Genomic DNA, 227173 nt, shown 5'->3' with positions numbered 1-227173 from the left:
CGCCGATGGCAGTAGCTTGAACGCGCAGCTGGCGCGTGAGCGCAATGAGTTTGTTAAAAACCTGCACCACCCCAACGCGGGTATAGGCATAGGGGCGTTTTTGAATAAGCAAAAACCCGAGTACGAATAAAGCGACTGGTCCCCCAGGCGACAAAAAACCGATCATCAGTCACTCAAAGGACAGAGCATGGACGAACCGATTCTGACAATGGAGGAACGAGAGGCGATCAACAGTGGTCGCTGGTTCTCAAGCCTTTCACCCTCACTTCGACACGACATACTTCGATGCGCTTACGTCAAACGTCACAAGGACGGCGATATGCTCGCTGCACGGGGCGATCCGCCCGAGCAGTGGATCGCCTGTGCCAAGGGCGCGGTGCGTGTGAGCTCGACCTCAGTGTCGGGCAAACAGATCACCTTGACCTATGTGGAGCCAGGCATCTGGTTCGGCGACGTGTCGATCTTCGACGGAGACCGTCGCACGCACGACTGCTACGCACACGGCGACACGACCACGCTGAACGTGGCCAAGGCCGACTTCAAGAAAATCCTGTCGCAACACGTCGAGTTCTACGACGCCATGCTGCGCCTGCATGCACGGCGCATTCGCCAGCTCTACGGTTTGGTGGAAGACCTCAACACCCTGCCCTTGCGCGCGCGCTTGGCCAAGCAACTCAACCACTTGCTGCGCAGCTACGGCGTGCCCAGTTTGTCGGACGCCAAGGCGATTCGCATCAGCTTGCAACTGGCCCAGGAAGAACTGGCCCAGCTGCTGGGTGCGTCTCGCCAGCGGGTCAATCAGGAACTCAAGCAGATGGAGCGCGAGCAAATCATCCGCATCGAGCCCGGTGGCTTGGTGGTGCTGGACCGCGACGCGCTGCTGCTGATCGTGAACGCGGACCACTGACACACCACGGCTCCCCCTCTCGTCACCAACTGCGGCGAAAAACAATTTCAGACGGGTCCACCCATGAGTGCTTTTGATCATTTTGTGGGGACCCGGCCTGTCACCGGCACCCACGCCTTCGACATCCCTGCCCTGGAGGCCTGGCTCAGCGCCCGGTTGCCCGGATTTATGGGCCCCTTGAGCGTGGAAATGTTCAAGGGCGGGCAATCCAACCCCACCTACAAACTCATCACGCCCTCGCGCCAATACGTGATGCGGGCCAAGCCCGGACCGGTCGCCAAACTGCTGCCCTCGGCGCATGCCATCGAGCGCGAATTTGCCGTGATGCAAGGCCTGCACGGCACCAATGTACCTGTGGCACAAATGCATGTGCTGTGCGACGACGAATCGGTGATTGGCCGCGCGTTTTACGTCATGGAATTCGTGCAAGGTCGCGTGCTCTGGGACCAGTCCCTGCCGGGCATGACGCCTGCCGAGCGCGGCGCGATTTACGACGAAATGAACCGCGTGTTGGCCGCTTTGCATAAAGTCGATGTAGCCAAGCAAGGCCTGTCCAGCTACGGCAAACCCGGCAACTACATCGAGCGCCAAATTGGCCGCTGGAGCAAACAGTACGCCGCCTCCATCACCCAGCCCATCCCCGAGATGGACCAACTGATCGAATGGCTGCCCCAAAACATCCCCGCCAGCGCCAAAGACGAGACGCTGGTCGGCATCGTGCATGGCGACTACCGCCTGGACAACCTGATGTTCCACCCCACCGAAGCCCGCGTGCTGGCGGTCTTGGACTGGGAGCTGTCGACCCTGGGCCACCCGCTGGCCGACTTCAGCTACCACTGCATGGCCTGGCACATCACGCCAGGCACCTTCCGTGGCATCGGTGGGCTCGACCTGGCCAGCTTGGGCATCCCATCAGAAGCCGAATACATCCGCCGCTATTGCGAGCGCACCGGCTTCACCACGCCCGAGGCTCTGGCCCAGGATTGGAATTTTTACCTCGCCTACAACATGTTCCGCATCGCGGCCATCTTGCAAGGCATTGCCAAGCGCGTCGAAGACGGCACCGCGTCCAGCGAACAAGCCAAGACCTCCGGCGCAGGCGCTCGCCCCATGGCTGAGCTGGCATGGCGTTTTGCCCGACAAGCCTGATCGTTTTACCCCCCGAACCACAACCCCAGGAGAGAGACCATGGATTTTGAATACACCCCCAAGGTCAAGGACATGCAGGCCCGTTTGTTGGCTTTCATGGACGAGCACATTTACCCCAACGAGGCGAGGTTCTTTGAAGAAATCGCCGAAAACCGCGCCAAAGGCAACGCCTGGGTGCCCACCAAAATCGTCGAAGAACTCAAGCCCAAGGCGCTGGCGGCTGGTTTGTGGAACCTGTTTTTGCCCAAGTCCACCCGCGCACCCCAAGGCCTGTCCAACCTGGAATACGCGCCACTGTGCGAGATCATGGGCCGCGTGCCATTTGCTGCGGAAGTCTTCAACTGCTCGGCCCCCGACACCGGCAACATGGAAACGCTGGAGCGTTACGCCAGCGAAAGCCTCAAAGACGAATGGCTGGAGCCCCTGCTGCGCGGTGAAATCCGCTCGGCCTTTTTGATGACCGAGCCGGATGTGGCCTCTTCAGACGCCACCAACATCGAATGCGAGATCCGCCGTGACGGCAACGAATACGTCATCAACGGTCGCAAATGGTGGTCGTCCGGCGCGGGTGACCCACGCTGCGCGGTTTACATCGTCATGGGCAAAACCAATCCCGATGCCGGCCGCCATGAGCAGCAGTCCATGATTCTGGTGCCAGCCAACACACCCGGCATCACCGTGGTGCGTGCCCTGTCGGTGTTTGGCTACGACGACGCGCCACACGGCCACATGGAAGTGTTGCTCAAAGACGTGCGCGTACCGGCTGAGAACATCTTGCTGGGCGAAGGCCGTGGCTTTGAAATCGCCCAAGGCCGCTTGGGCCCCGGCCGCATCCACCACTGCATGCGCACCATCGGCATTGCCGAACGCGCCCTGGAGTTGATGTGCAAGCGCTTGAACGAGCGCGTGGCCTTTGGCCGCGAAGTGGCCCGCCAGACCGTGTGGCAAGAGCGCATCGCCGAGTCGCGTTGCATGATCGAGCAAGCACGCTTGCTCACCCTCAAAGCCGCCTACATGATGGACACCGTGGGCAACAAGGTGGCGAAGGCCGAAATTGCGATGATCAAGATCGTGGCCCCCAACATGGCCTGCCAGATCATCGACTGGGCCATCCAGGCCCATGGCGGCGGCGGTGTGTCGCAAGACTTCCCGCTGGCCTATGCCTACGCCCACCAGCGCACCCTGCGCCTGGCCGACGGCCCAGACGAGGTGCACCGCAACTCGCTGGCCAAGCTGGAGTTGGCCAAACAACTGGCTTTGCCTGGCGATTTGGGCATGCCCATCACACGCGGCAGCTGATTGCCATCAAGGCGCCACCCGGCAGCGCCTTATTGGCAGCTGCTGGGCGGGCCACTCACTTGGACTGGGCCGGGCTTTTGCTCAGTGCACCGAGCCAGCAGGCAAGTCGGGTGGCAAGCCCGTGAACAGCCCTGCTGCATCCACCGGGTCAAAGCGGTATTGCGCCCCGCAAAAGTCGCAGCCCACTTCCACCTGCCCCTGCTCGGCGATGATGCCTTCCACCTCCTCGGTGCCCAGGCTGCGGATCATGTTGCCCACGCGCTCGCGGTTGCAGCGGCAAGCAAAGCGGGGGCCCGTCTCGCCGATGAAAGGCTCAAACCGGGCCAAGGGCTCTTCCCAATACAGGCGGTGCAAGATGGTTTCGGCATCCAAGCCCAGCAGCTCTTCGCGCTTGAGGCTCTTGGTCAAAATTGAGATGCGGCTGAAGTCTTCGCTTTGGCCGAGCACCGACTCGCGCAAGAGCGAATCGGTTTTACCGGCCAGATTGCCCTCGCCTTCGATGGGCAAGCGTTGAATCAACAAACCTGCCGCCACCTTGTCATCGGCCGCCAACACCAGCACGGTGTCCAACTGCTCAGACTGCAGCATGTAGTGCTCCAGCACCTCGCTGATGTTTTCCAGCTTTTCACCCCGATCGCCAAACAAAGGCACCACACCCTGGTAGGGCTGCTGCCCTGGCAAGCGGTCCTGCGGGTCCAGCGTGATGGCGCAGCGCCCTTCGTTGTTCACGTTCACCATCTGACTCAGGCTCGCGTCCTCAGCCACCTCACCCACCTGGGTGCAAGTGGCGCGCAGGCTCAAATCGGGCTGCACCTCGACCACGCCGAGCTTGACCGGGCCGTCACCAAAAATCTGCAGCACCAAAGCACCGTTGAACTTGATGTTGCCCTGCATCAGCACACCAGCGGCGGCCATCTCACCGAGCAACTGGCGCACCGGCGCGGGGTATGCGCCGGTTTCGGAGTTGGCGGCACGCCGCGCCAGGATGTCTTGCCAAGCATCGGTCAGGCGCACGAGCATGCCGCGCACCGGCAGACCTTCGAAAATGAATTTATGGAGTTCGGACAAAGTGCAATCAACAGCCCCATGGGGCCGATCCTCAAAAGTTAAAAAGCGTTGGCTACCACCGACAAATCAGCTGATTTTTTTCAGACCTGCCTTGAAACGGCGGGCGTTCTCGACGTAATGTTTGGCGCTTTGGCGCAGGCCTTCGATCTGCTCGGGGCTGAGTTCACGCACCACCTTGGCAGGCGTGCCCATGATCATCGAGCCATCGGGAAATTCCTTGCCCTCGGTCACCAAGGAGCCGGCGCCCACCAAGCAATTTTTGCCAATTTTGGCGCCGTTGAGCACCACCGCGCCAATGCCGATCAGCGACTCGTCGCCAATCGTGCAGCCATGCAGCATGACCATGTGGCCCACCGTGACGTGCTTGCCCACCTTGATCGGTTTGCCGTGGTCGGCGTGCATCACACTGCCGTCCTGAATGTTGCTGCCCTCGCCAATTTCAATGGTCTCGGTGTCACCCCGCACCGTCACGCCAAACCAAACACTGGCGTCGGCCGCGATCTTGACGGCGCCCATGACCTGCGCGTTGTCGGCCACCCAGGCTGTCTCGGCGAGTTCGGGGGTTTGATCATCCAATTGGTAAATGGCCACGGCAGTCTCCTGAAGGTCGGGTTTTCTTGAAAACCTACAATTGTAGGGATGCCCACACCCTTGCGTGGGCGCTGCCAGCGATCACCATGCACACCCTGCGCTCCGCCGCCCTGCTCCCTTGGGCTCAAACCGATCCGAACCTGAAGGCCCAAGCCACTTTGGCGCTGGACCTGAGCCTGCCCGTAGGTGCGCTCGACAGTCTCAGCCCCCCCGCTGCTGGCCCCGGCCGCGCTGCCCGCCCGGTGCTGGTGCCGCACACCCAGCTCAAAGCCAAATCCATGGCCACACCCGAGGGCCGTGCCATGCTGGTGCACTCGATCGCGCACATCGAGCTCAACGCCATCGACCTGGCGCTCGACGTGGTCTGGCGCTTTGCGGGCATGCCCGAGGCTTTTTACACCGACTGGGTGCGCATTGCCCAAGAAGAGGCCAAGCACTTCCGCTTGCTGCGCCAGCATTTGCTGGACATGGGGTTTGACTACGGCGATTTTCCCGCCCACAACACCCTGTGGGACATGGCCGAGCGCACCAAGGACGACATTCTGGCCCGCATCGGCATCGTGCCGCGCACCATGGAAGCGCGTGGCCTGGACGCCTCCCCGGGCGTGAAAAACAAACTCGTCAGTGTGGGCGACCACCGGGCAGGCGAGATCCTGGACATCATTTTGGATGAAGAAATCGGCCATGTGGCTGCAGGCAACCGCTGGTACCGCTACCTGTGTGCCCAACGTGGCTTGGACCCGGTGAGCACCTATGCCGAACTGATCGCGCAATACGACGCCCCCAAACTGCGCCCGCCCTTCAACATGGCTGCGCGGCGGCTGGCGGGTTTTGAAGAGGCTGAATTGGCCGCCTTGAGCTGAGCCTCAACCCCTGGGGTGATGCTGCGCATGCAAGGTCTTGAGCCGATCTCGTGCCACATGGGTGTAAATGGTCGTGGTCGAGATGTCGGCGTGGCCCAGCAGCATCTGCACCGCCCGCAAATCGGCCCCATGGTTGAGCAAGTGCGTGGCAAAGGCGTGCCGCAAGGTGTGCGGTGACAAAGGCGCGGTGATGCCCGCGGCGATGGCGTAGCGCTTGACCAGGCTCCAAAACATGATGCGTGTCATGCCCGTGCCCGGCTTGGGGCCGCTGGTGGTGACAAACAGGTCTTCGGTCTGGCGCTGACCCAGCATGGCCGCTCGGGCTTGGCCCATGTAGCGCTGCAACCATTCACGCGCTTCTTCGCCAAAAGGCACCAAGCGCTCTTTGCTGCCCTTGCCCATGATGCGCAGCACACCCTCGTTGAGCGAAACATGCAAGGTTTTGAGGCTCACCAACTCGCTCACCCGCAACCCGCTGGCGTACATCAGCTCCAGCATGGCGCGGTCGCGCAGACCCAGATGGGTCGCCACATCCGGTGCAGACAGCAGCGCATCCACTTGCGCTTCACCCAAAGTCTTGGGCACACGCAGCGCCTGTTTGGCCGCAAGCATGCGCAGCGTCGGGTCGGCTTGCACCAAGCGCTCACGCAGCGCCCATCGGAAAAACCGCTTGAACACGGTGAGCCTGCGGTTGGCTGACGTGGCCTTGGTCTGGCCATGTCGCTCGGAGAAATACGCCTGCAGGTGGTGTTCTTCGGTCGCCTCCAGCGCCAGCCTGTGGGTTAAAAACAGCCAGGTGGCGTAGAGCGACAAATCCAGACGGTAGGCCGCCAAGGTGTTGGCGGCCAGTCCGTCCTCCAACCAGAGGGCCTCGGCAAATCTGTCGATGGCGCTCTGGCTGGCCTCGTGCATGGACTGAAATCAGTCCAGCTTGAGTTTTTGCTGGTCCACGACTTTCTTGTAGACCTCGAACTCGGCCTTCATCTGGGCCGCGAACTCCTGGGGTGAATTACCCACCACCAAAGAGCCTGTGTCGTTGATGCGCTTGCTCACAGCCGGATCTTGCAGCACTTTGCGAACACCCTCGCTGATTTTGTCGACCACCTCTTTAGGCAGGTTCTTCGGGCCCAAGATGCCGTAGTAAGCCATGCGGTTGACCGGCTCCAAACCCACATCCTTGAAGGTGGGCACATTGGGCAGTTGCGCCAAGCGCTGGGGAGCGGCCACCACGATGGGCACCAAACGGCCCGACTGGATGAAGGGCAGCGCCGAAGGCAGGTTGTCAAAAATGATCGGGACCTGGCCAGCAACGGTGTCGTTCAGGGCAGGACCCGCACCGCGGTAAGGGATGTGGGCGATGAACACACCTGTGAGGCTCTTCCACAACTCGGTTTGCAGGTGGCCAATGCCGCCCGTGCCCGACGAGGCGTAGGAGTATTTACCAGGGTTTTTCTTCAACTCGGCCACAAAACCAGCGTAATCCTTGGCTGGGAAACTGGGGTGCACCGCGATCACGTTGGGCGTGGCGGCAATGTTGATGATGGGCGTGAAGTCGGTCAGGACGTTGTACGGAATCTTGGGGTTGATGGCTGGGTTGGCGGCCGTGGTGGATACGGTGGCCATGCCCAGGCTGTAGCCATCGGGCGCAGCGCGCATGGTTTCACTCGCGCCCACCACACCGCCGCCACCGGCCTTGTTCTCAACGATCACGCTTTGGCCCAGGGCTTTGCCCAGCGGCTCGGCAATGATACGGGCCACGATGTCGGTGGTACCACCGGGTGCAAAAGGCACCTGCAGCTTGATGGTTTTGTTGGGATAGGCCTGTGCCCACACCGAACCACTGGCCAACACGGTGACAGCCAAACCGGCTGCAGAAACCAAACTACGACGTTTCATTGATAAAACTCCTTAAAAGATCGAACATGATAGGCAAAAAATGGGGGCTGGCGTGAGGGGGAAAACCCACAAAACCCGAACTTTGCAGCCACGGACACCGCAAGTGACAGCCAAGCCACAAGCACATGGGTGCACTGGGTTATCCTAGCCCAGTGAATTTCGCCCAACTCCTTTTCCCTGATTTTTCCCTGATCCTGTGCGGCTATCTGATCTGCCGCTACACCGCCCTGAACCGCCCCGTCTGGCAGCAGGTGGAGAGTCTGGTGTATTTTTTCCTGTTCCCGGTGCTGCTGTTTCACTCGATTGTGAAAAGTCCGCTGGACCTGACGGCTGCCTCCAGCCTGATCGGGGCGGGCCTGAGCTTGGCTTTTGGGGCCATTGCCCTGTCTTACAGCCTGCCGCACTGGCCCATTTGGGGCCGATTCCTGGACCGGCGCGACCACGCAGCGGCAGCGCAGGTGGGTTTTCGCTTCAATTCCTTCATTGGTTTGGCACTGACCGAACGCTTGGCAGGCCCCGAAGGGCTGCTCATGATCGCGGTGCTGATTGGCTTTTGCGTGCCACTGTTCAACATCGGCGCGGTCTGGCCCATGGCCCGGCAATCCCAAACCGGCTTTTTGCGCGAATTGGTGCGCAACCCCCTGATCATCGCCACCGCTTCGGGCCTGACGGCCAACTTGCTGGGCTTTCGGATGCCCGACTTGCTGGAACCCAGCGTCAGCCGCATTGGTGCAGCCTCTTTGGCGCTGGGTTTGATGTCGGCCGGCGCAGGCATGCAACTGGGCAGCTTGCGCCAGGGCAAGCTGCTGAGTGCCAGCGTGCTGCTGATCAAACACCTGATGATGCCCCTGATGGCGCTGGGCTTGTCGCTGCTGTTTGGTCTGAACCCCACCCAAACCACCGTTTTGCTGGCGTTTTCGGCCCTGCCCACCGCGTCCACCTGCTATGTGCTGGCAGCCCGCATGGGCTACAACGGGCCTTATGTGGCGGGCCTGGTCACGCTGTCCACCCTCTCGGGCATGCTCAGTTTGCCGTTTGCGCTGGGTGTGCTGCGGGGCTGATGGCCTCACGCAGACTTCACCCAACTGGCGCATACCAAGGCACCCCTCGGGTCAGGCCTTCGCCAAAGACCACGCCACCTGCTCTCGCACCACGGGGTCGATGTGCGCGGCATGCGCCTGCAGGGCCTTTACAAGCGCAGTTTGCGCTTCGGAGCCAAGCCCCTTGGAAGCCAGTGCATTGCCCGCAGCCAGTGCCAGATTGCGCAACCAGCGGGCGTGTCCGATGCGGCGGATGGCGCTGCCTTCGGTGCGTCGCAAAAACTCGGGTTCGCTCCAGCCCATCAGCGCCACGATGCCGGACGCGCCCAGGCCCTCGCGGGCCTGCCAGTCGGGCAAAGCACTGACCTGCGCAAATTTGTTCCAAGGGCAGGCCAGTTGGCAGTCGTCGCAGCCGTAAATGCGGTTGCCGATCAGCGGGCGCAGCGCCTCGTCGATGGGCCCAGCGTGCTCAATCGTCAAATAAGAAATGCAGCGCCGTGCATCCAACTGGTAGGGCCCGACGATGGCCTGCGTGGGACACAGGTCCATGCAGGCGGTGCACTGGCCGCAATGCGCCGAAGTGGCGGTTGTCTCGGGCAGGGCGAAGTCCACAAACAACTCGCCCAAAAAAAACATCGACCCGGCCTCACGTGAGAGGACCAGCGTGTGTTTGCCGCGCCAGCCCAAGCCGCTGCGGGTGGCGAGTTCGGCCTCTAGGACCGGGGCCGAGTCGGTGAACACGCGGTGGCCAAAGGGGCCAATCACCTCGGCGATGCGGTCCTGCAGTTTTTGCAGGCGACTGCGCAAGACCTTGTGGTAATCGCGCCCCCGGGCATAGAGCGAGACCACCGCTTCGCCCGGTTGCAAGCTGCGGGCGGTTTCGCGCGCCAGCCAGTCGGGCGGCGTGTCCGCAGGCAGGTAATCCATGCGGGCGGTGATCACGCTGACTGTGCCTGGCACCAGATCGGCCGGACGGGCGCGCTTCATGCCGTGGCTTTGCATGTAAGCCATGCTGCCGTGAAAGCCCGCGTCCAACCAAGCCTGTAATCCGGGCTCTGCCGAGGACAAATCGATACCCGCCACGCCAATTTGGGACAATCCCAACTCACGCGCCCAGATCTGGATCTGGGGCCACAGTTCAAGAAGGTCGATTTGAGTACGTTCAGCAGTCACCCACCGATTGTAGAAAGCCCCGCCACCCCAGCGCATTGGGAGAGCTTGTGGCCAGATGAGGCCGCCACGCAAGCCTTTGCCACGCAACTGGCGCAAGGCCTGGGCCTATGGCCCGGTGGGCGGGACGCGCGCATCGAGCTGCGCGGCAACCTGGGCGCGGGCAAAACCACCTTGGTGCGCCACCTGCTGCGTGCAGCCGGGGTGACGGGCCGCATCAAAAGCCCCACTTACGCCGTGGTGGAGCCCCATCAGGCGGGCGCGGGAGACAGCGCCTGGCCGATCTGGCATTTTGACTTTTACCGATTCAACGACCCACAGGAATGGGAAGACGCGGGCTTTCGCGACATCTTTGCCGGTCCAGGCCTCAAACTCATGGAGTGGCCCGACAAAGTGGCCGGGCAACTGCCCCCGCCCGATTGGGTGATTGCGCTGGAGGCCATCGACGAAGACCAGCGCCAGGTGCGCATCAGTGCGGGCACCGCTTCAGGTCAGCAATGGCTGCAGGCGTGGACACTTGCAGGAGCGGGTGACCATGCGCTCTGACCGCCGCCGCCTGCTCAAAGCGGGCTTTCTGGCGCTGAGCTTGGGCGCAGCACAGCTTGCGCGTGGGGCCAACATGCTGGCCGTGCGGGTTTGGCCCGCACCCGACTACAGCCGCGTCACGCTCGAATCGGACGCGCCCATTCAGAGCACACAGACCTTTATCGCCTCGCCGCCGCGCCTGGCGGTGGACATCGAAGGCATGCAGTTGAACGCCGCTTTGCGCGAGCTGGTGGGCAAGGTTCAGGCATCGGACCCCAACATCGCCGGCATCCGCGTGGGGCAGTACAGCGCCAACGTGGTGCGTCTGGTCATCGACCTCAAACACCCCATTGCGCCGCAGGTCTTCAGCCTGCAACCCGTGGCCCCTTATGCGCACCGCTTGGTGTTCGACCTCTACCCCAGCCAGGCCATTGATCCGCTGGAGCAATTGATCCAGGAGCGCATGGCGGCACAAACCCCGTCTGCCGCAAGTCAGCTGCCCGGCGCCTCGGCCACAGTCAACGACCCCTTGGGCGACCTGATCGCCCGGCAAACCCAGCCTGGTGCAGCGGCTGTACCCCTGCCCGCGCCGACGACCCGCCGCCCCGACATGGGCGCCAGCGACGGCCCCTTCATGGACAACCCGACTCGCCCAGGCAAGACACCCGCCCTGCCCCGCACCGACCGGCTGATCGTGGTGGCACTCGATCCGGGCCACGGCGGCGAGGACCCCGGGGCCATTGGCCCCGGCGGTACACGCGAAAAAGACGTGGTCCTCAAAATTGCCCAAATGCTGCGCGATCGTATCAACACCAGCAGCGTGGGCGGCAACCCGATGCGTGCTTTTTTGACACGCGATGCCGATTTCTTTGTGCCCCTGCATGTGCGCGTACAAAAAGCCCGGCGCGTCCAAGCCGACCTGCTGGTCAGCATCCACGCCGATGCCTTCTACACCCCCAGGCCGCAAGGTGCCAGTGTGTTCGCGCTCAGCCAAGGCGGCGCCACCAGCGCCGCCGCCCGCTGGATGGCGCAAAAGGAAAACAAGGCCGATGTGATCGGCGGGGTGAATTTGGGCGGTCAAGACAGGCAAGTCCAACGCGCTTTGCTCGACATGAGCACCGCCGCGCAAATCAAGGACAGCCTGACCCTGGGCAACAGCTTGTTGCGCGAGATTGGCAGCGTGGGCAGGTTGCACAAACCCCGCGTCGAGCAAGCCGGTTTTGCTGTGCTCAAAGCCCCCGACATCCCCAGTGTGCTGGTCGAAACCGCCTTCATCAGCAACCCGGAAGAGGAAGAAAAACTGCGCAGCGAGGCGTACCAAAAGCAACTCACCGATGCCCTGCTGCGCGGCATCTTGCAGTACTTCTCACGCAATCCACCGCTGGCGCGCAACCGTGGCCTGTGACACGGGCCAGCAGCGCTCAAACAGCGCCAGTTTGGCTCGTCAACACGTCCTGATCAAACTGCGCCATGGCCGCAAGGGTCAGCGGGTCAGTGGCCAGCGCGGCTGCGAACTCTGGGCGCACGGTCACGGCGTGGGCGCCGCAAGCGATCAGGCGCGACAACACGTCGGCTGACTTGATGCTGGCAGCCAGCAGCTGCAGGCCATCGGCCTGCACCGCCACACAAGCCTCGAGCAGTGACCAGACATCGCGGCCATCGGCTTGCAAGCGGCCCACATAGGGCGCGACATAACTGGCCCCTTGCGCCCGCGCCCACAGCAACTGAACCGGGTTGGACAAACCCGTGAGCAAGGTGGGCACGCCCCAGGCCTGCACCTCGCGCAGCACCGTCTGCCAATCGGGGTGGCAAGGCAGCTTGATGGTCAAGCGCACCCGGGCCTGCACCGCAGCGGGCAACAGCACTTCAAGCCATTGCGCGGCCTCGCCCACATCGGCGCGGGGCAATTGCAGCATCAACTCGGGGATGCGGGCCTCACCGGCCTGCGCCACCAGTTGCAGATAACCGGTCAAGCTGACCGGCAAACCGGCTTGCATGACCAAGGTGGGATTGGTGGTCACGCCCTGAACCGGCGGACAACCGGCAGGCAGTGTCCATTGGCGTGCGTCAGCGCAGTCCAGGTAAAACTTCATGCGGCATCCTGCTTCAAAAAGATGTCTTTGTCTGGGAAAAACTGGCTGTGCAGCGGCAGCAAAGCCCCCCCCAGCGCACGGGCATGAGCGCCCACTTGACCCGCCAGCAATTGCGGCTGGTGCATGCCGTCAAAACGGTAGCCATGGAGCGCTTCTTGCGTGGCACTCACCAAGGTGCTCATCAGTGGCGCGCCAAGAGAGCCGTCCATCACCACCGCATCCAGATCCAGCAAGGCCGCCGAACTGGCCACTGTCATGGCCAGGGCTTGACTGGCTTGCGCGATCCATGGCGCGGTGAACTGGGCATAGGCCGGCTCCATGATGGCCGCTTCGTGCTTGAGCAAAGGGTTGTGCCCGGCCGCCAGCAAGGCTTGCTCCAGCTGCCAGCCTGAGGCTTTTTGCAGCAGTTGGGGCGGCATGCCCATCTCTTTGTTCGCGCTCGACGCCAAGCCCACGGGCAAAGAGCCAATCGCCCCGGCGTTGCCGCGATCGCCGTTCATGATGTGGCCAGACAGCACCAAACCTCCGCCAATGAAGGTGCCGACAAACACGTACAAAAAACTGCGCACATGGCGGCCATGACCTTGCAACAACTCGGCCACGCAAGCGGCGGTCGTGTCCTTGGCAAACACCACGGGCAAATCGGTCAAGCCTTGCACTTGCGCCGTCAGGTCGATGTGTTCCCAGCGGGCCAGCGCTTGTGCAGCTTGGCCGCCCATCAGGTCGGCCCATTTGTGCAGCGACAGCGGGGCCGTCAAGCCCACGCCCACAGTGCGCAGCCACAAATCACCCATGCGCTCTTGCAGGGTATTTAGACCCTCGGCCATGGACAAGAACAACCGATCCGGATCAGGATAGTCGTAATGCACTTCCAAGCGCTCCACCGGTTGGCCGCAAAAGTCGGCCACCAGCAGCTCCAAATTGCGCCGCCCCACCTGAATGCCCACGCTGAATGCGCCTTGCGGGTTGAGTGACAGCGGCACCGAAGGCTGGCCGATCTTGCCGCGCACCCGGTCTTGCTTGACCAGCAGCCCATCGTCAAGCAAACGCCCCACGATGATCGCCACCGTTTGGGTGGACAACTGGGTCAAGCGGGCCAGATCGGCCTTGGGGATGGCGCCGTGGTGCCGAATGGCCTGCAGGACAATGCGCTCGTTGAACTGGCGCATCCCAACGTGGTTGGAGCCGCGCATGGCTGAGCTGGAGGTGGCGCTGTTCATGAAAGCAGGTTATTCGGTGATCAAACGAGAATCACGCCTTTGCAAAACAAGGCGTTGCCGTAAGCTGAGCCCTCACCGCTTTGCACGATCAGGCTGGCCCCTTTGATTTTCTCGTAAAAGGCGTAGCGCTCCACCGGCTCGACCTGCAAAGCCTCAAAGCCCTCGGCCACCACCAGATCGACCACCGCTTGCTGGGCTGCCGTGCGGTGACCCTCGGGGCTTTGGCACACGCGCATGAAAGCTGCAGGCTGCGCCACATCCACCGCCAGAGGAAACACCGACAACACGGCACGGCTCACGCGCTCCAGGCTGTGCCCCGGAATGCGAACCACAGGTTTGCCCTGGCTCAAAAAATCGGCCGTGAAATTGGCGTCCACCACCGCCACCCACTCGCCATGACCCATGGCGCACAGGTGCATCAGCAGCTCGGGCGTGAGCAGCGGATCTATTCCCTTCAGCATGTGACCGCCTCTTCCGTACGCAGGCTGGCCGGATCAATGGCGCCCGTGATCAGACCCACAATTTCTTCGGGGCTGGTCTCGCGGGTCAGGCGGCTGCAGATGATGCGCCCCTGACGGAACACCCAGATGCGGTCGACCAGGTCAAACACCTGTCGCAGGTTGTGGCTGATGATGATCAGCGGGATACCCTGTTGTTTGAGGCCCTTGATGATTTCCTCCACCCGAGCGGTCTCTTGCACACCCAGTGCAGCGGTGGGTTCATCCAAGATGATGAGTTTTTTGGCAAAACCTGCCGCGCGGGCAATCGCCACGCATTGGCGCTGGCCACCCGACATGCCGCGCAGGCTTTCGGACATGTCCTGAATTTTCACGCCCGTGGTGGACAGCATGCTGGCCGATTTTTCGCGCATGGCCTTGTGGTTGAGGATGGACAGGGGCCCCAGATTCAGGCGCGTGATTTCGCGGCCCAAAAAAATGTTGGCAGGGACATCCAGGTCCTCGGCCAGCGCCAGTGTTTGGTAAACGGTTTCGATGCCCTTCTCGCGGGCATCCAGAGGCGATTCAAAATGGACTTTGTCTCCATCCAACAGGATATCGCCCGTGTTGGGCTGCTCGGCCCCGGTGATCAGTCGCACAAAAGTGCTTTTGCCCGCGCCGTTGTCGCCCACGATGGCGGCATGTTCGCCCGGCAGCAGGCGAAATTGCGCATCGGTCAGGGCCTTGACACCACCGTAGTGCTTGGTCAGATGTTGAATTTCGAGAACAGGTTTGGATGTGGACATGGCTGCAACTTTCACAAGGAATGCTGCGAGCTTCGCTGATTTCGAATTTTCCCGAATTAGTAAAACTACTAGGTTTACTTAGTCCGTTTTTTCGTTTCCAATCCGCCGGCGGTTCGCAAAATCACTTCTGCGACCGAACAAACCATCAACACCGGAGATAGACCCATGATCAGTAAACGCACACTCGGCCGCATGGCCCTGGCCGCCACAGTCGCCGCCACCTTGATCGCCTGTGGCAAAAAAGAAGAAGCCAAGCCGGCAGCCGCAGCCCCTACCGCCAGCGAGCTGACGATTGCCTACATCACCAACGGCAACACCAACGAAGGCTGGACCCTGATCAACGGTGGGGCAAAAAAAGCGGGCTCCGTGCCCGGCGTCAAATTCATTGAGCTGGCCGCAGAAAAAGGCGAGCTGTCCAAGCAGCTGGCGATCGTCGAAGACATGATCACCCGCAAGGTCAACGCCATTGCCATCGCCCCTGTGGACTCCGCAGGCATTGCGCCGGCCGTGACCAAAGCCCTGGCTGCAGGCATTCCCGTGATCGCCGTGGATACCGGCATCACCGGTTCCAACATCACCTCGTATGTGGCCACCGACAACATCAAAGCGGCCAACGTGCAGGGTAAGTGGGCGGCCGAACAAATCCAGGACGGCGACACCGTGATTTATGTCACCGGTGATCTGGGCCAGTCCACCGGACAAGAGCGCAAAAAAGGCTTTGTGGACGCGCTCAACGAAGTGCGCAAGAACGTGAGAATCGTGGAAGTGCCCACCACTTGGGACCAGACCATGGCCCAAAACGGTGTCGAATCGGCCCTGCGCGCCAACCCCAAAGCCAAGGTGATTGCCTGCGCATGGGACGGCGGGGCCTTGGGTGCCAAAGCCGCTTTGATGGCCGCAGGCAAAAAGCCTGGCGCCGTCAAGATCGCGGGCTTTGACGGTTCGCCCGGTGGCCTGGACATGATGAAAGATGGCTGGCAACAAGCCAACGCCGCGCAGATGCTAGCCAAGATCGGTGAAGTGGGCGTGCAAACCGCAATTGCCGCAGCCAAGGGCGAAAAAGTCGAAGCGCGCATCGACACCGGCTCCTTCCTGGTGTTGCCTTCCAACGTGGACAAGTTCGCTGCCGACTCCGGCGTGGGCCAGTTCATGAAGGTCAAAGCCAAATAAGTCAAGGCCAAAAAATGGCAGGCCCGGACCTGAGGGTACGGGTCTGCGTTTGGATGTAGGAGCCCACCCCTGTGGGCAAATGGGCGTTTTTTCCACGCATGCATTCGCCCACAGGGGTGGGCTCCTACTGAAATCCCGAATTGAATACTGAGAAATTTATGAAATCCATCACCCGACAAGAATGGTACGGCGCTTTTGTAGCGGTCATCGTGCTGGGCGTGCTGCTCTCCTTGGCCTCGCCTTACTTCCTGACCACCGGCAATCTGTCCAACATCTTGGTTCAGGCATCGGTGATCGCCTTGCTCGCGGGTGGACAAACCTTTGTCATCTTGACAGGCGGTGTGGATTTGGCGGTTGGCGCCATGACGGCATTGGCAGGCGCAGTAGCAGGCTACATGATGGTCAAGCTGGGCGTAGACCCGTACTTGGCCATGCTGGTGGCCTTGGCCATCGGTGCTGCAGTGGGCTTGTTCAACGGCTATTTGGTGGCTTTTGTGGGCATTCCCGCCTTCATTGTCACCCTCGGCGGCTTGACCCTGTGGCGTGGTCTGGCCTTCGACCTGACAGGCGGTTTTGACAACGCAGGCTTGCCCGACCCCTTCCCTTTTATTGGCTATGGCGATGTGTTTGGCATCCCCATGCCCACGTTGATCACCGGCATCTTTTTTGTGGTGATGGCATTCATTTTGTCGAGCACCAAAATTGGCCGTTACGTTTATGCCATGGGCTCCAACGAGATGGGAGCCCGTCAAGTGGGCATCAACATCCGCTGGTACAAACTGGGCGTGTACGTCATCTCAGGTCTGGCCTGCGCCATGGCTGCAATTGTGCTCATGGCCCGCATGGACTCGTCCAGCGGAAAAATGGCGCAAATGTTCGAGCTGGACGCGATTGCTGCCGTCATTTTGGGTGGCACCTCGCTGTTTGGCGGGCGCGGCAGCATCTGGGGCAGTTTGCTGGGTGCGGTGCTCATCACCATGATCCGCAATGGCATGAACCTGCTGGAAGTCTCACAGTTCAAGCAAATGATGGCCATCGGCGCGGTGGTGATCATCGCGGTGTGGATCGACGTGATCCGGCGCAAGCACCTGCTGAAAAAATAAGCCCTTGCTTGTGATCGGCGCCCTCTTCATTCCAAAGGCCTGACACAAGCAAGCCACACCCTAACCACCTTGATTGACATGCCTACACCGATTTTTGTCCTGGGCGAAGCCCTGATGGACTGCATTGCCCAACCCGACGGTCAACTGCGCCCCCTCATGGGCGGCAGCCCCTTCAACCTGGCCCGCGCCGCTGCGCTGCGCGGTGCTTCGGCGGCCTACCTCAACCCCTTGTCGAGCGACTTGTTTGGCCAGGGCATGGCCGGGCAGCTGCAAAAAGACGGTGTGCAATTGAGCGGCGGCAGCACGGTTTTGCCCACCTCGCTGGCCGTGGTGCAGGTGTCCAACGGACAACCGAGCTACGGCTTCTACCGCGAAGGCATCGCCGACCGAGACTACACGGTGGACGGCATCGTGGCCTTGTTGCGTGCGCAAAAAACGCCGGGTATTATGCACACCGGCTCCTTGCTGCTGATCCCGCCGGAGCACCACAAAGTGCTGGCCATCTTGCAAACCGCACGCGCCATGGGTTGGACCATCAGCGTGGACATCAACCTGCGCCCCCAGGTGGCGGGCGAGTTGGCGCCTTACGTGGCTGCCCTGAAAGACGTGATCGCCCTGACCGACTGGCTCAAAGCCAGCGATGAGGACCTGCAAACGATGGGTTTTGCCGATGTGCGCCTGGCCGAATCTGCACGCTTGGTGGAAACCCTGCGTTCGGGCGTACCCCAGGCCGCGCTCAGCCGCGTGGCCCTGACCTTTGGCGGTGATGGTGCGCACTTGGACATCGCAGGCCACGGCTGCAGTTTGCCTGTGCCCCCCACCCAAGTGGTCGACACCGTGGGTGCGGGCGACACCTTCTGGGGCAACGCCCTGGCAGACTGGGCCCTACAGCCCGATGGCGCAGCCGATCGCGTGGCCACCACCTTGGCCCAGGCCATGAAAGCCGCGGCGCTGAACTGCGCCCGCCAAGGCTGCCAGCCTCCGCGCTGGGATGAAGTGCAAGCGGCTTGAGCCGAATCGAGGCACAGGGCTGAGCGGGCATTGCCCTTGAGCAAAGCCGCCTAGACGCCCTCAGGCGGCTGCCGACGGGTTTTGGGCCAGCCAAGTTTTGAGCCGGTCCACGCCTTGCGCCAAGCGCGCCAGATCCTTGGAGGCAAAACACCAACGCAGCCAACCCGCCGCCTCGGGCGCAAAGGCCTCGCCGGGGGCCAAACCCAACCCGGCTTCGGCCACCAAGCGCTTGGCAGTCTGCACCGCATCAGGGTGACCGTCGAGCCTGAAAAACGCGTACATGCCGCCCCGTGCTGGCGCCAGTTGCACCCCAGGCACAGCCTGAAGCAGGGGCACCAGCGTGTCCCGGCAGGCTTGGAGGTGGGCCACCACGCGGGGCGTGATGTCGGCGGTGTTTTGCAGGGCCACCACACCCGCCTTTTGGGTGAACACCGAGGCGCACGAGGTGTTGAACTCGATCAGCTTGCCCATGTGCGGCGTCATGGCTTGAGGCATAACCAGCCAGCCCAGTCGCCAGCCTGTCATCAAAAAGCTCTTGGAAAAACTGTGCACCACGACCAGTCGGTCATCGGGCTCGGCCACGTCCAGAAAAGACGGCGCGCAGCCGTTGGGTGTGTCGGTTTCGTAATACAGGCGCTCGTACACCTCGTCGGCCAGCACCCAGGTGCCGGTGCTGCGGCAGTGCGCCAGGATCTCGGCCTGCTCGGCGCGGCTGAGTGTCCAGCCCGTGGGGTTGTTGGGCGAGTTGACGATGAGCACTCGGGTGGCGGGCGTGATGGCGGCTTTGAGCGCGGCCATGTCGAGTTGCCACTGCCCACCCACCGGGAGTAGCGACACGCATTTCAAATGGGCCCCCATGACGAGCGCCTGCGCCGTGAGGTTCGGCCACACGGGCGTGACGGCGACCACTTCGTCGCCCGCGTCGATCAGCGCCTGCGCGGCCAACATCAAGGCGTTCACGCCGCCCGAGGTGATGGCAAAACGCTCAACCCCAATCGGGCCGTGCAGGGCCGACATGTAATCCGAGACCGCTTGGCGCAGTTCAGGCAGGCCCAGGTTGTGCGAATAAAAGGTCTCGCCTTTTTGCATGGAATCGATGGCCGCCTGGCGCACGATGTCGGGCGTGACTTCGTCGGATTCGCCAAACCAGAAGGCCAGCACATCGGGGCGACCCATGCCCGCGTTGGCGACTTCGCGGATCCGGGACTCTTCCAGGTCCATGACGGCCTGGCGCATGAAAGGGGGTGTTGAAATGTTCATCCAAGCATCCTAACGGCTGGCCTGCCACGGCCTTGTCGCGCTTTGCACAGCCGCGTGATTTGCCTATGATGACCGGCACAAAAATCATCAGGGAGACACGCATGAAGCCCCCCAATTGGACCCGTGCTTGGGCCCGCCCATGGTCGCCAACGCTGACCAGCACCGCCCTGGCCTTGGCGCTGGCAGGCCTGGTCCCCAGCAGCGCGGCGGTGGAGACCTTCACCGCCACCTCGGGCGCAGACAAGCCCGTCAAAGGCCAAAAGCCCAAAGCCGCCAAAGCGCCCCAACCGGCCAGCGACAAAGGCTCGGCCGAGGGCCGGGCCGAACGCGACAAGCGCTTGCTGCGCGAGTGCCGGGGCCGCCCCAATGCGGGCGCGTGCGAGGGCTACGCCAGCTAAGCCCACCCCAGGCGCAGACCGCTCACGCGCACGCTGGGTCGGGCCATGGCGGCGTCCAGCAAACCGGGCTGGCCTTCGATCAGGGTGAACTGCTCGCGGGCGCGGGTGATACCGGTGTAGACCAGCTCGCGCGAGAGCACATCGGCCGCGCCTGGCGGCAAGACCAAAGCCGTGTGGGCAAACTCCGAGCCTTGGCTTTTGTGGACCGTCATGACAAAGGCGGTGTCAGCATGCGCCAGGCGCAAGACGCTGACGGAGCGCAGCTGCTCGCCATCCGCAAACCAGACCTTGAGCATGCCTTGTGGGTTGGGCAAGACCACGCCCACGTCGCCATTGAACACGCCCAATTGGGCGTCGTTGCGCGTGACCATGACCGGGCGACCGGCAAACCACTCGCCTTGCGGCTGCAACCAACCGGCATCGGCCAGCGCTTTTTGCACCGCCGCATTGAGCGCGGTGGTGCCCCAATCGCCCTGGTGCACGGCGCACAAAATGCGAAAACGCTCGAACGCCTGGAGCACACTGCTGACCCAACTGGCATGCTCTTGCGCACCTTGCCCAGCTGGGCCTGATTGCAAAAGACCCAGGTAATCGACGTAGGACGGCTTGCCCTGTGCCCCCAACGCCAGATCGCAAACGGCCTGCGGGCCGCTCGGCTGGAGGGCCAGCAGGGCAGAAAGTTGCGCTGTGGGAGCGGTCTCAGACCGCGACAAATCGCCAGCAAGGCCTTCGCGGCCAGAGGCCGCGCCTACAGAGTCCGCGTTGTTGGGGCCATCCAAGCAGGCGTGAGCCGCTGCCGCGTCGCCCAGGTTGACGGCCAAAGCCAACTGGCCTATCGCACCCTTGAAGCGGCGGCTTTCGCGCAGCATCACGGTCTGTTGGGCCAGCGCTGGCGCGGCATGGGCCAGGTATTGGCCCGGCAAGGCCTGCCCCGTCACAGCCTGCACAAACTGCGCGGTGCTCGCGCTGTAAAGGCCCTGTGCGGCGTCTTGGCACAAATCGCCCAACACCGCCCCGGCCTCCACCGAGGCCAGCTGGTCCTTGTCGCCCAGCAACACCAGCCGCGACGTGGCTGGCAGCGCCTGCAACAAGGCGTCCATCATCTCCAGGTGCACCATCGAGGCTTCGTCCACGATCAGCACGTCCACATCGAGCGGGTTGGCCGCGTGGTGCCTGAACTGGCGCGTGTCGGGCCGCGCGCCCAGCAGCGAATGCAGGGTGCGGGCCGGACCCATGCGGGCGATCAGCGTATTCAGATCCAGACCACTGCCCTCAGGCACTTGCTCTTGCAACGTGGTCAACGCGTTGTCGATGGATTGCTTGAGCCGCGCCGCCGCTTTGCCCGTGGGCGCGGCCAGCGCCACGCGCAGGGGGCTGTCGCCCTCATGCAGCGCCAGCAGCAAAGCCAGCAGGCGTGCCGCGGTGTAGGTCTTGCCCGTGCCCGGGCCGCCGGTGATGACCGACAAACGTGCACGCAGGGCCACGGCGCAGGCCGTTTTTTGCCAGTCGATGTCGGCGGGCGCATCGGCTTTTGGCGCTTCGGCATTTGGCTCAAAGAAACGGTCCAGCCAGCGGCGTGCCGCCACCTCGTGCACAGGCAAGGGCTCTGTGGCCCGCTGCAGCAGGCCTTGGCCCACACGTTTTTCATAGCCCGCATAACGGCGCAGGTACAAAAGCGGCACCTCGGCCGTGCCGCCCAGCACCAGCGGCTGGCCCTGGTCGGGCGCGTCGCTGTGGCGCACGCAGGCCTTGGCGGATGTCGCCCCTTGCAAGGCTGTTTGCCAGTCGCGCAGCGTGCCAGGCAGGTGCGCCCACAGTGCACGCAGGCCTTGCGGCCCGTCCACCGCCGCAGCGGGCCAGCCCAGCAGCGCCACAGGCGCTGCGCACAGATCGGCCACGGGCAAACAGGTGTGGCCACGCCCTTCCATCTGCGCGAGCAATGCCGCTGCCGCCAGCAGCGCGGGGCTGGCTTGGCCATCGAGCCGCAGCAGTTGGGCCGCCAGGGCACTGTCGATGTGGCGCAGCAGGCCTTGCTCGGTCCACAGCTGCAGCCATTGCAGCGTTTGCGCGGCGCTCAGGTCTTGGGCTGGCAAGTCGTTGAGCCAATCCATTTGCGTGGTGGGGACAGACATCGTGCGCGGGGGCTTTTTGAAACTCATGCTTTCACCTCGGCATTGAGCATGGCGTCCAAACCGTCGAGCAATTCAAGGTTCGCAGGCAAGGTGCAGCAGCCGCCCGCAGGCCCGTCGATACCACGCAAGAACAGGTACACCGCGCCACCCAGTTGCTGGGTCGGGTTGTAGGCCTCGCCCAGCCGGGCACGCAGCAGACGGTGCAGCGCCAGCATGTAAAGCGCAGCCTGCACCTCGTAGCGGTGGTGGGCCATGGCGGCATCGAGCGCCTGCGCTGAGTAGGCCGCGTCATCGGCACCCAGGTGATTGGATTTGTAGTCGATCACCCAATAACGGCCTTCGTGCTCGAACACCAAGTCGGCAAAGCCCATCAGCATGCCGTGCAGCTGCGCATCGGGCAGTTGTGGGCGGCTCACGCCGGGCAGCAGGTGCTGCTGACACAGGGCATCCACCTCGCGGGCGTGCAGCCGCTGGGCAGGCAGCCAAAACTCCATCTCGGGCAGCAAGGAGCCCAGCGCGTTCAGGGGTGCGCCGAGGCCGCGCAGGGGTTGCGCGAGCACTCGGGTGAGCCACTGCACCACGTCGTCGGCCTGGGTGGTGTAGCCCGCGTTCTCGCAGCGCTTTTTCAGGCGCTCGGCCTTGGGCGCATCGAGCACAAAACCATCGGCCGCCAGCCACTCAAGTTGGTCGTGCAAAAAGTTGCCTGCGCTCGGCCCTTTGGCAAAACCGTGCCAGGGGGCCAAGCTGGCCGTGGGCGCTGCGGGTGTGGGCAGCGCTTGGGTGTCTTCGGGGGGTTCGTCGTCGGCCGGGCGTGGCGTGGCCATGTGCAACACCGTTTGTGAAGACAGGTCACGCGTCAAGCGCGAAAAGCTCGCAATCGTCCAAGACTTGTCGATGCGAGCGGTGCAAACCAGCGCGTCGCGCAGCTCGGTGGTGCGGACGGGCCGCCGCCACGCCGTGAGCGGCAGCTTCTCTTTTGCGGGCACCAGCTGCACCGACAAAGCTTGGACCGGCTCTGGGGTCTGCAGTGCTTGCAGCTTGGGCAACCAATCGGCCGCCTCCAATGGCGCACCGCCGCTCAACAAATGGCCGGCTGCGCTGTGGTGGTTCACGCAGCTTTTGCCCAAGCCCCGCGTGACCAGACTCCAGCCCACCCACAACGCATGCCGCGCACGCGTGAGCGCCACATACCAAAGACGCAGGTCTTCGCGCAGGCGGTCTTTGTCGGCCAGTTGGGTGTCGTCCTTGTCAAAGTCCAGCGTCCAGTGGCGCTCACCCTGGCCACCACCCTGCCCCCCACTGCTTTCGAGCTGCAGCACCGGGGTTTTGTGCGCTTGCATCACGCGGTGGCTGTGCGCAAAAGGCAGACACACCACCGGGTACTCCAGGCCTTTGCTGGCGTGGATGGTGATGACTTTGACCAGGTCCTCATCGCTCTCCAGCCGCACGGTTTGCTCTTCGCTGTCGCCAGCGCCACCGGACTTGACCTCTTCGATTTGCTGGTCCAACCAACGGATCAGGGCCTGCTCGCCGTCGAGCTGGCTGCTGGCCGTTTGCAGCAGCTCGGCCAAGTGCAGCACATTGGTCAGACGGCGCTCGCCGTCGCTCTGGCCGCGCCAGCGCTCGGCCAGGTGCAGCACATGCAGCGACTGGCGCAGCATGGCCAACACGCCCTGCCCTTGCCAGACCCCGCGCAAGTCGCGCATTTGCTCGGCGCGCTGGTCCAGCAAGTCGTCTTGCGTGGCCAAGTCGTGCAGTTCGGCCAGCGACAGCCCCACCGTGCGAGAGCCCAAGGCGGCGCGCACGCGGCGCATGTCCTGCGGCTCGGCCACACCCCGCAGCCACAGGCACAGGTCGCCTGCTTCATCGCTGGCAAACACCGAGTCGCGGTCAGACAGGTAGACCGAGGCCACGCCGCGCACACGCAAAGCGTCGCGCACGGCAGCGGCCTCTTTGCCTGTGCGCACCAACACGGCGATGTCTTGGGGTCGCAGCGGCTTGTCGCCCTTGTTTGGGTCCACAAACCGGGCCTGTGGATCACCGAGCCAAGCCACGATCTGCTCGGCACACAAGGCCGACAAATGCGCCAATGCATCGCGTGCGCTGCGCAGCAGGGCGTCGTGCACCACCGTCATGGCCTTCACATCGCCATCTCGGGTGGTGAACACTTCAGGACGGCCCTTGGCTTTGACAGGCTGGAATGGCAGCGGGTTTTCGTCGCCACGCTGGTAGCCAAAGGCGTCTTGGGGGATTTCAAACCAGCGGTTGACCACATCGACCACTGCCTGGGTTGATCGGAAATTGGTGCCCAACACATGGTGCCGACCTGTGGTGGCCAAACGAGCGGCCAAATAGCTGTGGATGTCGGCCCCCCGAAAACCGTAGATCGATTGCTTGGGGTCCCCGATCAGCAGCAGCGCGGCGTCTTGCCGGTTCTCGGCCGTGCGGTAGATGCGGTCAAAGATGCGGAACTGCAGCGGCGAGGTGTCCTGGAACTCGTCGATCATCGCCACCGGGAACTGCTCGCGCAGGCGCTGCGCCAGGCTCTCGCCCGATTCAGGGTCGGCCAGGGCCACATCGAGGCGCTGGAGCATGTCGGCAAAACCGAACAAGCCGCTGCGCCGCTTGAGCTCGGCCATGCGCTGCAGCACATGGGTGCGGGCGTGCAAGCGGGCGGCATGCGAGGGGTCGGGCAAGGCCAACAAAGCCGCTTGCAGATCGGCGTAGGCCTCAGATTCGGGCGGCAAGTCCACGGGTGCTTCGCCGGCTTTGCGGCAGGCCAGCAAACCCTCGGGCGTGAAGCGGGACCAACCTGCCTTCATCTCTTTTTGCAGCACCTCGGGCTCGTCTGCGCTTTGCGACCAAGCTTTGAGCACACCCAGCCAGGCTTCGCAATTTTTGTAGCTCAACTTGCGGCCATCCCAGCTCGCCTTGTGGTGCGCCATTTGCCCCTCGATCCAGCCCAGCAAGTTGTCGGCTTTTTCAACCCAGCCCTGCTTGAGCGCGGCCAGTTGCGCATCGCGCGTGCCCTGCACTGCAACGAACACCTGCGCCAGCGCGCCGGGGGCGGGGTCAGCCAGCGGCACCGCCATCAGGGCGCGCATGTCCTGGTCGAGTGCGCTCACATCGCGCCAAACACGCTGCACCTGCGCCACCAGCGGTGTGGCCATGGGGTACAACTGCTGGCGCCAATAGTCCTGCACGGCTTCGAGGCGCAGCGCAGCTTCGTCGCCCACCAGGTTTTCTTCAAACAAGCTGCCGCTGTCAAAAGCGTGCTCGCGCAGCATGCGCTGGCACCAGGCGTCGATGGTGTAAACGGCCGCATCGTCCATGGCCTGCGCCGCCAGCGCGAGCCGATGCGCCGCCAGTTCGCGGAGCTCGCCTTCGGGGTATTCGCTTTGGAGTTGATTCAGGAAGTCGTCGTCGGTTTCGGCCATGCCTCGAAACACCTGCGCCGCCTCGGTCAGGCGGGCGCGGATGCGGTCCGACAACTCGCGTGTGGCGGCGCGGGTGAAGGTCATCACCAACACGTCTTGCGGCAGCATAGGGCGCACGGGGGCGCTGCCCCCATCGCCATGCCCCAGCACCAGGCGCACATACAGCGCGGCAATCGTCCAGGTCTTGCCCGTGCCAGCGCTCGCCTCGATCAGGTGGCTGCCGCGCAGGGGAAAGCTGTGGGCGTTCAGTGCGTGTGCGCGGCTCATGCCTCATCCCCTTCATCGTCTGCAGCCGCGCCAGGCAGGGCCTCGACTTGCGCCTGGGCTGCCCAGGCCTTGAGCGGCGCATACACCGCCTGCGCCAACCGGTCCAGAGCCCCCGTGGCCAGCAGGTCATCCACCTGGGGGTAGGTGCGGGCCAGGGCTGGGTCTTTGTCTTTTTCTGCGCTTTTGAAGTCGCCGCCCTCGTAGGCGTCGGCCAGCGCGTTGTGGTTGTCCGGGTCCTTGAGCCACTGCAAGGCCACGCCCGGCGGCAAAGGCAGCGGCCAGCGCATGCCCTCGGCCCAAGTGGCCAGCAGCAACTGCATCTGGGCACGGGCGGCCTCAGGGTCTTGCAGGGGCACACGCACCACGGCATTGCGGCCCACCACCACGCACTGGCAGGACTGGCCCATAGCGGCAGCGGCCAGCGACTGCAGCCAGCTGTCGATGAGTTTGTCGGGTCTGGCCTGCGGCGCTTTGGTTTGGAGGTCCGCCACGTCGTTGGCGCGCAAGCTCAAAAGGAGTTGCCCACCCTCACCCGCCAGCACGCCGCCCAAAGTGTCCCGCAAAACGACCTGCGGGTGCACCTGGTCCAGCAAGATGCGCTCGGCCGCTTGCGGGTAGGCTGCGCGCTCGCGCAGCGCAGCCGCCAGTTGGGTCTGCAAAATATGGCTGAGTTTTTGCGCTTCGAGTGTGCCCACGCCCGCCAGCGGCAAGGCCCCGGCCAGGCGCAGCTGCTGCACCACACGCGCCGCGTGCGCTGGCAATTGTTCTGCACGCAACTGGGCAGGCACATGCTGCAATTCGTGGTCCAGCAGCTGGTACAAGTCCAGCCCGCCCAAACCAAACAGCTCTTCGCCCAGCAGTTCGCTGCGCTCGGTCTGCAGGTGCACCTGCAAGCGCTCACTGAAGAACGCGCCCACAGGTTTGCGCAAAAAACGAGCCAGTTGGGTGAGCGTGATGACGGGCACACCGTTGGCAGATTCCAGTGGGGGGAGCAAAACGAACGAGGACCCCGTAGGGGCGGTCTGCGACCGCGATGATGTTTCAGGTGACCCATCGCGGTCAGAGACCGCTCCTACAGGCTGAGGTTCGCGGTCGGAGACCGCTCCTGGGGAGGGGGCGCTCTGCGCAGCACGCCACTCCTTGGCATAGGTCTGCAGCCCACTGCCCACCTCAAAGTAAGCGCGGCTAAACGGTTGCAGCGGATGCACCGTGGTCAGGCCTTGGGCCGTGTCTTTGCCCCAGAGCAGATCGATCTCGTCACGCAGCTGCGACACCAGCACCGAGGGCGGTTGCTCGCTGTTGTTGCGCACGCTGCGGCCGCTCCAGCTCACGTACAAGAGCTGCCGCGCTGACAGGAGTGCTTCGAGCATGAGCTGGCGGTCGTCGTCGCGACGCGAGCGGTCGCCTGGGCGCGTCATGCCCGGCAGGCCCATCAGGTCAAAGTCGGCACGCGGGCTGCGGCGCGGGTAGTCGCCATCGTTCATGCCCAGCAGGCACACCGCCTTGAACGGGATCGCCCGCATCGGCATCAGCGTGCAAAAAGTCACGCCGCCAGCGCGAAAGCGCTGCTCCAGCCGGGGTGCCTTCAAGGCTTCAAGCCAGGCCGAACGGGCCACGGCCAAAGGCACAGCCTCGGCAAAGCCCGCTTCGCCGCAAGCGCGCACCCAGTCGTTGAGCGCCTGGTCGAGCGCTGCCAGGGCATTGCGGTCGTGGTCGTCACGCGGCTTGAACAGGGCCACGAGCATGGCGCGGCAACGCTCGGCCCACCGCACGGGCGTGGCGCTTTGTGTGCAGCTTTGCCACCAGTCGATCAGGGCCTGCAGCAGGTGCGCCAGCGATCCAGCCAATTCGGCGTCCAGCCCACCCACTTCAGGGTAAGGCGACACGCCCCATGAAACGTCATCGTCCACCGGGTCTGCACCGCAGGCATAACCCATGAGCATGCGCTGCACGCCAAACAGCGCCGAGTTGTCGTCGCCGCACACGCCCAGCCCCAGGCCCGCGCGGTGCTCGGCCGACAGGCCCCAGCGGATGCCCGAGCCCGCCATCCAGCGCGTGAGTGTGGGCAGGTGTTCGTCTTTCAAGCCAAAGCGGGCCGCGAGCGCGGGCACTTCGAGCAGTTCGACCAGCTCGCTCATGCGGCTGCGCTGCTGCGGCAGGGCCAGCAACCATTCGACCGCGTGGATGAGCGGGCTGATGGCCTGCGCACCCAAGTCGGCAATGTCGTACGGAATGAAACGCGCATCTGCGCGCTTGTATTGGCCAAACACGGCGCGGATCGCCGGGGCCATGACTTCGATGTCGGGCACCATGACCACCACGTCGCGCGGCGACAAAGGCTCGGGCGAGGCGTGGAACCACTGCAGCAACTGGTCGTGCAGCACTTCAAGTTCGCGCACCGGGCTGTGCGCCACACTGAACGTGACCGAGCGGTCATCCTGGCGCAAAGGCAGGGCTTTGGCTCCACCACTGGACGGCTCCAGGTCGCGGATGCGCCGCTGCAGCTGCGCGAGCAGTCGCGTGCCGTCTTCGCCGGGCACATCGTCAAAAAAGTCCAGGCGCGGCCACTGCGTGACTTGCTGGGCCGCCTGCAGGTCGTCAAAGGCGTCCAGCTGGCGGATGAAGTCGCGCCCCTGCCGCCCCCATGCGGCCAAAAGCGTGGGCGCGTGCAGGTGCATCTGCGCCAGCGGCAAAGCGGCCAGCGCCTCGCCCCGGTAGGCATGGCGGCGGCGCTCGGCCTGCAGCCACTCGCGCCCGTCCATGATGTCGCCCCAGTGGTATTGACATGGGTTGGGCACAGCCAACAGCACCTGGCTGTGCGCGGCCAGTGCCGCCAGCATCTCCAGCAACTGACCTGGCATGTGGCTCATGCCAAACACCGATACGCGCCGCGCCACGGGGCTGGCCAAAGGCTGGCCCGACTGCAGGTGCGCCAGGGCCCGTGCATGCAGCGCGGGGCGTGTGGCCTGGCGCTGGCTGTCATCCAAAGTGTCGAGCACGCGCCGCCAGAGTTCGGCCTGCCAAAGTTGGTCTTCGCCCAGCTCGTCATGGCCAGCGGCTTTGCGCAGCACGTTGCGCCCAGCGGCCCAGTCTTGCAGCCAATCGGGGCGGTAGATTTGGTACTGGTCAAACAGATCGGCCAGTCGGCTGGCCAGTTGCAGCAGCCGGTCGGGCTCGTCACCGCGCAAAAAGCCCGCCACGGGTTGGAACACGGGATCACTCAGGCAGCCCGGCAGCACGGCCATCAACCGCCAAGTCATGGGCAGTTTGTCCAGCGGTGATTCAGACGGCACCTGTTGCGAGCCCAGCACCTGCCGGTAAGTGCGCCACAAAAAGCGCGAAGGCAGCTCCACCCGCGTGGCGGCGCACACGCCACCTTGGCGGGCCAGCTCGATCTTGATCCACTCGGCCATGCCGTTGCTTTGCACCAGCACCACTTCGCTCTCCAGCGGCAGCAAAGGGTGCGCACGCAGCCAAGCCGTGAGGGTGTCGGCCAGCACCTCAGAGCGGTGGCTGTGCAAGGCGATGAAGCCGGGGGAAATGGAGGATGCAGGCATGCAGTAAAGGGCGCGCAGGAGCAAGAAAACAGAGAAAAAAGGAAGAAGTCAAGGAAGAAGAATAGCCGCAATCATGCTCCCCACCGGGCTCAGGGCAAGAGCCCGATGCTGCCGCATTTTTAAGCACACGCCGCCACGCCAGTCAGCATGCGGCTTGGCGCAGTTGTTCAAGGACTTATCCACACCTTTGGTCACGGTGTTTGGGGGTAAATCCCACCGCTCAGGCCAACAGGGAATGCGCCGAAGAGAAAACCCCGCGTCCAGAACACAGCGGGCCTTGGTAGGCACCTCGGCGATGAGGCCGACCCCGCACGCCAAGACGAACTACCCAACATTTGCCGACGTGGTGGCCCCAGCCAAAGCCCCAAAGAACGTCGCCTATGGCGCTATCGGCCATGGCAGCCTGGCGCATTTGACCATGTCTTTGTGGGGCCAAAGTGGCGGCATGGCATTCAAACACCCCTTCAAGGGGTGGGCTTCAAGCTGGGGTGGGGTTTCATGGCCACAGAGCCTATGCGGCGCAAGCTTGGCTCAAGCATCGCTTTGTCATGCACATGACTGGCATGATTTCGACCTGCCCATAAAGTCCTGCCATGACGCATTTTTACGAACCCCACCTGGGCCACGGCCTCAAGCACGATCCATTCAACGCCATCGTGGGCCCCCGCCCGATTGGCTGGGTGTCCAGCCGCAGCAATACTGGCGTGCTCAATTTGGCCCCCTACAGTTTTTTCAACGCCTTCAACTACGTGCCCCCGCTGATTGGTTTTTCGAGCATCGGGCGCAAGGACTCGCTGAGCAACATCGAAGCCAATGGCGAATTTGTCTGGAACCTGGTCACGCGCCCCCTGGCCGAAGCCATGAATCAGACCTGCGAGGCCGTGCCCCCTGACGTGGACGAATTCGCCCTGGCCGGTCTGACCCCTGCCCCTTCGCGCCTGTTGAGCGTGCCGCGGGTGTTGGAGAGCCCCGTCAGCTTCGAATGCCGCTGCACACAAATCCTGCAAATGCAAGACCTGCAGGGCCACAAAGTGGACACCTGGATGGTGTTTGGCCAGGTGATTGGGGTGCACATCGACGAGCGCTTGATTGCCAACGGGGTCTACGACACGGCCAATGCAGGGCACATCCTGCGCGGCGGTGGCCCGGCCGATTACTTCAGCATCGGCCCCGAGCAGCTGTTCAAGATGTACCGCCCCGAAAGCGGTGCGCGCGATTTGCCCAAGTGAACGTGCGCGTGTGACTCGGGCCTTGGGTTTTCCCTAGCCTGCCCTGTGTGCTCTGGGCCGCATGATTTGGGCAAACCCGCTCAACCCACGCCCTTCATGACCACCGACTTCCCCACAGCCGCCGCCCCATCCCCCATCTGCAGCACCATGATGCAAGTGCCTCTGTCTCTGAACCACTTGTTGGACAGGGCAGGCACTTTGTTTGCCAGCAACGAGATCGTCTCGCGCCTGCCCGACAAGTCGCTGGTGCGGCACAGCTACGGCGCGTTTTACCAACGCACCCGCCAACTGGCGCAGGCCCTGCAAAACCTGGGGCTGCAAAAAGGCGAACGCGTGGCCACGCTGTGCTGGAACCACCATGCGCACCTGGAGTGTTATTTCGGCATCCCGGCTGCGGGTGGCGTCATGCACACGCTCAATTTGCGCCTGTCGCCCGAAGAGATCGCCTGGATCGCCAACGACGCGCAAGACAAGGTGCTGATCATCGACGACGTGTTGCTGCCGCTGTACCAGCAGTTTGCGCACCTGTACCGGTTTGAGCGCGTGATCGTGTTCCCCTTCTCCGGTGCCGCCGTGCCCGCGCCCTTCACCGACTATGAACAGCTGCTGGCCAGCACCGACACACAGCACTTTCAATACGCCCCACATGCCGAAGACGATGCGGTGTCGATGTGCTACACCTCGGGCACCACGGGTCGCCCCAAAGGCGTGGTGTACTCGCACCGCTCCACCATCTTGCACACACTGGTGGGTTGTCTGGGCGACTTCTGGGGCCTCAAGGGCAGCGACGTCATCTTGCCCGTCACGCCCATGTTCCATGCCAACAGCTGGGGCATTCCGTATGGCGCGGTGATGATGGGCGTCAAGCTCGTGTTTCCCGGCCCGCACCTGCACCCGGAAGACCTGCTGGACCTGATGACGGCCGAGCCCCCCACTTTGTCGCTGGGCGTGCCCACCATTTGGATGGGGCTGATCCAGGCTTTCGAGGCTGCGCAAGCTACCCAGCCGGGCCGCTGGAAACTGCCCACGGGCATGCGCTCTTTGGTGGGCGGCGCGGCCGTGCCCGAGGCTTTGATTCGCGCCTTTGACCGGCACGGCATCTGGATTTTGCAAGGCTGGGGCATGACCGAAACCTCGCCTTTGTGCACCGTGTCCTATCCCAAGTCGGAGCTGAAAAACGCGTCCATGGACGAGCGTTACCGCCGCGCCGCCATGGCGGGCGTGCCGGTGCCGCTGACCGAGCTGCGCATCCGGGGTGAAGACGGGCAAGACGCCCCCTGGGACGGACAGCATGTGGGCGAGATCCAGGTGCGTGGCCCCTTCATCACCGGCAGCTACCACCAGGTGCCGGTGAGCGAAGACAAGTTCAGCACCGACGGCTGGCTGCGCACCGGCGATGTGGCCAGCGTGGACGCCTTGGGTTTTGTGCGCATCACCGACCGCACCAAAGACCTGATCAAGTCCGGCGGCGAGTGGATCAGCTCGGTCGATCTGGAAAACGCCCTGATGGCCCACCCCGACGTGGCCGAAGCGGCCGTGATCGCCATCCCCGACCCCAAGTGGAGCGAGCGGCCACTGGCCTGCATCGTGCTCAAACCGGGTAAACCACCACAGCCAGAAGCCTTTGCCGCCCACTTGCTGCAGCACGGCTTTGCCAAGTGGCAGGTGCCCGACCGCTACGAGTTCATTGACGCCGTGCCCCGCACCTCGACGGGCAAGTTCTACAAACTCAAACTGCGCGAGCGCTTTCCGTCCTGAGCGCGATCTGACCAAGCGTTGACCCGGTGGCCTTGACCCCGTGGCGATCCCCGCCCGTTGAACCATTAGGCTCTGCGGGCATGGGGTTAAGAGGCTCAGCCCACAATGGGTTGGCGCTGCTTGAGCGCCAATTTTTTCAAGGGGATGACCATGCGCCACCCGTTACCCATGGCTTTTTTGGCCAGCATGTTGTCCTGCGGCTTGGCTTGGGCGCAGGCTGCCGGTCAACCCGCCACGGCGCCAAACACACCCCAAGAACAACCCCGCGAGATCCAACAGGCCTTGCCTCCCGAGCCGATGCAGCGCGTGCTGCAATCGGTGGTGACGGTGCAAAGCCGCAGCGACGCGCAGGCCAACACCAGCCGTACCCTGGGCCAACGGCGCGAGGGCTCCGGCGTGGTGATTGGCCCCGACTTGGTGCTGACGATTGGCTACCTGCTGCTCGAAGCCGAGAGCGTCGACCTGATCGACCACCAGGGGCGCCGCATACCGGGGCAAGTGCGGGCCGTGGACAACCTCAGTGGCCTGGGCCTGATCCGCGCCCTGGTGCCGCTGCGGCTGGAAGCTGTGCCCTTGGGCGACTCGGACACCCTGCCCACACCCGGCAAGCTCTGGACCCTGGGCCAAAACGAGACAGAACCCACCGCGCTGGAGTTGGTCTCCAGAAAAGTCTTTGCAGGCAGTTGGGAATACCTGCTGGAAACGCCCTTGATAACGGTACCTGCCGTGAACAACTGGAGCGGCTCGGGGCTCTTTGATCCCGAAGGCCGTCTGGTGGGCATTGGCTCCTTGCTGGTGCAAGACGTGTACGGCGACCAAGTCCCGCTGCCAGGCAATTTGTTTGTGCCCGTGAACCTGCTCAAGGGCCCCCTGCCCGACTTGCTGCGCAGCGGCAAACGCACAGGCCCGGCCACCCCCTGGCTGGGCATCACCAGCCAGCCGCTGCCCAGCGGCGGCTTGGGCGTTTTGCGGGTCTCGCCGGGCAGCCCGGCAGCGGTGGCGGGCATCCAAATGGGTGACACCTTGCTGGCCCTGCAAGGCCAAACACTGCAAGACCTGCCCGACTTTTACCGCCGTCTGCGGTCCCTCGGGCCTGCAGGCGGCCGCCTGACCCTCACGGTGCGCAGCGAGGGCCAAAATCGCGAAGTGGAACTGGTCAGCACCGACCGTGCCGCAGCGCTCAAACGACCCAGCGGGATTTGACCGCACCTGTACCCCCTCACCTTTGAGCATGACCCACACCCGCCCCCCACTCAGCGAAGCAGACACCTCCCAGATCATCGCCATGGCCTGGGACGACAACACGCCCTTTGAGGCGATTGCCCAGACCTACGGCTTGAGCGAATCGGAGGTGATTGCACTCATGCGACAAAGCCTCAAGACAGGCTCTTTCCGGGTCTGGCGCACGCGGGTCAGGGGCCGTGCCAGCAAGCACCAAGCGCGGCAAAACCAGCAGGCGGTGCAGACCTTGGCCCAGGCCTGCGGGGTGGTCAAGCCCATGGGTGAAGACCTGCCGACCCGCACAACCTACCCCACGCGCGAAGGTCTGAAATGAGGAACACAAGACCTCAAGGACCCCGTTTTACAGGTGATAACCCCTAGGCTGGTTCGCCCCTGAAGCCTTGCCAGGAATCGTTGAAAGCGTTATGGTCAAAACTAACTTTTGGATTTCTTGATGTACCTCAATTTACCGGGCCTGCACTTCACCCCGTTGAAGGCACATGCAAGCGCCTTGCTCACACTCATGTCCTCTTTGGGGCAACAACTGAGCGGCTTTCAGTCCCAAAAGCAAAAAGCCGACAACTTTAGCGATCAGGACGAGTGCAAAAAGTCCCTGACCGAGGTGATCGAGACCCAGATCATTCCACGCCTGGTGCAGGCCCACCGGGTGGCTCAAGCCGAGGTCGACCCCACCACGCAAGGCCCTGGCATCTCGCCCAAACAGTTGGCCACGTTTGTGGCCTTGAGCAAATCCAGCCAGGCCAACGAGACCACACAATTCATCGACGAGCTGCTGCACCAAGGCATCACCACTGACCGGATTTTTCTGGAGTTGATTGCCCCGGCCGCACGTCAACTGGGCCTGATGTGGGAGCAAGACCTGTGTGACTTCACCGAAGTCACTTGTGGCTTGGTGCGCATGCATGAGATCACGCACCGTCTGGGCTTTGAATACCAAAACGGCCCGCAACTGGGCGGTGATGTGCAGCGCATCATGCTGGCCTCGGCCCCCGGCTCGCAGCATTTTTTGGGCATGACCATCGTGTCCGACTTTTTCCGCAAAGCCGGCTGGGACGTGGTCATCGAAATTTCGCTCTCTGAAAAAGAGCTGGTGCATGCGGTCAGCAACGAGTGGTTTGATGTGATCGGTATTTCGTGCGCCACCGAAGCGCAACTCAAGAACTTGCCAGGCCTGATCCGCGCCCTCAAGGCCGCATCGGGCAACCCCGAGCCTGGCGTGCTGTTGGGCGGCCCCATTTTCACCGTGCAATCCCACGACGCCCAGAGCCTGGGCGCCGATGGCATTTGCGTGGACGTGAAAGAAGCCGTCGCTTTGGCCGCTTCGTTTCGATCAGGCAACAGCCCAGCGGCCCGGGACTGAAACCTGCGCCATGTCTGTTCGCTCAGCGCCCATACCGGCCTGACAGCTTAGGCAGCGAACACGGCAAAAGGGCTTGGCATGCCCCGGCTCATTCTGGGGCATGGCATGATCAAAGCCATGTACTTCATGCCCAAGACCCGCCCGTGAACTGGCTCCAGAAACTGCCCGGCTTCACCCGTTCAGCCCCCGGCCTGGAATGGGCTTTGTGGAAAAAACTGCCCTGGATCACCTTGGCGGGTACCGCCCTGCCCTTGGCCTTGGTGGCGCTGGCCTGGCTGGCAGCGCCTGAAGCCCCCACGCCAGCTGACGAGCGCCAACTGACCCAATGGCTTTACATCGCCATTGGCGCTGTGGTGCTGCACTGGACGCTGGTACTGACGGCGGCCATTGGCTGCGTGATCGTGATGCTGATGAAAGGCCCGGCCTTTGTGGCCGATGGCTTTGAGGTGCAGCACACAGACCGCCCGGGTAGCCCCACAGCAGACCCCGTCCGCGACAAAAGCTGACAGGCCGGCAGACGCCTGCCCCGCCATGAATGAGACCATCGTGCACACGATGGATCGGTCATGGCGGCCAGCCCTTTGCGCTGACACAAACCCTCAAGCCCTGCGGCGTGATCCGGACACCGGGCTCTGGTGAGCCGCTGGCGCTTGCGCGCCTTGGTGAATTTCGGCCGACTGTCCTGCCCGCTCATCGCCTTGGCACGAAGCACCGCCGCCCCACTGCTCAAAGCCCGAAGCCATGGGCAGCATGGCCTGCAGCACCGACTGCACCTGGCGCAAGCGTGGGTCATCAGGGTGCGCGTCGTCGGTGGTGTCGTTGATGCAAAAAAAGTCGAGAGCACCGAACTCGGCCGCCAAGGCCTGCAACTGCGCCTGCTGATCGGCGTCCCCCGTGGACACATGGCGGTGGCGGTATGTGCGCATCTGCGCCAGGCCATGCGCCAGCGCCCAGCGCAGCACAAAGTCGGACACGATGGTCGGCTTGTCCCAACTGCGAAACACGGTCGAGCGCACCGCCGCAAACAACTCAGGGGCCACGCCCTCCAGCTCCAGGAGCAGCGAGCGCCGCATGGGTCTGGGCGAATGGGCAAAGGTGCGGAAGGTGCTTCGGTACAACGGGTCTAGCTGGCGACCAAGTGGCAAAGCCTGACCCGCCAAAGACGCGCCCGCTTGCGCCCGCAGCCACTCGATCGACAAGCGGCAAGCGTTCTCCAAAGAAGTGGCGTCCATGCGCATGGCCTCGTCCGAGACAAGCGGCTCGTCTGACCAAGTCAGGTAAAAACCCTCGGGGGTGAACCAATCGGCCGGGCTCAAAGGTGCACCCAAAAACACATCGTCGTTGAAATAAAAATAGCGCTCGGACAAACCTGGAATGTGGTGAATCCACGATTCGATGTGGCCCGAATCAAAGGTGGGTAAGGAGACCTCGGGCATCAACTCTCGGTGGTCCACCAGCGTCAACCGTTCCGAGGGGCGCAGCCAGTCCGGGGCCTGCGCATCGGTCACGATGTACACATGGCCGTGCTGCGGGAAAAATTTCTCCAATGCCCTCAAGCTGTAGCGCAGCTCATGGTTGTCCCGAAAGCGTCCCTCTACATTGCTGTAGCGCGCCATAGAAGCACTCGTGTCGTCGGGCAGCTGCGCCAAAGCCGCCTCGCGCTTGGCACGCCAGCTCGAATCGTTGCCGTCCACCCACAAATACACCACGTCGATGGGGGCATCAGGGGTCTGGACCCAGGCGGGGTCCGCTGCGGTGGCGTGACTGTGCGCAGCGGTGTGGGTGGTGGTAGAGCTGGAATTTTTCAAGCAGCAAGTCTATCAGCGGCCTCAAACCGCGATTTCAATACCCGCCCCGCTGCCGGGGCCACTGTGCGCAGGACGTGCTGCCCGGCACGAGCCCGCTGGGCAGGCCACGCGCCGCGCGCCAGTTCAGGAGTCCATCTGCACGGTGAGCAAATTCGCCCAATCGGTGGTGTAGGCCGGGGTCTTGAAATCTTGCTTCATGTGCCAAATTTGTGCGCTCTGCCCCAAGCCCGCGCTGGCCAGTTTGAGCGTGCCGCGTCCATGGCGCTGGTTCAGCTGGTCCATGGTTTGCATCAGGCGCACGCGGTTGGCGGGCTGCACATCACCCGCTTGGCGCGACAAATCCAGCGTGAGTTGCTGGCGCGTGGCCGGCTGCAGCCCCATCAGCATCACACCCGCCTTGGCGTACACATAACCCGGCTGGTAAATGTTGCGCAGTAAAGCCAAGGCCGCTTGCGTGATGTGCGCGCTGTCGCTGGTGGGCACGGGCAGCGGCAGGCAGGCGCTGCGGCTGTACTGCGCGTCTTTCTTCCTGAACGGGCTGGTGCGAATGAACACCAACACCTGGGCCGCATGGCCCTGTTGTTTGCGCAGTTTTTCTGCAGCGCGGCACGCAAACTCGGTCACCGCCTGCTGCAAATCGGCCAACTCAGTGACCGGGTGGCCAAAGCTGCGGGTGCAGGCGATTTGTTGTTTGGCCGGGGGTTCGTCTTCGAACTCGATGCAGGGGGTGCCATTGAGTTCGCGCACGGTTTTTTCCAGCACCACCGACCAGCCCGCTTTGGCTGCGGCCGGGCTCATGCGCTGCAGATCCAGCGCGGTGTGGATGCCGTTTTCGCGCAGTTGTGCCCCGATCTTGCGGCCCACGCCCCAGACGTCGCCCACTTCGGTGGCCTGCAGCAGGGCCTGCAGTTCTTCGGGGGTGCACGCGCCCAGGTGGCAGATTTGGGCGTGTTGGGCCGGGTAGCTGCCGGGTTTGCGTTCGGCGCTTTTGGCGATGGCGTTGGCGAGTTTTGCGAGGGTTTTGGTGGGGCCGATGCCGATGCAGGTCGGGATGCCGATCCATTGGTGGATGCGTTTGCGGATGGTGCGGGCGCGGCGCACCAGGTCGCCGCGGATGCCGCTCAGGTCGACAAAGCTTTCGTCGATGGAATAGACCTCTTGGTTGTGGCCCAGACCTGCGGCCAGGCTCATCATGCGGTCGCTCATGTCGCCATACAAGGCGAAGTTGGCCGACAGGGCGATCAGGCCGGCGTCGCGCTCGAGCTCGCGCAGCTGGAAGTAAGGCGCGCCCATCTTGATGCCCAGGGCCTTGGCCTCGTCACTGCGGGCAATGGCGCAGCCGTCGTTGTTGGACAGCACAACCACCGGCCGGCCTTGCAGCCAGGGCTGGAAGACGCGTTCGCAGGAGACGTAGAAGTTGTTGCCGTCGATGAGGGCGAGCATGGGGGGGCATGGCTAAATACTGTATAAATGAACAGTATATAGACCTGCAACCCAATCACCCCGCTGCGCGAAGCCCCTGCTTGGTATTTGGCGCACGCTTTGCGGGGGCTGCCGTCCGAACCTTGACGGATGTTTGAGGCCGAATGCTCAGGCCCACACGCATGCCCGCGCTGGTGGCCATGTTGACCAAGGCATCGAGGCTGAAAATTTCAATCTTGCCCTTGAGCAATTGATTCAAACGCGGCTGCGTCACGCCCAACGTCTTGGCTGCGACCGCTTGCGTCAAGCCACTGGCGTGGAACCACTGCACCAGAGCGACCATGGTTTGCGAACGCAACAGCAGGTTTTGCGACTCCTGAGGGCCAAAGCCAAGGTCCGCAAACACGTTGGCGCTGCCCTTGCTGATTTTGAGATCTGTCATTTGGAACTCCTTGCTTTGCTTAGTGCCTTGTAACGGTCGATGGACAGGTCCATGTCTTTCTTACTGGTTTTAGCTGTCTTCTTGACGAAAGCGTGCAAAACATAAACAGCCTCACTGAACTTGGCCACATACAAAATCCGATACGACGTCTCAACTCGGATGCGAATTTCTTTCACGCCGGCACCGACGTTTTCCATCGGCTTCCAGTCCAGCGGATCAAGTCCCCATTGAACCAATCCCAACTGATGACCTGCTGAACGCCTGGCCTCGTCAGAAAAGGCCTTCAACGCTTCCAGACTGTCGCCAAGCCAAAGCAATTGTTTGGGTTGCGTCTTCATTTGAAGCCTCCAATGATATTCCAGTTTCAGAATAAATCTATGGGTGATCTATTGGCTGCTGGCGCACAGGTTTTTAAGCGGCAGCAAACCCCAAGAGCCGCGCATACAGTCGCTCAAACACCGCCTCCAGCCCCGGGTGCAGACGGCGCATGCCGGCGACCACAGCGTCGGCCCACCTAGCGCAGTCCGTGTCGCACCCGCTTGCGGCACCCCATGAAAAACGGCCCCAGAATCACTCCTGGGACCCTTTTACCGACTCCCCAAAAAAGACCATTCAGACTTTTATCGACCCCTTCACAGATGGTCGCGGTCGCTTAAATAATACTTTATATTTAATTTAAACCAGCTTTCGTCTTGTCACAGAATGCCAAGTTGTGTATGCCTGAACACGGGTTCAGGACCTGCTCCTTGAATTAGCCGACTCTCGCATTCCCGCACAGAGTGCCTGAGCGTCCCCCAATCCCCTCCTGCAACAGGTCATTGCCCCTCGCCAACAGGTCCCCCTTTGGCCCCATGTGCTTGAATTGGTTTTTGTCTTCAAACCCATTCCATTCGTCCAAGTCACATGATCAACGCACCCACCCAGCAAGCGCTTTTGGCCATCCTGGTTCACGCCGCCATGGCCGATGGCGACAAGTCTCAAGCCGAGCGCGACTTTGTGCGCGACCTGTCTTTGCAACTCGACGAGCACGGCGGTGCCAAGCAACTGGCGCAGGCTGTGCAGGCCGCGCTGTTGGGGCGTTTGTCGGCGCAGCAAGCGGCCGCGCAACTGCAAGAGCCGATGCACCGCCAACTGGCCTATGAGTGGGCGACCGCGGTGTGCCACGCCGACGGCCTGTGCAGCCCGGCTGAAGCTGCATTTTTGCAGCGCCTCAAAACCGATTTGCATCTCGGCGGCGCCGAACCTGAGGCCACCGCCCACACCCAAGCTTTGGCCCAAGCCGCTTATGCCGAGGAGGCCGCTGCGCCTGCTGCACCTATTGCGCCTGTCACACCCGCTGCCTCTGCTGCGCCCGCTGTGGACAACGCGGCCATCGACCGCTCCATCCTCCACTACGCCATCTTGAACGGCGCGCTGGAGTTGCTGCCCCAGTCCTGGGCGTCGATGGCCATCATTCCGCTGCAAATCAAAATGGTCTACCGCGTGGGCGTGGCCCACGGCGTGTCGCTCGACCAAGGTCACATCAAAGAGTTCATCGCCGCCGCAGGTGTGGGCCTGACTTCGCAATACATTGAAGAATTTGGCCGCAAGCTGCTGGGCGGTTTGCTGGGCAAGGCGGGGGGCAAGCTGCTGGGTGGTCTCGGCAGCCAAGCCACGAGCATGGCGTTTTCATTTGCCAGCACCTATGCGCTGGGCCATTTGGCCAAACGCTATTACGCAGGCGGTCGCGTCATGTCCACCGACTTGCTGCGCCAAACCTACCAAGGCCTTTTGAGCAGCGGCAAAACCCTGCAACAGCAGCACTTGGGCGACATCCGGGCCCGGGCGTCCACTCTGGATGCGGGCGAGGTGATGCGCATGGTCCGGGGCTGAGTGGGTGCGACACCATCAAGGCCAGTAGATCAAATGCCCACAGGCGTGCGCCAGCGGACCGAGGTGCATGCCTGAATTTGCTGTAATGGCTCCACACGCCACATGAAAGACTCTGATGCGCTGGCTTTTTTCCCTCTTGTACTCCCTCTTGTTGCCCGTCCTGTTCCTTTTTTCTGGAGCCGCCATGGCCGTTGAAGAACCGCGTTTCACCGTGCTCGTCTCGGACCCACCGTTTGAGGTTCGCCGCTACGCCGCTTTCACGGTGGCCCAAACGCAAATTCAGGGGGACTTTGATGCCGCCAGCCGCAGTGGGTTTAGGCGCATTGCGTCCTACATCTTTGGCGACAACCTGCAAGCCGGGCTGGGGGCGCAGCGCAAAATTTCCATGACCGCGCCCGTCACCGTGGTGCCTGAAGACGAGGGCTGGCGCGTGCATTTTGTGATGCCGTCGGCCGAAAGCGTGCAGACTCTGCCCCAGCCGCTCAACCCACAAATCCAGCTGCGCCCCGTGCCCGAGCATGAGACGGTGGCGGTGCGTTTCAGCGGCTTCACCACACAAGCGAGCATCCAGGAGCAGACCGAACGGCTGCGGGCTTGGGCGCAGGCGCGCCAGCTCAAGCTCAACCCCACGGCCCAAATCGCCCGCTATGACGATCCCTTCACCCTGCCGTGGAACCGCCGCAACGAGATCCTGATTGATTTGATGCCCTGAAAGCGGGCGGGATCAATCGCTCGGTGCGGCCTGCGCCGCTGGCTGCCTGTTGTAGCCTTGGGCCATGGTCAACACAGTCTTGCAGCCGTGACGGGGCGCATTCGCAAAAAGCTCATTCAAGCCCAGCTTGAAGCCCTGCCCGCACCGCGCGGCGGCGATGTGCTGTGCCCACTGTGCGAGCGCAGCATTCCGCCCAGCCAACAAGACGCGCACCACCTGGTGCCCAAGTCGCATGGCGGTGCACACACCGTGCTGCTGCACCGCATTTGCCACCGCCAGATCCATGCGCTGTTCACCGAGACCGAATTGGCCCGCACCTACAACACCGTTGAGGCCTTGAAGCAGCCCGAAGAGATGGCCCGCTTCATCCGTTGGGTGCAAACCAAACCCGACGCATTTTTTGAAAAAAGCCGCAAGAGCCAACGGCTCAAAAGCCAACGTTGAGCCCCAGAGCGCCCACCTACAAATTTGCCCCTGAGAGCACCCATGACCCTGCCAACCTTGACCTCCAGCCAGATCGAACTGAAAGACTTTCACCTGGCCACCCGCATCGGCAGCTACGGCCCAGGCGACACCGTGCCCGAGTACCACGCGCTGGACTTGACACTGTGGATCGACCCCGACTTGGTGCTGATTCCCGAAGACGGCATGGCCCATGTGTTTGATTACGACCCTTTGGTGATCGAGATCGAGCGGCTCGCAGCCGATGGGCTCTACGACACGCAAGAGCGGCTGATGACACGCATCGTGCAGGCCTGTGCGGCTTACCCGGTCATTGAGGCGCTTGAGATGGCTTTGCGCAAATTTCCGGTGCGAACGGGCAGCGGCTCTTTGGGCGTGCGCTTGGTGGTGGACGGGGCGCAACTGCAGGGCATGCGAGACGGCATGGGCTGAAAGCATTCAAGGCGTGAGCCACTCCCAAGTGCTGGCGCTCAACTGCGCCCGGCGATGCCCGTCGCGCGACAGCTCCAGCCAGTCCATCTGAAGCACCTGCGCGCGCAGCACGGCAAAGCTGTGTGTTGGCGCGGGGACCTTGACCTCAGCAGCATCTGCTGTGCCACTGCCTGATGGCAACACCGCACCCGGCGGCAGTGGCGACAAATAATCACCCGCCGCCGCCGACTGCTTGACCCCTTGCCAAAGCGCATCGACCTCTGGGCCAGAAGTGATGACCGAACAGGCTACGCGCAAGCGCAATTGCCAGCTCAAACGCGCACTCCAAAATACCAGCATCGCTGAGGCTTGAGCCTGCAGTTGGGCCACTTTGGGGCTGCGGCTGTCGGTGTAAAAAGTCAGCCGCCCGGCTACGGCGTCTACCTGCCGCAGCACCACGGTGCGGGCATCGGGCAAGCCGTCTGCATCGGCAGAGGCCAACACCGGCGTGCGCCACTCATGGTGCCGGTCCAGGCTGGCGCGGCCCAGCTCTTTCCAGATTTGCGGGCGAATTTCTTCGGGCGTTTGCAGATGGATTTTCATGACGATGGGGTTGGATTGCGTTGGATTGCGTTAGGTGGGGGCTTCAACCGAATGCTCTGCCGTGTCACTCGGGCTCACAACGCCAAAATCTCCACGCGCCCCGTGAGCACCGGGCGGCACAAAATTTTGTAGCCATCGGCGTCAAAGTGGGCGGCCACTTGGCTGGCGGTTTGGCTCAGTTGGCGGGCGGCTTCGGCGCTGAGGGCGCTGCCCAGATAGCACCAGTGCTTGACAACATGGATTTGTGTGAAGTCACCATCGCGCTCGACCAAACCCACCGCACCCTTATAAGGCCAGCATTCCACACGCAACGCCAGCAGACTGGTGAACAGGCGCTCGCGGTGCGCCTCGGGGGTCTCGTCGCCCCGGCATACGCCTGCGCATTGGCGGATTGCGGCCCTGAAGCAGGCTTTGCCGGGGGGCAGTTTTTCCAGGCCCAGCGGGCCATAGCAAAGTTTGTGTTGGTCGGCCACAGCACGCAGCGCATCCAGCGCGGCGTGGCGGCTGGCGTACAGGCCATAGAGCTCCGGCTGGTTGGCAAAGTCGATATCGCGGGCGTAAACCACCTGCGGCACCTCGCCCGTCAGTTGCAAGCTGCACAGTTGTTGGTTGCGGCGCAGTTTCTGGTTGAACAGCGGGTGCTGGGCCTTGATCATTTGCGCCTCTAAAAGCAGCGCCCCGATCTCCCCCGCCGTGCGGATATGGCTGATGCGCTGGGTTTGGCGCAACATGCGGGCCTCGTCCGGCGTGCGCAGGTGTGACAGCAAGCGGGCGCGGATGTTGATGCTTTTGCCGATGTACAGCGGCAAGTCGCCCTCTTGGCCATGAAAGGTGTAGACGCCGGCCCCGGTGGGTGCGTCTTCGATGGCTTCGCGCAGGTGTTGCGGGTATTCGTAGACACGGCTTTCTTCAAAGTCGTCGCGGCGGTGGCGTGGGGAAATGGTGGCCATGTCCAATCATGTCAGATCAGGTGGCGTGTTGGTGAATGGTCGCGATCACCACACCCCAGATGTCCACGCTTTGACCGTCCTTGGGCACGATGTCGGGGTAATCGGGGTGAGCCGCCTGCAGGCGCAAGCCCTCGCTGGGCAAACGCAGGATTTTGCAGGTGAAGTCGCCGTCGATCACGGCCAACACGATCTGGCCGTCGGCCGGGGCGATGGCGCGGTCCACCAACACCACCGAGCCGTCCAGGATGCCGGCGTCGCGCATGCTCTCGCCGCGCACGCGGATGTAAAACGTGGCCTGCGGGTGTTTGACCAGCTGCTGCATCAGGTCGATGCGCTCGACCTGATGGTCTTCGGCGGGCGACGGGAAACCCGCCGCAATGCTGGCGGGCAAGGCCTGCAGCCACCAGTTTCCGGGGGGCAGGGCTTGGGGGGTGTCTGGGGCGTGCATGGCGTGAACTGCTCAATATACTGTTTATATTTACAGTATACTGGCGCGGTCATGCTTCTTGCAGTTGCCTGACATTTTTGTTGATTCACGCCCCGGGCTTTGCGGCCCAGGGCGTTTTTTTTCGATCGTGCGGCGACGCAACGGCTGACAGAAATAGCCTGCCTTAGCCCATGGCATTGGCCGTCTATGGACCACCATGGATCGCTTCGTACCTCGCGATGACGGCACCGAGGGTAGATTGGTTCGCTTCGTCAAAATGGGGGCTGACCCAATTGATTTGATTGTTTGGCAAGGGCTCCATGTTGGGGCTGAAGCCACCGACCTGCTGCTGTAGGAGCCCACCCCTGTGGGCGACTTCACACACACCGCCTCGGCCTGCCATCGCCCACGGGGTTGGCTCTACAAAAGATCCATCTCTTGCCTGTGGCTTAAGACGGCGTGACGTGTCAACAAGTGTGGGCGCTGAGGCTGCCCAGCGGCGCAGAAAACTCGGCGCGCCAGTTTTCGCTTGCTTGTAGCGGCCAGGGCTTGCTGGTAGGCCGCAGCGGTATCGGGGCCGCTCACCACACCGGGGGCCTGGCCCTACAAAAGGGCTTGGTCGTGGTGCTGCAAGAGTTGCTCGGGGGTCATGAGAGTCTCCTGATGGAAGGGTGAAAAGGCTTCAAACCGTCAAAAAATCAAACAGCCCAAAAGCGGCCATCGTCCAACGTCTGAATTTGCCCTTGCGCCTGCAGCTCGGCCAGGTGCATGCCAATGGTGTTGCGTTCGGCGCAAGGGACAAAGGGCACGTCGTAGCCTTGCGGGTACAGCAGGCGGCGGTCGACCAACTCGTCCAGGCTGTGCGGCGTCTGCAAGTAGCCCAGCAGCTGCGCGCTGCGCTCGTCGATCTTGCTGGCAAAGCGGGCCAAGTCGGCCAAAAACTGCACCCGGTCGGTGATGACTGCCTTATGGTGCGAGGTGGCCCAGATGCGGGCGTCCAGCTCGGCCACTTTTTTGAGGGTTTGCCGAAAGTCGCTCAGGTTGGATGTGGCGTCGCCGTAATACGGGCCAAAGCCGCTCAGGTCGATGTCGCCAATGAAGGCCAGGCCTTCGCTTTCGACCACCAGAGCGCAGTGGCCTGCGGTGTGGCCCGGCAGGTGGTGCGCCCGAACGCGCACGCCGCCGCCCAGGTCCCACAGCGCGCCGTCGCTGTAGCCGGTGGCGTCGGGCCGGGGCTGGTAATGAAAATCCTTTTGCACGATGGCGTGCATCGCATCCAGCACATCGGCGGGGTAACCGTAGTGCTGGCAAATGCCCTCCCACGATTGGGCGGCGGCCAAGTCGGCCTCGTGCACCTGCACCGGGGCGTGGGGCAGGCGGTGCAGCCCGGCCATGTGGTCTTCGTGCACATGGCCCAGGATGACCAAGTCCACCGTGTCCAACTCGGGGCCAATGCGGTTGGCCACCTCGGGCGTGTCAAAGGCCACCCGCGTGTCGGCCCCCTGCACGATGAGCTGGTTGCCGTCGGGGTATTTGCCGGACTTTTCACCCAGGTGCACACGCACCGCGCCGAAATTCAAAACCGAAGCCATGCCCATGTCTCCTTGTGTTGTGCTGCAAAGCACCATCAAAGCACTATAGCCAGCGTGACACCCCAATGCTGCCGCGCGCGCTACAGTGAACTGCATGAACGACCTGCCCTCCCCCGCCACGCTGGCCGCCACGGCCTTGATCGACAGCGACCACCCCGATGTGATCGCCTTGGCGCGCGAACATGCACAAGGCGCCACCGACCGCGAACGCGCGGTGTCGCTGTACCTGGCGGTGCGCGACCGCTTTCGCTATGACCCCTACCGCATCGACCTGTCGCCGCAGGGCATGCGGGCCAGCTCCGTCATCGCCCAAGGCTCGGGCTGGTGCGTGCCCAAAGCAGCGCTGATGGCGGCGGCCTGCCGCGCCGCAGGCCTGCACGCCCGGCTGGGTTATGCCGATGTGCGTAACCACCTGAGCACCGAGCGCTTGCGCCAGACCATGCAGACCGATGTGTTCATCTGGCACGGCTATGCCGACATCTGGTTGGACGGCCAGTGGGTCAAGGCCACGCCTGCTTTCAACATCGAGCTGTGTGACAAATTCGGCCTGTTGCCGCTGGAGTTTGATGGGCAAAACGATTCGATTTACCACCCGTTTGACAAGGCAGGCAACCGGCACATGGAGTACGTGAACCAGCGCGGCACTTTTGACGACATGCCGCTGGCGCAGATCGTGACCGATTTCCAAACCGTCTACAGCGGCTGGATGGCCGAAAAAGCCCCCTTGCTAGAGGCCAGCTTCGAGCAGGATGTGGCGAAGGAAACCCGGTGACCTAGCGCCAGCTGGTGCTCGAGCCCTCAGACTTGACAGGACATACCGAACTTCCGAAGGCAGCGATGGCCTGGTCCCGTTTGAAGTCAGCGACAATCATCTACCCAAGCTTGGCCCCACAAGCCAATGCCCTTCCACTTAGCTGTGAGACACACCATGAGCGTTTACGACACCCTGAAATCCCTGAACATCGAACTGCCCCCTGTGGCCGTGCCGGCCGCAGCCTATGTGCCCTTTGTGCAGACGGGCAACCTGGTTTTCCTGTCCGGCCACATTGCCAAAAAAGACGGCAAAGTCTGGGCCGGTCAACTGGGCAAAAACATCAGCACCACCGAAGGCCAGCAAGCCGCGCGCGCCGTGGCGATTGACCTGATGGGCACCCTGCACGCCGCCGTGGGCGACCTGAACAAGGTCAAGCGCATTGTCAAAGTGATGAGCCTGGTCAACTCCACAGGCGACTTCACCGAGCAGCACCTGGTGACCAACGGCTGCAGCGAACTGCTGGGCCAGGTGTTTGGCCCCCAGGTCGGCGCGCATGCTCGCAGCGCCTTTGGCGTGGCGCAAATCCCCATGGGCGCTTGCGTTGAGATCGAACTCATCGCCGAAATCGGCTGATCTGCGGCCATGCCCATTGAGCTGAGCAAAGAAGACCGCGCTCAGGCGATTGCCAGCATCGAGCGCTACTTCGAGGCCAATTTCGAGCAAAAAATCGGCAATATTTCTGCCGGTGCCCTGCTTGGTTTTGTCCTCGAAGAAATCGGCCCCAGCATCTACAACCGCGCCGTGAGCGACGCCAAAGAGCGCATGCTCATGCGCGTGGAAGACCTGGAATACGAAGTCCGTGCGGACGAATTCCAGTACTGGCAAAAGTTCAACAAACGCAAACCATGAACAAAACACTCATCGCACTGACACTGCTTGGGGGCCTGTCGGGTTGCGGCCTGATTTCAACGCAAGGCGTGTACGAAGAAATCCGTGCCCAGGAAAGGGCCAAGGCCGTAGGCAGCGGCACCGCCCCGGGAACCCCTCTGCCGTCCTACGATCAATACCAAAAAGAGCGCTCAGTGCTCTCGCCCGAACCCCGTTGAACACCGCATGCACACTGTTGAACTGAAACACGCTTACCGTTTGCTCAACCACGGCCCCACCGTGCTGGTGGGCAGCCAGCATGCGGGCCAAAGCAATGTGATGGCCGCCGCCTGGGCCATGCCCTTGGACTTTGACACCCCAAAAATCGCGGTCGTGGTCGATAAAAGCACCCTCACGTGAGAGCTGATCGACGCTTCCGGCGTGCTCAGCCTTTGCGTGCCCACAGTGGCCATGAAAGACCTGGTCATGGCCGCAGGCGGCATGAGCAGCAAGAACCACCCCGACAAACTGAGCCTGTGCCAGATCCGCACTCAAGCCGCAGCGCAGACCGGCGTTCCCTTCGTGAACGGCTGCATCGCCCAGCTGGAGTGCCGAGTGCTGCCCGCCACTGCCCATGTGGCGGGACCGCACGACTTGATCCTTGCCGAGGTGATCGGTGCCTGGGCCGATGAACGCGTCTTCAACCAAGGCCGCTGGCACTTTGAAAACGCGCCACCCGAACTGCGCAGCCTGCACCCTGTGGCTGGCGGCCACTTTTATGCCATTGGCGAGGCGGTCCAGGCTTTGCCTGTGGTCAACGCCTGAATTTCCAAACCAGCAACCTTCAACAACCGGAGACTTTCATGACCCTTTCCATGTCCAGCGCCAGCCTGCCCGTGTGCACCCGCATGCTCAACAACCTGAGCCACATCCTGAGCAAAGCCGAGCAATTCGTGGAGGCCAAAAAGATCGACCCTACGGCGCTCACCACCTACCGCCTGGCCCCCGACATGTTCCCCTTCACGCGCCAGGTGCTGATCGCCTGCGACGCCGTGAAAAACGGCGTTGCGCGCTTGAGCGGCGTCGAAGCGCCTAAGTTTGACGACACCGAAACCACCCTGGCCCAGCTGCAAGAGCGCATCCAGAAAACCCTGGCCTTCATCGCCACCGTGCCCGCCACGGCGCTGGACGGTAGCGAAGACAAGGACATCACGTTCCCCGCAGGTCCGGGCAAAACCCGCACCCTCAAAGGGCAAGACTACCTGACAGGCTGGATGCTGCCCAACATGTACTTCCACATCACCACGGCCTACACCATCCTGCGCCACAACGGTGTAGAGGTGGGCAAGATCGATTACCTCTTGGGTGCGCAGGGCTGAAAAAACTCTAGGAGGTTGGGCCTCCATTCAATGAGCCCACCCGGCTCTCCACCATCCAGCCCGGCACGCGGGCGAACTCGGACAGCTTGTAGAAAGGGGCCTGCGAATTCCCTACGGGCCAGATGATCCGATCGCCCCTCCGGGCATGCACTTGCGCCTTCTTGACATCCTCAGGCAAACGCAAAGCCGCAGTCAAACGGATCGCTTGCGTGCGGTTGTTGGTGAACAAGGTGGTGATGCTCATGGCGGCCCCCTATGGGGATCATCGAGCTATGGCTACACGCCAACTGTCCCCACAGGCCGTGTCCAAAGCTGTGGACAAGTGCAGGGATAAGCGGCCAAAGCCGCAGCCAGCAAGGGCTGGCGGGGCGTGCTCAATTCATGAGCACAAACACCAATAACACGATTGACAATACGATCAACAGCACTGAAAATCACACAATCAATGATTCTGACCCTGATCAACCATGCCCCAACTGACCGCCAACGACCTCAAAGTACGTGGCATTGCTGCGATTGAATCGGCACTGGCCGAGCAGACCGAAGCCACCATTTCGGTGCGCGGCAAGGACCGGTTTGTGGTGATGGACATGGCGCAATACCACTACCTGCGCGAATGTGAGCTGGAAGCAGCCCTGATCCAAAGCCGTGCCGACCTGGATGCTGGCCGCGCCATCCAAGAAAGCGCGGATGCCCACATGGCCCGGCTCGATGCCCTGCTGAACAACACCGCGCACTGAGCGTCCCAGCCTTTCAAACGGCATGCCCTACACGCTGGTCTTTACCGACGCCTACATGCGCAGGGCTGTGCGGTTCATCAAACGGCATCCTGAACTTCGCAACCAATACGCCAAAACATTGGCCCTGCTGGAACTGAACCCGCACCACCCATCACTGCGCCTTCACGCCCTGTCCGGCCGACTGGCAGGCATGCATTCGGTGTCGATCAACCTGTCTTACCGGATCACCATGGAGCTGCTGATTCAAGACCAGCAAATCATCCCGATCAATGTGGGCGACCACGACGCGGTGTACTGAGACTCACACCGCACAAACTGTCCCCAAACCCCGTGCCCAAAGCTGTGGACAAGTACAGGGACAAGCCCCAAAAACAACGCCCCGCTTGGGCTGGCGGGGCGTGCTTAAAAAATGGGCAGCAAGTGGGCTCTACGTCAAACCCTCACTCCACCCGCGTCACCCGGTTCGGCTTGAAGCCCAAGTCCGCCACTTTGCCCTTCTTGGCACGCGCTGTTTTGGCGTTGTTCAGGCTGCGGATTTCCAGCGTTTCTTCGCGCTCTTTGCCGCCACGGCCAATGCCTTCGATCTTGATGCTGCGGGTGTAGGCCGCCGCGCCCGCCAGGGTGTCTTTGGCTTCCAAGTCGATGAGCATCAGGCCTCGGCCGCCTTTTTCCATGGTCTTGAGCTCGCTGATCTCAAAGGTCAGCACACGACCGCCCGTGCTGGCGCAGCAGACGCTGGTGGCCGCGGGGATGGGCTGTTTGTCGGCAGGCACGGTGGCACTGGAGCCACTCACATGGCTGGGCACGCACACGGTTTCGCCCTCGCCCAGGCTGATGAAGGCCTTGCCCGCTTTGTTGCGCGAAATCATGTTCTCGACCGAGGCCATGAATCCGTAGCCACCCGAGCCGCTGAGCAGCAGCGTGGCGTGCGCCGGGCCGGCAAAGTAATGCGCAATTTGTGTGGTGGGCTCCAACTCGATCAGCGTGGTGACCGGCTGGCCGTCGCCGCGTGCGCCGGGCAGTGTGGCCACGGGCACGCTGTAGATGCGGCCGTTGCTGCCAAAGATGATGAGCTGATCCACCGTGCGGCATTCAAAGGTGCCATACAGGCCGTCGCCCGCCTTGAAAGCGAAGCTGGTGGCGTCATGGCCGTGGCCGGTGCGGGCACGCACCCAGCCTTTTTCCGACACGACCACCGTCACCGGTTCGTCCACCACCTTGACCTCGGCCACGGCCTTTTTCTCTTCCTGGATCAGCGTGCGGCGCGGGTCGGCAAAGGTCTTGGCGTCCGCTTCGATCTCCTTGATCATCAAGCGGCGCAGCGCAGCGGGGCTGCCTAAAATCTCTTCGAGCTTGCCCTGCTCTTCACGCAGCTCAGACAACTCCTGCTCGATCTTGATGGCTTCGAGCCGGGCCAGTTGGCGCAGGCGAATCTCCAGAATGTCTTCGGCTTGGCGGTCGCTGAGCTTGAATGCTTCGATCAGCGCAGGCTTGGGCTCGTCGCTGTGGCGGATGATGCGGATCACCTCGTCGATGTTGAGCAACACCAACTGACGGCCTTCCAGAATATGGATGCGGTCCAGCACCTTGTTCAAGCGGTGCTGGCTGCGGCGCGTGATGGTGGTCTGGCGGAAGCTGATCCACTCCACCAACATCTGGCGCAGTGACTTTTGAATCGGCTTGCCGTCGATGCCGACCGAAGTCATGTTGATCGGCGCAGATGTTTCCAAGCTGGTGTGCGCCAGCAAGGCCGTGATGAGTTCTTGCTGTTCGATGCGGCTGGTCTTAGGCTCGAACACCAGGCGAACGGCGGCGTCTTTGCTCGATTCGTCACGCACCACGTCCAGCACGGCCAGCATGCTGGCCTTGAGTTGCAACTGGTCGGTGCTGAGCGCTTTTTTACCGGCCTTGACCTTGGGGTTGGTCAGTTCTTCAATCTCTTCGAGCACGCGCTGCGAGCTCACGCCTTGCGGCAGTTCGGTCACCACCAGTTGCCACTGGCCTCGGGCCAGTTCTTCGATCTTCCAGCGGGCGCGCACCTTGAGGCTGCCACGACCGGTGCGGTAAGCGTCGGCAATGTCGCTGGCCGGGCTGATGATCTGGCCGCCACCGGGGTAGTCAGGGCCAGGGATGATGGCCATCAACTCGCTGTCGCTCAGCTTGTCGTTGCGGATCAAAGCGACACAAGCATCAGCGACTTCGCGCAGGTTGTGGCTGGGAATCTCGGTAGCCAGGCCCACGGCAATGCCGCTCGCGCCATTGAGCAAGCTGAACGGCAAGCGGGCGGGCAGCTGGCGCGGCTCCTCAGTCGAGCCGTCGTAGTTGGGGATGAAGTCCACCGTGCCCATGTCGATCTCGTCGAGCAGCAAGCTGGTGATGCGCGACAAGCGCGCTTCGGTGTAACGCATGGCAGCGGCGCCGTCGCCATCACGCGAGCCAAAGTTACCCTGCCCGTCGATCAGCGGGTAGCGCTGCGAAAAGTCTTGCGCCATGCGCACCAGCGCGTCATAGGCGGCCGTGTCACCGTGCGGGTGGTAGCGGCCCAGCACATCACCCACCACGCGGGCGCTTTTGACGGGTTTGGCGGCGGTGTTGTTGTTCGGGCCGCTGTAGCTCAGGCCCATGCGGTCCATCGAATACAAAATGCGCCGCTGCACCGGCTTTTGGCCATCGCAAACATCGGGCAATGCACGGCCTTTGACAACGGACAGCGCGTATTCCAGATAGGCCCGCTGCGCGTAGGCGCCCAAGTGGTCGCCTTCAGGCGCGGCAGGTTGCTGTGAAGCTTCAGGGGTCAGCAAATCGGTCATTTTTTCTACGTTGGGTAGGTTGTGCGTTAGGGATTGGCGGGAATTGAGATGGGCATTGATTTGCTCTCCACCGCATACCGCCAACTGTCAAACTGGACAGTCCATTCCTCCATGCGAGCGCAGCGCGGCAATCTCTCGTCATTGCGAGCGAAGCGCGGTAATCTCCGGTCATTGCGAGCGTAGCGCGGCAATCTCAGGTCATTGCGAGCGTAGCGTGGCAATCCATGGATCGCTTCGTGCCTCGCGATGACGGGAACAGAGGGCAATGACTTTTCAGTGCCCTTGCGAGCGCAGCGCGGCACTCTCACGTCATTGCGAGCGTAGCGCGGCAATCCATCGTCATTGCGAGCGTAGCGTGGCACTCCTAAGTCATTGCGAGCGCAGCCCGGTAATCTCTCGTCATTGCGAGCGAAGCGCGGCACCCTCCCGTCATTGCGAGCGCAGCGTGGCAATCCATGGATCGCTTGGTGCCTCGCGATGACGGGGACAGTGGGGATGGTGATGACAGACATCACACGTCAATTTCGATGCTGTCGCCGTGCAGCTCCATCAGCTCGCGGCGGGCGGCGGCTTCGCCTTTGCCCATGAGCTGGGTCATCAGGTTTTCGGTGCCGGCATTGTCGAGTGGGCCCAGCTCGATGGGCAAGAGGCGGCGGGTGTCGGGGTTGAGCGTGGTGTCCCACAGCTGCTCGGCGCTCATCTCGCCCAGGCCCTTGAAGCGGCTGATGCTCCAGCCGCCTTCTTTCACGCCGTCTTTGCGCAGCTTGTCGATGATGGCGGTCAGCTCGCCCTCGTCCAGCGCATAGGCTTTGGAGGCGGGCTTTTTGCCCCGCGCAGGCGCATCGACCCTGAACAGCGGCGGACGCGCCACATACAGGTGACCCGCCTCAATCAACTTGGGGAAGTGGCGGAAGAACAAAGTGAGCAATAGCACCTGGATGTGCGAGCCGTCCACGTCCGCATCCGACAAGATGCAGACCTTGCCGTAGCGCAGGTTGCTCATGTCGGGGTTGTCGTTGGGCCCGTGCGGGTCCACGCCAATGGCCACCGAGATGTCGTGGATTTCGTTGTTGGCAAACAAGCGGTCGCGGTCGACTTCCCAGGTGTTGAGCACCTTGCCGCGCAGGGGCAAGATGGCCTGGCTTTCTTTGTTGCGGCCCATTTTGGCGCTGCCACCCGCCGAGTCACCCTCGACCAAAAACACCTCGTTGTGCAGGATGTCTTTGCTCTCGCAATCGGTCAGTTTGCCTGGGAGCACGGCCACACCAGAGCTCTTGCGCTTTTCGACCTTCTGGCCCGCTTTCTGGCGGGTTTGTGCGGCTTTGATGGCGAGTTCGGCCAATTTTTTGCCGTAGTCCACATGCTCGTTGAGCCACAACTCCAAGGCCGGGCGCACGAAGCTGGAGACCAAGCGCACTGCGTCACGCGAGTTCAGCCGTTCCTTGATCTGGCCCTGGAATTGCGGGTCCAGCACCTTGGCGCTCAGCACATAGCTGGCGCGGGCAAACACGTCTTCGGGCATCAGCTTGACGCCCTTGGGCAGCAGGCCGTGCAGCTCGATGAAGCTCTTGACGGCGGTGAACAGGCCGTCGCGCAAGCCGCTGTCGTGCGTGCCGCCTGCGCTGGTGGGGATCAGGTTCACGTAGCTTTCGCGCACCGGCGCGCCGTCTTCGGTGAAGGCCACGGCCCACGAGGCGCCCTCGCCTTCGGCAAAGCTCTCGCTGTTGCCATCGGCAAAGCCTTCGCCTTCAAACAACGGAATCACCGGGTCGCCGTTGAGCGTTTGCGTCAAATAGTCACGCAGACCGGCTTTGTATTGCCACTGCTGGGTTTCCTTGGTTTTTTCATTCACCAAGGTCACAGTCACGCCCGGCATGAGCACGGCTTTGCTGCGCAGCAGGTGCGTCAGCTCGTTCATGGGCAAGGCGCTGGATTCGAAATATTTGGCGTCAGGCCAGGCGCGGACGGTCGTGCCTTGTTTTCGGTCACCCTCGCCAGATGCGCGTTTGACCAGCGACTCGGTCACGTCGCCGCCAGAGAACACCAGTGTCGCCACTTGACCCTCGCGGTAGCTGGTGGCCTCCAAGCGCTTGGACAGCGCATTGGTCACGCTCACGCCCACGCCGTGCAGGCCGCCCGAGAAGCTGTAGGCCCCGCCCTTGCCCTTGTCGAACTTACCGCCTGCGTGCAAGCGGGTGAAGACCAACTCGATCACCGGCGCGTTTTCTTCAGGGTGCAGGCCAAAGGGAATGCCCCGACCATCGTCTTCGATGCTGACCGATCCATCCAAGTGCAGGATGACTTTGATCTTTTTGCCGTACCCCGCCAGTGCCTCGTCGGCGGCGTTGTCCAGCACCTCTTGGATGATGTGCAGGGGGTTGTCGGTGCGGGTGTACATGCCCGGACGTTGTTTGACGGGCTCGAGGCCCTTCAAGACGCGGATCGAGCCTTCAGAGTACTCGTTGGAGGTTTTGACAGTTGATTGGGTGGCCATGGTCGCGGATTGTAGTGGGATTTCACGCCCAGCACTGGATGCAAAAACAGTGCTTGGCGACTGGATGGGCCGCAGGCAACTGAGCGACGATGCGGCCGCATCACATTGGTTAAAGTCAGGGGATGCAACACAAACCCCTTTCCCTGACCCAGGTGCTGATTTGCGGCGCGGCCATCGTCACGCTGTCCATGGGCATTCGCCACGGCTTTGGCCTGTGGCTGCAACCCATCACCCAAGCACAGGGATGGGGCCGCCAAGAATTCGGCTTCGCCATGGCCCTCCAAAACCTGGCCTGGGGCTTCATGGGCATTTTTGCGGGCATGCTGGCCGACAAGTTTGGCGCCTTCCGCGTCATCACGACCGGGGCTTTGCTTTACGGCCTGGGGCTGGTGGGCATGGCCCAGGCCCAAACGCCCTGGATGTTTGCGCTGTTCACGGGCGTCATCATCGGCACGGCGCAGGCAGGCACCACCTACGCCGTGATTTATGGCGTGATCGGGCGCAACGTGCCCGCCGAGCGCCGTTCTTGGGCCATGGGCATTGCGGCAGCTGCCGGCAGCTTCGGACAATTTTTGATGGTGCCGGTGGAAGGCATGCTGATCAGCCAAGCGGGTTGGCAAAACGCCCTGATGATTTTGGCCGCCGCGACCGTGCTCATCATTCCTATGGCTTGGGGGCTGCGCGAGCCGGCTTTGCACGCGCCGGGCCAGATCAAACGCGAACAAACCATCCTCCAGTCGTTGCAAGAAGCCTTCAAATACCCGAGCTTTCAGCTGCTGATGGCAGGTTATTTTGTTTGCGGCTTCCAGGTGGTGTTCATCGGTGTGCACATGCCCAGTTACCTGAAAGACCAGGGCATGGCCCCGCAAGTGGCCAGTTACGCGCTGGCCCTGATTGGCTTGTTCAACGTGGTGGGCACCTACATTGCGGGCACCATGGGCCCACAAATCCCCAAAAAGCACATCCTGGCCACCATTTACATCTCGCGCTCGGTGGCGATCACGCTGTTCCTGCTGGTGCCATTGTCGCCCACCAGCGTTTACATCTTCTCGGCCGTGATGGGTTTGCTGTGGTTGTCCACCGTGCCGCCCACCAATGCGGCGGTGGCGCATATTTTTGGCGTCGCGCATTTGTCCATGCTCAGCGGCTTCATCTTTTTCGGCCACCAGATTGGCTCCTTCATGGGGGTGTGGCTGGGCGGCTATTTGTACGACAAGACCGGCAGCTACGACATCGTTTGGTACCTGGCCATTGCACTGGGTGTATTGGCAGCTCTGGTGAACCTGCCCGTGCGTGAGAGCCCCATCCTGCGTCCATCGCCCCGAACTGCATGAACACCCGCAGCACCCTTTGGCTGCTGGCAGCCATCACATTGGCCATCACGTTCGGGCTGTATGCACAACCGGATGTGGTGCTGATGCTGGCCGACCAGCTGTGGTCGTGTTTTTAACTTCAACCTGACTGAACATGCACGGAACTGAAAACCCCTCTGCCTGGGTCCAACGCTGGGCCCACTTGATCGCCCCGAACAGCACCGTGCTCGATGTGGCCTGCGGCGCAGGTCGCCACCTGCGTTATTTGGCCGCGCTGGGACACCGTGTCACCGGCGTGGACCGCAATCCCGAAGCCGTGGCCATGGCCCAAGCCAGTGGCGAGGTCATTTGCGCCGACATCGAAAACGGTCCTTGGCCCTTTGCCGGTCAAACATTCGCTGGCGTGGTGGTCACAAATTACCTCTGGCGTCCCCTGCTCCCCACCCTGGTGGCGAGTGTGGCCCCAGGGGGTGTGCTGATCTACGAAACCTTTGCCATGGGCAATGAAAGCGTGGGTAAACCATCGCGGCCTGATTTTTTACTGCAAGCTGGCGAGCTGCTCCAGGCCACCCAAGGCCTGCGCACAGTGGCCTACGAAGACGGTTTTGAAGCCTCGCCTGAGCGTTTTGTGCAGCGCATCGCCGCGGTGCGTGCCGGTTCATCCGGGGCCATCGAGCGCTGGCCCTTGCAAGCCGCCTGAAAACTCGTCAGCCTGGTGAGTTTGCATGGCTTGGCCCCGGCCAAGGGCACACCAAACGCCCCATCACTTGCACTCGTTAGAATGGTTCTTTTTCCTGCTCAGAAACCCCTGACATGACCACCGAATTTCGCCCCATCCGTGGCAGCATCCCTGCCTTGATCACCCCCATGCTCGCAGACGGCAAAGTCGATTACCCCACTTTGCGAAAACTGATCGACTGGCATGTGGCCGAAGGCACTGATGCCATCGTGGTGGTGGGCACTTCGGGAGAATCCCCCACGGTGACCGTGGACGAGCACTGCGAAATCATCCGCGTCTCGGTCGAGCAAGCGGCCAAACGCATCCCCATCATTGCCGGCTGTGGCGCCAACTCCACCGCCGAAGCGATCAATCTGGCCAAATTTGCACATCAAGTTGGTGCCGATGCCCAGCTGCAGGTGGTGCCCTACTACAACAAGCCCACCCAAGAAGGCCTGTACCAGCACTTCAAAGCCATTGCCGAGGCGGTGCCGTCGCTGCCCGTGATTCTCTACAACGTGCCAGGCCGCACCGTGGCCGATCTCCAGCACGAGACCGTTCTGCGCCTGGCCCAGGTGCCGGGCATCATCGGCATCAAGGAAGCCACCAGCAACATTGAGCGCGCGCAATGGCTGATCCGGGAAGTGCCCCCAGATTTCGCCGTCTTCTCAGGCGATGACGCCACTGCCGTAGCCCTGATGTTGTGCGGCGGCGCCGGCAACATCAGTGTGACCGCCAACGTGGCACCCCGCCAGATGCACGAGCTGTGCATGGCCGCGCTGCGTGGCGACGTTCAAGAAGCCATGCGCATCCAATTCAAAATGTTGCCCGTGCACAAAAACCTGTTTGTGGAAGCCAACCCCATCCCCGTCAAATGGGCCATGCAGCGCATGGGTCTGTGCGGCCCCACCCTGCGTTTGCCCATGACCGAACTGTCCCCCTCACAGCAACCCGTGGTCGAAGCGGCCTTGAAGGCCAGCGGCCTGATTTGATGGACAACCCAAGGAATTTTGTGAACCCTCTGTTTTTCAACGCCATGTCCTCTGCTCCTTTCAAGCACACCGCCACAGTGCTGGCCTTAGCCAGTTTGCTCAGCGGCTGCTCGCTGATGCAGGAAGACAAGATCGACTACAAAAGCGCGGTCAAAGCACCCACACTCGAAGTGCCTCCGGACCTGACGCAGTTGCGCAAGGAATCGCGTTACGCCCTCGAAAGCACTTCGGCCACGGCTTCAGGCTTTCAAAATGCGGGCACTCGCGTGGCCGGTGCAGGCACAGCGTCCAACGAATTGGGACAGGTCAGGATGGAGCGCCAAGGCAACCAACGCTGGCTGGTGGCCAGCATGCCCGCCGACAAAGTCTGGGAGCCCCTGCGCGAGTTCTGGACCAGCAATGGTTTTGTGCTGGTCACCGATGCCCCCGATGTCGGCATCATGGAAACCGAATGGGCAGAAAACAGGGCCAAACTGCCCCAAGACCTCATTCGCAAAACACTGGGCAAAGTGCTGGACTCGTTGTACTCCACAGGAGAGCGTGACAAGTTCAGAACCCGTGTCGAGCGCAATGCCCAAGGCGGGGTCGAGATTTACATCACCCACCGTGGCATGGTTGAAAATTACGCGGACGCTCAAAAGGAGCGCATCATCTGGCAGCCCCGCCCAAGCGACCCTGAATTGGAAATCGAATTCCTTCGCCGCTTGATGGTCAAGTTGGGCACCTCGCCAGAAGCGGCCAAAACCGCCAATGCGGCGCCAACCGCAGCGACCACCGGCAGCCAAGTCACCAACCTCAATGGCCAAGCCGTCATCGTGCTGCAAGACAGCATGGACCGTGCATGGCGCCGCACAGGTGTTGCTTTGGACCGCAGCGGCTTCACGGTGGAAGACCGCGACCGCTCCGCAGGCGTGTACTTTGTGCGCTATGTGGCTGCAGGCACCACCGGCGAACCCACGGGATTCCTCGGGCGTCTGTTCAGCAGCAAGAAAGACACCCCATCGACGCTCACCAAATACCAGATCAAGCTCACACCGTCAGGCGAAAACCAAAGCACGCTGCGCGTGCTCGCGGCCAGCGGTCAACCCGAGCCATCGGCCCAGGATGCCGAGCGGATTTTGAAGTTGATTGCAACCGAGTTGCGCTGACACCCAAAGCGCTAGACGAAAAAAAACCCCGCTCAGCGGGGTTTTTTCATGACCCATCCGGTTTTCACCGGATGAAGACCATCACTTGGCAGCAGATGCGTCAGCAGCAGGAGCCGAAGCGTCAGCGGCAGGAGCCGAGGCTTCCGCAGCAGCAGGAGCCGAAGCTTCCACGGCAGCAGGTGCTGCTGCTGGAGCAGGAGCAGGAGCAGCGACTTCTTCTTTTTTGCCGCAAGCGGACAAAGCAGCTGCAGCGATGATGGTTGCCAGAACGAGGGATTTGTTCATTTTGATTTTCCTAATTTATGAATGAGAAAACAATTTCCGGAAATTGCTTCGACAACCATGACAGCTGCCGAAACTGAGTCAAAAGCACTCGAGCTCTTTTGTACTCAGTCACTCATTATAGCGTTTTCCCTAATCGGACACAGGCCAGCCGGCCCTGGCCTTGCCTGTAAATGGTGCAAAAAGACGTGCCCAACACAAGCGATCACAAGGCCTGCAGCCATCCCGCAGCGGCCCAATCGGCCAACGCATCCTTGGCATCTGCACTTAAAGTTTTTGCTTTTTTCCCGATCATGACGCGATCATCCGCCAATTGACGCAAAACAACGGCATCGCGCCCTGCGACCTTGAAGCTTTCCCCGTTGATAAAAATATGCTGCGCGTCGTACATCATTTTGGTGCGCCGATCGAGTTGCACGCCTGCTGACACATCCAACTCGCCGGGTGTGCCATCGAACCAAACATGGGCCTTCGGCTCGGTCAGGTACTCCCCCAGCAAGCTGTCGAGCAACTGAGGGTTTTTCAGTGCTTTATCAACCACTTGCCGTGCGAAGCCAGCCAAAGACGGTGGAATAGCGGCAGGAGAGGCCACTGCCGGTTGTTTCGGATCACGGTAAAGCGCATCACCCACACCGTCAAAAGCCTCATCGGCCAAACCCATCAAAAGCTCGCGGGCCAACTCACCCTCTTGGGGTGCCCGAAAGCCCATGGACCAGGTCATGCACTCGCCCTCGGCCACGCCGTCGTGGGCGTATTTCGGGGGCAGGTACAGCATGTCGCCGGGGTTGAGCAAAAACTCTTCTTCGGCTTCAAAATTTTGCAAAATTTTGAGTGGCACGCCTGGCTGCAGGCTCAGATCTTTGTTGCGGCCGATGCGCCAGCGGCGCTGCCCATGGGCCTGCAACAAAAACACGTCGTAGCTGTCAAAGTGCGGCCCCACACCGCCGCCATCGGTGGCGTAGCTGATCATCACATCGTCCAGCCGGGCATCGGGCACAAATCGGAACTGCTGCATCAGCGCATGCACGCCGTCGTGGTGCAAGTCGACGCCTTGCACCAAAAAGGTCCATTTTTTCTGGCTAAACGGCGGCAGACTGCGCTTCGGGAACGGGCCGTGCTTCATCTTCCAGCCCTTGGGTGAATCCACAATCAAACGCGACTCCACGCCCTCCTGCCCCGCCAAGGTCACCAAGTCGGCACGGCCCACACAGGGCACAAAGCCCGGGATGGCGTTGCGCACCAGCAAGGGCTTCTTTTGCCAATGGCGTTTCATGAATTGGCTGGGCGTCAGGCCGCCGAGCAGGGCCAAGGGTTGTTCTGTGTTCATGGGGGTCATCCGGTTGCACAGACCCAAAGACCTGCGCGCAAAGACAAGGCGGCCAAAAATCGGCCGCCAAACTGCGACAATTGTCCTATGGAAATCAAGACACCTTCTGTGGTCGCACTGACCTGGACACTCAAAGACACGCTGGGCGAAGTTCTGGACACCCTGGACGAGCCTGTTGAATTCTTCATTGGCGGCCAAGACCTGCTGCCCAAGATCGAGGAAGCCTTGCAAGGCCACGAAAAAGGCGCCAAGGTCGACCTGCACCTGGAGCCCGAAGACGCCTTTGGCGACTTTGACGAGAACCTGTTGTTTCTGGAACCCCTGGCCCTCTTTCCTGAGGGGCTAGAGCCGGGCCTCACGATCGAAGGCACGGCCCTGCCCGAGGGCTGCCACCCCGACGCACCGCGCAACGTGCTCTACACCGTGACCGAAATTTACCCCGAGCACGTGGTGCTGGACGGTAACCACCCGCTGTCGGGCATTGCGCTGCGTTTGCACCTGAAAGTGGAATCGGTACGCGAGCCGACTGAGGCCGAAGTGGGCAGCGGCAGCTGCGGCACGGGCTTTTTCAAAATCGAAGTCGGCGACGAGGGCAGCCTGACGATGCCCACACTGCACTGATCTCAACGAAAAGCGCCCACCGAGGCGCTTATTTTTTGCCGGTCGAGCCGTAACCACCCTCACCACGCTCGCTGGGTGCATCAAACTCAGACACCACGTTGAATGTCGCCTGCACCACGGGCACGATGACCATTTGCGCGATGCGCTCCATCGGCTCGATGGTGAAAGCCACATCGCTGCGGTTCCAAGCACTGACCATCAACTGCCCCTGGTAATCGCTGTCAATCAAGCCCACCAGATTGCCCAACACGATGCCATGTTTATGGCCCAAACCCGAGCGCGGCAGCAGCATGGCGGCGTAGCCTGGGTCTTTCAGGTGCACCGCAATGCCTGTGGGAACAAGTTGCCAAGCGTTGGGCTGCAGGGTCAAAGGCTCGTTCAGGCAGGCACGCAAATCCAGTCCTGCGCTGCCGGGCGTGGCATAGGCAGGCAAATGATCTGTCATGCGGGCGTCGATGATTTTGAGGTCGATGTTCATTTGCGGTTGCTCGTAGTTCGTGAGGTGTTGGAGTTGTCTTCAGGCTGTTTCCTGAACGCTGAACCCAAGCATGGCTTATCGGGTTAAACGGGCTGCGATGTCGACGATCAGTTGCACAGCCAAGGCCTGCTTGCTGGCATGAGGCAACTCGCGAGCGCCCTCAGCATCCACCAAAAGCAATGCGTTGTCGTCTTGCCCGAACGTGGCCGGGCCTATGTTGCCTACCAGTAGCGGCACCCCTTTCCGCAGGCGCTTGGCCGTGGCGTGCGCCAGCAAGTCATGGCTTTCGGCGGCAAAGCCTACGCAAAAAAGTTGGCCTGAAATCGCTCGGGGCGATTGCGCCACAGTGGCCAGGATGTCCGGGTTTTCCAAAAAACTGAGCTGCGGTGTTTGACCTGAACCATCTTTTTTGATTTTTTGATCGGCCGAGTTGGCAGGTCGCCAATCGGCCACAGCAGCCGTGGCAATGAACACATCGGCCGCCCCCACTTGCAGCTGTACGGCATCGAGCATCTGCCGAGCTGAGCGAACGTCCACACGCTGAACACCCCGCGGCGTTGGCAAATGCACGGGGCCCGCGACCAGCGAGACACTCGCACCCGCCATGCGGGCCGCACGGGCAATCGCAAAACCCATCTTCCCACTCGAGAGGTTTGTGATGCCACGCACTGGGTCAATCGCTTCATAAGTGGGACCGGCCGTGACCAAAACAGCCTTGCCTGCCAGCACCTTGGGGCTGAAAAAAGCTTCCAAGTCTTCCAGAATTTCTTCGGCTTCGAGCATGCGCCCGTCGCCCGTCTCGCCGCAAGCCTGATCGCCCTGCCCCACATCCAACACATGGATGCCATCGGCCTTGAGCTGGGCCACGTTGCGTTGCGTAGCCGGGTTGTTCCACATCTCACGGTTCATGGCCGGGGCCACGATCAAAGGCACTTTGTCGATGGGACGAGCCAAGCACATCAGGCTGAGCAGTTCGTCGGCACCACCGTGCAGCAACTTGGCCATGAAGTCGGCACTGGCCGGGGCCACGACGATCGCATCGGCCTCGCGGCTCAGGTTGATGTGCGCCATGTTGTTGGCTTCACGCGGGTCCCACTGCGAGGTGTAAACCGGCCGACCCGACAGGGCCTGCATGGTCAACGCCGTCATGAAGTGCTCGGCCGCCTCGGTCATCACCACCTGTACGGTGACGCCCGCCTTGACCAAGGCGCGGCAGAGTTCAGCCGACTTGAAGGCTGCAATGCCGCCCGACAAGCCCAGAACGATGTGTTTTCCAGCCAATGTGCTCATGGCTGGGGAATGTAGCAGAGTGAAGCGAAAGCTAAGACAAACGCCAGTCACGCAGCGCCGGTGCCAGGGCTGGCCGGATCGGGCGATTTGGCGAGCGAAGCGAGTTATGAGCCCGACCGGCCAGCCCTGGCACCGGCGCGGCAAACGACCACCGCGCCCAGGAAACAAACAAGAAACACCTGAAGACCGGGAAAACCCCGAACCCGACTGTCTATAATCACGATTTCCACCTACCGGGAGCCACAGCTCCCGTCTTGGACATGACCAAATTCGTCTTCGTCACCGGCGGTGTGGTGTCTTCCCTGGGCAAGGGAATCGCCTCCGCCTCTCTCGCCGCCCTCCTTGAATCGCGCGGCCTCTCCGTCACCCTCATCAAGCTCGACCCCTACCTCAACGTGGACCCCGGCACCATGTCGCCGATTCAGCACGGCGAAGTGTTTGTGACCGACGACGGCGCAGAAACCGACCTCGATCTGGGCCACTACGAGCGCTTCATCAACACCCGGATGAAGAAGGCCAACAACTTCACCACGGGCCAAATTTACAAAAGCGTGCTCGAAAAAGAGCGCCGTGGCGACTATCTGGGCAAGACCGTGCAGGTCATCCCGCACGTGACCAATGAAATTCAAGACTTCGTCAAGCGCGGCGCCGGTTTTGGCACACCCGAAGCGGTCGACGTCGCCATCGTCGAGATCGGCGGCACCGTGGGCGACATCGAATCGCTGCCATTTTTGGAAGCCGTGCGCCAGCTCAGCCTGCGCCTGGGGCCCAACAACACCGCCTTTGTGCACCTGACGTACCTGCCCTGGATCGCCACGGCCGGTGAACTCAAAACCAAACCCACCCAGCACACCGTACAAAAACTGCGCGAAATCGGCATCCAGCCTGACGCGCTGCTGTGCCGCGCCGACCGCTACATCCCCGACGATGAGCGCGACAAAATTTCGCTGTTCACCAACGTCCAAGGCTGGGGCGTGATCTCCATGCCGGACGTGGACACCATTTATAAAGTGCCCCGCGTGCTGCACGAGCAGGGCCTAGACGGCCTGATCTGCGACAAACTGCGCCTGAACACCCCACCCGCCAACCTCAAGCGCTGGGACGATCTGGTGTACGAAACCGCCAACCCCAAGGGCGAAGTCACCATTGCCATGGTTGGCAAATACGTCGAGTTGTCTGACAGCTACAAATCGGTCAACGAAGCGCTTCGCCATGCGGGCATGCGCAACCATGTGCGCGTCAAGATCGAGCACATCGACTCCGAAACCATCACCCCCGAGACCGTGGCCAGTCTGGCCAACTACGACGGCGTGCTGGTGCCCGGCGGCTTTGGCAAACGTGGCGTCGAAGGCAAGATCGAAACCGCGCAATTCGCCCGTACCCACAAAGTGCCTTATTTGGGCATCTGCTTGGGCATGCAAGTGGCCACGATCGAATATGCCCGCCATGTGGCCGGCATGAAAGACGCCAACAGCACCGAGTTCGAGCCCGAGACACCCTTCCCCGTGATCGCCCTGATCAACGAGTGGAAAGACGCCGACGGCTCCATCCAAAAACGCGACGCCAACTCCGACTTGGGCGGCACCATGCGCCTGGGCGCACAAAGCTCCGACGTGACCCAGGGCACACTGGCTCACCAGATCTACGGCGACATCGTCACCGAGCGCCACCGCCACCGCTATGAAGCCAACGTCAATTACCTGGACGAGCTGCGCAAAGCCGGCTTGGTGATCTCGGCGCTGACGCAACGCGAGCAACTGACCGAAATCGTGGAGCTCCCGCAAACCGTGCACCCTTGGTATGTGGGCGTGCAGTTCCACCCCGAATTCAAGTCCACGCCGTGGGATGGTCACCCCTTGTTCAACGCCTTCGTCAAGGCGGCGATTGAGCACCAAGCCGCTGCCTGAAACCCCATAGAGGTCCTCCATGAAACTGTGCGGATTTGACGTTGGCCTGGACCAACCCTTCTTTTTGATTGCGGGCACCTGCTCCATCGAAGGACTGGAGATGTCCCTCGAAGTGGCCGGTCGCCTCAAAGAGGCCTGCACCGACTTGGGCATCCCTCTCATTTACAAAGGCTCGTTCGACAAAGCCAACCGCTCATCTGGCAACACCCAGCGCGGCGTGGGCATCGATGCGGGTCTGAAAATCCTGGACGAGGTTCGCCGCCAGATCGGCGTGCCGATCCTGACCGACGTGCACGACGAGTCTCAGGTCAAGACCGTGGCCAGCGTGGTCGATGTGCTGCAGACCCCCGCCTTTTTGTGCCGCCAGACCGATTTCATCCGCGCTGTGGCGCAATCGGGCAAGCCAGTCAACATCAAGAAGGGCCAATTCTTGGCCCCTTGGGACATGAAAAACGTCATCGACAAAGCCCGCAGCGCGGCGCGCGAAGTCGGCTTGCCCGAAGACAACTTCTTGGCCTGTGAGCGCGGCGTGAGCTTTGGCTACAACAACCTGGTGGCCGACATGACCAGCCTGGCCGAGATGCGCAAAACCGGCGCGCCCGTGGTGTTTGACGTGACCCACTCGGTGCAAAAACCCGGCGGCCAAGGCACCAGCAGCGGCGGCGCCCGCGAGATGGTGCCGGTGCTGGCCCGCGCAGGTGTGGCTGCAGGCGTGGCCGGTCTCTTCATGGAAACCCACCCCAAACCGGCAGATGCCTGGTCGGACGGCCCCAACGCCGTGCCCCTGGGAAAGATGAAGGCTCTGCTCGAGACGCTGGTGCAACTCGATTCCGTCACCAAAAAGAACCCGTTTTTAGAGGATGATTTTTCATGAGCGGCTATATCATTGCCCACGTTCAGGTCACCAACCCGACCCAATACGAAGAGTACAAAAAGTGGTCTACCGCCGCCATGAAAACCGCAGGCGCCGAAGTCTGCGTGCGCGGTGGCCAAGTGCAAGTGCTCGAAGGCGACTGGGCCCCTGAGCGCATCGTGGTCTTGAAGTTCCCCTCGTTCGAGGCCGCCAAGGCCTTTTACGAACTGCCCGAATACCTCAAAGCCCGCGAAGCCCGAGAAGGCGCAGCCATCATGCGCATGGTGGCCGTCGAAGGCGTTTAACCCACCTGCTTTGAAACCCGTTTTGTTTTTAAATTGAGAGAGTTCAAAAATGAGTGCAATCGTTGATATCGTCGGCCGTGAAATTCTCGACAGCCGTGGCAACCCCACGGTCGAATGCGACGTGTTGTTGGAATCGGGCGTCATGGGTCGCGCCGCTGTGCCATCAGGCGCATCGACCGGCAGCCGCGAAGCGATCGAGCTGCGTGACGGCGACAAGAGCCGTTACTTGGGCAAAGGCGTGCTCAAAGCCGTCGAGCACATCAACACCGAAATCTCCGAAGCCGTGTTGGGCCTCGATGCCTCCGAGCAAGCCTTCTTGGACCGCACCCTGATCGACTTGGACGGCACCGACAACAAGAGCCGTCTGGGCGCCAACGCCATGCTGGCCGTGTCCATGGCCGTGGCCCGCGCTGCGGCCGAAGAATCCGGCCTGCCGCTGTACCGCTACTTTGGCGGCATGAACGGCAACCAACTGCCCGTGCCCATGATGAACGTCATCAACGGCGGCGCACACGCCAACAACAACCTGGACCTGCAAGAGTTCATGATCATCCCCGTGGGCGCACCAAGCTTCCGCGAAGCCGTGCGCTGGGGTGCTGAAGTGTTCCACGCCCTCAAGAAAATCATCCACGACAAAGGCATGAGCATTGCCGTGGGCGACGAAGGCGGCTTTGCCCCCAACGTCGACAGCCACGAAGCCGCGATCCAGATGGTGCTCGACGCCATTGCTGCGGCTGGTTACACCGCTGGCGAGCAAATCGCGATTGGCCTCGATTGCGCTGCCAGCGAGTTCTACAAAGACGGCAAGTACGTGCTCGAAGGTGAAGGCGGCATCAGCCTGACGTCTGAGCAGTGGACCGACATGCTGGCCACCTGGTGCGACAAGTACCCCATCATCAGCATCGAAGACGGCATGGCCGAAGGCGACTGGGACGGCTGGAAAGTGTTGACCGACCGCTTGGCCAAGAACGTGCAGATCGTCGGTGATGACCTGTTCGTGACCAACACCAAGATCTTCAAAGAAGGCATCGACAAAGGCATCGCCAACTCGATCCTGATCAAGATCAACCAGATCGGCACCCTGACCGAGACCTTCGAAGCCATCGAAATGGCCAAGCGCGCCGGATACACGGCCGTGATCAGCCACCGCTCGGGCGAAACCGAAGACAGCACCATCGCCGACATCGCCGTGGGTTTGAATGCGGGTCAAATCAAAACAGGTTCGATGAGCCGCTCGGACCGCATGGCCAAGTACAACCAGCTGCTGCGCATCGAAGAAGACCTGGGCGAAGTGGCCGTGTACCCTGGCCGCAGCGCGTTTTACAACCTGCGCTGAGCATTGAAACATGGGCAACCGCCTGGTCCCGATCGTGCTTTTCGCCTTGCTGGCGATCGTACAAGCCCAACTGTGGTTCGGGCCGGGCAGCTTGCCGCATGTGAATGAGTTGCGCCAGGAATTGGCGCTACAAAAACAGGCCAACGAAGAAGCACGTCGGCGCATGGAACAACTGAGCGCCGAAGTCAGCGACCTCAAAGAGGGCCTGAACATGGTGGAAGACCGTGCCCGCCATGAGCTGGGCATGGTCAGAGCCAACGAAATTTTCGTGCAGATCGCCAAATGACCCCCAAAGCCTACGGGTGGGAAACACCCGGGCCATGAAGCCACTTCGCGTGGCCGTGGTCGGCGCCGAAAGCACCGGCAAAAGCTGGCTCACCCAGGCCCTGGCTGGTGTTTTGCGCGCACGCGGCCAGGCCGTGCACACGGTAGACGAAGCGCTGCGCCACTGGTGCGACCGCGCAGGCCGCACACCCCAGCGCCACGAGCAATTGGCGATTGCGCAGCAGCAAGCCCAAGCGGCTGACACCCTGGCCGCACAAGCCCCAAAAACCTGGCTGTTATCGGACACCACGCCCCTGATGACCGCCGTCTACAGCCATCTCTTGTTTGACGACGAGAGCCTCTACCCCATGGCATTGGCGCACCAAGCGCTTTACGACATCACCTTGGTCACGGGCCTGGACCTGCCTTGGGTGGCCGACGGCCTGCAACGCGATGGCCCCCAGGTGCGCGTCCCGGTCGACACCCTGGTGCGCCAAGCGCTGGAGCGCTCGGGCATGGCCTACCGCGTGGTGTACGGCCAAGGGCCACGGCGCTTGAACAACGCCTTGCTGGCCCTGGGTTTGGAGGGCGAGGATGCAGCAGCGCAGCAAGTCCGAGAACAAGGCCAGTTTGCGATCAACCAGGGCCGCAGCGTGTGGCAATGCACCGACTGCAGCGACCCCGCCTGCGAACACAAACTCTTCACCCGGCTCATGAAAGAACGCTCAGCGGGGTAAAAGCCATCTCGCACGCGCCGCATGGCCCGCCCTCAAAGCCCAATTCCGGCACAGGCCCGCAAGTCAACGCCGCCACCGCGCCAGGCTCACCATCAACGGGTCAAGCCGTACACCAGCATGCCCAACCACTCGTGCAGGGCGGTCTGCCAACGCAACAGGCTGTGGGCCAAGGAATACTCGGTCAGTGGTGTGGCATCGCCCGTGCGAAAGTCCACCGGGTAGGGCGTGACCTTGCAGCCCACGGCTTCGAACTCGGCCATGCTGCGCGGCATGTGCCAGGCCGAAGTCACCAGCAGCCACGGTTGCTGGCATCGGTTGCCCAACAGCTTGGCCACTTGCTGAGCGTTTTCTCGGGTCGTGCGCGAGCCGTCTTCCCAGCGCACTCGGGCCATATCCAGCCCCTGCTGCTCAAAAAACACCTTGGCCAGTTCCGACTCGGTCACGCCGGTGGTCAGCAACCGGCCTTCCCCGCCCGAAAACACCAACTCCAGCCGAGGGTGCTTGCGCATCAAACCCACAGGCACCGTCATGCGCTCAGCAGCCTCACCCAAAGGCACCTGACCATGGGCGACAAAGCTGTCGGGGTGCTGCAAAGCGCCGCCCAGCACAATGATGCCGACATGCCGATCCATGGCCTCAGCCACGGGCACCGGGTAGCGATTTTCCAAGGGCCGCAGCAGGGCGTCCGGGATGGCACGCAACCCCAGCAGGCCCAGCACCACCAGCCCACTCCAAAGCATGATCACCGCCGCCCTGCGCCAGCGCGTCAGGGTCAGCAGCCCCAGCGCCAGCACCCACCACACAGCCAGCCAGAACATGGGCTGGGTGATGGCAGATAACAATTTTGAAAAGAAAAACATCGAATCTGACCCTGATCAATGGAACAGCGAAAGCCCTTATTTGCAGGAGCGGACTCTGAGCGCGATGAGCTGTCTGAAAGTTCTTGAGCATAGCCAATCAGGGCGACCACCCGACAGAGCATTACCGCCCAAAAGGCTGGGCAGAGGCTGGTTTATGACTCGTGTCCTGTTGGCTGCGGGCCGATGTCGCTTGATAAAGCGAAAAATCTCGGTTCAGTCGGGCACCACCGTCGCGGGTCAAGGGGCTGTAGACCAAATTGGCTGTGTTACCGCTTCGGGTGGTGGTCATCACGTCAAATGGAATGCTCAAGTACAAACCTTTGTCAAAACTGCCTTCGCCAAATTGCCGCGCCGACACATTGGTTTTGGTCGCCCAAACGCCAACTCTGACGCCGTTGACAAAGGTTCGGCTCAAATCAATGGTCGCGCCGACATCACCCGCCAAATACTGGCCCGCACTCAATCTGACATGGGTTGACTTCCAGCCCGTGTCCCAATATGCCGTGGCATGGCCTGTGGTCACTTGGTAACCGGTTTGACTGCCTGCACGACCAAAGCCGAACAGTTGGTCAAAACTACGTTGTTGAACTCGGTTCACATCAACACCCAGCGCAAATGGACTGTGCCAAGGCCGGTACAACCATTCGCCACCCACCCCGGCGTACATGCTCTCCAAATAACCCGCGTACATGCTGTAAAACTGGTTGGCCGAGGCCTGTCCAAAATGCGTGATTTGCAGGCTGGGAATGTTCACGCGAGAGGTGGTCATGTATTCACGCATGTGCGTGCGGACACGCGGCATCTCACTTGGAGCGGTGTATTTGAAGTTATCGTAATTGTCCAAAAGATTCAGACTGACAGCACCAGAGATGGCTGTGTTTTGGCTCAGCCGCAGCCGCATGGGCAAAGACACACCCGCTCTGAACAAGAAAAAGCCATCGGGTCCACCGATGTTTTGCTGCCAACTGGGCACCACCGCCAACCCAAATTTGGCGGGTGTGGGCTGCCATGTGGTTTGCGCTGGCGCATCTGCCTGACGACTGACCGGGGCAAAAGCCTCAATCGAAGGGGCCGCAGCCGAAGGTGGAACCCTTGACGTTTGCTGCCGAACCCAGGTGTCTCGATCCACAGATCGCCCAGACAACAAGGCGCCTTGTTCGGTAAAGACCAACTCAAAGCGGTCGATGAGGGCCGGGGCATTCTGGTGCAGCACCGCTGCCATGCGGTCAATGCGCTCCTCCCAATGCGCACCAGATGGGCTCTCTACCAAAACCCTCATCACTGAGCCATGCGTCTCAATGCGCTGAATGCCCCAGTTGGACATGGCCTGCAAATCGGCTGCCATGCCAGTCATGTTGACCGGTGTGCTTGGGAGTACCGTTTGAACCTTGGGCGTCGCCATGTCCGACACCTTGGGGGTGCTCATGTTGGACACCGAAGTGTGCAGCGTCAACCCGAACATCAGCTGGTTGCCCCGCTGCAGACCCAAAGACAGGTCTACCGAAGGTCTGTGCCGGTAAACCAAACCCAAGTTGAATGGCGATCTTTGAACTTGGTGATTGCCTTGGGGCTCGCTTTGGTAGTGGTTGCCATCGTATTCGGCCTTCAGAAGCAAAGACTCCCAAGGCGTTTGGTATTGCACTCCCCCAAAGAGCGCCGCAGGACCGCGGAAAAACGAACCCGTGTTGGGCGTTCCGCCCATGGCAACCATCCCACCGCGCGTGTTGAAGCGCGGGCTGATGGCAGAAAAAGGGTTTCGGATATTGCCCCTGGCCCCCAAGTAGCCCCAGCCCAGACCCAAACTCCAATCAAAAGCGCCAAAGCGCTTATTGCCCACCAGGTACTCACCAGAAAAAAGACCTGTCCCCCCGGCATCGACAAAACCCAAAGCCACTTGCGGAAGGTACGCACTCTCTTCTAAAAGCCTGACTTTCAGGTCAATGCTTTTGTCTTTGTAGGTTTGGTTGCCAGAAAGCTCTTGTGGACCATACAAACGGTTGAGAACATTGGAATACCTGAAGCCTGCTTCCAAGCCGTCAAAGGGTTGCACAAAAACGTTGTAGCGCTCGTAGGGGTAGACCCGACTGAAACTTAAGCGAACATCACCCGCAGGCGCCATGCGCGCAGTGGGTGTCTGCATCAGCCCTATAACGCCCCAGTCATTGGCACTCAACGCTTGTGAGCGGGCAACTGACAAGGGTTGTGCGGGCGCCGCTCGTGTGAGCAGTGGCAACTCAAACGACGACACCAAGGTGTCGTAAGTCTGAGTTGCCAAAAACTGGGCCAACACGGCAGATGACGATCGACTCCATCGACTGCCGCGTGGTGGCGCCCAAACCACTGCGCCTGGCGCCAACTCGGTTTGTTCCTGTTCGTTCCAAGAAGCGATGTTGAACTCAAAAACCTGCCCATCGGGTTGAATCACCCATGCCGTGTCAACTGGTTCAGCGCGACCATGGTCGCATTCGCGCAGATAATGCCGCGCCTGAGCCCTAGGCGCATGATCGACCAGGCACGGTCTTCCCGTTGGGCTGATGACCGCAACCGATGTGGGCCGAGGCGGCAAGAACACCACATGATCAGCCTGCAAAACAGGGTCTTGACCGGGGTGGGCCTGCAGCCAGCGTGCGTCTGACATGGGTAACGCCACCCTGCCTGTGACTGGCAACGACATCACCCATTGGAGCCATGACGCATGCACGCCATTTGGCCCATGACCTGAATCGTTCAATGCACCAAGCACATCGTTTTTTAAACGCAACTGAGCCGGGCGCTCGCCAGGAACCTGCCAGCTCAAACCAGGGTGATAAGCCCGAGCATCAAAAGGCTGGCGAAGTATCCAATCGCTTAAACGCTCTTCAGGCCGTGCTGCCAAAGAGTGTGTTGTCAAAGCGGCACTCAGTGGCAAAGGCACCTGCTGCGCCTGGGCAGCGGAGACCAAGCCTGCCAAGGTGCCGATCAAAACGCCCGCCCTAATGGGGGTCAAAGATGTACGGGCCATTTTTGCCATGCGATGCACATGCTTTCTGTGAGGCACTGTTCGCCATAGATGACTTGCGTCACACCGCCATGGGTGTGCAAACCAAAACGTGCCGAAGCCAGGCCATGAGGAGAGGGAACAACTTTTTCTTCAAACCAGCGAAGTTGGTCGGCCAAAATGCCTGCCAATTTGGCATCTTTGGGGGGGGCAATTGGGTAAAAGGATATTTGCTCTGAGATGCCAAAGCGATATTTCGGCATTTGGTCTCTGACCCGAACAAACACATGCTGTGTGTTGGCGGTCACCTCAGGCCAAGAAGGCAAATTTTGGTAGCGCACGTCACGCCAATCCAAGGCCAAACCCACGGTCGACACAATACGCCCGTTTTGTAACTTCAAAACTTCACCCTGGCTGCTGTACCAGGTGTCGACAGGACCCTGCTCAGTCTGTTCACGGTAGCCAAGCACCATCAAAGCCACTCGCCCATTCAGGCTCACCCTCAAATAATCGAGTCGGGGGTTGAGTGGCTGTTGGTCAATGTTTGGGCCTGTGTCAAAGGCTTGCGCCAAAGTACGCGTCACGGGAGTGTGGCCACAAGCTGACAGCAGTGCCAGCCCCAGACCATAAAACACCCAGCGTAAAGAAGAAAATCGCACAAACAACCTCAAAAGATAAAAAAATGCCCCGGCGCGTAAGCCCGGGGCTGTATTGTTCAGGCAGGGTAGATATTGATCTACTGATCAAAAGGTGCCCGTTGTGCCTGTCGTCCCTGTTGTCCCTGTTGTCCCTGTTGTCCCTGTTGTCCCTGTTGTCCCTGTTGTCCCTGTTGTCCCCATGGCAACAGCGACAGCTTCGTAAGCCTCAATGACCCGATTTGCAGCCGTTTGAGATGCCAACGAAGCGGCTCGGGCTGTTTCAGCCAAATCAGCCAATCGATCAATCACATTTGAGTCAATCGCAGAAGATCCGGTCACCAAGGTGTAAAGTTTCTGCATCTCGGTGTTGACGGACAAGGCAGCTTCAGCAGCAGCTTTGGCTGTGGTAGTGGCTTTATAAGTGAGACCCAAAATTTCGGCATTGGTACAAACCGATGCCGCACAAATTACACGACCGTTACTGGTAACAGCAGCAATCGTTAGGGAGGCCACTGCAAGATCAGTAGCAGCCACTACCGCCTCTTGGTTCGCTGCTTGAGATTTGGAAATGGCACTTGTCAGACTGCTGGTATCGATCGAGTAACCAGCCAAAAGCGTAGAAAACTGTTCCGCTGCATTGACCGTTGCAACGGCTTGGACATATGTTGAGGTGGCAGAGGTGGCGGCTTGAGTCGAAGCTTGGCTGGTGGGCGAAGCTACCGCACCGCTGCTACCGCTGTTCAAAACGGCTATAACGGCCAGACCCACAACCGCACCCCCCACCATGTTTTGTGTAATGGCACCTTGGGCACCCGACGTGGCCTCACCTGCGCCAGCGCCGACAGTTTGGGCCTGGACAGAAAAGTGCGCACTAGCGATCAAGGCGGCAGCGACAATGGTGGAAATTTTCTTGGATGTCATGACGTACCTAGCGAATTTAAAACAGATGTTAGATTAAAGCATAAAAATGATGTATTGAGAATTTTGGTAGATATGAACCGTTAAATCGTCAATTTTTTTAGAATAAATAATTCAATTTCAATCCAATTTCAACCGTTTGATTGGAAGGCTCTACCGCAATCTGCCCATTGGGGTCCGATCGATCGATCTTCCAGTAGGTGAAGGTGGGCCCCATGGACCAGTTGTCAAAGCGCCAAAGGGCACCGGCACGAATGCCTTGGCCCTTGGGTTGCTTCAATTGGACATCTGAGCTGAAAGGACTTGAATCAGAGAGCTTGGCCCAGTGGGTACCTTGAACAAGGTGCAAATATTCCAAATGGGTAACCAGTAAAGCATCTTGCGACCATTTCTGTTTGTGAAACACCCCGATCGGCAGGGTCAGATAGCGGGTAATTCGCCTGTACCCCAGGGTATTTTCTGTGCGCAAGTCATTGTGCAGTTGCCTCAAACCCATGCCCATGTAGGGGGACAACACAGATTGACCGAGCTGCACATCGCGCCCCACCAGGGCACGTACTTCACCATACCAATTTTCTGTGCCGCCTATCGACAAGCCGTTGGTGCTCTCGTAATCGGCTCGCCCTGTTTTATAGGCCAGTTCACCCCGCACAAACCAAATCTGTTGTGTCTGGGGCCATTGGGGCGCAAAAGCGTAGGTGCCGGCGTAATCGATTCCCAATACCTTGGCCTGAAGTGACATGAAGCCCGGCTCTTTGTATTTGTAATGAGACAGCGACACACCCACGCTGTTTTCGGTTTGAGTGCTGAGGCTGAGGCCTTGGGCCAATGTGCTGGCTGCACACCATAAACCGACAAAAAAGACGAAAACCGTTGTAATGGCTGAATTTTTCATGGTGTTTTAAAATTTGACAAATAGCTTGATTCGTTGAACACCTTGGATTTTTGACCCATAAAGTATTTTTGCAAAGCTTAACTTATAAAACTGTCAAATCACAAATTGCAATGTTGGCAGGCACGTGCATCGCGAGGCACGAAGCGATCAACATCCTGGGTTGCGAAAGCGTTTTTCCAAGAATACAAGGTCGGCACGGCCACACCGGTGTCGCGGCTGATTTGGGCAATGCTTTGGTTGTGGGGCTGCATCATCTTTTTGACGATCTGTTCTTTAAATTGCGGGCCATAGACTGGCATGAGTTCCATCTTTCCCGCCCCCTCGGTGGATTGAACTTGTCTCTTCAACAGACCGGACAACAATCGAGACAGACGGTGGGGTGCGCCACCGCCTTCTCTTGCACCGTGGAGTCCACGATCACGCGCGTCAACTCTTTCTTGGCGATCAGCTTGAGGGTGACCGCCACTTCCATGGTGCGGGCCAGAAGTTCTTCTACGCCTTCTTCGCCCAAAGCTTTACGGAAGCGCCCCAGTTGTGTCGGGTCACACGGCCACTGGTGCTCAAAATATTCGTTGCCAGAAAAGTACTGCCAAGTCGGTGTCTCGCCCCAGCGTTGAATCACCTCCTCATCGCTCTCGTTGAACGCAAGCTTGAGGTACAGCAGCGCCACCATCAGTCGAGTGGGCAGACGAGGCCGACCAGCATCGGAGACGCCCCCACCGGCAACGGCCGAGACCGGGCCAAACAAGTCCAAGTCTTCGATCTTCTTGCCCGCCTTGACCTGACGCGCCCAGCGCTGCGCAAGGGAAGCTTCGATTTCTTGCCAAGGCATGCGGTTGGCCAGCACCGCCAGTGGGTGGCGCAAATCGATCATCTGGTCCAGGCGGTTGCGGAAAAAGTCATCGGTCATGGCGCTGCTTTCAAAAACCCCCAGAAAACAGGCTCTATTGAATATCTATTTGAGAGTTCTGACCATCCGGACTCACCCCACGTCACAAGCAATCATGCGGGTTGCAAGAGTTTTGCAGGGCCGACCAATTAAGGATCAACAATTTTCATCGCCCAGCCCAACCGCAGAGCAACTCTGAACACACATGTCAAAATTCACTCTTGCTAAATGATATTACAGGCGCTATCATAAAAACCATGAACACAGCGACAAAACTACTTAATGCGATGCGCCAGAACCCAAACGATTGGGCCATGGCGAAACTGCTCACAGTAGCCAAACAGCACGGTATAGAAGTTCGAAGCACTGGGGGAAGTCATCACGTTTTTTCACATCCTTCAGCAAAAGACCCATTGTCTGTACCTGCTCACCGGCCTATCAAGGCAATTTATATCAAGCGCTTTGTCGCACTGATCGACCAGATTTTGGAGTAATTCATGACCGTAAAGACCATTGCCAAAGTAACCCCCGCATTCCCTTTTGAAGCCTACAGCCATATTGTCAGCCCCATTCATCCGGCAGACGGTGGCGGATTCATGTTCACCATGCCGGACATTCCAGGCGTAATGGCAGATGGTGCAACCGAAATGGAAGCCATTGCAGATGGCCGCGAGGCGTTTATTGCCACGGTCAGTGCCATGGTGGACATGGGGCAAGAAATCCCCGCCCCCGCATTCAATGCAGAAGACTTCACACCAGCAGCGGCATCGGGAAAAGTTCTTGCACGTCTTCCCCGCTCCATGCACCTTCAGTTGACTGCCAGGGCCAAAACTGAAGGCGTCTCCCTCAATTCTTTGGTGCTGGCATTCATTGCCGAGGGATTGGGAAGACGCGCTGCAGCTCGCACCTAAATTCATGGGCCAATGAACGATGAACGGCTTTGTGCAAGCTTTGCGGCCCCAGAAACGACCAAGGAGCCCGATGGCTCCCTGATCGTCCAAAAAAATTGGGATCTGCCCCCAATTTACGTTCCATCCCACGTCATCGCGAGCAACGAAGCGATCCATAGATTGCCGCGCTTCGCTCGCAATGACAGAAAAAAAACGCGATCCGTTCCCTCCCCCGTCATCGCGAGGCACGAAGCGATCTATGGATTGCCGCGCTTCGCTCGCAATGACAGAAAAAAACGCGACCCATTACCCCCCCGTCATCGCGAGGAACGACGCAATCCATATTAAGAGCTTCCCTCGCAAGGACGCAAATGGTCATCGCTCATGGCGCAGCTTTCAAAAACGCCCAGAAAACAGGCTCCTTTGAATATCTATTTGAGAGTTCTGACCATCCGGATTCACCACACATCACCATCGTTCATGCGGGTTACAGGGGTTTTGCAGAACCGACTTAGTAGACGCAGGAACTCCATTGCCAGTATCAAGCCATCAGGGCCACTGTCGTGCGGCATGAAGCACACGCAACACTCTCAACAGGTTGGTGGTCACGTCGTAGACCAAGATGTAATTTTTATGAGCCACCAGCTCGCGCGTGCCCATTACACGCCCAATCCGCCCCATCCCAGGGCGATCGACCAACCGTCCGGCCTTCTCTTCAAACAACTCATCAAGTGCCAATGCAGCGACAGGATTGTCGGCCTCGATGTAGTCGTAGATCACTTCCCGGTCGTGTATCGCTTCGGGGGTCCAGAACAGTTCCATCATTGCGCAGACGCTTCAACCCGCCGTCGCGTTTCTGCGCGCTTGGCCGCAAACTTAGCCTCGACCTCGGCCGATGGAATCAGGTTACCGGCGTTTGCTGAGTCAAGGCCCAGCTGCACTTGGCGGCGGAACCATGCGTCATGCTCGGCGGCCTCGTGTTGCTGCCGAACGAAGTCACGCATGAAATCGCGCAAAAGCTGCGCGGCATTACGGTCACGGCTCTTGGCGGCGTTGGAGAACTCGGACTTCAGCGCCTCATCGACACGGAAAGTAAAGGTTGCTTCACTCATGGCTTGACCCTCTTGTGCTACATGACTAGTACATCGTAACACATCGATCCTCCCGCTTTCCTGCGCCGCCAGCGCAACCAGCGTCGTCTGACGCTGGAGATGTTGTCTGCCAAGGTGGGCCTGTGACTGTCATTTTGGCCGCAGCATTTGTCGGAGATTGAAAGCGGCAAGCGCGATCAGCGTTTGTCGTCCATCGAGCGCATGGCGGAGGCCGAATTGTGGAAATGATTGGATGACGGTGTTGATCGTGCCGGACGCCATGGCACCCGATCTGCGCCGCTATGAGGCCAACAACGGCCGCATCTATACCGTTCACGCCGGCCAGGCCGCTGCTGCGCCCAACCACCCCGAAGCCTCCAAACCCGACCATGCCCAAGAAAAAACCTGAGCCAGCCCAGCCTCAACTTGCTGTCATCGCGAGGAGCGAAGCGACGCTGCGATCCATGGATGACCACGAGCCTTCGTCCTCCTCCCTGTCCTTCACCATCGAGATCTTCGACGACCCGGAAACCGGCCACCCCACCCCCTACGGCCGTTTCAGCCGTAACTGGCAGGACGAAGAAACTCCCCTCTCCCCCGCCATCGCGAGGAACGAAGCGATCCATCCCCTCCCCCGTCATCGCGAGGCACGAAGCGATCCATGGATTGCCGCGCTTCGCTCGCAATGACAGAAAAAATCGCGATCCCACCCCTCCCCCGTCATCGCGAGGAACGAAGCGATCCATGGATTGCCGCAGCTTCTTGCGCTGCTGGGCCAAGTCGGACTTGCTGGAAGGCCCTGAATCTGTGTCCTGCGCCTCAAAAGCAGCCTTCCAAACGTCCAGTTGTTCGGGGTACAAGCCATGTTCACTGCAGTATTCAGAACGTTGGGGCTCGTTCATGGCAGCCGTCTGAATGATGGCGGCCAACTTGGCTTTGGAGTCCCAGTCATCTTGGCGTGAAGACTTTGCTGGCTCGACAAATCCTGGGTTGCGAAAGCGTTTTTCCAAGAATACAAGGTCGGCACGGCCACACCGGTGTCGCGGCTGATTTGGGCAACGCTTTGGTTGTGTGGCGGCATCATCTTTTTGACGACCTGTTCTTTGGTCACCCCTGCAAAATTCATTTCAAGCCATCGCCCAGCGTTCATCTGAGTTTTGTAGTCGGTTGAGGGCGAAAATTTCGGCCAATTTCCCAAACAAGCCGGTCAAACCACTCACCTGCAGCAGGCACAACAAAAGGCCCAGGCCTTTTTTGACGATCATCCGCAGCAGCCAGCGGATGTTGTAGCCCGCCGCGCACAGCACCGCGTGCAGTGCATCGCCTTCTGACCCTTTGAGGTGACAACGGTCCATACGGTGATCCGCTTTGAGGTGCCCGATGATCGGCTCGATCGCTTGGCGGCGTTTGAGCAGCCTGCGCTCTTCATCGGTCAGCCGCTTGTCCTTGCCTCGGTGTTTGATCTCGATGTCCGGGTTGTCCTTGTCCACGCCCCGGTAACCCAGGTCTGCGTACACCACCTCAGGCTTGACTCCCAAGCCTTGCATCAGGATGGCGCTTTGCTCGATCTGCTCGTGCATGGTGTGGCCGTCATACGGGTTGCCTGGGAAGCTCCTGGCTCCCACGATCAAATTGCCCTTGAGCGTCATGGCTAAACCGACCTTCACACCAAACTCGTAGGGGTTGCGACTTTTGCCCTTGCTGATGCATTCCACCTCGGGTGCATGCCAGCTGTAGAGCTTGGCGCGGTTGTCCACCGCTTTGCGGCTGCCGGTCTGCGTGAACAGACGCTTGGCCATGCCTAAGGTCTGGCCCAATGTTTCCTGCACGGCTTGGCTGAGCGTGCTCATCTTGCGAGCCACCTCGCGCTGCAGCCTGCCAACGATGGTGCGTTGGCGTTTGATGACTTTACGCATGCGCTTGAACTGGCGGGCATGGGCGTAGCGCCCAGCCTTGTAGCCCAGCAGTTGGCCTTCTTTGGCGTAGGTCTGCTTGAGGTCGATGCCATTGGCCTTGGCGGCTTCAACCACTTTGACTCGGGCCGTCTCCAGCAGCTTGCTGTCGGTGGGATGAGCCACGGCTTTCTCTTGCACCGTGGAGTCCACGATGACGCGGGTCAACTCTTTCTTGGCAATCAGCTTGAGCGTGACGGCCACTTCCATGGTGCGGGCGAGAAGCTCTTCCACGCCTTCTTCGCCCAAAGCTTTACGGAAGCGCCCCAGTTGTGTCGGGTCACACGGCCACTGGTGCTCAAAATATTCGTTGCCAGAAAAGTACTGCCAAGTGGGTGTCTCGCCCCAGCGCTGGATCACGTCCTCATCGCTCTCGTTGAACGCATGCTTGAGGTACAGCAGCGCCACCATCAAACGGGTGGGCAGACGAGGCCGACCAGCATTGGAGACGCCGCCACCGGCAACGGCCGAGACCGAGCCAAATAAATCCAAGTCTTCAATCTTCTTGCCAGCCTTGACCTGGCGTGCCTAGCGCTGCGCAAGGGAAGCTTCGATCTCTTGCCAGGGCATGCGGTTGGCCAGCACTGCCAGCGGGTGGCGCAAATCGATCATCTGGTCCAGGCGGTTGCGGAAAAAGTCATCGGTCATGGCGCTGCTTTCAAAAACTCCCAGAAAACAGGCGCCATTGAATATCTATTTGAGAGTTTTGACCATCCGGATTCACCCCACATCACAAGCGTTCATGCGGGTTGCAGGGGTATTGCAGGGACGACTCTTTGAATTGCGGGCCATAGACTGGCATGAGTTCCATCTTTCCCGCCCCTCGGTGGATTGAATTTGTCTCTTCAAGAGACCGGACAACTATCATGACAGAGAGGGAAACCAACCCCAGAAACGTTCAAGGAGCCCGAAGGCTCCTTGAACATCCAAAACAATCGGGATCTGACCCCAGTTAATCAAAGCATTCGGCCTCAGCCAGCAGCTTGCCTACAACGTCCTTGGCTGCCAAAAGTGGTGGTCCATCTAGGGGCCAGTTGATGCCGATGGCGGGGTCGTTCCACAGGAGGCTGCGTTCGTGCTCGGGGTACCAATAGTCGGTTGTTTTGTACAAAAACTCGGCGCTGTCGCTCAGCACCACAAAACCATGCGCAAAGCCCGGTGGCACCCACAACTGGCGGTGGTTGTCGGCGCTCAGGTGCACACCCACCCACTGCCCAAAGGTGGGCGATGTGCGGCGCAAATCCACCGCCACATCAAACACCTCACCCTGCACCACCCGCACCAGCTTGCCCTGCGCATGCTGAATTTGGTAATGCAAACCCCGCAACACACCCTTGCCCAACTTGTGGAAGATCAGGCTCAACTCGTTCATCAGGGCGATGTTCACGTCGCGCTGGGTGTTTTCAATGACCTTGGCGGCTTCGGCCACCCGAATGGAGCTGGCCTTGTGAGTACCGGCGGTGATGATCTCTTTGTAGAGTTGGTCCACCGCTTCGGCCACGTCTGGTGTGCTGCCGCTGGTGACTTTTTTGATGGTTGGCAGGCGGTGTTCTTTGTCGCCAGGGTTGATGCGTTCGGGGCTGTAGCCGCAGAAAAAGTCCACGTTGAACTTCAGGCCACTGCACTTCTCTAGTACCGGCACACACACTTCTTCGGTGGCACCGGGGTAGACGGTGGACTCATAAATCACCACATCACCGATCTTGAGCACCTTGCCCACGGTTTCGCTGGCTTTGACGAGCGGAGTCATGTCGGGGCGGTTGGCTTGGTCCACCGGGGTGGGCACGGTGACGATGTAGATTTGCGCAGCCTGCAGGTCATCCGAGTTCGCACTGTAGCTCAGGTGCGTGGCGCTTTGCAGTTCTTCGGGGCTGCATTCCAAGGTGTGGTCTTGCCCGTTTTGCAGCTCGCTAATGCGGGTTTGGTTGATATCAAACCCAAGCGTTGCGCGGTGTTTGCCAAACTCAACTGCTAAGGGTAAGCCAACTTAGCCCAATCCCACAATTGCTATTTTTTTATCGGTTTTCATAATTTTGTATTTATTTCTCAGCTGTTTAACTTCACTTGTTATTTATTTGGTTTTACAATTAAAAAAATTATGGGTGAGCACCAATGGTGGCGCACCATTCGGGCATAGATGGCCACGTAACCCAGGCACAAGCCCACAAAAAAGAGGGCCGCGAGCAGGCCAGAGTGGTGCGACAGGCTGGCCAAGATGACCGCTGTCACCGTCATCAGGCCAATCAATGCGCCCGTGATGGAGTTTCGCACGTCGTTGCTGTGTTGGCCAAACCAGCGGGCCACATAACGGCGCTTGACCAAGCTGTGAAAATGCAGCCTGTCAGGCATACCCGGGTGTTCTTTGCGGATTTTGCGGCGGTAGATGCTGAACAACACTTCGGTCACCGGGTGCACACACACCATGAGGGCTGCAAAGGCTGACACACTGGGGTTACGTTCGATGAGCAGCACCGCCACCCAAGCCAGTGCAAAGCCAATGAAGTAAGAGCCGCCGTCGCCCAAAAACAGTTTGCCAAACGGCCAATTGACCCAGAAGAAGCCCCACACGCAAGCAGCCAAGACCAATGAGACGCCAGCCAAGGTGTTGTCGCCCACCTGCCAAGCGATCATGGCGTAACCCACAAAGGCCAGGGTGGACATGGTGCTGGCCAAGCCGTTGAATCCATCGATGATGTTGATGCTGTTGGCAACGCCACCCACGGCAAAGGCAGTGAACACAACCGAGACCAGGGTGAAGGACAACACCCAGTCAACGCCCCAAATATCGACCCGACTGAGCGAATAGTCGGTGATCCACCAAGCCAGCAGGCCCGACGCCATGGTGGCCAGCAGGCGCTGCATGACGCCCACACGCTTGGTGATGTCTTCGGCCACGCCGAAAATGAAGGCCGGCAAGCCTGCAAACAGAATGGGCGTGAGCATGGCTTGCATGTCTGGGGGCGCTTTGCCCCAGGCCACGACCAGACCCAAAACAATGGGGATGCCGCCCACGCGGGGTGTGGGCGCGGTGTGGAACTTTTGCACACCGTCAGTGAAGTCCATGGTCAAAGCGCCATGCCAGCGCTTGGTGATGACCATGAGCACGGACAGCGCGAAAGTGCTGGCAAAGCCCCAGGCTGCGGCATGCAGTGCGGGGGATTGAAAGACGCCTTGGAGGACGTTGAGGGTGTTCATGTGGATTGCTTCGCTTCGCTCGCAATGACGGGTTATAAGTCGCCGATTACGGTTTGAGGCTGCCCATTACTGTTTGAGGCTGCACATTACGTTTTAGGCGCGGCCTAGAGCTCTGCGCCAGCTGGATTTGAGGGCGGCTATCTTTTGGGCGGATTCACCATCTTGGCTGGCGTTGCGCAGGGCTTGGCGGATGAAAACGAACAACAGCAGCGCAAAGCCAGCGGCCAAAGTGGCGATGATGGCGATCAGGGCTTTTTTGGGTTTGCTCTTGCGCTCGGGGGGCTGGGCAGCGTCGAGCACTTGGATGACGGCGCCTTCGCGGGATTCGTCCACCTTGGCCATTTCGAACTGGCGGGCAAAGAGTTCAAACAAGGTTTCTTGGTATTTGAATTCGCGGAACTTGGCCACATAGTCGCCCTGCCCGGCTGCGGCGGCGGGTTCGTCTTTTTCTTGTTTGGCCAGTTGGGCGCGCAGGCTTCCGAGCTCGTTCAGCGCTTGTTTAAAGTCGGGTGCGGTTTCGGCCAGGTAGCCGCGCATGGCGCCCACACGGACCTCTTGCGCCGTGACTTGGGCTTGCAAAGCGGCCACGGCGGCTACTGCAGAGGTGGGGTTGGCCTTGAGCACGCTGCCACTGATGCCGGTGGCGCGCAGGGCCTGCTCGGCGGTGATCATTTTGTCCTTGACTTGACCCAGCTGCTTTTCAAAGAACATGCGGCGTTGCTGGGCTTCGGTGACTGCCAGTTTGGCCATGAGCTTTTGCAGTTCGTCCACATGGGCATTAGCCAAGTCGGCGGCAAACTTGGGGTCTTTGTCATCGATCTCGACGGTGATCAGGCCGTCTTTGCCGCTGCTAGCGCGTGTGCTGCCTGTCAATGCTTTGCGGGTATCTTCTTTGAATTGGGTTTCGTAACGCTCTTGCAGCTTGAAGCGCTCGATCAGCGCGTCTTGCACGCTGTTGCTCTTCATGAAGGCGAGGTATTGGTCGGCCGGATTTTTGAGGCCTGCAGCCGCCCCAGCCAAACCACCCAGCCCGCCCAGGCTGGCCAGCATGCTGGCGGCGGCGCTCTGCTGTTGTTGGGGGGGGAGGAATTTGACGGTGGCTGTGAAGGTGGGGGGCACGGCAAAGCTGATGCCCAAAGCGGCCAGGCCCACCACCAGCGGGCCGATGATCAGCAGGCGCAGGTTGTCGACGATGGTTTGCAGCAGGTCGAGCAGGCTGATCTCGTCGTCAGCCTCTGCGGGGAGGGTTGAATGCTCGTTCATTGGCGGATGGTCTTCAGGGCTGCAGCACCCAGGCCGAATTGGTACAGCAAGGTGGTCCACTCTTTGGCGCCTTGGATGAACTGGGTGTAGGCGCTGCGGCGGTCCAGCACTTCGGGCACAAAGACCGTGTCGCCCGGGTTCAGGCTGCTGGCCATAAAGCTGCTGTTGCCCATGCCCCAGATGCTGCGGCTGGCTTGGTTCGATTGCACAGTGCCGTCGGCGCGGATGACGATGGCCGCTTCGAGGTCGGCTTCGCGGGTGAGGCCGGCTTTGTCGATGTAGTGGCTGACACTTTGGCCGGGCCTGAAGATGAAACTGGTCTCGGACTGAACCGCACCGTAAACACCCACAAAGCTGGGGCGGTGGGGCACCACGATGCTGTCACCGTCTTCCAGTGAGAGGGGTGGCAGCTCGGAGCTGTCGGGCGACATTTCCAAGGCAATGCGTCCGCTGGCTTTCATGCTTTGCAAACGCGACAACAAGATGCGCTGGCCGGCGATTTGCGCTTGTACGCCACTGCCTTTTTCGGTGTCGCTCACGTTTTGGAGTTGCGTGGCCACTTGGCCATTGATGTCTTGTTCAAGCTTGCGGATGGCTTTGTCGAGGTTGGTTTGCTGCTCACGGCGCGTGCTCTCGCGCGTGAAATTGGTGCCGTAGGGGAAAGCGTTGGCGCTGTAGCCGCCTGCTTTGGCGAGCAACTGGGGCAGAGTTTCGCCCGGGGTAATTTGGTAGACGCCGGGCACTTTGACTTCGCCCGCAATGCGCACAAATTGGTTGCGCTTTTCCATGGGCACGGGCAGGTCGCGCACGCCAAAGACGGTGACCACATCACCCGCTTGCAACTGCAGGTTGTTGGCGGAGTCTTTGTTTTGGAGGGCTTGGCCCAGGTTGAAGGGGATGAGCACGGTTTTGACCTGAACCGGGTCCAGCCGCTCGATGGCGGCGTAGTCCCAGTTGATTTCTTCGAGCAAGTTTTTCACGTCGTTGATGACGCGGTCACCCGCCACGGCTTTGCCCGATTCGTATTGAACGATGATGTTTTTGCGGGTGTAGTAGTCGCTTTGGATCAGGGCCTGCGGCTCGGGGATCAGGTCTGACACGCGCATGCCGGGCACAAAGCTGTAGCGCAGGGGCGCGGCCACATTGCCACGCAGGGTGACGGCATTCGAGAACTGGGGGCTGATGGGGAACAAGGTGACGATGTCGCCATCACGCACGGTGCTTTGCAGGCCAGCGGTGTCGAGGCTGCGCTCTTGCACGCTGCGGGGGGCTTGGCCGTTGGCGGGGTTGATGCGCTCGACCAAGGCTTTGTGCGGGGTGGCGATGATCTTCAAGCCACCGCTGTAGGACAAGAGGGCTTCCAGGCTTTCTTGTGGCTGGCGCAGTTCATAAATAGCGGGGGTGTCGAGCGCACCCAAGAGCGCCACGCGGGGGCCTGCTGGGGGGATGACGATCACGTCACCGGGCATGAGCCGCATGTCGCCCGTGGTTTGGCCGCTGTGGATGAAGTTGTACAGGTCGAGCGTGCTGAGCGTTTGGCCGGCCCGCACCAGCTGAATGTTGCGCATGCTGCCTGTGGCCGATGGGCCGCCACTTTCGAACAAGGCGCTGATGAGGGTGGACAGACCCGAGACGTTGTAAGCCCCGGGCTGGCGCGCCTGGCCCACCACATAGACCTGAATGCTGCGCAAACGGCCCAAGGTGGCATTGAGCTGGAAATTGGTAAAAACGCGGGCCATTTGGGCGCGCAACACGCTTTCGAGTTGGTCAGCACGCGTGCCAGCCACGGTGAAGGTGCCCACTTTGGGGATGCTGATTTGGCCGTTGCGGTCGACCGTCAGGCGCAGGGCCGTGTCCACGGAACCCCAGATTTTGAGGTCGATGTCGTCGCCGGGGCCCAGCACGTAGTTGGCGGGCACGGGCACATTGGCCAGGGCGTTGTAGCGGTTGCCGTCAAACAGGTTGTAGCCATAGAGTGGCAAGTCGCGGCCTGTGGCGCCTTGTACAAAGCGCTGAAATTGGTTGGGCACCAAAGCGGCCCGGTCGGCCATCAGAGTGGGCGCTGTGGGTGGCGCGGGGTCTCCACCCGAGATGGCCTTGCCGTCTGCTTGACCTGTGGGCGCCGCAGGATTGGCTGCGGGTGCAGTCAACATGGGCGCGGTGGGCATGAGCATGGCTGGGGCTGCTGAAGGGGCTTGCATGCCCATGCCAGCGCCAGACGTCAGCGCCGCAGGTGCAACCACCATTTGGGCTTGGGCCAAGGGCATGGTGACCATGAGCGCGCCGATGGCCGGTGCAAGCGCAAGTAAAAGCTTATTGAAAAATCGATTTTTTTTCATTCAATTAATGGTGCTTTTAGTAATTTTAATATATTTAACGCTAGGCATAATTTATATCGCCCACGCTACCGCAAAGTTTTTCGAAAAAACTTTGCTGTTTCTTATAAATGTGAAAAGGGAATTCTAACCTTAAACAACTCAAAATTCGGGTCTGACCGGCTCTTTGTTGAGTCTAATCACCCCGATGGGCTGAAAAAGGCCCATTTTGGGTGCACGGTGAGCACCGAATGCAGCGCCACCACAAAACCCGCTACGCTGATGTTTTTTTGGGGGCCCCGAGTTTCATGCTGATTCGCTTCAACAAACCTTATGGCGTGCTCAGCCAGTTCACCCCCGAGGGGCGCTGGCAGGGGCTCAAAGACCACATCGACCTGCCGGGTGTGTATGTGGCCGGGCGCCTGGACGCCGACAGCGAAGGTTTGCTGCTGCTGACCGACGATGGAAATGAGCAGGCCCGCATTGCCGACCCGCGCTTCAAGATGGAAAAGACCTATCTGGTGCAGGTGGAGGGCTTGGTGAGCGACGCAGCCCTGACCGCCTTGGCCCGGGGCGTGACGCTGAACGACGGCCCCACCCTGCCCGCCCGTGCCCGCGCTGTGGAGCCGCCTGCGGACCTGTGGCCACGCAACCCACCGATTCGGGAGCGGCAAAGCATTCCCACCTCGTGGCTGGAGTTGTGCATTCGCGAGGGCCGCAACCGCCAAGTGCGGCGCATGACCGCGGCTGTGGGCCTGCCCACGCTGCGCCTGATCCGCACCGCCGTGGGGCCTTACAACCTGGACGGCCTGCCCACGGGCACCTGGCAACAAGTCTGAGCCCGGGCCAGTGACTTGCGCCCCTGCGACGCGCGTGCTGGGCCTGTTCCTGCACAATCGCGCGTCTTTTAACCGCTTTTTACCGCCCAAGGGAAACCCCATGTCTGACTTGCTGAACAAACTCGAATGGCGCTATGCCTGCAAAAAAATGGACCCGACCAAAGTTGTGGCCCAAGACAAAGTGGACCGCATCGTCGAAGCCGCCCGTTTGGCCCCCACATCGAGCGGTCTGCAGCCGTTTGAGATCATCGTGGTGACCAACACCGCTGTGCGCGAGCAGATCAAGCCCAAGGCTTGGGGCCAGGCCCAGATCACCGACGGCTCGCACCTGTTGGTGTTTGCCGCTTGGGACAACTACACGGCCGAGCGCATCAACATGATGTTTGACATGACCAACGCGCAGCGCGGCGGCACCAACGAAGGCTGGGAAAACTACCGCCAGATGTTGCTCAAGAACTACCCTGCCCGCTCGCCCGAAGTGAACTACGAGCACGCGGCGCGCCAGGCCTACATTGGTTTGGGCGCAGCCTTGATCGCTGCCGCTTTTGAAGAAGTGGACGCCACGCCCATGGAAGGTTTTGACCCGAAAGCCGTGGACGAGATCTTGGGCCTGAGCGCGCGCGGACTGCGCAGCGTGGTGATTGTGCCGCTGGGCTACCGCGCGGCCGAAGGCGATTGGCTGGCCAACCTGAAGAAGGTGCGCCGCCCCACTGCCCAGTTTGTGACCGAAGTCAAATAAGGGCTGCGCCCGCTGCCAGCGGGCCTGCTGCATACCGCCTCAAAGCCGCAGAATCTGCGGCTTTGTGCTTTAACATCAAGGGCTTCCCAAGCCGGGATGACTTTCCAAGGAACGAACATGGCCAAAGGCGAACAACGCAGCAACAAAATGGCCAAGAAGCCAAAGAAGGACACCGCGCCGCCCAAGACCTTCACCTCCGACCGCCCCATGGCCCCGACCACTTTTGTGGCCCCACGCGGCAAAGTCAAAGACAAGTGATTTTTTTAGGCCGAGCGCCCTGTTGACGGGGCCCACTTGGCCCGCCCTGCATGACCCCGATCCACGAAGACGAGCACCTGCTGGTGCTGGAAAAACCCAGCGGCTTGTTGTCGGTGCCCGGTCGCGGCCCGGACAAGCAAGATTGCCTGTCCAAACGGGTGCAGGACCGCTATCCCGACGCCCTGATCGTGCACCGCTTGGACCAAGACACCTCGGGCTTGCTGCTGATGGCCCGGGGCATCGAAGCCCAGCGGCGCTTGAGCAAGTTGTTTGAAACGCGCCAGGTCAAAAAACGCTATGTGGCGGTGGTGGCTGGCCAACCAGAGCAAACCCAAGCGGCCGAGCTGCCCGACGAAGACGGCTGGCGCACCATCGACGGCCCCATCTTGCTGGACTGGGAGCGCCGCCCGCTGCACATCATCCACCCCGATGGCAAAGCCAGCCGCAGCCGCTGGCGTGCCCTGCAAAGCAGCCACAGTGACAATTTCAGCGCCAGCCTGATCGAGCTCGAACCCGTCACGGGCCGCACGCACCAGCTGCGCGTGCACATGCAAAGCATGGGCCACCCCATGTTGGGCGACTCGCTGTACGCGCCACCAGACATCAAGGCCCTGAGCCCCCGCTTGCTGCTGCATGCGCAAGAGCTGGCCTTTGTGCACCCTTTTACCGAGCAAGCTTTGGCATTCAAGGCCCCCGTGCAGTGGTCGGCCCTGTCGCCTTTCATCGCCGGTCAACACCCCCTGCCCTGAGCGATCAGGCCTTGGCTGCGCCCTTGATGCGGCCCGCCACCACACCACACAGCACCACCAGGCCCATGCCTGTGAAGGCCTGGCCCACCAAAGGAAGCAGCATTCACTCACAGGGTTTGCAGTGGCTTGGCAAAGTCGGGGCTGATGGAGGCATTCGGCCGATAAAATAGGACGCTTTGCATGGGGTCCAAGCGTTCATGAAGATTTACCCTTTTGAGCCCAGGCACTTGGCACGTTTGCGGCACGTCCGAAGCCTGGCCACGCTGGCTCTGTCTGTGGGTTTGCTCGGGTGGGCGTCGGCCACAATGGCGCAAAGCCCAAGCGCTGCCGAAGAGGCCATCAAAAAAGCCATACAAGGCGGGCAGCTCGATCAGGCCCGCCGACTGGTTCAAAACGAACGCAAAAACGCACCGCAAGCGGTGCAGTGGCGCTTCATGGAGGGCGTGGTTCAAGCCCAGCAAGGCCAGATCGACAAGGCCATTGAGACCTTCAAACAAATCACCCAAACGCATCCCGAGCACTCCGAGGCCTACAACAATTTGGGGGTGCTGTACGCGTCCAAAGGCCAGCTCGAAGCGTCCAAAACCTATTTGGAAAAGGCCCTGCAAACCCACCCCAGCTACGCTGCCGCACACCGCAATCTGTCGGATGTGCACAGCCATTTGGCCAAGAAAAGCTATGCCAAGGCCCTGCAGCTCGACCCCAAAGCCAAGGCCAGCGCCCCGCAATTGACCTTGCTGGGCACCATGGGCAGTCTGAGCAGCCTAGGCAGTGAGCAGCGGGGTCAGGCACCAGCCCCCCATGCGGCGGCGCTCGCGCCAGCTTCTGCGCCTGCCGCCAGCTCAATCACCCCTGCCACAACGCCTGCCACCACGCCTGCCACCCCACCTGCAGCGCCCCTTGCAAACGATGCCCGAGCAGCAGACCGCGCGGCCATCGACAAAGCGGTGCAGGATTGGGCCAAAGCCTGGAGCGAGAAGGATTTGCAGCGGTATTACGCCGCTTACGCAAGCAACTTTCAACCCGTCAACCGAGCCAGCCGAGCCCAATGGGAGGTGGAGCGGCGCAATCGCATCATGGCCAACCAATCGATTTCGGTGGAAGTGCGGGAGATGCAAGTCAAAGTCAATGGCGAAACAGCTTCGGTGCGCTTCAAGCAAATTTACAGCTCGGACAACTTGAAGGGCACCAACCGCAAGACCTTGGAGATGGTGCGGCAAGGCAACCGCTGGCTGATTGCGCGTGAGTTGGTCAATTGAGCGCCCAACACGGTTTGCCGCCACCCGATCAAAAGGGGCGACGCGGTGGGATGCGTTGGCTTGGCCTGCTGGTGGTGCTGACGATCGCCCTTGGATGGTTGCTGAACAAGGCTGAGCCGACGACCCAAAAGGCCATGATGACGCTGGGCGAATGGCGCGACAGCATGGTCGCGCCCAACTCGGACCGACTGCCCTGGCAATTGGTGCTGGGGCCGTCCACACCCCCGGCCTCGACGACACCCGAGCTGGAGCCAGAGGCGCTGGTGCGCCAAATTTACAGCCAATGGGGTGAAGGCGATCGGGCCCAAGCCTTGGCCACAGCCAGCGTGCTGGCCGAGCGCTTTCCGACTTTTCAATTGGGCCAATTGCTGTACGCCGATTTGCTCAACATCAGCTCGACCAACCCGGTGGCGTGGACCGATGCCCAAGAGCTCAACACGCCTTCATTGCGCAAGCGGCTGGACGATTTGATTCTGGAATCCAAACGCCGACTCCAGCGCGACAGCGCCCAAAGCCTGGAGGGCAAAATTCCATCGGCCATTGCTTTCCTCAGCCCTGCCCAGCGCCATGTCGCGGCAGTCGACGCGTCGAAATCGCGTCTGTACTGGTTTGAAAACCGCAGCGGCCCGGATGGCCGTTTGCAGCTGCATCTGGTCAAGGAAACCTACATTTCGGTGGGCATGAACGGGGTCGGAAAGGACAAAGAAGGCGACGGCAAAACGCCCTTGGGGGTTTACTTCATTCTGCGCAATTTGCCCGGTGCGGGTTTGCCCGATTTGTTTGGAGCTGGGGCCTTGACGCTGAACTACCCCAACGCCGTGGACTTGATGCGAAAAAAAACAGGTTCGGGCATCTGGCTACACGGCACGCCCAGCGCGCAGTACACCCGTGCCCCGGAGGCCACCGATGGGTGTGTTGTGCTCTCCAACCCCGAGATGGCGCAGTTGCTGAACATGCCCGATTGGCGCATGACGCCGGTGATCATTGCCGAGCAACTGGAATGGGTGAACGCAGACCAGGCTGGGCAGACATGGGCCGGCTTTAAGCCCGCACTGGACCAATGGCAGCAGGCGCGTAACGGCCGGGACCCGGAGGCCCTGAAAATCCATTACAGCCCCCGTTATGAGCAAGGCGGCATGAACTTGGCACAAGTCTGGCCACGACTGGCCCAGACCACGCTGGGCTACAGCCAGAGTCAGCCCCTGGAGTTGGTGTCCGTTTTGAACTGGAAAGACCAAGACCACACCATGGTGGTGACCATGAAAGACCCCAACCAGACCCGCGCCCAAGGCGGGGGCCATTTGCGCACGTATTGGCAATTGGAAAATGGCCAATGGCGGCTGGTGTTTCAGGGGCCTACCTGATCACGCCTGATCGCAAGAGAGATCCCTCCCCTCCCCAAAACCGATGGCTCACGCCCTGCCCGCATGAACACCGACATCCCGTTTTTTAACGCCCGCATCAATCCGGATGGCGGCAGTTTTGACGCCTGGAAATCGCAGAGTTTGCTCGACTCGCTGGAGCAAGGCGGCCTGCGGTGGCCCAGCTCCTGCCGATCGGGCACTTGCCGCACCTGCATAGGGCAACTGGTCTCGGGCCAGGTGCACTACGAGATGGAATGGCCAGGTCTCACGGCCGAAGAAAAAGCCGAGGGCTGTGTGCTGCCCTGCGTGGCGCGGCCATTGACTGATGTGGTGCTGCAAGACCCCTTCGCTTGACCGAAGGGTCAGCGTGCATCAGGCTTCGTCCAGGCCCAACTCCTGGATTTTTCGGGTGATGGTGTTGCGGCCGATGCCCAGTTTTTGCGCCGCCTCGATGCGGCGGCCCCGCGTGGTGGCGAGCGCCGCCTGAATCAGGCTGGTTTCAAAACGCCGGGTGAGCGCGTCCCAGACATCGGTGCGGCCAGCTTTGAGCAGGGCCAAGGCCTCTTGCTCCAGACCGGGCTCCCAGCCCAGGGCAGCGGCATTGGCCACGGTGGCGTCAAAAGGCGAAGCCAAATTCTGCGCAGCAAAGGGGGTGTCATGGCCGGTCAGCTCGCTGGGCTCGGAGGGGTCCTGCGCGGTCTCGGCCAGAGGGGCGCCCACGCCAGAAGACAGCGCCGTGAACGCGGCCGGCGCGGCCGATGCAGAACCTGATGGGGCCAACACCTCGGGCGGCAAATCTTTGACTTCGATCGTCTGCGTGGGTGCCATGACGGTGAGCCAGTGGCAGATGTTTTCAAGCTGGCGCACGTTGCCTGGAAACTGGAATTGGCCCAAGCGCTCGAGCGCAGCGTCGGCCATGCGTTTGGCCTCTACCCCCAGTTGCTGGGCGCTGCGCTGCAGGAAGTAGCGCGCCAGCACGGGCACGTCTTCCCGCCGCTCGCGCAGCGCGGGCAGGCGCAGGCGAATCACGTTCAGGCGGTGGTACAGGTCTTCGCGAAAGATGCCTTCCTTGACGCGCTGCTCCAGGTCTTGGTGGGTGGCGGCGATCACGCGCACATTGGCCTTGACGGCGCTGTGCCCGCCCACACGGTAGAAGTGGCCGTCGGACAGCACGCGCAGCAAGCGTGTTTGCAAATCAAACGGCATGTCGCCGATCTCGTCCAAAAACAGCGTGCCGCCATCGGCCTGCTCGAAGCGGCCCCGGCGCGAGGCTTGTGCGCCTGTGAAAGCGCCACGCTCGTGGCCGAACAATTCGCTCTCAAGCAGGTCTTTCGGGATGGCCGCTGTGTTGATGGCCACAAAGGGCTGGTTGGCGCGAGGCGAGTGTTTGTGCAGCGCGTGCGCCACCAGCTCTTTGCCCGAGCCCGATTCGCCCGTGATGAGCACCGTGACATGGCTTTGCGCCAAACGACCGATGCCGCGAAACACGTCTTGCATGGCCGGGGCCTGGCCGAGCATTTCGGGGGCGTCGTCCATTTTTTCTTCGGCCACGTCTTCACGCTGGCTCTCGCCCACAGCGCGGCGGATCAACTCCACCGCCTTGGGCAAATCAAAGGGCTTGGGCAGGTATTCGAACGCACCACTGGAGAACGCAGAGACCGCGCTGTCGAGGTCAGAAAACGCCGTCATGATGATGACGGGCAACCCGGGCATGCGTTGCTTGATGGCGGCGAGCAAATCCAGACCCGAGCCGCCGGGCATGCGGATGTCGCTGACCAGCACCTGTGGGCCGTCGCTCTCGCCTTCGGCCTCCAGCGCCTTCATCACCTCGCGTGGGTTGGTGAAGCTGCGTGTGGGCAGTCCTTCGCGCAGCAGTGCTTTTTCGAGCACAAAGCGGATGGATTGGTCATCGTCTACGATCCAGATCGGCTTCATCAAAGTGGCACTTTCTTCGGTCATGGGGAAGGCTTCAAGGCAGAGGTATCAAGATCTTGAAGTCCGTACGGCCTGGCTCGCTTTCACACTCGATCAGGCCATGGTGTTGTTGCACAAAGGTTTGCGCCAATGTGAGCCCCAGGCCGGAGCCGCCTTCTCGCCCCGAGATCAACGGGAAGAAAATGCGGTCCTTGATCGAGTCTGGAACGCCAGGCCCGTTGTCCATCACATGCAATTCCAATGCCAGGCGATAGCGCTGTTTGCCAAACGTGACTTGCCTCAAGATCCGGGTCTTGAGCGTGATCTGCGCATCACCCTGCGCCACGCGCTCTTGCAGGGCTTGTGCCGCGTTGTGCGCGATGTTGAGCACCGCCTGAATCAGCTGCTCGCGGTCGCCACGAAACTCGGGGATCGAGATGTCGTAGTCGCGCACCACTTTCAGGCCCCGAGGAAACTCGGCCAGGATCAGGGCGCGCACGCGCTCGCACACCTCGTGAATGTTCACGTCGCCCACCACATGCGGCCTGCGATGGGGCGCCAGCAAGCGGTCTACCAGGGTCTGCAGCCGGTCGGCCTCGTGGATGATGACTTGGGTGTACTCGGTCAGGTCTTTGTCATCGAGCTCCATCTCCAGCAACTGCGCTGAGCCGCGAATGCCGCCCAGCGGGTTCTTGATCTCGTGCGCCAAGTTGCGGATCAGCTCCTTGTTGGCCTGGGCCTGGTCGAGCAGGCGCTCCTCTCGCTCTTGCCGGGTTTGCTGCTCCACTGGCAGCAGCTCGACGATCACTTCATCTGGCAGATCCGTCATCGCCACGATCACATGAACGGGCAAAGGCTCCTCGTGGTGCAGACGGCGCAGCTGGGCTTCGTAGCGCAGCGCGGCAAACTCGTTGGACTGGGCCCCCGACAAGGCCAAGATCAGGGGCTGCGGATCGACAAAATAGTCGGGGAAATACGCGTCGTGCAGCGTGCGCCGGGACAGGCCCAGCGCATCTTCGAGTGCGGCATTGACAAAGCGCACACGGCCTTGGCCCTGCATCACGGCCACGGGCGTGGCCAACAGGTCAAAGGCTTGGAATCGGTGGGGGGTGTTCATGGTGTGCTGCGGCTGGTTTGCACCGGGCGACGCGCCAGCTCGCGCTGCAGGCTGTCAATGTCGCGTTCGGTGCGCTCAATGGCCGCCAACATGTCGGCCACTCGGTCCAGGTATTTTTGGTGGTTGCGGGTTTCGGCGGCCCACTTTTCAGGCTCACCTTGGTTGTAGCTTTGCACCAACTGCGCCAGTTGTGCGCGGGCTTTGTCCAGCTCCTGCGTCAGTATGGTGCGCGCTTGCGCATCGCGCTCACTTTGCTGCACATCGGGGGTGCGGTCAGGCACTGCGGGGGTGCGCAGCGGTCCCGCCCCTGCTGGGGTGGCAGCACCGGGCTCGGCCGGGGTGCTGCGCCTGGGCAAGGCAGCGGGTGGGGCAACAGAGGAAGGTGTGGGCCGGGTGCCACCGATCACGGTGATGGCTTGCGGGGCCAACGGCTCGCACAAGGCCCGGTCGCGCGGGGCATTGGTGTACTCCTGGCCGCAGCGGTACATGGCTTGCTGGGCCTGCGCGGGCAAGCCAGTGGTCAACACAAGCAAAAAAAGGACGGCCGAGGCCGTCCTTTTTAGGCATTGCACAGTTGGGTGTGCAATGTGGGTCATGGTGCTTACAGCGAGTAGTACATGTCGTATTCGACAGGCGAGACTTCCACGCGGCTGCGGTTGACTTCTTGCATCTTCAATTCGATGTAAGAGTCGATCCAAGCGTCGGTGAACACGCCGCCTTTGGTCAAGAAAGCGCGGTCGGCGTTCAGGGCGTCCAAGGCCTGGTCAAGGCTGGAGCAAACAGTGGGGACCAACTTGTCTTCTTCTGGAGGCAGGTGGTACAGGTCTTTGGTGGCTGCTTCGCCGGGGTGGATCTTGTTTTCGATACCGTCCAAGCCGGCCATCAACAAGGCCGCAAAGCCCAGATAGGGGTTGCACAATGGATCGGGGAAGCGGGCTTCCACGCGACGGCCCTTGTCGCTGGCGACGTTGGGGATGCGGATCGAGGCGGAGCGGTTCTTGGCCGAGTAAGCCAATTTGACCGGGGCTTCGAAGTGAGGCACCAAACGCTTGTAGCTGTTGGTGCCGGGGTTGGTGATCGCGTTCAGGGCGCGGGCGTGCTTGATGATGCCGCCGATGTAGTACAGGGCAAATTCAGACAAGCCAGCGTAGCCATTGCCTGCGAACAGGTTCTTGCCGTCTTTCCAGATGGACTGGTGAACGTGCATGCCGGAGCCGTTGTCGCCAGCGTAGGGCTTGGGCATGAAGGTGGCGGTTTTGCCGTAGGCATTGGCCACGTTGTGGATCACGTACTTTTGCAGCAGGGTCCAGTCAGCGCGCTCGACCAAGGTCGAGAAACGTGTGCCGATTTCGCACTGGCCAGCGCCAGCCACTTCGTGGTGGTGCACTTCGACCGGGATGCCCACGGATTCGAGGATCAGCGACATTTCGCTGCGCATGTCGTGGGTGCTGTCGACTGGAGGCACTGGGAAGTAGCCGCCCTTGACGCGGTTGCGGTGGCCTTTGTTGCCGCCGTCCATCTTGGTGCCGCTGTTCCATGGGGCTTCGGCTTCGTCGATGGCGTAGAAGGTGTTGTTCGGCTCGGTGCTCCAGCGCACTTCGTCAAACAAGAAGAATTCTGGCTCGGGACCAAAGTATGCGGTGTCGCCCAGGCCCGATTGCTTGAGGTAAGTCTCAGCGCGCTTGGCGATGGAGCGTGGGTCACGCTCGTAGGCCTTGCCGTCTGTGGGCTCGATCACGTCGCAGATCAAGACCAAAGTGACTTCTTCGAAGAAGGGGTCGATGATGGCGCTGCTGGGATCGGGGATCAGCAACATGTCCGATGCTTCAATGCCTTTCCAGCCGGCAATCGACGAGCCGTCAAAGGCTTGACCGTCTTCGAACTTGCTTTCGTCAAACTGCGACACGGGCGCAGTGATGTGCTGCCACTTGCCACGGGTATCGGTGAAGCGGAAGTCAACGAACTTGACTTCGTTGTCTTTCACCATGTTCATCACATCTGCGACGGTCTTGGCCATCAAATTCTCCTGAAGGGAAAGGGGTTAAAAAGCTGACGCTCATCTCTTGCAGTTTCTGTGCCAACCAGCACAGGGCCACCCAAGTTGAACAGCCCTAAATTGTGCCTTGAGCCGGGAGCTTTGGGCGCCTTGAGACATAAAAAAGCACTTGTCTGGTTTTCAGCGCACCATCAGTAGGAACCAAAACCGGTGCCACGCCCAAAATGAGATTCTCACGCCCGGGATTTCCCATCGTCAACCTGCACCACATTGGTGCAATTATGCACTTTATTGGTGATTTTCGGATCAACGCACCAATTCAGGGCCATATTCGAGACTAAAGGCCTGCAGGCCTTGGCGCAAAGTCAGGTAGGCCTGGTCGGCATGGGCAGGCTCGCCTTTGACGCCCAACTCGATGTGGCGCCCCCACTGCGGGTGGTCTACGCTGGGCAGGCTGAACACTTTGACGCCCGGATGCGCGGCTTCGATGGACTCCATCAGCGGCGTCAGGGTGGCTTCCATGGCGCCCAACACAATGACCGACTTTTCGACATAAGCGTCTTGCCGGAAGTAGGCGCTGTAGTGGGTGTCCAGCACCGACTCGATCATGGGCCAGGCCATGACCGGAAAGCCCGGCACAAAGTGCACCATGGCGCCGCCTGGGCCCGTGCAACTGAAGCCGGGAATCTTGTTGTAGGGGTTGGGGATGATGGCTGCACCCTGCGGGAAGGTGCCCATGTTCAGGCGGTGCAGGTTGTCTGCGCGCTCGGGCTCGAAGGGCAGGCCTTGCTCTTTGGCCGTGTCTTGCATGCGCTCCCGGATCAGGCGCTTGGCCTCAGGGTGCAGCGCCAGCGGCACACCCAAAGCCTGTGCGGCACATTGACGGGTGTGGTCATCCGGTGTGGCGCCAATGCCGCCGCAGCAAAACACCGCGTCTGCCGAAGCAAATGCACGCCGCAATGTCGCGGTGATGCGCTCGGGCGAATCGCCCACGTACTCGGCCCAGCCCAGGCTCAGGCCACGGGTGTTCATGAACTCGACAACTTTGGGCATGTGCTTGTCCTGGCGTTTGCCGGACATGATTTCGTCGCCAATGATGATGAGGCCAAAAGTGGGGGTCATGGGAAGCGTCATGGGTTCAGATGAATAGAACAGCCCGGTGTCTGGGCAGGTATCAGAGTTTAGGGCGCGCCACGACATCGGTGATGCCGTCGCCCGAATCAGGTGCATCGCCCCCCAACCGGGCAGCAGCATGCGCAGACGCACCCGCTACGGCAGGGGCCGCAGGCAGGACCTCGTCCACGTCCGCGTGTTGAGGCTCGTCACGCAGGGCCTGCAAGGCAGCCAGGCCGAAATGTGCGAACCACAAGGAGGAAAAGGCGAACACCAAGGTGTAAATCCAGATGGCCACGGGCACCAAAATCACAAAGGCAGCAGCAAACAAGGCCCCCGAGGCCCACACCATACTGGGCGCTGCGCCCATGAGGCCGGTGACCACGCCCATGCCCAAAAAGCTCATGCGGTGGCGGGCCATGAGGGTGTGGCGCTCATCGGCACTGGCAAATTCGGCCAGCACATCAAACGCCATGACGCGGTAAGTGAGCCAGCCCCAGATGAAAGCGGGCAGCACCAGCGCCAACGGCGGCACCAGCCACATGGGCAAGGTCAGCACCAGCGCCCCCAGCGCCAGCACCAGCGAGAAAAAGGTCCACCACACGCTCAACAGCAAACTGCCGCCGTGCTTGCGCTGCAAACCGGCAAAACGGCGCTCGGCCACCATGCGGGTGAGGGTCGGGGTCATCATGAAAGACACCGCCAACAAGGACGCCACCACCACCAAGGGCGTGAACGCAAAAATCACCAGCAAGGGGGCGACCACGGTTTTGAGGTTGGCCAAGCCCACGCCCTCGAACCAGCGCCAAATGGTGTCCAGCCAGGCGCTGGCATCGAGCCAGCCGCGCACAAAGCTGACGGCCGTGTCCCAGTACAAATAACCCAGCAACCAGGACAGCGCGACGATCAGCACCAAGGGCAAGACCGACAAACCGATCACCCGGGGGTACAGGCAATACACGGCCGAGCGCCAGAAGGAGTCGATCAGAAGTTTCATGGACTAAAGCTTAACCCAAGCCAACCCGAGCAGCGCCGAACAGAAGGTGGTGGCCCAGCCACGGGGCGAACACTCTTCCCGCTGATCGGTCCATAGGTCGGCAAAAAGTGAGCACAAGGACACCTGCCAGGGGGTTCGCAGGCTCAAGAAGCAGCGAAATGGGTATAATCCACGGTTTTCGGCAAGCGCGACAGCAGCACCTCCGGCCCGACCAACGCCATCAAAGCGGACGCCCCCATGCGGGCAGGTCATCGTTCCGCAAGGACTGCATTCCAAATGTTCGCCCACTACCTTGCCATTGCAGATTGAACACCCATATGTGGTTTTCATCTGTGTCTTAACCCACGCCCGCGCCGGGATGTATTCGGCGCTGACTGTGTCTGTTTCCTTGTTCCTTTTTGTGTCTCGAGGTTGTCCATGCCCGCTCAAAAGCCGAAGAAGCCTGCCCAGGCCCCTGCCCAATCCAAAACCGTAGCCAAGACGGCTGCAGCCAAAGCCACCGCGCCCGTCGCCAAGGCCAAAGCAGCAGCGAAAGCGCCCGCCAAAGCAGCTGTAAAAGCACCCGCTAAAGCACCTGCAAAAGCACCTGCAAAAGCACCTGCAAAAGCACCTGCCAAGGCAACCGCCAAAGTGGCGGCCCCAACACCCGCCAAACCGGCGGGCAAAGTGGCCCCCAAGGCAGCAGCGCCTCAAGTCAAAGCCACGCCAGCCCCGGCCACTCCTGCCAAGCCTGTGAAGAAAGCCGCCTCCGTGCCCGCCAAGAAATCCGAAGCCATCGAGAAAAAACCCGTCGCCAAAGCCAAAGACGCTGCGGCCGAAGTGGAAGTGAAAAAGCCGGCCAAAGCCGCCAAAACAGCCAAAGCGGCTGCCCCCGCAGAAGACAACAAACCTGCGGCCAAAAAAGCCGTCACGGGCGCCAAGCGCGGCCCCAAAAAGAAAGGCAGCATCGCCGAGCCCAGCCTCGAGGATGAATTGGCCGAACTCGAAGACGATCTGCAAGGTGAGACTGTTGCTGACAACGTGACGCAGACCGGTGAAAAGGTCAAACCCCTGCGCATGAAGATCAGCAAGGCCAAAGAACGGGCCTTGATGAAGGAATTCGGCTTGGACGAAACCGTCCTGACCGAAGCCGAGATGAAGCAGCGCCGCGATCGCCTCAAAGCCCTGATCAAGCTGGGCAAGACGCGTGGCTACCTGACAAACGGTGAAATCAGCGACCACCTGCCCGACAAGCTGGTCGATGCCGAAACCCTGGAAGTGGTGATCGCCACCCTGAACGACTTGGGTGTGGCGGTGTACGAGCAAACGCCCGACGCCGAGAGCCTGATCATCACCGACAACGCGCCCACGGGCTCGACCGAGGAAGAAGCCGAAGAAGCCGCCGAAGCCGCCCTGTCCACCGTGGACAGCGAATTCGGCCGCACCACCGACCCTGTGCGCATGTACATGCGCGAAATGGGCACCGTGGAGCTGCTGACGCGCGAAGGCGAAATCGAAATCGCCAAGCGCATCGAAGGCGGCTTGATGGACATGATGGCCGCGATCAGCGCGTCGCCCGCCACCATCGCCGAAATCTTGCGCATGGCCAATGAAATCCGTGAGGGTAAGGTCGTCATCTCCACCGTGGTGGACGGTTTTGCCAACCTCAACGAAGCCGACGACTATGTGGCCGAAGAAGACTTTGACGAGTTCGACGAAGCCGACGACGACGACGGCAAAGGCGGCTCCAAAGCCCTGACCAAAAAGCTCGAAGAGTTGAAAAACCAGGCCCTCGAACGCTTTGACCGCATCACCGAGTACTTCGAAAAAGTGCACAAGGTGTACGACAAAGAAGGCTGGGGTACGCCCGCTTACAACAAGGTCCAGTCGGCTCTGTCAGAAGAGCTGATGACCATCCGCTTTACCGCCAAGACCATTGAAAAGCTGTGCGACATGGTGCGCGGCCAGGTGGACGATGTGCGCAAGAAAGAGCGCGAGCTGCGCCGCATCATCGTGGACAAATGCGGCTACCCACAAGACAACTTCATCGCCGACTTCAGCGGCCGCGACAAAAACGGCAAGCGTGTGGAGTCGCACCTGCTCAACCTCAAATGGATCGAGAAGCAAGCCGCTGCAGGCAAGAGCTGGAGCGCCGTGATGGGCCGCAACATCCCGCCCGTGCAGGACCTGCAACAAAAGCTGATGGACCTGCAGTCGCAGGTGGTGGTGCCGCTCGATGAGCTCAAAGACATCAACAAGCGCATGAACGCCGGTGAGCGTTCGTCACGCGACGCCAAGAAAGAGATGATCGAGGCCAACTTGCGCCTGGTGATCTCGATCGCCAAGAAGTACACCAACCGCGGTCTGCAGTTCCTCGACTTGATCCAGGAAGGCAACATCGGCCTGATGAAGGCGGTGGACAAGTTCGAATACCGCCGTGGCTACAAGTTCTCGACCTACGCCACTTGGTGGATTCGCCAGGCCATCACCCGCTCCATTGCGGACCAGGCTCGCACGATCCGCATCCCGGTGCACATGATCGAGACCATCAACAAGATGAACCGCATCTCGCGCCAGCACTTGCAGGAATTCGGCTTTGAGCCGGATGCTTCCATCTTGGCCGAGAAGATGGAAATCCCCGAAGACAAGATCCGCAAGATCATGAAGATCGCCAAAGAGCCGATCTCCATGGAAACGCCGATCGGTGACGACGACGACAGCCACTTGGGCGACTTCATCGAAGACAGCACGCACACCGCCCCCATGGACGCGGCGCTGCAAGCGGGTCTGCGCGATGTGGTCAAAGACATCCTCGACAGCCTCACGCCCCGCGAAGCCAAAGTGCTGCGCATGCGGTTTGGCATCGAGATGTCCACCGACCACACGCTGGAAGAAGTGGGCAAGCAGTTCGATGTGACGCGTGAACGCATCCGCCAGATCGAAGCCAAGGCGCTGCGCAAGCTCAAGCACCCCAGCCGCTCCGACAAACTGCGCAGCTTCATCGACACGATGTAAGCCGCGTCAGACCAGAAAGCAAAAAGCCTCCCGACTGCAAAGTCGGGAGGCTTTTTCGTGTGACCTCGCAAGTAAGGAGATCGACGGCTCAGTACGTCAAAGGTCCCGCAGCGCCTGCACGCGTTGATCGAGCACATGGATCACGGCCCGCTGAAGACCCTGCATCACCGGTTTGTCCAAACTGGCCAGAAAATCGTCTGCGCTGAGCTGATTGGCAAAAAACAGTCGTGCACGCTCGAGCAAGCTCAAGGCCGTGGACACACCGATGGATCGGACCAAATAACTGGCCACTGGCGAATGCTTGGAGTCGTGGGTCGACTCACCAGAGCGACCGTCTTCGAGCAAATGCAGTACCGTGATTTCGCATTCGTTTTGACCGATGTAGGGCTGCGCCACCAAAGGCAGTTGATCTTCCAGCTGGAAAGGCATGTCACCAATGCCCGGCAATTTGCCCATGATGGAAGCCAGCGACACCTCTTGCACCAAACGCCAGGACATGGCTTCGAGCAAGGCAATGGCAACGAGTTTCAGGCGCAAGTAAAGCCGGGCCACTTCCAGATTGCTTTGTGCCATGCGCAAACGCAGCGCGTGTTCCTCATTCGAGGGCTCTTGATCAAACTGCCGAAACACCACACCTGGCTGCAAGAAGCCCAGGAAACCTTCCATCTTCTGCAAGGACACCCTGTAGCCCTTGACCGTGTAGGTGTCGGCATTGAGCAGTTCGTGGTTGGTTTCTGGGATCAGATTCCAGGTGTTGTTGAGAAAGTCAGAGGGATGCTCACTGGCAAAGTTGCCCACATCCCGGTTGGACACTTTGACCCCCATGACCACGGTCTCGCGGCACTGCGCATCGCTCAGGCCCAGTCCATGGTCAAGGCTGGCTTGGGTCAAGCGCTGCAACAACACGGTGGAGCACGAACGCCCGTCGGGCAAGTCGGCTCTGAAAGGAATCGTGGCTTCAATGCAGGCAGCCACCTGCGCCAACGCAGGCAATGGCAGTATGCCGCCGAGCAATCTGACCGCCAGCAATGCACTCAAAAATTCATTTTGACCTGCAAACGGGGACAGCACCTGTCCTCGTTGAAAGCCGAACAAATCCATCACCAGGTCCAGGTCCTGATCCGACCCCTCGCGCATCGGATCGATCACCAGGCCCTTGGCGCCCTCGCGAACATAGGGCGCTACGTAGCGGGCCAGATTGACATGGATACCGGAGTCCACCTGGACATAAACCAGATCATGAAACAGTGCTGCAATCACCTCGACCGGCGAGCCCCCATCTCCCACTTCGAAGATGTGCTCGGGCGTGTGAAAGGAACGCCAGGGACCGGTCATCGACTGGATGATCAACTCGGCCATGCCCGCCAACTGGGCAGAAGATCCATCACCACCCAAGGCAGCGACCGCATCTTTCAACTCAGCATGTCACTCAGAGATATAAAGGGACGTTTCCATGATTTTGTCGATCAATTAATATTTAGTATTATAAAAATCAATTAATATCAAAAACAACAAATAGCAGCCCCTCCGATGCCAAAAAAGGCATAAAGCGGCTCATCTGGACTGCAGTTTGTTGCCAAATGGACAAAAACCTGGCTTTGGCCCCACTTGCGGGTGCAGGCGGCAGGTGTTGGGACGCTTGTCGTACACGGTGCAGCGGCGCGTCTTGGCATCGAGAAACTGGCAGTCGCCACTGGCACGACGCGCCAAGCTGAAGATGCTGTTCTTGAAGTTGAAGTGTTCGATCAGACCGGCCTTGGTCAGGCGCTTGGCGATTTGTTTGGGGTCTTCGTGCTCGGCCTCAAACGGATCGACCCATTCCAGCCGCACCAAATCGGCCAGCTTGACCTCGACGGGCATGGTGCAGCAGTTGGCTGCGCAGGTGTCGCACAAACCGTTTTTGTAACGGGTCCAGGTTTCGCAGCGGTCAACGTCAACGACGGCAATGGGGGATCTCATGGCGCGCTCAGACCGCAGAAAACTGCAAAGGCACCACGCGGTTCATGTCCACGTTTTGGCGCGCGATCCACAGATCATGGGCATCTTGCAGGCTCAACCAGCTCTCTGGCGTGCGGCCCAAAGCCTTGGACAAGCGCAGCGCCATCTCAGGCGTGACCCGGCTACTGCCCTTGAGGATGCGGCTCAAGGTTGACGGAGCCACGTCGAGTTTTTCAGCCAGTTCCCTGCCGGAAATGCCGTGCGGGTCCAAGTAGATTTCCTGGATGAATTCACCAGGATGAGGGGGGTTGTGCATGGCCATCAGTGGTAGTCCTCGTAGTCCAATATGTAAGCGTTGCCATCTTCAAACTCAAAGGTCAAGCGCCAGTTGCCGTTGACGGTGATGGACCACCGCCCCCGCATCTCGCCTTTGAGTGAGTGCAAACGAAATCCCGGAATGTCCAGGTCGTCGATGACTTGCGCGGTGTCCAGCGCTGCCAATTGCATACGCAAGCGCTTGACATGGCTGGCTTGAACACCGGCTGACTTGCCTGACTCAAACAGACTGCGCAAGCCTTTGTGACGAAACGACTTGATCATGGCTGGACTTTAGCATGTTGCGCATCACGCAACAAATGCGGTGGGGCTACGCAATGGCTGTACGGCTTTCAGCCATCGTTTTCAGGCTGCTTGCGCCTGGCCCCAATAGTGAAAAGTCATGGGTCGCGGCCCGGCCAGATAGGCCGATTGGGTTTGGGCGGCAAAGCCCGCTGCAGCAAGCAAAGCGGGGATGTCGCGTCCGAGCTGACAACCTCCAGCCAAAGGACCCCAGAGGGGCTGCAAGCGCTCTTGCCAGCGGCGCACATTGGCGTCTGGGGCGCGGCCGTGTTCGCAAAACAGCAGCTGGCCGCCCGGCACCAGCACCCGGTGCATCTCGCGCAAGGCCTGCGCGGCATCGGGAATGCTGCACAGGGTGTAGGTGCAGACCACGGTGTCAAAGCTGGCGTCTGCAGTGGGCAGCTGCTCGGCCGACAGGCCCATCAACTCCACAGCGATGCCCGCCTTTTGGCTGCGCTTATGGGCCAAGCGGTGCATCTGCATGGCCGGGTCTACACCCACCAAGCGCGTCACGCGGCTGCGGTCGTAAAACGCCAGATTGCGCCCTGTGCCCATGCCGATTTCCAACACCCTGCCCTGGGCCTGGGGCACCAGTTGGCGGCGCTGCGCCTGCACCATGGGCAGGCCACAGGCGAAGTCGATCAGGTAGGGCAGGATGTGTTGGTCGTAGAGGTTCATGGTGCGTCAGAGGTCTGTGCTTTTCTCATCCGATCGCGCCAATGCGCCAATGGTGGCTTCAACGATCGCTGCCCACAAGCCCGGTTCTGCCAACAAGGGGATTTCCTTGGCCAGCACGTTCGACAGCTTGCCTTGGTTGGCCTCTACCGAGCGGATGACCCGATCGATCTGCACATCCGGCATCTCGATGATGTCTTTGATCGCAGCACGGGCTTGAGCGTGGTTGCGCAAATAACGTGATTCACCGCGCATGTCGTCTTGGATGGTGCGCACCAGCACATCGGCCAGATAGAGCACATGGCTTGTCAAATCCGGGTAACGCCAAACTGGCTGCGCTATGGCCTCCCCCTTGAACACAAAGTTCGATCGGATGCCATCGGGGTAGGTGATGGGCGTGGGCACAAACTCGCAAGCTCCGGTCAACGCCCCCATCAAAGGCCGCGAGATAGAGTCCAGCACGCTGTTGTAGGCGCGCCGCTCGCCCGGATCGCTGCCGATCAAGGACGAAACCGGCAGGATCATCGGTTCTTTGACCACTCCATCACGGCGCAACACATCGTTCACCCAAAAGCGGTGAACCCGCCCGTTGCCGTCGGCCAGCGGGTGAATGTAAACAAACCCAAAGGACATGACCGCGCTGCGCATCACCGCCGATTGTCCCTGCGTGCGTTCCCAAAAAACCGCCAGACCGTCGAGCATGGCCTGCATGTCGTGCGCGGGCGGGGCCACGTAGTGAACCACCTCTTGGTAACGCACCACTTGGCCAACAAACACGGGCGATTGCCGAATTCCCAAGCGTTGCAGCGTGTTGCGGCGGCCCAAAATATCGGATTGCAGCTGCGCCAAAACAGGGTCATGGAGCACCAAGTCCCCCTGCCCCGTGCGCCTGGCCAACACATCGGCAAACCGCTGAATGCGGTCGGACTGATCGGCCTCACCCTCCATGGCAAAGCTCGACTTGCTCTCGCGCAGGGTCATCCAAACCGCAGAGCGCATGAGCACATCTTCGCCAAATTCCAATGCCAGCGCATCCAGCAGGCCTCGAATGTCGACCGCTGCTGCAGCATCGAGTTCGCTGGTCTTGCGCACTAAGGGGCAAAAAGCGGGCGTACCGGGCAAGTTGTCGCGCACCCGCCAGCGGCGGTTGGGCACAGACCGCTGCTCAGATGCTGCGACCAGCTTGCGCTCGTCAAGCACATCCACATAAGGGCCTGCCATGCTGGCATTCACGGCCAGCTGCCGGCCCGTCAGCCACTCGTACAAAAAGCCAATTCTTCTGGCGTATTGACCGCTGGGTTCGTCGTCGATCCAAGCCACCAGTTCGACCGAATCGATCCGATCAAACAGGCGGCTGAGCAATTCCAGGTTCAGCACCTCGTGCTTGAGGTGAAAGGTCAAGTGCCCACGCAAGTTGGCGCTGGGCCGCATGGCCTCTACAAAGGTCTCGGTCTTGATGCCATCGGCCAGCTTAGATGTGCGGCGTCCGCCCACACTGCTGCGCACGGCCAAAGGCATGACCAAATCCATGCCATACCGTGCAACCAACCACGCACCTCCTAGAAGATTTTGGAAATCCATGCCTGATTATGCGCAAAAACATGTTTTGGCGCGGAAAAACATGTTTATTTACCATGATTAGCTCAAAAATGATCTTTGAAGATCATTTAGATTGGAGGCTGTGATGGCAGTCGGGTCATGTGATCGGTCACTCTCGACCAACACCGACAGTCACACAAACTGCTCTGCCGACACTGACGATACCGAACTTTCAATGCCCGGAGCAGCACGTGATATGACGACATGCTCCATGTCGCCACAGCGCCAGAGTGTGCCCATCAGCCTCGCTTGGCCACCAGCGTCAAGATGTCGTAACTGGCCACCACCTCGCCCAATTGGTTGGTGACTTCCACATCCCAGGCCACCACGCCTTGGCCCACGCCGTTGGCGTCTTTCTTGTTGCGGTCGATCTTGCGCTTGGCGGTCAGGCGGGCCTGGATGGTGTCGCCAATGCCCACTGGCTTGACGAAACGCAGCGTGTCCAGGCCGTAGTTGGCCAGCACCGGGCCGGGCGCAGGCGAAACGAACAAGCCCGCAGCGGCCGAGAGCACAAAGTAGCCGTGGGCGATGCGCTTGCCAAACGGCGAATCCTTGGCGGCAATCTCGTCGAAGTGCATGTAGAAATAGTCGCCCGACAAACCACCAAAAGCCACGATGTCGGCCTCGCCCACGGTGCGGCGGTGGGTGAGCAAGCTTTCGCCAATTTGCAGGTCTTCAAAATGACGGCGGAAGGGGTGGACTTCGGTCTCGATCAGTTTGGCGCCGCGCATGTATTCGCCGGTGACGGCGGCGATCATGGTGGGTGAGCCTTGCAACGCGGTGCGCTGCATCAGGTGTTTGACGGCGCGGATGCCGCCGAGCTCTTCACCACCGCCTGCGCGGCCGGGGCCGCCGTGTTTGAGCGGCGGCAGGGGCGAGCCGTGGCCGGTGGACTCCACCGCCGATTCGCGGTCCAGGATGTGCAGGCGGCCATGCAAGGCGGCGGCCACAGGGATCATGCGGGCGGCGATTTGCGGGTCTTTCGTGACCAGCGTGCCAACCAAGCTGCCTTGGCCGCGAGCAGCCAGTTGCAGGGCTTCGTCGATGCCGTCGTAAGGCATGAGCGTGCTGACGGGGCCAAAGGCTTCCACGTCGTGCACGCTGTCGGTTTGCAAAGGCTTTTGGCACAGCAGCAGCGTCGGCTGGAAGAACGCACCGCCCTCCACGCCCTGCCCCACTGGGCTGAAATCGGCACCGCCGCCAAACACCAGCTCGGCGCTTTGGCGCAGCAGGGCCACACGCTCGGCCACGTCAGCTTGCTGGGCGTGCGAGGCCAAGGCCCCCATCTTCACGCCCTCGACCGACGGATCGCCCACCACCACTTTGGCCAGACGCGCTTTGAGCTTTTCGGCCACCGCATCAAAGTGCTGACGCGGCACGATGGCCCGGCGGATCGCGGTGCACTTTTGGCCCGCCTTGACAGTCATCTCGCGGGCGACTTCTTTCACGAACAAATCAAACTCTTCGTCGTCCGGCGACACATCAGGCGCGAGGATGGCGCAGTTGAGCGAGTCGGCTTCGGCGTTGAAGGGGATGCTGTGCTTGACCACATTGGGGTGCACGCGCAGCATGGCCGCGGTGTCGGCCGAGCCGGTGAAGGTCACCACATCTTGGCCGTTCAGGCGGTCGAGCAGGTCGCCGGTGGAGCCAATCACCAGCTGGAGCGAACCGGCAGGCAAGATACCCGACTGCTCGACCAGACGCACCATGGCCTCGGTCAGGTAGCTGGTCGACGATGCCGGTTTGCCGATGCAAGGCATGCCCGCCAAAAAGCTGGGCGCGAACTTTTCCAAGAGGCCCCAGATGGGGAAGTTGAAGGCGTTGATGTGCACAGCAATGCCGCCGCGCGGCACCAAGATGTGTGTGCCTGCAAAGCCGCCTTTTTTGCCCAGGGGGAAGGCCGGGCCTTCGTGGATCAGGTTGCCACTGGGCAACTCGTTGCTGCCGATGCTGGAATACGCAAACAAGGTGCCGGCACCGCCTTCGATGTCGACCCAGCTGTCGGCGCGCGTGGCACCCGTGTGGGCCGAGATGGCGTACAGCTGCTCTTTGTGCTCACCCAGGTATTTGGCCAGGGCCTTGAGGCGCTGGGCGCGTTCCTGAAAATCCAATTTCAGCAAATTGGGCAGGCCCACGGTGCGGGCGTGATGCACCGCGTCACCAAAGTCGATGGCCTCGGCATGGGTTTGGAACACGGTCTGGCCATTGAGGGCGCTTCGCAGGTTTTGTGCGCCTTGCTGGCCGATCCACTGGCCACCGATGAAACTTTGCAGGACTTGAGACATGGGGTGCTTTCCTTGAGGAGGTCACAACCCGGTGCCTTGGCAAGCCCTAGCGCTGCCAATGCGTTAACCAACCGGGCGGTCGGTTAATTCTAGTCGCAATGGCAGGGTTGGTTTCAGCTTTTGTGCCGCTCGGGCACCGCTTGGGGAGGCACCGGCGCTTGCGAGCGCGCTTTGAGGTGCAGCGCAGCTTGCGCCATCAGGTTGGCCGACACGGGTGCGGTGACGAACACAAACAAGGTGATGAGCAACTCGGCAATGCCCGCACGACCTTGAAAGGCCGACACCAGCATGGACGCGACCAAAATACCGCCCACGCCCAAAGTGGAGGCTTTGGTGGGCGCGTGCAAACGCATGAAAAAGTCGGGCAAACGAACCAAACCAATGGCACCCACCAGCAAGAAGAAGGCGGCAATCAGGATGATGGCCGCAGCGGCCCATTCGATCAGGGGATTCATGAACAGACTCCTTTTATTCGACCACGTCGCCGCGGCTGAGGTAACGCGCCAGCGCCACCGTCGAGGCAAAACCCAGCATGGCCACCAACAAGGCGGCCTCAAACAGCAAGGCGGTTTGCCAACGGATGCCCAGCAGCACAATCAGGGCCACAGCGTTCATCGACAAAGTGTCGAGTGCGAGGATGCGGTCGGTGGTTTCGGGGCCACGAAAAAGCCGCCAGGCGCACAGCGCCACCGCCAAGGTGACGGCCACGATGGCGATCGACAGGGCCAGGTCCAGGATGTTCATTGCGGGCCTTTCTGGGCAAGGGGTGCCGCCTGCTCGCTGCAACCAAAGATGTGCAGCAAGGGCGCTTCGTAGCGGGTTTTCATGTCGTCGATCATGGCTTGCGCGTCGTCGCAGTTGAGCGCGTGCACCAGAATTTCGCGCCGGGACTCATCCACCACACACGACACCGTGCCGGGCGTGGTGGTGATGATGCTGGCGAACAAGGCGTTGACCATCGCGTGATCGCTGGCCAGGGGCACGGCCATCCAGGCGGGCGACATGGCCTTCATCGGGCCCAACACCAGACGGGCCACGGTGATGTTGGACATGACGATGTCCTTGAGCACCACCAGCGCCAAACGCAGTGCGGCGCCCCAGTGGATGCTGGCCGCAGGCCCCAAAAACGGGTGGATCAGGCGCGGCACGATGAGCGCTATCAGCAAGGCCGACAACAGGTGCACGGGGGCCAAGCTGTGCGACAAGGCCAACCAGGTGACGCCCAGCAAGAGCGAAAGGATGGGGTGGCTGAGCCAGCGCGCTGGGGTAGATGGGTGCGCAGGGGTCGGTTTCATCGGGTTTCCTTAGCAGGGGTTTCTGGGGCAGCCGCAGAGTCAGCAGCGGGTGCTGGCACCGACTGGCGTGCTCCGTCATAAGGCCGCGTGCTGGTCGAAGGCTGACCCGGTGCCAGGCCCAGCACGGCTTGGGCGTAAGCGGCGGTGTCAGCCAGCTGCGTGGCGGTGTCGTCGGTGTAACGCTTGATGGGCGAAGCCAGCACGGCCATGGCCAAGGTCAGCGCCATGAAGGCCCACACGGCCGACAACAGCTTGGGGCTGCTGCCGGAATTGCTCTGCGCCTCGTCCGGCTCGGGCTGCACATGCCAAAACAGCACCACGCCCGCGCGGGCCAGGCCCACGATGGTGAAAAAGCCCACGCAGAGCACCACGGTCCAGACCCAGGCCTGTGCGGGCAGGCCCGCGCTGCTCTCCAAAATCATGAGCTTGCCCAAAAAGCCAGGCAAAGGCGGCAAACCCGCAGCCGATGCCGCACCAAACAGCAGCATCAGGCCCAGCAGCACCGGCTCGCGCACGGCCAGGGCGGGGCGCAGTTTGTCCAAGGCTTGGCCGCGCTGCGCGGCCATCAGCTCCACCAGCAAGAACAAGCCCGCGATCACAATGGTGCTGTGCAGCATGTAATAAAGCGCCGCCGACAAAGTGTCGGTGGTGAACAAGCCCACACAGGCCAGCAACGTGCCCACCGAAGACACCGTGAGGTAAGCCACCAGGCGGCTCATGCTGTGCGCCGCCAACGCGCCCAACACCCCCAAGGCGCTGGTGGTCAAAGCCAGAGGCAGCAGCCAGTCGGCCACGGCCAGGGCTGACTCCCCGGCCCCCACGCCAAAGATCACCCAGTGCGTGCGGATGATGCTGTAGACACCGACCTTGGTCATGATGGCAAACAGCGCCGCCACCGGGGCGCTGGCTGCGGCATAGGTGCCGGGCAGCCAAAAGTACAGCGGCACCAGCGCGGCCTTGAGGCCAAACACGGCCAGCAGCACCAGCGCAGCGGCCTGAGCCAGCCAGGCGTTGTCGCCCTTGAGCTGCGCCACCTGCAGGCCCACATCGGCCATGTTGAGCGTGCCGGTCACGCTGTAGACCATGGCCAGGCCAATCAGGAACAAGCCCGAAGCCGACAAGTTGAGCACCACGTAATGGATGCCCATGCGAAAGCGCTCGCGCCCTTGGCCATGCACCAGCAGCACATAAGAGGCGATCAGCAAGACCTCGAAGAACACAAACAGGTTGAACAAATCACCCGTCATGAACGCACCGCACAGCCCCATGAGCTGGAACTGGAACAGCGCATGGAAGTGCCGCCCCCGGGTGTCCCAGCCGCCTGTGGCATACCAAAGCACGGGCACGGCCACGACGTAAGTCAGCAGCACCATCAGGCCGGACAAACGGTCGAGCACCATCACGATGCCAAAAGGCGCGGGCCATTCGCCCAGTTGGTAGACCAGCAACTCACCGCTGCTGGCCTGCACCACCAGGCCGATGGCCATGAGCAAGCCCAGGAAGACCGAGGCCATGGCCAAACGGCGCGCCCAGCGCTGGCGGCTGTCGCCATGGCCGCCCCCGGCCACCTGTTGGCTGCCATCGCCCAGCAGCAACAAGGCCACGGCCGTGAACACGGGCAGCAAGACAGACAGCACGGGCGCGTGCTGCAACCAGAAAGAAAAAACAGCATCGAACATCAGGCTTGTCCTCCGCGCGCTTCATCAACCGTCTGTCCAGCCGCTTGACCAGGCTCGTGCCCGTCCACATGGTCGCTGCCGCTTTCGTGGCGGCTGCGCAAGGCCAGCTCAATCACAAAGCCAGTGGTCGCAAAACCGATCACGATGGCCGTGAGCACCAGCGCCTGGGGCAAAGGGTCCGCCACAGGGCCGTTGCCTTGCAAGATGGGCTGGGCATTGCTCCACAAACGGCCCATGGCAAAGATGAAGACGTTGACGGCGTAGCCGAGCATCGACAAACCCAAGACCACCGTGAAGGTGCGCCCGCGCAGCATCAGGTAAACGGCGCAGGCGGTGACGAAACCGATACCGCTGGCCAACAAAAATTCCATGCTCATGAGAGGTCCTTGCTGCGGCTGAAAACGCTGAACAAAAAAGTGGCGGCCATCATGCGGCCCCCTGGGGACGCGCAGGCGATCCCGGCGCTTCGCGGGTCACGGTGCCCAGCACCGAGATGGTCAACAAGGTTGCGCCCACCACCACCAGGTAGACACCCAAGTCAAACAAGGCGGCCGAGGCCAGTGGCAGTTCACCCAGCACCGGCACCACCGGGTTGCCGTGTGCACTGGTCAAGAAGGGGCGGCCCCAGACAAAGGCGCCCACGCCAGTCAGCCCGGCAATGCCCAGGCCCGAGCCGATCCACTTCACAAAGCGTCGCCCACCCTGACCGCGCAGCAGGTACTCGGCCTTGGCTTGCCCCATGGACATGAACTGCAGCACCAGTGCCACAGCGGTGATCAAACCCGCAATGAAGCCGCCACCGGGCATGTTGTGCCCACGCATGAAGATGTAAATGGTGAACACCAAGGCCACTGGCAACACCACCCCGGCGGCCACGCGCAGCATCAGGGGTTGGGCGGCAAAGGTCCAAGTGCGGCCATCGCTGTCTTGTGTGGGGCGGCGCGTGCGCATGCCCTCCATCAGGGCCAGCACGCCAATGGCGGCTATGCCCAACACCGTGATCTCGCCAAAGGTGTCGTAGCCCCTGAAGTCCACCAGGATCACGTTGACCACGTTGGAGCCACCGCCCACCGGAATCGACTTGTCGAGGAAGAACCAGGAAATCGAGCTGTATTCACGGGTGACAAACACCCAGGTCAACCAGGCCATGCCCGCACCTGCGGCCAGCGCCAGCGCCGCGTCGCGTGCGCGCCGGGTGCTGCTCGACTCGCTTGGCGAATGCTGGGGCAGCAAAGCCAGGCCCATGAGCAGCAAGACGGTGGAGACCACCTCGACCGACAACTGGGTCAGGGCCAAATCAGGGGCGGAGAGGCTGACAAACGTGAGCGATGTGACCAAGCCCACCACGCCGACCAGCACCACCGCTTGAAAGCGCTTGTTGTGCTGCAGCGCCAGTGCCAAGCTGACCGCGCCCAGCAGCAACCAGATCATGATGGCCAGGGGCGATGCGGGCAGCAGCTCGCGCGGCCCGGTGCCAATGCCGCTGCTCAGCAGGGGCCAGCCCACCACCAGCACCACACCGCCCAGCATCCAGGCGATGTAGCTTTGAAGTGAGCCGTTTTCCAGGCGCGTGGTGACGCGCGCAGCCAGCACAAACAGGCCGTCAACCAGACCTTCAAACATCTGGCGACCGGTGGCGCGGCCAAACCAGGCCTCGGACTCGATGCGGTGCAGGCGCTTGTTTTTGGCCAGCATCAGGTACAGCGCAATGCCCACCACCAGCGCGATCGCGCTCATGAGCAGGGGCAGGTTGAAGCCGTGCCAGATGGCCAAGTGGTATTCGGGCAGCGGCTTGCCAGCCAAGGCTGTGGCCGCCACATCGACCAGCGGGCCCAGCGTGAGCGCGGGCAACACCCCCACCACGATGCACAGCGTGACCAGCAGCATGGCGGGCAGCTTCATGCCCAGCGGCGGCTCGTGCGGGTGGGTGTTGGGCACATCGCCCAGCGGACCATTGAAATACGTGTCGTGCACAAAGCGCAGCGAATAAGCCACGCTGCAGACCCCGGCCAAAGTCACCAGCGCGGGCACCAGCCAAGCGAACGCCCCAGAGGTGCCGACCACGGCTTCGGTGAAAAACATCTCTTTGGACAAGAAACCGTTGGTCAAAGGCACGCCCGCCATGGACGCGGCCGCGACCATGGACAGCGTGGCCGTCCAGGGCATGAGCGACCACAGGCCGCCGAGCTTGCGCATGTCGCGCGAATGGGTTTCGTGGTCCACGATGCCCGCGATCATGAACAGCGAGGCCTTGAAGGTGGCGTGGTTGAGCACATGGAACACCGCCGCCACAGCGGCCAGCGGCGAGCCCAGGCCCACCAAAAAGGTGATCAGGCCCAAGTGGCTGACGGTGGAGTAAGCCAAAAGGCCCTTGAGGTCGTGCTTGAAGATGGCGATGAAGGCCGCGAACAACACGGTGATCAGGCCCACCGTGGTGACAATCGCCTCGAAATAACCCGAGCCAGCCAGCACCGGGTACATGCGCATGAGCAAAAACACCCCAGCCTTGACCATGGTGGCCGAGTGCAGGTAGGCCGACACGGGCGTGGGCGCAGCCATCGCATCGGGCAGCCAAAAATGGAAGGGGAACTGCGCGCTCTTGGTGAAGGCCCCCAGCAAAATCAGCAGCAGCGCGGGCAAGAACATCGGATCGGCTTGAATGGCCGCCACGTTGCCCAGCATTTCACTGAGTTCGTACGTGCCTGCAATCTGGCCCAGGAGCACAAATCCCCCCAGCATGGCCAGGCCGCCGCCGCCCGTCACCGCCAATGCCTGACGGGCCCCAGCGCGGGCGTCTGGTCGGTAGCTCCAGTAACCCACCAACAGGAACGACGAGACGCTGGTCAGCTCCCAGAACACCACCAAGAGCAGCAAGTTGTCCGACAGCACCACGCCCAGCATGGCGGCCATGAACAGCATCATCTCGCTGTAGAACTTGCCCGCCGAATCCTTGGCGCTCAGGTAATAGTGCGCATACAAAATGATCATCAGCCCAATGAACAGGATCAGGCCCGCGAACATCATTGACAAGCCGTCGAGCCGGAACGTCAGGTTCAGCCCGATCTCGGGCACCCAAGGCCAGGCGTTCATGACCGTCTCGCCCGCCAGCACGGCCGGGGCCATGGACAGCAACAGGCCCAAACTGGTGGCCGTGACGGCGCCCGCCGCACAAGCGGTCAGCAGTCGTGAGCGGGAACCCAGCCAAAACGTGGCCAGGGTGCCCAGCAAAAGGGGGAGCAATACGATGAGTAAGAGCACGGCATGTCTTTCAGGTAAGCCGTGAATATAACCACGCAAGTCGTCGGGACCGCGAAAGGCCAGATGCCCACAGGTCTTTGATTTCCGATTCGAAATGACGTCTGGCTAATCTGGCATTTAATAAGTATACTTATCGAATCCCTGTTCGACCTTTGACTGCCCCCCCCCACGCCAGGAACCCCCATGATCCCTTTGCAAAACACCCTCCCCGTCCTGGTCGCAGGCGGTGGCATCGGCGGCCTGGCCGCTGCTTTGGCACTGGTGCGCCAAGGCTTTGCCGTCACCGTGCTGGAGCAAGCCCCCGAAATCGGCGAGATTGGCGCGGGCATCCAAATTGGACCCAACGGCTTTCATGCCTTTGACGCGTTGGGCGTCGGTGACAAGGCCCGTGGCCGTGCGGTCTACACCGATTACATGGTGATGCACGACGCGCTCGACGAGTACCAGGTCGGCAAGATCCCCACGGATGAAAAATTCCGCCAGCGCTTTGGCAACCCCTATGCCGTGATCCACCGTGCCGATGTGCATTTGTCCTTGCTCGAAGCGGCGCAAGAAACCGGGCAAGTGCAATTTCACACCAGCACCCGTGTCGAGCGCATTGAGCAGGACGACAGCAGCGTGACCGTGTGGGACCAAAACGGCAAAGCCTTCCAAGGCTGCGCCCTGATCGGGGCCGACGGCGTCAAATCGGTGGTGCGCGAGCAGTTTGTGGGCGATCCGGCCCGCGTGACAGGCCATGTGGTCTACCGCGCCGTGGTCGACAAAAAGGACTTTCCGCAAGACCTGCAATGGAACGCCGCCGCCATATGGGTGGGCCCCAACTGCCACCTGGTGCACTACCCCCTGCGTGGTGGCGAGCAGTACAACGTGGTCGTGACCTTCCACAGCCGCGAGCAAGAGGAATGGGGAGTCAAAGACGGCAGCAAAGAAGAAGTACAAAGCTACTTCCAAGGCATTTGCCCCAAAGCCCGCCAGCTGATCGACCTGCCCAAGACCTGGAAACGCTGGGCCACGGCCGACCGCGAGCCGATTGGCCAATGGACCCATGGCCGCGTGACCCTGCTGGGCGACGCCGCTCACCCCACCACGCAGTACATGGCCCAAGGCGCCTGCATGGCCATGGAAGACGCCGTCACCTTGGGCGAAGCCCTGCGTGTGCACAGCAACGACTGGCCCCAAGCACTGGACATGTACCAACGCGCCCGTGTGGCCCGCACCGCCCGCATCGTGCTGTCCAGCCGCGAGATGGGCCGTATCTACCACGCAAAAGGCGTCGAGCGCCTGGTGCGCAACGACCTGTGGCGCGGCCGCAGCCCCGAGCGCTTTTATGATGCGATGGAATGGCTGTATGGCTGGAACGTGGGCAACTGCCTCGACGCCGCACAACACCCCCGATGACATGAAGACTCCACGACCGTCACCGCCCCCCACTGCGTCAAACCATGCCCACTCGGTCATGGTGAGGAGCGAAGTGGCGTGGCGATCCATCACCCCCGGCATCGCGAGGAGCGTAGCGACGTGGCGATCCATCACCACCGTCATCGCGAGGAGCGTAGCGACGTGGCGATCCATGGATTGCCGCGCTTCGCTCGCAATGACGAAAGAACCAGCACCGCACCCCCACACCGTCATCGCGAGAAGCGAAGCGACGCGGCGATCCATCACCACCGTCATCGCGAGGAGCGAAGCGACGTGGCGATCCATCACCACCGTCATCGCGAGGAGCGTAGCGACGTGGCGATCCATCACCCCCGTCATCGCGAGGAGCGAAGCGACGCGGCGATCCATCACCCCCGTCATCGCGAGGAGCGTAGCGACGTGGCGATCCATGGATTGCCGCGCTGCGCTCGCCATGACGCCCTCTTGACCCCCGCTTGAAAGGACAAGGACATGAACGACCTCGGCCGAATCGAAGACCTGCCCGCAGACTATGTGCAGGACCTGCGCAATGTGAACTTGGTGCCCCTGTGGCCCAGCCTGCGCGGCGTGCTGCCCCCCAAGGTGCCCACCCGCCAGACCCAGCCCACCTGCTGGGCCTACAAGGACATCAAGCCGCTCTTGCTCAAGGCGGGCGAGCTGACCCCGATTGAAAAAGCCGAGCGCCGCGTACTGGTGCTGGCCAACCCCGGCCACGGCCTGGACAAAATGCAGGCCTCAGCAGCCATGTATTTGGGCATGCAGCTGCTCATGCCCGGCGAATGGGCCCCCAGCCACCGCCACACACCCAACGCGGTGCGCATGGTGGTGGAAGGCGAAGGCGCTTGGACCACAGTAGACGGCGCGAAATGCCCCATGAGCCGGGGCGACCTGATCCTGACGCCTACCGGCCTGTGGCACGAGCACGGCCACGACGGCACCGAGCCTGTGATCTGGCTGGATGTGCTGGACCTGCCTCTGGTTTATTACATGGAGGCCAGCTACCACATCAACGGCGACCGCCAGACCGTGGTGCCGGGGCAAGGCGACAAGCAATACGCCCGTGGCGGCGTGGTGCCCTCACATGTGTTTGAGCGCAGCAAGAAGGCCTACCCCATGCTGCGCTACGCCTGGAAAGACGTCAAAGCCGCGCTCGAATCACTGGCCTCTGACGATGCGGGCTTGGAGCAGGTGCAAGTGACCTACACCAACCCCGAGACGGGTGGCGATGCGGAAAACATCTTGGGTTTTTACGCCCTGATGCTGCGCCCCGGCCAGACCCTGCGTTTGCCAGCTCGATCGCCCGCTCAAGTCTTCCATGTGATTGAAGGCGCGGTGCAAGCGCAAATTGTGGCCAGCACCTTCACCCTGCTTGAGGCCGACACCTGCTGCGCGCCCGGCTACGAAGCTGTGACGCTGACCAACCTGAACGCCGACCAACACGCCTTCATCTTCATCGCCGACGAATCGCCCCTGCACCGCAAGTTGGGCGTTTACGAAAACCGGGGTTGATCCACCTCTTCGTAGGAGCGGTCTGCGACCGCGAACAAACCTCACTGCCTTGTAGGAGCGGTCTGCGACCGCGAAAACCATCGCGGTCAGAGACCGCTCCTACACCACAAACATTTGCACACACACATCACCCAAGCATCGCCAACTCGGCATGAATAAAAACCGCGGCTGAACCACCTCTTCGTAGGAGCGGTCTGCGACCGCGAAAACCATCGCGGTCAGAGACCGCTCCTACACCACAAACATCTGCACACACACATCACCCAAGCATCGCCAACTCGGCACGAATAAAAACCGCAGCTGATCACCTCTTCGTAGGAACGGTCTCCGACCGCGAAAACCTTCGCGGTCGGAGACCGCTCCTACAACACACACATCACCAAACCATGACGACTTACCTCTTCACCCCGCCCACCATAGCCTCACTGCCCATCCGTGGCCAACAAGAGCGCTTCCCTGTCAACCGCATCTTCTGCGTGGGCCGCAACTACCATGCGCACGCTGTGGAGATGGGCCGCCCTGTCGACAAAAGCGTCGAGCAGGCGTTTTACTTCACCAAGTCGCCGCAGACCCTTGTGGAAAGTGGCGCGACCGTCGACTACCCACCCCGCACCAACAACTACCACTTCGAGATGGAACTGGTGCTGGCCATTGGCAAAGAAGGTTTTCGCGTGAGCGAAGCCAACGCGCATGAACTGGTCTATGGCTACGGTGCAGGCCTGGACATGACCCGCCGCGACCTGCAGCTGGTGGCGCGTGACAAAGGCCGCCCGTGGGACACGGGCAAGGACATCGAGCAAGGCTCGGCCTGCTCCGAAATCGTGCCCATGCCCGGCGTGGTGATCGAGAACGGCACCATTGCCCTCGAAGTCAATGGCGTCACCAAGCAGTCGTCCAACGTCGACAAGCTGATCTGGAACATCCGCGAAATCATCGCCGACCTGTCCACCTACTACCACCTGCAGCCTGGCGACCTGATCTACACCGGGACCCCGGAAGGCGTGGGCCCCGTGGTCACTGGTGACAAAATCACAGGCCGCGTCGAAGGCGTGGCCGAGATCGCGCTGCACATCGGCGCTGCAGCATAAAGAACGCGTGGCGATGAGGCAGGAGAAAAATGTCATTGTGAAGTACGAAGCAATCCATAGACTGCCACGTCGCTGCGCTCCTCGCAGTGACACAACAAGCAGTGTCGACGCGAAGCACGAAGCAATTCACAGATCGCCTCATCGCTGCGCTCCCCGCAGTGACGCAAAAAGCCATGTCATCGCGAGGCACGAAGCGATCCATTCCCATTGAAACCACCAGCCCCTCAACAACATGAAGCTCTACAGTTTTTTCAGAAGCGGCACCTCGCACCGCCTGCGCATTGCGCTCAACCTCAAAGGCATCGCCACCGACTACGTGGCGGTGGACCTGCGGGTCGATGAACAGCAAGGCGACGCCTTCAAGTCGGTCAACCCCCAGCAAATGGTGCCCGCGCTCGACACGGGCAAGCAGGTGCTGATCCAGTCACCCGCCATCATCGAATGGTTGGAAGAAAAACACCCCACGCCCGCCCTCCTGCCTGTAGGCGCTGACGACCGCGCCCATGTGCGCGCGCTGGCGGCCATGGTGGGTTGTGACATCCACCCTCTCAACAACCGCCGCGTTTTGCAAACGCTGCGCAAACAATTCGGCGCCAACGAAGACGCCATCAACGCCTGGTGCGCCACTTGGATCAGCGCAAGCTTTGACGCCTACGAAGCCCTGATCTCGGCTGACACGCAGCGTGGCCGCTTCAGCTTTGGCGACACCCCGACGCTGGCCGATGTGTATTTGATCCCCCAAGTTGAAAGCGCTCGCCGCTTCAATGTGGACCTGACGCAATGGCCACACATCATGGCGGTGGAAAAGGCTTGTATGGAACTGGAGGCCTTTCAAAAAGCGGCGCCGGGTCGGCAGCCTGACGCTGGCTGAGCGAATCCCACAAAAGCAAGGGCCCTTCGGGGCCCTTGTCATGTCAGTCTCAGTCTCGGCGAGCGGCTTTGTACAAAGGCAAGACCGTCGGCAGCAGTTCTTCGATTTGCTGCACGCGGCTGGCCTCTGTTGGGTGACTGCTTAAAAATACGGGGGGGCTGCCGCCACTGTTGGCTTTGATCATTTTCTGCCACAGCGTGACCCCTGCGCGCGGGTCATAACCAGCCCGCGCTGAGAGTTCCAGGCCCATGCGATCGGCTTCATTCTCATCGGTCCGGCTGAAACGGGTAGCAACGAGAGACTGGTACAGGACTCCTGCAATGTCAGCAGCACCTTGGCCAAAACCGAACAGTGCAGCGCCCAGTCCTATGGCAGATTGTGCAGCCAATGCCTGTGAGACCTGTTCGCGTGAGTGTTCCCTCAATGCATGCGAAATTTCATGCCCCATCACCACTGCTATTTCTTCATCGGTCAGATTCAGTTGCCGGATCAGGCCTGAGTAAAAAATAATTTTTCCACCCGGCATACAGAATGCATTGAGTTCACTGCTGTTGATCATGTTGACTTCCCATTTCCAATTGGGCACGTCGGGGCGAAAAATTTTTGTCTGGGGTTCAATTCTTTGGGCAATGGCACGAAGGCGCCGCAGCATCGAAGCATCGAAGCATCGAAGCATCGGTATTGAGGATGCCTTTTGCAGCGGCTTCGGAAGTCAACTTGCTGTAACTTTGCGCAGCCATCTGTTCAAGCTGCTGGGACGAAACCAGAAGGAGCTGTTGACGGTCTGTGCCGACCGAGCCACCACTGGTGGTGGTTTGGCATCCACCGAGTGTCAGCGCTGCAAGCAACAGCGAAAGGAGGGAAAGGCGTCGCCAATGAGTCATGGTGATCTGATGGACACGGATGACCTTCTTTGGGTGGCTCAGGCCTTTTTGGCCCAAGACGTGCACCAACCCTTTGCCGCCACATGCTTGCCAACAAAGAGAGGGCATCCACCTGCGACATCGCCTGCCTCGCCTTGGAACAACGCGCAGTTGCTGCAAGCACTCCCAGACACGTAGTTTGTGAATTTCACCTTGTCCGCTTGGGTGGCGTCGTCCACATAGCCAAACACCACGGCTTGGGCATCGCCTATTTCGAGCATTGGAAGATTGATGGCCGTCTTTGATGGTGCTGCAGCGGCCGCGGGTGGCGGATTCGGGGCGGGCGTGGTCGCCATCTGCACACTCTGTGGTTCGACTTTGGGCGAGCAAGCGGCCAACAGTACAAGACCTGCAAAGGGCGTGATTTCGATAAAGCGTCTGCGTGTTGGCGTTTTCATTTGGGGGTTCCTTGTCTGGAGGGGTTTGTCGTCAGGGTGCCAAAGTGCAATGACCCGCCAACGGACTGACCCGTTAACGTCAAGCGATCCACAAAGACATATTGCCTGTGACAGTGGCTGCGTGTCGGTGCGATGGTGCACACAGCTCACCGAAGTCACGGACGACCGCGAAGGCAGCCATCCAAACCTTCTATGGCACCTCGCTCTCGGTACCGACAATCGATGGACTGGTTCAGAAATATTTCATGAACGTCCGCAAATGGCAGGTGCCAAAAAATGCCCCAGCCCAGGGATGTCCGCCGCCTTTAGGCGACTTACAAGGGCGAAGGTCTGGACTGCAGCGGTTGCGGACGTCGGAAAAGTCCACTGGCCTGCTGATAACGGCGTAAAGCGGTCATTGCCTTTAATTTGGCATTCAAGACTTTTGAGCTGAACCTAAGGATGTTGTCACAGCAACGATCAGCCCTGTCATGACCAATACCAGCCCCATGGTTTCCATGGGGGCGGGCACATGTCCAAGGACTGGCCAAGCCATCAATGCGGCCAAGCCAGGCGCCAAAGCAGGAAACACAGCTGCGCGGGAAGGGCCGAGTAAGGACACCATTTTGGAATAGGTGTAAAGCGTGCCTGCTCCTGCAATCACGCCTTGTACCAGCACCTCTGTCCAAAAAACAAAGGGAGCAACCAAAACCAGACCCTGTCCCCCGGTGAACCAAAAATAAGCAGGCACATAAGTGAACAATGCGCTGATCGAGATCACCGCGGTGGCGATTAAGGGGTCGAGTCGGTGCTTGCGCAGCACGATGCCAAAGCCTGCCCATAAGGTCCCGGCCGCAAGGAACATGGCGTCGCCGATCGATGCCCGCAGTGTGAGGCTCGAAGCCTCAACCCCAGACACGAGGACCAAGCCTGCCAGCACGACAGCAATGCCCGCGACTCGGCGCAGGGTCATGCGGTCACCCAGCACCACCGCGCCTAAGACCATCCCCATCACGCTCATGGCGGTGAACGGGAACACGGCGGCATGACTGGGGGGCGCGAACTGCAAAGCACCGAACATCAGTAACCCAAATGGCGTGCCCGCCAACAGCGCCACCAGCAACCATACCCGCCAACGGGTCGTGAACTGGGCCACATCACGTCGGCAGGCGACGACGATGACTGGCAGCATGAGGAAACCCGCTACGCCAAACCGCAGCACCGTGAGATCAGGTGAAGACAGACCTTGTGCCATGCCCCAACGGGCAAACACGGTGTAAAGCGCACCAATGCTGGCGGCGATCAGCCCCACCGCGATACCTTTGGCGAATTGGTGGCGCTCGTGATGTTTTGTCTGCATCGGGCTTGTGGTCATGGCAAAGGTCTCATGCGTCTGGTTATCAGTGGAATGCATGCAGTGTTGATGCTTTTGATCGATTGCACTAGGCGTGATATCGGACTAACATTCATTCCAAATGAGCATGAATAAGGGCGTTTAATGGATCGATTGAGCGCAATGCAGGCGTTTGTTCGGGTGGTGGAAGCGGGCAGTTTTTCTGCAGTGGCGCGGGAGACCCAAACCACGCAGAGCCGTGTGAGCAAACAAGTGGCCACGCTTGAGCGCGAGCTGGGGGCTCAGTTGCTGAGTCGCACCACACGGTCATTGGCTTTGACCGAGGCAGGCGAACGCTACTTTTTTCAGGCGAGGCGTTTGGTCGCAGAAATTGCAGAAGCCGAATCAGCAGTATTTCAAAGCGAACAAGAATTGAGTGGCTGGCTGCGGGTGGCCGCTTCGGTGGGCTACGGACGACTCAAACTCTTGCCGTTGGTGAAGCGTTTTCTGGCTGCTCACCCCAAAGTCAAAATCGACCTGAGGTTGAGCGATGGATTCATTGATTTGGTGGAAGAAGGCATCGATGTGGCTGTTCGAATTGGCGAACTGGCCGACAGCTCTTTGGTGGCCAATCGGATTGGAACCACACAGCGCATGTTGATTGCGAGTCGCCAATATTTGGATTCGTTACCGGATGGCCTGAAGGTGCCACAGGTACCGCAAGACCTTTTACAGCACAACTGCATTGTCTATTCGGAGCTTGCTACACAGAACGTCTGGACGTTCACGGCAGGCCCAGGTGCACTCGCAGAAGAAGGCACCCAGGTCACCATCCGTGCACAAGGTAACCTGCAAACCAATAGCAGCGAAGTGATACGAGCCTCCGTGCTGTCAGGCATGGGCATTGGCTATTCGCCCACTTGGCTGTTCGAGGACGAGGTGGCCAGTGGGGAGTTGCAGGTGCTGCTGCCCAACTGGCCGGCTCCCTCTTTGCCGATTCACTTGGTCAGCCCACCGCAAAGACGCCAATCCGCGAAGGTACGGGCCTTTGCCATGCACATGGCATCTCAATAAGAATATTCGTCTAAAGCCCGTTGGAAATTTTGACGAGACAACAAACTGGGAACAGTAGTTGAACGGTTTTTGCTTTTGGCTGACAGATACTTTGCCGGAAAGCCAGGCTCCACAATGACTGCTTCGCTCGCTTGGAAATGACCTGTATGGGTCGACTCCTGACAATGATGGCTTTGCAACTTGGTCCGCTTCCAGCCTTAACCAGCCCCCCCATAACCAAAACCAACCACTTGCTTGGTCAGTGATCGAGTCATGACTCCTCGGGGCAAGCCCGAGGATGACAACTCAAATGGTTCCTCGGCTCAAGCCAAGGACGACAGATCACTCAGCCAAACACCTCGGTATCCACCTCACTGTTGGCCTGCGCGTTGTAGCGGTCACCGGCTACCGTCCGCTGGTTGATCAACGCATCCAAACGCGCCATCAAACCCGCATCCAGCTTCACATCCACCGAGGCCAAATCGTCCAGCAGATGGTCCACCGAGGTGGTGCCGGGAATGGGGATGATGTCTTCGCCCTGGTGCAGCAGCCAAGCCAGGGCCAGCTGGGAGGGGCTGCAGCCGGCCTCTTGCGCGAGCGCGTGGTAGGCGGGCAAGAGCTTCAGGTTGGCGGCGTAGTTGTCTGGGGTAAAGCGCGGCATGCTGCGGCGAATGTCCTTGGCGTCAAAAGCGCTCACATCCAAAGCTGAGCCGCACAAAAAGCCTCGCGCCACCGGGCTGAAAGCCACAAAGGCCACACCCAGTTCGCGGCAGGCCTGCAGCACCGCGATCTCGGGGTTGCGTGTCCACAGCGAATACTCGGTCTGAAGCGCTGCAATCGGGTGCACCGCGTGCGCTTTGCGCAGCGTGCCAGCCGACACCTCCGACAATCCAATCGTCTGGATCTTGCCCTGTCGCACCAAGTCGCTCAAAGCGCCCACGCTGTCTTCGATGGGTACTTTCTTGTCCCAGCGATGCAGGTAATACAAGTCAATCACATCGGTCTGCAAGCGGCGCAGCGCGTCTTCGCAGGTCTTTTTGATGGCCTCGGGCCGACCATCGATCACCCTCACCTTGCTGCCATCGCTTTGTTCTACGCCCTGCATGCCGCATTTGCTGGCCAGCGTGAAGCGGTTGCGGTGTGGCTTCATCACCTGGCCCACCAGGGTCTCGTTGGCTCCAAAGCCGTACAGCGCGGCGGTGTCAAAAAACGTCACGCCTTGGTCGAGAGCGGTGAGCAGCACACGCTCGCCCTGTTGGGCCGAAACAGGTGCGCCATAAGCGTGGCTGAGGTTCATGCAGCCCAGGCCGATGGCGCTGACGGAAAAGGAGGCGATTTGGCGGTTTTTCATGGCGCTATCTTAGCGTTGGGCTGCGCTCAAACCTTGCGAGCGTGGAACACGCTCATCGCCCACGGGGTGGGCTCCTACAAAACCAGGGCTTTGGGCAAGACTCGGGACGGACGCCCAGCATGCGCCTCACATGCGCCTCACCCCCGACATGCGCCACAGCGCTTTTTCGAGTTCGATCAACAAGAACAAGGCACCTGCCAGCGTGCCGATGACGGACCAGCTGAGCAGGTCCAGAGCGCGGGTCTGGAACACCGCTTGCATGAAGGGCGCGTAGGTGAACAGCAGCTGCAGCGCCACCATCAGCAGACTCACGCCAATGGCCACCGGGTTGCCTGTCACGGTCTCCAGCCGAAAGGCCGAGCGGGTGAAGTGGCGGGCATGAAACAGGTAAAACAGCTCGCTGACCACCAACGCGTTCACCGCAGCGGTGCGGGCCAGCTCCAGGCTGCTGCCGCGCGAAAGCTCCCACTCGAATACCGAGAACGTGACCGCCACCATGAGCAAGCTGACAAACACCATGCGCAGCACCAAAGGTCGGGTCAGCAAGGGCTCGGTCGGTGGGCGTGGGCCGTGGCGCATCACGCCGTCCTCTGCGGGCTCAAACGCAAAAGCCAGCGACAAAGTCACCGACGTGATCAGGTTGACCCACAAAATTTGCCCCGCCGTGACCGGCAGGGCCACGCCCCAAAAAATCGCCAACACGATCACACCCGCCTCGCCGACATTGGTGGGCAAGGTGAAGAGCAAGGTCTTCTTGATGTTGTCAAACACCACCCTGCCCTCGCGCACAGCGCGGGCGATGGTGGCGAAGTTGTCGTCGGTGAGCACCATGACCTCTTCCACCTTGATTTTTGCGGCGCTCGTGTTCGCCTTGGTCGTGATGCTGAGCCTGGCCCTGCTCAACCGCTGGCTGCCCGATCCCGGGCGCGAGCGCCTGGCCCGCCTGCGCGACCAAAACGCCGCAAACCCTACCCCAATCAACGGCCAAACCGCACCGGGCAGCGCTTGGCATCGGACCCAAGCCCAACTGTTGTCAGGCCTGCTGTGGCTGGGCCCCTGGACATCGGGCCTGTCGGGCGGCGAAGGCGACACGCCATCTGCTGTACGCCTGCGCTTTGGACACGCGGGCTGGCGCTCGCCCGTGGCGCTGCAGATTTACTTCATCAGCAAAACTTTGCTCACCCTGCTGCTGCCCGCCCTGGCCTTTAGCGTGCTCAATGCCCAAGGCTGGCCGGCCAACACCATGCTGCGCATGGCCCTTGTGGTGGTGGCTGCAGGGCTGGGTTATTACCTGCCAGACGCGCTGCTGCGGCTGCGCATACAGCGCCGGCAACTGGCGCTACTGCACGCGTTTCCGGACGCATTGGATTTGCTGCGCCTGTGCGTGCAAGCCGGCCTCGGGCTGGACGCGGCGATCGAACGCGTGGGCCGCGAAATGCGCTACGCCCGCCCCGTCCTCAATGAAGAATTTGCCCTCACCGGGCTGGCCCTGCGATCCGGCTCATCGCGGGCTGAAGCGCTGCGCAACCTGTCGCAACGCGTGGACCTCAAAGACATCGACGCCCTGGTCTCGATGCTCATCCAGGCTGACCGCTTTGGCACCAGCGTGTCCGAATCACTGGCCGTCTACGCCGACGCCATGCGCATCCAACGCCGCCTGCGCGCCGAAGAGGCCGCCGCCAAACTCCCCGTCAAACTCCTCATCCCCCTGATCTTCTGTGTTTTCCCTTCCCTGCTCACCGTGTTGCTGGGCCCGGTGGTGGTGACGCTGGCGCGGCAGTTTGTAAAGATGGGGTGAAGGGCTGAACTTGGCGCGTGAATAAGAGAAGACCCCCGGTTGCGCCACCACTTCACACCACGAAACCCGAATACCATGGGGCTTGAAGGCAGGATGCACCAACACGGGTCCTCGCCACTTTGACGCCCAAATCCGTCCACCCTTAAACCCATCCCTCGATGAAAGCACTCACCGTGACTTACCATTTCTCCACTTGTGCACGTGTCGTCGCAACCGCCTTCATGGGCGTGAGTTTGGCCGCATGTGTCAGCCCATCCCAAGTCATCCCTGAAGTGGCGCCCGTTTCCAAGGTTTGTCCTGAAGGTGTGCCTGCAGGTGCAACATGTCTTCGCGGGCAAGACTCTGCTTCGGCGCATTACCTCATTGTCATGCCCGCCAAATGGAGTGGGGTTTTGGTCGTCCACGCGCATGGTGGGCCCAGCTATGGCCCACCCAAAACGTCACGCAACGACGAGGACATCAAGCGCTGGGCCATCACGGTCAAAGAAGGTCATGCATGGGCGGGATCCGTTTTTAGACAAGGTGGCTTTGCCGTGACCACGGCGGCAGAAGACACCGAACGCGTGCGCCGCATTTTTGTGGACCATGTGGCCAAGCCGCGCACAACGCTGCTGCACGGGCAATCCTGGGGGGCCATGGTGGCCGCTCGCGTTGGCGAGATGTTTCCGAAGTCTTGGGATGGCATTTTGTTGACCAGCGGTGTGGTCGCAGGCCCCACCACCTACGACTTCCGACTGGATATCCGGGCTCTTTACCAACACTTGTGCAACAACCATCCGCTCCCCACAGAGCCGGCCTATCTTCTGTCGATCGGTTTACCCATAGACAGCAAGCTCACGCCTGCGGAATTGGCCAAACGCGTCAATGAATGCCTTGGCACAGCCACCCCTGCGGCCCAAAGAACACCCCAACAAGCGCAAAAACTCAAAACAATTGTGGACGTTCTCAAAATGCCTGAACGCTCTGTGCTCAGTCATTTGAATTGGGGCACGTTTGCGCTGCGGGACGTTGTCAGTAAAAACGACGGGGCTGCTACTTTGGGCAACGCCAAGGTGCAATACGCCGGCTCGTCTGACGATGCCCAATTGAATGCACGTATTCCTCGGTTCCAGCCTGACCCCAAAGCCTCCGCGATGTTTTTTGCGGATGTGGACCACCATGGTCGATTCTCTGTGCCCGTCATCAGCAGCCACGCCATCAACGACTCGACCGTGTTTGTGGAGGGTCAGGCTGCTTTGCGCCAGAAAATGGTGGCCGCAGGCACAGCTGACCGACTTGTTCAGACCTATGTGGACTCCAGCGAGCACAGCTATTGGGGCGATGCACATTACCCACCCCTGTTCAATGCGCTCCTCGACTGGGTCGTGAAAGGTCAAAAACCAACGGCTGAGGGCATCGACCAGCGTTGCAAGCAACTCAATCCGACGCAAGCCAAAGATTGCCGCTTCCTTCCTAATTACGCAGTCAAACCCATCGCGTCACGCATTTATCCGCGTTAATTCTGGCGGAGTGACCTCCAGCCCGAGCATGGCGTTCACCATGCCGGGCACAGCCCCAGGGCGGCGCATGGCCAAAGCGATAAGGTCCCGTTAACATCGGCACCTTAAGCTTTCGGCTCAAAACCATTTTGCCCCGCACATGAACGATAACAACACCGTAGCGCCCAAACGCCGAGGACTGGCCCGCGTCTGGCACGCCTTTTTTTACTCCATTGAAGGTTTACGCGCCGGATGGCACGAGCCCGCTTTTCGCCAAGAGGCGATGCTGGGGGTCGTGATATTGCCTGCCGCCTGGTGGCTGGGCCAAAGCTGGACCGAAGTGGTGCTGCTGGTGGGTGTGGTGGTGGCCGTGCTGGTGGTGGAGTTACTCAACACAGCCATCGAAGCGGCAATTGACCGCGTGGGACCCGAGTGGCATGAGCAATCCAAGCTCGCCAAGGACACGGGCAGTGCGGCCGTGCTGCTCAGCTTGCTGCTGTGTGGCGGGGTGTGGCTGTCGGCCCTTTGGCGTTGGTGGTCAGCCTGAGTGTGATATCTCAGTCCGGGCGTTTTGTGCAAGCCGAGAAAACATCCAGCTCGGGTTTGTGCATGCGGGTTTTGACCTGGGCAAGTGTCAAGACCGAATGAAAGTAGTGGTCGTGCGAGACCGCCTCGGCCGCCTGTTTTTTCCAGCAAGCGCCGTCCCAACCCAGCTGCGACTGCATGGGTTTGGACAGCCACAGCGCCATGGGCACATGGGTTTGCTCTTTGGGGGCCATCATGAAAGGCATGCCGTGCAAGTACAGGCCTTTTTCGCCGAGCGATTCCCCATGATCTGAGACGTACAGCATGGCCGTTGGCCGTGGCTGGCTTTTGAGCCAACGCACAGTTTGCGACAGCAGGTGGTCGGTGTAACGCACCGCGTTGTCGTAGGCGTTGACGATTTCCTGCGATGGACAGTCCTGCAGAACATTGGTGCGGCATTCGGGCTGGAAGACTTTCATGTCGGGCGGTGTGCGCTTGTAATAGGCCGGGCCGTGGTTGCCCATTTGGTGCAACACAACCACGGTGCCCGCTGAGCCAGGCCCCGAAGCACCCGCTTTTTCGAGTTGCGCCAGACGCTCTGGCAAGACACGCAGCATGATTTCGTCAAAACACTCGCCATCCGGGCACAAAACCGGGTCTTTCAATTCACGGGTGTTGGCGTTTGGTATGCGGTCACAAACGCCTTTGCAGCCAGACTGATTGTCCAGCCACAGCACCTGCATGCCAGCACGCTGCAACACGTCCAGCAGGTTTTCATAAGGGATGTCGTTTTTGGCGTTCGCCTCGCGCCCAAGATGCGAAAACATGCAGGGCACCGAGACTTGGGTGTTGGTGCCGCAGGAGGTGACATTGGAAAAGTAGGCCAACTCCCCACTGCCTTGCAGTTGACGCAGCTGTGGTGTGGTGTCGCGCTCGTAACCCGCCAAACCAAAGTTAGCAGCTCGCACGGTTTCGCCCACCACCAGCACGATCAGCGGCGGCTTTTGCGACACCCCCGAGGCCTTCGCCAAAGAGGCATCTTCGCCGATGGTCTGCAAGGGCATGCGGACCTTCGTGGACTGCCCCACCACCAATCGTGTGCTGGCATAAATGGTATTGAAGGGGTTGAGCATGTAACGCAGAGATTTGTGGTTGCGCATGGTCGAGGCCAGGTCCTGGAAAGAGGCCCAGACCACCACCAGCATGAGCATCAGAGCCAAACCCGCCAGGCCCAGCTGGCGCACCAACAAACGCCGGGTGGGCAGTTCTTGCACGAGCTGACGCCACCACCACCATCCCGGCAGCACCACGCCGAGCGCCAACGCCACCAACAAAGACCATGACAACAAATCGCGCACTTCGCGCACATCCGTCTGCACGGTGTTGGCCATCATGGTGGGGTCGATCACCACACCATAGGTGTGCATGAAATAACTGTTGGCTACCGCCACCAGCAAGAGCGACACACCCACGGGTTTGCGCCAGCGAGGCCAGACCAGCAGGCTCAGCAGCACAGTGGTGGCCGCCATCACGATCAAGCCAAAACCGAGCAATCCCAAGCCACTGCGCAGGTGGTGGTTGTCCGTCAAGGTCCACAGTGCCCGCCACAGGGGCAGGTTGCCCGCCGTGCTGAGCCACAAGGCCAGCACCAGCAACAAACTCAAGGGGTGCCAAGGGCGGCGGGCAGGCGCATCAGAAGGAGAACGATCGGCAGAATTGGGCGTCATGGGCAGCAAAAGACAAAAGAACAAAGCGCATTGTAAAAATCCACGCTTATCGCAACATTAAGCCTTGCCCGAAAGCCCTACCATCGCAGGCCAAACCAACGCAAAACGCTTGCCAAAAGGTGCAGCGCCGCCATCGCGCACCAACTGCGCCCCCTGACTTTGGGCAATGCGCTCGACCAAAGTCAGGCCAATGCCCAGGCCCGTGTTGGGGCCAGATGTGGGGGCATCCCCCAAGTCGCCGCCATCGTCGCTAACCGACAGAGCTACCTGCCCTGCCGCATCGCGGGCTACGCGCACCTCCACGTAGGTGCCTGCCGGGTTGTGGCGCAAGGCGTTGTCCACCAGGTTGCGCAAGGCCAGCTCTAGCAAAGTGGACTGTCCGGGCAGCACAAGAGGCTGCTGTGGCGCTTCGAGCGCAATGTCCTGACCCAGCTCATGGGCCAGCGCCGCATGCTCAGACACCACACGCAGGGCCAAAGCGCACAGGTCCACCTGCTCGGACACATCACCCGTCAGGCTTTGGGCCCGCGCCAAGTCCAGCAGCTGCGACAGGATACGCCCGGCACGCAAAGCGCCCTGCTCTACCGCCTGCAAAGCTTGGACTTGTTCGGCACCTCCACTTCCCTTGCGTGCACGCCGGGCCTGCAGCACCAAGGCCGTCAGGGGGGTACGCAGTTCGTGGGCCACGTCGGCGGCAAAGCGCCGCTCACGCACGATCTGGGCCTGCAGGCGCAGCACCAAGGCATTGATGGACTGCACCGTCACGCCCAGTTCCCGATAAGGCTGCTGCGGCACCAGGGTTTGGCCCGCATCGACATCGAGCGCCGCGATCTTGCCCGACAAGCGCTGCAGCGGCAGCAGGCCGCGCCGTATGGCAGAGGCCAGCATCAACGCCACCAGTGGCAAAAACACCAGCGCGGGCAGCAAAATGTGTTCGGAAATGTCGGCGGCCAGCGCCTCCCGCCGAGCCGGGTCCATGAATACCGCCACGCGGCGAACTGCTGAGGCCTCGGTCGATTCGGCCACATACACCCGCCAATCTTGCGAGACGCCCTGCAGCGTCAGGCCCATTGTTTGGTGGCCCAGTGCCAAGCGGGTTGGCAATTGGGCGTGCACGCCATGCGAGTCCCAGACCAATTGATCATCTTGCCAAATCACCACATGAAATTCAGGCACGTAGGCGTTCGGTGGGTGTTGGCTGAGGGCAGCGGGCATCTGAGCCTGATGGGCAGCTGGGGGCTTTGACGCACCGAGCACCGGCCCGGGCGCTCCCAAAGGCTGGCTGAGCAACATTTGTGCGGCCGACACCAGCAGGCCGTCGCTGATTTCTTCGGCCTCGTGGTAGCCCGTGGAATAGGCCAAGCCGGCCAACAACATCCACAGTGCCACCACAGCCCCCAGGGCCCAGGCCCACAGGTAACGCCACAAAGAGCGGTCTTGGGCCTTACCAAGATGGGCTTGAGGGGTCGTCATTTGCGCCATCAAGCCGGCCCTTGGGGTTCTGGCACTGGCACAAAGTAGCCCACGCCGCGCACCGTCTTGACCAAGCCATCGCCCAGTTTGCGGCGCAGGTGGTGCATGTGTACTTCAAGGGCGTTGCTGTCCAGCACTTCGTCAAAGCCATAAAGTGCTTGCTCCAGCCGCTGGCGCGACAGCACCTGGCCGCTGCCACGCAGCAGGGCCAGCAGCAAGGCAAATTCCTTGGCACGCAGCGCCACGGTCTCGCCGTTTCGCACCACCGTGTGAGCCGCCGGATCCACCACCAAGTCGCCATGGCGCAGGAGGGGAGAAGCTCGACCTTCGCTGCGGCGCAAGGCCACGCGCATGCGGGCCAGCAGCTCTTCGGGCTCGAAGGGCTTGACCACGTAGTCGTCGGCCCCCTCGTCCAGCCCGGCCACCCGGTCGGGCAAGGCATCGCGTGCGGTCATGATCAGCACCGGCTTGACACTGCCCGAGCTGCGCACCTGGCGCAGCCAGTCCAGGCCATCGCCATCGGGCAAGCTCAGGTCCAGCAGGACCAGATCAAAAGGCTCCACGCGCAGGGCCGCCGAGGCCAGTGCCAGCGTGGTCGTCACGTCCACCGCATAACCGCTGCCCCTCAGGGTCGCGGCCAAGCCCGTGGCAATGTCCACGTCGTCTTCCACAATCAATACCCGCATGGCTTCATTTCCGGAGGTGTGCCTGATCTGCTGATGAGGCCTGATTGTGTCAGGAGTGGTGTGCATGTTGAGCATCTTGGCAAAGCGAAATTAAGTCAGCCTTAAGGCAATGGCTGTCCAATCACCAACATGCATGAAGACAAGATGGACTGCACGTCAAAACCCCACCAGAGGGCGCACAACCGTTTGGGGGCTGTATGGCCAGGCCTTGGGCTTTGGATCGTCTGTTTGGGCTTGACCCTGGCCTGGGATGCCTCAGGGGCAGACATCCGCGTCATGGCCTGGCTGGGCGATGCGAAGGGCTTTGCGCTGCGCGACCACTGGTGGCTCAGCACGGTTGGGCACGACGGTGCCAAGCGCCTGGCTGTGGTCATTTATCTGGGCCTGGTGTGGATGGCGTTCCGCCCCATGGGGTTCTGGCGCCAGATGCCGCGTCTACAGAGGATCGAAATAGTCGTGGGCATCACCCTGAGCTTGATGGTGGTCACCGCCGTCAAACGTGTGAGCCTGACCAGCTGCCCTTGGGAGCTGCAAGCTTTTGGCGGCATCGCCACTTATGTTTCGCATTGGAATTGGGGTGTCTCCGATGGCGGCAGTGGCCATTGCTTTCCAGGCGGCCACGCCTCCAGCGCTTTTGCATTCCTGGCCCTGAGCCTGCCGTGGTTGGCCTCCACCCAGCCCCATGAGCGACGCACGGGACAAAAACTCTTGGCAATCATCTTGCTGATGGGCCTGGTTCTGGGCGCCATCCAAACCCTGCGTGGCGCCCACTTCCCCAGTCACACGGCATGGACAGCTTTGGTGTGTGCGGCAGTGGCTTGGGTCAATCACCTCTTATTTGCAAGCTATCGGTCCTGGTCAACGCGCCCATCCTGAATCTCAAGCTCCGCGCACCCAATCGGGCAGCGGCGCGGCTTTGTGCAGCACATCTTGGTGCAGCCAGGTGGCACTCTTGCGGGCACGTTCGGCCACGGTCTCCAGCGGCAGTTGTTGGTAGTCGTCGTTGAAGACCTCGAAGCTGTAGTCGCCCCGGTAGCCCAGGCGGTCCAGACGCAGCACGAGATCGGCCAGTTGCTCGCTGTGGACACCCTCGCCTGGGAACACACGGAAAGTGCGGGCGGTGGTCATGCGCTCTTCAAAGGTGGGCGTTTCCTGCCACATGAAGTCCGACAGCTGCACCAGAAAAATCTTGGACGGGTCCAGCTCTTCAATGGCGTCAAGATCAGTCTTGGCGGCAAAGATGTGAAACGAGTCGATGCCGATGCCCAGATTGGGGCAATCGGCGCGGCAGACCACGTCCCAACTGGTGGTGAATTCATGGACAGTGCGGCCCCAAGAAAGCGCTTCATAAGCGATCTTGATGCCCAGAGGCACCGCCAGCATGGCCAGTTTTTTCAGATCGGCGGCAATGAGATCCAGGTCTTGCGTCGCGTGGCGCGAGGTAGACGAGCACACCAGCAAAACCTGGCTGCCAGTCGCCGCACACATCTCGAGCATGGACTTGGCGATGTCGAGCTTGTAACTGTGCAAGTGTCCCGAGAGACCCTCGAAGTCGCGCAGCACCTGAAAACCGGTGGGCCGCATGCCGCTGGCGGCCACCGCCGCCACCGCGGCCTGCACGCCCCCGGGGTGCGTGACCAGATCGCGGGCCATGAGCATCACCTGAGAAAAGCCAGCGCCCTTCATGGCGGCCAGTTTGGCCTCGAGGGTCCCGGCCATGGTGATGGTGTCCATGCCATAACCATCGAGCAAGTTCATGTGCGGCCTCATTGGTGAACGAGTTCAAAAGCGACCGAGCCCAGCGTGGCGCGGGTCAGTGCGCCACGGTCTTCGGGGTGCAAACGGGCGGACTCGACAAACTCCACACCACGGGCCTTGAGCGCGGCCACGGCTTGGCCCACGTCCGCCACACCAAAACCGATGCGCTGCAAACACTCGGGGCTGTCGTCGCCGTCCATCCAGGGCTCGGGCTCGACCAGTTGCCACAAGAAGCTGCCACAAGGGCTTTTCATCAGCTTGCCTTTGGGCAGGATGCCAAAGCGCTCTTCGTCAGGGATTGCACTGAAGTCGAACATGTGTTCGTAGTAGGTTTGCCACTCCGCGCTGCGGGCCGCGCCGATGTACTGCACCACGCCAAAGTAGCGCATGTCCGCCAACGCAGGCGGGTTCGGATCCACCGTCGGGATGGGCTTGAAATCGATGTCGTAAATAGAAAACTCTTGCCAGCGGTCGACAAAGTAAAAGCGGCTGCCGCCCGGGCCATGGATGGCGGGAATGTGCAGCTCCATCGCTTGGGCGTGGCTGCCCACACTCCAAGCACCCAAGTCCAGGCAGCGGGTGTGGGCCTTCAGAGCGTCTTGTACCCTGAACGCCACGGCCGAGATGACCGGCTGGCCATCGACCGTGGCACTCACACGGGCGTCGTCCGGGCTGGCATTGACCACCAGGTTCATGCTCCCCTGGCGGTAAAGCGTGACCTCGCGCGAGCGGTGTCGGGCCACCGGGCGAAAGCCGATGTTCTCCAGCACCTGCCCCAGGGCCTGCGGGCGACTGGTGGCGTATTCGATGAATTCAATGCCCGCGATGCCCAGTCGGTTGGGCATGTCCGGCACAGCTTCTCGGTCAATTTTGTTCAAGGTCATCTCTTCGCTCCAGTTGCAATTTGCAGGTGCGCCCCATGGACGATGGTGTTTGGGGTGTGTTCCACACCCACCGCCCACGGCGGTGGGCTCCTACAAAAAGAGGTTCAGTTCATCGGCCGTGGTGGTGGGTCAAACAGGTTCAGTAACTCAGCCGCGCCAAGCGGCGCAGCACGTCGGCGGTGGTGGTGGGCAAACCAAAAAACTCCAGATAGGCCGGAATCTGTTCGTAAAGCATGTCGGTGCCCACCTGCGTGCGGCAGCCGCGTGCTTGGGCTGCCGCCAAAAACGCGGTGGTCTCGGCACGCATCACGACCTCGCCCACAAAGGTGTCGGGCGACAGGCGCGTCACATCCAATGGCAGCGGGTCGCCCTCGTTCATGCCCAAGGGCGTGGCGTTGACCACCAAATCGTGACCCGCTGGATCGTTGGAGCCGGTGCGCACCTCAATTTGCGGGTAGTTGGCTTGGAGCCGCTGGGCCAGTGCCTCGCAGCAGTCGACATTCACATCGAACAGGCTGATCGCCGCAATGCCCGCGCCCGCGAGCGATGCTGCAATCGCGCAACCCACGCCACCTGTCCCGACAACCAGCACGCGTTTTCCCGTGAGGTCAAAACCCTTGCGCTGCACGCCACGCACAAAACCGGCACCGTCAAACATGTCGCCCACCAAACGGCCATCGGCCAGGCGCTTGACGGCGTTGCAAGCGCCGGCCACACGCACCGTGGCAGTGACTTCGTCGAGCAAGCCCACAGTGCTGACCTTGTGCGGCATGGTGATCAGCGCACCGCGGATGTTGTCCAAGGTGAACACCGACTGGAGGAAGGCCGGGTAATGCGCGCTTTGGCAAGCCATGGGCACCACCACCGCGTTGATGCCCGACGCTTCAAAGTACGGGTTGTAGATCATCGGTGACTTGAAGGTGTGCGTGGGGTAGCCGATGTGCGCGATGAGTTCGGTGTGGCCGTTGATCATGGGCTGATAGAAAGAGGCCCGCATCGCTCAGGGATGCGAGTTGAAAAAAATCAGGAATTTCCCCTGTAGGCAGGGAAGTGAGTCGCTGCAGCAACAGGCTGCAGCGGACTCATTTCAAGCCCGGGTCACGGCGTGTGCCGTGGTCCGGCGGCTTACTTGCGCAGCTTGGCCAGCTCGGCTTGCAGCTCTGCCACGGTGGCCGCGATCGGCTCGCCGTGCTTGGCAATCACGGGCTTCATCTTGTCGCGCAAGATGGCCACTTCGGCTGCGGGCAAGGTGGTCACTTGCATGCCGCCTTTTTTCAGGTTCTCAAGCAAACTGGCTTCCTGGGCACGGGCCTGGGCACGCTGGAACTTGGACGATTCGGCGGCGGCGTCGCTCAGGATTTTCTTGTCAGCAGCCGACAGGGTGTCCCAGAACTTCTTGCTGATGACGATCGACTGGGGGTTGTACTGGTGACCGGTCAGGGTCAGGTGCTTTTGCACTTCGTACAACTTGGCGCCATTGATCGTGGCCACGGGGTTTTCCTGGCCGTCCACCGCCTTTTGCTCCAGCGCAGCGTACAGCTCTGGGAATGGCAGTGGTGTGGGGTTGGCACCCAGGGCCTTGACCCAGTCCACGTTGATCGGGTTAGGGATCACGCGCAGCTTCAGGCCTTCGATGTCCGAGACCTTGTTGATGGCGCGGCGGCCATTAGTCAGGTTGCGAAAGCCCAACTCGTAGTAGCCCAGACCCACCAGGCCTTTTTCTTCCAGCTTGGCGTGCATCTTTTTGCCAAAGGCACCGTCAACCACGGTATCGGCTTCCGGGCCGCTGGCAAACAGGAAGGGGAAGTCAAACACCGCAAAGTCCTTGACCTGCGAGGCGAAGATGCCCGAGTTCATCGACGCCATCTCCAAGGTGCCGCCTTGCAGGGCCGACACGTTGGCCTGGTCGCTGCCCAGAGCGCCACCGGGGAACACATTGACCTTGAGCTTGCCGCCGGACTGCTTCTCGACGATCTCCTTGAACTTCTCCATGCCCTGGATGATGGGGTGACCGGCCGCGTTCTGGTTGGCGAACTTGATGGTCCTGTCTTGCGCCATGGCCACACCGGTCAGGGCCAAAGCTGCCGTGGCCAGCACGGTCTTGATGAACACTCGTTTCATGAACTTGTCTCCGAAAAGGAAAGCGGGACGCCATGGATAAAAAGGTTTGGCGAGGGCGTGCCCAACTCACCGCCAAACCGCTTGAAAAACATCAGGAATAAAAGAACTTGAGCGGCACCATCACGATGGACGGGAACAGCACCAGCAAAATCACCACCAGAATCTGCGCGAACATGAAAGGCAGCACACCTTTGGCCACTTCGTCGATCTTCATCTTGCCCACACCCGCCACCACGTTGAGCACCGTGCCCACGGGCGGCGTGATCAGACCAATGGCACCCACCATCACAAACAGCACGCCAAAGTAAACCGGGTCGATGCCCGCGGCCTTGACCACCGGCATCAGCACAGGGGCCAGAATCAGGATGGTGGGCGTCAAGTCCATGGCCATGCCGATCAGCAAAAGCAGCAGCATGATGATGGTCAGCAGCAAAGTGGGGTTGTCCATGAAGGGGCGCAGCAATTCAATCAGCTGCGCAGGCAACTGGGCCACGGTGATCAGCCAGGCGCTGACCGATGCGGCCGCCACCAAAAACATGATCACGGCGGTGGTTTTGGAAGCCGACACCATGACCTCGTAAATTTGGTGCCACTTGAGTTCACGGTACACCACTGTGGCCACAAAGAAGGCATAAACAGCCGCCACCACCGCGGCCTCGGTGGGGGTGAACACGCCCATCTTCAAGCCCACCAACACAATGACCGGCAAGACCAAGGCCCAGGTGGATTCGCGCAAGGCCTTCCACTGGTCTGCGGTGCTGGCCTTGGGCGGTGTGGTCGCGCCTTCGCTGCGGGCCACCAGCCACCAGGTGAACGCGATGGCCACGCCCATCAAGATGCCGGGCACGATGCCGGCCATGAACAGCTTGCCAATTGACACATTGGCTGCCACACCAAAAATCACAAATGGAATGGAAGGCGGAATGATGGGCGCGATGATGCCGGCCGCGCCGATCAGCCCCCCCGCACGCGCCTTGTTGTGCCCCGCCTTGACCATCATGGGCAAGAGCAAAGCGGCCAATGCGGCCGTGTCGGCCACGGCCGAACCCGACAAGGAGGCCAACATCACCGCCGCCAAAATCGTGACAAACCCCAAACCGCCGCGCACATGGCCCACCAGACTCAGCGCCAAGTTCACAATGCGACGAGACAGGCCACCCACATTCATGATCTCGCCTGCCAGCATGAAAAATGGCACCGCCAGCAAGGGGAAGCTGTTGGCCCCTTCGAGCACGTTTTGCGCCAGGATCTGCGCGTCAAACAAGTCCAGATGCCACATCAACGCAACACCCGACAGCAGCAACGAATAGGCCACGGGGATGCCCATGGCAATGGCCAAAATCAAGGCCCCCAGAAAAATCGCGATGGTCATGTGTGGGCCTTCAGTCTTTTTGTGTGAGCAAAGCCCAGATCTGCATCAAAAACATGACACCAGTGGAAAGCGCAAACACCACGCCGCATCCATATGCCCAGGCCATGGAGTAACCCGTCACCGGCGCTTCCACGTCCCAGTTGATGCGCGTTTGCGCCAAACTGCCCGAAAACATGAGCCAGGTGACCAACAGCATCAACAAGTAGCCCACCAGCAAAACAGCTTTGCGCAACAGGGGCGGCAAACTCATCACCAAACTGTCCACACCCATGTGGGCTTTTTCGTGCACGGCCACCGTGGCCCCCAAAAACACCACCCACAAGAAGGCCCAGCGCGACAACTCTTCGGACACGGTGATGCCCGAGTTGAAGCCGTAGCGCAAAACGACGTTGCCAAACACCATGAACACCATGGCTGCCAGACATATCACCATCACCACCGAGAGGACCCTGCAGTAATGCCCCATGAGCTTGTTGAGCATGTTTTCTCCTGAACAGCCCATAATGTACGAACTGGTTAGTTTTTTAATGATCGGTGTTTACCCTGATGCCAAGACCGTTTGCGGGTCTATCAGGTATGCCGAAATTCAATAGGCCACAAAGCGCTGGATCATGTCGACCACATGCTCGCGCTTGAGGGTTTGGGCTTTGGCGGTGCTGGCCTTGTCCTGAAAAATCACGCCAAAGGTGTGGCGATTGGACACATTAAAAAACGTGAACGCCGAGATGGCCGAGTGGATGTCGACCGGCTCCAGCCCCGGGCGGAAGACGCCTTGGGCCACGCCCCGCACGTACAAGTCGCGCACCGACTCAATGGCCTGGCTGTTGAGTTGCTGGATGTTCCGGCTTTGCCGCAGGTAGTCGCCGCGCTGGATGTTCTCGTTCATCACCAGCCGGATGAAGTCTTCGTTGTCGCGGTGGTGGTCGTAAGTGAAGGCCACCAGCTTTTGCAGCGCGTCCATGGGCGGCAAGTCGTCCAGGTGCAGATCGGATTCAATGGCCCGCATGCGCCGGTAAGCCTCCTCCAGCACCGCCAAGTACAGCCCGTCCTTGCTGCCGAAGTAGTAATAGATCATGCGCTTGCTGGTGCGCGTGGCCGCCGCAATGGCGTCGATGCGCGCGCCGCTCAGCCCCTTGTCGGCAAACTCGTGCGTGGCCACGGCCAAGATCTCGGCCATGGTGCGCGCCGGGTCATTGGTGCGACCTGCACCGCTGGAGGTGGCCAACATGGGCTCTGACGAATGTACCGAAGCGTTCATCGGGCGAAGTATAGAGCGCCTGATTGACCAACAAGTGACGCCCTTGCGCCCTGTTCGCGGCTAAAGTGGGCCCATGACGCTTCAATATAAGGAACTACCATGACCCACATTGGCATGATCGGCATTGGCATGATGGGCCACGGCATTGCGAGCAACCTGCTCAAGCACGGGCACCACCTCACCGTCCTCGAACACGCCGGCAACCAGCCGCTGGACACCCTGCTGGAAGCAGGTGCACACACTTGCAGCACGCCGCAAGCCTTGGCGGCGCAGACAGATGTGATCATCTTGTGCGTCACAGGCACGCCCCAGGTCGAAGCAGTGCTACTGGGGCAAGACGGTGTCTTGAAAGGTCTGCGCCCCGGCACCATCGTGATCGACTGCTCCACGGCCGTGCCCGCGTCCACCGAAAAAGTTGCGGCCTTGGTCATCGCCCAAGGCGGACAGTTCCTCGACTCACCCATGACCCGCACGCCCAAAGAAGCGGCCGAGGGCCGATTGAATTTGCTGGTGGGCGGTGATGCTGCGCTGTTTGAACGCTGCCGCCCCATCCTGGCCTGCTTTGCAGAAAACATCGTGCACACCGGGCCGATTGGATCAGGCCACCGCATGAAGCTTTTGCACAACTACGTGTCGCTGGGCACCGTGACCCTGCTGGCCGAGGCCGCGGCCTGCGCCCAGCGCGCTGGTGTGGATGCCAGCACCTTTGTCGAGGTGCTCAGCAAAGGCGGCGGCTTTGGCGCAGCGCTCGATCGCCTCAAACCCACACTCCTGTCGGGCGACACCTCGGGCCTGCGCTTTTCCATGAGCAATGCGCTCAAGGACTTGAGCTACTACAACCAGATGGCCAGCGACACGCACGCCGACCACACCGTGGCCCAAGCGGTCAAAAACACCCTGGAGACCGCCTGCCGCGAGGGTGATCCCAACGCGCTGGTGCCCGAGTTGATCGCGCTGCTGGCCAAGCGCTGAGCCGCCCTTACACCAGCGGCACCGTCAGCTGAGCAATCACTGCGGCGGTGTCAGGCCGTACCCCACGCCACCAGGCAAAGGCCTCGGCCGCTTGCTCGGCCAGCATGCCCACACCATCGGCCAACTGTGTCACGCCCGCTTGTTGCGCCAGTTGCAAAAACGGCGTGAGGCCTTTGCCGTAAGTCAGGTCGTAGGCCAGAGCGCCAGGCGCAAACACACTCGCGGGCAAAGGTGGCAACTCGGCCGTGAGGCTGGACGAGCTGGCATTGAGCACCACATCAAACGTCTGCCCCTGCAAGTCGGCATAGCCAAGCCCCTGCACAGGCACTTGGCCAGTTTGATGCTGCTGCGCCAAAGCCGCCAATTCCTGCGCCTTGGCCACCGTTCGGTTGACGATCACCAGCTCGGCAGGTTGCTCGGCCAACAGCGGCAGTAAGGCCCCGCGTGTCGCACCACCCGCCCCCAAAATCAACACACGCCGCCCCTGCAGCGGGCAGGCCAGGTTGTGCACCAAGTCGCGCACCAGGCCCACACCGTCAAAGTTCTCGGCATACACCTTGTCGCCCTCGAACTTCATCGCGTTCACCGCCCCCGCCATCTGGGCGCTGGGGGCCAAGTCGGTGGCGTAGGCAAAGGCGTCCATCTTGAAGGGCGCCGTCACGTTCATGCCCCGCCCGCCACTGGCTCGAAACGCGTCCACCGTGGCCGCAAACTCGCCCACGGGGCCAAGCAATTTGCCGTAGTCGATGTCTTGCCCTGTGACTTGCGCAAAAGCGCTGTGGATCAGGGGCGATTTGCTTTGCACAATGGGGTTGCCGATGACGGCGTAACGGTCGGTCATGTGGAGGGTTTTCAAAAATCTTGACAGGGGATCTTATCGTCACCCCAGCACGGCCTCACGAAGCGCCTTGTGAAAGATCGTCGATATACTTTTGGCGTGAAGACCCAGCCGACCAACATTCCTTCCGACGGGTTCAAACCCTCCCTGGCCGTGGCGGCCATTGTTCTGGCCCAGTGCCTGAGCACCTCGCTGTGGTTCAGCCCCAGCGGGGTGGCCGACAGTCTGATGCAGGCCTGGCAACTGAGCGCAACTTCTTTTGGCTGGCTGCTGGCCGCCACCCAGCTGGGTTTCATTGCGGGCACCATGGTGTTTGCCTTCAGCGGGGCGGCCGACCGCTTTCAGCCCACGCGCATTTTTGTGGTGTGCAGCGCGCTGGGGGCGCTGGCGAACGCCGCCGTCACCTGGGGCGTGACCGATTACGGCGTGTTTTGGAGCCTGCGTTTTGTGGTGGGCATGTGCCTGGCGGGCATCTACCCACTGGGCATGAAGATGTTGGTCCAGCGTGTGGGCAGCAAACCGGCCGCCGCACTGGGCTGGTTGGTGGGCATGCTGACCTTGGGCACGGCCATGCCGCACGGTTTGCGGGCTCTTGGCCAGAGCTGGCCCTGGCCCGAGGTGCTGCTGGGCTCATCGGTGCTGGCCTTGGTGGGCGCGGCGCTGGTGGCCTTAATGGGCAAGCCGCCCAAGCAGGTCGCATCGCCGAGTTCCCCCGCTGCCCCCGTCCCCGTTCGGCTAAACACCCAGGCCTTGCGCGAGGTGATTGCGGTGCGCGGCTTTCGCGCGTCGGCCCTGGGTTACTTTGGCCACATGTGGGAGCTTTACGCGTTTTGGAGCGTGCTGCCTTGGCTGAGCCTGCCCATCCACCGCTCACTGGTGGCTGCAGGTTACGGCTGGGCGCCCTCGGTGGCGCTCATCAGTTTTTCGGCCATCGGCATCGGTTTTTTCGGATGCGTATTGGGCGGCATGTGGAGCCGCCGGGTGGGCAGCGCGCGGGTGGCGGCCACGGCCTTGGCCGCATCGGGCCTGATGTGCTTGGGCTACCCCTTCATCCCCGACGCTTGGCCATTGGTCCAGTTGGGGGCTCTGCTGTTTTGGGGCGTTTGTGTGGTGGCCGATTCGCCGCAGTTTTCGGCCATGTCGTCGCAGCACGCGCCGCCGCAATGGCTGGGCAGCGCCTTGGTGCTGCAAAACGGTGTGGGCTTTTTGATCACCGTGCTCAGCATCTTGCTGCTGGGCTGGGCCGTGCAGCAATGGGGCAGCATGGCCTTGTGGCTGCTGGCCCCCGGCCCAGTGCTGGGCCTGTGGGCCTTGCGCCCTTTGCTTAAAGAAACCTGAGCCTTTGAGGCTCAGTGGCGCCCCACCAAGCGGTAGACCAACACCCCCAAACCCGACACGCACACGGCCGCTGCCGTGAAAGCATAGGCCAGCCAGCCCAGGTCCACACTTTGCGCCATGAGCAGCACCCCGGTGGACTGGCCGAAAAACAGTGAACTGGCAAACAAGGTCACAGCCGTTCCCCGAGCGGCCGGCGCCATCTGAGTGGCTTGCACTTGCAAGGTGTTGTGCAGCATGTAAAAGCCAAGGCCCGTGAGGGTGCAGGCCAGCATGCCCACCCCAACCGTGCTGCCCCAAGCCAACAACAAAAAGCCTGTCACGATCAAGCCAGTACCGGTGCGCACCAAGCCCCGCTCGCCCAACCAAGCCAGCCAACGCCGAGCCATCTGGCTGTAAAGCAAACCCCCAACGCCGTAGAGCATCATCACCGAGCCGGCTGCCACCACACTGAGCCCGTAGTGCTGGTGCAAATGCGTGGGCATGAACGCCATCGCCCCAAACACCAAAGCCCCTTCGCTGGCCGTGACCCCCAGTACCCAGCGCACCCGAGGCATGCTGAGCAGTTGACCCGTGGTCCGCACCGAAGCCAGCAAACCCGGTGCCGCTGAAGCAGCGACCAGCGGGTGGCTGCGAAGCAAACGCCACAGCAAAGCAGCGGCCACCGAAAACAAAACCGACAGGACCACAAAGGCGCTGCGCCAGCCCAGCGTGTCGGCTGCAAAACCGCCAAACCACAGGCCACTCATCATGCCGATCACGGTGGCGCTCATCAGCTTGGCCAAGGTTTCCTGTCGCCTTTCATAGGGCACTTGGTCACCCACCCAAGCCATGGCCAACGGAATGATGCCCGCGCCCGCCATGCCCATGAAACCGCGCATCATGACCAGCATGGGCAAGTTCGCAGACATCGCCGTGATGGCGCTGAACAAGGCGCAGGCCAACACGGCCAGAGAAACCACACGCAGCTTGCCGAAGCGATCACCCAGCGGGCCGTACAGGAGCTGAGAAAACCCATAGGCCACGGCATAAACCGAGACCACCGCCGAAGCATCGCCGGTACTGACCTGAAACTCATCGCTGAGCACGACCAGCATCGGATCACCAATGCGCATCGCTGCCATGCTGGCAAAACCCGCCAAGCCCAACACCTTCAGGTATCGGCTCTCAAGACTTGGCGTGAGCTGGGTCATACCGGCGTTTTCAGGCCAATTGCTGCTCCAGGTCGTGCAGGACCTGGTAGCAAGGCAGCACTTGTGCGATGGAGCTGTTGGGCTCACGGCCTTCGCGAATCGCGGCAAAGAACTCGCGGTCTTGCAGCTCGATGCCGTTCATCGACACCGCCACCTGGGACACGTCGATCTTTTCTTCCTTGCCGGTGAACAGGTCGTCGTAACGCGCCAAGTAAGTGCCCGTGTCGCCGATGTAGCGGAAATAGGTGCCCAACGGGCCGTCGTTGTTGAAGGACAGGCTCAGGGTGCAGATCGCGCCATTGGCGGCTTGCAACTGGATGCTCATGTCCATGGCGATGCCGAGGGTCGGGTGAATCGGGCCCTGCACCGCGTTGGCTTTGACGATGGGACTGCCGCACTGGTAGGCGAACAGGTCCACCGTGTGCGCGGCGTGGTGCCACAGCAGGTGGTCGGTCCAGCTGCGGGCTTGGCCGAGCGCGTTCATGTTGGTACGGCGAAAGAAATAGGTCTGCACATCCATCTGCTGGATGTTGAACTCACCGGCCTTGATCTTGTGGTTCACCCACTGGTGGCTGGGGTTGAAACGGCGGGTGTGGCCCACCATGGCCACCAGGCCGGTTTCCTTTTGCACGCGCAGCACTTCCTGGCCGTCCTTGTACACATCGCACAGCGGAATTTCCACCTGAACGTGTTTGCCCGCCTTCAGGCAAGCCAGGGACTGGCTGGCGTGCATTTGGGTGGGTGTGCACAGGATGACCGCATCGACTTCTTTCAAAGCCAATGAATCGTTCAGGTCGGTGGTGACATGACCAATGCCGTATTTGTCAGCCACCTCTTTGGTTTTGGCGAACTCGCGGCCGATCAGCGAGACGACTTCGACGCCATCGATGTTTTGGATGCCGTCCAGGTGTTTGATGCCGAAGGCACCCGCGCCAGCCAGGGCGACTCGGATGGTTTTGCTCATGGTTTGATCCTTGTAGGTTTTTTATGTAGGAGCGGTCTCTGACCGCGATGGGTTTGCCATCAGGCAGGGATCGCGGTCAGAGACCGCTCCTACGAGGTTCAGGTGTTTTCGAGGATAGCGTGACCCACAGCTGTGTTGCTGGCGGGCACATGGTAGAAGCGGTGCTTGACAGTGGGCAACGGGCCTGTGACTTTGCCGTCGCTGACATCGGCCATGGCACCACGGGCGATCAGCCACATGACCAGCTCGATGCCTTCGCTGCCCGCTTCGCGCACATAGTTGATGTGCGGTGTGGCAGCGGCAGCCGCCGGGTCGTTGATGAGCTGGTCCAGCCAAGCGTTGTCCCACTCGCGGTTGATCAGGCCTGCACGCGCGCCTTGCAGCTGGTGACTCATGCCGCCTGTGCCCCAGATGTGCACGTTGATGTCTTCGTCATAGCTTTCCACCGCCTTGCGGATCGCCTGCCCCAAATTGAAGCAGCGCTGACCACTGGGCACGGGGTACTGCACCACGTTCACAGCGAACGGGATCACCGGGCAAGGCCAGGCGTCTTTGACCGGGTCCAGCGAACCGCACATCAACGACAGTGGCACCGTCAGGCCGTGGTCCACGTCCATTTTGTTGACGATGGTCAGGTCAAAGTCTTGCTGAATGACCGACTGCGCGATGTGGCTGGCCAACTCGGGGTGACCTTTCACCACAGGCACCGGGCGTGGACCCCAGCCTTCGTCAGCGGGTTGGTACTCAGCAGCGGTGCCGATGGCAAAGGTGGGAATCAGGTCGGAGCTGAAGGCCGTGGCGTGGTCGTTGAAGACCAGAAAAATCACGTCCGGTTTGTTGTCTTTCATCCATTGCCTGGAGAAGTCGTAGCCCGCGAACACGGGCTTCCAATAGTCTTCTTGCGTCTTGCCCAAATCCATGGCCGCGCCAATGGCGGGCACATGCGAGGTGTAGACGGATGCGGTGATTTTGGCCATGTCTGGTTCTCTCAAAAGAATTGGGATCTGACCCCGATTAAGGTTTTTTTCCGGCTGCGCCTTGGGGCTGGTTGTGAGCTTGGGCGCTGCCGTTTTCGCCGACGTAACGATTGCCCTCGATGCTGCGCCCACCCGCGATCATCATGTTGCGGTATTCCTCTTCGGTCATCCCGGTCATGGAGCCGGCCATCTGCTGGAAGCTCTTGCCATCGGTCGCGCCAATTTTGGCGAGGAAGTAAATGTTGCCGCCGGTGCGCATGCACCAGTTGAGATCTCGCGCCAGCACGGCCTGCTTTTGCTCTTCGCTCATCTGCCACTCGTCCAAGTAGGCGCGCTCGTCGGCCTTGAAGCGCTCGCGGTTCTCGGCCTTCATGAGCGACATGCAAAACTGGTTGAGCCAATAGCCTTTGCGTGATTGCTCGGCATCAAAAATGATCGTGCCGGGCACGTCTTTGTAGGGTTTGTCTAGAGCCATATCTGTCCTTATGTTCAATGGTTCATGAATGCTGGATCGCCACGTCGCTGCGCTCCTCGCGATGACGAATTCGGTGTCATGGCAAGCGCAGCGCGTCTATACAAATTCCTTGTCATTGCGAGCGCAGCGCGTCTATACGAATTCCTTGTCATTGCGAGCGCAGCGCGGCAATCCATGGCGCGCTTCGCTCCGAGTAATGACAACCAAAAGGCCATGGTCACACCTCTGGCCAATACAGCCGCATCGGGTTGTCCACCAGCAGCTTTTTTTGCAGTTCTGCCGTGGGCGCGATGTGCGGGATGAAATCGACCAACAGGCCGTCGTCGGGCATGTGGTCTTTCAAGTTGGGGTGTGGCCAGTCGGTGCCCCACAGCACGCGATCGGGAAACTCCTCCACGATGCGCTTGGCAAACGGGATCACGTCGGCGTATGCGTTTTGCTCGCCATTCAAAGCCTTGGGGCCGGTCACCGACAAGCGCTCAGGGCAGGACACTTTGCTCCACACATTGGTGTGCTCGCGCATGAACTTTTGGAACAACGCAAACTGCGGGCCATCCACCGGCAGCGACACATCGGGCCGCCCCATGTGGTCCACCACCACCGTGGTAGGCAGCGCGGTGAAAAAGTCCCACAGCTCAGGCAGATCAACGGCCTCGAAATAAATGACAACATGCCAGCCCCATTTCTGGATGCGGCCCGCGATCTCCATCAGCTCGTCCTTGGGCGTGAAGTCCACCAAGCGTTTGACAAAGTTGAAACGCACGCCGCGCACACCCGCGTCGTGCATGGCCTGGATTTCTTCGTCGGTGACGCTGCGTTTGACGGTGGCCACGCCACGCGCCATACCGTTTGAATTGACCAGTGCATCCACCATGGCGCGGTTGTCGGCGCCGTGGCAGGTGGCCTGCACCACCACATTGCGCGCAAAGCCCAGGTGGTCGCGCAGCGCATACAGCTGGTGCTTGCTGGCGTCACACGGTGTGTACTTGCGCTCGGGGGCGTAGGGAAACTCGGCGCCCGGGCCAAACACGTGGCAGTGCGCATCAACTGCGCCAGCGGGCAGTTGGAATCTGGGCTTGGACGGGCCGGTGTACCAGTCCATCCAGCCAGCGGTTTTGGTGAAATCACCTGTCGTGGGTTTGCTCACTTGTCTTCTCCTGTTCATGCCAAACGCCATCGCTTCCTGCGATGCGCGGCTGTGGCCGTGTTGGGGCGATTGGCTGGCCGAAGGACTGATGGGCCCCGGCACGGCCGCAGCCGCGTATCGCACCCCCACGAATGGTGGAATCAGTCGATGTACTTCAGGCCCGCTGCTGCCAAGGGCTCACGCATCTTGTACATGTCCAAACCCAGCACGCCCGATGCGAGCTTGGCTCGTTTTTCGCCTTCGTTGGCTTCACGCGCTAACGCTGCGGCCAGCGTTTTGGCGGCCAGTGCGTGGGGCACACACACCACGCCGTCGTCGTCGGCCACGATCACGTCACCGGGGTGGACGATCATGCCCGCGCACACCACCGGGATGTTGACCGAGCCGATGGTGGCTTTGATGCAGCCCTTGCTGCTGATGGCTTTGCTCCACACCGGGAAGTTCATCTTCTGCAGCTCTTTCACATCACGCACTCCGGCGTCGATGATCAAAGCGCGTGCGCCTCGGGCTTGGAACGATGTGGCCAGCAGGTCACCAAAGTAACCGTCGGTGCAATCGGCCGTGATGGCCGCGACCACGATGTCGCCGGGCTGAATTTGCTCGGCCACCACATGCATCATCCAGTTGTCGCCGGGGTGCAGCAGCACTGTCACGGCCGTGCCCGATACCTGCGCGCCGGGGTAGATGGGACGCATATAAGGCTTCATGAGGCCCACACGGCCCATGGCTTCGTGCACGGTGGCCGAGCCGAGTGCGCCCAGACCATCTGCAGCTGCGCGGTCAGCGCGGGTGATGTTGCGGTAAACAACGCCGAGTTCGTACATGGTTTTCTCTCCTGAAATAGTGTGTCATTCAGCGGTCAGAGACCGCGATCAGCCTTGATGTCGGTCCATCGCGGTCGGAGACCGCTCCTACAAGATATCTCTGTGGGAGCGGTCTCTGACCGCGAAAAAAGTTCACCACATTCACTGGCCTTTGGCCTTGAGTTGGTCATCCAGCCGCTTGAACACCCGGCGCGCATTGCCTTCGTAGACCATGTAACGCTCTTCGTCGTTCAGGTTGGCCGTGGCTTGCACATAGCGCTTGGTGTCGTCAAAGTAGTGGCCAGTTTCGGGGTCGATGCCGCGCACCGCGCCGATCATTTCGGAGGCAAACAAGATGTTCTTGACCGGGATGACCTTGGTGAGCAGGTCGATGCCCGGCTGGTGATAAACGCAGGTGTCAAAGAAGATGTTGTTGAGCAAGTGCTCGGTCAGCAAAGGCTTTTTGAGTTCTTGCGCCAAGCCACGGAACCGGCCCCAGTGGTAAGGCACCGCGCCGCCGCCGTGCGGAATCAAGAACTTGAGCGTCGGGAAATCCTTGAACAGGTCTGAAGTCAGGCACTGCATGAAGGCGGTGGTGTCGGCGTTCAGGTAGTGCGCACCCGTGGTGTGAAAGCAGCTGTTGCAGCTGGTGCTCACGTGGATCATGGCAGGGATGTCGTACTCCACCATTTTTTCGTAAATCGGGTACCAGGCCTTGTCACTCAAAGGTGGCGATGTCCAGTGGCCGCCCGACGGATCGGGGTTGAGGTTGATGCCCACGTTGCCATACTGCTCGACACACTTGACCAGCTCGGGGATGCAAGTGGCCGGGTCCACACCAGGCGACTGGGGCAGCATGGCCGCAGGCACAAAGTGGTCGGGGAAGAGTTGACTCACGCGGTAGCACAGCTCATTGCAAATGGCTGCCCAGGTAGACGACACATTGAAGTCACCAATGTGGTGGGCCATGAAGCTGGCGCGGGGGCTGAAGATGGTGATGTCCGAGCCGCGCTCCTTCATCTTGGCCAGCTGGTTGGTCTCGATGCTCTCGCGCAACTCGTCGTCGCTGATTTTCAGCTCGGAGACTTTGGGCATGGACGCGGGGTCTTTGATGCCCGCAATTTGCTTGTTGCGCCACTCTTCCAGTGCCTTGGGGGCGGTGGTGTAGTGGCCGTGGACGTCGATGATCAAGGGTTTCGTTTGGCTCATTTTTTCTATCGGTAGGTGTTATAGATTGCCGCGCTTCGCTCGCAATGACAACGCAACCGTCATAACGCGGTACGAAGCGATCTCTGGATTGCCGCACTTCGTTCCCAACGACAACGCAACCGTCATCGCGCGGTACGAAGCGATCTCTGGATTGCCGCGCTTCGCTCCCAATGACAACGCAACCGTCATCGCGAGGTACTAAGCGATCTCTGGATTGCCGCTCTTTGCTCGAAATGTCACAAAGTGTGGTGCAGATTGTGCGTCGCCCTGCTCCAACCTCCAACCCACTGGGGCATCTACCAGCTAGAACAAATTCTTATAACCAAGCCTTGGGTATGACAAAATCCGTTCAACTGAAAGCCCTTGGCGCAGATACACATGGACCTCAAACAGCTCGAATACTTTGTGCGTGTGGCCGAACTGGGCAGCTTCACCCGGGCCGCCCAAGCCCTGAACATCGCTCAACCGGCGCTCAGCCGCCAAGTGCGCCTGCTCGAAGTCGAGCTTCGGCAAAACCTGTTGGTGCGCAACGGGCGCGGCGCTACCCCCACCCAGGCCGGTCTGCTGCTGCTGGAGCACGGCCGGGGCATCTTGCACCAGGTGGAGCGAGCGCGAGAAGATCTGGGCCGGGTGCGCTCGGGCCTCACAGGCCGCGTGGCTTTGGGCCTGCCGCCCAGCGTGGCGCGGGTGCTGACGGTGCCACTCACCCGGGCTTTTCGCACCAAGATGCCCGAGGCCCAGCTGTCCATCAGCGAAGGCCTGTCGAGTGCCATGCAGGAAAACCTGCAAAACGGCCGTCTGGACATCGCCGTGCTCTACAACCCCAGCCCCATGCCGGGCATCGAGCACACCCCGCTGGTGCAAGAAGAGTTGCTGCTGGTGCAGCCGCGCCCACCCGGCTTGCAAGAAGACCCGCCCCCGCCCGCCATCGGCCTGCAAGAAGTCGCCGCCCTGCCCTTGGTCATCCCCACGCGCCCGAACGCCATTCGCATGCATGTGGAGTCTGAAATGGCCGCCATCGGCTGCCGCCCCCTCATTGCGCTGGAGATCGACGGTGTGAGCGCCATCCTCGACCTGGTGGCCGACGGCGCAGGCTACGCCATCTTGCCGCGCAACGCCGTCATGCGCTCGGTGCGGCCTTCGGCGTTTTCGGTGCGGCCCCTGAAGCAACCGGCTCTGCACATCCAGCTGACCACCGCCATCAGCGCGCAACGCCCCAGCACCCTCACCCAGCAAGCCACCCTGGCCCTGCTGACCGAGATGGCGGTGCAGTGGCTCAGCCCGCCCTGAGGCCAGTGGCGATCACACAGGCTGCAGCTTCAACAGCCACAACAGCGCACTGAGCGTGAAGAACGACAGCACCGTGGTCACCAACAAAGCCGCAGCGCTCACCGTGCCGTGGCCGTGGCGCTGGTTCAAGATGGTGTAAATGCCCAGCATGGGCATGGCCCCTGTCAGCAAGGCTGCGGCCCGCAAAGCCGGGTCTGCAATGGGCACCAGCCACACCAGCACCGCCCACATGGCCAGCGGGTGCAGCACCAGCTTGCCCAGCGCAATGGGCAGCACCGTGCCCTGCAAGCCCCGCGCCTGCAAGCCCACCAAGGAGCCGCCAATCACAAACAGTGCCAACACCGCACTGGACTGCGCAAACAAATTGATGGTGCGCCCCAAGGGTGCAGGCATCTGCAGGCCCGACAGAGAAAACATGAAACCCGCCACCACGCCCCAAATCATGGGGTTGCGCAGCACGTTTTTCACGGTCTGCAGCAGCACACTTTTCCACTGCCCAGGCCGGCCCTGCGCGTCGGCAATGGCCAGCAGCAAAGGCAACAGCAAGAAGTTTTCGACCACCATGTTGAGCGCCAACGCCACGCCTGCCACCGGGCCAAACGACAACAAAATGATGGGGTAACCCACAAAGCCGCTGTTCGGGCAAGACATGCCCATGGCCATCATGCTGCTGTAACTCAGGCTTTGGCCCAGCACCCGGCGTGCCCACCACAGGCCCCCGCCAATCATCACCAAAGAGCCCAAGGCGTAGGCCAACAAATAGTTCAGGTTCAGGATCTCGGCCACGCTGCGCTGCGACAGTGCGTTGAACAGCAAGGCCGGCAAAGCCAGCTGCAAGGTAAAGCGCCCAAACACCTGCATCTCGGCCTTGGCAAACAGCCCCATGCGGGTGCACACATAGCCCAAGGCAATGGTCAGGTAAATGGGGACGGTGATGCCCAGAATGTCGAGCATTGTGTTCATGGATCGGTCTTCCCCATGTCTGTGCAAATCGCGCTCATCGTTTGGCCACCCACAACGTCAAAGCCGTCAGGCTCAGCAGCATGTAGGCCGACAGCCAGGCCATGTGCGTGCTGGCACTCAATGGGATGGCCCAAGGCAGAACCACGCACAAGGCGATGAAGCCCGCGTTCATGGCCACACACAACCATGCGTGTTGGACAGCCAAGCCTTTTTGGAACGGCAGGTGCGCGTGCGCGGCCACAAAGCAGGCGGCCGTTTGCCACAGCACCAGGGGCCATACATAGGACGACAGGCCTTGCCAACGCGCGTCGAGCCAGCCCCATGTGAGCGCCAACTGGGCCAAGGCCCCCACGCCCAGCACCAGCGCCGATGCGGCCCAGGCCACCTTCAGCGGGCGCAGCTGCACCTTGGTGGAGCTGCTGAGCACCACCTGCGCCCAAGCCGTGTGCACCAGCGCCGGGATGAAGCTCAAGATGCGCAGCAGCGCCAACAGCCAACCCGCCTCTTGTGCGCCGTAGTGCGCTGGCCAGCTCAGCGCCAGCGCTGTGGCGGCCAGGCCGTCGCTCAGGGTATGAAGCATCTTGAGCCGGGCGCTGCGCGGGTCCGATGATGGGGGGGCTTCGGCGGTGGCAGTGCGCAAGTCGCTGCCCTCTTTGGCGGCCCCCGCCGCGTCGGGCACAGTCGCACTCTGAAAAGCCAGCCGCATCCACACGGCTCCGGCCAGATAACCCAAGCAGGCCGACACCAAAAGCACGGGCAACTCAAGGCCCTCGCCACGCTCAGGAAAAAGCACTGCCCCCAGCACCGCCGCAGCAGCGGCCAGCACAGGCGGCACCATGCGCACCAGGCCCACGGACCAGCGGCTGCCCAGCCGCAAAGTCAGGCTTTGCGCCAGCAACCAGCTCAGCTGCGCCAGGCCCAAAGCAGCGGCCCAAGCCCACACCTGCACCGCATCACCTAAACCCGACCAGAACGCCCCCAGCCCTGCCACCGGAGCCAGCCACAGCAGACGCCACGCGCTTTGCCGCCAGGCGCGGCGGGCAGCAGCGCGGGGCTCCTGGTGCCGCTCGGCCAGCAGGCTCAAAGGGCTTTGCGCCAGTGCCAAACTGGCCCAGAAAAAGGCCAGTTGGCTGGTGGCAGAAAACATCCCCACCTCTTCGGGGCTGAACAACCGAAACAGCACCAAAGCCAAAAAGCCTTGGGCCGCCAACGAGACCAAACTGCCCAGGGCGGCAGGTGCCGTGGCGCGGGGCAAGGCTTGCCAAAGGCTCGACAGATTCAAACGTCTCACGCAGCGGCCCCCAACAAGGCGGGCCAAACCGGCAGGTTTTGCAATTGCTGCGACCAGCGCAAGGACTGCAGGTGTTGGCGATCGGTCTGGTGAGGGGGCAGGCCCTGCACCGCCGCTTGCCATTGCGCGGCTGTGGCGTGCACGTCCAGCAATTGCACCCGCCCGGCATGGGCCAGCGCGGTGCGTTGCGCCCAGGCATAGGGGTTGCTGATCACGGGCAAGCCCAGGGCCAGGTACTCCAGCATCTTGGTGGAGGTTTGCTCAGACAGCGGCAGCACATCGGGCATCAGGTTCAGGCCCGCACGGGCCCGCAGCAATTGCGCAGGCACTTGGTCTTGTGGCACACGCCCGGTGCTCTGAATGTGGCCCAGTGTGGCCAGGCGCTGCTGCAAAGCCAGGGGCACATCCCCCACCAGCAGCAAACTCAATCCCGCTTGCCCCAAGGTTTGCAGCAGCGGCACAAAGTGCAACAAACGGCTCATCTCACCCAGATAGACCAGATCAAACTCAGGCAGCTGCAGCGCTTGCGCCGTCAAAAAAGCTTCGGGCACGCCCATGTCGCGCAGGGCGTATGGCACAGCGCCAGGCGCGTTGCCACCAAAGCCCATGCGCTGGCGCACCCACTCGCTTTGGAACACCCGAAAGTCGGGCACCGGGTGCTGCCACTGCTTGATGCGGTCCTTGAGCCAAGCCAGCGGGGCCACACTGGCCGAGGCGTATTCGTGCACCTGTACCGCGCCCTTCAAGCGCCGGGCCTGATCACTCGGCACACGGCCACAAATCCACCACACGGCCCGGGCGTCACCCGGCACGGTGTGGGCTTGGGTGTGCATCTGCACGGCATGCCCCAAGCGCTCGATGTGCGCCTGGTAGGCCGTCAGCTCGGGCAAATAAGAGCGCTCGCCATGCACAAAGTGGACGGTGATCATGCCCGCCCTCCTGAAGGGGGGTCTTCGCTCGATGCGTCCGTTGGCTCCGCAGCATGGCCCTGCCTTGGTCCTTGCCTGAGCTCTGGCTTGGGCTGCGTCCCCCGCCGCTGCAGCAAACCTGTGAGCACTTGGTCCCAGGCCTGCACAAAAGTCTCCAGGCGGTGCTGTTGCTGCAACAGGTCGATAGCCGCTTGCCGTTCGGCAGGCGCTTGCGCCAGGCTGCGCTGCACGGCGTGGGCCAGCGCAGCGGGGCTTTCGTCGTGCGCCAGACAAAGCGGGGCCGTTGTGGCCAGCATTTCCTGCATGGCGGGGATGGGCGTGCTCACGCAGGGCACGCCGCAGGCCAGCGACTCCAGCGCCGTCATGGGGTAACCCTCGTAGCGCGAGCACAGCACTGTGGCCCGCCAGGCTTGGTAGGTCTGTGCGGTCACGGTTTGTTGGCCGTGCAGGTGCAAGCGGCCTTGGGCCAGCAGGTCTTGCCCGGCGCTGCGCATGGCACCCATCAACTCGCCATCGCCCACCACATGCAGTTGGCAAGCGGCAGGCAAAAGGCGCAGCATGGGCAGCAATTGCAAGGGCTGTTTTTCGGGGGACAAACGACCGACAAAACCCAAAGCCATCACCTCGGTGGCGGACCTGTTGGCGGGCATGGGTGTGCTCACCCCACCCGCGCCGGGCAAGACCGCCGGGTTGCGGATCACGCGCATGCGGCTTTGCATGGCCCGTGCGGCATCAGGCCTGGCCTGTGTCATCACGCGCACCAAGCTGTCGCACGAGGTCTGTGAAGCGCACACCAGTTGGCTGGCCCTTTGGTACACCGTGCGCAGCCAGCCGATTTTCAGCCGCGAGGCCCCGGCCTGCTGCAGCACCTCTTGCAAAGGGCCGTGCACCCACACCACACTGGGCCTGCGGGCCAACCAAGCCAGGGCCACCGCGACATAAGCCGGCCAGAAGTTGTTGGAGGCCACCAGCACCTGCGCCCGCCGCGCCGCCTGCCAGCACGCCCACAGCGAGGGTCGGCCGCGCCGCACCGGCAGCCGCGTGACCTGCCAGCCGTGCTCAGCCAGGCCCGATTCGAGCCAGTGCAGCGTGGTCTGCACCCCGCCCACACCGGACTCTTCGGTCAACAACAAGATGTAGCGAGGACTGGACATGGGCAGACTCAACGCGCACCGCGCCCAGTCAGCACGGTCTGGATGGTTTTGAAGACGATCAGCAAGTCCATGGCCAGACTGTAGTGCGTGATGTAGTAGAGGTCGTAGCTGAGCTTGATGGCGGTTTCATCGGCGCTGGCCGCATAGCCTTGCTGCACCTGGGCCCAGCCGGTCAGGCCTGGGCGCACCAGGTGGCGGTAAGGGTAGCTGGGCATTTGCTCGGCAAACTGCTGCACAAAGCCGTCTTGCTCGGGACGGGGGCCGATCAGGCTCATGTGCCCCATCAGCACGTTGAACAGCTGCGGAATCTCATCGAGCCGGGTGCGGCGAATCCAATGCCCAAAACGGGTGATGCGCGGATCGTTGGCCTGAGCGAACTGCGGGGCGAGTTGCGTTTCATGGCGCATGCTGCGGAACTTCCAGATCCGGAAACTTTGACCATGCATGCCCGTGCGCCGCTGGCTGAACAGGGCCGGGCCAGGCGAGTCGATCTTGACGCCAAGCGCCACCAAAAGCGCCAAAGGCAACCACAGTGGCAGCAGGGCCAGCAGCACGCTCACATCCATCAGGCGCTTGGCCAGGTCGTACGCCGGGTTGCCATCGGTTTGCCACAGCTCGTTTTGCAAGGCCTCGTTCGACATCCGCCCAGTCAGGCTTTGCTGCAGCGATTCGGGGCTGTACAGGCGGATGTGCTGGAGCTTGAGCGCGGTCAAAAAGTGGTGGCGCTCGGGACTGGGTGGGGCCGTGGGCACAACAGCGCCATCACACGCCAGCGTCGCGCCAAGCGGCATGCCCTGAGAGGGCCAGGGCAGCAAGCGAATGCACGGCAAGGCCTGGCCACCGGGCTCGGGCAACCAAGGCGCCAACAGGTCCGGCACACGCGGGTCTTGGTACACCAAGCGCCAAGGGCGGTGACGCAAAAACCACTGGTCGGCCAGCCAAAACCAGAAGGTGCACAGCACATAGCTCAAGAGCAAAGCGCCTCGTGAATACGGCTGCTGCAGCAAGGCAAAAGCCAGGGGCGTGAGCCAAAACGGCAAGCCGGTGGTGACCAGCAGCAGCGGGCCGCGTTCGGCCGCAGGCATGTGCGCCCCCCGGTACAACAGGTGCGCCGCCAGCGCATAAGGCACCAGGCTGGCCAGCACAGTGCGGCCAAAGTCCACCGTGGCCAGGCCACTGGCCATCAGCGCCTGGCTGATGGCGTAGGCCAGGCCGATCATCGCCAAGCCCAGCAGGCTCCAGACCAGGTGGGCGCTTTGGCGGTGCGCCTGCTGCGAGGCCAGTTGCTGGGTGGGGCGGCTTGGGCGCGTCATAGGCCAGCGCGCGGTATCCATCAAGGGCGCTTGCTGGTAGATGGTCAGCACCGACTCGGCCATGGCCTCAGGCTGAAACTGCGCCTCGTAGCGCGCGCGTGCGGCGCGGCCCAGTCGCTGGCGCAAGGGCGCGTCGGCCAGCAGGTTCTGCAGCGCATCGGCCACGACCTGTGGGCTATTGGGCACCAGCCAGGCGCTTTGCTCGTGCGTGAGCATTTCTTCGATGCCGGGCAAGCGCGTGGCCACGATCGCCATGCCCGCGCGCATGGCCTCCAAAATCGAAATGGGCAGGCCCTCGTGGTCGGACAAGAGCACAAAAATCTGGTGCTGCGCCAAACGCTGTGCCACGTCGCTCACATCGCCCGCCAGCTGGATGTGCCGCATCGGGGCGGCGGCTTGCTGGTGGCGGGCCAGGTCTGGGCCGCCTCCCAAGATGCAAGTGTCGGGGTACAGGCCTTGCTGCGCGAGCAAGGCCAGGGCCTCAATCAAGACATCTGGCCGCTTGGGCGCGGCCATGCGGGCCACCATCACCAGGCGTGGCGGCTGAGCGGTCATGTCGCTGCGCCAAGGCACATCGGCCAGCGCGTTGTGCACCACACTCACCCGCTCGGGGGGCATGGGCAACCGCGCGGCCAATTGTTTTTCGTAGGCCGACACACAAACCATGCGCGTGGTCCAGGCGGCCAGCACCGCCTCGGCCAGCCAGGCGTTGGTGCGGATCAGCCAAGGCGCTTGCGGCTTGAAGCTAAAGCCGTGCACGGTGTAGACCACCGGTATTTGCCGCAGCTTGCCCACCAGACGTGAGATCACCCCCGCCACGGCGCTGTGGGCATGGATGACATCGGGCTGCAACACCCGCACATGCGCCAAGAAAGCACGCACCGAAGCCAAAACCTTCAGGGGGTTGAGCGAGTTTTGCAGACTCGGCAGCACCAGCACAGCGATGCCCAAGTCCTCCAGGGCCTGACCCAACACGCTGTGCGCGTCGTCACCACCGATCACCACCGTGAAGCGCACCCGACCTTGCAGGGCGCGGCACAACTCCAGCACATGTGTCTGCGCCCCGCCGGCTTCGCCTTTGGTGATGACCAGCACCACATGGGGCACTGGCGGTGGACGGGGTGAGTCAACCGACGGGTTGACAGGGGGGTGGACAGGGGCAGACATGCAAAGGCAACAAGAAGTGCCGGTATTGTCACCGCGAATGGGCACAGGCCACATGCCCGCTCGACGGCCCTTCAAGCGGGGGTCGGCTCGCCCAGTTGGCCGAAGCCGTGCGCCCCTCAGTTATGCGGCATGAGCCGGACGACGGGATTGAATGGCCACCCACAAACCCAAAAGGCCAAACAACACAAAACAGACAAACGACCAATTGGCAATGGAGCCACCCAAAAAGGTCCAGTCGATCTTGCTGCAGTCCCCGCTGCCTTTGAAGATCATGGGGATGGCGCGGTTGAGGGGGAAGTTCTCAACCATGCCGTAAAAGTCGCGCCCGCAGTTGACCACCTCGGGCGGGTACCACTGCAGCCAGCTTTGGCGGGCCGCCGTGAAGCCGCCAAAACCGGCCGCCAGCGTCACCAACAAGCCCGCAGCAGTCAGGGCCCAAGTTCGCAAACGCCAGCCGACCAAGGCCAGCAAGACCACGCCGATCAGGGCATAGCGCTGCACGATGCACATGGGGCAAGGGTTCAGGCCCACCACATGCTGCAAGTACAGGCCAAACACCAGCATGCCGATGCCCGACAAAGCGATCAGCAACAGCCAGCGCTGGGGAGAAATCACGGACAGTTTCATGGGGGCTCTTCAAAAAACAAGGGAGCATTGTGCCCCCTTGTCGGTTCAGGTGTGTGCCAACGGGTTCACAAAGCCCCGAGAGCTTCAGGCGTCTGCAAACGCCCGCTCAATGACAAAAGCGCCAGGCGTGCTGGTGTTGCCCTCTTTGAGGCCGCGTTCTTCGCAAATGCGCTTGAGGTCTTTGAGCATTTCGGGCGAGCCGCAAATCATGACGCGGTCGGTCTCGGGGTTGAGCGGGGGCAGGCCCAGGTCTGAAAACAGCTTGCCGTTTTCCATGAGCTCGGTCACACGGCCCTGGTTTTTGTAGGGCTCGCGGGTCACAGTGGGGTAGTACAGCAGTTGCTGGCTGATCATTTCGCCCAGAAACTCGTGGGCGGGCAGCTCTTGGGTGATGTAGTCGTGGTAGGCCAGCTCGTTGACTTGGCGCACGCCGTGCACCAGGATCACTTTTTCAAAGCGCTCGTAGGTTTCGGGGTCGCGGATGATGCTCATGAACGGGGCCAAGCCCGTTCCGGTGCCCATGAGGTACAGGTTTTTCCCGGGCAAAAGGTAGTCGCACAACAAAGTGCCGGTGGGCTTGCGGCCCACGATGATGGTGTCACCCACCTGGATGTGTTGCAGCTTGGAGGTCAGCGGGCCATCGGGCACTTTGATGCTCAAAAACTCCAGATGCTCTTCGTAGTTGGCACTGGCAATCGAATAAGCGCGCAGCAGGGGTTTGCCGTTGTCGCCGCGCAGACCAATCATGGTGAAGTGGCCGTTCGAAAAGCGCAGGGCCTGGTCACGGGTGGTGGTGAAGCTGAACAGGCGGTCGGTCCAGTGGTGAACGCTCAAAACGCGTTCTTCAAGAAATGCACTCATTTGGTATTGCTGTGTGTTGGGAGTCAAGAGACCCAAAGCCCGGGGGGGATGCTGAAAGCTTGCTACAGTTACGGCCTGTCCGGCCACACGAAAACGGGTCAACCCGCATTGTCGTGTGTACCGCTCCCATCTGGAAATACGGAAATTCTATATCCGTATAACCAGCGCTTCTTAAGATACATCAAGGCAAGACACCACCATGGCACGCACCGTTCAATGCATAAAACTCGGCAAAGAAGCAGAGGGTCTGGATTTTCCGCCCTACCCCGGTGATTTGGGCAAGCGCATCTGGGAGGGCGTGAGCAAGCAGGCCTGGGCCGACTGGCTCAAGCACCAAACCATGCTGGTCAATGAAAACCGCCTGAACCTGGCCGATCTGCGCGCCCGCCAGTACCTGGCTCGCCAGATGGAAAACCATTTCTTCGGCGATGGCGCCGATGCCGCCCAAGGCTATGTGCCGCCTGCTGCGGGCTGATGCCCCCTTTCGCTTGACCCCCTGTTTTTGGTTAACTTGAGCTTGCACGCCGACAAGCGCCAAGCGCTGGTGATCGGTGCCGGCCTGTCGGGCTCGGCCGTGGCTTACAGCTTGGCCACTCGGGGCTGGGCCGTCACAGTGATCGACAAGGCCGAAGGCCCAGGCGCGGGTGCCTCGGGCCTGCCAGCAGGTTTGGCAGCGCCGCACGTTTCACCCGATGACAACGTGCTCTCGCGCATCACGCGTGCAGGGGTTCAAGCCACGCTGCAGCGCGCCAAGGCCCTGCTGCACAGCGGCACCGATTGGGCCCTGACGGGCGTTCTGGAACACAACTTGGCGGGCAAACGCCGCCTGCCTGTCAACGCAACCGATCACCACAGTGCCCCGGCCAGTGCGGCGCAAGTGGCCGCCGCAGGCCTGCCACCCGACTCGCCCGCGCTTTGGCACGCACAGGCAGGATGGATTCGGCCCCGCCAACTGGTAGCCGCGCAGCTGCGCGCGCAGGGCGTGCAAGTGCGCTGGGGCCAGCAGGTGCAGGGGATTGAGCGGCGCGGCGATGGGTGGGCCGTGACCAATGTCCAAGGCCAAACGCTGGGCCAAGCCCCCTGGCTGGTGGTGGCCAGTGCCTTTGACAGCTTGGCTTTACTGCGGCCGCTGCCTGGATTGACTGTGCCTTTGAACCCCTTGCGCGGACAAGTCAGTTTTGGCCACTTGGCCGACTTGAACGAGGCCCAGCGCCAGCTGCTGGCGCCTTTTCCGGTCAACGGCCACGGCAGCTTCATCAGCGGTGTGCCCACGCCCGAGGGGCTGCCGGGCTGGTTCATTGGCTCCACCTTTGAGCGCAATTGCGAGCAAGCCCCAGTGCGAGAAGAAGACCATACCGCCAACGAAGTGCGCCTGGCCACGCTGCTGCCCGCTTTGGGCCTGGCCATGGCTGGGCAGTTTGACCCGGAGCGGGTGCAGGGCTGGGCTGGCGTGCGCTGCACCTTGCCCAACCGCCTGCCTGCGGTAGGACCCGTTGACAGGAAGCGCCTACCAGGCCTGTGCCTGAGCACGGGCATGGGTGCTCGCGGCATCAGCTTGGCCGTGCTGTGTGGTGAGCTGACCGCTGCCTGGCTGAACGGCGAGCCCACCCCCCTGCCCGACGCATTGATCAAGCACTTGGCGGCCGATCGGTTTGTGTCGGCTTGAGGGGCTGGCTTTTGTGCCTGCGCGGGTTGGATCAGCCCGCGCCCGACCCGTATACCCAACGCCTTAACCAAAACTTCTGACAGGCGCGCTAGCCACTCGAATCAAATTTCACATTTCAAGTAAATCAAAATTTTTCATTTTGAAGATCATGGGTTGAAATGCCCTGTACAAATTCAACCCATTCGTTCACGATGGCAATTCCTCGCTTCATACACAAACCCGCGTCTGCGTGAGCAGCGGGCAAGCTTGCAGGTATTTCCATGGCCCAACAGTCTTTTTCCCGCTTTCTGCCTTGGTTGATCACGGCACCCGCCGCGATCGTGGCTCTGCCCTATTCGATATGGGTCAGTGGCGGTTTTGGCCTGCTGTTTGTGCTTGGCTGCATGGACTGTGTCCAAACCCGCCAAGCTGTACGTCGAAACTACCCACTCACGGGTCGATTGCGTTATGGACTTGAATACATCCGCCCGGAAATTCGGCAGTATTTTCTGGAGGACGATGAGGAAAAACTGCCTTTTTCACGAAACCAGCGGGCCATGGTCTACGCCCGCTCGAAGTTACAAAACGACAAGCGCGGCTTTGGCAGCATCAAGGACATGTACGCCGCCCAATCCGAGTGGGTGACGCATTCTCTGCAACCCACCGAGTTGGACCCTGCGGATTTCAGGATCACGGTGGGCGCCCACCAGTGCCAGCAGCCTTATGCCTTGTCACTGCTCAACATTTCCGGCATGAGCTTCGGGGCTTTGTCGCCCAACGCGATCAAGGCCCTCAACAAGGGCGCAGCTTTGGGGCAGTTTGCGCACGACACCGGCGAAGGCAGCATCTCACTGCACCACCGCGAGCCGGGCGGCGATCTGATCTGGCAAATTGCATCGGGCTACTTTGGTTGCCGCACGCCAGACGGCCGTTTTGACCCGGTGAGGTTTGCTGAACAAGCCCTCTCGCCGCAGGTCAAGATGATCGAAGTCAAGCTGTCGCAAGGGGCCAAACCTGGCCATGGCGGTGTCTTGCCCAAGGCCAAAGTCAGTGCCGAAATCGCCCAAGCGCGCGGCGTGCCCATGGGTCAGGACTGCGTGTCACCGGCCCGGCACTCGGCTTTCAGCACCCCCTTGGAGCTGTTGGCCTTCGTCGCGCAACTGCACGAGCTCTCAGGCGGCAAGCCGGTCGGCATCAAACTGTGCGTGGGCCATCCGGCCGAATGGTTTTCGGTGGTCAAAGCCATGGTGGAAACCGGCCAAACCCCGGACTTCATTGTGGTCGATGGCGCCGAAGGCGGAACGGGCGCTGCACCCATCGAGTTTGCCGACCATGTGGGCATGCCGCTACGCGATGGGCTGCGGCTGGTGCACAACAGTTTGGTGGGCGCTGGATTGCGCGATCGGATCAGGATTGGGGCATCGGGCAAAGTGATTTCAGCCTTTGACATCGCGCGTTGTCTGGCGCTGGGGGCCGATTGGTGCAATTCGGCAAGGGGCTTCATGTTTGCGCTGGGCTGCATCCAGTCACGCAGCTGCCACACAGACCACTGCCCCACGGGGGTGGCCACACAAGACCCGGTGCGCCAACGCGCCGTGGTGGTGACCGACAAGGCCGAACGGGTGTACTACTACCACGCCAACACCTTGCATGCCTTGGCCGATTTGGTGGGCGCAGCGGGTCTGAAAAAACCGGGCGACATCACGGCGCAGCACCTCATGGTGCGCAATGCCCAAGGACAAGCCCGAACCTTGGCTTCGAGCATCGACACACTGGCGCCCGGGCAACTTTTGCGTCCGGAGTCGGCGCCACCGACACTGCCCAGCCCTTTTGCCGAGTTCTGGCATGCCAGCCAATCCGGGCATTGGGGCGTGCCCGCTGACCTTGTCCTGATGCAAGCCTGAGCCGCAGCCGAGGCATCGGGTGAGCCGCCTTGTTGAGCGACAAATTCGTAGTTTGGACGACACGGGGACCCGCTTGCTTGGTGTTTAATCGGGAATCCTTAACGCATCATTCAGTTTTCAATGCTCACTGGCCCGTCTCTCCCCAACACGCCCGCCCCCTCTCGGCCGCCAAAGCCAGAGGCTGCATTGGAAGAACTGGGCCAGGTCGTTTTAAACGATGATCAAAACCTGATCATTTGGAGCCAGGACGGCGTGGCCTTGGCGCGTGCCGCCCAGACCTTGCAAGACTTTTGGCGAGGTGTGGCCCCTGCTGTCACGTTGGAACACTTCACGGGTGATCAACGCCTGGCTTTGCTCGGCCACATCAACCAGGGCATTGCCGAACTGGGGCTGACCCAGGCGATGCAAATGCCACCGCCTGCGTCCGTGCCCAGGCAAATTGCCCTCATCACCAACGCCCAACATTTGCCCGCCTCCGATGTGCAGATGTTGCAAGACCTCACCCTTCACCTGCCCGGTTTGGGTTGGCGCTGGGTGCTGCTTTGCCAAGAGCCGCCGGACGGACAAAAAAGTGCGGCACTCACCTGCATGAACCCCGCCCAGCCCCATCCCCTGTGGAGGGCTGTGCCCGCACCTTGGGAAAAGTCGGCAGCGGTTGCGCCTGAAGAAAATGCCGAACCCGTTGTCATGGCCAAACCGTCTGACTCTGCTGGCCTTGCTGAAGTCACCGTCCTGGCTTCCTCAACGGCCATTCCCCAGGGGTCCGCAAGCACCGCTCATCGCCAACCAACCCAGCGCTTGGCCTGGCTGGGCATGGCGACCCTGTTGGTCTTGACCGCGTGGGGCACATGGCTTCACTTTGAAGCCCCCAAATCGGTGCCGTCCTTGCCAGCTGAGCGGCCTGCACCTGCTTCAGCAGCGGCCACCGAAGCAGCGCCTGCAACGGCTGAGGCGGCGGCATCTGCGCTTGAGGCACCGCCACTGCCATCGGCATCCGAGCCACAGTCGATCGACCCATCAGCCGACAGCACAGCGCAGAGCCAAGCCGCAGAACGCGTGGCATCCGCCGCCCAGCCTGCTGCGTCTGCGCCTGCGCCTGCAGACAACAACGTTGAATTGCCGGACGTGGCCCTGCGGGGCGTACGCTGGCTGGCCCAGCAATCACCCGAGTTCTTTGTTCTGGAGCATGGCACCTTTCAAACCGCAGCACAGGCCCAAAGCCTGATCCGATCGCGGGACGAATTGACCAATGCCCGCGTGCTCATGCAAAAGAGCACCGCGTCGGGTGGCTGGTTTTTGGTGATCACCGGCCCCTTCCGGTCACTAGAGCGGGCACAGAACTACAAAATCCGGCAAAACCTTCCGCCACAGATCCAGGTGCGCAGGGTCTCCGACGTGCTGCAGGACAGCGTGAGGACTGCACCTGCGCGCCCTTGAAGGATCACCCTGGGCCGTCAGACCATGGCCCCAGGGATGAATCGATTTCAGTCGCAGGCGCCAACTCGCCTTATTTCATCGCATCGGCGGGGCGTCGCGCCTTGACATAGGCGTCGGTGGGCAAATAATTTTTGCCGTCGGCATAGCGCCACTGCACCATGGTGCCCTTGCCTGCGCGCTGCTCGAGTTTGCCCACATAGGCCCCCATGGTGGACTGCTGGTCAATCGCGCGGTACTCTGCCGGGCCAAACGGCGTGCTGAACTTCAGGCCCCGCATGGCGACCACCAGTTTTTCGTTGTCCAAGCTACCAGCTTTTTTGATGCCCGCAAAGATCGACTGCATGGTGGCGTAGCCCACCACCGAGCCCAGCTTGGGGTTTTCGTTGAACTTCTTGTAGTAGTTGGTGGTAAAGCTGGCGTGCTCGGGCGTGTCGATCTGGTCCCAGGGGTAGCCGGTCACGATCCAGCCCTTAGGCGTTTCGTCTTTGAGCACTTCCAAATACTCGGGCTCGCCCGACAACATGGACACCACCGGCGTTTTGGGGAACACATTTCGTTGGTTGCCCTCACGCACCAAGCGGGCCAAATCAGCACCAAAGGTCACGTTGAAAATCGCATCGGGCTTGGCCGCCATGGTGGCTGTCAGGGTGCTGCCTGCATCGATCTTGCCCTGTGCGGGCCACTGCTCGCTCACGAACTCGATGTCCGGGCGCTTGGCCTGCAGCAAGGCTTTGAAGTTGGCCACCGCGCTTTGGCCGTATTCGTAGTTGGGCGCGATTGTGGCCCAGCGCTTGGCAGGCATCTTGGCCGCTTCTTCGACCAGCATGGCCGCTTGCATATAGGTGCTGGCTCGCAGGCGGAAGGTGTAGCGGTTGCCTTTTTCCCAGACGATGGCGTCGGTCAGGGGTTCGCTGGCGATGAACAAGCGCTTGTTCTTGGCCGCATGGTCGGCCAGCGCCAGACCCACATTGGACAAAAAGCCCCCGGCCAGGATGTCCACTTTTTCTTTGGAGCTGAGTTCGATCGCATGGCGCAAGGCCTCGTCGGGCTTGCCCGCATCGTCGCGGTCAATGACCACGACCTGGCGTCCCAGCAGGCCGCCTTGCGCGTTGATTTCTTCGACGGCCAGTTGCCAGCCTTTTTTGTAGGGCATGGTGAACTGTGGGATGGCCGAATAACTGTTGATCTCTCCGATCTTGATCGGGGTCTGGGCCAAAACAGTGGTGGCGGCTGCGCTCAGCAAGCCGGTGGCAATCAAGCGTTTCATCGTTGGGTCCTAGGGCGTCAATGGATCAAGGCAGCGACTGTAACAGCCCCCCGAAAACTGTCGCTCGCGGGACACTCAACAGCCTTGTTACACGTGCAACCAACATGCCCCGGCCCGGCACCCACCAATCCTGGGCTGACCATGAACGGACGTCAATTCACCCAGCATTTGGCTTTTTAGCCATGGCTTGCCTGCATGGCGCCTTGACAGCGCTGGTGACAGCAGCGGAGGTCAGCCCGCTCTTATAAGCCAAACGCATATATACCCAACTTAAAAATCGTTTGTTTTGGCATAAAGCCCCCTTACAGTCGCCGCCATGGTTGATTTGGCTTATGTCTTGGCAGGTTTTTTCGTCGGCATCGTGGTGGGCTTGACGGGGGTGGGAGGCGGCTCCTTGATGACGCCGATCCTGATCTTTTTCTTTGGCGTCAAGCCCTACATGGCCGTGGGCACCGACTTGCTGTTTGCGGCCGTGACCAAGATGGGCGGCACCCTCAGTTTTGCCCGCCAGCGCATCGTGCCCTGGCGTGTGGTGGGCTCACTCAGTGTGGGCAGCATCCCGGCTTCGCTGCTGACGTTGGCGGCTTTGCACTGGATCGGCCCGGCCAACCCGCAGGTCCAGTCCCTGATGACCCACAGCCTGGGCGTGGCCCTGCTCTTGACGGCCGCTGCCATGTTCTACAAAACACTGCGTGGCCAGCAACTGCCCGCCGCCCACTCTGCAGCCGACCCTGGGCACACAACCCAAGCCCGCCACTGGAGCTTGCCCGTGCTTTTGGGGGCGCTGATTGGTGTCTTGGTCACCCTCACCTCGGTGGGTGCTGGGGCCATCGGCGTGAGCGTCCTGCTGCTGCTCTACCCCTTGCTGCCCCTGCCGCGCATCGTGGCCGCTGACATCGCTTACGCCGTACCACTGACCTTGGTCGCTGGCCTGGGCCATGCGTCCATGGGATCGGTGGACTGGCCCTTGCTGGCCAAACTGCTGGCGGGATCACTGCCCGGCATCTGGCTGGGAGCGCGCCTCATGCACCGAACCCCGGAGCGCTTGGTGCGCGCCATCCTTTCCCTCTTGCTGGCCTGGGCTGGCACCAAACTGGTTTTGATCTGAAGACCCCCCATGTACCCATACACCGAATTTGACAAACAGTTCGTGCGCGCCCGCGCCGCGCAGCACCGCGACCAGCTCGAGCGCTTTCAGTCCGGCCAGCTGAGCGCCGACGAGTTCAAACCCCTGCGCCTGCAAAACGGCTGGTACGTGCAGCGCTACGCGCCCATGCTGCGGGTGGCCGTGCCTTATGGCGAAATCTCGGCGCCCCAACTCAAAGTCCTGGCCCAAATTGCCCGCGACTACGACACACCCGACTCCGCGCTGCTGGCCCACGCCCAAGCCACGCAAGACAAGATCGCTGGCCCTTCATCCCCAATGTCACCCAAGCTGACCACGAACTGCGGCCACTTCACCACCCGCCAGAACGTGCAGTTCAACTGGATTCCCCTGTCTCAGTCGGCCGACGTGATGGACCTCTTGGCCAGCGTCAACCTGCACGGCATCCAGACCAGCGGCAACTGCATCCGCAACACCACCACCGATGAGCTGGCCGGGGTGGCGGTGGACGAAGTGGTCGACCCACGGCCCTACGCAGAGCTGATCCGCCAGTGGAGCACGCTGCACCCCGAGTTCGCCTTTTTGCCCCGCAAATTCAAGATCGCCATCACGGGCGCTGCAGAAGACCGCGCCGCCATTGGTTGGCACGACGTGGGCCTGCAGATGGTGAAGAATGCGGCGGGAGAAGTCGGCTTCAAGGTCTTGGTGGGCGGCGGCATGGGCCGCACGCCCACAGTGGGCACCGCGATCCGCGAGTTCCTGCCCTGGCACCAGATCATGAATTACCTCGAAGCCGTGATCCGCGTCTACAACCGCTGGGGCCGCCGCGACAACATCTACAAAGCGCGCATCAAAATTTTGGTGAAAGCCGAAGGCCAGCGTTACTTTGACGAAGTCGAAGCCGAGTACCAAGACATTTTGGTCAAGGACGGTGGCCTGCACACCATCCCGCAAGCCGAGTTCGACCGCGTGGCCGCCTGCTTTGAAGCCCCGACCCTGAACCTGCCCGAAACCAACACCGAGTGGGCTGCCAAGGCCGAAGCCGATGTCGGCATCGAAGCGGCCAAGACGCCCGCCTTTGCCCGCTGGATCGCGCAAAACGTCAAGCCCCACCAAAACCCCGCTTTGCGTGCGGTGACCCTGTCCTTCAAGCGCCCGGGCCAAGCCCCTGGTGACGCCACCGCCGACCAGCTCGATGCTGCGGCCGCCTTGGTGGCCAAATTCTCCTCGGGTGAAGCGCGCGTCACGCACAACCAGAACCTGGTGCTGCCTTGGGTGCGCCTGGACCAGTTGCACGCGCTGTGGCTCCAAGCCAAAGCGCTGGGCTTGGCCCAGCCCAACATTGGCCTCTTGACCGACATGATCGCCTGCCCCGGCGGCGACTACTGCGCCCTGGCCAATGCCCGTTCGCTGCCTTTGGCCGCCGCCATCACCGAGCGCTACCAAGACCTGGACGAGCTGAACGACCTGGGCCACATCGACTTTCACATCAGCGGTTGCATCAACTCCTGTGGTCATCACCACTCGGGCCACATCGGCATTTTGGGTGTGGATAAAGACGGCAAAGAGTGGTACCAAGTCACGCTGGGTGGCTCGGACGGCAAAGCGCTGTCAGGCCCCACAACCCCCGGCAAAGTGGTCGGCCCCTCGTTCTCGTCGTTTGAGGTGCCTGACGTGATCGAAGCCGTTTTGGACACCTACAAAGCGCTGCGTCTGCCGGCCCAAGGCCGCCACGAGTACTTCATTGAAACCTTGCGCCGCGTGGGTCAAGACCCCTTCAAGGCTGCAGCCAATGCCGCCCGTCACCCCGCCGAGGAAACCACCGCATGAACCCCTCTTTGTAGGAGCCTACCCCGTGGGCGATGGCTTGCAAAGCCGCATACAAAAAATCGCCCACGGGGTGGGCTCCTACAAAAGAAAGACCACCATGAAAATCATTTCCTCTCAAGAACACCAGACCGTCGAATCGCCCACGGTCATCACATTGGCCAATGACGCCGATCCCCGCACCCTCGATCTGAACGGCATCACGCGCATCGATTTGCAGTTCCCCAAATTCACCGACGGCCGCGCCTACAGCCAGGCCTTTTTGCTGCGCCGCCGATTGGGCTTTGCGGGCGAATTGCGCGCCACGGGGGATGTGCTGATCGACCAATTGGTGCAAATGCAGCGCACCGGTTTTGATGCGGCCGTGCTGCGCGAAGGTGTGGACGCCTCGGCGGCGCAACGACAGTTCAACCGCTTTGCGGGCTTTTACCAAGGCTCTGCAGTCAACACCCAACCCCCGTTTGCGAAAGCTGCCTGAAGCTTCGCCCACGGGGTCGGCTCCTACAAAAAACCAACGTCATGACCTCCAGCCATTTTTCCCCTCGCAACGCCCAGGCCAAAGCCACGGATTTGCACGCCAAAGCCAGCCCGGACTTTGCCGCCAAACTGGCAGAAACCCAGGCTCTGCTGCGCCGTGCTGCGGCCGAGTTCACCCCCGTCACCCAAGCCTCCAGCCTGGGTGCCGAAGACGTCGTCATCACACACCTCATCAACAGCCTGCAGTTGGACATTCCCGTGTTTGTGCTAGAAACCGGCGCACTCCACACTGAAACGCTGGCGCTGCTGGAACGCACGCAAGCGCATTCGCGTGCGCCCATCGTGGTGCACCGTCCTGCTCACGAATCGGTCATGCAGTTCGTGCGCCAAAACGGCCAGGCAGCGATGTACCAAAGCATCGCGCTGCGCAAGGCCTGCTGCGGCGTGCGCAAGATGGAACCGTTGGCCCGCGCATTGAAAGGTCAACGCGCCTGGATCACCGGCTTGCGCCAAGAACAATCCAGCGCCCGCGCCGAAGTGCCCCTCATCGACGACAGTGAAGTGCAGACTGCGTCCCAGATCACGCCAGCCAGCCCCAGCGCAGGTCTTTGCAAGCTCAACCCCCTTGCCCGCTGGACCTGGGGCGATGTGTGGCACTACATCGCCACCCACAAGGTGGACTACAACCCGCTGCACGACCAGTTTTTCCCCAGCATCGGCTGCGCGCCTTGCACCCGCGCCATCAGCCTGGGCGAAGAGTTCCGCGTCGGGCGCTGGTGGTGGGAAGAAGAAGCAGCCAAGGAATGCGGACTGCACGTCAAACCCTGAAACCGCTGTAGGAGCGGTCTCTGACCGCGATCCGTTCGTCAAAATTTTCGCGGTCAGAGACCGCTCCCACAAAAAACAAACGCACATGACCGCCACCACATCCACCGAACTGCAAACCCTGAGCAATGCGCACTTGGACGCACTGGAAGAAGAAACCATCTTCATCCTGCGCGAAGTTGCCGCGGCTTTCGAGCGCCCCACCCTGCTGTTTTCGGGCGGCAAGGACTCGCTGGTGATGCTCAAGTGCGCCGAAAAAGCCTTCGGCGCAGGGCGCATTCCCTATCCGCTGCTGATGATCGACACCGGCCACAACTTCAATGAAGTGACCGACTTCCGAGATGCCCGCGCCCAAGAGCTGGGGGCCGAGCTGATCGTGCGCAACGTGGAAGACTCGATGAAGCGCGGCACCGTGCGTCTGGCCCACCCAGGCGAAAGCCGCAACGTGCACCAGTCGGTCACGCTGCTCGAAGCGATTGAAGAGTTCCGCTTTGACGCGCTGATTGGCGGTGCACGCCGTGACGAAGAAAAAGCCCGCGCCAAAGAGCGCATCTTTTCGCACCGCGACAGCTTTGGCCAGTGGCAGCCCAAGGCTCAGCGCCCAGAGTTGTGGACGCTGTTCAACCACAAGCTGCAGCCGGGCGAGCACTTTCGCGTGTTCCCCATCAGCAATTGGACCGAGCTGGACGTGTGGCAGTACATCGCGCGCGAACGCATTGCTTTACCTTCGATCTATTACACCCACCCACGCGAGGTGGTCGACCGCCGAGGCCTCTTGGTGCCGGTGACAGAACTGACACCGCCCAAAGACGGCGAAGAGGTGGTGGTGCGCGAGGTGCGGTTTCGCACCGTGGGCGATATCACCTGCACTTGCCCGGTGGAAAGCACAGCCGCCACGCCCGAGCAAATCGTGATCGAAACTCTGGCCGCCGATGTGAGTGAGCGCGGTGCCACCCGAATGGACGACAAGACGTCCGAGGCTTCGATGGAGAAGCGGAAAAAAGATGGCTATTTTTGATCCGCACCTGTCCGTCTTCGCAACCGACGAGCCTGTGTGTCATGGCGAGCAAACCACCTGTGTGGCATGGCGAGCGCAGCAGGAGTGTGTCATGGCGAGCGCAGCGCGGCCATCCATGGATCGCTTCGTTCCTCGCGATGACGAGCTTGCTGCTGAATCGCTCCGCACCTCGCGATGACGAACTTCCTGATGGATCGCTTCGCACCTCCCGATGACGAAACTCCTACGGGAGTGCTTCGTAGCTAACGATGACGAACCTCCTGATGGATCGCTTCGTGCCTCGCGATGACGAACCTCATTCGGGATCGACTTATGTAGCACATCGACAAACCTTCACGACCAAGACCCACACCATGCACAACGAACAAAACCTCCTCTCCAAGTCCACTGCTGACAACACGCAAACTGCCCTCAAATTCATCACCTGCGGCTCGGTCGACGACGGCAAGAGCACGCTGATTGGCCGCCTGCTGGTCGATACCAAAGCCGTGTTGCAAGACCACCTGGCGGGCGTGCAACGCTCGGGTGAAACCGATCTGGCGCTGCTGACCGACGGCTTGAGCGCCGAGCGCGAGCAGGGCATCACCATCGACGTGGCTTACCGGTACTTCAACACCGAAACACGCAAATTCATCATTGGCGACGCCCCCGGCCACGAGCAGTACACCCGCAACATGGTCACGGCCGCATCAAGCGCCGACGCCGCCGTGGTGCTGGTCGACGCCATCAAGCTCGACTGGGCCAACCCCACGCTGCAACTGCTGCCGCAAACCCGCCGCCACTCGCTGTTGGTCAACCTGCTGCGTGTGCCCTCGGTCGTGTTCGCCATCAACAAACTCGATGCTGTGGCCGATGCCACTGTGGCCTACAACAACATTGCAAACGCTCTGCAAAAGTTTGCCAAAGAAGCGGGCCTCACCGTCACCGCCATGGTGCCCGTCTCGGCGCTCAAGGGCTGGAACGTGGTCACCACAGAGAACAATGACCAAGCCGACTGGTGCGGCTACAGCGGCCCCAGCCTGCTCAGCATCCTCGAAGACCTGCCTGTGACACCTGCCGAAGCCGATGTGGCCTTCAGCTTCCCTGTGCAGTGGGTCGAAAAGTTTCATGACTCCGGCGTCACCACCCAGGGCCGCCGCGTGTTCTGGGGCCGCGTGGCCACCGGCAGCATCGCGCCAGGCCAGACCGTCCGCGTCTTCCCCAGCGGGCAGACCGCCGTGGTGTCACAGGTGTTGAGCGCCACCCGTCAGCTACAGGACAAGGCCGCGGGCCACAGCGCCGGCATCGTGCTCGACCGCGAGGTTGATGTGTCGCGAGGGGATTGGCTGTTGGCAGACGTTGGTGCGCCCGAAGGCCAGCGCCAGCTGAGCACCACCATCGCCTGGATGGACGACGAGCCGCTGGTCGCGGGCCGCTTGTACTGGGCGCTGCACGGTCACCGCTGGGTCAAAGTGAAAGTGCAGCGGGTGGAGCACCGCCTGAACGTGAACACCCTGGCCGAAGAAGAAGCCACCGAACTGCCCCCCAACGCCATCGGCCACGTGACGCTTGCCCTGCAGGAGCCTTTGGCCACCCTGCCCTTTGCCCAGTCGCGCATCTTGGGCGCCCTGGTGCTGGTGGACACGGCCAGCCACAAGACCTCGGGGGCCGTGCTGGTCAACTGAAACGCCACCTCAGATCTGCAGCCCAAAGCCCTGCTGACCTCATAGACACAGCAGCCGGGGACCCGGGCGCCCCTGAATCCCCCTTAAAATGCCCAATCTGCGCGGTTTGGCTGCGCAAAACTCCTTCACTCCAAGTCCATCATGACCCACGTTGTTTCCGAATCCTGTATCCAGTGCAAATACACCGACTGTGTGGACGTTTGCCCCGTGGATTGCTTTCGCGAAGGCCCCAACTTCCTGACCATCGACCCCGATGAGTGCATCGACTGCGCCGTGTGCATCCCTGAGTGCCCCGTGAACGCCATCTTTGCCGAGGAAGACCTGCCCGCCGACCAACAGCACATGACGAAGCTGAACGCCGAGCTGGCCCTGTTGCCTGGCTGGAAAAGCATCACCAAGCGCAAAACCCCCATGCCCAACGCCGACGACTGGAAAGACAAGACAGGCAAGTTGTCTGAGCTGATCCGCTGAAGCCTTGGAAGGGCCGAACCACTCGGCCCAAATTTTCGGCCCTTTTTTCTTGCAAGCCGTCCCCATGACCACCCCCATCGACACCGACGCGCTGGTCATTGGCGCAGGACCCGTGGGCCTGTTTCAGGTCTTCCAGCTGGGGCTGCAAGGCATCAAATGCCACCTGATCGACGCCCTGCCCCATGTGGGCGGCCAATGCGCCGAGCTTTATGGCCAAAAACCTATCTACGACATCCCGGGCATCCCGTTTTGCACCGGGCTCGATCTGATCGAGCGCCTTGAGCAACAAATCGCCCCCTTCCAACCCTGCCTTCACTTGGGCCAGCAAGTCGACCGGATTGAGCGCTTGCCCGATCAGCGCATGCAAGTGACCACCAGCACGGGCCAGACGTTTCGCACCACCACCTTGTTCATCGCTGCGGGCGTGGGTGCTTTTGTGCCGCGCCGCATGGTGCTCGACGGCCTGGCAGCTTTTGAGGACAAACAAGTCTTTGCCGAACACCCTGCGCCCGCGCGCTGGGCAGGCCAACACCTGGTGGTGGCCGGCGACGGCGACAACGCTTTGCAGACCTGCCTGGATGCGTGCCAAGGCCCCCAAGCGGCGGCCAGTGTCACGCTGCTGCACCGCCGCGATCAGTTCAGCGCTGATCCCGCCTTGACCACGCAAATGCGCCAAGCCTGCAGCGACGGCCGCATGCGCTTTGTGCCCGGCCAGCCCACCGGCCTGAAGGCAGAGCAAGGCCGACTGCAAGCGCTGGAGCTGCTCAACCCACAAGGCGAAACCGAGTGGCTGAGCCTGGATGTGCTGCAAACCTGTCTGGGCCTGTCACCCAAACTGGGGCCTGTGGCGCAATGGGGCCTGGCCATGGAGCGCAAACAACTGGTGGTCAACACCGAGAACTTCGGCACCTCTGAGTTGGGCATTTTTGCGGTGGGCGACATCAACACCTACCCCGGCAAAAAGAAACTGATCCTCTGCGGCTTCCACGAAGCCACGCTGGCTGCCTTCGGTGCCGTGGCCCTGCTGCGCCCCGAAGAAAAGACCCTGCTGCAGTACACGACAACCTCCACGCTGCTGCACCAGCGGTTGGGCATCGCCTAAAATCCAACTCGCGCCGCTATCATGCGGCGCATTCGCTAGGGGTGTTGGTGACTGCAAAGCCACCGACTGAGAAAGTCCCTTTGAACCTGATTGAGGTAATCCTCGCGCAGGGAAGCTTGTCAAAAGAACGGCGTCCGGTTTCGGCCGCATGACGTTCTCAGTCAGCCGACCTGCCATAACGTTGAAGGAATAACGTCGTGGCATTTTTTTCGCCCATCTTTTCGTCTCGCTCGCGCCGGTCAGCCAACCGCTTGGCTTTTCGCGCCACCCACGTGGCCAGCGCCATCGCACTCTTGAGCGCCACCGGGCTTGCAGCGCAAAGCCTCACGGATATCACCATCACCGCCACCACCCCCTCGCAGGTCAGCGGCTTTGGTGATGTGCCGCTGCGCCAAGCGCCATTCAGCGCCGTCACCATCGACCGGCAAACCCTGCAAGACATCGGTGCGCAACGCGTATCGGACGCCCTGCGACTGGATGCGAGCGTGGCCGACAGCTACAACTCGCCCGCCTATTGGGACATGCTGAGCGTGCGCGGCTACACGCTGGACAACCGTTACAACTACCGCCGCGAAGGCTTGCCAATCTCGGCCGAGACCATGATCGGCATGGACAACAAGGAACGCATCGAGTTGTTCAAGGGCACCAGCGGCATTCAGGCGGGCACCAGCGCCCCGGGCGGCTTGGTCAATTACGTAGTCAAACGTCCGCCCTCGGCCCAAAACACCACCGTGCGCGATGTCAGTGCCAGTTTTGGCCCAGGCCACAGCAGCAGCATCGCGCTGGACCTGGGTGGGCGTTTTGGCCAAGACCAGGCGCTGGGCTACCGCTTCAACGCCGCCTATGAAAACCTGGACCCGTACATCCGAAACACCGAAGGCCACCGCCGACTGTTTGCCTTGGCAATGGACTGGCGCCTCACGCCCGACAGCCGCTTGGAGTGGGAAATCGAGCGAAGCGAACGCCAGCAAATGGGGGTGAACGCCTACAGCTTGTTGGCCAACGCGACCGACCCGCTCAACGGTATGCCCAGCCTGCCCGCCACGGTCAACGGCAAGCGCAACATCACGCGACAGCATTGGTCGGTGCCCGGCGTTTTTGCGGGCACTACGGGCAGCTTGCGTTTCAAGCAAAACCTCGACGGCGGCTGGCTTTGGACCACGCAATACGGCGCTCAACGTTTGGATACCGACGACCGATTGAGCTACGCCTTTGGCTGCACCACAACCAGCGGAGACTGGGTTGGCGACAAGTACTGCAGCAATGGCGGCTTTGACCTGTACGACTACCGCAGCGACAACGAACGCCGCAGCAGCGATGCGCTGCAAACCGAACTGAATGGCTCCATGCAACTGGCGGGACTGCAACACCATCTGGGCCTGAGCCTGATGCGCAGCCGATTGTTGGACCGTCCTTCCCCCATGCAAGCCTACAACTGGGCGGGCACCGGCAACATCGATGGCAGCTCCGACAGCCCCGAAGCCCAGCCCACACCGGGCGACCTGAACACCCAACGCAGCGAATACACCACCGAAGTCGCTCTGCGTGACCGCATTGAGTTGAGCACACAAACCGCCCTGTGGCTGGGCCTGCGTCACACGCGCCTGAACCGCTCCAGCGAGCGCACCGACGGCAGCCGCGCGGTGCAAGACAAACGCAGCTTCAATACACCTTGGTTGGCCCTGACCCATCAGATCACACCCGCTTACCTTGTCTACGGCAGCTACGGTGAAGGCATTGAAACCGATGTTGCGCCCAACCGCAGCCGCTACACCAACGCCGGCCAAGCGTTGCCCGCGCTGCGCAGCGAGCAGTTCGAGATCGGTGTCAAAGGCCAATGGGCTCGCACGCGCTGGCAAGCGAGCTGGTTCGACATCACCCGCCCCGTGGCGGGAGACGAGGGCGCCTGCGACGAGGACAACACCTGCACCCGAAAAATCGACGGTCAAGCCCGCCACCGCGGACTGGAGTTGTCGGCAGCCCTGACCCAAGCCCAATGGCAATGGGACATTGCCACCACTTGGACAGACGCCAAGCGTCAAGACGCTGAAATTGACCCCAGCGTGAATGGCCAGCGCGCCTTGAACGTGCCCCGCATGAGCTTACGGGCCGTGGCGCAATACCGCTTCGCAGACATACCCGGTCTGCGCAGCAGCTTGCGGCTGAACCACGAAGGCACGCGCCATGTGACCGAGGATGGTTCTATCGAGCTGCCCGATTGGACCACGCTCGACTTGGACACACATTACGACACGCGCATCCAAGGCACGCGCACGCAATGGACGCTGGCCATCGACAACCTGGCAGACCGCCGTTATTGGCGCGAGTCCCCCAAGCAATACGGCCACTACTACCTGTATGCAGGCTCACCGCGCACATTGCGTGTGGCGGTCAAGGCCAGCTTCTGAAACCTGGGCTGCATGATTTTCAAAAAATCTGCGCCCCCTCTCAAAACAGACTAAAAATCGCCCTATAATTCAAAGCTGTTCCTCAATAGCTCAGTCGGTAGAGCGCCGGACTGTTAATCCGTAGGTCCCTGGTTCGAGCCCAGGTTGAGGAGCCAAATACAAACCAAAAAGCCCGCTTCTGCGGGCTTTTTTCATGGGTCAAACGTTTGTTGGCCTCAAGCCATCATGGCGCTTGGTTTGGCGTCGCCATCTGTGCCAGCCGCGCCGCCACCTCTTTTTTTCCCAACTTGCGCACAGCCGCTATGGCTTGGAGTTGCGCCGCGCGGGGCTTGGACTTGCCTGTCTCCCAGTGGTAGACCGATTGGTTGGACACCCCCAACAACAAGGCCATCTGCGCCGCCGATACGCCAAATTTTTTGCGCAGGGACGCAAAGCCATCTGCCCGAAATCGCAGACCCTGAGACTCGACCTCTTCCTTGGCGGGAGCTTCGGGACGGACCGCTGATTTGCCCAAGCGGCGCACCACGGCTTCGAGGCTGGCGATGCGCTTTTTAAGATCGGCAATCTCAGCGCGGTGGGTGGTTTGGGCCTTTTTCAGAACCGCCGCTTGTGCGCGCGATTCTTTTTTAGCGATGCGTGAAATCTCGGTTTTCAATTGGGCTGCAAAATTACTCATGTTCTGTCCATCCATTCGGATTGATGATCATACGCAAACCGCATAGCCCCTCATCACGGCCCAACGGCGCAGGCTGAGGTGCCTGTTCTCACCGATGCATCCTCCCATGCCTTGTCACCTGAGCAGCAGCCCATCCCGCAAAGGCTGCTTAAATACAGGTACTGCGTGCCCCATGGGCAGCATTGGCCCCATCGGGCAGTTTCCCCTCAAGCACTTGAACAGGAGCACTCCGTGACCCCATCCCTCCAAGGCCAAATCGCATGGATCACCGGCGGGGGCAGCGGCATCGGACTGGCCGGGGCCATGGCGCTGGCCCAAGCCGGAGCGCATGTGGTGATCTCAGGCCGCAACACCGCCACCAACAACAGCGCTTTGGCAGCGCTGCAGGCCGTGGGCAGTGCCGAGGCCCTGCTGCTCGACGTGGCGGACAAGCACGCCGTCAAGGCAGCAGCCCAGCAAATCCTGGACAAACATGGGCGCATCGACATCCTGGTGACCAGCGCGGGGACCAATGCCACGCAACGCAATTTCGATGTGGTCACGCCAGAAGCTTGGGACGATGTGGTGGCCATCAATTTGTCGGGTCTGTTTTATTGCGTGCACGCCGTCTTACCCGCCATGCGCCAGCAGCAAAGCGGCTTGATCATCAACGTGTCGTCTTGGGCGGGGCTGTACGCGTCCAAGCTCACCGGCCCGGCCTACAACGCCACCAAACGCGCTGTGCTGGCCCTGACCGAGTCCATCAACATGGAAGAGTGCACCAACGGCATCCGCGCCACGTCCCTTTTGCCCGGCGAAGTGGCCACCCCCATTCTGGACAAACGGCCCGTGCCGCCGTCTGCCCAGCAGCGCGAATTGATGGTGCAGGCCGAGGACATGGGCCAGGCCATCCTGTTTGTGGCGCAGATGCCCGCTCGCACTTGCATCAACGAGTTGATCATCTCGCCCACCTTCAACCGCTTTTACACGGGCGGGCTAGAGACCCCGCCCAAGCGCTGAGCCCGGCGGCATCTCACCCAGCCCATGAGCCAACTTTTCAGCGACAGCGCCCGGCACCGCCGCATCGGCATTGCGCTGGTGGCGGTGACCACCTTGATGTTTGCGGTGCTCGATGCATCGGCCAAATGGCTGGTGCTCACCTTGCCCGTGATGCAGGTGGTGTGGATGCGCTTTCTCACGCATTCGCTGTTTTCCATCGCGGTGTTTGCGCCCTCAGTCAAAGGCGATTTGCTGCGCTGGCGGCACCCGCGTTTGCAGATGCTGCGCGGCTTGATGCTGGCGGCCATGACCGGCCTGAACTTCTGGGCCTTGCAGTATCTGCAACTGGCCGAGACCGGGGCCATGCAGTTCTCCGTGCCGATTTTGATTGCCTTGCTGTCGGCCTGGTGGTTGGGCGAGCGGCTGGACGCCAAGCGTTGGCTGGCGATTGCGGTGGGCTTTGTGGGCGTGCTGGGGATCATCCGCCCGGGCAGCCAAGGCTTTCACCCGGCCATCTTGCTCTCGGCCCTCAATGCCATTTTGTATGCGCTCTTCAACATGATGACCCGCTACCTGGCCAGCAGCGAAAACCCGGCCACCACACAACTGACCTCGGCGGTGGTGGCCACCTTGGTGCTCACGCCCGTGGCGCTGTGGCAATGGCAACAACCGGCCACGCTGCTCGAGTGGTTCGTGATGGCGCTGGCCGGCTTGTGCGGCGGCATTGGCCACTACTTTGTGGCCGTGGCGCATCGCTATGCTTCAGCGGCGGTGCTGGGTCCGTTTTTGTACCAACAGATCCTTTACATGACCGTGCTCGGTTGGCTGGTCTTTGACCAGGTGCCTGACCTGGCTGTGGTGCTGGGCGCCTTGGTGGTGGTGGCCAGCGGCCTTTACTTGCTGTGGCGCGAGTTTCAGGGTCAGGGGAAAAAGTGAACGCCCGGGATTTGTTGGGCTGGCATGCACCCAACTGTCCCAAGTCAGATCGGTGACACACAGCCCACCGCCCAGCGCACAAGATGGCGTGTGTGCGTTGTGCGCTTGGGCCGTCATCACAGGAGTTCTGCATGTCTACTTCCCCCCGTTGGAAACACCGTCCTCCCGGCTCAAACTGGGGCGACTTCGGAGCCGACGACCAGTTCGGACGCATGAACCTTTTGACGCCAGAGAAAGTGTTGCAGGGCATTCAAGAGGTGCGCACAGGACAGACCTTCAACCTGAGCCTGCCGCTGGATTTTCCGGGCGGCAACGTGCTCAACCCCAGGCGGCAGCCGCCGGTGCTGCGCCCCACCTTGCGTGAGGGCAAAGCCAACATGAACTACCAGCTTTGGTGCGACGAACCGGCCTGTACCGACGTGGTATGCGACGACCTGGTCATCATGCACTTGCAGTACAGCACCCAGTGGGACAGCCTGGCACATGTGGGCTCGATGTTCGACGCCAACGGCGATGGCGTGCCCGAGCCGGTGTACTACAACGGCTTTCGCGCGGGCACAGATGTGATCGGCCCCAGCAGCGCAACGGGGGCTGGCATTTTTGGTTTTCCCGAGATCGCCCGCGAATCCACGTCAGCGGCCAAGGCCTTGGGCATTGAGAAGATGTCTGAGCGCTGCGTGCAAGGCCGCGCGGTGATGATCGACCTGCATGCCCACGTGGGCCGAGAGCGGGTGCGGGTCGGTTACGACCTGCTGATGGAGATCCTGCAAAAGGACGGTGTGGTGGTGGAGCCCGGCGACATGGTGTGCCTGCACACAGGCTTTGCACAGATGCTGCTGGAGATGAACAAACACCCCGACCCGCACGCGGTGGAGCATTCGTGCGCAGTGCTGGAGGGGCGCGACGAGCGGCTGCTGCAGTGGATCACCGATTCGGGCTTGGTGGCCCTGATCGCCGACAACTACGCGGTGGAAGGCTTGCCTGCCACGCCCCGCCCCGGCAGCTGCGCGGCTTTACCTTTGCATGAGCATTGTCTTTTCAAGCTGGGCGTGCACCTGGGCGAGATCTGGCACTTGACCCCCTTGGCCAACTGGCTGCGCGAGCACGGCCGCCACCGCTTTTTGCTGACCGCGCCACCACTGCGCCTGCCCGGGGCCATTGGGTCACCCGCCACGCCCATCGCCACGGTGTGAGCCATCTGCCCAGTCAGCGTCTGCGGCAGCGACAATCGGGCAGCCGGAAAGCCAATTCCGGAAAGGACGTGGCCGATGGATTTGCAATTGCTGGACTTTGACTGCAGTGAAGACACTGAAGGCGTGGTGTGCTGGGACGCGCTGGCACAACCGCAGCCGCGTCACAACCACGCCTTACTGCACGAAGTGTCACAGGTGTTGGCCTGGGCCCATGGCTTTGATGCCCATGGCCCCGGTTCTTTGGAAGACGGTGCCAACTGGGACTTTGACCTGCAAGCCACCCTGCACCCTGGCAGCCAAGCTGCTCAAGATGCACCCTGGGTGTTCGATGCGAAAAAGGGCCAGATCCACTTGGACACGGCCGACCTCTCGCAGCTTTTGACACACCCCATGGCGCTGAGTTTGAGCCTGAGCGGCACACCCGGCTTTGCACAGGCCTTTCGCGAACGCTGGGGTGCGCCATGAGCGGCAACCCACACGCTTTGCAAGAGCACAACGGCGGTGCCCAACCCACCTGGCGCGAAGCCCTGAAGTTCTGGTTCTGGTTGGGTTGCATGAGCTTTGGCGGTCCAGCCGGACAGATCGCGCTGATGCACGAAGAGCTGGTGGTGCGCCGCCGCTGGATCTCGGAAAAACGCTACCTGCACGCGTTGCATTACTGCATGCTGCTGCCCGGCCCCGAGGCGCAGCAACTGGCCACTTACACCGGCTGGCTGATGTACGGCCCACGCGGCGGCATCGCAGCCGGTGCCTTGTTTGTGCTGCCCTCATTGGTGCTGCTGATGGTGCTGAGCTGGACCTACACCGCCTGGGGGCAACACCCTTGGGGCCAAGCACTGCTGTGGGGCCTGAAACCCGCCGTGACTGCCCTGGTGCTGCAAGCGGCGCACCGCCTGGCCTTGCGCACTTTGAAGGCCCGCTGGCTGTGGGCATTGGCGGCGCTTTCCTTGCTGGGCATGCTTTGGGGCCTGCCCTTTGCCTTGATCATTGGATTGGCAGCGGCCACGGGTTATCACATGTCGCGCCAGACCACAGGGACCACGTCGGCTCACCCAACCCCTGCCCCGGTGCCCGAGCAGGGTGCAGCTCAAACCACACCACACACTACAGCCTGGCTGGACGACGACACGCCCACCCCTTCGCACACGCACTACAGCCATGCGCGCCTGGTGCGAGCGCTGTCCCTCGGGGTCGGCTTGTGGGCATTGAGCATGGGCTTGATCGCGCTGGTGTTCGGGCTGGGCCACACGCTCACCCACATGGGTGGGTTTTTCACGCAAGCGGCCTTGCTCACCTTTGGTGGCGCCTACGCGGTGCTGCCTTTTGTGACACAAGCAGCCGTGGTGCACTACGGCTGGCTGAGCGCCGCTCAAATGATGGACGGCCTGGCCCTGGGCGAGAGCACGCCCGGGCCGCTGATCATGGTGGTGGCTTTTGTAGGTTTTTTGGGCGGGCACAGCCAGGCCTTGTTCGGGCACCCTGTGCTGGGCGGCATCGTGGCGGCCTGTGTGGTGACGTGGTTCACCTTCTTGCCCTCGTTTGTGTTCATTTTGGCGGGCGGCCCACTGGTCGAGTCGACACGCCAAATGCCCTCGCTGGCCGGACCGCTGCAGGGCATCATGGCGGCTGTGATCGGTGTGATCGTGCACTTGGCAGGCGTGTTTGCACGGCAGACCTGGCTGCCCGGCGGCTGGCACATGCTGCCCGACTTGGGCGCCATCGCGCTGACCGTGCTGGCCACTTGGCTGTTGATTCGCCAACAGCTGAGCGTGTTCAAACTGCTGGGCCTGTGCACAGCATTGGGGCTGGTGTGGCAGCTGGTGGTTTGAGCTTTGCGCGTCAGGCCCAGAACGCGCCGCCCTGTCGTGTTTGAACGCCGCTTTGAAAAGACGACAATGACGAACTTTGAAGCCGCAGACACCCCATGAGCACCCTCCCTCCTTGCCCCCAATGTCACGACGAATATGCTTACCCCGATGGTGAGTTGCTGATCTGCCCCAGCTGCGGTCATGAATGGAACCCGGGCGAAACCACCCCCACCGAAGCGGCCAAGGTCTGGAAAGACGCCAACGGCAATGTGCTGCAAGACGGCGATACCGTCACCTTGGTCAAGGACTTGAAGATCAAGGGCTCCTCGGCCGTGGTCAAAGTGGGCACCAAGGTCAAGAACATCCGCCTGATCGATGGCGACCACGACATCGACTGCAAAATCGATGGCTTCGGTCCCATGCAACTCAAAAGTGGGTTTGTTAAAAAGGTCTGAGCCTGCGCACGCCGCCAAACAGACTTGCCCTCATCAGATGGCGTCCATGAAGCAGCGTGCTGGATGCGGGATTGATCTCTTGGGGTAAAAATCCGGATCAAGGTCTCGGGGCATGCTGCTCCTTTCATCAGGGGCCGGTACGGTTGCGCATCGTCCAGTACAGCGCGCACCTGTGTACGGGTTTTCGGCCCACCAGGGCCTTGCCCCAAGGCAAGGGTCAAGGCAGACAAGGTGTTTCATATGAAGACCCCTTTCAAAGTGGGACAAAGCGCCAGCCCAGGCACCGTTCAACGCGACAGATGCCCCTCCAAACCGGCGTTGCCACCCATTTAAAAAACAAGTCCGCCAAGTCTGTGCCTTAATTCACCCCCAGAACGCCTGCCCACACCATGACCGAAGAATTTCAGATCGACATCCCCGGCTCCTTCATGGCGCTGTACGTGCCACCCGGCAAGATCAAGCCCACGCTGGGCCAGCGCGATTTGGCCGCACGCTACGAGCTGTGCGAAGACTTGGCCAACTTGTTGACTGAAAAAGCCGCCAACATGCAGTTCACCCTGGGCATCACCGAAGAGCTGGTGCTGTCGCAATGCGAAGCCGGCCTGTTGACCGAGCCCGCCGTGGTCACGCCTGGCGAGGCGCGCTGGGTGCTCTGCCGCTTGGCCGAGCTGCTGCAGTGGCCCATGGACCAGCTCTTGCAAGCGCCGGCCCCAGGAAAGCCAAGCCAGCCGGATTGAGCCCCAGATGAGCACACCCGACCTGCAACGGCTGCTCGCGGCCCCGATCTTGCCGACCTTGTTGCGCCTGGCCGCACCGAATGTGCTGGCCATGGTGATGACGGTGCTGGTGGGCGTGGCCGAGACCTACTACGTGGGCCGCCTGGGCACCACCCCTTTGGCGGCCATGGCACTGGTGTTCCCGTTTGCCATGCTCACCCAGATGATGTCGGCCGGGGCCATGGGCGGGGGGGTGTCGGCGGCCATCAGTCGGGCCCTGGGCGCTTCGGATCTGGTGCGTGCGCACAGCCTGGTGCAACACGCCTTGCTCATTGGCTTGGGCGCAGGACTGATTTACAGCGCCCTGTTTTTGCAGTGGGGCCCTGACTTTTACGCGCTGCTCGGAGGGCGGGGTGCAGTTCAGCTGCAGGCCGTGCAGTACGGCCAAGTGCTGTTTGCCGGGGCTGTGCTGGTCTGGCTGCTCAACACGCTGGCCTCCATCGTGCGGGGCACGGGCAACATGCGTGCGCCCTCGTTGGCGCTGGTGGCCACGGCCGTTTTGCAAATCGCGCTGAGCGGGGCGCTGTCGCTGGGGGTCGGTCCCGTGCCTGCCATGGGCATGGTGGGGGTGGCGCTTGGCCACAACCTGGCCACAGCGGTGGGGGTGCTGTATTTCCTGTGGTACTTGGTCCGCAGCCAGGGCCGCTTGACACTGCACTTGCAGGGCTTTGCGCTGCAGCGCACGTTGTTCGTCGACATCCTGCGCGTTGGCGCTGTGGCTTGCTTATCGCCCCTGCAATCGGTGCTGGCGATCCTGATTTTTACCGGTCTGCTGGCCCAGTTGGGCACCGAAGCGCTGGCCGGGTATGGCATTGGCCAGCGGCTGGAGTTTTTGTTGATCCCCATCGCTTTTGGCATTGGCGTGGCCGCCGTGCCCATGGTGGGCATGGCCATGGGTGCAGGCCAAGTGGCGCGGGCGCGGCGTGTGGCCTGGGTGGCCGCTGGCGTATCGGCCCTCAACCTGGCAGTGATCGGTGCCGTGGTCACGCTGGCACCGGATCTGTGGGCGCGCCTGTTCACGCAAGACGAGGCGGTGCTGACCTATGCGCGGCAATACCTGGTGACAGCCGGTCCGGCCTTTCCTTTTTTTGGCCTGGGCTTGACGCTGTACTTCGCATCACAAGGTGCAGGTCAGGTCATTGGACCGGTGCTGGCCGGCACGGTGCGGCTGGTCCTGGTGGCGGGTGCGGGTTGGTGGTTGGCACAACACCAGGGCACGGCGGGCAATTTTTATGGGCTGGTGGCCGTAGCCATGCTGCTGTATGGCCTGGTGACGGCTGCGGCCGTGGCCTTCACGCCTTGGGGGGCACGGCAAATCGGCTCAGCCAACTAGGGTAAACACCAAGCACCAAAGCCGCAGGGTCTGCGCACAATATGGTTATCAGTAATAACTTTATTGGCCACTCGGCCAAGATCAGACTAGGACCTCTTGCGATGACCCAACCTTCCCACCCGATCCTGGAACGTGCAGCTGCCAACGGCGTGGCCCTGGAGATGCAAGGCGCTGTGGCCGTGGTGCGCCTGTGCCGCCCCGCCAAGCGCAATGCACTCAACGACGCCCTGATCGAAGCCCTGCGCGATGTCTTCCAGAATTTGCCCCCCGAAGCGCGCGCCGCGGTCGTCCACGGCGAAGGTGACCACTTCTGTGCGGGCCTGGATTTGTCTGAACTGAAAGAGCGTGATGCGGGCGAAGGTATTCACCACTCACGCGGCTGGCATGTGGCCCTGAACGCGGTGGAGCAAGGCAGGGTGCCGGTGGTGGCGGCTTTGCACGGCGCAGTGGTCGGCGGCGGTTTGGAATTGGCCAGCGCCAGCCACATCCGCGTGGCCGACGAGAGCACTTTTTACGCCTTGCCCGAAGGCACACGCGGCATCTTCGTGGGCGGCGGCGGCTCGGTGCGCGTGCCCAAACTGATTGGTACAGCCCGCATGATCGACATGATGCTCACGGGCCGTGTGTACGACGCGAAAGAAGGCGAGCGTGTGGGCTTTGCCCAATATTTGGTGCCCACTGGCGGTGCTTTGACCAAGGCCATCGAGCTGGCCACACGCATTGCCACCAACGCCCCGCTGACCAACTTTGCCCTCACACACGCCATGCCGCGCATTGCCGAGCAACCGGCTGACCACGGCCTGTTCACCGAAGCGCTGATGGCCTCGATCGCCCAAGCAGCGCCCGAAGCCAAAGCCCGTGTTCGCGCCTTCCTCGAAGGCAAGGCGGCCAAAGTGCAAAAAAGCTGACCCGGAGACGCGCATGAACGCCCCCCAATTCCGCCCGCTCAAATTTGGCGTGACCCGTGTCAGCCTGCGAGACGGCACGCCCGGCACGCGCTACCTGCAAGCCGATCAAGCCCTGCAGGCTTTTCCGGATCGCCTGACAGACCGCCTGCAGCACTGGGCGCACCACAAGCCCGACCAAACCTTCATGGCCCGGCGCGAAAAAAACGCCGACGGCACGCTGGGTGACTGGCGGCGCATCACCTATGCACAGACTTGGCACACCGCGCGCAACATTGCACAAAGCGTGCTCGACCGGGGCCTGAGCGCTGAGCGCCCGGTGGTGATCCTGAGCGAAAACAGCCTGGAACACGCCTTGCTGGCCTTGGGTTGCCTGATCGCAGGCGTTCCCTATGTGCCCACCTCGCCACCTTACTCGCTGGTGAGCGTGGACTACGACAAGCTCAAACATGTGCTGCGCACCGTCACGCCCGGCCTGGTTTTCGCCTCGGACGCCCGCTACGCCAAAGCCATTGCCGCCACCGTGGGCGGCGACATGGAAGTCGTGATGTGCGAGGGCGAAGTGCCCGGCCGCACGGTCACGACTTTTGAAAGCCTGTGCGCCACCGCAGCCACACCCGCAGTGGATGCCGCCATGGCAGCCACCGGCCCGGACACCATCGCCAAGTTTTTGTTCACCAGCGGCTCCACCAAAATGCCCAAGGCGGTGATCAACACCAACCGCCTGTGGTGCGCCAACCAGCAACAAATGGCGCAGTCCATGCCCGTGCTGGCCGAGCAAGAATTGGTGCTGGTGGACTGGCTGCCGTGGAACCACACCTTCGGCGGCAACCACAACTTTGGCATGACCGTTTTCCATGGCGGCACGCTCTACATCGACGACGGCAAGCCCACTGCGGCCCTGATGCACGAGACCTTGCGCAACCTGCGCGAGATCGCGCCCACCGTCTACTTCAACGTGCCCACCGGTTTTGAAGCGATTGCCCACGCCATGCAAACCGACGACCAGCTGCGCAAAACGCTGCTGTCGCGGGTGCAGATGTTCTTTTATGCCGGGGCCGCTTTGGCCCAGCCCATCTGGGACAGCCTGTACGCCAGCCAGGAACGCGAGGTGGGCGAGCGCATCGTCATGGGCACGGGCTTAGGCATGACCGAGTCCGGCCCGTTTGGCATCTTCGTGACCAACCCCTTTGTGCAAGCCGGTGACCTGGGCGTGCCCACGCCCGGCCTCGAGCTCAAACTGGTGGACACCGAGGGCAAAACCGAGGTGCGCTACCGGGGCCCGAACATCACACCGGGCTATTGGCGCGCGCCTGAGGAAACCACCGAGGCCTTTGACGAAGAAGGTTTCTTCAAGACGGGCGATGCGGTCAAGTGGATCGACGAAACCGATGTGCACCTGGGCCTGAAATTTGACGGCCGCATTGCCGAGGACTTCAAGCTGGCCACCGGCACCTTTGTGAGCGTGGGGCCGCTGCGCGCCAAGATCATCGCAGCTGGTGCACCTTACATCCAGGACGCCGTGCTGACCGGCATCAACCTCAAAGAGGTCGGCGCCATGATTTTCCCGACCCCCGCAGTGCGCGCTTTGAGCGGCCTGCCGGCCGATGCACCCCTGGCCGACGTGCTGGGCTCAGCGCCGGTGCTGGCCAAGTTCCAAGACGTCGTCAACACCCTGGCCCATACCGCCACGGGCAGTGCCAACCGCATTGCCCGTCTGTGCCTACTGGCTGAGCCACCCACCATCGACAAGGGCGAGATCACCGACAAGGGATCGATCAACCAGCGCTCGGTCCTGGCCCACCGGGCGGGCATCGTGGCGGCTCTGCACGAGGGCACACTGCCCCACATCCTTCAACCCCAATGACACAGCCCCGGCGAATCGCAGTCAGAGACCGCTCCTACACCCCCAGTCTAAGCGGTCACATCTATCCCCCTGTGGGAGCGGTCTCCGACCGCGATGAGCATCCAAATGCCTGAGAGAACGCCAGAACCACCCCCCATCGCGGTCATAGACCGTTCCCACAACAAATAATCGAAAGAACCAACATGAGCTCCAAAGGATTTTTTAACGCGTTTGCCGATGTGTGGATGCACGAGGGCGTGCGCACGCCCATGGTCGATTACTGCGGCGCTTTGGGCCACATTTCGCCCACCGACCTGGGTATCAAGGCCGCTCGCGAGGCACTCAAGCGCGCTGGCATCGCCGCCACCGAAATTGGCTCGGTCATCACCGGCAACATGGCCCCAGGCGACTTCGACCAGTTTGTGCTGCCGCGCCACATTGGCCTGTACGCAGGCGTCCCGCAAGAGGTTCCCGCCATCATGGTGCAGCGCATTTGCGGCACCGGTTTCGAACTGTTTCGCCAAGCGGGCGAGCAGATTGAAGCGGGTGTGTGCGAGGCCGCGCTGGTGGTGGGCACCGAGAGCATGACGCGCAACCCGATCGCCGCCTTTGACCACCGCACCGGTTTCAAGCTGGGCGCGCCCGTGGGCTTCAAAGACTTCATGTGGGAAGCCCTGAAAGACCCGGCTGCAGGCATCAACATGATCCAGACCGCTGAGAACTTGGCCAAGAAGTACAACATCACCCGCGAAGAGGTGGACCAGTTTGCCTCCGACTCGTTCGCCAAGGCTGTGGCCGCGCAACAAGCCGGTTTCCACGCGGGCGAAATCGTGCCCGTGGTGACTGAAAAGTTTGAGCTCGAAGGCTACATCCCTCGCGGCATCAAGCTGCAAGGCAAAGTGACCGAGGTCAGTGCCGACACGCACCCACGCCTCTCGCCCGCCGATGTGTTGGGCAAGCTCAGGCCGGTGTACGAAGGCGGCGTGCAAACCGGTGGCAACAGTTCGGCCCTGGTCGATGCAGCAGCCGCTTGTGTGGTCACCTCAGGCGCCTATGCGAAAGCCAACGGCAAAAAACCTTTGGCCCGCGTGGTCGCAGCGGCTGCGGTGGGCGTGCCGCCCGAGATCATGGGCATTGGCCCTGCGCCCGCCATTCGCTTGCTGCTCGAGCGCACAGGCTTGAAGCTGTCGGACATTGGCCGCTTTGAGATCAACGAAGCACAAGGCGCGCAAACCCTGGCTGTGGCCAAAGAGCTGGGTCTGGATGTGTCCAAGCTCAACGTCAACGGCGGCGCGATTGCGCTGGGTCACCCCCTGGCGGCCACTGGCGTGCGCCTGACCATCACGCTGGCGCGTGAGTTGCAACGCAGCGGTTTGCGCTATGGCATCTCCAGTGCTTGTGTGGGCGGCGGACAAGGCATTGCGCTCTTGATCGAAAACCCCGAGGCCGCCTGATGCCAACGACATCTGTGACTGCAAGGCGCTCACCGATGCAACCGCTCATGGATCGCTTCGTGCCTCGCGATGACACCTTTCCCGTCAAGGCGAGCGCAGCGTGGCAATTCACATTTCCGTCATTGCGAGCGCAGCGTGGCAATCCAAGACCCCGCTCCGTCAGCACATCAACTCAAGGACATTGACATGAACATCCAAGGACAAGCAGCATTGGTAACCGGCGGCGGCTCAGGGCTGGGCGAGGCCACGGCCCGCGAACTGGCCCGCCTGGGCGCCAAGGTCGCGGTGCTCGACCTGAACATGGCCAACGCCGAGCGCGTGGCAGCCGAGATTGGCGGCGTTGCAGTGCACTGCAACGTGTCTGACGCAGACAGCATGGCCCAGGCCATCGAGACTGCTGCAGCGGCCCACGGCCCCGCCCGCATCCTGATGCAGATTGCCGGCATTGGCACCGCCAAGCGCGTGGTTGGCAAGGACGGCAACGCCGCGCCGCTGGACGAATTTGCCAAGGTCATCCAGGTCAACCTGATCGGCACCTACAACGCAGCGCGTCTGTTTGCCGCCGCCTGCGCCAAGCTGGACCCGATTGAAGATGGTGCCCGTGGCGTGATGGTTTTCACCGCATCGGTTGCCGCTTTTGACGGCCAAGTGGGCCAGCAGGCCTACAGCGCCTCCAAAGCCGGCGTGGTCGGCATGACACTGCCCATGGCACGTGATTTGGCGCAACACGGCATCCGCGTGTGCACAATCGCGCCTGGCCTGTTCAAGACGCCTTTGTTGGCCAGCTTGCCCGAGCCCGTGCAGCAGTCTCTGGCTGCCAGCATCCCCTTCCCTGCCCGCCTGGGCAAGCCCAGCGAATTTGCCGAACTGGCCTGCCACATCGTGCACAACGACCACCTGAACGGCGAAGTCATTCGTCTCGATGGCGCTTTGCGCATGGCCCCCCGCTGAAAGACGACCCATGAGCAAAACCGTTGTTTACGAAGTGCCAGTGGTGTTCGGTGACTGCGACCCTGCAGGCATCGTCTTCTTCCCGAATTTCTCCAAATGGATGGACGCGTCATCACTGAACTTCTTCATGAAGTGCGGCATCTTGCCTTGGCGTGAGCTGGTCAAGACGCGCGGCATCATCGGCACGCCGCTGTTGGAGATCAACACCAAATTCATCCGCCCTGCCACTTACGGCGAAACCCTCCAGGTGCACACCAGCGTGCAGGAGTGGCGCGAGAAAGTGTTTGTCCACAAACACGTGGTGATGCGGGGCGAAACCGTCCTGTGTGAAGGCACAGAAGTGCGCGCTTTTTGCATCAAGCACCCCGAAGACCCGGACCGCATCAAAGCCATTCCCGTGCCCGAAGACATCAAAGCCTTGTGCAGCTAAAAGACTGAAAAACCCATGAACACCTACCAGCCCCGCACCGAGGACATGCAGTTTTTATTGTCCCGCGTTTTGAACGCGCCTGCCCAATTGCAAGCCTTGCCCGCCTTTGCCGAGGTGGACGTCGACTTGATGGGGCAGGTGCTGGGTGAAGCGGGCAAGTTCGTGGTCGAAGTCATCGCACCGCTCAACCGCAATGGCGATGAAGTCGGGGCCCAATGGAAAGATGGCGTGGTCACCATGCCGCCGGGTTTCAAAGACGCTTACCAATCCTTTTGGCAAGCGGGCTGGCCGGCCTTGGCCGCCAGCGCTGAAGACGGGGGCCAAGGCCTGCCCAGCGTGCTGGAAGCCATGCTCTACGAAATGTTGTCCGCCGCCAACCACGGCTGGACCATGGCGCCAGGCTTGCTCCATGGCGCGTACGAATGCATCAAGCACCACGCCAGCGACGAACTCAAAGCGCAGTATTTGGAAAAAGTGGCCACCGGCGAATGGCTGGCCACCATGTGCCTGACCGAGCCGCATGCGGGATCTGACCTGGGCCTTGCGCGCACAAAGGCGGTGCCCATGCCCGATGGCCAATACGCCGTCAGCGGCACCAAGATTTTCATCTCAGGCGGTGAACATGACCTGACCGACAACATCGTGCATTTGGTGCTGGCCCGCCTGCCCGACGCACCGCCTGGCCCCAAAGGCCTGTCGCTGTTCCTTGTGCCCAAGTTTTACCCCGACGGCTCACGCAGCCGTGTGCACTGCGACCGCATCGAAGAAAAAATGGGCCTGCACGGCAGCCCCACTTGCGTGATGCGCTTTGACGAAGCGGTATCTTCAATAATTGGCGAGCCAGGCAAGGGCCTGAACGCCATGTTTGTGATGATGAACGCCGCCCGATTGCATGTGGCCCTGCAAGGCATTGGCCTGCTCGATGCGGCATGGCAAAAGGCCGATGCCTATTCACAAGAGCGCCGTCAGATGCGCGCGCCCGGTAAAGGCAAAAGCGTGGGCGAAGCGGATTTGATTGGTGAGCACCCCGCCATGCGCCGCATTTTGGACACGCAGCGCGCCTGGGTCGATGCCGGTCGTGTACTGGCTTACCGCACCGCGCTCGAACTCGACCTGATCAAACACAGCCCCGACGCAGCTGCGCAAGCCGCTGCCCAGCGCTGGTGCGCCCTCGTCACGCCAGTCATGAAATCGGTCTTCACCCACCAAGCCTTTCATGGCGGCAGCGACTGCCTGCAGGTGCTGGGCGGCCACGGCTATGTGCGCGAATGGGGCATTGAGCAGATCGTGCGCGACGCGCGTGTGGCCATGATCTATGAGGGCACGAATGAAATTCAAGCGATAGACCTGTTGGTTCGCAAGGTGCTGGCCGATGGCGGCGCGGGCTTGAACGCGTTGCTGGACACCCTCGCGGCCGACCTGCCCCCATCAGCCAAGGCCAGCAAAGCCCACACCCCAGCGCAGGCCCGCCTGCAAACCCTGCGTGCCATCACCCAGCAAATCGTGCAAGCTGCCCCCAAAGACGCGGCATTGGCTTACCGCGTGTCCGAGGATTATTTGCGCGCCGTGGCGCTGGTGCTGATGGACTGGGCCTGGCTGCGCATCGAAGCGGGCGTAGACACCGACACACCCCATGCCGACTCACGCTGGAGAGCCCCGGCCCAAGCCTTGCGCAGCTGGGTTTTGCCCGAGTTCCAGATGCGCAGCTTCATCATCGTGCAGCAGTGTGCAGCGGCATAATCGCGCCAACTTTCCCGCGCTGTCATGCCCCGCAAACCCTCCTCCCCCACACCGCTCAAATCCCAGAGACACGAGGCGCCCGAGCCAGGCACAACCGTGCAGGATGCGTCCGGCCAGAGCCTGCCCACCAAGCCCCGCCGCTCGCGTGCCTCGACCACCAAAACCTCCGCGCACGCGGTGGACACGGTCGACACGAGCTACCTGCAAACCCTGATGGGTTACAACGCTCGCCGGGCTGCGCTGAGCATCATCGAGCTGTTTTTGGAACGCCTGGCCCCTTATGGTTTGAAGCCGGTGGATTTTTCAGTCATGTCCACCATTGGCCACAACCCCGGCGTGACATCTCGCCAGCTGTGCGCCACTTTGAACCTCTTGCCCCCGAATTTGGTGGGCCTGATCCAGTCGCTGGAGTCACGCGGCCTGATTGAGCGCAAACCCCACCCGCATGACGGCCGTGCCGTGGGACTGCACGCCACCCCCAAGGGCCAAGCCTTGATGCAGCAAGCCGAACAAACGGCTGCGGACCTCGAAGCCGAAAAAACCGCCAAGCTCACGCCCGCCCAGCGCAAAACCCTGTTGGCGCTGCTGCAAAAAATTTACCTCTGACCACGCTCAGCCAAGAAGATGTCGATGCGGCGGTTGCGTGCGCGCCCATCGGCGGTACCGTTGTCGGCCACAGGTTCGCGTGAGCCACGGCCATCGATGCTGATGCGGCTGCTGTTCACGCCCCGGGCCACCAAATAGTCACGGGCGCTTTGGGCGCGGTTGACCGACAGCGGGTTGTTGATCGCATCGCTGCCCGTGCTGTCGGTGTGGCCCACGATGCGCACCTCCATGCTGGTTTGCTGGCTCAGGCCTTGCGCGAACTGGTCCAAGATGGGGCGCAAATTGGGCTTGATGTCGGCGCGTCCCGTGTCAAACGAGATGTCGTTCGGGATGCTCAGCTTGAGTTGGTTGTCAGGCGTTTGTGTGACCACAGTGCCTGTACCGGCTGTGGCTTGCTCCATGGCGCGTTTTTTATCTTCCATGTTTTTGGACCAAATGTAGCCGCCCAAGGCTCCCAAGCCCGCGCCGATGACAGTCGATTGGCTGTCACGGCCCAAAACTTGTCCAGCCACGGCTCCAATGATGGCCCCCGTCCCGACCCCTTTTTGTTCCTGCGTCGCAGTGGCACAACCGGTCAAGAGAACAACTGCGGCGCAAGTCGTGACGCCAAGATGGGTCAAAACAGAATTTTTTCGGATCATGGTCATTCCTTGAAGTGGCTCGTCTAGCCTTCCAATCTAACCGACTCCCGCCAGTGCCTGTGTGGGATTGACCACATTGTTTGAAAGCAAACGTTTCACCAGTCCACGGCCTCCCCATCTCAGTTGTGCCCCAACCCCACAGCTGCCCCATGTCCAGTAAAGCCGGCTCAGCGAGAGCTCGACATGGGTGACAGCGCCCATAGCCCATGTCTGTCAATATGCAGTTTTTAGCCCACAGGTGTTCACCATGCTCCTCAATCAACTGCCACAAGATGCGCACCAGGCCCTGCTGATCGGCCGTTTGTGGGTGCCCGGCCATGGCCCTTTTGTGGTGGCCGTCACCCCCGAAGATGTGCTGGACCTGTCGGGCCTGGCCACCACCAGCAGCGCCTTGCTGGAACGGCCTGGCGTGGCCGCTCAAGTGCGCGCCTGCCTGGCATCAGGCCAGGCCAAGCGCCTGGCCGGGACCGCCGAAGCCTTGGCCAACAGCAATGAAACGCAGCGCAAGTCCGACCAGCCTTGGTTCATGGCCCCCTGCGATCTGCAAGCCGTCAAGGCCGCAGGCGTGACCTTTGTGGCCAGCATGCTCGAGCGCGTGATCGAAGAGCAGGCCCGAGGCGACGCCAGCCGCGCCGAAGCCGTGCGCCAGGCGGTGGTGGCGGTCATTGGCGACAACCTGCGCAGCGTGGTGCCCGGATCTCCTGAATCGGCCAAGCTCAAAGAAGTGTTGCTGGCCCAGGGCATGTGGTCGCAATACCTGGAAGTGGGCATCGGGCCCGATGCTGAAATCTTCACCAAGGCGCAACCGATGAGCGCGGTGGGCCACGGGGCCATGGTGGGCATTCACCCGGGCAGCCAGTGGAACAACCCCGAACCCGAAATCGTGCTGGCGGCCAACTCGCGCGGCGAGGTGGTGGGAGCCAGCTTAGGCAACGACGTGAACCTGCGCGACTTCGAAGGCCGCAGCGCGTTGCTGCTGGGCAAAGCCAAGGACAACAACGCCAGCTGCGCCATCGGCCCCTTCATCCGCCTGTTTGACGAGCACTTCAGCATCGACGAGGTGCGCCAGTGCGAACTGAGTCTGAAAGTCGAAGGTCCTGAGGGTTTTGTGATGCAAGGCAGCAGCGCCATGAACCAGATCAGCCGAGACCCGCTGGACCTGGCGGGCCAGGCCATGGGCCAGTACCACCAGTACCCGGACGGCATGATGCTGTTTTTGGGCACCATGTTTGCCCCGACCCAAGACCGCCACGGTCCGGGCCAGGGCTTCACCCATGAGGTGGGCGACGTGGTCAGCATTTCCACCCCACAACTGGGCACCCTGGTCAACCAAGTCACCACCTCGGACAAGGCGCCCGCTTGGACCTATGGCGTGGGTGCACTGATGCGCGATTTGGCCAAACGCCAAGGGGCGGGCTGAGGCTTGGCGAGGCTGGCATAATTTTGGGTTTTCCACACCCCGGTGACATAGCAATGGCACCGGGTCCTTTCTGACAGGATGCCACCCATGAACACCACCCCCTCCGGCCTGCAATACGAAGACACCGTTGTCGGCGAAGGCGAAGTCGCTACAGCAGGCCAGGACGTCACCGTGCACTACACCGGCTGGCTCTACAAGGACGGCCAGCAAGGCGCCAAGTTCGACTCGAGCCGCGACCGCCGTGACCCCTTTGTGTTCGGTCTGGGCGCTGGCATGGTCATCAAGGGCTGGGACGAAGGCGTGGCGGGCATGAAAGTGGGCGGTCAGCGCACCTTGATCATCCCGGCAGAGCTGGGCTATGGTGCCCGCGGCGCTGGCGGCGTCATCCCGCCCAATGCCACCTTGAAGTTTGACGTGGAACTGTTGGCGCTGAACTGATCGCTCAGGTGCACCACGCGGACCCGGCCCGCCTCTTGGCGGGCTTTTTCTTGGCCCCTGGCCAAACTGTGCTGTCGCCAGCCCACCTGCTGCACCCCCAATTTGGGCACTTTTTTGCGTCCCATCGCCAAGGCCCCCTTGAAGCCTGATCCATCGCCCCTAATTAACAGGGGTATTCATTTTTTGCGGACATTGTTCATGTCAGAAGCCACCCCAAACCAAGACCCCAAGCCCCTGAGTGACGAAGAATTGGCTGCAGCTGCCGCCATGAACCCCACCGATCCACTGGCCGATGCCCAAGCTGAGCTGGCAAACCTCAAGGCGCAAAACGCCGATTTGGCCGACCAGTACCTGCGCGCCCAGGCCGATGTGCAAAACGCCCGCCGCCGCGCCGATGACGAAATCGCCAAAGCCCGCAAATTTGCGGTTGAGGGTTTTGCCGACAGCCTGCTGCCGGTGCTCGACAGCCTGGAAGCCGGTTTGGCCATCCCCAACGTGACGCTTGAGCAGATCCGCGAAGGCTCCGAGGCCACGTTGCGCCAGCTCAAAAGCGCCTTGGAGCGCAACAAAGTGGTCGAAATCGCCCCTCCTGCGGGCACCAAATTCGACCCGCACCACCACCAGGCCATCAGCGTGGTACCCGCCGAGCAGGAACCCAACACCGTGGTCACCGTGCTGCAAAAAGGCTACCAAATTGCCGACCGCGTGCTGCGCCCTGCCTTGGTGACGGTCACTGCGCCCAAGTGAGTTCTGGATTGCCACGCTTCGCTCGCCATGACAAATTTTCCGTCATGACCAGGAGCACAGCGGCGCGGCCATGCACCTCTTGAATTCGCAAAAACCACCACCATTTCTTAATCAGTTTTAAATTTCCTCACTGGAGTAAACATCATGGGAAAAATCATCGGTATTGACTTGGGCACCACCAACTCGTGCGTGGCCATCATGGAAGGCAACACGACCAAAGTGATCGAGAACGCCGAAGGCGCCCGCACCACCCCGTCGATCATTGCGTACCAAGAAGACGGCGAAATCCTGGTCGGCGCATCGGCCAAGCGCCAGGCGGTCACCAACCCCAAGAACACGTTGTACGCGGTCAAGCGCCTGATCGGCCGCAAGTTCAGCGAAAAAGAAGTCCAAAAAGACATCGACCTGATGCCTTACACCATTGCCAAAGCCGACAACGGCGACGCTTGGGTGGAAGTGCGCGGCAACAAATTGGCCCCGCCACAGATCAGCGCTGAAATCCTGCGCAAGATGAAGAAAACCGCCGAAGACTACCTCGGCGAAGAAGTGACCGAGGCCGTGATCACGGTGCCCGCTTACTTCAACGACGCCCAGCGTCAAGCCACCAAAGACGCTGGCCGCATTGCCGGTCTGGACGTCAAGCGCATCATCAACGAGCCCACCGCTGCTGCCTTGGCCTTTGGCCTGGACAAGCAAGAAAAGGGCGACCGCAAAATCGCCGTGTATGACTTGGGTGGCGGCACGTTCGACGTGTCCATCATCGAGATCGCCGATGTGGACGGTGAAAAGCAGTTCGAAGTGCTGTCCACCAACGGCGACACGTTCCTGGGCGGCGAAGACTTTGACCAGCGCATCATCGACTTCATCATTGCCGAATTCAAGAAAGAATCCGGCGTCGATCTGGCCAAAGACGTGCTGGCCCTGCAGCGCCTGAAAGAGGCTGCTGAAAAGGCCAAGATCGAGCTGTCCAGCTCGGCAGCCACCGACGTCAACCTGCCCTACATCACGGCCGACGCCACTGGCCCCAAGCACCTGAACATCAAGCTGACCCGCGCCAAGTTGGAGCAGCTGGTGGAAGAGCTGATCGAGCGCACCATCGCCCCTTGCCGCATGGCGATCAAGGACGCGGGCGTTTCGGTGGGCGAGATCGATGACATCATCTTGGTCGGCGGCATGTCCCGCATGCCCAAGGTGCAAGAGAAAGTCAAAGAGTTCTTCGGCAAAGAGCCACGCAAGGACGTGAACCCCGACGAAGCCGTGGCCGTAGGCGCTGCGATTCAAGGTCAAGTCTTGTCGGGTGACCGCACTGACGTGTTGCTGCTGGACGTGACACCTTTGTCATTGGGCATTGAGACCATGGGCGGTGTGATGACCAAGATGATCACCAAGAACACCACCATCCCGACCAAGTTTGCACAGACCTTCTCGACCGCCGAAGACAACCAGCCAGCGGTGACGATCAAGGTGTTCCAAGGCGAGCGCGAGATCGCCAGCGGTAACAAGGCGCTGGGCGAGTTCAACCTCGAAGGCATCCCGCCAGCCCCACGCGGCACACCCCAGATCGAAGTGTCTTTTGACATCGACGCCAACGGTATCTTGCACGTGGGCGCCAAGGACAAAGGCACGGGCAAGGAAAACAAGATCACGATCAAGGCCAACTCCGGTCTGTCCGAAGCCGAAATTCAGCAAATGGTGAAAGACGCCGAGCTGAACGCGGTGGAAGACAAGAAAAAGTTGGAGCTGGTGCAAGCCCGCAACGCCGGTGAAGCCGCTGTGCACAGCGTGAAAAAGAGCCTGACCGAGCACGGCGACAAGATCGAAGCGGCTGAAAAAGAAGCCATCGAGACCGCCAGCAAAGCGCTGGAAGAGGTGTTGAAGGGAGAAGAAAAAGACGCCATCGAAGCCAAAACCGAAGCGTTGATGACGGCCAGCCAAAAGCTGGGCGAGAAGGTCTACGCCGACATGCAAGCGCAACAAGCCGCTGCGGGCGCTGCCGCCGGTGGCGCGGAAGCCCAACCACAAGACGACAATGTGGTGGACGCAGAAGTCAAGGAAGTCAAAAAAGGCTGATCATCCGAAGACTGGATGGCTTCGTCGTTGCGCTCCTCGCCATGACCGTATTCTTGTCATGGCGAGCCGCGACGATTCATCCGTCATCGCGAGGAACGAAGCGATCCACACCACAGCGTCCCGCGCTTTGCCCGGGACGCTTTTTACATGAAACGGCCTGAAGGCCAAGGTCCACAGTCATGGCGACAAAACGAGATTTTTACGAAGTGCTGGGCGTTGCCAAAAACGCCTCGGACGATGACATCAAAAAGGCTTATCGCAAATTGGCGATGAAGTACCACCCCGACCGCAATCAGGGGGACGACGCCAAAGCCAAAGAAGCCGAAGCCAAATTCAAGGAAGGCAAAGAAGCCTACGAGATGCTGTCGGACCCGCAAAAACGAGCGGCCTATGACCAGCATGGCCATGCGGGTGTCGACCCCAATATGCGCGGCGGTGCCGAAGGTTTTGGTGGTTTTGGTGATGCGTTTGGCGACATCTTCGGTGACATCTTTGGTGGCCAAGGCCGTGGTGGCCGCGGCGGTGGACGCCAGGTGTTTCGTGGCGCGGACCTCAGTTACGCGATGGAAATCACGCTCGAAGAAGCGGCCAACGGCAAGGACTCGCAGCTGCGCATCCCGAGCTGGGACGAGTGCGACACCTGCCACGGCACGGGTGCCAAACCCGGCACCAGCGCCAAGACCTGTTCGACCTGCCACGGCCAGGGCCAGGTGCAAATGCGCCAAGGCTTTTTCAGCGTGCAGCAAACCTGCCCACACTGCCGGGGCACGGGCAAGATCATCCCCGAGCCTTGCGGTACTTGCCACGGGCAAGGCAAGGTCAAGAAACAAAAAACTCTGGAAGTCAAAATTCCGGCTGGTATCGACGACGGCATGCGCATCCGCAGCGCGGGCAATGGCGAACCCGGCACCAATGGTGGCCCACCAGGGGACTTGTTCATCGAGATTCGCCTGAAAAAGCACGACATCTTCGAGCGCGATGGCGACGACCTGCATTGCGCAGTGCCGATCAGCTTTTCCAAAGCGGCTTTGGGCGGCGAAATCGAAGTGCCGACCTTGGGCGGTAAAGCGGCGATTGACATCCCCGAAGGCACCCAAACCGGCAAGCAGTTCCGCTTGCGCGGCAAAGGCATCAAGGGTGTGCGCGGCAGCTACCCGGGCGACCTGTATTGCCACATCACCGTGGAGACCCCGGTCAAGCTGACCGAGCACCAAAAAAAGCTGCTCAAGGAGTTTGAGGAGTCGCTCTCCAAAGGTGGCGGCAAACACCAGCCCAGCGGCGATAGCTGGACTGACAAGTTGAAGGGCTTCTTCGGGGCTTGAGTCTTAACTGACTTGCTGGGCGGTGCGTGAGGGGCTGCGGTGGGTGACGATTTTTGCGTACCCGCCGTGAGGAACCCTCTGCATCCCCGGAGACTGTGCGTGAGGGGCTGCGGCGGGTGACGATTTTTGCGTACCCGCCATGAGGAACCCGCCGCAGCCCCTCACGCACTTTGGGGCAGAAATTTCAGACCGCCCTTTTCGTTGACCCAAGTCAAAGCCAACACCTGCCTCTAGCGTGACCATGGCGGCATGAGCGCCACCATCACCTTCCTCGGCGGAGCCGACACCGTCACCGGCTCCAAGTACCTGATCGAACACAACTAACAACGACTGCTGGTCGATTGCGAGCTGTTTCAGGGCTACAAACAACTGCGCCTTCGCAACTGGAGCCCCCTGCCCGCCAATCCGGCACACATCGATGCGGTGGTGCTCACCCATGCGCACCTGGACCACAGCGGGTATTTGCCTTTGCTGGTCAGAAGCGGATTCCGGGGCCGGGTGCATGCCACCTCGGCCACCTGCGAACTGGCCAGCATCTTGTTGCCCGACAGCGGGCACATCCAGGAAGAAGACGCCTTTTTTGCCAATCGGCACGGCTTTTCCAAACACGCCCCGGCCCTGCCGCTGTACACCCAGAAAGAGGCCATCCACAGCCTCAAACAATTGCACGCGCAGCATCAGGGCCAGTGGTTCGAGCCGATTCGCGGCTGGAAGTGCCGCTTTCAGCCCGCCGGGCACATTCTGGGTGCGGCCAGTTTGCTATTGGATGTGGGCGGGCGGCGCATTTTGTTTTCTGGCGATTTGGGCCGACCCGATGACCCGCTGATGAACCCGCCCGAGCCGCTGCCGCAGGCCGACACCGTGCTGATCGAATCGACTTATGGTGATCGCCAGCACCCCAAGGAAAAACTGTTTGAAGAACTTGGGCCGCTTTTGAAAAAACTGGCAGCTCGCGGCGGCGTGGCCGTGGTGCCGGTGTTTGCTGTGGGGCGTGCGCAGGCTGTGCTGCACACCATCGCGCAACTCAAGGCTGCAGGGGAAATTCCCAAAGGTTTGCCGATTTTTCTGGACAGCCCGATGGCCATCCACACCACCGCCTTGTTTCAGCGTCATCCGGGCGAGCACCGCCTGAATGGGCAGGAAGTGCGCAACATGGACCATGTGGCCACCATGCTGGAGACGCCCGAGCAGTCCAAATCACTGGCGCGTCGGCACGGTCCCATGGTGATTTTGGCGGCCAGCGGCATGGCCACGGGCGGGCGCGTCTTGCACCACTTGGCGCAGTTCGCGGGGGACCACCGCAACATGATCATTCTGACGGGTTACCAGGCTCCGGGCACACGCGGAGCGGCCTTGGCCAGCGGTCGCAGCGCCATCCGCATCCACGCGCAGGATGTGGCGGTGCGGGCCGAGGTGGCACAAATTGAATCGGCCTCGGCACATGCTGACGCCAACCAACTGCTCAGTTGGCTGCACAAAATGCCCAGCGCACCCGGGCAGGTGTATGTGGTGCACGGTGAGCGAGAAGCGTCCGACATGCTGCGCCAGCGCATCGAGCACGAGATCAAATGGCGCGCGCTGGTGCCTGAACAGGGCTCGGTCTGGCCGCTCTGAAGACGCTCACCCTTTGGGGCAGCTCAGAGAAAACGGTCCAGCAATTTACGTGAGTGTTTGTCCATGGCCGCCAAGTCGCGAATCATGTACTGCACGCCATTGGCGTCGTTGATCAGCAGCACGGTGCCGGTCAAGCGTCGGATGTCTTCTTCGCCCTTGAGCATGAATTGCGTGGCACCCCTATCGGTTTGCACCGACCAGGTGCTGGGCGTGACCAAGCTGCTCACCGTGTCCAAGCGCAGGATCTGTGGCAAAAATTCGCGCTCGTCCAGCGCCTCGCGCAGCGTGGCCTGCAAAGCGGGCGCCAGCGCCGAGAGATCGGGTACCCAGTGCAACTCATGGCCCTCGCCATCCATCAGGGCAACGCCTTGGTCTGGTGCCGACACGGGGTAGGCGCGCAGCGCCGTCACCGGGCTGTGGCGCGTGCCGTCGGCCAAAACCAGCACCCAGCGGCCAAAGGCGTCGCGTTGCAAATCAAACGGGCTCATGCGCTCACCTTCTTGTCCTCGTCGCTGCCGCCCAGAACCGCCTCGGCCTCGGCATGTCGCTGCTGTGCTTCGTACAGACGCCAGTAAGCGCCTTGGGCCTCGATGAGCGCGTCATGCGTGCCCTCTTCGACCACCACGCCTTTGTCCATGAAGACCAAACGGTCGGCCTTGCGCAAAGTGGACAAGCGGTGCGCGATGGCAATCGTCGTGCGCCCGCGCACCAGGTTGTCCAGCGCTTTTTGAATCTCTTTTTCGGTCTCGGTGTCTACCGCGGAGGTGGCCTCGTCCAGGATCAGGATTCGCGGGTTGATCAGCAAGGCCCGCGCAATCGAAATGCGCTGGCGCTCACCACCCGACAGACCCTGCCCGCGTTCGCCCACCAGCGAGTCGTAGCCCTGGGGCATGCGCAAAATGAACTCGTGGGCATGCGCGGCGCGGGCTGCGGCCACGATCTCTTCGCGCGTGGCTTCGGGCTTGCCATAGGCGATGTTGTCGGCGATGGTGCCGAAGAACAAAAACGGCTCTTGCAGCACCAGGCCAATTTGGCGTCGGTAATCGGCCACCTTGAGCTGGCGGATGTCGGTGCCGTCGAGTTCAATGACGCCTTCGCTCAGGTCGTAAAAACGGCAAATCAAATTGACCAGCGTGCTCTTGCCTGATCCGCTGTGGCCCACCAGACCGATCATTTGGCCGGGCTGGATGTCGAGGTCGAGCTGGCGAATCACGGCGCGGTTGCCGTAGCGAAATTCCGCATCGCGCACCGTGATGTGGCCTTTGACCTGGGGCGGCAAAGCCACAGGGTGGAGCGGCTCGGGCACACTCGAGACATGGTCCAAGATGTCAAAAATACGCTTGGCCCCAGCGGCCGCTTTTTGGGTGTTGGAGACGATGCGACTCATGCCATCGAGGCGGCTGTAAAAACGCCCGATGTAGGCCAAAAACGCGGTCAGTACACCGACCGTGATTTGGTCGTCCGATACCAGCCAAATGCCAAAACCCCAGACCACCAGCAAGCCGATTTCGGTCATCAGCGTCACCGTGGGCGAGAACAGCGACCAGACACGATTGAGCCGGTCGTTGACTTGCAGGTTGTGCGCGTTGGCGTCCTTGAAGCGCTGGGCTTCGCGGTCTTCCTGTGCAAAGGCTTTCACCACCCGGATACCGGGGATGGTGTCGGTCAGCACATTGGTGACCTCGGCCCAAACGCGGTCGATTTTTTCAAAACCGGTGCGCAGTTTTTCGCGCACCACATGGATCAGCCAGCCAATGAAAGGCAGCGGCAGCAGGGTCACCAACGCCAACGTGGGGTTGATGTAGAACAAGATGACGGCCGTCATCAAAATCATCAGCACGTCGGTGGCAAAGTCCAGCAGGTGCAGCGACAGGAAAACGTTGATGCGATCGGTTTCGCTGCCAATGCGCGCGATCAAATCGCCCGTGCGTCGGCCGCCGAAATACTCCAGCGACAGTTTGAGCAAATGCTCATAGGTGGTGGTGCGCAAATCGGAGCCAATGCGCTCGGACACCAGCGCGAGGATGTAAGTTTTGGCCCATCCTAAGCCCCAGGCCAGCAAACCCGAAGCGAACAATCCCAGCAGGTACAAGGACACCAAACCCGGGTCGATCTCGGCCCCGTTTTGGTAGGGGATCAGCACCTCGTCCATCAAGGGCATGGTCAGATAAGGTGGCACCAAGGTGGCCGCGGTGGAGGCCAGGGTCAACAAAAATCCCACCAGCAAAGAACGCTTGTAGGGCCGCGCAAAACGCCAGAGCTTGAGCAAGGTCCAGGTGGACGGCGGGTTCAGGTCTTCGCGGCTGCAGACGGGGCACTCGTCATCGTCTTCGGACAAGCGCGCTTGGCACACCGGACACACCGACACATGGGCCGACTGCAAAGGCTTGCCTTGCAGATCGGCGGGCACACCGCTCAGGGTTTCGGCACGGCGGCTTTGCTGCGCCTCAAACTGCGCCACCCAGCGAAACACCGCCTCTTGCAGTCCCAAAGTGAAGCGCCAAACCGCCAAGCGGCCTTGCGCATCACTGAGCTCGAGCTGCCCGACCCCGGCGTGGTCCGTCTGGTGCAACCGCTGGCCTTCAGCCAATGGCCAGCTTTGCCAGTTTTTTTCACGCCAACTTGCCGTGAAAATACGCCGATCGGTCAAAATCAAAGCGATTTTTTCGAACTTCAGTGCCCCATTGAGGTCAACCAAAACCCAGGCTGATGCGTTCTCATCGGGTTGCAGCCTAGATTGCACTTCTGCTAGCCAGTCCTCCGGCACAACCGAACGCCTGGATGCAGAAGAAAGTACCAAAGACATGAAGGCTGAACCCTAAATAACCCGTAGCGCCCAAGTGACGCCACGAAAAAAAACACATTGACCCGGTTGAAACCGCCTGCACAAGCCATGCATCTGTTGAACATTGAGCTTCCAGCCCAACTGCTGGCCACCCCCGCGATCGAGCGCCGATTCTATCGCTGCCCCCAAAAAGCATGAGCGCACACCCCACTTCCCACGCGATCCAGTTCCTGCGCATGACCCATCTGCGCGGGCCCAACATCTGGACTTACCGCCCTGTCATCGAAGCGCTGATCGACATTGGCGACTTGGAAGACTGCCCCTCCAACACCCTGCCCGGTTTCGCCGAGCGTCTGGCGGCTTGGCTGCCCGGACTGGTGGAGCACCGCTGCAGCGTGGGCGAGCGCGGCGGCTTTTTGAAGCGCCTTGAAGAAGGCACTTGGCCCGGCCACATCCTGGAGCATGTGGCGCTGGAGCTGCAAACCCGCGCCGGCATGCAAACCGGTTTTGGCAAAGCCCGCGAAGCGGGGCCACGGGGGGTTTACAAGGTCGTCATCCGCACCCGCCACGAAGCCGTGAGCCGACTGGCCCTGCTGAGCGCTCGTGATTTGGTATTGGCTGCCATCGCCAACCAGCCCTTTGACGTGGCCAGCCACATCGCCCAACTGACCCAAATGGTGGACAGCTTGTGCATTGGCCCCAGCACGGCCAGCATCGTGGATGCAGCCGCAGACAGAGGCATCCCCCACATACGTCTGAATGACGGCAACCTGGTGCAACTGGGCTATGGCCAGCGACAGCGCCGCATCTGGACTGCCGAGACCGACCGCACCAGCGCGATTGCCGAAGGCATCTCCAAAGACAAAGACCTGACCAAACAGCTGCTGAGCATGTGTGGTGTGCCTGTGCCCGAAGGTCAGATCGTTGGCAGCCCCCAAGCGGCTTGGGAAGCTGCTCAGGACATTGGCCTGCCGGTCTGTGTCAAGCCCACCGATGGCAACCATGCCCGGGGCGTGTCGCTGGAACTGTCGCGCCAAGAGGACATTGAAGCAGCCTACGGCATCGCCCTGGCCGAGGGCAGCGAAGTCATCGTCGAGCGTTTCATCTTGGGCGAGGAACACCGCCTGCTGGTGGTCGGTGATCAAGTCGTGGCGGCCAACAAAGGCGAGACCGCCAGTGTGGTGGGCGATGGCGTGCTCACGGTGCAAGCACTGATCGAGTTGCAGATCAACTCCGACCCCCGCCGCGGCGAAGAGGAAGACTTTCCGCTGGACACCATCCGCCTGGACGAACACACCACCTCGGTGCTGGAGCTCCAGCGCCAAGGCCTGAGTGCCGACAGCGTGCCCGAGGCGGGCCGCAGCGTGCTCATCATGCGCACCGGCAACATGTCCATGGACGTGACCGACCTGGTGCACCCCGACGTGGCCGCCCAGGCGGTGCTCGCCGCCCGTGTGGTGGGCCTGGACATCGCTGGGGTAGACCTGGTGGCGCAAGACATCTCGAAGCCACTGGGGCCACAAGGCGGCGCAGTGGTCGAGGTCAATGCGGGCCCAGGCCTGCTGATGCACCTCAAACCGGCTACGGGTCAGCCCCGCCCGGTGGGACAGGCCATTTCGAACCATCTGTTCAAGCCCGAAGACAACGGCCGCATTCCGGTAGTGGGCATCATGGGCGATGGCGACACGACCCGAGTCGCACAATTGCTGGCCTGGTTGCTGCACCTCAAGGGCCTGCACACCGGGCTGTCTTGTGCCAACGGCTTCTTCTTGAACCAGCGCCAGCTGCCCACCCCGGACGGCATGGATTGGGCCCAAGCGCAGCGTTTGCTGATCAATCGGGGCGTACAAGCGGCCGTGTTCGAAAGTGATGCCCGCCATTTGCTCGCCCAAGGCCTGCCCTATGACCGCTGCCAAATTGGCATCGTCACCCGCATGCCCCGCGCCACCGGCCTGGACGACCTGTACCCCGGCGGGGATGAAAAAATGTCGGGCTACATTCGCACCCAAATCGATGTGGTGCTGCCCGAAGGCATGGCGGTGCTCAATGCCGCCGAACCTGAAGTCGCCGCACTGGCCGATTACTGCGACGGCAGCGTGTTGTTGTATGCCGACGATGAATACAACCCTCGCCTGCAAGCACACCGCAGTGCAGGTCACCGCGTGGGCTTCTGGCGTGACGGCCAGCTGGTGCTGGCCCATGCCGCCAAAGAACATCTGGTGCTGTCAAGCCAACGCCCGGCCATCGCCAAGCATCTGAAAACGGACAGTCTGAACACCCACGACATGCTGGTGGCCGCCTGCGCAGCATGGGCCTTGGACATTGGCACCGACCTGATCCGAGCCGGGATCAAAAGTTACGGCAGCCTGCCCACGGCCTGAAGCCAAGTCTCACGCCACCCCATTTCCCTTGGACACACCTTTCATGCAAGTCTCTCGTATTCGCGCTTTGCGTGGTCCCAATTTGTGGAGCCGCCACACCGCCATCGAAGCCATTGTCAGCTGCAGCCCTGAAGACTGCGGCCTGTCGGCGCAGCACCCCATTGAGCAGCAGTTGCGTCGCATCTTCCCTGAAGTTGGACCCTTTGACGGACAGCGCCCAGGGCAAGCGGCCACGCTGGCCCATGCCCTGGAAAAAGTCACCCTGAGCCTACAGGCACATGCAGGCTGCCCCGTGTCCTTCAGCCGCACCACGCCCACCGAAGAGCCGGGCATGTTTCAGGTGGTGGTGCAGTACACGGAGGAAGCCGTAGGGAGACTGGCGCTCAGCCTGGCCGAGCAACTGTGCCAAGCTGCATCGGTCGGCGCTGGCTTTGATCTGGAAGCGGCCATTGCCCAACTGCACGAACTCGACGAAGACGTGCGCCTGGGGCCTTCTACCGGGGCCATTGTGGACGCGGCGGTCGCACGGGGCATCCCCATCCGTCGCTTGACCGATGGCAGCCTGGTTCAGTTTGGCTGGGGCGCACAGCAGCGGCGCATTCAGGCCGCCGAGACCGACACCACCAGCGCCATTGCCGAATCCATTGCGCAAGACAAAGATCTGACCAAAAGCCTGTTGCATGCCGCAGGCGTGCCGGTGCCCATGGGCCGCCCGGCCCATAGCTTGGACGAGGCATGGGCCATTGCCCAAGAGATCGGCCTGCCCGTCGTGGTCAAGCCACAGGATGGCAACCAGGGCAAAGGCGTCACGGTCAACATCACCGCTCGTCAGGCGTTTGACAACGCCTATGCCACAGCCGAACGTTATGGCACTGTGTTGGTGGAAAAGTTTTTGCCAGGCCACGATTACCGCCTGCTGGTCGTCGGTGACCGACTGGTGGCTGCCGCACGGCGCGAGCCACCGCTGGTGGTGGGCGACGGCAAACACACGGTGCGCCAATTGGTCGACCAGGTCAATGCCGATCCACGCAGGGGCGAAGGCCACGCCACCTCTCTGACAAAAATCCGTTTTGATGACATCGCCATTGGCCGCTTGAATGCGCAAGACTTGGAGCCCGAGTCGGTGCCCGCCAAAGGCCGCCGCGTGATCCTGCGCAACAACGCCAATTTGTCCACCGGTGGCACGGCCACGGATGTGACCGACGAAGTCCACTCCGAAGTGGCCGCCCGTGTGATCGCCGCGGCGCAAATGGTGGGCGTGGACATCTGCGGTGTGGACGTGGTGTGCGAATCACTCTCGCGCTCACTCGAAGAGCAAAACGGCGGCATCGTCGAACTCAACGCCGCCCCGGGCCTGCGCATGCACATCAGCCCCTCTTTTGGCAAAGGCCGGGACGTCGGCAATGCGGTGATTGACCACATGTTCCCAGACGGTGGCAATGGCCGCATCCCGGTGATTGCGGTGACCGGCACCAACGGAAAAACCACCACCGTGCGATTGATTGCTCACTTGCTCAAAGCCCAGGGTCTGCGTGTGGGCATGACCAACACCGATGGTGTCTACGTCAATGGCCGTCAGACCGATTCAGGCGACTGCAGCGGCCCGCGCAGCGCCCGCAATGTCCTCATGCACCCCGATGTGGATGCCGCAGTGTTCGAGACCGCACGGGGCGGCCTGCTGCGCGAAGGCCTGGCCTTTGACCGCTGCCAAGTGGCGGTGGTGACCAACTTGGGTGCAGGCGACCACTTGGGCCTGAACTACATCACCACCTTGGAAGACCTCTCTGTGCTCAAGCGGGTGATCGTGCTCAACGTGGCGCCCTCGGGCATGGCTGTGCTCAATGCCAACGACCCGGCCGTCGTGGCCATGGCCCGACATTGCCCAGGTGATGTGACCTTTTTTGCACTCGACGCCAACCACCCCGTGCTGGCCACGCACCGTGCCCAAGGCAAACGTGTGGTACACGTGGAAGAAGGCGCCATCGTGGCTCAAAAGGGCAAACAGATGTTCCGCATCCCGCTCAGCCAAGTGCCGCTCACACGCCAAGGACAAATCGGATTTCAGACAGAGAACGTGCTGGCTGCCGTGGCCGCGGCATGGGCTGTTGATGTGCATTGGGATGCGATCGCCCAAGGCCTTGCCAGCTTCATCAGTGACATCCAGGGCGTGCCCGGCAGATTCAACTTGTTCGACTACCGCGGCGCGACCCTGATCGCCGACTATGGGCACAACCCCGATGCGATTGCGGCTTTGGTGCAGGCCGTGGACAACATGCCCGCGAACAAGCGCGTGGTGGTCATCAGCGGTGCTGGCGACCGACGCGACCAGGACATCCGTGATCAGACACAAATTCTGGGCAAAGCCTTCGACGAGGTACTGCTTTACCAAGACGCCTGCCAACGCGGACGACAAGACGGTGAAGTGATCGGTTTGTTGCGCGAGGGCTTGCAAGGGGCTTTGCGCGCCACCCATGTGCAAGACATCCAGGGTGAATTCAATGCCATCGACACCGCTTTGTCGCGCCTGTCATCGGGCGACTTGTGCTTGATCTTGATCGACCAGGTGGAAGAATCCCTGGCCTACATCACAGAGAAAGTCAAAGCAGACCTAAACGGCTGAACGCATCGCCACCAGCGGCTTCCATCTATAACCGTCTCAAGCCATGGCCACGCCCACACTGGCCAAGCAGTGGCCACCACATCCGACATGGGTCCGTAAAACGCCAAGTGGTGCATCACAATCAACAAACAACCTGCAGCCTTGAACGCAGCGATCAAAAAATAACGCCCCGAAGGGCGTTGTGAGATGTTGGACAAGGCAGGCTCAGACAGCAGCCATCACAGGGCTAGGCGGGCGCGGGCCGCTTGGTACTGTGCCTTGAACTGGGCCACCAAATCGGCCGTGCTTTGCACCGACTGGATCGCGCCAATGCCTTGGCCACAACCCCAGATGTCTTTCCAGGCTTTTTTAGCGTCACCACCAAAATTCATCTTGCTGGGGTCCGACTCGGGCAAATTCTCAGGGTCCAGGCCCGCGGCGCGGACGGATGGGGCCAGGTAGTTGCCGTGCACACCGGTGAACAGGTTGCTGTAGACGATGTCATCGGAGTTGCTGTCCACGATGGCTTGTTTGTAAGCGTCGGCCGCACGCGCTTCGTGCGTGGCAATGAAGGCCGAGCCGATGTAGGCGAAATCCGCGCCCATGGCTTGGGCCGACAAAATCGCATCACCTGTGGCGATCGAGCCGGACAAAGCCACCGGGCCATCGAACCACTGGCGGATTTCCTGAATCAAGGCGAATGGGCTTTTCACGCCCGCGTGACCACCCGCGCCAGCAGCTACGGCGATCAGGCCGTCTGCGCCCTTCTCGATCGCCTTGTGCGCATGCTTGTTGTTGATGATGTCGTGCAGCACCACACCGCCGTAGCTGTGGGCGGCGGCATTGATCTCTTCGCGTGCGCCCAGCGAGGTGATGATGATCGGCACTTTGTATTTGACGCACATCGCCATGTCATGCTCAAGGCGATCGTTGCTCTTGTGCACGATTTGGTTGATGGCAAAGGGCGCGGCAGGCTTGTCGGGGTTGGCGGCGTTGTAGGCAGCCAAGGTTTCGGTGATCTCGATCAACCACTCTTCGAGTTGTGCTGCCGGGCGGGCGTTCAAAGCGGGCATGGAGCCGACGATGCCGGCCTTGCACTGCTCGATGACCAGCTTGGGGTTGCTGATGATGAACAGGGGTGAAGCGATGGCGGGAAATGGCAAGTTCGCCAGAACGGGGGGCAGCTTGGACATGGGGTCTCCTGAAAATATGGGTCTATTGTGTGGGGACAAACGCATTAAACAGTGTCGGCGCGGCGACAAGTTGTCGAAGACTCAATCGCACCAGCGCCGAAGGGATTTCGCGGTCTGAGACCGCTCCTACGGAAGTCACACATCACCCTGTAGGAGCGGTCTCTGACCGCGATGGGGTGTGGGGCACGCCCCATGCACCCCGAGCAGCCTCGGCTCAGAAAGCGTCCAGCGCCATCGCCGTCACGCTGCCAGCGCCTTCCACGATGCTGTCACGGATGCCTGGGGCCTTGGACAGGATGTGGTCGGCGTAAAAACGCGCGGTGGTCACTTTGGCGACCATGAAGGCGGCGTCTTGGGCTTGCGCCTCAGGCGTGATCGCCACCAGCAAGGCGCGGCCCATTTGCCAGCCCGCCATCAGGTTGCCCGCCAGCATGAGGTAAGGCACGCTGCCTGCGAATACGTCGTTGGGGTGGGCCTTGGTGTTGCCCGCCACAAACTCGACCACGTCCACAAAAGCTTCGCGGGCGGCTTTGAGGCGACGGGCCACAACCTGCGCGTCAGCGTTGCCAGAAGCTGCGAGTTCGCTCTCGGTCTGGGCCACTTGCGCGGCCAAGGCCTTGGCGGTTTGGCCGCCGTCGCGAGCAGTCTTGCGACCGACCAAGTCATTGGCTTGAATGGCGGTGGTGCCTTCGTAAATGGTCAAAATTTTGGCGTCGCGGTAGTACTGCGCCGCACCCGTTTCTTCGATGAAGCCCATGCCGCCGTGCACTTGCACGCCCAGACTGGTGACTTCCAGGCTCATCTCGGTGCTGTAGCCCTTGACCAGTGGCACCATGAATTCATAAAACGCCAGGTTTTGCTTGCGCACCTCGGCATCGGGGTGGTGGTGCGAGGCGTCGTAGGCGGCGGCGGCCGTGGCGGCCATGGCGCGGCAGCCTTCGGTGTAGGCGCGCATGGTCATCAGCATGCGGCGCACATCGGGGTGGTGAATGATCGGGCCAGCAGCGGGCAAGCTGCCATCGACCGGGCGGCTTTGCACGCGGTCGCGGGCGTACTGCACAGCACGCTGGTAAGAGCGCTCGGCAATCGCGATGCCCTGCACACCCACTGCGTAACGGGCGGCGTTCATCATGATGAACATGTATTCGAGGCCACGGTTTTCCTGACCCACCAAATAACCCACACCACCGCCGTTGTCGCCAAACTGCAGCACCGCTGTGGGGCTGGCCTTGATGCCCATCTTGTGCTCGATGCTCACGCAGTGCACGTCGTTGCGATCGCCCAAAGAACCATCGGCCTTGACCATGAATTTGGGCACCACGAACAGGCTGATGCCTTTGACGCCTTCAGGTGCGCCCAAGACACGGGCCAGCACCAGGTGCACGATGTTTTCGGCCATGTCATGCTCACCGTAGGTGATGTAGATCTTGGTGCCGAAGATTTTGTAAGTGCCATCGGGCTGCGGTTCAGCGCGTGTGCGCACAGCGGCCAGGTCTGATCCCGCTTGTGGCTCGGTCAGGTTCATGGTGCCGGTCCACTGGCCGGAGATCAACTTTTCCAAATAAGTGGCTTTGAGTTCGTCGGAACCCGCCGTGAGCAGGGCTTCGATCGCGCCATCGGTGAGCAAGGGGCACAGCGCAAAAGCCATGTTGGCCGAGTTGAGCATTTCGCCGCAAGCTGCGCCAATGGTTTTGGGCAGGCCTTGGCCACCAAAGTCAGCGGGGTGCTGCAGGCCTTGCCAGCCGCCTTCGGCGTACTGCTGATAAGCCTCTTTGAAGCCGGGCGTGGTGGTCACGCCGCTGCCGTTGTGGAAGGACGGGTTCTTGTCGCCTTCCCAATTCAAGGGCGAGATCACGTCCTGGTTGAGCTTGGCGCACTCCTCGAGCACCGCTTGGGCGGTTTCCAAACCAGCGTCTTCAAAGCCGGGGATCTGCGCGATCTGGTCGATGCGGGCCAGATGCTCGATGTTGAAAAGCATGTCCTTGAGGGGGGCGATGTAGCTCATGGTTTATCTCCTGATTCAAATGGGTGTCGGGATCAATATCGCTGAGAAGGGTGTTTGTTCGCAGCTCAGGCAGGAGCCTGGCGCGGGGCTCGATTCGCCACTCAGGCAGGGGCCTGCGGCGGGGCTCAGAGGCGCTTCGCTTTGCCGCATCGCCCCGCCGCAGGCCCCTGCCTGAGCGGCTGCGTTCAGGGTAATTTGAACGGCTGCTGTTTCCATGGGCGACATCCCAACAGGGCTCCCATGGGTTTGACATTTCACAGTGGGCGCAAAGGGCTTGAAACGCAGTGCGCCGGGTTCGGTGGCCGGGGCTGGCGATGTGGCAAAGCGAAGCGCCTCTGAGCCAGCCCCGGCCACCGAACCCGGCGCACGGAAAAAACGTGGACCCTGTTTCAGCATGAAAGCGTTCCAGGGCCCGTCAAACGATCAAAGTGCCTGTGTCAACTCAGGCACAGCCGCAAACAAATCGGCTTCCAGGCCAAAGTCGGCCACGCTGAAGATCGGCGCTTCGGGGTCCTTGTTGATCGCCACGATCACCTTGGAATCCTTCATGCCCGCCAAGTGCTGGATCGCACCCGAGATGCCTGCTGCGATGTACAGCTGAGGCGCCACGATCTTGCCGGTCTGACCGACCTGCAGGTCGTTGGCAGCGTAACCGGCATCGACTGCAGCTCGGCTGGCGCCAATCGCAGCCCCCAGTTTGTCGGCCAACGGGGTCATGACTTCGTTGAACTTTTCTGAGCTGCCCAATGCACGGCCGCCAGACACGATGATCTTGGCGGCGGTCAGTTCTGGGCGGTCGTTCTTGGCGATTTCGCTGCCCTTGAAACTGCTCTTGCCGCTGTCAGCTTGCGCAGCAGAAGTTTCCACGGCGGCGCTGCCACCGGTTGCAGCTGCAGCGTCAAAGCCGGTGGTGCGCACGGTGATGACTTTGGTGGCATCAAGGCTTTGCACGGTGGCCATAGCGTTGCCCGCATAGATCGGGCGCTCGAAGGTGTCGGCCGAGAGGACTTGTGTCACATCGCTGATTTGACCCACATCCAATTTGGCGGACACACGGGGCGCCACGTTCTTGCCCGCAGCCGTGGCGGGAAACAAGATGTGGCTGTAGTTGGATGCAATGGCCAGCACCTGGGCGGCGACGTTTTCGGCCAGGCCATGGGCCAGCGCTTCGCTGTCGGCGTGGATCACTTTGGAAACACCAGCGATTTGGGCTGCTGCTTGTGCTGCGGCAGCGGCATTGTGGCCAGCGACCAGCACGTGCACATCACCACCGCAAGCGGCAGCGGCCGTGACGGTGTTCAAGGTAGCGCCTTTGATCGAGGCGTTGTCGTGTTCAGCAATAACGAGTGCGGTCATGGTCAGATTACCTTTGCAACGTTTTTCAATTTATCCACCAGCGTGGCCACATCGGGCACCTTGATGCCGGCGCTGCGCTTGGCAGGCTCGGCCACCTTCAGGGTCTTGATGCGGGGGGCCACATCGACACCCAAATCTTCCGGTTTGAAGTTGTCGAGCTGCTTTTTCTTGGCCTTCATGATGTTGGGCAGCGTCACGTAACGCGGCTCGTTCAGGCGCAGGTCGGTGGTCACCACCGCAGGCAAGCTGACGCTCAGCACTTCCAAACCACCGTCGATCTCGCGCGTCACATGGGCTTTGCCATCCACAATCTCGACCTTGGAGGCAAAGGTGGCCTGGGGCAGATCGGCCAATGCCGCCAACATCTGGCCGGTTTGGTTGCAGTCGTCATCAATGGCTTGTTTGCCCAGGATGATCAAACCGGGTTGCTCTTTATCCACCAAGGCCTTGAGCAATTTGGCCACGGCCAAGGGCTGCAGGTCCAGGTCAGCGGGGGTCTCGACCAGAATGCCGCGATCGGCACCAATGGCCATGGCCGTGCGCAGGGTTTCCTGGCATTGAGTCACGCCGCAAGAAACAGCGATCACTTCGGTGGCAAAACCTTTTTCTTTCAAGCGAACGGCTTCTTCGACGGCAATCTCGTCAAAGGGGTTCATGCTCATCTTGACGTTGGCAATGTCCACGCCCGAACCATCGGACTTGACACGGACCTTGACGTTGTAGTCCACCACCCGTTTGACGGGAACGAGAATTTTCATGAAAGCTTCTCCATTGATATCAAAACCCAAGCACCTAGAAACGCCGTGATGTCATTGACGTTACGTAAACGTCAATTGTGCATCAAAACCGCCAAACAGGCACCGCACATTTCTCAAAAAAGCACGGTCGTTCGAATTTTAGACCGGATTTTTGAAAACCATATTGATCACTTGCCTATCCTACCCCCGGGAATTCACCGACCAATCGGTAGGTAAATCAGGGTTAACATGGATTTCCTTGAGGATCGTTCGATATTACGATTATGTTTTGTAACCAAATCAATGGAGCAATTGGATGAAGAAAACTTTGATTTCCGTGGCTGCAGCAGCCCTTGCCAGCTTCAGTGGCTTGGCACAAGCCCAAACCGTCTTGACCGTTTCAAGCTGGGTTCCGCCCACGCACGGTCTGTCGATGTCGCAAAAAGAATGGTGCGCCGACCTGGCGGCCAAAACCACCAACCGCGTGCGCTGCAACATCCTGCCCCGCGCTGTCACGCCTGCACCCGGCACTTTCGACGCTGTCAAAAATGGTCTGGTCGATGTGTCCTTCACCGTCCATGGCTACACCCCTGGACGTTTTGTGCTGTCTCAAATGGCCGAGTTCCCATTTTTGGGCGACCGTGCTGAGCCCCTGTCGGTGGCATTCAACCGCATTGCCAGCAAGTACCCAGAATTCGCAGCCGAACACCAAGGCGTGAAGGTCCTCGGTTTCTTCACCCATGGTCCAGGCATCGTGTTCAACACTAAAAAACCCATCACACGGGTGGAAGACCTCTCCGGTCTGAAGTTCCGTGTGGGTGGCGGCATGGTCAACGAGATCTCCAAAACTCTGGACATGAACGTGACACTCAAGCCCGCCCCAGAATCTTATGAACTCTTGTCAAGCGGCGTGATGGACGGCACCCTGTTCCCCGCTGAGTCAACGGACTCCTTCAAGATCGACAAGATCATCAAACACGCCACGCAGTTTCCAGGCGGCCTCTACAACACCAGCTTCGTCTTCATGATGAACCCTGCCAAGTACAACAGCCTCTCCGCTGCTGACAAAAAAGTGGTGGATGAGTTGTCTGGTGAAGCCGTTGCACGCCGCTTTGGCAAAGCATGGGACCGCGTCGACGCTCAGGCTTTGACCAACATGCAGAAAAACGGCGTGAAAGTCATCAAGGCCGACAACAGCTTCGTCAGCGGTGTCACTGTTCGAGTGAGCAAACTCGAGCGTGACTGGGCTCAAGCAGCCAAAGCCAAGGGCTTGAAGGACCCCTCGGGCACTTTGTCTGAATTCCGTGCTGAAATCGCCAAGCTGCAAAATCAAAAGTGATCTGACATACCCCGGGTGAAATACCCGGGTGTGGGAAACACCAGCGGTATTTGCCCATCAGCAAATACCGTTTTTTTATGGGTGAAAAGTTGAAAAAAACTCTCGAAATCCTTTGCGGAACTCTTTCAGGTCTGGCCTTGTTCGCCATCATGGTGCTGACTTTTCTGGATGTTTCGGGTCGCAAAATGCTCTCGCACTCCATCACCGGCTCTTTGGAGCTGACTGAACTGCTGATGGTGGTCGTGATTTTTGGGGCACTGCCATTGGTGTCGCTCAAAGGCGAGCATGTGGTGTTTGACTCATTGGACGTGTTGCTGCCGCGCCTGGTCAGAAAAATCCAGCAAGGCCTGGTTCACTTGGCTTGTGCCACCCTGCTTTTCGCACTGGCCTATTTGATGTGGCAAACAGGCGGGGAATTCGCGGCCACAGGCGAAACCACGGCCCAACTGAAGATCACCAAATCGCCTTTCATCCAAGGCATGGGGGTGTTGTGCGGCTTGACGGGCCTGGTGCACTTGGTCAAGGCCTTCAGAACCAGTGACGAGACCGCGTCCGAAGGGGGCACGCTGTGACCGAAGCCTTGTTGGGATTTTTGGCCATCTTTGTATTGGCCCTTTTGCGCATGCCTTTGGCTTTTTCCATGGGCCTGGTGGGCGTTGTGGGCATTGGCCTCACACGCGGGTGGTTGCCCGCCATGGCCAGCACCGCGCAAGTGGTGCATGAGACCGGTTTTGCCTACACCTTGTCGGTGATTCCTTTGTTCATTTTGATGGGCAATTTTGTGGCTCGGGCTGGTTTGGCCCATGAATTGTTCCATGCGGCCTACACCTTCATCGGACACCGAAAAGGTGGGCTGGCGCATGCAACCATTGCCGCCTGCGCAGGTTTTGGTGCGATTTGTGGCTCATCGATTGCCACCGCGGCCACCATGAGCAAAGTGGCATATCCCTCGATGAAAAAGCTGGGCTACAGCGATGCCATGTCAACTGGCGTGATCGCAGCGGGTGGCACCTTGGGCATCATGATTCCGCCCTCTACCATCCTCGTCATTTACGGCATCATCACAGAGACCCACATCGGCAAACTGTTTGCGGCAGGGGTGCTGCCCGGGATTTTGACGGCCAGCCTGATGATGTTGGCCGTCGTCTTGATGACGTGGCATAACCCGGAACATGCCCCTGCGGGGGAAAAATTCAGTTGGGAAGAACGGCTCAAAGCCGTGCGCGGCATTTGGGGCGTGCTGCTCTTGGTGGTGCTGGTGCTGGGCGGAATTTATGGCGGATTCTTCACCGCCACCGAAGGCGCTGGCATGGGCGCCACTGGCGCATTTTTGTTCGCCTTGGCACGCAAAGCATTGACCTGGAAGGTGCTTGCTCAAGTTCTGGTGGAGTCGGCCCGCACAACAGCCATGTTGTTCACTTTGCTGATAGCCGCCACGATCTTTGCCAACTTCGTCAACTACACCAGCTTGCCTTTTGAACTCAAGGACTGGATCACCGGCTTGGGCCTGTCGCCCATCATGATCGTGGCCGCCATGATGCTGATCTATGTGCTACTGGGCACCGTGATGGAAGAGCTCACGATGGTCTTGCTGACCATTCCCTTGTTCTTCCCCATCGTGGTGGAGTTGGGTTTTGACCCGGTCTGGTTTGGCGTATTGATCGTGATGGTGATTCAAATCGGCTTGATCTCACCACCCGTGGGCATGAACCTGTTTGTGCTCAACACCTTGCTGCCGAATGTGGGCTTGGGTGCCATCTTCCGTGGCGTTTGGCCCTTGGTACTGGTGCTGGTCATCACATTGGGCATCTTGCTGGCCTTTCCAGCCATCAGCCTGTGGCTGCCTTCGATGATGGATTGACCATGTGCATCACCCGCTGCGGGTACGGGATTTCGATCTTGTGCTCGCGCAGCGCGGCCAAGATCAGCATGTTGATGGTCGAGCGCAGCGCCAGTTGGCCGTTTTCTGGATCGGCGATCCAGTAACTCACGGTGAACTCCAGACCATCTGCGCCAAACTGGCTCAAAAAGGCATTGGGGGCGGGGTCTTTGAGCACCCGATCCTGACTTGCGCAGGCCTCAATCAACAGCCGCCGCACCAATTCCACATCGCTGTCATAAGCCACCGAGACCATTGTCGTCTGAGACATTTGGGGATCCATCAGGGTGAAGTTTTCCACCCGGTTGATGATCAAAAACTCGTTGGGGACGATGGACTCGCGGCCATTCAGCGCCCGGATCACGGTGTAGCGCGCCTTGATGTCGACAATGCGTCCTTCAAAACCATCCACCAGCACCATGTCCCCAATGCGCATGCTGCGCTCGGCCAAAATCACGAAACCACTGACGTAGTTGGAGGCCAGCTTTTGCAAGCCAAAGCCAATGCCCACTCCCACCGCGCCGCCCAGCACCGACAAAGCAGTCAAGTCAATGCCGACCGACGACAGCGCCATCAGCAAACCCACAAACATGAGCAAGGCCCGCACCGTGTTGCTGATCACTTTGCGCAGCGACAAGTCACTGCCCGTGGCCGATTTGAGCAAACGCGACTCGATGGCCGCAGACACCCACAGCGCCACAATCAGCACCGCACCTGCTGTGAGTGCCCCCTCGATCAAGGTGCGCACCGACAACACGCTGCCGCCGATTTTCCAGCTGATCTGGTCGAGCTCATGGAGCACCACGGGCAAAATACCAGTAACCCAGAGCACCACGGCGCCCCAAGCCAGCCAAGAAATCGTGCGCTCGAGCACCCGCACAAAGGGCGCATTGGCAAACGCCACCTGCAGCACCTTGACGCCCAAACGGATCACCGCCAACGAGATACACACCGGCAGCAAGACCGCAAACAACGGCGCAGGTTGCTGCTGGGTCAACACAATACGCGCCACAAAAGTCAGCCCCAGCAGCAGCACCGGAAACAGGACGCCATCGACCAATTTGCGCCCCAGCAAAATGGCCAAGTCTTGACCATGAAAAACACGGCGCACGCCCCATGTCATCAGCCAAGCCAGCACCAAACAAACCGCAAAGGCGCCCAAGGCCATCATCGACTCGGGCCGCACCAAAGCGAGCACCAGACTCATCGGATCGACCACCGCCATGTTGCTCATGTCCGCCATGAGGGAGTCCTTTTCTCAATGAAAGCCTGCACGCCTTCTTGCGCCACGTCGTGGACCATGTTGCAGGCCATGGTTTGGCCTGCCAACTGGTAAGCGGATTCGATGCCCATCTCGCGCTGTTGGTAAAACAAAGCCTTGCCCACCCGCACCGCCTCACGCGGTTTGGCCAGGATGGCGTTCACCAAATCATCGACCTGCGCATCCAGCTCGGCCGCCGTGCACACACGGTTCACCAGCCCACGGCTTTGGGCCTCTGCGGCCGAGATGAAGCCGCCCGTCAGCAGCATCTCCATGGCCTGCTTGGCGTGCATGTTGCGCACCAGGGGCACGCTCGGCGTGGCGCAAAACAACCCCACATCGATGCCGTTCACCCCAAACGTGGCGCTGTCGGCAGACACCGCCAAATCACACTGCGCCACCAGCTGGCAACCCGCTGCCGTGGCCAAGCCCTGCACGCGGGCAATGACGGGCACAGGCAGCTTTTGAATGGTCAGCATCATGCGGCTGCACTGGGCAAAGAGTTTTTGGTAGTAGGCCAGCTCGGGCTGGGCCCGCATCTCCTTGAGGTTGTGCCCGGCACAAAAAGCCTTGCCGGCTGCACCCAGCACCACCACACGGGCCTGCTCGTCTTGCGCTACAACCTCAAGCGCTTGCTGCAGCGCGGTCAGCATCGCCTCGCTCAAGGTGTTGAAGCTGGTGGGGCTGTTGAGCGTCAAGCGGTGCACACCACGCGCATCGCGCTCGTGCAGCAACAAATCTTGGCCAGAGGGGGTGTTTGTTTCGGTCATGGTTTCGATTGTGCCAAACCCTCACCCATGCCGTTTTAAACGTCGGCCAGCACGCGCAAGTGCGCTTCCACACTGCGCCCCAGCGCACTCAGGTTGTAGCCGCCTTCCAGACAACTCACGATGCGGCCTTTGGCGTGGCGCAAAGCCACCTCTTTGATGCGTTGGGTGATCCAGGCGTAGTCCTGCTCTACCAGGCCCATCTGGCCCATGTCGTCTTCGCGGTGGGCGTCGAAACCTGCGCTGATGAAAATCAGCTCTGGCTTGTGCGCCTCTAGGCGCGGCAACCACATCATGTCCACCAACTCGCGGATGTCCATGCCCCGGGTGTAGGCCGGCACCGGCAGGTTGACCAAGTTGGACGCGTTCGATGTCGAGCCGCCTTCAGGGTAGAACGGGTGCTGAAAAAAACTGGCCATCAAGATCCGATCATCACCCGCCACGATGTCTTCGGTGCCATTGCCGTGGTGCACATCAAAGTCCACAATGGCCACCCTCTTGAGGCCATGGCGCTCCAGTGCGTACTTGGCAGCAATCGCTACATTGTTGAAAAAACAAAAGCCCATGGCCTTGTCACGGCAGGCGTGGTGACCCGGTGGGCGCACGGCGCAAAAGGCGTTCTCCAGCTCGCCCGCCAGCACGGCGTCGGTCGCGTCCAACGCCGCGCCGGCCGCGACCAAAGCCGCATCCCAAGTGTGGGCATTGATCATCGTGTCCGGGTCCAGGCTGGTGTGGGTGGGGCCGCCGGCGGCCATGTCCTCTCTTAAGGCATCGCCCAAGCCACGCAAAGCCGCCACGTGCATCCGGCCATGAGCCAGCTCAATATCGGCCAGGGATGCAGGACTGGCCTCGCGCCTTTGCAGCGCCAGGTCAACGCCGCTGATCAGCAGCCGGTCTTCGATGGCACCCAATCGATCCGGGCACTCGGGGTGGCCTGGCCCCATTTCGTGCTTCCAGCAAGCTGGGTGGGTGAAATAACCTGTCGCGCCCATGAGTTTGTCTTCCAGATTCATCACAGCCAACAAGGCTGTTATTTTTGAAGAATTGACCTGTTTTAAGGGTTCCAGCTTAGCACGGGCGAACCGCCACGGCGTTTAAACTCAAGGCAATGAATGTGCCCCCAAACCGCTCCACGCCCTCCCTGCGTAAACCTTGTCAAGGCTTGGCCTCCATGGGTCTGGCGCTGTTGCTGGGCACACTGATCACCTACGCCACAACCACCACCTCCGTCAGCGCGCAGACAGCCTCAACTCCCCCAAAAAAGCAGGCCAAACAGCACTCGGCCTCAAGCGCCAAGCTCGCCAAAGCCAAGCCACAGCAGCGCAAAAAAAGCACTACTCCCAAAAAACAAGCCAACCGTCCTGTTCGCGTGGCAGCCATGACAGGCATCGCGCTGGCAAGCACCGCACAAACTCAAGCATGGGTGGAGGATGCCAGCCAGCGCCTGCAACTGGACCCGATCTGGGTCCAAAACACATTGGCCCAAGCCCAGCGCTTGTCCTCGGTCGAACGGCTCGTGCTGCCCCCCAGCAGCCCCACCGCCAAAAATTGGACCGCCTACCGCGCCCGCTTCATCGAACCCATACGCATCCAGGCGGGCGTGCGCTTTTGGCAAAACAACCGCAGTGCTTTGGCGCGTGCCGAGCGTGAATATGGCGTGCCCGCATCGGTGATCGTCGGCATCATTGGGGTGGAAACCTTGTACGGCCAAAACACTGGCAACTACCGAATCCTCGACGCGCTGGCCACCCTGGCCTTTCACTTTCCGAGCGCCCACCCCCGAGCTGCCGCGCGCCAAGCCTTTTTTCAAAGCGAACTGGAGCAGTTTTTGTTGCTCACCTCACGCAGTGGAGCCGATCCGCTGGCCATCCGGGGCAGTTACGCCGGAGCCATGGGCCTGCCGCAATTCATGCCGTCGAGCTGGGCCAAATTTGCCGTGGACTTCGATGGCGATGGGCGCATCGACCTGTTTAGCAGCCCCCAAGATGCCATCGGCTCGGTGGCCAACTACTTCAAGGCCTTTGGCTGGCAAAGCGGCATGTCCACGCACTACCCGGTCAGTCTGACATCAAGCCAGACCCAAATGGACAACCTGCTGGCCCCAGACATCCTGCCCACCTTCAGCGTGGCCAGCTTTGTGGGTCAAGGCGCCGCCCTGTCAGGCCCCGCGCTGCAGCACCAAGGCCCACTGGCCTTGATCGAACTGCTCAATGGCCCCGATGCCCCCAGCTACGTGGCCGGCACGGAGAACTTCTATGCCATCACACGCTACAACTGGTCCAGCTACTACGCCATGGCGGTGATTGAGTTGGCCGAAGCCGTGGCGCGGGAAATGCAAGGCAAGCCATGAACCCGCTCAACCCCAAAAAACTGCTGCTGAGCAAATGGACCGCGGTCAAACCCGTGGCCAAGCAAAAGCACTTTTTGGTCAGCCGGGTAATTCAACCCGAGCAGTTGTCCGATCCGATTGAATTGGTAGAAATCGAGGCGGTGTTTTCAAAGGCGGTTCAGGTCATTGCCTGGCGGGAGCTGCAAGACGACAGCGTGTGGCGGCAGGGTTGGGTTTGACTACCAAAAGATATTTCTGTATAGCCGATCAGCTACCGAGTCAAATTTTTATCAAAAGCTGATGTTTAGGCTGTTACCCCAGTTTGAGATTTTTTTCACCCATTTCGCCCGGAATTTGAGGAATTGCTCTATCGGCCACCCGCTGCCGCAGAATTTTCATCAATGTGTCACAACACATTTTTAGTCTCGAAGTGTTTATAACCATCGGAGAGACCTCATGAAATCCTTGCGACTTTGTCAAAGCCTCATCGCCACCGCTGTTCTGGCCACCTTGGCCGCTTGCGGCGGCAGCAACGACCCTGTATCGGCAACCCCTCTCCAAGCCACTTTAATTGGCCGCTATGCTTACAGCGTTTCTGAGGGCATGTCTGAAATCGTGGCCTTGCATGCTGCCAGCCAATCGGCATTTATCACGGTAGACACCGCCACAGTGCCTACCTCGTTTCAGCGCATCAGCTTGCGCAATTTGAGCAGCACCGCATTGGCCAACCCGACCACAGCCAGCAACTTGGAAAGCGGTGCCACTGTGCAAGTGGCCACCGATGTCAACGATGCCAACTTCACCGCCGATGGCGTACAGACTTTAGCCATAAGCGGCAACTTGCTGGCGATTGCAGTTAAAGCCACGCCCAAAACTCAAAACGGGGTAGTGGCTTTTTACAGTCTGGACAACCAAGGCAACGCCACTTATCTGAAAAAAGTCACTGTTGGCAGCTTGCCTGACGGCATGGCCTTTAGCCCCGACGGTAGCCGCTTGGTGGTGGCCAACGAAGCCGAGATCGATGGCGACAAAGACTTTGTGCTGGCCTCAGACAAATCCAACGACCCTCTGGGTACCATCTCCATCATTGCCATTGCCAACGGCACGCCTGCCGACACAGCGCAAAATTTGGACTTCACCGCATTTGACGACGGTGGATCGCGTGCCAGCGAGCGGCCAGCTGATGTGCGCATCGGAATTGCAGGCAATGATTTTTCTCGCGATGCAGAGCCTGAATACGTCACCATCACCGCCGACGGCAGCAAAGCTTATGTAACGCTGCAAGAGAACAACGCTGTGGCCATCGTGGACTTGGCCAACGCTCGCATCGAGCGCCTCGTCGCCTTGGGCTTCAAAGACCACGGCTTGGCAGCCAACGCTTTGGCTCCTTCTGACAAGGTTAGTGCAACAGCGCCGTTTGAACTCAAGACTTATGCCAATCTGTTTGGCATTTACATGCCCGATGCGATTGCCAGCTTCAGCATTGGCAACACGCCTTACTTCATCACTGCCAACGAAGGCGATGACCGCGACGATTTCTTGGCGACGAGCGAAACCTCGAAGGTCAAAGACCTGGCACTGGACGCCACCGCATTCCCTAACGCTGCTGCACTGCAAGCCGATGCCGAGCTGGGTCGCTTAAATGTGATCAGCACCTTGGGCAAGAACAGCAACAACCAGTACGAAAAACTCTACGCACTGGGTGGCCGTTCGTTCTCGATCTACAACGCCACAACAGGCGCGCAGGTGTTTGACTCGGGCTCCGATCTGGAGCAACGGGCCTACACCACATTGCCCACGGCTTTGCTGGGCAAGAGCCAAGTGATTGGTCGCCTCGACAACAAAGGTCCTGAACCCGAGAGTGTGGTGGTAGGTCAGATTGGCACCAAGACTTACGCCTTTGTGGCTTTGGAGCGCACCAGCGCCATCTTGATGTATGACGTGAGCAACCCGGCCGCTCCCGTGTTTGTACAGTGGCTGCAAAACACCACCGACATGACCAACGGCGACATTTCGCCAGAGGGATTGCAGTTTGTGCCCGCCGCGCAAAGCCCCACAGGCAAGCCATTGTTGCTGGCTGGCTATGAAGTCAGCGGCTCCATGGCGGTTTGGGAAATCAAGTAATCCAGCAACAGGGCAATGTGGCAATGTAACCACATGGCCCTGTTTTATTTGGTCAGAACTTATGAGGCTGCCCGAGAGCAACTGCAACTCTCTAATTCCCGACCTTGCTATGAACACGATCAGATACTTAGGTTACTGATTCCAAGTTTCCTTTGACCAAGGCGCATACTTTGACTGACCTTATGAAGACGATCGTAAATCAGCAACGAAGATTATTGGCTAACGCCGAAAGCCAACCATTGAGTTAGATTACACCCGATCAATTTGGCCTGACTTAGTCGCGGTAATTTTATTTCGATAAAAGCACTTTTTGATCAGCCGGGTGATTCAACCCGAAGAGCCCACGGACCCGATTGAATGGGTAGAAATCGAGGCGGTGTTTTCCAAGGCGGTTCAGGTCATCGCCTGGCGGGATTTGCAGGACGACAGCGCGTGGCGGCAGGGTTGGGTTTGAATTTGGAGTCAGCCTTGAAGCCCAAGGCTGTCACCAAACGCTTTGCCATCTCAGAATCTTCTGCAAGACGGCGTGTGTGTTCAGCCGAGGTACTGGCCTCAAGGTTGGCGGCTAACGGTGTGTCTACTTTGAATGCTGGAGGGGCAGTGTCAGAGCGCTCACAATCATCGTCATCAATTAAAACAAGATCCGCACCATGTTTTCTGTTCTAGCCTAAACGGGTAACAAAAGAGACGATGGCCGCATTGATCTGCGCGGCGTGGGTGATGGGGCCCATGTGCCCTATGCCTTCAAATTCAATGACCTGTACGCGAGGCAACACGGGGACCAACACATCGGCCACCGCGTGGGCGGGCAAAGGTGAGTCCTTGCCTATCATGTACAGAACAGGACATGCCAACTCGGCGAAGGCGCTCAAAGGGGTTGGATCGTTGTGTAGCGCGCTACCCCAGCGGTCCATGTCACGAATGGCCACCAAAATAGCCTCTTTGTGCCTAGGCGGTGTGTTTTCCCAAGTTCCCTCGCCAGACCATAAATCAATAAACATCCGTGCAGCCGCGTCCAAGTCACCGTCTTCGACTGCTTGAGCGCCGGCTTTCCACACCACGCGCATGGCATCCGCACCGTTGGGAGCCGCATGAACCTGGTTCACCAGGGAAAAAAGTGTGGGCTCATAAACCACGACAGCTTGGACGCGCGCTGGATTGGCCAAAGCCATCATCAGCGCAACAGCTGCGCCATACGAATGGCCCACCAAAATGACCGGCTCTCCTGCCTGAAGCATGACGGCCTCAGCAAGCGCAACCTCGTCTGAGAGGCTGAGGTAGGTGCTGCGCGACCAAGCAGGCGTTTTACCTGCCCCATACGCGTCAAAGGCGAGCACATGAAAATGACTACCCAGCGTGTCCATTAGCTCTTTAAATTGACCTGAGCTGCTGCAATTGGAATGAAAGCAAACAACGCCTGGACCAACACCTTGTTCTCTTACAAACGGCATATTCATGTGCGATACCTAACTTTTTTGAGCTGCTTGAGTCAGAAACCGAGAACCCGCGCGTACAGCACAGCCGTACAGCCAAAGCCAATGAGCCAGGCGATGGTGCGAAACCAAGCAACACCAAAGGCATACAGAAGTACGTAGGCAACACGGGCCAGCAGGAATAGCAGCAAGGCTTGGCCTACCATTTCAGCGCCTTGTTTAGACAGGTGCAGCATGATCACTGCCGGTGCGATCAGCGCCAGTGCAAACAAGGAATTGGCAGTGGCGCGCTCTAAACGAAAGGCCATTCCTGTCAACACCAAGCCTTCACGGTTACCGGCCAGAGCGGACAATCCCACTTGCTGCGCCGCTGCCAATACCTGGACAAGGAGGGTGAGCATGACGAGGATGCCGTAGTACGTTAAAAAGGCAAGTTCGGGGGACATAGATTTCCTTCAGTGTGACCACTGAAGTGGCCGTTGGGTTTCGTGACACGGTCATAAGTCAGTGACCGTGGCGTTTTAAACCAAAACAAAAAACCGACTCACTCTGACCTGTTTTCGCAAGTGGTTGGCGAAGGAGGTCCGGCTAGAAAGACGGTCATGGGTGTTGATTGCTAAGTTGATCAGGTTGAATGCTGAGGTGAATTCAAATTATGGTGTTCAACTATTTCCAAAAAATTGCCAAAACATTGGCGCTTGATGCTGTAACGGAATGACAGCAAGGTGCAAGGCTGGCGCAGCCGGACCAGTGGGCCGTACCCTTTTTACACAAAACGCCCTACGCACTCGTTCAGGCTTTTTAAATCATCGGTTTTACCTGGATTGTTGCCAAGCTTTTACCAATTTTTTGCCAATGGACTACAGCCATAGTGAATTTGATTTTTGAAAACTTGTAACGTTCTCGGGTGTTTTTGGACCAAGGTTTGCGCAACACCGTTTTTTATTTTTTGACCTATTTTTAAGGATAAGACCATGGCCGTTTACATGACAAAAGCCAAGTATTCAACCCAAGCCTTCCAGGGAATGCTTGCTAAACCAAGCGATAGAGAGCAAGCCACACGCGCGTTATTCGACGCCTTGGGGGTGTCCATTCACCACCTTTACTTTGAGATTTCAACCGGAAGTGTGGTTGTCATTTCAGAGGGCACCGCCGACCAAATGGCGTGCTTGGGCATGGTCACGGGCGCAAGCGGTGCTTTCGACTCAATAAATGCCACTGAGCTGATCAGCATGAACGCTATGAGCGCTGCCATGGGCACGGCACAACGCATTGCGCAGGCATACGTTTCTCCAAATAAATCGTAATGCAGCATTAGGGCATGCAGCCAAGTACTGCACGTCCCAGGCTTGAGCAAGATCCGAAAGACATCTTCGCCCAGGCTGATTGCAGTGGCCTCTTCAAACCGCTGCCGGAGCTTGAGAGTAAGGCCTCACAGTCTCAAGCCTGTCAGTGGACTTTTAAACTGTGCCGCCCTTCGCCATAGCGTAAGACAGGTCTGGTCGCTTAGAACCAAGCGGCTGAATCGGCTTGTCCACTCGAGCGCTGCACCCAAGAAAAGTACCAAAGGCCATCTATCTTTTGAAAAAGAGCTGTGACGGTGAAAACGTCATCGTTTGGCTCGCCCTTGTAAGTGAACGTCGCAACTTGCGTAAAGGCCGCAAAGGCACGGTCGCCATACACATCTAGTCGGTGAACCTTGCTCAAGCCGATAGACTGCATGACCAAGTCACCTGATGCGAACATGTTTGCAAAGCCTGCCGCATCAAGTGGGTTCCCGCTCGGGCGTATGAAACGAAAATCAGGCGTCGTGCGGGTCTTAACAACGTCGACATTCTTTCCGACAGAACTAAAATTTTTGATGAGCGCTTGGATGCCATCTTCATTAATTGCTGAACTCATTCTGGGTTTCCTTGATGACGCGTTATAGCGTATACGATTTGAATAAAAGAATCAGCCCTGCACAGGCATGCGTGTGTCAGGCTGACCTTGCCCCCGAAAAACGTACTGCTTAGCTGATGGTTAAAAATCAGTTCAAGGAGAACGAGATGAGTGAAACGAGGAAACGGGCCAAGTACACGCTGGAATTCAAGATGGAGGCGGTCAGGCTG

215 protein-coding genes, 1 tRNA gene, 5 pseudogenes and 1 riboswitch (1 of these 222 cut by a window edge) are annotated in these 227173 nt (G+C 61.0%); of the genes and pseudogenes, 112 read left to right on the top strand and 109 right to left on the bottom strand.

Translation table 11 applies throughout. The features are described 5' to 3' along the window. From B9Z50_RS06025 to B9Z50_RS06010, 4 genes are all read left to right on the top strand, one after another. On the top strand, positions 1–130 hold the 3' portion of the coding sequence (locus B9Z50_RS06025) for an oxepin-CoA hydrolase, alternative type (RefSeq protein WP_108362780.1). It extends 650 nt beyond the left edge of the window; 130 of the gene's 780 nt are visible here — the last part of the coding sequence; its start codon lies off the left edge, out of view; it ends in the stop codon at positions 128–130. A gap of 57 nt (positions 131–187) precedes the next feature. Next, complete coding sequence (locus B9Z50_RS06020; protein ID WP_108362779.1) at positions 188–907, top strand: Crp/Fnr family transcriptional regulator; 720 nt, start codon at positions 188–190, stop codon at positions 905–907. 63 nt (positions 908–970) lie between these two features. Further along, a complete protein-coding gene (locus B9Z50_RS06015; RefSeq protein WP_108362778.1) occupies positions 971–2056 on the top strand; it encodes a phosphotransferase in 1086 nt (361 codons plus the stop codon). Between the two features lie 39 nt (positions 2057–2095). After that, positions 2096–3355, top strand: a complete 1260-nt coding sequence (locus B9Z50_RS06010) for an acyl-CoA dehydrogenase family protein (RefSeq protein WP_108362777.1) — start codon at positions 2096–2098, stop codon at positions 3353–3355. Between the two features lie 81 nt (positions 3356–3436). On the opposite strand, the gene B9Z50_RS06005 is transcribed toward B9Z50_RS06010, so the two are convergent. Further along, positions 3437–4423, bottom strand: coding sequence for an Hsp33 family molecular chaperone HslO (locus tag B9Z50_RS06005; protein WP_108362776.1), 987 nt, complete (start codon positions 4421–4423; stop codon positions 3437–3439). A 66-nt stretch (positions 4424–4489) separates the two neighbouring features. Continuing rightward, positions 4490–5014 (bottom strand): gamma carbonic anhydrase family protein, encoded by a 525-nt coding sequence (locus B9Z50_RS06000; protein WP_089961063.1) that lies wholly within the window; start codon positions 5012–5014, stop codon positions 4490–4492. Between the two features lie 86 nt (positions 5015–5100). Between B9Z50_RS06000 and B9Z50_RS05995 the strand changes: the two genes are divergently transcribed. Further along, positions 5101–5877, top strand: a complete 777-nt coding sequence (locus tag B9Z50_RS05995) for a ferritin-like domain-containing protein (RefSeq protein ID WP_108362775.1) — start codon at positions 5101–5103, stop codon at positions 5875–5877. Between the two features lie 3 nt (positions 5878–5880). Here the strand turns inward: B9Z50_RS05995 and xerD are convergent, their stop codons facing one another. Continuing rightward, positions 5881–6789: a site-specific tyrosine recombinase XerD gene (xerD, locus tag B9Z50_RS05990; RefSeq protein ID WP_108362774.1), complete on the bottom strand. Its 909-nt coding sequence runs from the start codon at positions 6787–6789 to the stop codon at positions 5881–5883. 9 nt (positions 6790–6798) lie between these two features. After that, positions 6799–7773 carry a tripartite tricarboxylate transporter substrate binding protein BugE gene (locus B9Z50_RS05985; RefSeq protein ID WP_108362773.1) on the bottom strand — a complete coding sequence of 325 codons (975 nt, stop codon included), beginning with the start codon at positions 7771–7773 and terminating at the stop codon, positions 6799–6801. 152 nt (positions 7774–7925) lie between these two features. On the opposite strand from B9Z50_RS05985, the gene B9Z50_RS05980 reads away from it, so the two are divergent. Beyond that, positions 7926–8834 (top strand): AEC family transporter, encoded by a 909-nt coding sequence (locus tag B9Z50_RS05980; RefSeq protein ID WP_108362772.1) that lies wholly within the window; start codon positions 7926–7928, stop codon positions 8832–8834. 51 nt (positions 8835–8885) lie between these two features. Here the strand turns inward: B9Z50_RS05980 and queG are convergent, their stop codons facing one another. Next, positions 8886–9938 (bottom strand): tRNA epoxyqueuosine(34) reductase QueG, encoded by a 1053-nt coding sequence (queG, locus tag B9Z50_RS05975; protein WP_108363601.1) that lies wholly within the window; start codon positions 9936–9938, stop codon positions 8886–8888. 27 nt (positions 9939–9965) lie between these two features. Between queG and tsaE the strand changes: the two genes are divergently transcribed. After that, entirely contained in the window at positions 9966–10529 is a 564-nt protein-coding gene (gene tsaE, locus B9Z50_RS05970) for a tRNA (adenosine(37)-N6)-threonylcarbamoyltransferase complex ATPase subunit type 1 TsaE (protein ID WP_255418354.1), read from the top strand. After that, a complete protein-coding gene (locus B9Z50_RS05965; protein WP_108362771.1) occupies positions 10519–11913 on the top strand; it encodes an N-acetylmuramoyl-L-alanine amidase in 1395 nt (464 codons plus the stop codon). The genes tsaE and B9Z50_RS05965 overlap by 11 nt, the downstream gene beginning before the upstream one ends. 16 nt (positions 11914–11929) lie before the next feature. Here the strand turns inward: B9Z50_RS05965 and B9Z50_RS05960 are convergent, their stop codons facing one another. The 4 genes from B9Z50_RS05960 to B9Z50_RS05945 are packed head-to-tail and all read right to left on the bottom strand — an operon-like array spanning position 11930 to position 15064. Next, positions 11930–12601, bottom strand: a complete 672-nt coding sequence (locus B9Z50_RS05960; RefSeq protein WP_108362770.1) for a transaldolase family protein — start codon at positions 12599–12601, stop codon at positions 11930–11932. Beyond that, the gene (locus tag B9Z50_RS05955; protein ID WP_108362769.1) at positions 12598–13821 is read right to left on the bottom strand and encodes an ROK family transcriptional regulator; all 1224 of its coding nucleotides are present in this window, start codon (positions 13819–13821) and stop codon (positions 12598–12600) included. Before B9Z50_RS05955 ends, B9Z50_RS05960 begins: the two co-directional genes overlap by 4 nt. Positions 13822–13841: 20 nt before the next feature. Continuing rightward, entirely contained in the window at positions 13842–14282 is a 441-nt protein-coding gene (locus B9Z50_RS05950) for an RbsD/FucU family protein (protein ID WP_108362768.1), read from the bottom strand. After that, positions 14276–15064, bottom strand: a complete 789-nt coding sequence (locus B9Z50_RS05945) for an ATP-binding cassette domain-containing protein (protein WP_233249787.1) — start codon at positions 15062–15064, stop codon at positions 14276–14278. Before B9Z50_RS05945 ends, B9Z50_RS05950 begins: the two co-directional genes overlap by 7 nt. 165 nt (positions 15065–15229) lie before the next feature. On the opposite strand from B9Z50_RS05945, the gene B9Z50_RS05940 reads away from it, so the two are divergent. The 3 genes from B9Z50_RS05940 (at position 15230) to B9Z50_RS05930 (ending at position 18348) form a co-directional block, all read left to right on the top strand. Continuing rightward, entirely contained in the window at positions 15230–16234 is a 1005-nt protein-coding gene (locus tag B9Z50_RS05940; protein ID WP_108362766.1) for a sugar ABC transporter substrate-binding protein, read from the top strand. A gap of 158 nt (positions 16235–16392) precedes the next feature. Further along, positions 16393–17337 carry an ABC transporter permease gene (locus tag B9Z50_RS05935; protein WP_108362765.1) on the top strand — a complete coding sequence of 315 codons (945 nt, stop codon included), beginning with the start codon at positions 16393–16395 and terminating at the stop codon, positions 17335–17337. Between the two features lie 78 nt (positions 17338–17415). Then, the gene (locus B9Z50_RS05930; protein ID WP_108362764.1) at positions 17416–18348 is read left to right on the top strand and encodes a carbohydrate kinase family protein; all 933 of its coding nucleotides are present in this window, start codon (positions 17416–17418) and stop codon (positions 18346–18348) included. 60 nt (positions 18349–18408) lie between these two features. On the opposite strand, the gene B9Z50_RS05925 is transcribed toward B9Z50_RS05930, so the two are convergent. After that, entirely contained in the window at positions 18409–19608 is a 1200-nt protein-coding gene (locus B9Z50_RS05925) for a pyridoxal phosphate-dependent aminotransferase (RefSeq protein WP_304481680.1), read from the bottom strand. A gap of 101 nt (positions 19609–19709) precedes the next feature. Between B9Z50_RS05925 and B9Z50_RS05920 the strand changes: the two genes are divergently transcribed. Next, positions 19710–20006 (top strand): hypothetical protein, encoded by a 297-nt coding sequence (locus B9Z50_RS05920; protein WP_146183174.1) that lies wholly within the window; start codon positions 19710–19712, stop codon positions 20004–20006. Here B9Z50_RS05920 and recD read toward each other — a convergent pair. The 3 genes from recD to recC are packed head-to-tail and all read right to left on the bottom strand — an operon-like array spanning position 20003 to position 29399. Then, the gene (recD, locus tag B9Z50_RS05915; RefSeq protein WP_108362761.1) at positions 20003–22165 is read right to left on the bottom strand and encodes an exodeoxyribonuclease V subunit alpha; all 2163 of its coding nucleotides are present in this window, start codon (positions 22163–22165) and stop codon (positions 20003–20005) included. The genes B9Z50_RS05920 and recD overlap by 4 nt on opposite strands. Continuing rightward, the gene (gene recB / locus B9Z50_RS05910; RefSeq protein ID WP_108362760.1) at positions 22162–25842 is read right to left on the bottom strand and encodes an exodeoxyribonuclease V subunit beta; all 3681 of its coding nucleotides are present in this window, start codon (positions 25840–25842) and stop codon (positions 22162–22164) included. Before recB ends, recD begins: the two co-directional genes overlap by 4 nt. Further along, entirely contained in the window at positions 25839–29399 is a 3561-nt protein-coding gene (gene recC / locus B9Z50_RS05905) for an exodeoxyribonuclease V subunit gamma (RefSeq protein WP_108362759.1), read from the bottom strand. Before recC ends, recB begins: the two co-directional genes overlap by 4 nt. Before the next feature lie 593 nt (positions 29400–29992). On the opposite strand from recC, the gene B9Z50_RS05900 reads away from it, so the two are divergent. The 6 genes from B9Z50_RS05900 to B9Z50_RS05875 all read left to right on the top strand — a co-directional run bounded on the left by B9Z50_RS05900 (position 29993) and on the right by B9Z50_RS05875 (position 35494). Next, positions 29993–30628, top strand: a complete 636-nt coding sequence (locus tag B9Z50_RS05900) for a flavin reductase family protein (RefSeq protein ID WP_108362758.1) — start codon at positions 29993–29995, stop codon at positions 30626–30628. A gap of 96 nt (positions 30629–30724) precedes the next feature. Continuing rightward, positions 30725–32386 carry a long-chain fatty acid--CoA ligase gene (locus B9Z50_RS05895; RefSeq protein WP_108363597.1) on the top strand — a complete coding sequence of 554 codons (1662 nt, stop codon included), beginning with the start codon at positions 30725–30727 and terminating at the stop codon, positions 32384–32386. A gap of 150 nt (positions 32387–32536) precedes the next feature. Then, entirely contained in the window at positions 32537–33589 is a 1053-nt protein-coding gene (locus tag B9Z50_RS05890; protein ID WP_158270641.1) for a S1C family serine protease, read from the top strand. Between the two features lie 28 nt (positions 33590–33617). Further along, the gene (locus B9Z50_RS05885) at positions 33618–33941 is read left to right on the top strand and encodes a TIGR03643 family protein (protein WP_108362756.1); all 324 of its coding nucleotides are present in this window, start codon (positions 33618–33620) and stop codon (positions 33939–33941) included. Between the two features lie 120 nt (positions 33942–34061). Continuing rightward, a complete protein-coding gene (locus B9Z50_RS05880) occupies positions 34062–34988 on the top strand; it encodes a B12-binding domain-containing protein (RefSeq protein ID WP_233249786.1) in 927 nt (308 codons plus the stop codon). A 143-nt stretch (positions 34989–35131) separates the two neighbouring features. Next, the gene (locus B9Z50_RS05875; protein WP_108362755.1) at positions 35132–35494 is read left to right on the top strand and encodes a hypothetical protein; all 363 of its coding nucleotides are present in this window, start codon (positions 35132–35134) and stop codon (positions 35492–35494) included. A 93-nt stretch (positions 35495–35587) separates the two neighbouring features. Here B9Z50_RS05875 and B9Z50_RS05870 read toward each other — a convergent pair whose 3' ends face one another. The 4 genes from B9Z50_RS05870 to B9Z50_RS05855 all read right to left on the bottom strand — a co-directional run bounded on the left by B9Z50_RS05870 (position 35588) and on the right by B9Z50_RS05855 (position 38998). After that, positions 35588–36796, bottom strand: coding sequence for a Stealth CR1 domain-containing protein (locus tag B9Z50_RS05870; protein WP_108362754.1), 1209 nt, complete (start codon positions 36794–36796; stop codon positions 35588–35590). A gap of 123 nt (positions 36797–36919) precedes the next feature. Beyond that, on the bottom strand, positions 36920–38239 hold the full coding sequence (locus B9Z50_RS05865; RefSeq protein ID WP_108362753.1) for a Y-family DNA polymerase: 1320 nt from the start codon (positions 38237–38239) through the stop codon (positions 36920–36922). Between the two features lie 55 nt (positions 38240–38294). Further along, positions 38295–38660: a helix-turn-helix domain-containing protein gene (locus tag B9Z50_RS05860; RefSeq protein WP_108362752.1), complete on the bottom strand. Its 366-nt coding sequence runs from the start codon at positions 38658–38660 to the stop codon at positions 38295–38297. Beyond that, positions 38657–38998 carry a type II toxin-antitoxin system RelE/ParE family toxin gene (locus B9Z50_RS05855; RefSeq protein WP_108362751.1) on the bottom strand — a complete coding sequence of 114 codons (342 nt, stop codon included), beginning with the start codon at positions 38996–38998 and terminating at the stop codon, positions 38657–38659. The genes B9Z50_RS05860 and B9Z50_RS05855 overlap by 4 nt, the downstream gene beginning before the upstream one ends. A gap of 565 nt (positions 38999–39563) precedes the next feature. Between B9Z50_RS05855 and B9Z50_RS05850 the strand changes: the two genes are divergently transcribed. From B9Z50_RS05850 to B9Z50_RS05835, 4 genes are all read left to right on the top strand, one after another. Continuing rightward, positions 39564–40532 (top strand): DUF533 domain-containing protein, encoded by a 969-nt coding sequence (locus B9Z50_RS05850; protein WP_199221676.1) that lies wholly within the window; start codon positions 39564–39566, stop codon positions 40530–40532. Positions 40533–40716: 184 nt separating this feature from the next. Then, positions 40717–41244, top strand: a complete 528-nt coding sequence (locus B9Z50_RS05845; RefSeq protein WP_158270640.1) for a heme-binding protein — start codon at positions 40717–40719, stop codon at positions 41242–41244. An 87-nt stretch (positions 41245–41331) separates the two neighbouring features. Beyond that, positions 41332–41688, top strand: coding sequence for an HNH endonuclease (locus tag B9Z50_RS05840; protein ID WP_233249785.1), 357 nt, complete (start codon positions 41332–41334; stop codon positions 41686–41688). Between the two features lie 42 nt (positions 41689–41730). Further along, entirely contained in the window at positions 41731–42138 is a 408-nt protein-coding gene (locus tag B9Z50_RS05835) for a dihydroneopterin aldolase (protein ID WP_108362749.1), read from the top strand. A 6-nt stretch (positions 42139–42144) separates the two neighbouring features. Here the strand turns inward: B9Z50_RS05835 and B9Z50_RS05830 are convergent, their stop codons facing one another. The 3 genes from B9Z50_RS05830 to B9Z50_RS05820 all read right to left on the bottom strand — a co-directional run bounded on the left by B9Z50_RS05830 (position 42145) and on the right by B9Z50_RS05820 (position 44118). Beyond that, positions 42145–42720: a pyridoxamine 5'-phosphate oxidase family protein gene (locus tag B9Z50_RS05830; protein ID WP_108362748.1), complete on the bottom strand. Its 576-nt coding sequence runs from the start codon at positions 42718–42720 to the stop codon at positions 42145–42147. A 74-nt stretch (positions 42721–42794) separates the two neighbouring features. Then, positions 42795–43670, bottom strand: a complete 876-nt coding sequence (gene cho, locus B9Z50_RS05825; RefSeq protein WP_108362747.1) for an excinuclease Cho — start codon at positions 43668–43670, stop codon at positions 42795–42797. Between the two features lie 16 nt (positions 43671–43686). Further along, positions 43687–44118: a LexA family transcriptional regulator gene (locus B9Z50_RS05820; protein ID WP_108362746.1), complete on the bottom strand. Its 432-nt coding sequence runs from the start codon at positions 44116–44118 to the stop codon at positions 43687–43689. A 438-nt stretch (positions 44119–44556) separates the two neighbouring features. On the opposite strand from B9Z50_RS05820, the gene B9Z50_RS05810 reads away from it, so the two are divergent. Beyond that, positions 44557–44772, top strand: coding sequence for a hypothetical protein (locus tag B9Z50_RS05810; protein ID WP_146183173.1), 216 nt, complete (start codon positions 44557–44559; stop codon positions 44770–44772). A gap of 23 nt (positions 44773–44795) precedes the next feature. Here the strand turns inward: B9Z50_RS05810 and B9Z50_RS05805 are convergent, their stop codons facing one another. After that, on the bottom strand, positions 44796–45689 hold the full coding sequence (locus B9Z50_RS05805) for an MBL fold metallo-hydrolase (RefSeq protein WP_108363589.1): 894 nt from the start codon (positions 45687–45689) through the stop codon (positions 44796–44798). Positions 45690–45783: 94 nt separating this feature from the next. Here B9Z50_RS05805 and B9Z50_RS05800 point away from each other — a divergent pair, with 94 nt between their 5' ends. From B9Z50_RS05800 to B9Z50_RS05775, 6 genes and pseudogenes are all read left to right on the top strand, one after another. Continuing rightward, entirely contained in the window at positions 45784–46461 is a 678-nt protein-coding gene (locus B9Z50_RS05800; RefSeq protein WP_108362743.1) for a transglutaminase family protein, read from the top strand. Positions 46462–46617: 156 nt separating this feature from the next. Beyond that, on the top strand, positions 46618–47076 hold the full coding sequence (locus tag B9Z50_RS05795; RefSeq protein WP_108362742.1) for a RidA family protein: 459 nt from the start codon (positions 46618–46620) through the stop codon (positions 47074–47076). A gap of 9 nt (positions 47077–47085) precedes the next feature. Beyond that, positions 47086–47352, top strand: coding sequence for a DUF2164 domain-containing protein (locus tag B9Z50_RS05790; RefSeq protein ID WP_108362741.1), 267 nt, complete (start codon positions 47086–47088; stop codon positions 47350–47352). Continuing rightward, on the top strand, positions 47349–47549 hold the full coding sequence (locus B9Z50_RS05785; protein ID WP_108362740.1) for a hypothetical protein: 201 nt from the start codon (positions 47349–47351) through the stop codon (positions 47547–47549). The genes B9Z50_RS05790 and B9Z50_RS05785 overlap by 4 nt, the downstream gene beginning before the upstream one ends. A gap of 7 nt (positions 47550–47556) precedes the next feature. Continuing rightward, positions 47557–48135: pseudogene (locus tag B9Z50_RS05780) on the top strand (flavin reductase family protein). A 38-nt stretch (positions 48136–48173) separates the two neighbouring features. Further along, a complete protein-coding gene (locus B9Z50_RS05775; protein WP_108362739.1) occupies positions 48174–48689 on the top strand; it encodes a DUF1993 family protein in 516 nt (171 codons plus the stop codon). 7 nt (positions 48690–48696) lie between these two features. Here the strand turns inward: B9Z50_RS05775 and B9Z50_RS17740 are convergent, their stop codons facing one another. Continuing rightward, entirely contained in the window at positions 48697–48933 is a 237-nt protein-coding gene (locus B9Z50_RS17740; RefSeq protein WP_199221675.1) for an AbrB/MazE/SpoVT family DNA-binding domain-containing protein, read from the bottom strand. A 223-nt stretch (positions 48934–49156) separates the two neighbouring features. On the opposite strand from B9Z50_RS17740, the gene B9Z50_RS05765 reads away from it, so the two are divergent. Then, positions 49157–49429: a prevent-host-death protein gene (locus B9Z50_RS05765; RefSeq protein ID WP_108362738.1), complete on the top strand. Its 273-nt coding sequence runs from the start codon at positions 49157–49159 to the stop codon at positions 49427–49429. A gap of 22 nt (positions 49430–49451) precedes the next feature. After that, positions 49452–49727 carry a plasmid stabilization protein gene (locus tag B9Z50_RS05760; protein ID WP_108362737.1) on the top strand — a complete coding sequence of 92 codons (276 nt, stop codon included), beginning with the start codon at positions 49452–49454 and terminating at the stop codon, positions 49725–49727. 142 nt (positions 49728–49869) lie between these two features. Here B9Z50_RS05760 and parC read toward each other — a convergent pair whose 3' ends face one another. After that, positions 49870–52239 carry a DNA topoisomerase IV subunit A gene (parC, locus tag B9Z50_RS05755; protein ID WP_108362736.1) on the bottom strand — a complete coding sequence of 790 codons (2370 nt, stop codon included), beginning with the start codon at positions 52237–52239 and terminating at the stop codon, positions 49870–49872. A 511-nt stretch (positions 52240–52750) separates the two neighbouring features. Then, a complete protein-coding gene (locus tag B9Z50_RS05750) occupies positions 52751–54733 on the bottom strand; it encodes a DNA topoisomerase IV subunit B (protein WP_108362735.1) in 1983 nt (660 codons plus the stop codon). 122 nt (positions 54734–54855) lie between these two features. Between B9Z50_RS05750 and B9Z50_RS05745 the strand changes: the two genes are divergently transcribed. The 4 genes from B9Z50_RS05745 (at position 54856) to bamC (ending at position 58904) form a co-directional block, all read left to right on the top strand. Beyond that, the gene (locus B9Z50_RS05745; protein ID WP_108362734.1) at positions 54856–56067 is read left to right on the top strand and encodes an MFS transporter; all 1212 of its coding nucleotides are present in this window, start codon (positions 54856–54858) and stop codon (positions 56065–56067) included. A gap of 133 nt (positions 56068–56200) precedes the next feature. Then, positions 56201–56746 carry a bifunctional 2-polyprenyl-6-hydroxyphenol methylase/3-demethylubiquinol 3-O-methyltransferase UbiG gene (locus B9Z50_RS05740; protein WP_108362733.1) on the top strand — a complete coding sequence of 182 codons (546 nt, stop codon included), beginning with the start codon at positions 56201–56203 and terminating at the stop codon, positions 56744–56746. Positions 56747–56859: 113 nt separating this feature from the next. Then, a complete protein-coding gene (dapA, locus tag B9Z50_RS05735; protein WP_108362732.1) occupies positions 56860–57756 on the top strand; it encodes a 4-hydroxy-tetrahydrodipicolinate synthase in 897 nt (298 codons plus the stop codon). Positions 57757–57800: 44 nt separating this feature from the next. Further along, positions 57801–58904, top strand: a complete 1104-nt coding sequence (gene bamC / locus B9Z50_RS05730; RefSeq protein WP_108363587.1) for an outer membrane protein assembly factor BamC — start codon at positions 57801–57803, stop codon at positions 58902–58904. Positions 58905–58985: 81 nt separating this feature from the next. Here bamC and B9Z50_RS05725 read toward each other — a convergent pair whose 3' ends face one another. Next, positions 58986–59189 carry a hypothetical protein gene (locus B9Z50_RS05725; RefSeq protein WP_108362731.1) on the bottom strand — a complete coding sequence of 68 codons (204 nt, stop codon included), beginning with the start codon at positions 59187–59189 and terminating at the stop codon, positions 58986–58988. Positions 59190–59391: 202 nt separating this feature from the next. After that, positions 59392–60513: a cupin domain-containing protein gene (locus B9Z50_RS05720; RefSeq protein ID WP_108363585.1), complete on the bottom strand. Its 1122-nt coding sequence runs from the start codon at positions 60511–60513 to the stop codon at positions 59392–59394. 87 nt (positions 60514–60600) lie between these two features. Here B9Z50_RS05720 and B9Z50_RS05715 point away from each other — a divergent pair, with 87 nt between their 5' ends. Beyond that, complete coding sequence (locus tag B9Z50_RS05715) at positions 60601–61134, top strand: peptidylprolyl isomerase (protein WP_108362730.1); 534 nt, start codon at positions 60601–60603, stop codon at positions 61132–61134. Between the two features lie 28 nt (positions 61135–61162). On the opposite strand, the gene dut is transcribed toward B9Z50_RS05715, so the two are convergent. Continuing rightward, positions 61163–61612, bottom strand: coding sequence for a dUTP diphosphatase (dut, locus tag B9Z50_RS05710; RefSeq protein ID WP_108362729.1), 450 nt, complete (start codon positions 61610–61612; stop codon positions 61163–61165). Positions 61613–61687: 75 nt separating this feature from the next. Beyond that, positions 61688–62902: a bifunctional phosphopantothenoylcysteine decarboxylase/phosphopantothenate--cysteine ligase CoaBC gene (coaBC, locus tag B9Z50_RS05705; RefSeq protein ID WP_108362728.1), complete on the bottom strand. Its 1215-nt coding sequence runs from the start codon at positions 62900–62902 to the stop codon at positions 61688–61690. A gap of 260 nt (positions 62903–63162) precedes the next feature. Here coaBC and B9Z50_RS05700 point away from each other — a divergent pair, with 260 nt between their 5' ends. From B9Z50_RS05700 to B9Z50_RS05675, 6 genes are read left to right on the top strand one after another with little or no spacing between them, the layout of a single operon-like run. Further along, positions 63163–64809, top strand: coding sequence for a CTP synthase (locus B9Z50_RS05700; protein WP_108362727.1), 1647 nt, complete (start codon positions 63163–63165; stop codon positions 64807–64809). Positions 64810–64828: 19 nt separating this feature from the next. Beyond that, the gene (kdsA, locus tag B9Z50_RS05695; RefSeq protein ID WP_108362726.1) at positions 64829–65683 is read left to right on the top strand and encodes a 3-deoxy-8-phosphooctulonate synthase; all 855 of its coding nucleotides are present in this window, start codon (positions 64829–64831) and stop codon (positions 65681–65683) included. Then, positions 65680–65967 (top strand): DUF1330 domain-containing protein, encoded by a 288-nt coding sequence (locus B9Z50_RS05690; protein ID WP_108362725.1) that lies wholly within the window; start codon positions 65680–65682, stop codon positions 65965–65967. Before kdsA ends, B9Z50_RS05690 begins: the two co-directional genes overlap by 4 nt. 49 nt (positions 65968–66016) lie before the next feature. Continuing rightward, positions 66017–67303 (top strand): phosphopyruvate hydratase, encoded by a 1287-nt coding sequence (eno, locus tag B9Z50_RS05685; protein WP_108362724.1) that lies wholly within the window; start codon positions 66017–66019, stop codon positions 67301–67303. A gap of 10 nt (positions 67304–67313) precedes the next feature. Further along, positions 67314–67589: a septum formation initiator family protein gene (locus B9Z50_RS05680; protein ID WP_108362723.1), complete on the top strand. Its 276-nt coding sequence runs from the start codon at positions 67314–67316 to the stop codon at positions 67587–67589. 34 nt (positions 67590–67623) lie between these two features. Beyond that, complete coding sequence (locus tag B9Z50_RS05675) at positions 67624–68304, top strand: AAA family ATPase (RefSeq protein ID WP_108362722.1); 681 nt, start codon at positions 67624–67626, stop codon at positions 68302–68304. Between the two features lie 92 nt (positions 68305–68396). Here the strand turns inward: B9Z50_RS05675 and B9Z50_RS05670 are convergent, their stop codons facing one another. The 7 genes and pseudogenes from B9Z50_RS05670 to B9Z50_RS05645 all read right to left on the bottom strand — a co-directional run. Then, positions 68397–69122, bottom strand: coding sequence for a YdcF family protein (locus tag B9Z50_RS05670; protein ID WP_158270639.1), 726 nt, complete (start codon positions 69120–69122; stop codon positions 68397–68399). A gap of 163 nt (positions 69123–69285) precedes the next feature. Then, positions 69286–71802 carry a YjbH domain-containing protein gene (locus B9Z50_RS05665; RefSeq protein ID WP_158270638.1) on the bottom strand — a complete coding sequence of 839 codons (2517 nt, stop codon included), beginning with the start codon at positions 71800–71802 and terminating at the stop codon, positions 69286–69288. A 344-nt stretch (positions 71803–72146) separates the two neighbouring features. Further along, positions 72147–72641 (bottom strand): YjbF family lipoprotein, encoded by a 495-nt coding sequence (locus B9Z50_RS05660; protein ID WP_255418367.1) that lies wholly within the window; start codon positions 72639–72641, stop codon positions 72147–72149. 243 nt (positions 72642–72884) lie between these two features. Beyond that, entirely contained in the window at positions 72885–73700 is an 816-nt protein-coding gene (locus B9Z50_RS17415) for a hypothetical protein (protein WP_146183172.1), read from the bottom strand. Positions 73701–73797: 97 nt separating this feature from the next. Next, a complete protein-coding gene (locus B9Z50_RS05655; protein ID WP_108362718.1) occupies positions 73798–74592 on the bottom strand; it encodes a hypothetical protein in 795 nt (264 codons plus the stop codon). A 98-nt stretch (positions 74593–74690) separates the two neighbouring features. After that, positions 74691–74951: a transposase gene (locus tag B9Z50_RS05650; protein ID WP_146183171.1), complete on the bottom strand. Its 261-nt coding sequence runs from the start codon at positions 74949–74951 to the stop codon at positions 74691–74693. A 17-nt stretch (positions 74952–74968) separates the two neighbouring features. Next, a pseudogene (locus B9Z50_RS05645) lies at positions 74969–75502 on the bottom strand (transposase); the annotation flags it as partial. Positions 75503–75738: 236 nt separating this feature from the next. On the opposite strand from B9Z50_RS05645, the gene B9Z50_RS05640 reads away from it, so the two are divergent. Continuing rightward, the gene (locus B9Z50_RS05640) at positions 75739–75975 is read left to right on the top strand and encodes a type II toxin-antitoxin system HicA family toxin (protein ID WP_108362715.1); all 237 of its coding nucleotides are present in this window, start codon (positions 75739–75741) and stop codon (positions 75973–75975) included. 3 nt (positions 75976–75978) lie between these two features. Beyond that, the gene (locus B9Z50_RS05635; RefSeq protein ID WP_108362714.1) at positions 75979–76392 is read left to right on the top strand and encodes a type II toxin-antitoxin system HicB family antitoxin; all 414 of its coding nucleotides are present in this window, start codon (positions 75979–75981) and stop codon (positions 76390–76392) included. Positions 76393–76920: 528 nt separating this feature from the next. Here B9Z50_RS05635 and B9Z50_RS05630 read toward each other — a convergent pair. Beyond that, positions 76921–77196, bottom strand: coding sequence for a type II toxin-antitoxin system RelE/ParE family toxin (locus tag B9Z50_RS05630; protein WP_199221674.1), 276 nt, complete (start codon positions 77194–77196; stop codon positions 76921–76923). Next, complete coding sequence (locus tag B9Z50_RS05625) at positions 77193–77483, bottom strand: CopG family ribbon-helix-helix protein (protein WP_108362713.1); 291 nt, start codon at positions 77481–77483, stop codon at positions 77193–77195. The genes B9Z50_RS05630 and B9Z50_RS05625 overlap by 4 nt, the downstream gene beginning before the upstream one ends. Positions 77484–77715: 232 nt before the next feature. Here B9Z50_RS05625 and B9Z50_RS17560 point away from each other — a divergent pair, with 232 nt between their 5' ends. Together B9Z50_RS17560 and B9Z50_RS05620 are read left to right on the top strand one after the other, a co-directional pair. After that, complete coding sequence (locus B9Z50_RS17560; RefSeq protein WP_158270636.1) at positions 77716–77871, top strand: hypothetical protein; 156 nt, start codon at positions 77716–77718, stop codon at positions 77869–77871. After that, complete coding sequence (locus tag B9Z50_RS05620) at positions 77852–78151, top strand: hypothetical protein (RefSeq protein WP_146183170.1); 300 nt, start codon at positions 77852–77854, stop codon at positions 78149–78151. The genes B9Z50_RS17560 and B9Z50_RS05620 overlap by 20 nt, the downstream gene beginning before the upstream one ends. 438 nt (positions 78152–78589) lie before the next feature. Here B9Z50_RS05620 and B9Z50_RS05610 read toward each other — a convergent pair. The 5 genes and pseudogenes from B9Z50_RS05610 to B9Z50_RS05590 all read right to left on the bottom strand — a co-directional run bounded on the left by B9Z50_RS05610 (position 78590) and on the right by B9Z50_RS05590 (position 86148). Further along, positions 78590–80062 (bottom strand): annotated as a pseudogene (locus tag B9Z50_RS05610) (IS5 family transposase). A 304-nt stretch (positions 80063–80366) separates the two neighbouring features. Then, a pseudogene (rfbC, locus tag B9Z50_RS18145) lies at positions 80367–81443 on the bottom strand (dTDP-4-dehydrorhamnose 3,5-epimerase). A 38-nt stretch (positions 81444–81481) separates the two neighbouring features. Further along, positions 81482–82609: a glycosyltransferase gene (locus B9Z50_RS05600; RefSeq protein ID WP_108362710.1), complete on the bottom strand. Its 1128-nt coding sequence runs from the start codon at positions 82607–82609 to the stop codon at positions 81482–81484. Positions 82610–82702: 93 nt separating this feature from the next. Beyond that, the gene (locus tag B9Z50_RS05595; RefSeq protein ID WP_108362709.1) at positions 82703–83872 is read right to left on the bottom strand and encodes a Wzz/FepE/Etk N-terminal domain-containing protein; all 1170 of its coding nucleotides are present in this window, start codon (positions 83870–83872) and stop codon (positions 82703–82705) included. Then, positions 83869–86148 (bottom strand): SLBB domain-containing protein, encoded by a 2280-nt coding sequence (locus B9Z50_RS05590; RefSeq protein WP_158270635.1) that lies wholly within the window; start codon positions 86146–86148, stop codon positions 83869–83871. Before B9Z50_RS05590 ends, B9Z50_RS05595 begins: the two co-directional genes overlap by 4 nt. A gap of 347 nt (positions 86149–86495) precedes the next feature. On the opposite strand from B9Z50_RS05590, the gene B9Z50_RS05585 reads away from it, so the two are divergent. The 7 genes from B9Z50_RS05585 (at position 86496) to B9Z50_RS05560 (ending at position 91749) form a co-directional block, all read left to right on the top strand. Next, on the top strand, positions 86496–87026 hold the full coding sequence (locus B9Z50_RS05585; protein ID WP_108363581.1) for a pseudouridine synthase: 531 nt from the start codon (positions 86496–86498) through the stop codon (positions 87024–87026). Positions 87027–87126: 100 nt separating this feature from the next. Continuing rightward, positions 87127–87765: a nitroreductase family protein gene (locus B9Z50_RS05580; RefSeq protein ID WP_108362707.1), complete on the top strand. Its 639-nt coding sequence runs from the start codon at positions 87127–87129 to the stop codon at positions 87763–87765. 117 nt (positions 87766–87882) lie between these two features. Next, positions 87883–88023: a hypothetical protein gene (locus B9Z50_RS17735; protein ID WP_199221673.1), complete on the top strand. Its 141-nt coding sequence runs from the start codon at positions 87883–87885 to the stop codon at positions 88021–88023. Between the two features lie 50 nt (positions 88024–88073). Beyond that, a complete protein-coding gene (locus B9Z50_RS05575; protein WP_108362706.1) occupies positions 88074–88772 on the top strand; it encodes an RluA family pseudouridine synthase in 699 nt (232 codons plus the stop codon). Positions 88773–88969: 197 nt separating this feature from the next. Further along, positions 88970–90031 carry a nuclear transport factor 2 family protein gene (locus B9Z50_RS05570; protein ID WP_108362705.1) on the top strand — a complete coding sequence of 354 codons (1062 nt, stop codon included), beginning with the start codon at positions 88970–88972 and terminating at the stop codon, positions 90029–90031. Positions 90032–90081: 50 nt separating this feature from the next. Next, entirely contained in the window at positions 90082–91395 is a 1314-nt protein-coding gene (locus tag B9Z50_RS05565) for a murein L,D-transpeptidase family protein (protein WP_108362704.1), read from the top strand. Between the two features lie 63 nt (positions 91396–91458). Further along, positions 91459–91749: a 2Fe-2S iron-sulfur cluster binding domain-containing protein gene (locus tag B9Z50_RS05560; protein WP_108362703.1), complete on the top strand. Its 291-nt coding sequence runs from the start codon at positions 91459–91461 to the stop codon at positions 91747–91749. An 18-nt stretch (positions 91750–91767) separates the two neighbouring features. Here the strand turns inward: B9Z50_RS05560 and ntrC are convergent, their stop codons facing one another. The 6 genes from ntrC to B9Z50_RS05530 form a co-directional block, all read right to left on the bottom strand. Beyond that, complete coding sequence (ntrC, locus tag B9Z50_RS05555; protein WP_108363579.1) at positions 91768–93330, bottom strand: nitrogen regulation protein NR(I); 1563 nt, start codon at positions 93328–93330, stop codon at positions 91768–91770. Positions 93331–93364: 34 nt separating this feature from the next. Further along, complete coding sequence (gene glnL, locus B9Z50_RS05550) at positions 93365–94426, bottom strand: nitrogen regulation protein NR(II) (RefSeq protein ID WP_108362702.1); 1062 nt, start codon at positions 94424–94426, stop codon at positions 93365–93367. Further along, the gene (locus B9Z50_RS05545; protein WP_233249784.1) at positions 94423–94950 is read right to left on the bottom strand and encodes a hypothetical protein; all 528 of its coding nucleotides are present in this window, start codon (positions 94948–94950) and stop codon (positions 94423–94425) included. Before B9Z50_RS05545 ends, glnL begins: the two co-directional genes overlap by 4 nt. Before the next feature lie 77 nt (positions 94951–95027). Then, positions 95028–96443, bottom strand: a complete 1416-nt coding sequence (gene glnA / locus B9Z50_RS05540) for a type I glutamate--ammonia ligase (protein WP_108362700.1) — start codon at positions 96441–96443, stop codon at positions 95028–95030. A 285-nt stretch (positions 96444–96728) separates the two neighbouring features. Further along, positions 96729–97556, bottom strand: coding sequence for a molybdopterin-binding protein (locus tag B9Z50_RS05535; RefSeq protein WP_108362699.1), 828 nt, complete (start codon positions 97554–97556; stop codon positions 96729–96731). A 40-nt stretch (positions 97557–97596) separates the two neighbouring features. Continuing rightward, on the bottom strand, positions 97597–98532 hold the full coding sequence (locus tag B9Z50_RS05530; RefSeq protein WP_108362698.1) for an EI24 domain-containing protein: 936 nt from the start codon (positions 98530–98532) through the stop codon (positions 97597–97599). A gap of 417 nt (positions 98533–98949) precedes the next feature. On the opposite strand from B9Z50_RS05530, the gene rpoD reads away from it, so the two are divergent. Next, a complete protein-coding gene (gene rpoD / locus B9Z50_RS05525; RefSeq protein ID WP_108362697.1) occupies positions 98950–101526 on the top strand; it encodes an RNA polymerase sigma factor RpoD in 2577 nt (858 codons plus the stop codon). 96 nt (positions 101527–101622) lie between these two features. Here the strand turns inward: rpoD and B9Z50_RS05520 are convergent, their stop codons facing one another. The 13 genes from B9Z50_RS05520 to B9Z50_RS05460 form a co-directional block, all read right to left on the bottom strand. Next, positions 101623–102942, bottom strand: a complete 1320-nt coding sequence (locus B9Z50_RS05520; RefSeq protein WP_108362696.1) for a hypothetical protein — start codon at positions 102940–102942, stop codon at positions 101623–101625. A gap of 138 nt (positions 102943–103080) precedes the next feature. Next, positions 103081–103485, bottom strand: a complete 405-nt coding sequence (locus B9Z50_RS05515; protein ID WP_108362695.1) for a YkgJ family cysteine cluster protein — start codon at positions 103483–103485, stop codon at positions 103081–103083. Positions 103486–103492: 7 nt separating this feature from the next. Then, positions 103493–103780 (bottom strand): HigA family addiction module antitoxin, encoded by a 288-nt coding sequence (locus B9Z50_RS05510; protein ID WP_233249783.1) that lies wholly within the window; start codon positions 103778–103780, stop codon positions 103493–103495. Between the two features lie 5 nt (positions 103781–103785). Further along, positions 103786–104064 (bottom strand): type II toxin-antitoxin system RelE/ParE family toxin, encoded by a 279-nt coding sequence (locus B9Z50_RS05505; protein ID WP_108362693.1) that lies wholly within the window; start codon positions 104062–104064, stop codon positions 103786–103788. Between the two features lie 81 nt (positions 104065–104145). Beyond that, complete coding sequence (locus tag B9Z50_RS05500; RefSeq protein WP_108362692.1) at positions 104146–104760, bottom strand: class I SAM-dependent methyltransferase; 615 nt, start codon at positions 104758–104760, stop codon at positions 104146–104148. 6 nt (positions 104761–104766) lie between these two features. Then, the gene (locus B9Z50_RS05495; RefSeq protein WP_108362691.1) at positions 104767–106338 is read right to left on the bottom strand and encodes a Fic family protein; all 1572 of its coding nucleotides are present in this window, start codon (positions 106336–106338) and stop codon (positions 104767–104769) included. A 257-nt stretch (positions 106339–106595) separates the two neighbouring features. Then, entirely contained in the window at positions 106596–108641 is a 2046-nt protein-coding gene (gene paaZ / locus B9Z50_RS05490; RefSeq protein WP_108362690.1) for a phenylacetic acid degradation bifunctional protein PaaZ, read from the bottom strand. A gap of 113 nt (positions 108642–108754) precedes the next feature. Beyond that, a complete protein-coding gene (locus B9Z50_RS05485) occupies positions 108755–109096 on the bottom strand; it encodes a Na+/H+ antiporter subunit G (RefSeq protein ID WP_108362689.1) in 342 nt (113 codons plus the stop codon). 13 nt (positions 109097–109109) lie between these two features. Next, positions 109110–109385, bottom strand: a complete 276-nt coding sequence (locus B9Z50_RS05480) for a K+/H+ antiporter subunit F (protein WP_108362688.1) — start codon at positions 109383–109385, stop codon at positions 109110–109112. Beyond that, positions 109382–109936, bottom strand: a complete 555-nt coding sequence (locus B9Z50_RS05475) for a Na+/H+ antiporter subunit E (RefSeq protein WP_108362687.1) — start codon at positions 109934–109936, stop codon at positions 109382–109384. Before B9Z50_RS05475 ends, B9Z50_RS05480 begins: the two co-directional genes overlap by 4 nt. Next, positions 109933–111615 (bottom strand): monovalent cation/H+ antiporter subunit D, encoded by a 1683-nt coding sequence (locus B9Z50_RS05470; protein WP_108362686.1) that lies wholly within the window; start codon positions 111613–111615, stop codon positions 109933–109935. Before B9Z50_RS05470 ends, B9Z50_RS05475 begins: the two co-directional genes overlap by 4 nt. Continuing rightward, positions 111615–111986: a Na+/H+ antiporter subunit C gene (locus B9Z50_RS05465; protein WP_199221705.1), complete on the bottom strand. Its 372-nt coding sequence runs from the start codon at positions 111984–111986 to the stop codon at positions 111615–111617. The genes B9Z50_RS05470 and B9Z50_RS05465 overlap by 1 nt, the downstream gene beginning before the upstream one ends. 55 nt (positions 111987–112041) lie before the next feature. Further along, positions 112042–114873, bottom strand: a complete 2832-nt coding sequence (locus B9Z50_RS05460) for a monovalent cation/H+ antiporter subunit A (protein ID WP_108362684.1) — start codon at positions 114871–114873, stop codon at positions 112042–112044. 183 nt (positions 114874–115056) lie between these two features. On the opposite strand from B9Z50_RS05460, the gene B9Z50_RS05455 reads away from it, so the two are divergent. The 5 genes from B9Z50_RS05455 (at position 115057) to maiA (ending at position 119760) form a co-directional block, all read left to right on the top strand. Then, positions 115057–116271 carry a 3-hydroxybenzoate 6-monooxygenase gene (locus B9Z50_RS05455; protein ID WP_108362683.1) on the top strand — a complete coding sequence of 405 codons (1215 nt, stop codon included), beginning with the start codon at positions 115057–115059 and terminating at the stop codon, positions 116269–116271. 78 nt (positions 116272–116349) lie between these two features. Continuing rightward, positions 116350–116751, top strand: a complete 402-nt coding sequence (locus tag B9Z50_RS05450; protein ID WP_146183168.1) for a hypothetical protein — start codon at positions 116350–116352, stop codon at positions 116749–116751. Between the two features lie 12 nt (positions 116752–116763). Beyond that, positions 116764–117801: a cupin domain-containing protein gene (locus B9Z50_RS05445; protein WP_108362681.1), complete on the top strand. Its 1038-nt coding sequence runs from the start codon at positions 116764–116766 to the stop codon at positions 117799–117801. A gap of 386 nt (positions 117802–118187) precedes the next feature. Next, complete coding sequence (locus B9Z50_RS05440; RefSeq protein WP_108362680.1) at positions 118188–118889, top strand: fumarylacetoacetate hydrolase family protein; 702 nt, start codon at positions 118188–118190, stop codon at positions 118887–118889. Positions 118890–119121: 232 nt separating this feature from the next. Beyond that, complete coding sequence (gene maiA, locus B9Z50_RS05435) at positions 119122–119760, top strand: maleylacetoacetate isomerase (RefSeq protein ID WP_108362679.1); 639 nt, start codon at positions 119122–119124, stop codon at positions 119758–119760. Positions 119761–119809: 49 nt separating this feature from the next. Here maiA and B9Z50_RS17910 read toward each other — a convergent pair whose 3' ends face one another. From B9Z50_RS17910 to B9Z50_RS05420, 4 genes are all read right to left on the bottom strand, one after another. Next, on the bottom strand, positions 119810–120319 hold the full coding sequence (locus B9Z50_RS17910; RefSeq protein ID WP_233249782.1) for a M48 family metallopeptidase: 510 nt from the start codon (positions 120317–120319) through the stop codon (positions 119810–119812). Between the two features lie 55 nt (positions 120320–120374). Continuing rightward, entirely contained in the window at positions 120375–120701 is a 327-nt protein-coding gene (locus B9Z50_RS17905; RefSeq protein WP_233249781.1) for a hypothetical protein, read from the bottom strand. After that, positions 120683–121081 carry a high-potential iron-sulfur protein gene (locus tag B9Z50_RS05425; RefSeq protein ID WP_233249780.1) on the bottom strand — a complete coding sequence of 133 codons (399 nt, stop codon included), beginning with the start codon at positions 121079–121081 and terminating at the stop codon, positions 120683–120685. The genes B9Z50_RS17905 and B9Z50_RS05425 overlap by 19 nt, the downstream gene beginning before the upstream one ends. A 415-nt stretch (positions 121082–121496) precedes the next feature. After that, the gene (locus B9Z50_RS05420) at positions 121497–122435 is read right to left on the bottom strand and encodes a DMT family transporter (protein WP_158270634.1); all 939 of its coding nucleotides are present in this window, start codon (positions 122433–122435) and stop codon (positions 121497–121499) included. 123 nt (positions 122436–122558) lie between these two features. On the opposite strand from B9Z50_RS05420, the gene B9Z50_RS05415 reads away from it, so the two are divergent. Continuing rightward, positions 122559–123467 carry a LysR family transcriptional regulator gene (locus B9Z50_RS05415; protein ID WP_108362677.1) on the top strand — a complete coding sequence of 303 codons (909 nt, stop codon included), beginning with the start codon at positions 122559–122561 and terminating at the stop codon, positions 123465–123467. 325 nt (positions 123468–123792) lie between these two features. Here B9Z50_RS05415 and B9Z50_RS05410 read toward each other — a convergent pair whose 3' ends face one another. After that, positions 123793–124797 (bottom strand): aldo/keto reductase, encoded by a 1005-nt coding sequence (locus B9Z50_RS05410; RefSeq protein ID WP_108362676.1) that lies wholly within the window; start codon positions 124795–124797, stop codon positions 123793–123795. Between the two features lie 126 nt (positions 124798–124923). Then, on the bottom strand, positions 124924–125628 hold the full coding sequence (locus B9Z50_RS05405; RefSeq protein ID WP_108363575.1) for a cation transporting ATPase C-terminal domain-containing protein: 705 nt from the start codon (positions 125626–125628) through the stop codon (positions 124924–124926). Here B9Z50_RS05405 and B9Z50_RS05400 point away from each other — a divergent pair. From B9Z50_RS05400 to B9Z50_RS05390, 3 genes are all read left to right on the top strand, one after another. Further along, positions 125627–126595, top strand: coding sequence for a type II secretion system F family protein (locus tag B9Z50_RS05400; RefSeq protein ID WP_158270633.1), 969 nt, complete (start codon positions 125627–125629; stop codon positions 126593–126595). The genes B9Z50_RS05405 and B9Z50_RS05400 overlap by 2 nt on opposite strands. A gap of 368 nt (positions 126596–126963) precedes the next feature. Continuing rightward, entirely contained in the window at positions 126964–128094 is a 1131-nt protein-coding gene (locus tag B9Z50_RS05395; RefSeq protein WP_199221672.1) for a hypothetical protein, read from the top strand. Between the two features lie 139 nt (positions 128095–128233). Then, positions 128234–128620: a diacylglycerol kinase gene (locus B9Z50_RS05390; RefSeq protein ID WP_062404256.1), complete on the top strand. Its 387-nt coding sequence runs from the start codon at positions 128234–128236 to the stop codon at positions 128618–128620. A gap of 10 nt (positions 128621–128630) precedes the next feature. Here B9Z50_RS05390 and B9Z50_RS05385 read toward each other — a convergent pair whose 3' ends face one another. From B9Z50_RS05385 to B9Z50_RS05375, 3 genes are read right to left on the bottom strand one after another with little or no spacing between them, the layout of a single operon-like run. Further along, positions 128631–130325 carry a phosphoethanolamine transferase gene (locus tag B9Z50_RS05385; protein WP_108363573.1) on the bottom strand — a complete coding sequence of 565 codons (1695 nt, stop codon included), beginning with the start codon at positions 130323–130325 and terminating at the stop codon, positions 128631–128633. Positions 130326–130382: 57 nt separating this feature from the next. Further along, positions 130383–131798: a histidine kinase dimerization/phospho-acceptor domain-containing protein gene (locus tag B9Z50_RS05380; RefSeq protein WP_158270632.1), complete on the bottom strand. Its 1416-nt coding sequence runs from the start codon at positions 131796–131798 to the stop codon at positions 130383–130385. A gap of 8 nt (positions 131799–131806) precedes the next feature. Then, positions 131807–132484 (bottom strand): response regulator transcription factor, encoded by a 678-nt coding sequence (locus tag B9Z50_RS05375; protein ID WP_108363571.1) that lies wholly within the window; start codon positions 132482–132484, stop codon positions 131807–131809. Between the two features lie 228 nt (positions 132485–132712). Between B9Z50_RS05375 and B9Z50_RS05370 the strand changes: the two genes are divergently transcribed. Then, positions 132713–133360, top strand: a complete 648-nt coding sequence (locus tag B9Z50_RS05370) for a phosphatase PAP2 family protein (RefSeq protein WP_108362673.1) — start codon at positions 132713–132715, stop codon at positions 133358–133360. A 3-nt stretch (positions 133361–133363) separates the two neighbouring features. On the opposite strand, the gene B9Z50_RS05365 is transcribed toward B9Z50_RS05370, so the two are convergent. The 7 genes from B9Z50_RS05365 to B9Z50_RS05335 form a co-directional block, all read right to left on the bottom strand. After that, positions 133364–134242, bottom strand: a complete 879-nt coding sequence (locus B9Z50_RS05365) for a sugar phosphate isomerase/epimerase (RefSeq protein WP_108362672.1) — start codon at positions 134240–134242, stop codon at positions 133364–133366. Positions 134243–134250: 8 nt separating this feature from the next. After that, on the bottom strand, positions 134251–135126 hold the full coding sequence (locus B9Z50_RS05360) for a 4-hydroxyphenylpyruvate dioxygenase (protein WP_108362671.1): 876 nt from the start codon (positions 135124–135126) through the stop codon (positions 134251–134253). 139 nt (positions 135127–135265) lie between these two features. After that, positions 135266–136099 carry a shikimate dehydrogenase gene (locus B9Z50_RS05355; RefSeq protein WP_108363569.1) on the bottom strand — a complete coding sequence of 278 codons (834 nt, stop codon included), beginning with the start codon at positions 136097–136099 and terminating at the stop codon, positions 135266–135268. A 152-nt stretch (positions 136100–136251) separates the two neighbouring features. Next, a complete protein-coding gene (locus B9Z50_RS05350) occupies positions 136252–137247 on the bottom strand; it encodes a TRAP transporter substrate-binding protein (RefSeq protein WP_108362670.1) in 996 nt (331 codons plus the stop codon). A gap of 91 nt (positions 137248–137338) precedes the next feature. After that, a complete protein-coding gene (locus tag B9Z50_RS05345) occupies positions 137339–138619 on the bottom strand; it encodes a TRAP transporter large permease subunit (protein WP_108362669.1) in 1281 nt (426 codons plus the stop codon). Between the two features lie 10 nt (positions 138620–138629). Further along, positions 138630–139100, bottom strand: a complete 471-nt coding sequence (locus B9Z50_RS05340) for a TRAP transporter small permease (RefSeq protein WP_233249779.1) — start codon at positions 139098–139100, stop codon at positions 138630–138632. Positions 139101–139205: 105 nt separating this feature from the next. Next, a complete protein-coding gene (locus tag B9Z50_RS05335; RefSeq protein WP_233249778.1) occupies positions 139206–139847 on the bottom strand; it encodes a TetR/AcrR family transcriptional regulator in 642 nt (213 codons plus the stop codon). A gap of 129 nt (positions 139848–139976) precedes the next feature. Here B9Z50_RS05335 and B9Z50_RS05330 point away from each other — a divergent pair, with 129 nt between their 5' ends. After that, entirely contained in the window at positions 139977–140849 is an 873-nt protein-coding gene (locus B9Z50_RS05330; protein ID WP_108362667.1) for an NAD(P)-dependent oxidoreductase, read from the top strand. Positions 140850–140856: 7 nt separating this feature from the next. On the opposite strand, the gene aroE is transcribed toward B9Z50_RS05330, so the two are convergent. Continuing rightward, entirely contained in the window at positions 140857–141690 is an 834-nt protein-coding gene (gene aroE / locus B9Z50_RS05325) for a shikimate dehydrogenase (protein ID WP_108362666.1), read from the bottom strand. A 69-nt stretch (positions 141691–141759) separates the two neighbouring features. On the opposite strand from aroE, the gene B9Z50_RS05320 reads away from it, so the two are divergent. Next, positions 141760–143025, top strand: a complete 1266-nt coding sequence (locus B9Z50_RS05320; protein WP_233249777.1) for an MFS transporter — start codon at positions 141760–141762, stop codon at positions 143023–143025. An 11-nt stretch (positions 143026–143036) separates the two neighbouring features. Here the strand turns inward: B9Z50_RS05320 and B9Z50_RS05315 are convergent, their stop codons facing one another. The 7 genes from B9Z50_RS05315 to B9Z50_RS05285 all read right to left on the bottom strand — a co-directional run bounded on the left by B9Z50_RS05315 (position 143037) and on the right by B9Z50_RS05285 (position 149772). Then, positions 143037–144215 (bottom strand): MFS transporter, encoded by a 1179-nt coding sequence (locus B9Z50_RS05315; protein WP_108362665.1) that lies wholly within the window; start codon positions 144213–144215, stop codon positions 143037–143039. Positions 144216–144225: 10 nt separating this feature from the next. Beyond that, a complete protein-coding gene (locus B9Z50_RS05310; RefSeq protein ID WP_108362664.1) occupies positions 144226–145179 on the bottom strand; it encodes a Gfo/Idh/MocA family oxidoreductase in 954 nt (317 codons plus the stop codon). A gap of 98 nt (positions 145180–145277) precedes the next feature. Then, on the bottom strand, positions 145278–146156 hold the full coding sequence (locus B9Z50_RS05305) for a class III extradiol dioxygenase subunit beta (RefSeq protein WP_108362663.1): 879 nt from the start codon (positions 146154–146156) through the stop codon (positions 145278–145280). A 37-nt stretch (positions 146157–146193) separates the two neighbouring features. Beyond that, the gene (ligA, locus tag B9Z50_RS05300) at positions 146194–146631 is read right to left on the bottom strand and encodes a protocatechuate 4,5-dioxygenase subunit alpha (RefSeq protein WP_108362662.1); all 438 of its coding nucleotides are present in this window, start codon (positions 146629–146631) and stop codon (positions 146194–146196) included. A 217-nt stretch (positions 146632–146848) separates the two neighbouring features. Continuing rightward, a complete protein-coding gene (locus B9Z50_RS05295) occupies positions 146849–147778 on the bottom strand; it encodes an amidohydrolase family protein (RefSeq protein ID WP_108362661.1) in 930 nt (309 codons plus the stop codon). A 140-nt stretch (positions 147779–147918) separates the two neighbouring features. Beyond that, a complete protein-coding gene (gene ligK / locus B9Z50_RS05290) occupies positions 147919–148602 on the bottom strand; it encodes a 4-carboxy-4-hydroxy-2-oxoadipate aldolase/oxaloacetate decarboxylase (protein WP_108362660.1) in 684 nt (227 codons plus the stop codon). A 141-nt stretch (positions 148603–148743) separates the two neighbouring features. Continuing rightward, positions 148744–149772 (bottom strand): amidohydrolase family protein, encoded by a 1029-nt coding sequence (locus tag B9Z50_RS05285; RefSeq protein WP_108363563.1) that lies wholly within the window; start codon positions 149770–149772, stop codon positions 148744–148746. Positions 149773–150168: 396 nt separating this feature from the next. On the opposite strand from B9Z50_RS05285, the gene B9Z50_RS05280 reads away from it, so the two are divergent. Continuing rightward, the gene (locus B9Z50_RS05280) at positions 150169–151080 is read left to right on the top strand and encodes a LysR substrate-binding domain-containing protein (protein WP_108362659.1); all 912 of its coding nucleotides are present in this window, start codon (positions 150169–150171) and stop codon (positions 151078–151080) included. Positions 151081–151092: 12 nt separating this feature from the next. Here B9Z50_RS05280 and B9Z50_RS05275 read toward each other — a convergent pair whose 3' ends face one another. The 7 genes from B9Z50_RS05275 to B9Z50_RS05240 form a co-directional block, all read right to left on the bottom strand. Next, positions 151093–152043 carry an AEC family transporter gene (locus B9Z50_RS05275; protein ID WP_108362658.1) on the bottom strand — a complete coding sequence of 317 codons (951 nt, stop codon included), beginning with the start codon at positions 152041–152043 and terminating at the stop codon, positions 151093–151095. 34 nt (positions 152044–152077) lie between these two features. After that, positions 152078–153334: a hypothetical protein gene (locus B9Z50_RS05270; RefSeq protein WP_146183167.1), complete on the bottom strand. Its 1257-nt coding sequence runs from the start codon at positions 153332–153334 to the stop codon at positions 152078–152080. Continuing rightward, complete coding sequence (locus B9Z50_RS05265) at positions 153331–154263, bottom strand: glycosyltransferase (RefSeq protein ID WP_108362656.1); 933 nt, start codon at positions 154261–154263, stop codon at positions 153331–153333. The genes B9Z50_RS05270 and B9Z50_RS05265 overlap by 4 nt, the downstream gene beginning before the upstream one ends. Next, a complete protein-coding gene (locus B9Z50_RS05260) occupies positions 154260–155417 on the bottom strand; it encodes a glycosyltransferase (protein WP_108362655.1) in 1158 nt (385 codons plus the stop codon). Before B9Z50_RS05260 ends, B9Z50_RS05265 begins: the two co-directional genes overlap by 4 nt. An 8-nt stretch (positions 155418–155425) precedes the next feature. Then, positions 155426–157897, bottom strand: a complete 2472-nt coding sequence (locus tag B9Z50_RS17900; RefSeq protein WP_233249776.1) for an exopolysaccharide biosynthesis polyprenyl glycosylphosphotransferase — start codon at positions 157895–157897, stop codon at positions 155426–155428. A gap of 120 nt (positions 157898–158017) precedes the next feature. Then, positions 158018–158524, bottom strand: coding sequence for a disulfide bond formation protein B (locus B9Z50_RS05245; RefSeq protein WP_108362654.1), 507 nt, complete (start codon positions 158522–158524; stop codon positions 158018–158020). Between the two features lie 84 nt (positions 158525–158608). Next, positions 158609–159385 carry a ferredoxin--NADP reductase gene (locus B9Z50_RS05240; RefSeq protein WP_108362653.1) on the bottom strand — a complete coding sequence of 259 codons (777 nt, stop codon included), beginning with the start codon at positions 159383–159385 and terminating at the stop codon, positions 158609–158611. A gap of 199 nt (positions 159386–159584) precedes the next feature. Between B9Z50_RS05240 and B9Z50_RS05235 the strand changes: the two genes are divergently transcribed. The 4 genes from B9Z50_RS05235 to B9Z50_RS05220 all read left to right on the top strand — a co-directional run bounded on the left by B9Z50_RS05235 (position 159585) and on the right by B9Z50_RS05220 (position 164371). Then, complete coding sequence (locus B9Z50_RS05235; protein WP_108362652.1) at positions 159585–159860, top strand: oxidative damage protection protein; 276 nt, start codon at positions 159585–159587, stop codon at positions 159858–159860. A gap of 36 nt (positions 159861–159896) precedes the next feature. Further along, the gene (mnmC, locus tag B9Z50_RS05230; RefSeq protein WP_108362651.1) at positions 159897–161051 is read left to right on the top strand and encodes an FAD-dependent 5-carboxymethylaminomethyl-2-thiouridine(34) oxidoreductase MnmC; all 1155 of its coding nucleotides are present in this window, start codon (positions 159897–159899) and stop codon (positions 161049–161051) included. A 260-nt stretch (positions 161052–161311) separates the two neighbouring features. Further along, positions 161312–162934 carry an FMN-binding glutamate synthase family protein gene (locus tag B9Z50_RS05225; protein ID WP_108362650.1) on the top strand — a complete coding sequence of 541 codons (1623 nt, stop codon included), beginning with the start codon at positions 161312–161314 and terminating at the stop codon, positions 162932–162934. A 186-nt stretch (positions 162935–163120) separates the two neighbouring features. After that, positions 163121–164371, top strand: a complete 1251-nt coding sequence (locus tag B9Z50_RS05220; RefSeq protein ID WP_108362649.1) for a hypothetical protein — start codon at positions 163121–163123, stop codon at positions 164369–164371. Positions 164372–164441: 70 nt separating this feature from the next. Here the strand turns inward: B9Z50_RS05220 and B9Z50_RS05215 are convergent, their stop codons facing one another. Next, entirely contained in the window at positions 164442–165638 is a 1197-nt protein-coding gene (locus B9Z50_RS05215; protein WP_108362648.1) for an ABC transporter substrate-binding protein, read from the bottom strand. Positions 165639–165954: 316 nt separating this feature from the next. Between B9Z50_RS05215 and B9Z50_RS05210 the strand changes: the two genes are divergently transcribed. From B9Z50_RS05210 to B9Z50_RS05165, 10 genes are all read left to right on the top strand, one after another. Continuing rightward, entirely contained in the window at positions 165955–166746 is a 792-nt protein-coding gene (locus B9Z50_RS05210) for a sulfite exporter TauE/SafE family protein (RefSeq protein ID WP_108362647.1), read from the top strand. Between the two features lie 9 nt (positions 166747–166755). Next, entirely contained in the window at positions 166756–168573 is a 1818-nt protein-coding gene (locus tag B9Z50_RS05205; RefSeq protein ID WP_108362646.1) for a nitrite/sulfite reductase, read from the top strand. Positions 168574–168670: 97 nt separating this feature from the next. After that, positions 168671–169048 (top strand): DUF934 domain-containing protein, encoded by a 378-nt coding sequence (locus B9Z50_RS05200; RefSeq protein ID WP_108363559.1) that lies wholly within the window; start codon positions 168671–168673, stop codon positions 169046–169048. A gap of 41 nt (positions 169049–169089) precedes the next feature. Next, entirely contained in the window at positions 169090–169875 is a 786-nt protein-coding gene (locus B9Z50_RS05195) for a phosphoadenylyl-sulfate reductase (protein ID WP_108362645.1), read from the top strand. Between the two features lie 85 nt (positions 169876–169960). Beyond that, a complete protein-coding gene (cysD, locus tag B9Z50_RS05190) occupies positions 169961–170890 on the top strand; it encodes a sulfate adenylyltransferase subunit CysD (RefSeq protein WP_108362644.1) in 930 nt (309 codons plus the stop codon). Between the two features lie 353 nt (positions 170891–171243). After that, positions 171244–172554 carry a sulfate adenylyltransferase subunit 1 gene (locus tag B9Z50_RS05185; RefSeq protein ID WP_108362643.1) on the top strand — a complete coding sequence of 437 codons (1311 nt, stop codon included), beginning with the start codon at positions 171244–171246 and terminating at the stop codon, positions 172552–172554. Positions 172555–172695: 141 nt separating this feature from the next. Next, the gene (gene fdxA / locus B9Z50_RS05180; RefSeq protein WP_062405308.1) at positions 172696–173025 is read left to right on the top strand and encodes a ferredoxin FdxA; all 330 of its coding nucleotides are present in this window, start codon (positions 172696–172698) and stop codon (positions 173023–173025) included. 64 nt (positions 173026–173089) lie between these two features. Further along, the gene (locus tag B9Z50_RS05175; protein ID WP_108363557.1) at positions 173090–174127 is read left to right on the top strand and encodes an NAD(P)/FAD-dependent oxidoreductase; all 1038 of its coding nucleotides are present in this window, start codon (positions 173090–173092) and stop codon (positions 174125–174127) included. Between the two features lie 27 nt (positions 174128–174154). Further along, positions 174155–174257, top strand: a riboswitch (TPP riboswitch). A gap of 67 nt (positions 174258–174324) precedes the next feature. Next, a complete protein-coding gene (locus B9Z50_RS05170) occupies positions 174325–176535 on the top strand; it encodes a TonB-dependent siderophore receptor (protein ID WP_233249775.1) in 2211 nt (736 codons plus the stop codon). 79 nt (positions 176536–176614) lie between these two features. Beyond that, positions 176615–176690: transfer RNA gene (locus B9Z50_RS05165), tRNA-Asn, on the top strand. A gap of 68 nt (positions 176691–176758) precedes the next feature. On the opposite strand, the gene B9Z50_RS05160 is transcribed toward B9Z50_RS05165, so the two are convergent. Beyond that, complete coding sequence (locus B9Z50_RS05160) at positions 176759–177211, bottom strand: helix-turn-helix transcriptional regulator (RefSeq protein WP_108363553.1); 453 nt, start codon at positions 177209–177211, stop codon at positions 176759–176761. A 231-nt stretch (positions 177212–177442) separates the two neighbouring features. Between B9Z50_RS05160 and B9Z50_RS05155 the strand changes: the two genes are divergently transcribed. The 15 genes from B9Z50_RS05155 to B9Z50_RS05085 all read left to right on the top strand — a co-directional run bounded on the left by B9Z50_RS05155 (position 177443) and on the right by B9Z50_RS05085 (position 192622). Continuing rightward, the gene (locus tag B9Z50_RS05155; RefSeq protein WP_108362642.1) at positions 177443–178210 is read left to right on the top strand and encodes an SDR family oxidoreductase; all 768 of its coding nucleotides are present in this window, start codon (positions 177443–177445) and stop codon (positions 178208–178210) included. Between the two features lie 24 nt (positions 178211–178234). Then, on the top strand, positions 178235–179125 hold the full coding sequence (locus B9Z50_RS05150; RefSeq protein ID WP_108362641.1) for a DMT family transporter: 891 nt from the start codon (positions 178235–178237) through the stop codon (positions 179123–179125). Positions 179126–179256: 131 nt separating this feature from the next. Continuing rightward, positions 179257–180318, top strand: coding sequence for a cyclase family protein (locus B9Z50_RS05145; RefSeq protein ID WP_108362640.1), 1062 nt, complete (start codon positions 179257–179259; stop codon positions 180316–180318). A gap of 75 nt (positions 180319–180393) precedes the next feature. Further along, complete coding sequence (locus B9Z50_RS05140) at positions 180394–180783, top strand: hypothetical protein (RefSeq protein ID WP_108362639.1); 390 nt, start codon at positions 180394–180396, stop codon at positions 180781–180783. After that, on the top strand, positions 180780–182147 hold the full coding sequence (gene chrA / locus B9Z50_RS05135; RefSeq protein ID WP_108362638.1) for a chromate efflux transporter: 1368 nt from the start codon (positions 180780–180782) through the stop codon (positions 182145–182147). Before B9Z50_RS05140 ends, chrA begins: the two co-directional genes overlap by 4 nt. A 95-nt stretch (positions 182148–182242) precedes the next feature. Further along, a complete protein-coding gene (locus B9Z50_RS05130; RefSeq protein ID WP_108362637.1) occupies positions 182243–182581 on the top strand; it encodes a zinc ribbon domain-containing protein YjdM in 339 nt (112 codons plus the stop codon). 389 nt (positions 182582–182970) lie between these two features. After that, the gene (locus B9Z50_RS05125; RefSeq protein WP_108362636.1) at positions 182971–183318 is read left to right on the top strand and encodes an ATPase with chaperone activity; all 348 of its coding nucleotides are present in this window, start codon (positions 182971–182973) and stop codon (positions 183316–183318) included. Between the two features lie 7 nt (positions 183319–183325). Beyond that, a complete protein-coding gene (locus tag B9Z50_RS05120; protein ID WP_108362635.1) occupies positions 183326–184690 on the top strand; it encodes an MATE family efflux transporter in 1365 nt (454 codons plus the stop codon). A gap of 161 nt (positions 184691–184851) precedes the next feature. Continuing rightward, positions 184852–185598 carry a crotonase/enoyl-CoA hydratase family protein gene (locus tag B9Z50_RS05115; protein WP_370463067.1) on the top strand — a complete coding sequence of 249 codons (747 nt, stop codon included), beginning with the start codon at positions 184852–184854 and terminating at the stop codon, positions 185596–185598. 13 nt (positions 185599–185611) lie between these two features. Next, complete coding sequence (locus B9Z50_RS05110) at positions 185612–187462, top strand: feruloyl-CoA synthase (protein WP_108362633.1); 1851 nt, start codon at positions 185612–185614, stop codon at positions 187460–187462. Positions 187463–187644: 182 nt separating this feature from the next. Further along, positions 187645–188895 carry a thiolase family protein gene (locus B9Z50_RS05105; protein ID WP_108362632.1) on the top strand — a complete coding sequence of 417 codons (1251 nt, stop codon included), beginning with the start codon at positions 187645–187647 and terminating at the stop codon, positions 188893–188895. Positions 188896–189081: 186 nt separating this feature from the next. After that, the gene (locus tag B9Z50_RS05100) at positions 189082–189846 is read left to right on the top strand and encodes an SDR family NAD(P)-dependent oxidoreductase (RefSeq protein WP_108362631.1); all 765 of its coding nucleotides are present in this window, start codon (positions 189082–189084) and stop codon (positions 189844–189846) included. Between the two features lie 10 nt (positions 189847–189856). After that, positions 189857–190276: a thioesterase family protein gene (locus B9Z50_RS05095; RefSeq protein WP_108362630.1), complete on the top strand. Its 420-nt coding sequence runs from the start codon at positions 189857–189859 to the stop codon at positions 190274–190276. Between the two features lie 15 nt (positions 190277–190291). Continuing rightward, on the top strand, positions 190292–192016 hold the full coding sequence (locus B9Z50_RS05090; RefSeq protein WP_108362629.1) for an acyl-CoA dehydrogenase family protein: 1725 nt from the start codon (positions 190292–190294) through the stop codon (positions 192014–192016). Between the two features lie 24 nt (positions 192017–192040). Continuing rightward, entirely contained in the window at positions 192041–192622 is a 582-nt protein-coding gene (locus B9Z50_RS05085) for a MarR family winged helix-turn-helix transcriptional regulator (protein WP_108362628.1), read from the top strand. Here B9Z50_RS05085 and B9Z50_RS05080 read toward each other — a convergent pair. Beyond that, the gene (locus tag B9Z50_RS05080) at positions 192613–193263 is read right to left on the bottom strand and encodes an OmpA family protein (protein WP_108363551.1); all 651 of its coding nucleotides are present in this window, start codon (positions 193261–193263) and stop codon (positions 192613–192615) included. The genes B9Z50_RS05085 and B9Z50_RS05080 overlap by 10 nt on opposite strands. Before the next feature lie 247 nt (positions 193264–193510). Here B9Z50_RS05080 and B9Z50_RS05075 point away from each other — a divergent pair, with 247 nt between their 5' ends. From B9Z50_RS05075 to B9Z50_RS05050, 6 genes and pseudogenes are all read left to right on the top strand, one after another. Then, positions 193511–194683 carry a fumarylacetoacetate hydrolase family protein gene (locus B9Z50_RS05075; protein ID WP_108362627.1) on the top strand — a complete coding sequence of 391 codons (1173 nt, stop codon included), beginning with the start codon at positions 193511–193513 and terminating at the stop codon, positions 194681–194683. An 87-nt stretch (positions 194684–194770) separates the two neighbouring features. Beyond that, positions 194771–195121, top strand: a complete 351-nt coding sequence (locus B9Z50_RS05070; protein WP_108362626.1) for an FKBP-type peptidyl-prolyl cis-trans isomerase — start codon at positions 194771–194773, stop codon at positions 195119–195121. A 198-nt stretch (positions 195122–195319) separates the two neighbouring features. Next, positions 195320–195868 carry a nucleotide exchange factor GrpE gene (grpE, locus tag B9Z50_RS05065; protein WP_108362625.1) on the top strand — a complete coding sequence of 183 codons (549 nt, stop codon included), beginning with the start codon at positions 195320–195322 and terminating at the stop codon, positions 195866–195868. A gap of 144 nt (positions 195869–196012) precedes the next feature. Beyond that, positions 196013–197938 carry a molecular chaperone DnaK gene (gene dnaK, locus B9Z50_RS05060; RefSeq protein WP_108362624.1) on the top strand — a complete coding sequence of 642 codons (1926 nt, stop codon included), beginning with the start codon at positions 196013–196015 and terminating at the stop codon, positions 197936–197938. Positions 197939–198117: 179 nt separating this feature from the next. Then, entirely contained in the window at positions 198118–199260 is a 1143-nt protein-coding gene (gene dnaJ, locus B9Z50_RS05055; protein WP_108362623.1) for a molecular chaperone DnaJ, read from the top strand. 249 nt (positions 199261–199509) lie between these two features. Continuing rightward, positions 199510–200874 (top strand): annotated as a pseudogene (locus B9Z50_RS05050) (MBL fold metallo-hydrolase RNA specificity domain-containing protein). 23 nt (positions 200875–200897) lie between these two features. Here B9Z50_RS05050 and B9Z50_RS05045 read toward each other — a convergent pair. Together B9Z50_RS05045 and B9Z50_RS05040 are read right to left on the bottom strand one after the other, a co-directional pair. After that, positions 200898–201362, bottom strand: a complete 465-nt coding sequence (locus tag B9Z50_RS05045; protein ID WP_108362622.1) for a DUF1854 domain-containing protein — start codon at positions 201360–201362, stop codon at positions 200898–200900. Continuing rightward, positions 201359–203680: an ABC transporter ATP-binding protein gene (locus B9Z50_RS05040; protein ID WP_108362621.1), complete on the bottom strand. Its 2322-nt coding sequence runs from the start codon at positions 203678–203680 to the stop codon at positions 201359–201361. Before B9Z50_RS05040 ends, B9Z50_RS05045 begins: the two co-directional genes overlap by 4 nt. Before the next feature lie 173 nt (positions 203681–203853). Here B9Z50_RS05040 and cphA (B9Z50_RS05035) point away from each other — a divergent pair, with 173 nt between their 5' ends. After that, on the top strand, positions 203854–206040 hold the full coding sequence (gene cphA, locus B9Z50_RS05035; protein WP_108362620.1) for a cyanophycin synthetase: 2187 nt from the start codon (positions 203854–203856) through the stop codon (positions 206038–206040). A 43-nt stretch (positions 206041–206083) separates the two neighbouring features. Beyond that, positions 206084–208660: a cyanophycin synthetase gene (gene cphA, locus B9Z50_RS05030; RefSeq protein WP_108362619.1), complete on the top strand. Its 2577-nt coding sequence runs from the start codon at positions 206084–206086 to the stop codon at positions 208658–208660. 218 nt (positions 208661–208878) lie between these two features. Here cphA (B9Z50_RS05030) and B9Z50_RS05025 read toward each other — a convergent pair whose 3' ends face one another. The 5 genes from B9Z50_RS05025 to B9Z50_RS05010 all read right to left on the bottom strand — a co-directional run bounded on the left by B9Z50_RS05025 (position 208879) and on the right by B9Z50_RS05010 (position 213951). Further along, the gene (locus B9Z50_RS05025) at positions 208879–209832 is read right to left on the bottom strand and encodes a nitronate monooxygenase family protein (RefSeq protein ID WP_108362618.1); all 954 of its coding nucleotides are present in this window, start codon (positions 209830–209832) and stop codon (positions 208879–208881) included. Between the two features lie 214 nt (positions 209833–210046). Beyond that, positions 210047–211837: an acyl-CoA dehydrogenase gene (locus B9Z50_RS05020; RefSeq protein ID WP_108362617.1), complete on the bottom strand. Its 1791-nt coding sequence runs from the start codon at positions 211835–211837 to the stop codon at positions 210047–210049. A 15-nt stretch (positions 211838–211852) separates the two neighbouring features. After that, positions 211853–212233, bottom strand: a complete 381-nt coding sequence (locus B9Z50_RS17405; RefSeq protein ID WP_146183166.1) for a hypothetical protein — start codon at positions 212231–212233, stop codon at positions 211853–211855. A gap of 27 nt (positions 212234–212260) precedes the next feature. Continuing rightward, positions 212261–213193 carry an electron transfer flavoprotein subunit alpha/FixB family protein gene (locus B9Z50_RS05015; RefSeq protein ID WP_108362616.1) on the bottom strand — a complete coding sequence of 311 codons (933 nt, stop codon included), beginning with the start codon at positions 213191–213193 and terminating at the stop codon, positions 212261–212263. Between the two features lie 2 nt (positions 213194–213195). Further along, on the bottom strand, positions 213196–213951 hold the full coding sequence (locus tag B9Z50_RS05010; RefSeq protein ID WP_108362615.1) for an electron transfer flavoprotein subunit beta/FixA family protein: 756 nt from the start codon (positions 213949–213951) through the stop codon (positions 213196–213198). A gap of 295 nt (positions 213952–214246) precedes the next feature. Between B9Z50_RS05010 and B9Z50_RS05005 the strand changes: the two genes are divergently transcribed. The 3 genes from B9Z50_RS05005 (at position 214247) to B9Z50_RS04995 (ending at position 217130) form a co-directional block, all read left to right on the top strand. Further along, positions 214247–215269: a TRAP transporter substrate-binding protein gene (locus tag B9Z50_RS05005; RefSeq protein ID WP_108362614.1), complete on the top strand. Its 1023-nt coding sequence runs from the start codon at positions 214247–214249 to the stop codon at positions 215267–215269. Between the two features lie 77 nt (positions 215270–215346). Then, on the top strand, positions 215347–215841 hold the full coding sequence (locus B9Z50_RS05000; RefSeq protein WP_108362613.1) for a TRAP transporter small permease: 495 nt from the start codon (positions 215347–215349) through the stop codon (positions 215839–215841). Beyond that, positions 215838–217130, top strand: coding sequence for a TRAP transporter large permease (locus tag B9Z50_RS04995; RefSeq protein ID WP_108362612.1), 1293 nt, complete (start codon positions 215838–215840; stop codon positions 217128–217130). Before B9Z50_RS05000 ends, B9Z50_RS04995 begins: the two co-directional genes overlap by 4 nt. Here B9Z50_RS04995 and B9Z50_RS04990 read toward each other — a convergent pair. The 3 genes from B9Z50_RS04990 to B9Z50_RS04980 are packed head-to-tail and all read right to left on the bottom strand — an operon-like array spanning position 217099 to position 220168. Then, positions 217099–218391, bottom strand: a complete 1293-nt coding sequence (locus B9Z50_RS04990) for a mechanosensitive ion channel family protein (RefSeq protein WP_108362611.1) — start codon at positions 218389–218391, stop codon at positions 217099–217101. The two genes, B9Z50_RS04995 and B9Z50_RS04990, sit on opposite strands and share 32 nt — an antisense overlap. After that, the gene (locus tag B9Z50_RS04985; protein WP_108362610.1) at positions 218379–219179 is read right to left on the bottom strand and encodes an enoyl-CoA hydratase; all 801 of its coding nucleotides are present in this window, start codon (positions 219177–219179) and stop codon (positions 218379–218381) included. Before B9Z50_RS04985 ends, B9Z50_RS04990 begins: the two co-directional genes overlap by 13 nt. Positions 219180–219214: 35 nt before the next feature. Next, entirely contained in the window at positions 219215–220168 is a 954-nt protein-coding gene (locus B9Z50_RS04980; RefSeq protein WP_108363549.1) for a histone deacetylase family protein, read from the bottom strand. A 179-nt stretch (positions 220169–220347) separates the two neighbouring features. On the opposite strand from B9Z50_RS04980, the gene mltB reads away from it, so the two are divergent. The 4 genes from mltB to B9Z50_RS04960 all read left to right on the top strand — a co-directional run bounded on the left by mltB (position 220348) and on the right by B9Z50_RS04960 (position 224083). After that, positions 220348–221526: a lytic murein transglycosylase B gene (mltB, locus tag B9Z50_RS04975; protein WP_370463066.1), complete on the top strand. Its 1179-nt coding sequence runs from the start codon at positions 220348–220350 to the stop codon at positions 221524–221526. After that, positions 221523–221744: a TIGR02450 family Trp-rich protein gene (locus B9Z50_RS04970; protein ID WP_108362609.1), complete on the top strand. Its 222-nt coding sequence runs from the start codon at positions 221523–221525 to the stop codon at positions 221742–221744. The genes mltB and B9Z50_RS04970 overlap by 4 nt, the downstream gene beginning before the upstream one ends. A 217-nt stretch (positions 221745–221961) precedes the next feature. Beyond that, complete coding sequence (locus B9Z50_RS04965) at positions 221962–223629, top strand: choice-of-anchor I family protein (RefSeq protein ID WP_108362608.1); 1668 nt, start codon at positions 221962–221964, stop codon at positions 223627–223629. A gap of 310 nt (positions 223630–223939) precedes the next feature. Next, complete coding sequence (locus B9Z50_RS04960; protein WP_108362607.1) at positions 223940–224083, top strand: TIGR02450 family Trp-rich protein; 144 nt, start codon at positions 223940–223942, stop codon at positions 224081–224083. A gap of 208 nt (positions 224084–224291) precedes the next feature. Here the strand turns inward: B9Z50_RS04960 and B9Z50_RS04955 are convergent, their stop codons facing one another. After that, complete coding sequence (locus tag B9Z50_RS04955; RefSeq protein WP_108362606.1) at positions 224292–225086, bottom strand: alpha/beta fold hydrolase; 795 nt, start codon at positions 225084–225086, stop codon at positions 224292–224294. A gap of 32 nt (positions 225087–225118) precedes the next feature. After that, complete coding sequence (locus tag B9Z50_RS04950; RefSeq protein ID WP_108362605.1) at positions 225119–225508, bottom strand: MAPEG family protein; 390 nt, start codon at positions 225506–225508, stop codon at positions 225119–225121. A gap of 528 nt (positions 225509–226036) precedes the next feature. On the opposite strand from B9Z50_RS04950, the gene B9Z50_RS04945 reads away from it, so the two are divergent. Continuing rightward, positions 226037–226369 carry a GYD domain-containing protein gene (locus tag B9Z50_RS04945; RefSeq protein ID WP_108362604.1) on the top strand — a complete coding sequence of 111 codons (333 nt, stop codon included), beginning with the start codon at positions 226037–226039 and terminating at the stop codon, positions 226367–226369. A 199-nt stretch (positions 226370–226568) separates the two neighbouring features. Here B9Z50_RS04945 and B9Z50_RS04940 read toward each other — a convergent pair whose 3' ends face one another. After that, complete coding sequence (locus tag B9Z50_RS04940) at positions 226569–226964, bottom strand: DUF3804 family protein (RefSeq protein ID WP_108362603.1); 396 nt, start codon at positions 226962–226964, stop codon at positions 226569–226571. Continuing rightward, a partial coding sequence (locus tag B9Z50_RS17895; protein ID WP_233249773.1) for a hypothetical protein occupies positions 226961–227173 on the bottom strand: 213 nt, incomplete at its 5' end. The genes B9Z50_RS17895 and B9Z50_RS04940, both read right to left, overlap by 4 nt.

Source organism: Limnohabitans sp. Bal53, from assembly GCF_003063355.1.
Taxonomy (GTDB): Bacteria; Pseudomonadota; Gammaproteobacteria; order Burkholderiales; family Burkholderiaceae_C; genus Limnohabitans_A.
Note: the sequence above shows the minus strand (reverse complement) of the source record. Positions and strands in the feature narration are given on the sequence as shown.

Bases quoted from the DNA above. Each gene is read 5' to 3' on its own strand.
- B9Z50_RS06020 (WP_108362779.1), top strand. From the start codon at position 188: ATGGACGAACCGATTCTGACAATGGAGGAACGAGAGGCGATCAACAGT.
- B9Z50_RS06015 (WP_108362778.1), top strand. From the start codon at position 971: ATGAGTGCTTTTGATCATTTTGTGGGGACCCGGCCTGTCACCGGCACC.
- B9Z50_RS06010 (WP_108362777.1), top strand. From the start codon at position 2,096: ATGGATTTTGAATACACCCCCAAGGTCAAGGACATGCAGGCCCGTTTG.
- B9Z50_RS05995 (WP_108362775.1), top strand. From the start codon at position 5,101: ATGCACACCCTGCGCTCCGCCGCCCTGCTCCCTTGGGCTCAAACCGAT.
- xerD (WP_108362774.1), bottom strand. From the start codon at position 6,789: ATGCACGAGGCCAGCCAGAGCGCCATCGACAGATTTGCCGAGGCCCTC.
- B9Z50_RS05985 (WP_108362773.1), bottom strand. From the start codon at position 7,773: ATGAAACGTCGTAGTTTGGTTTCTGCAGCCGGTTTGGCTGTCACCGTG.
- B9Z50_RS05965 (WP_108362771.1), top strand. From the start codon at position 10,519: ATGCGCTCTGACCGCCGCCGCCTGCTCAAAGCGGGCTTTCTGGCGCTG.
- B9Z50_RS05960 (WP_108362770.1), bottom strand. From the start codon at position 12,601: ATGAAGTTTTACCTGGACTGCGCTGACGCACGCCAATGGACACTGCCT.
- B9Z50_RS05955 (WP_108362769.1), bottom strand. From the start codon at position 13,821: ATGAACAGCGCCACCTCCAGCTCAGCCATGCGCGGCTCCAACCACGTT.
- B9Z50_RS05950 (WP_108362768.1), bottom strand. From the start codon at position 14,282: ATGCTGAAGGGAATAGATCCGCTGCTCACGCCCGAGCTGCTGATGCAC.
- B9Z50_RS05945 (WP_233249787.1), bottom strand. From the start codon at position 15,064: ATGTCCACATCCAAACCTGTTCTCGAAATTCAACATCTGACCAAGCAC.
- B9Z50_RS05940 (WP_108362766.1), top strand. From the start codon at position 15,230: ATGATCAGTAAACGCACACTCGGCCGCATGGCCCTGGCCGCCACAGTC.
- B9Z50_RS05935 (WP_108362765.1), top strand. From the start codon at position 16,393: ATGAAATCCATCACCCGACAAGAATGGTACGGCGCTTTTGTAGCGGTC.
- B9Z50_RS05930 (WP_108362764.1), top strand. From the start codon at position 17,416: ATGCCTACACCGATTTTTGTCCTGGGCGAAGCCCTGATGGACTGCATT.
- B9Z50_RS05925 (WP_304481680.1), bottom strand. From the start codon at position 19,608: ATGAACATTTCAACACCCCCTTTCATGCGCCAGGCCGTCATGGACCTG.
- B9Z50_RS05920 (WP_146183174.1), top strand. From the start codon at position 19,710: ATGAAGCCCCCCAATTGGACCCGTGCTTGGGCCCGCCCATGGTCGCCA.
- recD (WP_108362761.1), bottom strand. From the start codon at position 22,165: ATGAGTTTCAAAAAGCCCCCGCGCACGATGTCTGTCCCCACCACGCAA.
- recB (WP_108362760.1), bottom strand. From the start codon at position 25,842: ATGAGCCGCGCACACGCACTGAACGCCCACAGCTTTCCCCTGCGCGGC.
- recC (WP_108362759.1), bottom strand. From the start codon at position 29,399: ATGCCTGCATCCTCCATTTCCCCCGGCTTCATCGCCTTGCACAGCCAC.
- B9Z50_RS05900 (WP_108362758.1), top strand. From the start codon at position 29,993: ATGACGCATTTTTACGAACCCCACCTGGGCCACGGCCTCAAGCACGAT.
- B9Z50_RS05895 (WP_108363597.1), top strand. From the start codon at position 30,725: ATGACCACCGACTTCCCCACAGCCGCCGCCCCATCCCCCATCTGCAGC.
- B9Z50_RS05890 (WP_158270641.1), top strand. From the start codon at position 32,537: ATGCGCCACCCGTTACCCATGGCTTTTTTGGCCAGCATGTTGTCCTGC.
- B9Z50_RS05885 (WP_108362756.1), top strand. From the start codon at position 33,618: ATGACCCACACCCGCCCCCCACTCAGCGAAGCAGACACCTCCCAGATC.
- B9Z50_RS05880 (WP_233249786.1), top strand. From the start codon at position 34,062: ATGTACCTCAATTTACCGGGCCTGCACTTCACCCCGTTGAAGGCACAT.
- B9Z50_RS05865 (WP_108362753.1), bottom strand. From the start codon at position 38,239: ATGCTCGCCCTCATCGACGGCAACAACTTCTACGTCTCCTGCGAACGC.
- B9Z50_RS05860 (WP_108362752.1), bottom strand. From the start codon at position 38,660: ATGACAGATCTCAAAATCAGCAAGGGCAGCGCCAACGTGTTTGCGGAC.
- B9Z50_RS05855 (WP_108362751.1), bottom strand. From the start codon at position 38,998: ATGAAGACGCAACCCAAACAATTGCTTTGGCTTGGCGACAGTCTGGAA.
- B9Z50_RS05850 (WP_199221676.1), top strand. From the start codon at position 39,564: ATGATCAACGCACCCACCCAGCAAGCGCTTTTGGCCATCCTGGTTCAC.
- B9Z50_RS05845 (WP_158270640.1), top strand. From the start codon at position 40,717: ATGGCCGTTGAAGAACCGCGTTTCACCGTGCTCGTCTCGGACCCACCG.
- B9Z50_RS05835 (WP_108362749.1), top strand. From the start codon at position 41,731: ATGACCCTGCCAACCTTGACCTCCAGCCAGATCGAACTGAAAGACTTT.
- B9Z50_RS05830 (WP_108362748.1), bottom strand. From the start codon at position 42,720: ATGAAAATCCATCTGCAAACGCCCGAAGAAATTCGCCCGCAAATCTGG.
- cho (WP_108362747.1), bottom strand. From the start codon at position 43,670: ATGGCCACCATTTCCCCACGCCACCGCCGCGACGACTTTGAAGAAAGC.
- B9Z50_RS05820 (WP_108362746.1), bottom strand. From the start codon at position 44,118: ATGCACGCCCCAGACACCCCCCAAGCCCTGCCCCCCGGAAACTGGTGG.
- B9Z50_RS05805 (WP_108363589.1), bottom strand. From the start codon at position 45,689: ATGGCTTCGGTTTTGAATTTCGGCGCGGTGCGTGTGCACCTGGGTGAA.
- B9Z50_RS05800 (WP_108362743.1), top strand. From the start codon at position 45,784: ATGAACGACCTGCCCTCCCCCGCCACGCTGGCCGCCACGGCCTTGATC.
- B9Z50_RS05795 (WP_108362742.1), top strand. From the start codon at position 46,618: ATGAGCGTTTACGACACCCTGAAATCCCTGAACATCGAACTGCCCCCT.
- B9Z50_RS05790 (WP_108362741.1), top strand. From the start codon at position 47,086: ATGCCCATTGAGCTGAGCAAAGAAGACCGCGCTCAGGCGATTGCCAGC.
- B9Z50_RS05785 (WP_108362740.1), top strand. From the start codon at position 47,349: ATGAACAAAACACTCATCGCACTGACACTGCTTGGGGGCCTGTCGGGT.
- B9Z50_RS05775 (WP_108362739.1), top strand. From the start codon at position 48,174: ATGACCCTTTCCATGTCCAGCGCCAGCCTGCCCGTGTGCACCCGCATG.
- B9Z50_RS17740 (WP_199221675.1), bottom strand. From the start codon at position 48,933: ATGAGCATCACCACCTTGTTCACCAACAACCGCACGCAAGCGATCCGT.
- B9Z50_RS05765 (WP_108362738.1), top strand. From the start codon at position 49,157: ATGCCCCAACTGACCGCCAACGACCTCAAAGTACGTGGCATTGCTGCG.
- B9Z50_RS05760 (WP_108362737.1), top strand. From the start codon at position 49,452: ATGCCCTACACGCTGGTCTTTACCGACGCCTACATGCGCAGGGCTGTG.
- parC (WP_108362736.1), bottom strand. From the start codon at position 52,239: ATGACCGATTTGCTGACCCCTGAAGCTTCACAGCAACCTGCCGCGCCT.
- B9Z50_RS05750 (WP_108362735.1), bottom strand. From the start codon at position 54,733: ATGGCCACCCAATCAACTGTCAAAACCTCCAACGAGTACTCTGAAGGC.
- B9Z50_RS05745 (WP_108362734.1), top strand. From the start codon at position 54,856: ATGCAACACAAACCCCTTTCCCTGACCCAGGTGCTGATTTGCGGCGCG.
- B9Z50_RS05740 (WP_108362733.1), top strand. From the start codon at position 56,201: ATGCACGGAACTGAAAACCCCTCTGCCTGGGTCCAACGCTGGGCCCAC.
- dapA (WP_108362732.1), top strand. From the start codon at position 56,860: ATGACCACCGAATTTCGCCCCATCCGTGGCAGCATCCCTGCCTTGATC.
- bamC (WP_108363587.1), top strand. From the start codon at position 57,801: ATGTCCTCTGCTCCTTTCAAGCACACCGCCACAGTGCTGGCCTTAGCC.
- B9Z50_RS05725 (WP_108362731.1), bottom strand. From the start codon at position 59,189: ATGAACAAATCCCTCGTTCTGGCAACCATCATCGCTGCAGCTGCTTTG.
- B9Z50_RS05720 (WP_108363585.1), bottom strand. From the start codon at position 60,513: ATGAACACAGAACAACCCTTGGCCCTGCTCGGCGGCCTGACGCCCAGC.
- B9Z50_RS05715 (WP_108362730.1), top strand. From the start codon at position 60,601: ATGGAAATCAAGACACCTTCTGTGGTCGCACTGACCTGGACACTCAAA.
- dut (WP_108362729.1), bottom strand. From the start codon at position 61,612: ATGAACATCGACCTCAAAATCATCGACGCCCGCATGACAGATCATTTG.
- coaBC (WP_108362728.1), bottom strand. From the start codon at position 62,902: ATGAGCACATTGGCTGGAAAACACATCGTTCTGGGCTTGTCGGGCGGC.
- B9Z50_RS05700 (WP_108362727.1), top strand. From the start codon at position 63,163: ATGACCAAATTCGTCTTCGTCACCGGCGGTGTGGTGTCTTCCCTGGGC.
- kdsA (WP_108362726.1), top strand. From the start codon at position 64,829: ATGAAACTGTGCGGATTTGACGTTGGCCTGGACCAACCCTTCTTTTTG.
- B9Z50_RS05690 (WP_108362725.1), top strand. From the start codon at position 65,680: ATGAGCGGCTATATCATTGCCCACGTTCAGGTCACCAACCCGACCCAA.
- eno (WP_108362724.1), top strand. From the start codon at position 66,017: ATGAGTGCAATCGTTGATATCGTCGGCCGTGAAATTCTCGACAGCCGT.
- B9Z50_RS05680 (WP_108362723.1), top strand. From the start codon at position 67,314: ATGGGCAACCGCCTGGTCCCGATCGTGCTTTTCGCCTTGCTGGCGATC.
- B9Z50_RS05675 (WP_108362722.1), top strand. From the start codon at position 67,624: ATGAAGCCACTTCGCGTGGCCGTGGTCGGCGCCGAAAGCACCGGCAAA.
- B9Z50_RS05670 (WP_158270639.1), bottom strand. From the start codon at position 69,122: ATGTTCTGGCTGGCTGTGTGGTGGGTGCTGGCGCTGGGGCTGCTGACC.
- B9Z50_RS05665 (WP_158270638.1), bottom strand. From the start codon at position 71,802: ATGTCAGACGCACGCTGGCTGCAGGCCCACCCCGGTCAAGACCCTGTT.
- B9Z50_RS17415 (WP_146183172.1), bottom strand. From the start codon at position 73,700: ATGACATCCAAGAAAATTTCCACCATTGTCGCTGCCGCCTTGATCGCT.
- B9Z50_RS05655 (WP_108362718.1), bottom strand. From the start codon at position 74,592: ATGAAAAATTCAGCCATTACAACGGTTTTCGTCTTTTTTGTCGGTTTA.
- B9Z50_RS05640 (WP_108362715.1), top strand. From the start codon at position 75,739: ATGAACACAGCGACAAAACTACTTAATGCGATGCGCCAGAACCCAAAC.
- B9Z50_RS05635 (WP_108362714.1), top strand. From the start codon at position 75,979: ATGACCGTAAAGACCATTGCCAAAGTAACCCCCGCATTCCCTTTTGAA.
- B9Z50_RS05630 (WP_199221674.1), bottom strand. From the start codon at position 77,196: ATGATGGAACTGTTCTGGACCCCCGAAGCGATACACGACCGGGAAGTG.
- B9Z50_RS05625 (WP_108362713.1), bottom strand. From the start codon at position 77,483: ATGAGTGAAGCAACCTTTACTTTCCGTGTCGATGAGGCGCTGAAGTCC.
- B9Z50_RS17560 (WP_158270636.1), top strand. From the start codon at position 77,716: ATGACGGTGTTGATCGTGCCGGACGCCATGGCACCCGATCTGCGCCGC.
- B9Z50_RS05620 (WP_146183170.1), top strand. From the start codon at position 77,852: ATGCCCAAGAAAAAACCTGAGCCAGCCCAGCCTCAACTTGCTGTCATC.
- B9Z50_RS05600 (WP_108362710.1), bottom strand. From the start codon at position 82,609: ATGAACACCCTCAACGTCCTCCAAGGCGTCTTTCAATCCCCCGCACTG.
- B9Z50_RS05595 (WP_108362709.1), bottom strand. From the start codon at position 83,872: ATGAACGAGCATTCAACCCTCCCCGCAGAGGCTGACGACGAGATCAGC.
- B9Z50_RS05590 (WP_158270635.1), bottom strand. From the start codon at position 86,148: ATGGTCACCATGCCCTTGGCCCAAGCCCAAATGGTGGTTGCACCTGCG.
- B9Z50_RS05585 (WP_108363581.1), top strand. From the start codon at position 86,496: ATGCTGATTCGCTTCAACAAACCTTATGGCGTGCTCAGCCAGTTCACC.
- B9Z50_RS05580 (WP_108362707.1), top strand. From the start codon at position 87,127: ATGTCTGACTTGCTGAACAAACTCGAATGGCGCTATGCCTGCAAAAAA.
- B9Z50_RS17735 (WP_199221673.1), top strand. From the start codon at position 87,883: ATGGCCAAAGGCGAACAACGCAGCAACAAAATGGCCAAGAAGCCAAAG.
- B9Z50_RS05575 (WP_108362706.1), top strand. From the start codon at position 88,074: ATGACCCCGATCCACGAAGACGAGCACCTGCTGGTGCTGGAAAAACCC.
- B9Z50_RS05570 (WP_108362705.1), top strand. From the start codon at position 88,970: ATGAAGATTTACCCTTTTGAGCCCAGGCACTTGGCACGTTTGCGGCAC.
- B9Z50_RS05565 (WP_108362704.1), top strand. From the start codon at position 90,082: ATGCGTTGGCTTGGCCTGCTGGTGGTGCTGACGATCGCCCTTGGATGG.
- B9Z50_RS05560 (WP_108362703.1), top strand. From the start codon at position 91,459: ATGAACACCGACATCCCGTTTTTTAACGCCCGCATCAATCCGGATGGC.
- ntrC (WP_108363579.1), bottom strand. From the start codon at position 93,330: ATGAAGCCGATCTGGATCGTAGACGATGACCAATCCATCCGCTTTGTG.
- glnL (WP_108362702.1), bottom strand. From the start codon at position 94,426: ATGAACACCCCCCACCGATTCCAAGCCTTTGACCTGTTGGCCACGCCC.
- glnA (WP_108362700.1), bottom strand. From the start codon at position 96,443: ATGGCCAAGACCGTCGCAGATGTGATGAACATGGTGAAAGACAACGAA.
- B9Z50_RS05535 (WP_108362699.1), bottom strand. From the start codon at position 97,556: ATGACGCTTCCCATGACCCCCACTTTTGGCCTCATCATCATTGGCGAC.
- B9Z50_RS05530 (WP_108362698.1), bottom strand. From the start codon at position 98,532: ATGAAACTTCTGATCGACTCCTTCTGGCGCTCGGCCGTGTATTGCCTG.
- rpoD (WP_108362697.1), top strand. From the start codon at position 98,950: ATGCCCGCTCAAAAGCCGAAGAAGCCTGCCCAGGCCCCTGCCCAATCC.
- B9Z50_RS05515 (WP_108362695.1), bottom strand. From the start codon at position 103,485: ATGAGATCCCCCATTGCCGTCGTTGACGTTGACCGCTGCGAAACCTGG.
- B9Z50_RS05510 (WP_233249783.1), bottom strand. From the start codon at position 103,780: ATGCACAACCCCCCTCATCCTGGTGAATTCATCCAGGAAATCTACTTG.
- B9Z50_RS05505 (WP_108362693.1), bottom strand. From the start codon at position 104,064: ATGATCAAGTCGTTTCGTCACAAAGGCTTGCGCAGTCTGTTTGAGTCA.
- B9Z50_RS05500 (WP_108362692.1), bottom strand. From the start codon at position 104,760: ATGAACCTCTACGACCAACACATCCTGCCCTACCTGATCGACTTCGCC.
- B9Z50_RS05495 (WP_108362691.1), bottom strand. From the start codon at position 106,338: ATGGATTTCCAAAATCTTCTAGGAGGTGCGTGGTTGGTTGCACGGTAT.
- paaZ (WP_108362690.1), bottom strand. From the start codon at position 108,641: ATGTCTCAAGTCCTGCAAAGTTTCATCGGTGGCCAGTGGATCGGCCAG.
- B9Z50_RS05485 (WP_108362689.1), bottom strand. From the start codon at position 109,096: ATGAATCCCCTGATCGAATGGGCCGCTGCGGCCATCATCCTGATTGCC.
- B9Z50_RS05480 (WP_108362688.1), bottom strand. From the start codon at position 109,385: ATGAACATCCTGGACCTGGCCCTGTCGATCGCCATCGTGGCCGTCACC.
- B9Z50_RS05475 (WP_108362687.1), bottom strand. From the start codon at position 109,936: ATGAAACCGACCCCTGCGCACCCATCTACCCCAGCGCGCTGGCTCAGC.
- B9Z50_RS05470 (WP_108362686.1), bottom strand. From the start codon at position 111,615: ATGTTCGATGCTGTTTTTTCTTTCTGGTTGCAGCACGCGCCCGTGCTG.
- B9Z50_RS05465 (WP_199221705.1), bottom strand. From the start codon at position 111,986: ATGGAATTTTTGTTGGCCAGCGGTATCGGTTTCGTCACCGCCTGCGCC.
- B9Z50_RS05455 (WP_108362683.1), top strand. From the start codon at position 115,057: ATGATCCCTTTGCAAAACACCCTCCCCGTCCTGGTCGCAGGCGGTGGC.
- B9Z50_RS05445 (WP_108362681.1), top strand. From the start codon at position 116,764: ATGAACGACCTCGGCCGAATCGAAGACCTGCCCGCAGACTATGTGCAG.
- B9Z50_RS05440 (WP_108362680.1), top strand. From the start codon at position 118,188: ATGACGACTTACCTCTTCACCCCGCCCACCATAGCCTCACTGCCCATC.
- maiA (WP_108362679.1), top strand. From the start codon at position 119,122: ATGAAGCTCTACAGTTTTTTCAGAAGCGGCACCTCGCACCGCCTGCGC.
- B9Z50_RS17910 (WP_233249782.1), bottom strand. From the start codon at position 120,319: ATGATCAACAGCAGTGAACTCAATGCATTCTGTATGCCGGGTGGAAAA.
- B9Z50_RS05425 (WP_233249780.1), bottom strand. From the start codon at position 121,081: ATGAAAACGCCAACACGCAGACGCTTTATCGAAATCACGCCCTTTGCA.
- B9Z50_RS05420 (WP_158270634.1), bottom strand. From the start codon at position 122,435: ATGACCACAAGCCCGATGCAGACAAAACATCACGAGCGCCACCAATTC.
- B9Z50_RS05415 (WP_108362677.1), top strand. From the start codon at position 122,559: ATGGATCGATTGAGCGCAATGCAGGCGTTTGTTCGGGTGGTGGAAGCG.
- B9Z50_RS05410 (WP_108362676.1), bottom strand. From the start codon at position 124,797: ATGAAAAACCGCCAAATCGCCTCCTTTTCCGTCAGCGCCATCGGCCTG.
- B9Z50_RS05400 (WP_158270633.1), top strand. From the start codon at position 125,627: ATGACCTCTTCCACCTTGATTTTTGCGGCGCTCGTGTTCGCCTTGGTC.
- B9Z50_RS05405 (WP_108363575.1), bottom strand. From the start codon at position 125,628: ATGGTGCTCACCGACGACAACTTCGCCACCATCGCCCGCGCTGTGCGC.
- B9Z50_RS05395 (WP_199221672.1), top strand. From the start codon at position 126,964: ATGCCCGCCAAATGGAGTGGGGTTTTGGTCGTCCACGCGCATGGTGGG.
- B9Z50_RS05390 (WP_062404256.1), top strand. From the start codon at position 128,234: ATGAACGATAACAACACCGTAGCGCCCAAACGCCGAGGACTGGCCCGC.
- B9Z50_RS05385 (WP_108363573.1), bottom strand. From the start codon at position 130,325: ATGACGCCCAATTCTGCCGATCGTTCTCCTTCTGATGCGCCTGCCCGC.
- B9Z50_RS05380 (WP_158270632.1), bottom strand. From the start codon at position 131,798: ATGACGACCCCTCAAGCCCATCTTGGTAAGGCCCAAGACCGCTCTTTG.
- B9Z50_RS05375 (WP_108363571.1), bottom strand. From the start codon at position 132,484: ATGCGGGTATTGATTGTGGAAGACGACGTGGACATTGCCACGGGCTTG.
- B9Z50_RS05365 (WP_108362672.1), bottom strand. From the start codon at position 134,242: ATGAACTTGCTCGATGGTTATGGCATGGACACCATCACCATGGCCGGG.
- B9Z50_RS05360 (WP_108362671.1), bottom strand. From the start codon at position 135,126: ATGACCTTGAACAAAATTGACCGAGAAGCTGTGCCGGACATGCCCAAC.
- B9Z50_RS05355 (WP_108363569.1), bottom strand. From the start codon at position 136,099: ATGATCAACGGCCACACCGAACTCATCGCGCACATCGGCTACCCCACG.
- B9Z50_RS05350 (WP_108362670.1), bottom strand. From the start codon at position 137,247: ATGAAACGAGTGTTCATCAAGACCGTGCTGGCCACGGCAGCTTTGGCC.
- B9Z50_RS05345 (WP_108362669.1), bottom strand. From the start codon at position 138,619: ATGACCATCGCGATTTTTCTGGGGGCCTTGATTTTGGCCATTGCCATG.
- B9Z50_RS05340 (WP_233249779.1), bottom strand. From the start codon at position 139,100: ATGCTCAACAAGCTCATGGGGCATTACTGCAGGGTCCTCTCGGTGGTG.
- B9Z50_RS05335 (WP_233249778.1), bottom strand. From the start codon at position 139,847: ATGTTGGCCACCTCCAGCGGTGCAGGTCGCACCAATGACCCGGCGCGC.
- B9Z50_RS05330 (WP_108362667.1), top strand. From the start codon at position 139,977: ATGACCCACATTGGCATGATCGGCATTGGCATGATGGGCCACGGCATT.
- aroE (WP_108362666.1), bottom strand. From the start codon at position 141,690: ATGACCGACCGTTACGCCGTCATCGGCAACCCCATTGTGCAAAGCAAA.
- B9Z50_RS05315 (WP_108362665.1), bottom strand. From the start codon at position 144,215: ATGACCCAGCTCACGCCAAGTCTTGAGAGCCGATACCTGAAGGTGTTG.
- B9Z50_RS05310 (WP_108362664.1), bottom strand. From the start codon at position 145,179: ATGAGCAAAACCATCCGAGTCGCCCTGGCTGGCGCGGGTGCCTTCGGC.
- B9Z50_RS05305 (WP_108362663.1), bottom strand. From the start codon at position 146,156: ATGGCCAAAATCACCGCATCCGTCTACACCTCGCATGTGCCCGCCATT.
- ligA (WP_108362662.1), bottom strand. From the start codon at position 146,631: ATGGCTCTAGACAAACCCTACAAAGACGTGCCCGGCACGATCATTTTT.
- ligK (WP_108362660.1), bottom strand. From the start codon at position 148,602: ATGTACGAACTCGGCGTTGTTTACCGCAACATCACCCGCGCTGACCGC.
- B9Z50_RS05280 (WP_108362659.1), top strand. From the start codon at position 150,169: ATGGACCTCAAACAGCTCGAATACTTTGTGCGTGTGGCCGAACTGGGC.
- B9Z50_RS05275 (WP_108362658.1), bottom strand. From the start codon at position 152,043: ATGAACACAATGCTCGACATTCTGGGCATCACCGTCCCCATTTACCTG.
- B9Z50_RS05265 (WP_108362656.1), bottom strand. From the start codon at position 154,263: ATGATCACCGTCCACTTTGTGCATGGCGAGCGCTCTTATTTGCCCGAG.
- B9Z50_RS05260 (WP_108362655.1), bottom strand. From the start codon at position 155,417: ATGTCCAGTCCTCGCTACATCTTGTTGTTGACCGAAGAGTCCGGTGTG.
- B9Z50_RS17900 (WP_233249776.1), bottom strand. From the start codon at position 157,897: ATGTCTGCCCCTGTCCACCCCCCTGTCAACCCGTCGGTTGACTCACCC.
- B9Z50_RS05245 (WP_108362654.1), bottom strand. From the start codon at position 158,524: ATGAAACTGTCCGTGATTTCTCCCCAGCGCTGGCTGTTGCTGATCGCT.
- B9Z50_RS05240 (WP_108362653.1), bottom strand. From the start codon at position 159,385: ATGAGTGCATTTCTTGAAGAACGCGTTTTGAGCGTTCACCACTGGACC.
- B9Z50_RS05235 (WP_108362652.1), top strand. From the start codon at position 159,585: ATGGCACGCACCGTTCAATGCATAAAACTCGGCAAAGAAGCAGAGGGT.
- B9Z50_RS05225 (WP_108362650.1), top strand. From the start codon at position 161,312: ATGGCCCAACAGTCTTTTTCCCGCTTTCTGCCTTGGTTGATCACGGCA.
- B9Z50_RS05215 (WP_108362648.1), bottom strand. From the start codon at position 165,638: ATGAAACGCTTGATTGCCACCGGCTTGCTGAGCGCAGCCGCCACCACT.
- B9Z50_RS05210 (WP_108362647.1), top strand. From the start codon at position 165,955: ATGGTTGATTTGGCTTATGTCTTGGCAGGTTTTTTCGTCGGCATCGTG.
- B9Z50_RS05205 (WP_108362646.1), top strand. From the start codon at position 166,756: ATGTACCCATACACCGAATTTGACAAACAGTTCGTGCGCGCCCGCGCC.
- B9Z50_RS05200 (WP_108363559.1), top strand. From the start codon at position 168,671: ATGAAAATCATTTCCTCTCAAGAACACCAGACCGTCGAATCGCCCACG.
- B9Z50_RS05195 (WP_108362645.1), top strand. From the start codon at position 169,090: ATGACCTCCAGCCATTTTTCCCCTCGCAACGCCCAGGCCAAAGCCACG.
- cysD (WP_108362644.1), top strand. From the start codon at position 169,961: ATGACCGCCACCACATCCACCGAACTGCAAACCCTGAGCAATGCGCAC.
- B9Z50_RS05185 (WP_108362643.1), top strand. From the start codon at position 171,244: ATGCACAACGAACAAAACCTCCTCTCCAAGTCCACTGCTGACAACACG.
- fdxA (WP_062405308.1), top strand. From the start codon at position 172,696: ATGACCCACGTTGTTTCCGAATCCTGTATCCAGTGCAAATACACCGAC.
- B9Z50_RS05175 (WP_108363557.1), top strand. From the start codon at position 173,090: ATGACCACCCCCATCGACACCGACGCGCTGGTCATTGGCGCAGGACCC.
- B9Z50_RS05160 (WP_108363553.1), bottom strand. From the start codon at position 177,211: ATGAGTAATTTTGCAGCCCAATTGAAAACCGAGATTTCACGCATCGCT.
- B9Z50_RS05150 (WP_108362641.1), top strand. From the start codon at position 178,235: ATGAGCCAACTTTTCAGCGACAGCGCCCGGCACCGCCGCATCGGCATT.
- B9Z50_RS05145 (WP_108362640.1), top strand. From the start codon at position 179,257: ATGTCTACTTCCCCCCGTTGGAAACACCGTCCTCCCGGCTCAAACTGG.
- B9Z50_RS05140 (WP_108362639.1), top strand. From the start codon at position 180,394: ATGGATTTGCAATTGCTGGACTTTGACTGCAGTGAAGACACTGAAGGC.
- chrA (WP_108362638.1), top strand. From the start codon at position 180,780: ATGAGCGGCAACCCACACGCTTTGCAAGAGCACAACGGCGGTGCCCAA.
- B9Z50_RS05130 (WP_108362637.1), top strand. From the start codon at position 182,243: ATGAGCACCCTCCCTCCTTGCCCCCAATGTCACGACGAATATGCTTAC.
- B9Z50_RS05125 (WP_108362636.1), top strand. From the start codon at position 182,971: ATGACCGAAGAATTTCAGATCGACATCCCCGGCTCCTTCATGGCGCTG.
- B9Z50_RS05120 (WP_108362635.1), top strand. From the start codon at position 183,326: ATGAGCACACCCGACCTGCAACGGCTGCTCGCGGCCCCGATCTTGCCG.
- B9Z50_RS05115 (WP_370463067.1), top strand. From the start codon at position 184,852: ATGCAAGGCGCTGTGGCCGTGGTGCGCCTGTGCCGCCCCGCCAAGCGC.
- B9Z50_RS05110 (WP_108362633.1), top strand. From the start codon at position 185,612: ATGAACGCCCCCCAATTCCGCCCGCTCAAATTTGGCGTGACCCGTGTC.
- B9Z50_RS05105 (WP_108362632.1), top strand. From the start codon at position 187,645: ATGAGCTCCAAAGGATTTTTTAACGCGTTTGCCGATGTGTGGATGCAC.
- B9Z50_RS05100 (WP_108362631.1), top strand. From the start codon at position 189,082: ATGAACATCCAAGGACAAGCAGCATTGGTAACCGGCGGCGGCTCAGGG.
- B9Z50_RS05095 (WP_108362630.1), top strand. From the start codon at position 189,857: ATGAGCAAAACCGTTGTTTACGAAGTGCCAGTGGTGTTCGGTGACTGC.
- B9Z50_RS05090 (WP_108362629.1), top strand. From the start codon at position 190,292: ATGAACACCTACCAGCCCCGCACCGAGGACATGCAGTTTTTATTGTCC.
- B9Z50_RS05085 (WP_108362628.1), top strand. From the start codon at position 192,041: ATGCCCCGCAAACCCTCCTCCCCCACACCGCTCAAATCCCAGAGACAC.
- B9Z50_RS05080 (WP_108363551.1), bottom strand. From the start codon at position 193,263: ATGATCCGAAAAAATTCTGTTTTGACCCATCTTGGCGTCACGACTTGC.
- B9Z50_RS05075 (WP_108362627.1), top strand. From the start codon at position 193,511: ATGCTCCTCAATCAACTGCCACAAGATGCGCACCAGGCCCTGCTGATC.
- B9Z50_RS05070 (WP_108362626.1), top strand. From the start codon at position 194,771: ATGAACACCACCCCCTCCGGCCTGCAATACGAAGACACCGTTGTCGGC.
- grpE (WP_108362625.1), top strand. From the start codon at position 195,320: ATGTCAGAAGCCACCCCAAACCAAGACCCCAAGCCCCTGAGTGACGAA.
- dnaK (WP_108362624.1), top strand. From the start codon at position 196,013: ATGGGAAAAATCATCGGTATTGACTTGGGCACCACCAACTCGTGCGTG.
- dnaJ (WP_108362623.1), top strand. From the start codon at position 198,118: ATGGCGACAAAACGAGATTTTTACGAAGTGCTGGGCGTTGCCAAAAAC.
- B9Z50_RS05045 (WP_108362622.1), bottom strand. From the start codon at position 201,362: ATGAGCCCGTTTGATTTGCAACGCGACGCCTTTGGCCGCTGGGTGCTG.
- B9Z50_RS05040 (WP_108362621.1), bottom strand. From the start codon at position 203,680: ATGTCTTTGGTACTTTCTTCTGCATCCAGGCGTTCGGTTGTGCCGGAG.
- cphA (WP_108362620.1), top strand. From the start codon at position 203,854: ATGAGCGCACACCCCACTTCCCACGCGATCCAGTTCCTGCGCATGACC.
- cphA (WP_108362619.1), top strand. From the start codon at position 206,084: ATGCAAGTCTCTCGTATTCGCGCTTTGCGTGGTCCCAATTTGTGGAGC.
- B9Z50_RS05025 (WP_108362618.1), bottom strand. From the start codon at position 209,832: ATGTCCAAGCTGCCCCCCGTTCTGGCGAACTTGCCATTTCCCGCCATC.
- B9Z50_RS05020 (WP_108362617.1), bottom strand. From the start codon at position 211,837: ATGAGCTACATCGCCCCCCTCAAGGACATGCTTTTCAACATCGAGCAT.
- B9Z50_RS17405 (WP_146183166.1), bottom strand. From the start codon at position 212,233: ATGCTGAAACAGGGTCCACGTTTTTTCCGTGCGCCGGGTTCGGTGGCC.
- B9Z50_RS05015 (WP_108362616.1), bottom strand. From the start codon at position 213,193: ATGACCGCACTCGTTATTGCTGAACACGACAACGCCTCGATCAAAGGC.
- B9Z50_RS05010 (WP_108362615.1), bottom strand. From the start codon at position 213,951: ATGAAAATTCTCGTTCCCGTCAAACGGGTGGTGGACTACAACGTCAAG.
- B9Z50_RS05005 (WP_108362614.1), top strand. From the start codon at position 214,247: ATGAAGAAAACTTTGATTTCCGTGGCTGCAGCAGCCCTTGCCAGCTTC.
- B9Z50_RS05000 (WP_108362613.1), top strand. From the start codon at position 215,347: ATGGGTGAAAAGTTGAAAAAAACTCTCGAAATCCTTTGCGGAACTCTT.
- B9Z50_RS04990 (WP_108362611.1), bottom strand. From the start codon at position 218,391: ATGGCGGACATGAGCAACATGGCGGTGGTCGATCCGATGAGTCTGGTG.
- B9Z50_RS04985 (WP_108362610.1), bottom strand. From the start codon at position 219,179: ATGACCGAAACAAACACCCCCTCTGGCCAAGATTTGTTGCTGCACGAG.
- B9Z50_RS04980 (WP_108363549.1), bottom strand. From the start codon at position 220,168: ATGGGCGCGACAGGTTATTTCACCCACCCAGCTTGCTGGAAGCACGAA.
- mltB (WP_370463066.1), top strand. From the start codon at position 220,348: ATGGGTCTGGCGCTGTTGCTGGGCACACTGATCACCTACGCCACAACC.
- B9Z50_RS04970 (WP_108362609.1), top strand. From the start codon at position 221,523: ATGAACCCGCTCAACCCCAAAAAACTGCTGCTGAGCAAATGGACCGCG.
- B9Z50_RS04965 (WP_108362608.1), top strand. From the start codon at position 221,962: ATGAAATCCTTGCGACTTTGTCAAAGCCTCATCGCCACCGCTGTTCTG.
- B9Z50_RS04955 (WP_108362606.1), bottom strand. From the start codon at position 225,086: ATGAATATGCCGTTTGTAAGAGAACAAGGTGTTGGTCCAGGCGTTGTT.
- B9Z50_RS04950 (WP_108362605.1), bottom strand. From the start codon at position 225,508: ATGTCCCCCGAACTTGCCTTTTTAACGTACTACGGCATCCTCGTCATG.
- B9Z50_RS04945 (WP_108362604.1), top strand. From the start codon at position 226,037: ATGGCCGTTTACATGACAAAAGCCAAGTATTCAACCCAAGCCTTCCAG.
- B9Z50_RS04940 (WP_108362603.1), bottom strand. From the start codon at position 226,964: ATGAGTTCAGCAATTAATGAAGATGGCATCCAAGCGCTCATCAAAAAT.